The sequence below is a fragment of the Sporofaciens musculi genome (genome assembly GCF_009830285.1).
Taxonomy (GTDB): domain Bacteria; phylum Bacillota; class Clostridia; order Lachnospirales; family Lachnospiraceae; genus Sporofaciens; species Sporofaciens musculi.
Genome location: NZ_WUQX01000001.1, coordinates 5,087,449 through 5,318,134 on the forward strand (window position 1 = coordinate 5,087,449; position 230,686 = coordinate 5,318,134).

Consider the following 230,686-nt stretch of genomic DNA (forward strand, 5'->3'; position numbering starts at 1 on the left):
ACATAAGCCTGGTTTTCAACCGTCTTTCCGGTTGCGGAATCCAGGACTTTCACCTCCACTGATACCGTCACTTCCTCATGCGCCCCGGTCTCCATTGACCACCTGACCGTATGGGTGTCTTTATCATACACGCCGCCGTCACTTGCAGTGACAAAACCCACATCTTCGGGCAGCGCATCCGTAATCACCGCTGTCTTTCCATAATCTGAGGGATTCTTATAGGAAACGGTATATATGATGTTCTCCCCGATCTGCACCGGGTAAGTGTTGATGGACGGCTCCCCAAGTTTGGAAAATACGTCTTTTTCAGGGGTCGGGATAACCGGCGTCTCCACCTCGTTTGTCTCTTTCCTGGCAAAATCCACCGATACCATGGCACGGTTTTTCAGGATGGTGTCCTCCGCCTCTTTCAATATCTTTACCTTTACCGATACGGTTTCCTGCGTATTCTCTTTTACATCCACTTTCCATGTGACCGTATGGGTGCCTGTCTCATAGCTGCCCTCATGGTCTGCCGAGACAAATTCCACATTTTCCGGAAGCGCGTCTGTAACGGTAAATTCACGCCCGTCATCAGCGGGATTCTGGAACGTGATCCGGTATTCCAGAATGTCCCCGGCCTGTTTTACAGTCTGTATGCTGTTCCCTTCTCCATCTGCCCCTATATCGTGGCCATCTACGCACAAGACCGCTTTGAAAGGCTTATCCAGCACATAGACCGGCGTTTTTTCATCCAGCACGGAATCAGAGGAAATGGAAACCTTCTGCGTCCAGTCAACAAAGACCTCCGCCTGGTTATATATTTTCGTATATTCCGTATCAAAGGACGGCACAAAAGCATCAAAGGAGACTGTCTTTTCCTCCCCTGCCGCCAGTGTCATCTTCCATGTGATCGTCCTGCCGTCCACTGTGCCGCCGTCTGAAACTGTCCCCTCTGCCAGGGAAACCTCCGCAGGGATTTCATCTGTTACGGTAAATACTTTTTCTTCCTCTGCCGGGTTTCGGAAAGTTATGGTATATGTAACTGTTTCCTCCCCGTTTATCACTTTGTTGGTAACATCCTCCCCTTCCGTATTCCAAACGGATTTTACCGGGTCTTCCAGAACAGGGGAGTTTGTCACGTCAGACAGGGGCACATCCTTTTCCGAACTGTCCGGGATCGCCTTAAAACATACGGTTCCCGTATTTTTCAGGACTTCCCCCTGGGCCGCGGCTTCCACCTTGCAGTCAAAGGACACTGCACCTCTGCCATAGGCAACCACTGTTCCCTTCCATGACACGGTATGGGCTTCGGCATCATATACACCGCCGTTTCCGATGGAATCTGCTATCACTTCCATCCCCACAGGCACCCTGTCCGTAATCTCTACGGCCCGCGCTGCCCCGGTAGGGTTCTCAAAGCTGATGGTGTATGTCACTGTATCGCCGTCCCTGATAACTGCCCTGTCTATCACCTGCCCGTCACTGTAATTATCCAGGCAGCCGCTGTCTTTTATCGTTACTTCCTTATCCATAGAGGGCTTCACATAGGACACGACGATCTTATGGTTCTGCGTCACATCGCTGAACGTATAGAAGGAGGGGTATTCTGTAATATCCACTTTCTTCCCGTCCACCGTAACGGTATCAAGCAGATACCCCTCATCCGGCTCATAACGGACAATGCGGTCATGATGGAATTTCACGCGGTCATCCTCCTTGATATCCTCCTCACCCTTTACCGTTTCATTCCCGTCCGCGTCATAAATACCGATCCTGCCGCCCGTGACCTGTGCCTCCACTGTCCGGTATGGGGAAGCCGCTTTTACCTCGTTGCTTTCCACTGCCATGCTGTTAAAATACACCTTGCAGCTATTATAAAAATAGTCATCCTCCGCTGTGCCGTTCACCGTTGTATTGATAACAAGCGTATATGTCTCCCCCTGATAAGCCATAGAACTGGCCAGATAGGAAGAAGAAAAGGTATATGTCACCTTATGGCTGTCTTTATCATAAGAAACCGCCCCGGCATTCAGCTTATTTCCCGCCGCATCCTCCAGCCATGCGGACACATAATCGACCTCTGCCGGAAGTTTGTCAACAAACTTCAGCGCCGAATATTTGCTGACTGTCTCCACGCCCAGCGTATGCACTTTCTGGCTGACACGGTAAGTGATCCCCTGCCCTTCTTCTGTTTCTTCCAGAAATGTCACGCCGTTTTCTGTCTTATAAGGGTTTTCCGGCCTGGGGATTGCTATGGACGCGGAACTCGGAGAAATCCAGTACCCCGTATGGGTGTTGCACCCAAGATAAAAAGTATTCCCCGTCGCATACAGCGGTATGGAAACACTGTTTTTATAAAAGGTGGAACCGCCCAGATAGTCCGTAAAGTTATTGTTGCTTCCCCTGAAAGAAGGTACGCCGCTCACCCTTGTAACGGCTACATTGGTTGCACTTGCCGTATATCCGGTGGTAGTGCCGCTCAGGGGAGAAGCATATTCGCCGGTGTTCAGGCTGTTGAAGGTCATAAAAGAATTTCCGTCAAAGCGTATGGTCTCCTGCGTATCCACATAGAAATAATCCACTTTGACTTGCGCCCTTGATGCGCTCTCATTGCCTATGAACCACCACCCGTTATAAAAACTGGTCTCACAGTAATAGAGCGCCGAAAGGGAGCCTAATTCTGTAAATGTAACCCTTGCCCCTACCGCCTTATCGTTGTATGTACCGATATTGGCATAGGTGATCTGAACCACACTGGAATTTCTCAGGTTCGTGAACCGGGCCGTGCTTGCCCCTGTGTCCGCACCTCCGTATGAGGCCTTCCCCCAGGAAGCCCCTGACACGCTGTAACTGGAGGTGGTGTTCTGCCGCCTGATCTTGAGGCCGTTGCCCTCCGTAAACTGCCCCAGGTCGATCTTTGAGATTTCCAGCGAAGCCGGGACTGAAGGGGAGGTATCAGGATAATAAATCTCAATCTCCTCCTGAAGAAGTGTCACATAAAACTGCTTCTTTATGGTGGAATCCGTCCCTTCCGCACGGTAGGTCACTTCATAGGTGATACGGTCTTTCAGGGAATCATAGGCAATACATACCCCCTGCCTGCCGTCCTCGATCAGCCTGATCTCCTCCGGTTCCCCGCTCACACGGCCTGCCTGCTCCACAAGGACAGCCACCTCGTCCCCGTCAACTGTCGCCTGTATGCCGAATACTTCCGGGTCAACGGACATGCCAATGCTGCCGTATTCCACAAACATCTCTACCGGGGATTTCAGGGAATCCACTTCTGCGCCGTCCTCATACCAGACCACAGCCGCAGGTGTCTCCGGTTCTGTCCCCGTTTCTCCCTCTGTACCGCCTTCCGGCGTTTCTTCCTGCCCGGAACCGGAGCCGGTATCTTCATCCCATACCTCTGTCCCTGCTCCTTCTGTCTCCGTCCCCTCATTCTCCGCACTGTCAGCGGGCTGTATATCTTCCGTACCCGCCGCGCCCATCTCCGCCGCATATACGGATATTCCCCCGATGCCGCCGGAGCCAATGAGCGTTGCTGCTGCCACCGCCGCCGCAAGCAGGCGGGGCAGGAATTTACTCAGTCTCTTTTTTTTGTGCCATAAATTCTCCTTTCTGGATCACAAAAGCCGGCACCCTTATCTGATACCGGCCCTTTTTCTGCACCTTTTCTTTTTTCCGTCACAGGATGCTTCCGCATCTGTGCTTTTTACCGCATCAGACGGCCATGCCCTGTGCCTGCCCGCCCCACTTTGTCAGGACGACAGTTTCACCGTTCCCCAGAGTGTCCCACAGACTGTAAACCTTGTCTGCCATATCATCCGGGTCTGCATATACCTCGCTGCCCACCATCATAAACTCCCCCGGCCTTGCAAAAAGTTCCTGAAATGCTTTCTGCTGTCCGGGGTTAAGGGAAGCGAACAGGCAGCCTTCCTCCGGTATGCCGCACAAAAGGAATGTGCCGCTTACCACCCCTTTCCCTCCCGGTATACAGCGGTTAGGGGCAAGCCCGCCCGCATCCTCCCTGCTGATCATCAGTACCCTCTGCGGCAGGAAGCACCCCACCTGTGCCGTGCCCCCTAACGCTGCCTCCACAGCTTCCAGCGTGTTGTCAGGCAGGGCGGCGGGACGGGGAGCCTTCCCCGGCTCCACAATCAGAATGTCCATGCTTTGCTTCATGTTTTGTTGTCCTCCTTTTAATTTTTTGTCTATGTGCAGCCCATGAAGGGCGTCACAGCAATGAAAGAATTACCAGCGGAAAAGAAAAACCAAAGATTAACCGCCGCCGAATCCAACGGCCATATCGTGGCTTACAAGGCTTGCGTAATACTGGCTGATCGTCACAGGGGCATTGAACAGGGCAGACAGCGTATAAGCCCGGATATTGCCCACCAGGGTCGTATTCCTGTCAAGGCAGTCCATGACATACTGGATATGCCCGCTGTCCAGCTTCAAAAAGCGGCTCTTTACGACCTCCGTACTCATATCCCCCTGGTTGATGCGTATGCTTTTCCGGCTGCTGCAACAGGTCTCCGCCATCAGTTCCACAAAACCGTCCAGACGTTCCTTGTCGTATGGGTGGTCATGCAGGAGATAGTCATAATCAATGTTCTCTTTTATCAGTTCCCGGTAAGCATCCATCCGATCTATCCCATCCATCCCATAACCAGCGGAAGAAAAGTTATCCACAGGAAAATCCCCGGCCTTTTCCGGATAGATTGATAGGTCAGTATCACTAAAATCAGTTTTATTTAAGTCAGTATTATTAGTTTGTGATTTCCGCATTTCTTGAGTTGTGATTTTCACATCTCCTGAATTGTGATTTTCACAATTCTTGATTTGTGATTCCGGCTGTCCCGTATTTGCCTGGCAGATGAAATTTTTAACGTATATGACATTGGGTTTGCCAAGCCCCCGGCGGACACGCTCAATCAATCCAACGCCCTTTGAACAGTCCAGTTCATTCAGTAGTTTGTTTGCCTTCTGCTCCGCGCATCCCAGCGTCTCCATCACATCGGCAATCGTGAAGATGATATACACACGCCCTTCCCCATCAAGCCAGTTGTTCTTTACCGACAGTCCCATGCGGTCAAGCAAAAGCCCGTAAAGCACCTTCGCCTCCACCGACACCCCTTTAAAGAGCGGGTCTGTAAACAATATCTTTGGAATACGGTAAAAGGTGTACTGTTCCGCCTCATTCCCATAGTAATAATTCAGTTGTAACGGCATCTTAGCTGCCTCCTTTTCCTTCATTTTCAGCGACAAAAAAAGCCCCGGCAAAACAAAACAATTAGTCTCCGGGGCATGATCTGTCCGAAAACGCAAAAAAGCCGCCCGGTAACTGTCAGTCAGTCGCCGGACGGCTTCTTTGCATTTCAGACATTTTGTGTTTTCCATGTTTCTAAAAGGGAGAAAATGACCTCCTCAATCTGTTTTGGTGTATATGTTTGTGGGAAATACTGTTTCAGTCTGTCATTTTTGAGCGTTACCTGCACTGGTACAGTCCGCTCCTCTGTTAAAATGGCATCCATTACATTCCTGTCCAGTTTCCCCTCCTGGCTGTACTTTTTCAGGCGTTTCGCCTGCTCCAGTGATGGTACGGCCTGCAATCCCTCCATAACCTCTACAAGTTCCTCCTGCTGCTCTCCTGCCAGATAGGACAGTTCCACCGCAGGGTTAAAGGGCAGCTTCTTATCGTCCACCATCTGGAGCAGGACAGGGAGAAGTTCCGTCAGGCGGATAAAACGGTGGATGTTCCGGGCGCTGTCATTGGAATTTTCACTCAGCGCATCCACGCTGTACTTCTCGCCAAGTTGTCGAGAAGTGTCCTTTACACCCTGATGCTTCAGCGCGTCCAGCTTCATCTTATATGCCCATGCCTTTTCGCTGGGCAGAAGGTTTTCGCGCTGGATGTTGCTGTCTACCATGAACAGCGTTGCTTCATCATCATCCAACTTTCGCACGATTACCGGCATGGTTGTTTTCCCTGCCAGTTCCGAAGCCCTCTTACGCCTGTGCCCGGCGATCAGTTCATAGCCGCCCTCCACACGGGGCCGCGCTATGCCGGGGACAAGGACGCCATGTGCCTTTACACTCTCTACCGTGTCCTGCATGGTCTCGTCGTCCAGTACCTTAAACGGATGGTCTTTAAAGGGGAACAATTCTGTCAACGGGATTTCCTGCACGTTCCCGTCTCCTCCCGCCCCCGGAGGCTTGCTTCCTGAGAGCAAATCCTCATAGGTAGTCATCTGGATATTCTTTGCAACGCTTTTCATCCCCTTATCACCTCTTTCGTCAGTGCGGCATAAGCGGCTGCCACTTTACCGGAAGGGTCATGGAGATAGATGCTCTTTCCTGCCGCACTTGTTTCCGCCGCCCTCACAGAAAGGGGGATAATGTTCTCAAAAATCCGCAGTTTCCCATCATAATTCATGTGCAGAAGTTCCACAATATCCTTTGCATAATTTGTCCGCATATCCGCCATTGTTATCAATATCCCTGCTATGGAAAGGTGTGTGTTGATCTGCCGTTTTACCTTTGCAATCGTGCGGATAAGCTGCTCCAACCCTTTTATCGACAGGTACTGCGCCTGCACCGGGATTATGACCTGATCTGCCGCCGCAAGCGCATTGATGGTCAGCATACCAAGTGAGGGCATACAATCCAGAATAATCGCATCATATTCCTCACGCATGGTATTCAGATACTGCCGCAGGATCGTCTCCCGGCTCATGGTATTGACCAGAGTAACCTCCATGCCGGACAATTCTATGTTCGCCGGGAGCAGGTCAACACCCTCCTCATGGTGGAGAATCCCGCTTCCGGGTGGAAGCGGCTCGTCCATGATTATCCCGCTCAGAATAGTCGAGAGCGTGGTTTCCATCTGGTCGGGCTGCTGGTATCCCAGGCTGGCAGTCATTGACCCTTGACTGTCTACGTCCACCAGAAGGACACGCCTGCCCTCACGGGCAAGGCCGATCCCGATACTGATGGAACTCACTGTTTTTGCGCAGCCTCCTTTTTGATTACATAAGCAATAGATTGTCGCACCCATACTCACACCGCCTCTCTCACCCGGACAGTCAAACCATCCATCCGTATGTCTTTATGTCCCACCAGATAGTAGTCCCTGCCGTCATGCTCCACGCTCGTCCACACCCAATAGGGCACTTCCCGGTAATCATCTTTTATCAGTACCTCAATACCGCTTCCACTGGTATAATAATGCCCGCTCTTTGTCTCATATCTTCCGCTTCCGTTCTTGTGCAGACGGCTCGTTTCCTTAACCGGACGTGAGAGGTATGCAATCCTCCGCTCCACATCCGAAAGTTTCCCCATGACCTCCCGGAGTTCTGACTGGAGGAAAAGCTGCTGCCCGTCCTCATAGTTGATATGTAATCCACTCAGATCATCATAATCTTCATAAGTGGAAAGTTTTAATATGCCCCTGATGCTCAAATTCAGGTTTTGGGCTTCCTTCAATAATAGGTTTAAATCTGCCATAAATTTTCTCCTTCTCATAGGCGTTTATCTCTGTTAAAATAAATAGGACTAAACCAGCTATGCAGATACGGCGCTTGTCCGATGCAAAAGCTGATTTAGTCCTACCTAAACTTCAAATATTAAGTTATCACTCCTTTTTAGGGACACGTTTTACAACACCAAACGGCTTGGTGGTATATTAGTGTCAAGTTGCTTGATTTTCAGTTTTCTGGTTAAAAACAGGCCCGTCTTAATCCAATTTTGCTCATTTTCGACATGTCGAAAATTTTTTCAAAGCAAATTTTTCATAGGACTAAATCAGCGGAAACCCTTGATTTTACTGGCTCCTTGCTAACTTGACACTATATTACCATACGCCCCCACCTGCACATTCGGATACACGTCAAACCCAGGAAGCGCCCTCGCCCCTCTTCTCAAATACGCCTTCACCTTCTCCCCATACAAATACGCATCATTCCCCTTCACAATCCCCCACTCCATCATAAGCGCCGCCCCACCCGTCACAAAAGGCGTCGCAAAAGAAGTCCCCGTAAACTGTGCATATCCTCCCCCAACCGCCGCTGTAGTCACATCCACCCCCGGCGCCACAATATCCGGTTTCACCAGATTCGTCTCTCTCGTATACCCTCTCCCCGAAAAATCCGCATAAGCAAACGTCAAACCATTGTAAGCCCCCACCGTAATCACCCTGCCTGCCGTAGATGGAATGGTAAGCGTGGTCTGCTCCGTCGGAAACAAAAAGCCCGTTCCCCGATTCAAAACATTTTCACTGGGAAGCCATAATTCATATGCCCCAGACACTATCTTTCGGGGCTTTAGAATCAGCCGCCATACTCCGCTCGCCACATACGTCTCCCTGGGAAGCATATCAATAAAAATCTCCTGTGCCGTACTGTAAGGACTTGGTTCTCCATAATATAACAGAATCTCTGTCTGTCCCACCGTAAACCTTTGGGGCCCCAATATTTCCTGAATCGGCCCAACCGTAACTCCTGCAGGAGTCATCAGAGAAATATCCACAACATCCGTATACTCTTTCCAAATCTGTATACTAAACGCCGGCTGGTTACTCTGTACCGCCAGTTGTATGATCTCCTCCCTCCCCTCCCGCATTATTCCGGATGTATGTCCCGCGCTGGCCGCCTCGTTGCCAGAGCCGATACAGATACAATTCTTCCAGATATTTGACATATCGTCTATAAAACGCTCCAGCAGCGAAGTCCCGTCATGTGAGCCGTATGTGTTTCCAAAACTTAAATTTATAGCCACAGGCATCCGAAACTCCAATGCTTTTCTTATCACATAATCAATTCCCTGCATCAGCTCTGTGGTACGCGGAAATCCCTCCTGTCTTGGATTTCCAAGTTTTACCACCAACAGCTCGCTTCTTGGGGCAACTCCTGCATAAAGTCCATTGCTGTTTCTCCCGTTTCCCGCGGCAACTCCCGCAACCGCTGTCCCATGTCCAGACCTATCCTCACTGGGAACAATTTCCCTCCTGTCCTGAAGCGTCGTTCCCTCAAGGGCCTGGTTAATCTGCTCTGACGTATACTCTGCCCCAATCTCATATCCTTTCGGCGGAATCCTTCCCTCCCCAGGCGCAAGGGATTGGTCCCACAGTGCACGAATCCTTGTCGTCCCGTCCTCATTCCTAAAGTCTGCATTTTCATACTCAATTCCAGAATCAATAATCGCAATCAGCACACCCTGTCCATACAACGACAAACGGGCATCTTGTACCGCATTGATACAGGATACCCGTCTGCCGTTTGCAACCTGGAAAAATAATCTCTTTGGCTTTTCAATATATTCGATTTCCGGAATCTGCGTCAATGTCTCAATCTCCGACTCTCTAATTGTAATAATGGCATACTCGTTTTGAAGCTCAACCACTCTGGATGCCAAAGCTCTCACTCCCTCAAGGCTTCCTGAATATTTCACAATCAGCTCCCACTCCTTATCTTCCGAGTCATACCCCACATCCAACTCCAACGATTTCTGTCGTTCCTCCGGCGTCGCATCCAACGCTAAGTTCAGTAAATTTTCGATTTTCTGACTCGCCATACAATCCCTTCTTTACCCAAAATATTCTCTGTTATTTTTTGCGGCAAATGTATATCCAACCACACACTGTAATATATTCTGACAAAATATGTCCTATTCCCCCTCCCCAAAGAGTACACCGCAATGCTTACTCTTCAAGTGGTATTGGTGTTAAAATATATTTAATACAAAATTTTAGTCCGATATTTTTTTTATTTTTAAAATGAACCAAATATAAAGTCATGGCGAATATAGAGTGAACGGGCAGGGGAGGTGAAACAGTGAATGCACGAGAAATCGAAAGATGTATTGATGAGTTCGGTTCAGATATATATAGATTCTGCCTAAAACTCTGCGCGGACAAAACAGATGCCGAAGATTTATATCAACAGACTTTCCTAAAAGCATTAGAAACAGAATGGGTGCTTGACTGGGAGAAAAATCCAAAAGCATTGTTTTTCTCTTTAGCACATAATCTTTGGAAAAGTGACAGAAGAAAACAGGCCCGCCGGAATATGATTGCCCCTTGTGACAATCTCGATGACGAAACGGAAGCTCTACTGCATTCAAAAGAAAATATTGAGGAAAACTATTATCAAAAGGAACTGATTACAGAAGTCCGTCAAATCATTCAAACTCTTCCGGAAAAGTTTCAAGTACCTCTCATATTATTTTATCTTTCCGATTGCTCCATAGAACAGATATCGGCCATCATAAAAAAGCCCCCTGGTACTGTGAAAAGTCGGTTGTTCAAGGGCAGAAGCCTAATTAAAAAAAGATTGGAGGACTCTGGTTATGAGAGAACATCGCTCTGACACAGAAATAGAAGATATCATCCGAGCTTCTATGAAAATGACTGATATACCATCACCGGAACTGAATAATAAACTTAAAGCGGTTCTATATCAACAAGAAGCCGTCATACGAAAACAGACTGCCACACACACCTTGTCACTTTGGTATTTGCCTATGCTTTTAAATTTGGTAACTTTTTCTTTACTGGCTGTTTTTGCACTTACAATAATCGAGAATGTTTACTTATCTTACTTTGCCGCCGGTATCTGCCTTTATCTTTGTGTGGCGGGCATCTTGATTACCATAGTCGGTGTAAAAAGAACAAACCTAAAAGAAGACATTACAATCCGTATTGAGAAAAGGGGTATATTGACATGAATAATATAAAAAATAAAAAAATCCTGCTTTATATCGGTATTCTTATTATCTTACTGTTAATTTTTTTGCGGTTTGGTCTGTATTTTCTAAAAAGCGACGGCTTTAGCGGACTCTCTATGCTGCTCCCCGCCTTGCTTCTTTTCTTTAACATTTTTACAGTATGTACCTGTGCTTTTTTTGCGGCATGGGTATATCAGGATTGCAAAAAGCGAGGGGATGACGCGTTACTATGGGCGTTTATAGTTTTTATTGCTACGCCCTTTATCGGATTACTGCTTTATTTTCTGCGCCGTTCAGAAACAAAAGAAACCTGTCCCACTTGCGGACATAAAATTTCATTAAAGGCAAACTACTGCGAGGAATGCGGAACGCCTGTCAAAAAGGAGGATCATAACGTAATGGTAAAGCAAGAAACACATCACTTAAAATTTATTGTTGCCGGAATTATAAGCATGGCGCTCATGCTGATATGCTTGATGGGCTTTATGGTCTATGCGTCCACCGGAAATGGTGTAAATACAAATATAACTTCTAATAAACGGGTTTGGAACACAGGTGTAATCAACATGAATTATAACACCTACATTGATGACATTTGGAAACTGGATTTTAAAAACGCCACCGCTGGATTTGTGAAAGAACAAACTATGACAATTACGGACGCCGACACGCAGCTGCTCCATGCTGATATTTCCTGCGGCACAGTACCGGATGAAGCAACACTTGTTTTGTGGTTGGTACAGGCAGATGTAACAAAGTTTGTCGATGTTACCAATCTCTCTGACCCGCTTAAATATCCTTTGGATGAATTTGAAAATGGAAAAATCTATGTCAGATTGCAAATCAATGGTGTGGAAAATACTGTTTCAGAAATCTATATTAAGTAACAGGAATTAATAGATGCCCAGTCTGCCCATAAAAATCGGGCTTTGTTTCCGGCTTTCCAGCCAAAACAAAGCCCTGTTTTTATTTCTTAATAAAATCAAACCCAAGATATGGCGCAATCTCCACTGGTATAAAATACCCCCGCTCATACCGGCAGACCGGACACATTGGCGGAACCAATTTCCCTGACTGTATATGTCCGCAATTCATACACATCCATTGTCCGTTGCCCTCACATTCAAAATACTTATTCTGCTCAAGCAGCTCAGCCAGTTTCCGAAATCGTCTGCCATGAACTGCCTCTACCTCCGCAATCTGGAAGAATGCAGATGCAGCTTCCAGAAATCCTTCTTCCTTCGCCACATTTCCAAAAGCCTGATAGACGTCGTCCGCCTCCTCCATCTCATTATGCTCTGCTTTTTTCAGTAATTTCACAACATCATCAAAATGGTCCACCGGATATCCGCCCGAAATCTCAATGGTCGTTCCCGACAGGTTCTTAAGCAGACCATAGTATCGCTCTGCATGGGCTCTCTCCTGATCCGCTGTAAACAAAAACACCTGCTGGATGGAATAAAGCCCCTGCTTCTTCGCCGCGTCTGCCGCAATCGTATACCGGTTTCTTGCCTGGCTTTCTCCTGCAAATGCTCTCATTAGATTCTCTCTCGTCCTACTCGCCTGAAATTCAACCGCCATGTCACATTCTCCTTTTCATTCCAAAACTCAAAATTCTTTGATTATCTTTAGTATGCGACATAAGAGCCAAATTATACACAATTTCATCCCAAGGTGCACGCCTTGTCAGACGAAGTCCACCCGCCGACAATATCAATTAAACCCAATAATTCTCCTTGCTACGCTGTACACAAGAGACGAAATTTTCCGACCTGATTTCCCCGGTATATTCATGGTCTGCCCCAAAATTCCATATCGTATCTTAAAATATATCTTAAAATCCTTCATTTTGAGATACTTCCACAATTCCCTCTTCTTATCAATATTTTCTTTCTTTTTTGAACGAATCAGAATAATTGAGGACACCGTCATCATAATCGCCAGGTAATTAACCATATACTGTTTAAGCTTCCTGCTTGAAATCTTCCTCAAGTCGTACATATCTATCATCGTCTTTGTGACATATATCTGCTGATCCGCCCTTGCAATCATATTTTTCTCATTCACAGACTGATCATCCCTGCCGATAAAATATCGATAGAAATCCACATCCAGATAATAAATCTTACGGACATGGGGAAGGGGATAATATACATAAATATTATCCACATAAAAGGTATGCTTTGGCAGCTTCATCTGAATCAGCTTAAGTAAATCTGTACGGTAGATGACAGAATGCATCAAAATATACTGATCCAAACGAAAGTGCCCGATATCATCCCACCGGAAAATCTCATCCTGGGGCAAGGCATTGCGATAGTGAACACATTTCTTATGGGTTACACCCACCTTCTCATATACAAAATTGGAAACCAGCATATCAATCTGTTCACCATCATCCTCAAGATTCCGAAACAGGGTCAATATCTGGTGCAGAGCCTCCTCGTCCACCCAGTCATCACTGTCCACAACTTTAAAATATTTCCCTCTGGCGGCGCTAAGTCCCTCGTTTACCGCATCTCCATGACCACCGTTTTCTTTATCAATCACCCGAACAATACCGGAATATTGTCTCTTGTATTCGTGAGCAATCTCTGACGTCCGGTCTGTAGAACCGTCATTTACAATGAGAATCTCAACCTCGTCTCCCCCCGGCAGAATACTCTCGATTGCCCGCGCCATGTAATCCTGTGAATTGTAACATGGAATCGCAAATGAAATATACTTCATTTTCTTCTTTCCTCCTGGCTATTCATACACACTTCGGAATTTTTTTCAATTTCCGAAACATATTTCCTAGTATAAATCATTTTCTTTCTTTTTCCAACCTATTCCTGGTAAATTCTTCCTTCGCTGGTAACAGTTCAGCCTGCAACAGTTACCTTCTCTGTATCATATATCTACTGTTCATAATTTGTTCATTCATCTTTCAAAAAACCTTCATTTCTTCAACACGGTTTCTTCACAGGTGTGGCTTATACTAAATTTATCGAAGCAATTCGAGACAAGACAAAGACCATTTACTGATAGTTATTAAACTATTTTTGATAAAACTTTTTCATAATACATGCCGGGGGATTGAATCATTGATCACCCGGCATCCTCCCTTTTATAGGCTTATTCTCAAAATTTCAAATCTATTTTTCCATCCAGCATATAGACTCCATCCACAGACGAATCCTCCAACATTTCCAGAAGCTCCTGCTTTGCGGCATATACCACGACCCCATAGCTTTTCACGCCATGTTCCCTTATATAATCCAACGCTTCCACATACTCATATGTGTTGATAAAATTCTTTCCTCCTGGCGCGCATCCGTCAAATATTTTTAAAAAATCCTCATCTTCCATCAGGAACCTGATCATAGATTCCACATGCTTCTCATAAACCTCTGCCATTGTAACTTTCTCCCTAACGGCAGCATCTATTGGACTTCTTTCGTCCCCCTTGCTCCCTTCCGAAATATCCAGATACGGATATTTTTCTAAATCATAGCCATAGGTCAAGTCATATCCTCTCTTTTCAGGGGAAAATCCCCAATACCGATACCCCTTTACATCCACAGGACAATAGAGATAATAGGTTTCGTGCTTCCCCATAAACTCTGCCAGCTCATCCATATTCTTCAGCTTATCGAAGGATATGGACGCCCGTATCTTCATCAGCTCCGGCGCCTCCTCAAGCTTTTTCCTCGCTGTATCTTTATCCATGCATAAGCTTGGTCCTTCACTCCTGTATGTGAACGCATTAGCCGGAAAATCCGAACTGTTCCAGCTAAGGTCATTCTGGTACAAATGGTTTCTCACAAGCTCTAAAATATGGGAAGTATTTTCCCCATCTATCTGCGTTTGCACATCAATGGTATAACGCCCGTAGCCCTCCGGCCACAAACACAACTCTGCAAATCCCTTATCTCCGCAGAATAACTCCATATATACAGACATCGCCGCGGCAAATGGATTCGTAACAATGACAGAATCATTTTCCTTAACTATAATCTCCTTTGACTGATTGGGATTATAGTAAATCCAATTCAACAACGGAGACAAGCCCATAAGAAGCAGCGGAACAATACAGATTGCCGCCGCGGCTGCCCCAATCATATAGTTTCTGAATTTTCTGCCTATTGCTTTGGAAATCTTTTCTGAATTCTCTCTGTTTTTCCTTCCGCCTTCATCCTCCTTCTCATATAATTCCTCATCCAATGTATGATTCACGTAGTCGATTAAAACCTGGAATTTCTCAATATCTTCTTCAATTTCCCTGAATTCTTCAACTTTCAGTTCACCGCTTAAATATTTCTCAAACTTATCCCCATATTTTTCACTTCCCTCGAACTGCCTTTCATCCTTCATTTTCATTCCCTCATCATCTCCTCTCCTTCCAAAAGCTTCTTCAAATTTTTCTTTGCCCGATACAGGATTACCCGCGTATTTCCATAGGATAGGTTCAGAATGCTTCCAATCTCCTCCTGTGAGATTCCCGCAAAATAATACAGAACAACCGCTTCCCGCTCAATATCTTTCAACTTCTGTATCGCCTGATACAAGTTTTGATTCCTCTCCTTTTGAATCATCATTTCAAGAATCCCCTCCCCTGTAACCGTTTCCATCTTGCGTCTTTCAATTTCTTTCTCTAACCGCTTCTCTCTGCGCCATGTATCGAGATATAGATTCCTCGCAACTGTCAAAAGCCACGGCAGCAACTCTGACCGGGCAATCTCCAGGGAACATAACGCCCGAAGAAACGTCTCCTGCATCAAGTCCTCCGCAAGGTCATGGTTGTGACAAAGGGTATACAAATAAAGATAGACTGCCTTCGTATGTATGCGGTATAACTGTTCCAGAATATCTTTTTCCACTTCGTCACCCCCCTTTCATAATTAACGAATATCTCGTCTAAATGTTACATTATTCTCAATAGAAAACCTACCGCTTGCAAACACTTTGGCAAACGGTAGGTTCTCTAATTTTCAAAATACTCAAACTGTATCTCTACATTTTCTCCATATGCTGTCCTAATTCTTTAAAAAATCGCTGAATCCCTTCAATTCTTTTTTCTTTTCCTTCGATAGACTGTTGAACTCAACATTCTCAACCGCCCCCTCCAACGCGTAGAGATGCACCAGGCAAACTTGGGGATACATTCCTTTCAGCTTCAAAAATGCCTGTTGAGAACCCGCTTCGAGTAGTTTCTCAGCCGACTCAATTCCAACTGCCTCTAGCTTCCTCGCCATCTCTTTCCCAATATTCATCATAGATGTTAATTCCGCCATATCCATTTACCCTCCTCTTTGCCGCTGAACATATTATACACCACTTACACAAAAAGAGGCAAGTCCATAACTGCCCTACATACATGTTTTCAAATATATACCGTCAGTTTTTTATGGCAAAAAACAGAGGGAAATCCACTCTTGAATTTCCCTCTAATCTAACAAAATTTACATCTTCGTAAATACAGTATGCTGACGCCTGTATGCGTCGTTATCCTTCTGGCTCAATTCTCTTTCCACCTGAGCAAGCTCGCTTTCCAAGCTTTGGCGCCTCGTTTCGTCTTGTTCCGTCCTAAGCTGACCTTCCAGTTCTTTTTTTCGTTTCTTTAACTTCTCAATCTCACGGTCAACCTTATCTGTGCTGGCTTTGCACATCTGTGGCTTCTTTCCCTCTGCCTGCTTTAAAGCCTTATCTGATCCCTTACTTTTTTCCGGAGTTTTATCCGTTTCCAGAGTTCTGTCATCCCCCGGAACATATTCGTCCCTCGCACGCCGCATCGGAGTATTCTTCGTTTCCTTCACAGAACCGTCCTCCTTCTCGGCAGCCTTCTTTTCCAGTCTTTCTCTCCTTGCCTGATAAGGATCTGTCTGCCTTGCGCTCAATCTCGAAATTGGTCCCATAATCTCCCTCCTGACCCTTCGTACCAATATCCTGCCTCGCCCAGAAAAGTTAAATGTCCACGGCTTAACTGCTTCTCAACGTGTCAGGATATTTGGTACATTATTTCAACTCATCTGCCTACAATCCCATTTTAACCCCTTCCCACAGGATTTCAATGGATTGGGCTTGAGCTGTTATTTTGATGTATTGAAATGCATTCCTGACAGATTCAGCAGTACATTCAGCCGAAACCACTGACCGTCGCTCTCCGTCAGCATTGCGCCGTGATATTTCTCCGCAACTGCCCTTATATTTGAAAGACCAGTTCCTATTGCTGCCGTCGTTCCTATAACGCAGGTATTATCAAATTCCAACATGTAATAATCTCCCTGACGTTCTCCTCTCACAGTGATTCTTTTTTCTATATCCGAAGTGGCAATACACGCCTCAAGGGCATTATCCAGTGCATTTGCAAATATCACACATAAATCAAAATCATCAATTCCGCAGGTCTTTGGCAGTATAACTGAAACCGCAGTCTGAATCCCCTTTACCTCCGCCAATTCCATCTTCTCCCCCAACAGCACATCTACCACCGGATTGCCGGTCTGATACGGAAATGACAGGGCGGCTGTTTTGTTTTCCAGTTTTTCCAGATAATCCTTCGCTCTCTCAATCTGGCCTGTATTCATCAGGCTGTGCAATACTGATAAATGATTCTTGATATCATGACGAAACGCCCGTGTTTTCCCATACCGCATCTGCGCCTGTGCAATATAGGTTTTCTGAGCCTGCGCCGCCTGAGACAAAGAAGCAAGCTCAAGCCTGGTCTTAAGCTCTGAACACGCCCTTCCATATGCATACAGGGTACAGCACAGGGCGCATAGCCCCAAAACCTGCAGCAACAGCAATAACAGATGTTTTCCTGTCTCTCGCGAAACCACATGCGTATATGCATTTTCCATGATATAAAGCTCAGCCGCACAGGAGAACAGACTGGATAACAACAAAATCCAGATATAAGAGCCTTCTTCTTTCAGAGATAAAAATTTGAGAATAAACGCATAACAGCAGGCGCTTAAGATAAACGTAATCATGGTTGCCAGGATGATAAACAAATATAACCGTGTTCCCCTGATAGAAGGCAGCAGCAGTATGAGCTCCACAGAATTCATGATTCCAAAAGAAAGCTGTGTGACATAAACAGCAAGAAAGGATGCTACCCAGGATACTGACCGCGGATTCCCCAACGTCCAGCGGCTTATCACATATAATGCCAAGATTTCTTCGCAGATAGGGACGAAATCAAGAAAATTCAGTATACCGGAAATCTTCTGAATCAAGCAGAGCATAAAAAAGTACAGAGCAAGCTGCCAAAGCTTCCATTTTTTTCCGGTAATACGGGCGGCAAAAACAATATGCACAATACTTAATCCGGCAAGAGTAACGACAACGAGAAGAAAACCGAACCAATCCATATTTGACCTCCATAACCAGTGTATTATTTATGCTTTTCAACCGTCCCTTCTCTCCTTCATATGCCGAAGAAGCGCCTGAGTCAACTCCCTCTCCCGCAGTCTGGACACGGGGATTTTCTCTCCATGGCGCAGTTCCACCTGCCCCTCCCCGCATCCCTGAACATAATCGAGATTGACCAGATAACTCCTGTGACACTGAAAAAAACGCCCGTCCACATGGCATTTCAGCTTCTCCATTCTGTCATAATAATCGATGACTTCTCCGTTTTTTTGATGAATATAGATTTTCCGTCCCTGAACCTCGCAGTACACACACTCGGACAACAGAACTACCTGGGTCTGTCCTCCCCGCTGTACTAAAAGCTTTTCTCCTGGCTGTTGTCTGATATAACGAAACACCCTGTCAAGCGTCCGTCTGAAATGCCCGGCATCCAACGGTTTGAGCAGATAGTCGCAGGCTTCCACCTCAAACGCCTCAAAAACGTACTCTTTTAGTACGGTCACAAAAACCAAATGACTGCGCTTCCCCCGCCGTCTAAGCCTTCTTGCCGTCTCCATTCCATCCGGCTTTTCCATCTGGATATCCAGAAAAATCAAGTCAAATTCGCATCCGCTTTCAAGGAGTTGATTCCCGTTTTCAAAGCTGCTGATGCGATAATCCATGTCCTGTTTTTTTGCCATATAGCTCGAAACATGGGCGAAAAGCTCTTTTCGCATGACCGGCTCGTCATCGCAGACTGCAATCTCTAACATCGTAACCACCACACTATTTATTAACTGGAATTATTCTTTCAGAATATCAGAAATAAGCCTCTATGCCAATCACTTTGTCATAAAATGAGTGAATCCTGTCATGGATTGTTATATTTCATTCTTCCCATAAAAGACTCTCTATAGTGCTAAGTTTAAACGCTGATTACATTGTATCCAGAATCAGTTTTGAAGAAATTGGCGGGACTATTTTTGAGGACGAAGCTAAGTTCTGCCTCGGATTTGACGAACTTTTTGGAAAAAGTCTCCGTTTCACATCGGCAACACCCGATGACATTCTCAAGTGGACCAGCTATTCTAAAGATACAGTCAACTTCTTACGGCTGTCTGAAAAAATCACGGATTTCTGTATGAATCGTAAAGTCAGGCTGTTAATCGACGAGGTTGACCAGGCTTCGGATAATCAGGTATTTCTGCATTTTCTTGGCATGCTTCGTGAAAAATACCTGGCAAGAAAGGCAAAAGAGGACTTCACTTTTTTTAGCGTAATCCTTGCCGGAGTTTATGATGTCAAGAAAGGGAAAACAGATTTTTGACGTTATTATTTAAAATATGAGAACAGGGCTGTCTATTTCGCGACAGCCCCTTCCTTTACACACTACCCAACTATAAAGCCAACTCTTTCGCAATCTCCTGCTGATAAGCCGGAATTCCCTTCTGCATGCCAAGAGCCTCATTAATATCGAAGTCCACATACTGACCATGCTTATATCCTACAACACGGTTCGTCTTTCCTTCGATTAGAAGATTGACTGCCATTGCACCCATAATTGACGCATAGACTCTGTCCTTACAGGTGGGGCTTCCTCCCCGCTGCATGTGTCCGATAATCGTTGCACGAGTCTCCATTCCGGTGGCTTCCTCAATTCTCTCCGCCATCTCAATGGAGCCGCCGATACCTTCTGCATTGATAATGATGTAATTCTTCTTTCCGCGCTTCCTACACTCCTGAATATCAGCTACAATCGCGCTCTCGTCGTAACCATGCTCCTCTGGCAGTAAAATACGCTCCGCACCATTGGCAATTCCGCACCACAGAGCCAGATAACCTGCATCTCTGCCCATTACTTCGATGATGGAGCATCTCTCATGGGAAGTGGAAGTGTCACGCACTTTATCAATGGCCTCCATCGCCGTATTCACAGCAGTATCGAACCCGATTGTATACTCGGTGCATGCAATATCAAGGTCAATGGTTCCTGGAACTCCAATCGTATTGATTCCAAGGTTGGCCAACGCCTGGGCACCGGCGAAAGAACCGTCACCGCCAATTACCACAAGCCCGTCAACGCCGTACTTCTTCAAGATTGCGGCAGCCTTCTGCTGTCCTTCCTCCGTACGCATTTCTTCACACCGCGCCGTCTGAAGGATTGTACCTCCGCGCTGAATCGTGTCTGAGACATCTCTCGCAGACAAGTCAATAATCTCCTCGTCCAACAACCCCTGATAACCTTTTCTGATTCCTCTGACTCTCAGGCCCTTGCCAAGTCCCGTACGAACAACGGCACGGATTGCCGCGTTCATTCCTGGCGCATCGCCTCCACTGGTTAATACTCCGATTGTACGAATTACTTTTGCCATAAATCATTCCTCCATGTGTAGTCATTTCATGTTGAGTATTCATGACCCCAGCGCAAAATGACCGTTCCACTGGAATCATTTTCTATCTGTCTCTCTCGCCCCTCATTGTACATTATTTAACAAAGGTTTTCAATGGGTTTTTCTATTACTTTTACACAAGATTCTCCAAGATAATTCGTCAATTTGTTCAGCAGAAGTTTATCCGCATTAACACTTTTGTTCGCCGCCAGACGCTTGACCGCTTTCTCCTTCTTACAGAAGATTACCACTATATCCTGCCCGTCTGAATCCTTAAGCATGTCAAACAGCTCTGCCTCCCCATTGAGGTATGTTTCTTTATCAGCATACTGAAGCCACAGCTCGCGCTTTGTCTGCTCAAAGGGAATCACCTTCTCACAGATTAGCTTACTGGCCGCCTCGTCCTCCTCGGATACCCTTCCCCGAATAAATACTTTTGCATCTTCATTTAGATATTGCTGATTCTTCTCATAGTCCCGCGGAAATACCACCACCTCCACGGCCCCCGCCAAATCCTCCAGTGTAACGAAGGCCATGATCTTATTCTGCTTGGTATACTTGATGGTCTTTGAAGTGATCATGCCGCCGATAACCTCCCGCATCCCCTCGTGAACCTTCGTCCGCCCCGTATCCTCGTCAAGCTGAAAATCCAGCGTGGTTTTGGAAATGTTTTTCCGCCATTTCTCCTCATATTCCTCCATGGGATGGCCGCTTAAATAGAAGCCGAGAACCTCTTTCTCAAAAGCAAATTTCGTCTCCTTCTCATACTCTCCCACATCTGGCAGCGGCACATCAAACTCCGCCTTCTGCTCCTCTCCCACCAAGTCAAACAAAGACAACTGCCCACTCATGGAATATTTCCGTTCCTGGTTCACCTGGTCCATAATCTGCACATAAGTCACCATGTACTGCTTTCTCGTTCCTCCCAGGCTGTCGAAGGTCCCTGATTTGATGAAGTTCTCTATCGTCCGCTTATTAATATCCTTGCCCGCCATGCGCTCTATAAAATCCTTCAGACTGCGGAAATTCCCCCTTGCCTCCCTTTCTTCTATAACCGCAGCAATCACGGGACGCCCGATACTTTTAATCGCAGTAAGCGCATACCGGATATTTCCGTTATCCACAGAGAAATTCCCCTCGCCCTTATTAATGTCAGGCGACAGGATATCTATTCCCATCTGGCGGCAGGTATAGATATACTCCGCCACTTTGCTGGGAGCATCAATCACAGAGGTCATAAGGGCTGCCATGAACTCTACGGGATAATAGTATTTAAGCCACGCTGTCTGGTATGCCACCACAGCATAAGCTGCGGCGTGGGATTTATTAAATGCATATTTGGCAAAATCAATCATCTCATCATAAATCTTATTGGCAGTCTTCTCGTCAATGCCATTGGCGATACAGCCTGGAACGCCCTCCTCCTCATTTCCATATACAAAGCTCTGCCTCTCTTTTTGCATGACATCGCCCTTCTTCTTGGACATAGCGCGGCGCAAAAGGTCGCTTCGTCCCAGAGTGTAGCCTGCCAGGTCGCGCACAATCTGCATAACCTGCTCCTGATAAACGATACAGCCATAGGTAGGAGCAAGGATTGACTCTAACTGTGGACAGTCGTAGGTAATCGTCTCCGGATGGTCTTTTCCCCTGATGTATTGCGGAATAAAATCCATCGGCCCCGGCCGGTACAGGGAAATGCCTGCAATCACATCCTCCAGAGTCTGAGGCTTTAACTCCTTCATGAAGCTTTTCATCCCGCCGCTTTCCAACTGAAAGATCCCGTCTGTCCGCCCTGTTCCTATAGAGCTAAGCACCTTCTTGTCGTCATAGTCGATTTTCTCCATGTCAATGTCCGCTTCGCTGCTCTCTCCGGCAAGCCTGGCTGCATCTTGAATTACAGTCAGGGTGCGAAGCCCCAGGAAATCCATTTTCAACAATCCTAATTCTTCCAGCGTCGTCATAGTAAACTGCGTCGTAATGGAGCCGTCTGACCCCAGTGACAGCGGTACGTACTCATCAATGGACTTCTGGCTGATTACTACTCCCGCCGCATGCATGGAAGTGTGCCGCGGAAGCCCTTCCAGCCTTTTGGACATGTCAATCAGCTCATGAACCTGTTCGTCCTCCCGATACATCTTCTGAAGCTCCGGATTCATTTCAAGGGCTCGTTCCAGCGTAATATTGACCCCCGGCTCACGGGGTATCATTTTCGCGATTCCGTCCACAAAGGCATAAGGAAGGTCCATGACCCTGCCTACATCCCGCACCACGCCCTTTGCCGCCATAGTACCAAAGGTAACAATCTGTACCACTCGGTCTGTACCGTATTTTTCCACCACATAGTCAATGACCTCCTGGCGCCGCTCGAAACAGAAATCCACGTCAATATCCGGCATGGACACTCGTTCCGGATTCAGGAAACGCTCAAACAGAAGCTGATATCGAATAGGGTCGATACTGGTGATTTCAAGACAGTAGGCCACAATACTGCCGGCGGCAGAACCGCGCCCTGGTCCCACCATAATATGGTGGTCTTTCGCATATTTAATAAAGTCCCACACAATCAGAAAATAATCCACGTACCCCATAGACTTGATTACTGACAACTCATACTCCAGACGCTTTGTCAGCTCGTCACCGCCCTCTGGATAACGTTTCCTAAGTCCCTCCTGACACAGATGGTTTAAGTACTCCCAGGAAGTGAAGCCATCAGGCACGTCGTATTTGGGCAGCTTCGTGACACCAAACTCAATCTCTACATTACAACGGTCGGCAATCTTCTGAGTGTTCTCAAGGGCTTCCACAGCATAAGGGAATAGAGAGCGCATCTCGTCCTCTGACTTAATATAATACTGACCTCCCTCATAGCGCATCCTGTTCTCATCCGCGATCTTCTTCCCTGTCTGGATACACAGCAGCATATCATGAGGCTTCTCATCCTCTGCATAGGTATAGTGGACGTCATTGGTTGCCACCAGCTCAATCCCCGTCTCCTTCGCCATCCGAAGCAAAGACTGGTTCACCAGCTTTTGCTCCTTAAGCCCATGGTCCTGGAGCTCCAGGAAGAAATTCCCCTTTCCAAAAATCTCCTGATACCGAAAAGCCGCCTTCTTACCTTCTTCATACATGCCCCGCAGAATATTTTTCTGAACCTCCCCTGCAAGACAGGCGCTCAGAGCAATGATTCCCTCATGAAATTCCTTTAGCACCTCCATGTCCACACGGGGTTTGTAGTAATACCCCTCCGTGAAGCCGCGGGAAACAATTTTCATTAGATTATGATAGCCCTGGTCGTTTTCCGCAAGCAAAACAAGATGGTAATACCGGTCGTCGCCGTTTCCCACCACCTCCTTGTCAAAACGCGAGCCTGGCGCCACATAGACCTCACAGCCAAGGATTGGCTTAATCCCCACTGCCCTTGCCGCTCGATAGAAGTCGATTACCCCGAACATTACGCCGTGGTCTGTAATCGCCACACTGTCCATCCCAAGCTCCCTGACACGGGATACACATTCCTTTATTTTATTTGAACCGTCCAGCAGGCTGTACTCTGTGTGGACGTGAAGATGTGCAAAACTCATATTTTCTCCTTAATCCAATATCCAATTATGGGTTAGTTATTTAAAAAAAGGCATTCCCCTTTATCCTGGGAACACCTCTCCTTGCATCTGCCTGCTAGTCGCCATCCACCATGAACTTTACCAGCTTGTCTATATCTTCCTTCTCATATGCAATAATCTCTAATTCCGGAATCTCTCCGTTAGAGAAAATATTCGCCATAGATACATACTGAGACAGCTTTGACTTAAGATTCAGCCTGTCTCCCTCTCCTGTCACTAATTCTACTTTTCCTGAGCAATCGTCAATCACCGAAAAAAACTTGTCAATGTTCGTAATATTCTGCACTTTCATGACTAAAAAAGCTCCTTTCTTTTTCCTTATCTTTCCTTCATTATCTCCCCTATTATACCCTATCTTTTACGAATTTCAATAGATTTTTCACAAATTTCTATCCTTCCCTCCTTCAGAAGACGCCCCACAGCCCGCTTAAATGCGTTCTTGCTCATACCAAACTCCTTCTTAATCCGTTCCGGCTCCACCTTATCTGTAAACGGCAGCCGTCCACCGTATTCCTCCATCCGTTTCATAACTGTCTGCGCATCCTTATCCATCTGGAGAAATGCCTTCTCCCGCACGGCAAGGTCCATCTTGCCATCCTCCTTGACTCTCGTAACCCTGGCATGAATCCGGTCGCCCACCTTAAGGCTCCCGAAGGCCTCCCGTTTTGGAATCAACGCGGAATAGCAGTCGTCCACGGCAACGAACACTCCAAAATTATCGCTGGTATCGTATATAATTCCCTCTACCTGATCATCCTTCTGATAGGGCGGATCCTGGCGCAGCCGCTCATACACCTTCATCGTCCCGCAAAGCCTGCCGGACTTGTCCACATAGAGGGCAGTCAGAACCTCGTCACCCTTCTTTACCTTCGCTGTCTGTTCCCGAAACGGAAGCAGCAAGTCCTTCTCCAGCCCCCAGTCCAGAAACGCACCGATTCGTCCCACATCCACGACCTTAAGGGCGGCCAGCTCTCCAAGGGTAAGCTTCGGCTCATTGGTGGTGGCAATCAGCCGGTCCGACGAATCTTTATACAGGAATACCTCCACAAGATCCCCTGCTTCCAGTCCCCTTGGCACCTGCTTCTTTGGGAGAAGCACCTTTTCCTGGCTATTGCCCAGATAAACGCCGAACTCCACTTCCTTAACAATCATTAACCTTACTTTCTTTCCCAAATTCTCTGATAATGACATCTTCATTTTTCCTCTCTCTTGTATGAAATATAGCCAAAACTAAGTCCGGCTATCAATATAACTCCACCACAGCGTAAGCCTTTCCCGCTTTGTCGCAGAGCTCTACCACAGCCCTGTCTCCTTCATATGCCGTCTTCGGGTAAATGGTATCGCCGTACACAGCGGACTTTTTATACTCCACCCGCATCTTCTTTACTTCCATAGGCTCCTTTAGCCCCTCTAAAGCCATCTGTACATACTGACAGTTGTTCACATGCTCATTGGTATCAATGTGGTACTTGCGCACTGGAAACGGCTCTCCTTCCTGAAATCGCTCTGGAAGTTCAATCTTCCGCGACGCATACTCCATCGAAAGAGGTTCTCCCGTTCCATAGAGCTCTATCTCCCGTTTCCCTGGCCTTGTGGGTCTTCCCTTCTCCATATCCATATAAACCCACACAGAATTGGCCCATGCCGCCATCTGCTGCCCCTCATCCTCCATACAAAAGTTACGAAGCCCTAAAAGCCCGTCAAACTTCGTCGCCCAGGTGCTCACCAGCACAGGCTCGCCCATAAAAGGATAGCGCGCAATCTCCACCTGCCACGCCGACAGAATCCAAACCTTCCTTTGTTCTTCGCAGTAGGAGAGTCCGACACCCAGACTCTCCGAATGAAATATACTGCAATCCTGAAAATAATTGATAATTCCCGGCAGCGTAATCCTCCTTGTATGATCCGCCTCACTGAAGCGGATTCTGCCCTCTAATGTATATCTGTTACTCTTTTGCACTACCTATGTAACTCCTTTCTATCGTGATGACGCACTGATAACGGGAATCCGTAATCTGCAAAAGCTTTGCCAGCGTCATCTTAAGCTCATCCTGTTTCTTCTCATCATATTCATAAGGCACCTCCATGTCAAAAATCAGATTCACCTGTTCTTCCCCACTCACCATACGAAAATCATGGATAGCCACAGCCGAATCCAGCGCCTCAAGAATCCTCTCCACCTGTCCCCTTGCCTGTATGACCCGCACATCCCGCGTCTCTACAGGATCCATATGGATGACCAGAAACACGCCAAGCTCGCGAAATGCCTCCCTCTCAATCCGATCAATAATCTCATGGGACGCCTCAATCTCCACGTCATTGGGAACCTCCGCATGGATAGAAGCCATACTCCTGCCCGGACCATAATTGTGGACAATCAGGTCATGGCTTCCTAAAACACCCTCATACCCCTCCACAAAATCTGTAATTCTGGCATACTCCTTGGGCTCTACTGCCTTTCCGATAAGGGGCTCCAACGTATCCTTCGCAATCCCGACACCGGCCCACATCACCACCAGGGACACGCCAAGTCCCACGATTCCGTCAATGTTCACCCCTGTCATCCGGAAAAACAAAAGGGAGGCAATGGTGGCTGTAGTTGTAATCACGTCGCCCATAGCATCCGCGGCAGTCGCCATCATCACCTTAGAGTCAATCCGCTGTCCAAGCCTCCTATTAAAGAAGCCAAGCCACAGCTTAACCCCCACAGACAGCATCAGAACAATCACGGACACAGCCTGAAACTTTAATTCCTCAGGCTGTCGAATCTTCCCCACCGCATCCTTGAGAAATGAAAAGCCCACCTCCATAACCAGAAACGCCACAATCAGGGCCGCAATATACTCAATCCTTCCATGCCCGAAGGGGTGAGCCCTGTCTGCCGGCTTGCTCGCCATCTTCACACCCACAAGGCCAATCACAGAAGAACCTGCATCCGACAGGTTATTAAATGCATCCGCCATGACTGAGATACTGTGCAATAGATACCCTACTGCACATTTTACTACAAATAATAGAACATTGCAAAGGATGCCCACCACACTCGCCAACACTCCGTAGGCGGTCCTGACAGACACCCTCTCAATTTCTGTATGGTCTTTTACAAAACTCCTAACCAAAAATTCCGTCATGAACTTCCTCCATGTTTCTTAGAACTCTGTCACTCCTCTTTCGCACCGTCCCCAAAGAAGAACCACTTAATCTTAAAATCCGACGTTGCCGTAACCATCTCATATTCCTCCGCTGTTAAGACCTCCTTAAGCCCCTGCTTTCCCTCGTCACTGACCACAGTGCAGGCTGTGTCGGTAAAACACAGACTCGGATATAAGACGCACCACCAGTTATGCCCGCGGGCATCGCCCAGCCTAATCTTCAATGCCTCATACTCTCCCTGGGGAAAGAAAACATCCCCGTACTGCTTATCGGGAAAATAGCTGACCTCAACCTCTGCCCTGGACTGGTAAGAATATCCCTCATCCGCAACCGTCTGGTCTGCCACATCCTCCAATTCATGCAGATGTGACCTTACCCATTCCTTTGTCTCCTCAGCATCTGGCTCATCTCCAAGCTCCTGCCCCATGCTCTCCTCCATATATACAAGCACAGCATCCCGAACCTTCATCTTTACAGCCTGATCTTCTTCACTGTCACTGTTGGCGAGGACATGGAAACGCAGCACCTCTTTTGCCAGAGTCTTCTGAGTATGCTCCATCTTGGCCTCTACCCGTTCAATCCCTCTCTCTACACAGCTTCCCGTCAACAGCGCCGCCACAAAGATTCCAAAAAATCAAACAAACCACCTGCCTGATTTTGCTTCCATAATAATACTCTCTTCCCATATGCATATGTAACTACCTCCTTATAAAACAATCACTCATGTTAGTTATAAGGAGTATTGACATGTAAAACTGTCTTTATACAAAACACATAGAATTTTCTACCCTTTCTTTGTGCGGATGACGTCCATCACAGCCTCCACCTGATTGTCAATATGCTTACAGACAATTTCCGCCGCCTGTTCCTTCTCTTTATTCTCAATCCGGCGGATAATCTCTTCATGCTCCGCCAGAAGCTGCGGATACGCCTCCTGCCGTTTCAGATACTCAATACGATAACGATACATCTGCTCCCGCAGGTTATTCAGAAGCTGAATTAATTTCTGGTTATCTGTCGCCTCATATATTACATCGTGAAAACGCACGTCTGCCTCGGCAATCTGGGTGATATCACTGCTTTTAAGGGTTTTTCTAAATCCCTCCGCCGCATGCCTAAGTTCCCCAATCTGCGCGCTCTTAATCTTATCGCAGGTGAGCTTTACCGCCAACTCCTCAAGCGCCTTTCGCACCTCCAGGACATCCCTTAAGCTTTTCTCTGAAATATCTGCGACCTCCGCGCCCTTTCTGGGAATCATAAGCACAAGACCCTCAAGCTCAAGCTTGCGGATTGCCTCCCTAATCGGCGTGCGGCTCACCCCCAGCTTATTTGCAAGCTGAATCTCCATCAGCCTCTCTCCTGGCTTAAGCTCGCCCCGCAGGATTGCCTGACGCAGCGTATTAAAGACCACGTCTCTTAGCGGTAGATATTCACTCATATTGACCTTAAGCTCCATCCCTTATCTCCTCCTCGTATTGTGTACGCCGGTAACGTATGTCTGTCTGGCAAGCTGCATCTCCCGAATTTTAAACGCTGCCTTCTTCGCCTTCTTTTTATCGTCAAACAACCCGAAAACCGTTGGACCGCTGCCGCTCATCATCGCATTTAAGGCCCCCTGCTTCTTCATGACCTCCTTAATCTCGTTAATCACAGGATAGGCCTCTACAGTAACCTTCTCCAGCACATTTCCCATACAGGCAGCCACCGAAAGCAAATCCCGCCCTTTCAGTCCCTCGATAATCCCGTCAATGTCTGGATGCTTTGCAATCTCATGGGAATCCAGCTTCTCGTACACCATCTTCGTCGAAACACTGATGGAGGGCTTCGCCAGCAGTACAAAACATCTGGGCATAGGAGGAAGGGGGGTCAGCTTCTCCCCAATCCCTTCCGCCAGCACTGTCCCCCTCATGATGCAGTAAGGTACGTCCGCCCCCAAGGACACGCCTCTTTCCATCAATTCCTTTTGGGATAGTCCCAGTGAAAACATACGATTCATCCCAAACAGAACCGCCGCTGCGTTAGAGCTGCCGCCTGCCATTCCTGCCGCCACAGGGATATGCTTATCCAGTATAATCTTTATGCCCTCCTGTATTCCAAATTCCTTCATCAGAAGCTCTGCCGCCCGATAAGCCAGATTATTCTCATTTACGGGAAGATAAAACAGATTCGTGCTAAGCCGGATTCCAGGCTCCTTTGTCTTCACCATCCAGATCTGGTCATAAAGGTAGACCGTCTGCATCACCATACGCACGTCATGATATCCATTCTCCCGCTTCCCCAATACGTCCAGGCCCAGATTAATCTTCCCAAGTGCTTTTAATTCTAATTTATCCATAGATGTTCTCCTTGTATCCTGTATACAGTGTACCTATAGTATACTCATATTTTCCTTAAAAATCAATATCCTGTCGCCTGCTTTTATTTCTTCTGAAGGCAATTCATTCACCTCCATAATCCCTTCTACCGTTGTATTATACTTTTTCGCAAGATCCCACAGAATATCTCCGTCCCTGACGATATAGCCCGTAATGCCTGGGCGTCTCTCCATTTCTTCCATATCAAAGGGGGTAAACTCTATCTCCCTGATATTCCGAATACATACCGGCTCCTTTAAGAAGCTATGAAATGCCAGAACCGCCTTAATCTCAATCTCATCCGTCCCCAGAAGTCCGATTGATAACTGCTCTACCGCATAGGTCAGGCCGTAGGTCATATTTGCCGCCGTCTCGTTGCTCTCTAGCAGATAGGAAAACGGAACCATTCCCTGCCAGGTATCGAACGGGATTGCATCATCTGCCTTGACATACAGAAAACTGATGTGCAGCACGCCTTCAATCTGGATGCCTCCCTCTGCCGCCTCGGTATGCTCCACCTGTATCCTTGCGCTGCTATGGCAAATCTGCAGGATATCGTCCTTAATCTCCGGCAATGATAACTGCTCCGTAACCTTGCATTTGGAGTGATTCTGCATAAGCAGGCGTTCCAACTGCTCCTCCATAATTTTCGGCATACAGCTCTGCTCCAATGAATATGCATCCGCAAGAATCTCAAGCCGTTCCTCCTCGTAAACTATCAGACGTACTTCCAACGTCGCCTCCACCCCGATTAGGCGCATTTCACCGTCCTCATCCATCCTCACGTCGATATTCACATCCACAAGCTCAGGATAGATTTGATGATACATCTTATCCTGAGCCCCATAGCACTCGATGCGCCCCTCGTAGGGAACCGTCTGCTCAATCCAGTCTGTTTTGCCGTCCAGGGACTCATAGAAGCAGAACAACAGCAGTTCTCCCTGTATTCTCAACTCATCCGCCTCCAGACGGGTATCCAGCTTCCGGCTCGTCACCTCTGTCCAGAGCAGAGTTCCAATGTTCTCCTTTGTACCGCCTATGGACACCTCCTCCTTAATCCGGTATGTATCCTTCATCGCAGCAAAAACTTTCAGAAATTCTTTGCTCTCGAACCTCTTGTACAAAGACTGCCCGCACTCAATATCTGTCGTAAGCTCTGTCTCATGTTTTCCCTCTGAGCACACATTAAGCTCAGCCAGCGTCTTAATGCTAAGCTTCCTGGAATGAATTGCCGTGACCGTCAAATCTACGCTTGAAGACTGGACAAACAGATTTCCTACAGGCTCCTGCTCAATATAAATCATTTCCTCAAAGGGAATTCTCCCCTCCAGGCAGGAAAGCCTCGTCTCCCCCTCGTCCGTCACGTACAGCACCTTAAAATTCAGTTTTCCCGATACCCTTATGTAGTTCTCCACTACCTTCATATCCTCAACGGTCAGCGTTCCTTCTCCCAAGATTACTTTCTTGACGTCACTTTTCACGTCTGGTACATTGTAATCATCGTCAATGTAAAACTGGTCGGTAATCCTGTTTCCTGTCCTGTAAGTCTGCATTTGTCTGGTTACATATTCCATATCTGGGCCTCCTACTCAAATTCAATCTGTTTATCCGTATACTCCATTTTTATTACCACATAGGGGTAGGTTTTCTTCTTCAGAATCTTCTCCTCTTTTTTCGGTCCTAAGAGACTGGTCCCAATCCGTATCTCCTGCTCCGTCTCGAAACACTGGTCTACCGTTATGCTGTATCCGCTGGTCTCCTTTACCCCATAGCCTCTGGCGACATAGAGATATCCCTTGTCACCGTAACTAAGCTTCATCTGTCCTTCTTTCCCTTCCTCAATCTGAGCCATAAATTCATCGGGAACGTCTTCCTGGTCAACCACGGTAAACTCGATATTTCTTATTTTCTTATGATCCGTCTTTCCTGCTGCACATGCCGTCAATATCAGGATACAGAGCGGCAGAGCCAGAAATATGTAGTATCTTTTCATAAGGACCTCTTGTCAAGTTACTTTTCACCCTGTACAAAGGACTTGCGGGGTATTGTCAGTCACAAAGCGCAAAGTATCTTCTCACAATATATTCTCTCTATATCATACACACCAACTCTAGGAAAAATTCCAATTTTGTAGTATAATTGGTTTTATTAGTGACTATGAAAATGAATGAAGGAGATTATTATGAAAAATAATGAGAGACTTTCTGGGATTCTGCTGCATCCAACATCCCTCCCTTCCCCTTACGGAATTGGAGACTTGGGTGAGACAGCCTACAGATTTGTGGATTTTTTGGTAAAGGCAGAACAGCATCTATGGCAGATCCTTCCCCTGACACACACAGGCTACGGTGACTCTCCGTATCAAAGTTTTTCCGCTTATGCAGGGCAGCCGCTTCTTATAAGTCCGGCACACTTGATGGAGCTTGGGCTGGTAACTGCCGCCGACCTTTTAAACGTTCCGTCCAGCGATCCAGAATCGGTTGATTACGGCTCCATCATCCCTTGGAAGCAGTCTGTATTTAAGAAGGCTTACACACATTTTATGGATGCAGGCCCGAAGCTGCTTTCGCTTCACACAGAGTTCTCAGATTTTATACAGGAGGAGCAAGCATGGCTTGACGATTACGCTCTGTTCATGGCATGCAAATCCGCAAATAATGGGGTAAGCTGGCTTGACTGGGAGGACAAATACCGAAGGCCCACCCCTGAGTTTAAGCAAAAGCTTTGCAGCGCATTAAAGGAACAGATTGGTTTCTATCAGTTCCTACAGTTTATCTTCTATAAAGAATGGCTTGCACTGAAAGACTACGCAAATAGCCGTGGAGTAAAGATTATTGGAGATATCCCCATCTTTGTATCCATGGACAGTGCAGACGTGTGGGCGAACCAGCACTTGTTCCAGTTGGATACCAAAGGCTACCCTCTGAAGGTTGCCGGTGTTCCTCCGGATTATTTTTCAGCTACCGGACAGTTGTGGGGGAATCCTTTGTATGATTGGGAGGCTCATGAGAAGGAAGGCTTTTCATGGTGGATTTCACGCATCCAACACCAGCTTAAGTCCCTTGATATCCTGCGAATCGACCACTTCCGCGGCTTCGAGTCCTACTGGTCTATTCCGTATGGTGAGAAGACTGCCATCAATGGAAAATGGGTTCCCGCGCCCGGATATGAATTGTTCCGTGCGATTCAAAAGGCCCTGGGCGACGACCTTCCTATTATCGCAGAAGACCTGGGAATCATCACACCTGAGGTGGATGCGCTGCGAAGGGAATTCCGTTTCCCTGGAATGAAGGTATTGCAGTTTGCTTTCGATAACATGGGTGAGAATGATTACCTGCCTTACCGTTTTACCACTCCAGACTGCGTCTGCTATACAGGCACTCACGACAACGATACAACCCTTGGCTGGTATCGGACTCTTAGCTCAGACTGCCAGCGCCGAATCCGTCGGTATACCCGCTGTACGGACGATGAGACAAGAATTGGGCGGGAACTGATTGCCGCTGCACTTGGCAGCATCGCAGGATATGTGATTTTCCCCCTTCAGGATGTGCTTGGCTACGATTCTTCGGCAAGGATGAACACTCCCGGAACCGCTTCCGGCAACTGGAGTTGGCGTTTCACAGAAGGCGCCCTTCGGGATGAGCTGGCTTTTGCACTACGGGAAGATACGATTTTATATGGAAGATATCATATGCCAGCCCAACAGACTGACAATGAACCGGATACAAATGATGAGCTTCTAAAAGAGCATGAGGCAGAGGCAGACGCCGAAAATCAACTGGCAGACCTTGAGGCAGACATAGAAAATACACTGACAGACCTTGAGACTGTCGCAGAAGATCAACTGACAGACCTTGAGACCGTCGCAGAAAATCCGCTGGCAGCGAAGAATCATGTCCAGACAGGAGGACCCAATAGATGATCAGGTTTATTTTATTAGTCCTATTCCTCTTTTCGTTCCTGCTTTTCGGAATCCCAATGCTAATCATTGAATGGGCGCTTAGCAAATGCATAAAGAATTTTAACAAAGAGGCAAGCGACTACCGCAGTCTGCGGGTGGTTCAATGGGCGTTTCGGGGCCTTTTGTGGATTACCGGAGTGGAGGTGACCGTAATCGGTGAAGAAAACGTACCGGATGAACCCGTCCTCTTTATTGCTAACCACAGAAGCTATTTTGATATCCTGCTGACCTATTCCCGCTGTAAGCGGTTGACCGGATATGTGGCCAAAAAGGAGATGCTGCGCTACCCCATCCTTCGTGACTGGATGAAACGACTGTACTGTCTCTTTTTGGACCGCGATAATCCCAAGGAGGGCTTAAAAAGTATACTGGAAGCAATCGATCACGTAAAAAGGGGGATCTCCATCTGCATTTTTCCGGAGGGAACCCGAAACGACGGCGAAGAACTTAGTATGCTCCCCTTTCACAGCGGCTCCTTTAAGATTGCGGAAAAATCCGGATGTGCTATTGTGCCAATCAGCCTGAACAACACTCACACCATGTTTGAGCAGCACATCCCAAGAATAGAAAAGACCCATGTTGTAATTGAATACGGCAAACCCATTTATCCAAAGGAGCTGGATAAGGAAACCCGCAAGCGAATCGCACCATATTGCCAGGAGATTATCCAGGAAACCATTAACCGTAATCAGGCGTTAGTGTAATTGACCCCTTTATCAAAAGATTCAGCATTTTACATTTAGTCATACAAGTGCTATAATAGAACAAATTCTATTCACATGCGGTTTGGAACACCGCTTAACAACCAAAGGAGCAAAAGCAGAGAGATGAACAGACAAGATTTAACTTTGCTGACGGACCTGTACGAATTGACCATGATGCAGGGGTATTATGCGAAGGGCCAGCATGAAAAGGTTATATTCGACGTATTTTTCCGGCAGAATCCGTGTAAGAACGGATACTCGGTCTGCGCAGGACTTGAACAGGTCATCCAGTATATCAAGAACCTAAATTTTACCTATGAGGACGTGGACTATCTGAGGGGACTTGGCATATTCAGCGAAGATTTTCTACAGTATTTGAGCGGTTTTCATTTTAGCGGCGATATTTATGCCATTCCGGAGGGAACAGTGGTATTCCCTAAGGAGCCTTTATTGAAAGTAATTGCCCCCATCATGGAGGCGCAGCTTGTGGAGACTGCAATCCTAAACATCATTAACCACCAGTCGCTTATTGCAACCAAGACGTCGCGTATCGTATTTGCTGCCTCCGGAGACGGAATCATGGAGTTTGGACTGAGGCGGGCACAAGGGCCGGACGCGGGCTTATACGGCGCCCGCGCGGCAATCATTGGAGGCTGCGTAGGGACTTCCAACGTTCTGGCAGGACGTCTCTTTGACGTCCCTGTAATGGGGACTCATGCCCATAGTTGGATTATGAGCTTTCCGGATGAATACACGGCATTTAAGACCTATGCTCAGATGTATCCGGACAACTGTACTCTTCTTGTGGACACCTACGACACTTTAAAGTCCGGAGTTCCTAACGCAATCCGTGTATTCCAGGAATTCCGTGACTCAGGGAGGACATTTAAAAAATATGGAATCCGCCTGGACAGCGGTGATCTTGCCTATCTGTCTAAGGAGGCCAGGAAGATGCTGGATGCCGCCGGTTTTTTGGATGCGTCCATCTGCGCATCTAATGACCTGGATGAATATCTCCTGCATGACTTAAAGATGCAGGGCGCTGCCATCGACTCCTGGGGAGTGGGAACGAATCTTATTACCTCCAAGGACAATCCGTCCTTCGGTGGTGTTTACAAACTCGCAGCCATCCAGAACAAGGAGGGTACTTTCGTCCCCAAGATAAAAATTTCTGAAAACACAGAGAAAATTACAAATCCTGGTAACAAAACCATTTTCAGAATCTATGATAAAACAACAGGAAAGGTAAAGGCAGACCTCATCTCCTTTGCAGACGAGACTTTTGATACGAATGAGGATATGCTTCTGTTTGACCCCATCGAGACATGGAAAAAGACAAAGCTTACAGGCGGGTCTTATACCATGCGCGAGATTCTTGTACCTGTCTTCAAAAATGGAGAATGTATTTACAAGTCTCCTTCTGTGACCGAGATTGCAGACTATTGCAGACAGGAGAAGAAGACGCTGTGGGATGAGACGAAGCGTCTGTTCTATCCTCACCAGGTCTATGTAGACCTATCGCCAAAACTTTACGAAGTGAAGAAGGCTCTGCTGAATCAGATGAGCATTACCGAATAAAAGGAGATATTTTCTATGAAGATAATTGTATTAGCAGGCGGACTAAGTCCAGAACGTGACGTATCCCTGACCTCCGGCGCCGGAATCTGTAGGACTCTGCGTGAAAAAGGGCATCAGGCATTTTTGATGGATGTATTTTTCGGGTATCCCTATGACGCCGATAAACTTGAGGAAGTGTTCGACCTTCCAGGTTATGGGCTTGAGATTGCAGATGGCATTAAGACCACAGCCCCAGACCTAAAGGCGCTTCAAAAGTCCCGTCCGGACCAGTCTGACAGCCTGATTGGTCCCAATGTAATTGAGCTCTGCCAGATGGCGGACATTACTTTCATGGGGCTTCACGGCTCGATTGGGGAGGACGGTAAACTGCAGGCTACTTTTGACGTTCTTGGCATCCGCTATACCGGCCCCAACGCCCTTGGCTGCTCCCTGTCCATGAATAAACTTGTGGCAAAGCAGATTTTCAAGATGTCCGGCGTACCCACGCCAAGAGGCACCTCCCTTACGAGAAAGACCAAGGATACGCCCCTTTCAGAGCTGGGCTACTATCTGCCACTTGTCATCAAGCCATGCGCCAGCGGCTCAAGTATTGGAGTCTATATCGTACATACGGAAGACGAATACAAGGATGCCATACATAAATCTTTTGACATTGACAGGGAAGATGAAGTTGTGATTGAACCCTATATCAAGGGACGTGAATTTGCCTGCGGCATTATTGCAGGAAAAGCGCTTCCTCTGGTGGAGATTATTCCAAAGAATGACTTTTTCAACTATGAAAATAAATACCAGGACGGCGGCGCTCAGGAAATCTGTCCTCCTAAGTCTATTGATACAATGACTCAGCAGAAGATTCAGCGTGCAGGAGAGGCGGCTTTTGAGGCCCTTCGGATGGATGTTTACTCACGAGCTGATTTTATCGTTGACGATGAGGACAATAGCTTCTACTGTTTGGAGGTCAATGCCCTGCCCGGAATGACTCCGGCAAGTCTGCTTCCAAAAGCGGCGAAAGCTGACGGACTGGAATATGACGCCCTGTGCGAACGGATTATTGAGGAGTCTTTGTTGTCACGATACGGCAAGGCCCACATTACGGAATATAAAAATGAAAATACAGAGGCCTAAGGAGGCGTTATCATATGAAAAACCTTACGCTTGAAAATATTACAAAAGCCTGTCAGGGAATTTATCACGGGGATGAAAGTCTCTATGGCAGGGAAGTAGAGGGAGTCGTGATTGACAGCCGGAAGGTAAAGCCCAACTATCTTTTTGTGGCCATCGACGGGGTCAAGGTCAACGCCCACAAATTTATCCCTGATACAATCAAAGCCGGCGCCCTCTGCGTGGTTTCCCATGAGGACCTGGGCGAAACGGATTTTCCTTACATCCTTGTGGAATCCACGGGACAGGCGCTGCTGGACATCGCAAAGCTGTATCGTGATTCATTTGATATCAAGGTGGTAGGCATTACAGGCAGCGCTGGAAAGACGAGCACCAAGGAAATGATTGCCTCTGTTGCCGCACAGAAATACTGCGTCCATAAGACTCTGGGGAATTTCAACAATGAGTGGGGGCTTCCCATCACTATTTTCGGACTGGAGGAAGGACATCAGGTGGCAGTTCTTGAGATGGGCGTCAATCATTTTGGAGAAATGCGCCGTCTTTCTTCTGTGGCAAGTCCAGATATCTGCGTGATTACCAATATTGGTGTGGCTCATCTGGAATTTTTTAAGACGCGGGAGGGAATTTTCCGCGAAAAGACACAGATGATTCAGGATATGAAGAACGGCGGCACTATTATTTTAAACGGAGACGACGACCTCCTGTCACAGACTGCTCCCATTAAAGGGGTAAGTCCGATTTTCTTTGGCATGGGGAATGAGAATTCTTTTTATGCCGACCATATTAAGCCGCTGGGTCTTAAGGGAACTGCATGTACCATCTATCTTCCGGATGATACTTCCTTTGAGTGTGTTGTTCCTCTGCCTGGAATCCATATGGTTTCCAATGCCCTTGCAGGCGCGGCCGTAGGCTGTACTCTTGGTCTTACACCAGAGGAGATTAAGGCAGGGATTGAAGGACTTCCTTCCATTGCAGGACGCAACAATATAATTAAGACTGACCGGCTGATTATTCTGGATGACTGTTATAACGCGAATCCAGTATCCATGAAGGCTTCGATTGATGTACTGGATATGGCGATCGGGCGCAAGGTTGCTGTTCTTGGCGATATGGGGGAGCTGGGCGAGCATACAGGCGAATTACACAAGGAAGTCGGTGAGTACGCCGCAAAGAAGGGGATTGACCTTGTATGCGGAATCGGGCCGATTTCCAAAGAGCTGGTAGAGGGAGCGGCAAGGGGCGGCGACGCCACAAAAGGGGTCTGGTTTGAGACAAAGGCTGACTTCCTGGCCGCTATGGGCACCCTTTTGAAAAAGGGGGATAATATCCTTGTCAAAGCCTCCCATGGGATGCAGTTTACGGAGATTGTAGAGGCCCTTCAGGCGATATAGAAAAATGTAATACTGGCAGGCGGATTTCCTTATGGGACTGTCCACTTGCCAGTATTTTTTGCTTCGTTGATGGTCGGGCCGCCAAACAAGCGGCTTCTCCTACACTCCCTCTCCATCAAACTCCGGTATAAAGCTCTGGCGCGCTGCTTTCCCCTCCTGTATATAGCCACATTCCACTCCAAGCTCTAGGGCATAGTCCACAACCTTCTCATACTCTCTTTTCGTCACCCTCCGACCAAGAAGGGCATGATTTTCTACCTGGGACATAGGTGTATACTGATTCATAATGCTAATCAGAATACGGTTCCCATAAGTATTGTACAGATACCGGATTACTTCTTTAGAATTCTTAACATGCCCCGGCATCACCAGATGACGTACAACCACTCCTCTTTGCAGCAGTCCCGTCGTCTCGTCCATCTTGAATTCTCCTGTCTGGGACACCATTTCTTCCAACGCCTGCTTTGCATACACCGGATAATCCGGCGCCTGTGAATACTCCCCAGCAAGCCTCTCATCCATATATTTAAAATCCGGCAGATAGATATCTACATAGCCCTTCAGCATCCGCAGCGTATCCACCCTCTCATACCCGCTGGTATTATACACAATCGGAATATTCAGGCCCTGCCCTTTCGCCAGATTAAGCGCCTCTATGATCTGGGGTACGTAATGAGTGGGCGTCACAAGGTTAATATTGTTAGCCCCCTGACCCTGCAATTCGAGAAAAATCTCTGACAGCCTTCCCACAGAAATCACTTTTCCTGCTTTTGCCTGGGAAATATTGTGATTCTGGCAGAAAATACAGCCCAGATTACAACCGGAAAAAAATACTGTGCCTGAACCAGCCTTACCAGAAATACATTCCTCCTCCCACATATGCAGAGCTGCTCTTGCAGCCACAAGCTCTGCGGTCTCCCTGCAGTATCCAATACGCCCTGCCAGACGATTGGCATGGCACATTCTTGGACACAAAACACAGTCAGCCATACAGGTCATCTTCTTCATCCGACACCTCCCAGATACGCTCATTCACCCACATACACATGGTCTACCCTTCCCTTGACTTCATCTCCCAATCCATACACCACATGGCTTAGCACATACTGGCCCTCATTAATGAATACTTCCAGCAGATTACCGTCCACAAATATATCCAGCTCGCATCTGCCTCCAAGCTTCGGCGTGCTTCCTGTCAGACGATACCCTCGAAGTTTGCCGTACACCTTGCTTCTGTCTGCCCTGACGGTATCCTCCCATAGCCAGAGGCGATAACCGCCGATATCCAGACTCTCCCCTTCTTTAAGCCTCGCCCTTAGACGGTATGGCACAGCGCGGCCATTCTCCCTGGGAATACTGATCCTGCCGTCATTTAACTCCTCTTTTGGAATCTCCCTCTCAAAATATCGGTCAACCTCTGGATGTATCCGAAAATAAATCTGTCCCTCCACAACCTCCACCACTCTCGGCAGACACATCATACCGTTCCATGGTTTCTCCCCGCCATTCTCCACGGCTTTTGGCATCCGCATCCACCCAATCATCACCCGTCTGCCTTCTTTATCAACATTGGTCTGAGGTGCATACAAATCCATTCCGTAATCAACCAGCCTGCTCTCCCCTATCAGGCACATATCACACGTAACCGTTGAAAACTGTGCCAATCCACAGACTGCGTAATGGGCATACTCCAATCCGTCTTGCGCTGCATACATGGGCGAACCCATAAAAACATAACTGCCGTTCACTTGAAAGATATCCGGACACTCCAGAATCTTCCCGAACTGCTCGCTTTGATATTGGTTTGCATATTCCCAGTTTTTCGCGTCCCTGCTCCGAAAGAATAACACACGCCCTTCCTGTTCTTCATAAGTACTTCCAAGGGCCATATAATAACAGTCTTTGTCCTGCCACACCTTAGGGTCCCTTGTATGGGTCCGGTTTGCAATCTTCTCATCCATAATAACCGGAATAATCTTCTTCTTATCCTTCCAGTTGTCAAACCTATCCCCATCCTTTGACACAATCATAGTCTGGCACGTCTCATATCGGTCCTTATACGCAGTATGAATATTCTCCTCATCTGTCTCCAGATATCTCACCCCTGAATAATACAGGTATAACTTTCCATCCTTCTCAATGGCGCTTCCGGAAAACACTCCATTTTGGTCATACGCCTTTGTGGGGAAAAGCGCAATCCCCAGATGCTCCCAATGAATTAGGTCTTCACTCACAGCATGACCCCAGTGCATGGTTCCCCATACCGGCGCATATGGAAAATACTGATAAAACAAGTGATATTTTCCTTTAAAGTAAATAAATCCATTGGGATCATTTATCCAGTTTCCCGGAGCCTTCAAATGTAATATATCTTTTTTCATATAAAACACACCCTCTTCTATAAATTATCCCGCCTATGGGTTACCGTCAGATTCCGAAATCATTTTTTACGATATTATTATACTCTTTCTTTTTCCGTCCTACAAGATATGCTCCCGCCTCATCTTCTTTGGCTTCCCTTTTTTTCAAGATCATCGGTCCTTTTGTAAAGCCGAAAAAGAGGGCGTCTTTTGCCCTCTTTTCAAATCCTATCTTATTTACTTGACTGCGCCGGCTACCACTCCTCCGATAATCTGTTTCTGAAGCGCCACATATAATACCAGAATCGGCACTACACACAGTAACAGCCCCGCCATAATCGTACCATAATCCGCAGAATATGTTCCATAAAAACTATAAGTAGAAAGAGGCAGCGTCAAAAGCTTCTTGTCTGACAACACCAGCGACGGCAGCAGGAAGTCGTTCCAGAAAGCCATCGAGTTTAGAATCACCATGGTTGATATAATCGGTTTCAGCAACGGAAGCACAATTTTAAAAAATGTTTGAGAGTGTGTGCAGCCGTCTATGTATGCTGCTTCTTCCAGCGCGATTGGCACATTTCCCTTAATAAACCCATGGAACATGAACACGGACATTGCCATGGAAAATCCGGTGTGCATGAAAATCAGCGTAATCCTGTGGTTCAGTACGTTCAGAGTACCGCCATAGATGCTGACTAGGGGAATCATAATCGCCTGGAAGGGAATGATCATGGATGCAACCATCAGGGCAAACGTAAGCTTGGAAATACCATTATTATGACGCACTATATAGTATGCAAGCATCGCCGCCAGTAAAGTCACCAGCACCGTTGCCGAAACCGTAACAATGAGAGAGTTCTTAAAGGCATTCAGGAAGTCCATCTGAGTAAATGCCTTTACAAAATTGTCAAAGGACAAGCCCTTAATAGTATACAGCCAGGAAAAAGGGCTTTTTATAATATCCCTTTTCTGTTTCAGGGAGTTGATTACCACCATAAGGAACGGGAACATATATGCAGCAAAGATAATAACCAATCCCGCTATTGCAAGAAAATTAGCCACTTTTCTCTTATTTCCGCCGATTGTCGTCTTTTTCATTATGCTTCAACCTCCTGTTTCTTCGTCAGATATACCTGAATACCGCTTATGCAGGCTACAATAATGAATAAGATAAGCGCCTCTGCCTGTCCGACGCCAAACTGCCTGGAGGTAAACGCCTTCTCATATACATGCATTGCCGCCATCTCTGTAGTCCCATAAGGCGCGCCTGCCGTCAGTGACAGGTTCACATCATATACCATAAACGCCCTGGACAGCGTCAGGAACAGGCAGATTGTAACAGAGGACATCATAAGAGGCATGATAATATTTTTAAGCTTAATCCATCCAGAAGCGCCGTCGATGCTGGCGGCCTCCATAACATCCTCACTCAGCCCCATGAAGCCCGCAACATAGATTAGAATCATATAACCGGACAACTGCCATACAGATACCAGTACCAATGCCGCAAATGCTTTTGTTGGGTCTGACAGCCATGACACCTCAAACAAACTCCATCCAGTAGATTCTCCGATACTTACAAAGACTCTTGAGAATACAAACTGCCAGATGTATCCCAGTACAATACCTCCAATCAAGTTCGGCGTAAAGAAGCCTGCCCGAAAGAAATTCTGTCCCTTAATTCCCCGTGTCAGAAGATATGCAATGACAAACGCAAGCACATTTACCAGTACAACCACCAGGATTACATACTTAAATGTCAACAGTAATGATGTCCAGAACTGCCCGTCTTTGACTACGCCGGCAAAGTTCTTAAGACCGATAAAATTCTTCACCTTCGCTACCCCGTTCCAGTCCGTCAGAGTCAGGTAGATACCATATATAAATGGAACTATGACCACCGCGAAGAAACAGAACATCCCCGGAAGTGCAAACATACAGAAATCTTTCCCGTTATTTTTTGCTCTCATGTCTTATCCCTCTTTTCTATTCCTACATATATTTTTTAACAAAACATATAACGCATTTACCGTTTTACTCCTGTTCATCCCAATACTCCTGAATCGACTTTGTAAGTTCTTCTCTGTCGCTTCTGTCTGCCAGGTACTTCTGCATCGCCGCCCCAAGAACTGCCCAGTGGTCATTGGGTACGATGGCAGAAGCATTGAACGCCTTGTCTTCATGAACCTTCTCGTAAATATCCCGACTTAATGGGTCATTGGGCTCATAAGGATTATTCTGAAACGGAGGGATAATGCTGCAGGTCTTCACCAGCATCTGCTGCCCAATCTCACTGAAAACAATCCAGTTCAGGAATTCCTTTGCCGCCTCCTTCTGTTTATCTGTGGCAAGCTGCCCGTCAAGCATAATCTGTTTGGAGGGCGAGCCCTGAATCTTCTGGTTTGCAAAATCTTTGGAATCATTATTCATGAAATACGGAAGGAATCCATATTCATCCTCTGTCTCGGCTCCTGCCTCCTCAAGATTCGGCCACGCCCAGTTCCCGTTGAACCAAATTGCCGTCTTGCCGTCCACAAGGTCGATGGCCATCTCATCATAATCTGCACCAAGAGGATCGCCCTTGGCTACATTATACTTCTTCAGCACATCAAACATATCCAGGAAATCCGACAGCCTGTCATAAGTATCCAGCTCTAGCTTACCGTCCTTGATGGACTCAATCGTCTCCTGGGCGCCCTCTGACGTTCCGTCACTCGTCTCATAGATATACTGTAAGTGGTGCGCTCCCAGCGACCAGTCCTCCTTGGCAAGAGATACAGGTTTTGCGATACCGTTCTCTACCAGCCTGTCAAGAAGCTCTACGAATTCCTCCTGAGTCGTAATCCCATCCGGATTAAATTCTTCTCCCAAAGCCTTCTCAATCACAGCCTTGTTATAGATAAGCCCTCTGCCTTCCACACACAGCGGGAAGCTGTAGACTTTGCCGCCAACCTCTGTCAGATAACCTTCTGCCTCTAAGATCCACTCCTCATCAGATAAATCCTCTGCTTTTTCTTCTGCCAGAGCGATAACATCTGTAGTATCAAGTATGGACAGGGTAGGCGCATTTCCCGAATTATACATGCTTACCACCTTGGTATACGGGGAATCCCCGTCTGTCACAGGCATTACCTCTACATGGACGCCGGATTTGCCCTCGAATTCGGCTGCCATCTTCTCCAGCGCCACCTGTATCTCTGCCTTTGAATTCAAAAGCGTGATACTCGTTCCGTCTAAAGCAGAATCATACTCAAACGTATCCACAGAGGTATCGATTGGTATCTCCTTCTCCACCTCATTGGGATCATCCGGATCACTGGCAAATCCAAATCTACATCCAGTCAGCATCACGGTTGTCAGTACTGTGACAATCCCAAATGCCGTAACTCTTGTCATAAGATTTCTTTTCATGACCATTCCTCCTGATTTCCTGCATTCTCTGCATATTTATAAGACTACTATAACCGGTTAAGTAACCAGTAAAGTAACCGGTTACTTTATGTGTTTATAATAGCACTCTTCTCTATGTCCGTCAATCATAAAAAATATCTTTGTGAATCCTATACGATAACCAGAGCCTAAAATTGTATATCCTTCACAAAACCGGTTACTTAACCAGTTACTTATTGTTCTTTTTCTCCATATTTGTTATACTGAATTTGTAAATAATTTTGTTATTAAGGAAAATCATCTATCATGGCACAGAAAAAAAACGTAACCTTCAGTGATATTGCAGAATACACACATTTTTCTAAGACAACCATCTCAAGATATTTTAATAATCCAGACTCCCTTACTCTTGAGAACCAGGCAATTATTTCGGATGCGCTTGTCAAGCTGAATTATAAGGAGAATAAAGTTGCCCGTATCCTGGCAAACGGAAAGACAGAATTCATCGGCATCATTGTTCCCAGCCTTTATTTTCATTTTTTTTCAGAGATTCTGAATCAAATTCTCTCTACTTATGAGACATTCGGATATAAATTTCTTGTTTTTGTGGGAAATGAAAAGAAAGAGATTGAGAAACAGTACATTCAGGAGCTTCTTGCCTACAAGATTGAGGGACTAATCGTGTTAAGCCATACCATCCCTTCCAAATCTCTGGCAGCCCTTTCCATACCTATCGTATCGATTGAACGCGAGGACGAATATATTTGCAGCGTTAATACGGACAACTATGCAGGCGGCGTCCAGGCGGCCGAACTGCTTGCAGAACATGATTGTGAGATTCTGCTCCATATTAATTCGCCTACTGCCAAAAATATTCCCGCGTATGGCCGTATACAGGGATTTCTGGATGTCTGTAAGAAGCGCCGCCTGAAGCATCAGATTATCTACAGAGATTTAAAAGCAAACTATGAAGCCATACAGGCCCAGCTCAATGAAATTATTGATGAACTTGAACGCGATTATATGGGACAGAAAAAAGGCGTCTTTATATCCAATGACACCCACGCCAATATTTTTCTGAACCTGATTTTCCGCAGACACGGTGGGCTGCCTTCTGATTACCTGCTTGTCGGCTTCGACAATTCTCCCATTTCACGGGAAGCAATCATTCCGATTAGCACAGTCGGGCAGCAGATTGATAAGATTGCCTATGAAGCAGTAGGTCTTCTGGTGGAACAGATGAACGAGCGCAAAAAAAGAAATCCCGTTCCTCTAACAGCGCCCATTCATAAGATTATTCCTCCCATCCTCATGCAAAGAGACACGACAGAAGGGTAAGATATACATCACAAAATAAAAGACCGCTCTATAGGAGATGAAGTGGTTACCTTCATCCTATAGAGCGACCTTTCATTCGCTCAATTTCACTTAATATGAAAAATCTACATATTCATTCTCTCAACGATCTCCGCTGCCCTTGTGCTTCCTGCCACGCCTCCGAAGCCGGTCTCACGCAGACTTACATCCATCTTATCCCCAACTTCCTTCATTGCGTCAATCACCTGGTCCACCGGAATCTGGCTCTCAATTCCTGCCAGAGCCATATCAGCCGCCGCAATCGCGTTAAATGCGCCGCCTACATTACGTTTCACACAAGGAACCTCTACCAGACCGCCCACAGGATCACATACCAGCCCCATCAAATTCTTAAGAGCCATAGCGCAGGCATTGCCAAGCTTGACCGTATCTCCGCCCTTGACATGGCAGATGGCGGCCGCCGCCATACCGGAGCCAGAGCCAATCTCCGCCTGACATCCCCCTGACGCACCCGCAAGATAAGCCCGATTGGCAATAATCTGCCCGATTCCCGCCGCCACATAAAGGGCCTCAATCATCTTCTCCTCCGGCACATGATACTCTCTGTAATACGTAACCAGCACCGCCGGCATCACGCCGCAGGCACCCGCTGTCGGTGCAGCGACAATCCGCTTCATACATGCATTGTTACAGCCCATCTTTAAAGCATTGCTCATGACCTTAGCCATGAAATCCCCACACAATGTATCGCCTGCCTCTCGATAGGCGTCCATCAATCCCCCTTCTTTTCCCACCATGCGGCTTCTGGACATTAGCTCAGGATCATAAGCGTCCAGACCGTCTAACATTGCCTGCCACATACGCTGCATTTCCTTCCAGGAATCTTCCTGCGTTACCCCACGCTCATCGGCATCCTCTAGCTGAATCGCTTTCCAGAACTGGATTCCTTCTCTCTCGCACCTAATCTGTGCTTCTTCCATCGATTGATAAGACATAACTCCTTGCTATCCTCTCTTTCCACAAATTCACTCGGTCAATACTGTCTCACAGATATTCAACCAGCCATTCTCTCCTATGGTACTAATTCGCAGCCAGGAACTTCACCCTGATAATACCTCTCTTGCTCTCCAGCTCCTCCATTGCCTTCTGGGGCACGATCTGATCCGTCTCCACCACCATAATCGCATACCCGCCCCTCTTGTCACGGAACACCTGCATAGTAGCAATATTAATCTCTGCATTAGCAAGCGCTACCGCTACTTCCTTAATCCGTCCAGGCTCGTCCACATTCCGGATAATTAATGTATTGCTCTCTCCGCTGAAATTCACGTCAATCCCATCCAGCTTGCAGACTCGTATCCGCCCTCCGCCAATGGAATATGCCTGAATCTTCATGGGCTTCACACCTTCTGCCTCCATGATTATCTGTGCCGTGTTCGGGTGCGCCTCCTTAATCTCCTTGGAAGCGATGGAAAACTCCATCCCCTCATCTTTCGCCACCTGGAAACTGTCCGGAATCCTCATATCATCCGGCTTCATTCCAAGCAGCCCCGCAATCAGCGCCCTGTCGGTTCCGTGTCCCTTTCCCGTCGCTGCAAATGAACCATGCAGATACACAGTTGCTTTTTCCGGCTGCCTCCCGAAAAGCTGTCTGGCAACCATCCCAATCCTTGCAGCACCTGCCGTATGAGAACTGGAAGGGCCTACCATAACCGGTCCTAAGATGTCAAATATACTTCCCATTTTTTCTTCCTCTTTCTTTCTTATTTTGACATATTTTTCTTTTATTATACTTGAAACCAATAGGGTTTACAATCATCAATTCACCTTTCAAGGCTACTTCTTTCTCCCTTTGTCCATAGCACATATGAGAGACGATTGGCATACAATGCAGTAACTATATATTTATGACAGAAAGGAGTCGATTATGTATATTATTTTCCCCTGTATCCTGTTCATTCTGGTACTTTGCGCCCTCCTTATGGTATGGCGGAAAAAATGTATTATTAAAAAAATCTGCTGTATGTCCGTTCAGGAAAAGCTCTGCCGGTTAAATGAACTGGTCAATCCCTTCGGATTTGAATATCTTCTGTCCCAGGATATTTTCACGTCCAAAAAAGATGCCTGGCAAAGAGATTTTGGATACTGCTGGCTCTACGACAAAAGCGCGGATCTGTTTAACATGGTATTTGACTGTGAACCTATTTATTTTGATTATGAGGGCTGCACCTGGATGATTGAGCTGTGGAAAGGACAGTACGGGATCAATGTAGGAGCCGAAATCGGAATCTATCGGGCAGACTCCCTGGTTTCCAGGAATCAGAGAACCACAGCCATGTTCCACACCGTACCGGATTGCGACCTTCCGTTTTTTGAATACACTCTTTATTATGAAACCAGTCCAATGTACCGGATTGCACAGCGTCATTGGTGGCTGACCGGCTTTCGGATGGGAGAGTATGCAAAACCTGAACATTTGCTTATGAAAACAGAGATTACCTTCCCTTCCTGTGATATGCAGAACGCATTTGTCCGTGGTTTAATTGACTGCGGTTATTCCCAGGAGGATATCCATGTATGGAATCAACAGGTTCTATTTCGCTTCTCCCGTCCCCACACCAGACAACCCAGAAGCGCCCACAGTATCCGAACTGCATTTGCACTGTGGAAGAACCGCATTTTCCTGAAAATATACTGTCACGTTACAAAACATTTCTGTTTCACTATGGACAAATTGCTGTACCTCTACGAATATATGCCATTTGCCTTCCGGCATATGATGCACATTCGGCGCAAGAAAAAGAAAAAAAGAAGGAGAAAGAAGCATGTCTGCTGACAGCCGGCTTAACGCAGCTTTTGCCCAGGCGCCTGTGTTTCCCCTTACCCCTTCCTCCCGCTATGTTCTTTTCAGTGATTGTCACAGGGGCTGTGGAACCAACAATGATAATTTTTTAAAGAATCAAACCCTGTATTTTGCAGCGCTAAAATATTACTACAGACGCGGGTTTACCTATGTTGAATTAGGGGATGGAGATGAATTATGGGAAAATCGTTCTTTTGACGTCATCAAATCAATCCATAACAATGTATTTTGGCTGTTGTCCCGTTTTTATCGGGAACACCGCCTGATTATGCTGTATGGAAATCACGATATTGTCAAACGTAATTCCCGATTCACAGGTAAATGCTGCACTTCCTATCCATGCAGCGTCTGTCATGAGGATGAGCTGTTTCCAGGGATGGCGTTTCACGCCGGCGTGATTTTGAAAAATGAAAACTGCCGTAAGGAGATTTATCTGACCCATGGTCATCAGGCAGATTTTTTCAATAGCGTCCTATGGCGCACATCACGCTTTCTGGTCAGATATCTCTGGAAGCCGCTGGAAGCCGCCGGCTTCCTTGACCCTACCAGCGCCGCTAAGAATAATACCAAAAAGAAAAAGGTAGAGCAGCTTTTATCTGAATGGGCGGGGCGTACTGGCTGCGTACTGATTACGGGACATACCCACCGGCCTATGCTGGATGAATCTGTCTCTTACTGCAACACGGGAAGCTGTGTACATCCCAGATGCGTTACCTGCATCGAGATTGAACATCTGCGTATTCTGCTGGTAAAGTGGACACTGGCAACCCATCCAGACCGGACCCTCTATGTAACACGGGAGGTCTTGTCTGGTCCCTTCCCGCTGAATCTATGATTCATGCCCAAGGGCATAATTACGGGGTGCCCTTGGGATATACCTAAAAGGGCGCCCCGTTACTTCTCAATCGACTATAAGTCCTCCAGCAAATTCCGAAGCAGCATAATATGATATTCCTCATCTTTAATAATCCTTGCCAACACAGCGCCCACACAGTCATCCTGTATCATCTTGATATGCATACGATACTGTTCAATGGCATCCTTCTCCGCCGCAATATCTGCCTGTATCATCTTCACCGCATTTTCCGGAATTGTCAGATATTCAGGGCTCCACATCCGTTTCGCTCCATTTCTGTGTTTCGCTGTATAATTCACATTTCCTCCAAGCAGTACAATCATTTCTCCCAACTTCTGCAAATGCATCATTTCTGCTATTGCAATACTCAAAAGGGTTCTCGCCACAGAACAATTTTCATATGAAAGCCTGTTCTCATTATTAATGTACTGTGTGATTGCAGTCAATTCAGAAGTCTGCCCGCAGTAATCAATGGTCAGCAGGTTGGCATAAGTCTGGTTCCGCCCCCACACCTGAATCTGGGGATAAGGCAAATCTGCCATAGCCGGCCTAATTCCGGCAAAATTACAATTACCTGTTAATGCTTTCTTTTTTTCTTCCATTTATGCTCTTTCTCCAACTCTTTTATAAAATAATATATAAAAATCTCAAAATAATGTGCAGCTCTTACATTTTCTTTTTGTCTTATACTGCATGTACTGACACAGTTCTTGTAAATCCGTCTCAAATATGCTAAGATTGGAGAAGTTTCAGAAAGGGAAGTGTAAATATGAATAAGAAAGAAGTGCTTGAAATCCGCAAACAATTCACCCCTGAGAACTGTGCCATCACACGTATCTGCGGCTGTTATGTGGATCACGAAAAAGAAAAGAAGACGGAGCTTAAGAAAGCCTTCCTGTCCTTACCGGAGGAGGAAGCCTTCAAATACTTTGACATTTTTAAACATACCTTGTCCGGCACACTTGGGAAGAACTTGATTAACATGGATTTCCCTCTTGAACAGGAGGCTTCAGGAGGAACCCAGGAATTTCTTCTAAAGCTTCGGGACAGCAAATTGGAGGACGATCTGATAATCGAGGAATTCTACGACCGAATCATTGATAATTATGTCTATGCAGAGAATTATTACATCATCCTCATTCACGCTGTCTACGATGTTCCGGGTAAATCCTCGGACGGCATGGAGATGTTTGATGCTTCGGATACTGTATATGAGCATATTCTGTGCAGTATTTGTCCGGTGAACCTTACGAAAGCGGGTCTTACATATAATGCAGAAACGAACCACATAGAGGACCGAATCCGCGATTGGATTGTGGAGGCGCCTGCAAAGGGCTTCTTGTTCCCAACATTCCAGGATCGTTCCAGCAATATTCATAGTATTCTGTATTATACCAAAAAACCGGAGGACATTCAGCCGGAGCTGATTGCAAATGTACTGGGAAGCACGATTCCTCTGACCGCCGGCGACCAGAAGACGACTTTCCAGACGATTATCAGCGATACCCTTGGAGATGAATGTGATTATGAAGTGATCCGGAATATCCACGATAACTTAAACGAGATGCTGGAGGAAACTAAGGAGGAGCCGGAACCCCTTAAGCTGTGTAAACCGGATGTGCGCAGGCTTCTTGCAAAAAGCGGTGTACCGGAGGAAAGGCTTGAATCCTTTGACAAAGAATTTGAGGAGACTGTGGGGGAGAAGAATACGCTGCTGGCCTCGAATATTGCAAGCGTCAAAACCTTCCAGATTGAGACGCCTGATGTAATTGTGAAGGTCAATCCAGAAAGGTCTGATTTGGTGGAGACACGGGAAATCGACGGGAGACGCTGCCTGGTTATTGCCATTGACGACCATCTGGAGGTAAATGGCATTGAGATTCATAAGTAATTGAAGAAGCATTAAACCTCTACTTTATCAATGAATTCACACATAGATTCCTCTTTTCTCAGCATGTTAGAAGGCTTTCGGGAACCCCCGAAAGCCTTGGTTTTACTAAATAAATTATAATTACTCTACGATAGTAGCCATACAATCTGAACCTACTATACGTCCACCCTTACGAGCCCTCGGAAATGAAATCTGAATGTTTTTCCTTATTTTTCATTTTGTATCCTGCATAAACAACTATGCTTAAGCTGATTACGGGACAAGGCATAATATATGTTACCATTTGCCAAAAAGAGTTGCCTAAAAGCATAGATACAATAGGGTAAAAGAAATATAACACCAGTAGCATCTTCTGTATTACATTTGGTTTCATAATTACATCATCTTTGCTATGCCAACTTTCATATATAAATAATCCCCCACATACTAAATATAATGGCAAAGCAAAATATTTTTGAATAGGCTCTGTTCCATACCATACAAAAAAAACAATTCCTATAAACAAATTTACAATTCCTAACGCAAACTTTGCTGCCCATTTTACTTTCCCCATATAAGATAATGTAACTGCCAAAAACACAAGTATAAGCAATATTATTTGAATTAACCACGTCTTTTCATTGTAATTACCAATGACATTCCAAAACACTTGTGCATCCATTTGTTTACCTCACTAAAAAAGTCTTATCCACTTTTCACTCAATACATATACTTTTCTTTTGAGTTTTTAATTATTTTCACTCGAATAAGAAAAAATTTAATAAACACTCTATTCACATACAACTGGAATTTTGTCGTTGGATAAGTTATCATTCAAAATTGACACTCAATAGTTTTCATCATTTCACAAAAACCGTTTCTCTCGTAAAATCTCATTCCGTCAATATTTTGTGGAAAAACCTCAGTTCTAATAAAATCTGCACCTTTTCTTTTTCCATATTCTTTACTGGCATCTATGAGAAGTGTTCCAATTCCTTTGCTCCTCTCACACTCCAAAACATCCATATCTTGTATATAAACTACGGTCTGTGGTTTTAAACACGCTATATTTTTCTGTTTCAATATCATAACATGAGAAAACCCTACAACTGTTCCGTCAATTTCTGCCACGAGAATATCCTGATTATCACTTTCAAATATTGAGTTAAAAAAGTCATCGTTACGATAGCCCACTACAAAATGTTCTGGTTGATATTTTACAGCGTCAATCTCTAATTCAGCATACAAACGCCTTAGCTTCTCAATGTCATCCATATTTGCCACCCTAATAAGCATATCTTCATCCCTCCTAATACTGATTTGTTTTTTAATTATATCACTTACATTCCTCATTTACCACTTAAAAATAAAGGCATAGCAACTGCCACACCCCACGTTTCTTATCCTTCCAATGACTTCTCAATTTGTAGCAGAAGGCTCTGATACTCCCTGCCGGCTCGCTTCGCCCTGTTTCCGACTAATCGCTCTTAGCCCTCTTGTTACGGTAATTCTTGTATTTGCACTTTTATTGATGTTTCTTGTTCCGGCCGGTATCGGACATATGCTGGAAAAAGGCAGAATTGTGTTTCAAAACAAATGTCTGTCTTCACAGGCAAACTAAAGGAACTTTTCTCAGGGTATGAGGTCTTAAAAAGCTATAACCGTATAGAAAATACGATTTTGCGATTTCAGGGTGAAAATGAAAAAGAGATTCACACAAGATTTAAGGCTGCCCGATTGTTTGCATTAAATGAAGGTTTATCCGATACCATGTCTGTCCTTTCCACCATCGCTGTTATTTTTGTATCAGCATATCTTGTTCTGATCGGGCATATTACCATGGGAACATTACTTGCATTAGTGATTAGAAATATATAATAGAGATTATAACCTCATCATACAAACGGAGGTTTATAAATTGGAAAATGCAAAAAAGCTTCATCCTTTTTTGGAAACATTAGGGCTTATCTATATGGTAAAAAATTTTGAGGCTGTTAAAACAGATATGCTGACTTCTTTAGACGAAATGAACATTGATGGAAATCAATTTTATAAACAGCACCTTTTTTATTTAGAAAACTATGTGCATGTATTTGAGGAATCTTATTCATTAAATGAAGAAGAAAGCTTTTTCTTTGGGAATAATACAGAATTTTTTTTGACAGTTCTGGCCATGGCAACAGAGCTTTTGGAAGTTGAGCCGAAGCGGGAGAATATAGAACAACAGCATATATTTTCTGCAATAACTACTTTCTTAACAGAAGAAAAACAGAAAATATTCCAAATGCAAACTCATTGGAGAGTTGGTTTCATATTCTCCAGTCTTCAGAATATTCCGAAGATACAAAATGGCGGCTTTTGGAGTTAATCAACAATCCTGTAAAAAATTTCGGGAATTGTTTGAGATTTATAGAAAAAATCGTTCTGCCTTTGAGATAACCTTTCAGGAAAATAAAGTGTACTTAGAAAAATTAGTCTCTGAAGCGCCGATAGACATTTCAGATGCCCTGCACAGCCTTGTATCTGAATTTCACCCTGAAACAAAAAAAGTCTATTTAACAGCAGTTCTTCCACTGATAGAATGGATTACGCCTACCATAATTTTCCAAGGTGTTTTGGCAGACAAACTGGAGTTGTATCAGAAAAATATGCAAAATGCCAGAGAAATGCTCCCACAGATTTTGAAACTTCTGGGAGATAAAAGCAAGTTTGAGATTCTATGCCTGTTAAAGTCTCATGGGAGATATAATCTGGAAATTGCAGAGGAACTTCACTTAACTCCCGCAACGGCTTCACATCATATGAGTATGCTTCTCACCAACCATATGGTTACAGTCGAAAAAAAGGACGGACGGGTGTATTATCAATTAAATCAGGATACCTTAAGAGAAATTATGAATTGCTTTACGGCAATTTTCTTATGACACCTTCCATTTTCCAGCATTTTGCTTCCGTGGTAAATATATTTTATATATTTATACCAAAGAATTTATTGTAATCAAACAAAGGGAGTCACAAGTGGGCTCTCTATTTTAATTTTTTAGAGCCATAAGCCATTTTCAATGAATTTTCGGCAAGTGGCTTTTCCTTTTGTTCGCTATTATTTTTAGGCATTAAGAAACCGCAACCCCTGGATTTCTCAAAGGATTGCGGTACTTATTTTGTTATTTGATTCTATACTATGATTACTCAACGATAGTAGCTACTCTACCAGAACCTACTGTACGTCCACCCTCACGGATAGCGAACCGAAGACCCTGCTCCATAGCAACTGGGTGAATCAGCTCGATAGACATCTCTACGTTATCGCCAGGCATACACATCTCTACACCATCCGGCAGATTGCAGACACCTGTAACGTCTGTTGTTCTGAAATAGAACTGCGGTCTGTAGTTGTTAAAGAATGGTGTATGACGTCCACCTTCATCCTTAGTCAGTACGTAAACCTGAGCTGTAAATTTCTTGTGGCATGTTACAGAACCTGGTTTAACAAGAACCTGTCCTCTTTCAATCTCTGTTCTCTGAACACCACGCAGAAGAGCGCCGATGTTATCACCAGCCTGAGCCTCGTCAAGCAGCTTACGGAACATCTCAACACCTGTTACAACAGTCTTTCTTGTCTCCTCATGGATACCAACGATCTCAACTTCGTCAGAAACATGAAGAACACCACGCTCTACTCTACCAGTAGCAACTGTTCCACGACCTGTGATAGAGAATACGTCCTCTACAGGCATCAGGAATGGCTGATCTGTTGCACGCTGCGGATCTGGAATATAGCTGTCAACTGCTGCCATAAGCTCCATAACCTTGTCGCCCCACTCGCCTGACGGATCCTCAAGAGCCTTAAGAGCAGAACCCTGAATAATCGGAGTGTCATCTCCTGGGAACTCATACTCGTCTAACAGCTCGCGGATCTCCATCTCAACCAGCTCAAGAAGCTCCTCATCGTCAACCATGTCACACTTGTTCATGAATACAACGATATACGGAACACCTACCTGACGAGAAAGAAGGATATGCTCTCTTGTCTGAGCCATAACACCGTCAGTAGCAGCAACTACAAGGATAGCGCCGTCCATCTGAGCAGCACCAGTAATCATGTTCTTAACGTAGTCAGCATGTCCTGGGCAGTCTACGTGTGCATAGTGACGCTTCTCTGTCTCATACTCAACGTGAGCTGTAGAAATTGTGATACCACGCTCTCTCTCTTCTGGAGCCTTGTCAATGTTCTCGAAATCTACTGCTGCATTTCCTTCAACTCTCTCTGAAAGAGTCTTGGTAATAGCCGCTGTCAGAGTTGTCTTACCATGGTCAACGTGACCGATTGTACCAATATTGCAATGTGGTTTTGTTCTTTCAAATTTAGCCTTTGCCATTTTGAATAATCCTCCTTAAAATACGGTGTGTTTAAATATTTACGTTTATTCAGCTAACATTGATTATATTTCAAATCATGCAGTTTTTCAAGCCTTTTTACTATTTAATTAATCATTTTTGTTCGATAATACCTTTTCCTGTACAGATTTCGGTACCTGCTCATATTTTTCAAAGAACATGGAATAGTTTCCACGTCCCTGCGTCCGTGAACGAAGGTCTGTAGAGTATCCGAACATCTCAGACAACGGAACGTATCCGCGAACAATCTTACCGCCGCCAAGGTCGTCCATACCTTCGATTCTTCCGCGGCGTGAGTTGATATCACCAATAACGTCTCCCATATACTCCTCCGGCATCGTTACTTCTACCTTCATGATAGGCTCGCACAATACCGGTGACGCCTTCTTCATAGCATCCTTGAACGCCAGTGAACCGGCAATGTGGAATGCCATTTCACTTGAATCGACTTCATGGTAAGAACCGTCGTATACATTTGCCTTAACGCCCACAACCGGAAATCCTCCAAGGATACCGGACTGCATAGCTTCCTCAATACCTTCCCCAATCTTAGGAATGTATTCCTTTGGAATCGCACCGCCGACTACTGTAGACTCGAACTTAAAGGTCTCCTCACCATTGATATCCATTGGCTCAAACTTAACCTTACAATGTCCGTACTGTCCACGTCCACCAGACTGCTTTGCATACTTGCTGTCTACATCCACAGCCTTGGTAAATGCTTCTTTGTAAGCAACCTGAGGTGCACCTACATTCGCCTCTACCTTAAACTCACGGAGAAGTCTGTCAACGATGATTTCCAAATGGAGCTCACCCATTCCGGCGATAATCGTCTGACCTGTCTCCTGATCCGTATGAGCACGGAATGTCGGGTCTTCCTCTGCAAGCTTCGCAAGAGACTCTCCAAGTTTGCCCTGAGAAGCCTTTGTCTTCGGCTCAATCGCAAGCTCGATAACCGGCTCTGGGAATTCCATAGACTCTAAGATTACCGGATGCTGCTCGTCACAGATGGTATCACCTGTAGTCGTAAACTTGAATCCGATTGCTGCTGCAATGTCACCGGAATATACCTTGCTCAGTTCCTCTCTCTTGTTGGCATGCATCTGAAGGATACGTCCAACACGCTCTTTTTTGCCCTTTGTTGCGTTCAGTACATAGGAACCGGAGTTCATCGTACCAGAATATACTCTAAAATATGCCAGCTTACCCACAAACGGGTCTGTCATAATCTTAAATGCAAGCGCTGAAAACGGTTCTTCATCAGAAGAATGTCTAACCGTATCATTTCCGTCTGCATCAACGCCCTGAATCGGCGGGATGTCAAGCGGAGAAGGCATAAACTCAACAACTGCATCCAGAAGCTTCTGAACTCCTTTATTTCTGTAAGCTGTTCCACAACATACCGGAACTGCCGTACACTCGCAGGTAGCTTTTCTTAAAACTGCCTTTAATTCATCAACAGATGGTTCTTCGCCTTCCAGATAAGCCATCATTAAATCATCATCTAATTCACAAATCTTCTCAACCAGCTCTGAACGATAAAGCTCCGCATCATCTGCCATATCTTCCGGAATATCGACGATTGAAATATCATCACCCTTATTATCATTATAGATATAAGCCTTCATTTCAAAGAGGTCGATAATTCCCTTAAATTCATCTTCTTTTCCGATTGGAAGCTGGATGCAGATTGCATTCTTTCCTAATCTGGTCTTAATCTGGTCTACTGCACCATAGAAATTAGCTCCCAAGATATCCATCTTGTTAATAAATGCCATTCTCGGTACATTGTATGTGTCTGCCTGACGCCATACGTTTTCTGACTGCGGTTCAACTCCACCCTTAGCACAAAATACACCTACTGCGCCGTCAAGTACACGGAGCGAACGCTCTACTTCTACTGTAAAGTCAACGTGTCCCGGAGTATCAATAATATTGATACGATGCTCTAATTCGCCCTCTTTTGGCTTGCAGTTCTCCTGCAGTGTCCAGTGACATGTTGTAGCAGCGGAAGTAATCGTGATACCTCTCTCCTGCTCCTGAGCCATCCAGTCCATTGTAGCAGTACCTTCGTGAGTATCACCAATCTTGTGATTAACACCGGTATAATACAAAATACGCTCTGTTGTTGTTGTCTTTCCAGCATCAATATGCGCCATAATACCGATATTTCTAGTTCTCTCTAACGGGTATTCTCTTCCTGCCATTGCTGCCTCCTAGAATCTGTAGTGTGCAAATGCCTTATTTGCTTCAGCCATCTTGTGCATGTCTTCTTTCTTCTTCACAGACGCACCTGTGTTGTTGGATGCATCAAGAATCTCATTCGCCAATCTCTCCTCCATCGTCTTCTCGCCTCTCTTGCGTGAATACAATGTCAGCCAGCGAAGCGCTAAAGCCTGTCTTCTGTCAGCTCTTACTTCGATCGGCACCTGGTAAGTTGCTCCACCGATACGTCTTGCCTTAACCTCAAGTACTGGCATGATGTTGCTCATCGCTTCTTCAAATACTTCGATTGCCGGCTTATCGGATTTTGCTGCAACTCTGTCAAACGCTCCGTATACAATCTTCTGTGCTACACCCTTCTTGCCGTCTAACATGATGTTGTTAATCAGCTTTGTAACCACTTTGTTGTTGTACAACGGATCTGCTAATACATCTCTTTTCTGGGTATGTCCTTTACGTGGCACGGTCCTTCCCTCCTTAAACATAATTGTGCATTATATTAACTGCACTGATTAATTCATCGGTACTCACATGTGTCTTTCTAATGATACTGTGTAGTGCAATCTATATCCTTGCAACTTACTTAATCATAGTTCTGTTTGTGACTACTTACTTTTAATGAAGTTCTTCCTCGCTTTGCTCCGAAGAACTACCTTCACACTAGGCTCGACAATACCTCGCCAAGTGTTCAGGCATTACTTTTTAGCGTCTTTCGGCCTCTTGGCGCCGTACTTAGAACGTGCCTGCCTTCTCTTTGCAACACCTGCTGTATCAAGTGTTCCTCTAACGATATGGTATCTTGTACCTGGAAGGTCTTTTACCCTTCCGCCACGAATCAGAACAACACTATGCTCCTGAAGGTTATGACCTTCTCCTGGGATATAGCTTGTCACCTCGATACCGTTAGACAGACGTACTCTGGCAATCTTACGAAGCGCTGAGTTAGGCTTCTTAGGTGTAGCAGTCTTAACTGCAGTACAAACACCTCTCTTTTGAGGAGCGGACGCATCCGTACTTCTCTTCCTTAAAGAGTTATACCCTTTCTGAAGCGCTGGTGCTGTGGACTTCTTTACAGATGTCTGACGACCTTTTTTTACTAACTGGTTAAATGTTGGCATTCTCTTTCACCTCCTACGATTATAATAAGTTGCATTCTGTTGCCAATCAGCGGGCAAATATTTCACCCGCTGAATTAGTTTATTACGAATAATACCTATTGTCAAGGGTTTTTCCGCTTTTTTACATCTAATTTTGTATCTAAAATGCTTCATATTTATAGGTAACTTAATACATTACCCCAAGAGTCATCTCACTCATCCATTTACGTTTCTGCTCCATGGAAGAATGTACATAGCGATTCAGAGTAATATTTACGTTTGCATGTCCCAAAATCTCACTCAGAGTTTTAACATCAAACCCTTTCTCTATACACCGTGTTGCAAATGTATGGCGCAAAGCATGAAAATTTACAATATCCATATTACACTCCATCAAATAACGCTTGAAAACGTTCTCGAAAGTCCTTGGCTCTACAAACTTCTTAGAAGTGCCCGTCAGCACAAATACATTGTCGTCCGAAGTCTTAAGCCTCATTAAACGTTCCACCATAAATTCCGGCATTGGAATATCCCGTACAGAACAAGCACTCTTAGGAGATGTAATGATAACCCTTGTCTTTCTGTTCTCCCTTCCCTTCCAATCTACCTCGTCATTAAAATTTTGAATCCGCTGCATAGTTGACCTTACCTGCAGGATTCCATCCTTATATAATATCTGGCCTTTTCTAAGCGCACATATTTCCCCAAGCCTAAGTCCCATACAAAGGCTTAACAGGATTCCCGTCTTTTTCAGGTTATAAACGTCTCTCATTAAAAAACGTTCCAATCGAAGCTGCGTATGCTTGTCCAAAACCTGGATTTCGCTGTCATTTCCCCTGATGCGAATCAACTCAAAGCGGCATGGAATATCAATATCGCTCAGCGCAGCATAACGGCAGATATCCTTCAACACAAGAAGCAAATCTTTTACTGTCTTCTCAGCCAGACCTTTGCCCTGCTTATTACCGGAATTCAATCTGCCCTGCACAAATTGCTCAATCGTGTCTGTCGTCAGACACTCTGCCTCAATATCGCCAAGCAAAGGCAGAATGTGATTTGACGTCAGGTTTACATATTTTACATATGTAGACTCCTTCACACGCATCTTAGAATTCTCCAACCACTGTGGTACGATTGTTTCCAATTTCTGATTTTTTCTCATTTGTAGTCCTTCTTTCTTTCTTTTTTCTAATGATTATATAAGAAGAAAAAGGACGTGGCATTACGACACATCTAATTCAGATAAATTACCCTGCTTCCCCTTTATTGACTATCCAGAGATAAATATGAAATTGTATATATGCATATACTAATCAAGAAAATTATTGAATATGTGTTAAATTTTAAGGTTCAAAATTATTGATTACGTGTTAAATCCCCTCATACAAAAATCTTGATTACGTGTAAATTTGATACATACAAATACTTGAAAACGTGAAATCGCTTAATTTTAATGATTTCTGACATACATACGGAGGTGAATTTTAATGAAAAGAAAGATTTATACAGAACTGTTAAAATGGAAGAAAGGAGGCTACCGATTTGTTCCATAACTATTTGGATAACCTGGATATGTTCTTCATGTATCTGGCGAGCTTCTACAATGTCAGGCTATACGAGAGGGAAACCCCGATTATCTTTGACGAAGTACAGTTATTTCCAAGGGCACGCTCAGCAAACAAATATCTCGTCGCAGACGGACGGTATGACTACATCGAAACCGGCTCTCTTATATGATGCTATAATTGTTAATATCGCCTACAACTCAACGGCGCCAAACATAGGACTAAAGCTCAACATGGACCGAATGACCCTCAAATGCTAAAGTAAAAATGTTCTGAAAATATTATTTTGTACACTCGCGTGTTTTCAAAAATATTTTCAGAACATTTTTTACTCTTTTACATATTTTTCAATGATACAGGTATGCTTTCTTTCCCCCACAGATGTTTCCTTATTATAATTCACTCCGACTAACAATATATCCCCGCCATAATTCTCAATAGCTTTTGGATACTGCTTCTTCTTTATCTGTTCGATTGCACCCTGGGCTGATTGATTCCATTTCAGCTCTATGACAAGCGCAGGAAAACCGGAATCATGCTTCGGCAAATAGATAATATCCGCAAATCCCTCTCCGGCGGGTAATTCCTCCCATTGCAGATAATTCTCCTTATATGTGTAGTATGCAAGTTTAATCACGCTGCGAAGGCTATCCTCTTTATTGTAGTGCAAAGGCGTCGTCTCCTCAGAATGTATCTTTTCAATCTGAGCCGCAACAGCCTCCTCGTTCATGTGAACAGTATCGTAGAGAAGCCGGTCGCTTTCCGCTACCCGCTTCATGGTTTCTGTATGATGGGCCTCCCTGACCGCCTTTGAAAATTCCATCCGAATTTCTTCATTGGGAATTCGCACAGTCTTTTTACTCTCATCATATGCCAAATATCCCAAATGAACCAAAAGCGTCAGCACATCATCCCTTCCCTTAAACGTTACAAGATCATTTGCAAAGCCATTCACATTTACTCCTACCTCCACACCGCCAATCAGCTCAGCGATGGTCTTTACAAGCCCCACATGATTCATACTGATATATGAGAGCAGACTCTCCGCCGCTGACGTCTCCGTCCAATAAGAATCAAAATCAAGATTATCAACAGCCTGCTTAACTGAGTTTGGGTTGTAGACAGAACCCACGCCTTTAAAATGATATCCGTCATACCACTGTTTCATCCTCTGAAAATCGACTCCGTACTCAGCGCACAGCCCTCTCACTTCTTTTTCTGTGAATCCGACATAACTGCCAAATTTCCGTGGCTTGACCATCGTGTACTCTTTAAAATCAGATATGGCAGACTGCTTTCCATCCTTCTTAATCGGAAGAATTCCTGTCATATATGCCGCCGCAAATATCTTCGCCGTTGTTCCGCTGCTTTTAAACATGGTACGGAGGAATTCCAGATATTCTTGCTGAACCGACGGATTTTCACGGATCGGCGCATCCCACTCATCAATAATCATAATAAACTTATTTCCAGTCAGTTCAACTGCATGAATCATCGTCTCCGGCAGTTCATTGCTTACGGACAATTCTGGATACGCTCTCATTAATTCTTCTGTAATCTTTCCGCTTAAATAATCAACAAACATCCTATAATGATTGGTAAAGGGCTTTATATAAGTCATATCAACATATATCACATCATACTTGTTGAGGTACCTCAAGTAATCTTCATCCTTGCTGATGTCTTTTCCCTCAAAGAGATGTGATGAATCACAGGTCTTATCATAATATGCGCATAACATCTGAGCTGCAAATGATTTTCCAAATCTTCGTGGTCTGCTGATACAGGTCAGCCTTCTTGGAGTCTCAATGGTATCATTAATCAAAGCAATCAGACCCGTCTTGTCGATATAATGATCATTCAGTATTCCGGTAAATCCGCTGTTCCCTGGATTAAGATAAACCCCCATAAAGCTTTCACCTCCGCCTGGGATTATCAAGCCTGATAGTTTCTATACCACTGTGCGAACTGCCTCAATCCGTCCCGCAAGCTGGTTGACGGCTTAAATCCAAAGTCCTTCTCTAATTCCTCCACATCCGCATAAGTCACCTCTACATCCCCAGGCTGCATACCCACAAGCTCCTTATGCTGTTCAAAATCATAATCCTGTGGCAGCACCTTCGCAGCTTTCAACTCCTCCTGCAAAATCTCCACAAAATCCAGCAGATTCTCTGGTTTATTATTACCAATGTTATATACCTTATATCTGACGCCGTCTTCATTGGAAAGGGGACTACGCTGCATCACTTCAACAATACCCTTTACAATATCGTCGATATAGGTAAAATCGCGCTTGCAATTCCCGTAATTGAAAATCTTAATCGTCTCATTCTTCACCAGTTTATCCGTGAATCCAAAGTACGCCATATCCGGACGCCCTGCTGGTCCGTATACCGTAAAGAAACGTAAGCCAGTGGATGGGATATCATATAATTTTGAATATGCATGTGCAAATAATTCGTTTGATTTCTTCGTTGCCGCATACAAGGAAACAGGGTTGTCCACCTTGTCCTCCGTAGAATAGGGAATCTTCTTGTTACTGCCATAGACAGAAGAAGAACTGGCATATACCAAATGCTCGACGCCTTTTTTCCCATCATCGTAACTGTGGCGGCATGCCTCCAAAATGTTGTAGAAGCCGATTACATTGGACTCCAGGTAAACATCCGGATTGGTAATACTGTATCGCACTCCTGCCTGAGCTGCCAGATTGACCACGACTTCAGGCTGATATTCTGAAAAAATCTGGTCAATAAAAACTTTATCCGCAAGGCTGCCCTTCTGAAAAATAAATTCAGACGATGCGCCTTTTTTTTCCTGCCGAATCTGTTCCAGACGGTATTCTTTCAAAGATACATCGTAGTAGTCGTTCAGGTTGTCAACTCCTATAATTTTGATATCTTCAAACATGGTAAGCAGGACACGGCTTAAGTTTGCCCCGATAAATCCGGCTGCGCCGGTAATTAATATGGTCTTTCCGTTTAAATCTACATTTTTATTCAACATGTTCTGTTTATAATCCTTTCCTCCATAACTTTCAGACATATTATATTCTCTTTTTGCAGTTAGTACAACCGTTAGATTACAATTAATTCAGAGGCTTTTGGTTGTATTCCCAATCAGATTGCTATATACTGATACCTCGCTGCACGGGATTCTTATCGTCTGGTGCGGGAAGATAAGGGCGGGATTGGTTATGTGGATTTTATATTCTATCCGATGACAGATCAGAATGACGACTGTATCATTCTTGAATTAAAAGCAGACGATACGGCCGAACATGCGATACAGCAGATTAAAGAAAAAAAATATGTTCTCGCATTCTCTCCCAAACCTGGAGAACCTTTAAGCTATACGGGAAGACAGCTTGCCGTGGGGATTGGGTATGATAGAAGGAGTAAAAAGCATGAGTGCAGGGTGGAAGTGATAGAATGTACTTAGTGTTAAGTAAAAAGTAAAAGGATGGAATGGTACACTTTTTCATTTACCATTCCATCCCTTATTAATCGTATTTTTCCGTCTAAGTTCTCACTCATCCTAAATCAACAGTAGCAAGCCTTGGCTCAAAACAACAACAAGGACGCACGCTGACAATCCTCACACCGCTGGCTCTCTGTGGCCCAACTCTCATAAATGTAGCAAGCACACTCGTTTTACCGTGTAATCCGAGAGGACCAATATCGCTCTCATTTACCCGTTTGGTAATCTCCTGCTCCATCTCGCTCTGAGTATGATATCTTCCATCTACCTGTGCCTGCATCATCAAAGCTGTTGCTTCAAAATGGCTTCTCCCTATTCCGACAGACAACGTACACGGCGAACAACCTAACTGTGCAACACCTTCGATTCCCCACTTTACAATTTCGTCCAACACAACTTTTGTATCGTGCTTATGGAAGATTCTATATGTCTTTGCCCTAATCGCCGGCCCACCGCCCAACATTAAAATATGTAAACGGACAATATTTTCCTCACATCTACGGATTAGTATCGGCGCGGCCTCAACGCCCGCACTATCTAAATCCAAGCCGCCACTCTGATTAATTCTATGGCTGTCATCTCCCATAATCCCCATTGGACGTCCCGGCAGCTTCCGCAATCCTTCTGCAACACCTTCTCTGATCGCATCAAGCATTCTACCTGACACATTGGCATCTAAACCAACTTCTAAAACAAGATGGGGAATCCCTGTATCATCACAAAGAGGGCTATGATTTTTTTCGGCTGCCATTGCATTCTCCAATATATTTTCAAGCACCCATTTGGCATTTTTATTATCTTCCGATGCGATTGCCCTTGTGAATGCTTCCTTCTTATCTTCCGAAAAAATTGAACCGGCATTCACAAGAGTATCCGAAACCCTGTTGACCGTCCTTTTATAATCAAAATTACTCATAGATACTCCTCCCATGCGCCGCCCCTATAATTGCCGGATACTTGCAGACCTTAATCATATGTAATGCTTCCATACCAAGCTTAGGAAAAGCAATAACCTTTTCCTCAGATGTCTTTTCTCCAAGCAAAGCCGTAATCGGCGGTATGACCGCATACACCGCATGACACTGATCCAGAGCCTCTATCGTTTCTTTATGCAGTTTACCTTTACCAAGATGTATCTTTACACCTGCATATGATAATGGCTCTATACTATTTTCAATCTCTAGCTTATTGCTTGACGTAGGGCCAACCCCTGCCGGACTTAATGCGGTGTGAAAAACAACCTGCCCCTGCAGGCTGATTCCCAGTTCTTTGATTCTTCCATCACCAAGCATTTTCACTACTTTCGGCAGCACAGCATCCCGGCCGCATAAGATATATCCTGAAATATATACCCTATCCCCAACTCTCAGCCTTTCAATATCTTCATCTGAGACGGGTGTGTATAATTCACTTCCCATAAACCACTCCAAACTTTTCTTCTATTCATTAACAGCAAAGAGCTTCACATAAGCTCCCTCATTTTCGATAACCCCAAATGCTCTTGCACGATTTATAACCTTGTTTGCCCAATTCGTATGGGGCTTAACCTCATTCATTTTGTTCGCACCAGTTCCCTTTACAACTCCGCCTTCCTTATGACCAAGAATCATGCTTGCGTCTTCATATTCTTCCTTTGTCACCGCCATCAAGGCATTAACAAACTTCACATGGGTTGGATGGATCACCGTACGTCCAACGAATCCATTTGCCTTATCCAAAATTACTTCGCGTAAAAGCCCGTCAATCTCATTATTAACAATAGGCAGCCGCTTCATCAAATAATCTTCCAAACCATGCTTTGGCAATTCTTCAAACATCAATTCCTTCGGGGCGCGAAAATACTCCCAGACAGGACCAGAAATCACATAATCATTATTTCTTCCACATACATTTACAATATCTGCCAAGCACTCACGAACCGTCATAATATCATAGATTGAATAGTCCACGCCTCGGCGTACTCCAAACACAGACGAAAAATCCGTTCCTCCTACCCTCACCTGCAATACAAGCTCGTGATACTTATCCAGTATTTTCTTAATACCAACAAGCTCCTGCATTCGGGTCTCTTTGTATGCGGCTTCCGGGTCTTCTATAATCGGCATCCCATATAAAATTTCACCAAAACGCTCATTCAAATCAGCCAGATATGCAAAATACTCATATCCATTTTCTGCATTAAATTTTGGAAAATTAATCCCACACAGAGACTTTGCCTGATGTAAGGTCAACGCTTCCCCAAAATGCTTAAACTGCGCAAGATTCCTAATCCGGACAAAAATTAAGGGAACCCTGTCTGCCGACAAAGCACCCTCCTCCACCGCGTTTGTCACCGCGTCTAACAACTTATGGACGTTTTCTTCCGCTTGCGGGACCTGTTCTTCTGGGCATGCATCCTCAAAACAAAGAACAATCGTCGTAAGCCCCGGCATCGCCCCTGACAAAATCTTGGGAGTAAAATCTTTTGTTCCAGGCATATACATGGTTGCCCCAAGACAATATTGGAGTATTTCACGGTCAGTATATTTGTTAAACTCCTCTGGTTCAACAATAAATTTAAAATCAGGATTATATAAATGGTGTCTCATAATCTTCTTACTTTCCTTTCTGTTCACTCAGACTGCCCTTAGGAGACCATACAGCCTCAGGATAGTATGTCTCAATCATCCGCTTCACAAGCAAACACTGTTTTGCCCGCTTACGTGCATCTTCTTCCGTGCTGTCCCAACTATGGGTAGCCGCAACAGAACCACCCGTCTTAAGATAAAGCGGAGCCGCAATACGAATCATTTCCGGCACTTCATAATGACGAATAAAACCGCCAGTAGACTTCGGATTCTCTGTATGGATATCAAGCGGACACTCCACCGCCTGGCGCATGGCCGCCAACATCTGAAGCTGAATGTCACGAACCGGATTTACAGAGTCAGCCCCTATATTTTCCAAAAGTTTTGCAGAAGCGGGATTGCCATGACCAGCATGTGCAGACACTTTAAAGTGGCAGTCTGCCGGGATTTCTCCTGCGCTTCTCATTTGATCCAATACCCATAGGCAGCCCTCATCATAGACAAGAAACCCACGGCAGCCAAGCCTGGCAGCCCGCTTGACATCTTCAATCGCCCTTACAATCTGTTCTTCACCGCGCAGCCGATATCCCATGCGTACGCCTTCCTCCGTATGTACCGAAGCTGATGTGTCCGTTGTGGCCCTTGGTCCAATGGCAAGAATCAAATCCGTTTGCCATTGATGTGCCAGCTCTGCCATTTTCGATATTTCATCATCCGTCAAACACATAATTCCCTGGGTCTGGGTTACACGATGCAGGTACAGCCCATATCCGTCTACCGCCTCCAGCAAAGCTTTCATTACCTTTGGCCCCTGTATGCCCGGAACCTCAAACCGGTATTGTCCACCGTCATTGAATCGCTTCTCAGATGTGGGTAAATCGTAAGCATCTCCACGGGGCAATCCGATTGACTTAAGAAATTCTCTTGTTTCATCCATACTACTCATTATTTTTTCCTTTCTCCAAACTGACTTGGCTTTCATCTATATTCAATTCTTCGATCAGCCTGTCAATGGCTTCCCTATGTGAAAAAAGCAGGGGAGGCAGCGTTGCGTTCAAGCCTTTATGAATATGTATATCTATAAAAGACGCCCTTCCACAATCTTTTAATGCCAATATCGCCTCAATCAATCCCTCCTTATCTGTTACCGAATGCCCAATTGTGGCATAGCCGCAGGCTTTAGCAATCGCTGTAAAATCAACCTTATAACCTGCCGAGGGTTGGCCTCCAACTGAATCATGCACTCCGTTATTGAGAACAACATGCATAAAATTGGGGACAATCTGCTTGCTTACCATTGTCATTGCCCCCATATGCATAATCGCTGCCGAATCTCCATCAAGAACTACGACCTTTCTTTTCTCTTTTTCTAATGCAATCCCCAACGCAACCGATGAAGCATGTCCCATAGAACCCACATTAAGGAAATCGTGTTCCTTTCCTTCATTTCGTCTCTCACGCAGAAAGAAAAGTTCGCGGGTCGCTCGCCCTGTAGTGGCCGAATAAATCGTATCCTTTGGCATCTGATTCAAAATTACCTCAATCGCCTCCTCCCTGCTCATTGAATAATCTGTCACTCCCCTATTCATTTTCTCCCCGTCAAGAACTCCCTTCGGCGCAATTAAAGCATATGACCTACGGCTTGTTTGGCAGTAAGCTAAAGCTTTCTTAATTACTTTTTTAAAATCACCTATATCGTCTGTAAGGATAGAATAGGGAATATTCATTAATTTTAGCAAATCAGGCGTAATCTCCCCTTGAAGTTCATGTTGGGGCCAATCCTTTGTCCCCGGCCGCCCCCTCCAGCCAATCAGGAGAAGCATTGGAGCAGCATAAACATGTTCGTCAGCAAGCGATACTAATGGGTTCACCGCATTTCCCATGCCGCTGTTCTGCATATATACCAACGGAATCTCTTTAGAGGCAAAATAATGCCCTGCTGCAATGCTCACCGCATTCCCTTCATTAGCCGCAATAATATTACGCTCTGGGTAATTATTCAGTGCATAATTACAAAAACCATTCAGGTAAGAATCCGGCACACCAACAAAAAAAGTTATATTTTGCTTATTAAGTTCTTCAAATACAAGTTTTTGTTCTAACATTTCTCCTCCTGCCCTTTTGTCAAATTTCCTTTATATAGTGTAAAATATTCAGGGCTTTCAGCTTTTGAAATATTCCACGCCCTGTCAAATGCTTCAAGTACATCGTCTGGCAGCCTTCCGTTTTTTATAGCCTTCAAATTCTGTTCCAAATGGCTAAGCTTTGACGCACCCATAATAATCGCGTCCCCTCGGTCACCACACAGCATAGAGTGATGAGAGAGCCAACGGTATGTAGCTTCGACACTCGTAAAACCATGATGGGCAGCAGCTTCTTTTATCATTTCCACCGCCTCAAAGCAACTCTTTTTCCAGTAACGTCCCTGGTAATTAGGACGATTCGTAAAACGGCCATTCAAGGGTGCATCCTCAAACTTGCCATACCGCCCTGTAAGCAGCCCTCCAGCCAGCGGATTATAGGCATAGAAGCGAAGTCCATAGTTGTTAAGACACTTCTTCAATTCCGTCTCTGCTTTACGTGTCAGAGGATTATATATTCCTTCATAGACTGTCGGTTTTACCCATCCTCTCCGATCACACTTATGCCATGCATCCGCTACCATCCACGCAGGAAAATTAGATAAGCCAAGTTCTCTAAATTTTCCCTTTTTCCAAAGCGTATTACACGTCTCTAATACCGATTCAATCGGAGTCATTGGATCGGGAAAATGAAGATAAAAAATATCTATATAGGATGCTCCAAGCCTTTCTAATGATTGACTTAGCTGCTGATATGCTGCTTCACCGTCCAACTTCCCACTTATCCGCGGATTCACTTTCGATGCAATTTTATAGGGTTTATTTATATCCTTTAAAACCTCCCCCAACAGCTTTTCGCAGTTTCCGTTATTATAGACATAGGCCGTATCCAATTCTTCATATCCGGCATCCAGAAATGTATCCACAAACGCTCTGATATCCGGATGAAAAACCGATTCTCCAAAGGTCATCGTACCTAATACAATATTTACATTTTCCATTACAATTCTCCTGTTACACTAATTGGATTTATAAACTCTCCATCACCGTCAAGATCTTCTATCATCCGAATCAGTTTTTCAAGCGTTTTCTGACCCGCGCATCCCAAAGCACATTCCTCCAATTTGCCAAGAATATCTTGCCTGCCCAAAGGCTTCTCCGGATCACCTTTGGGAACAAGGACTGCTTCCTTTATCACTTCACCGTTCTTTTTCACAACCTCTACTCTCGTTCCGCGAATGTTTTTTGACCTGTCCTCCATAGCTTCATCCGAAATAAGATGAATTCTATTGATTAGATTTACAATTTCATCTGACAGCTTCGTATACTCCATATCCTTGATACCGTACGTGCCATATTGCAAAGCACATGCCAATGTATAGTGAATGGAAAACTTTGTCTCATCTTGATTCTGAGGAAAATGTATTTGCCCCGCCAGTTTAATTGCGTTGGGATATATATATACATACACCGCTTTAATATCTTCTGCTTTTATCCTCTTATGTAGATTTATAGCAGCTTCGATTCCGCAATGTGTATGTCTGCATGAAGGGTAAAGCTTAAAATAACATTCATGTATAAGCAGATGCTCTCCGCCTTTTAGCATATCTTTTTCAATCTTACTTGTTACAGCATGGAACCAACCGTTCGGTCCTTCCAAAGCCTTTAAAGGCCCCTTCACTCCTTCGCTTGCTAACATAGCTGCAAATATACCGTTTTCAGCCGCTTTTGCAGGATTTAACGGCTTTATCGCCGGACGAGACTCTCCATATGATAAGAGTCCCCCTGAAAGAGTTGTTGCAAGCGCAATCGCATCTTCAATTCCTTGTGCATCCAGATGATAAAGTCTTGCACATGCTGCAGAACAGGCAAGTGTTCCCGCCATTCCAGTTGAATGAAATCCTCTCTGGACCATTCCCGGCTGCGCAGCAGACGATATTCTTATGTATGCTTCATACCCCGTTGCAAGCGCAACAAGAACCTCCTCATTTGTTGAATTGAGTTTATCTGCCAGTGCAAACACTGCAGGTATCACATGAACTCCGACGTGCCCCATCGCTTTCTTATTACCGTCATCAAGCTCTGCGCCATGACCGTATATTGAATTTATGAAGGCCGCCTTTGCCGCAGGATACCTTCCCCGTTGAAGAAAAACGAACGCCTCCTCAACACCTCTCTGACAACAGACAACCCTCTCAACCGCATGGTTGAAATCCCTATTCTGTTTATAGCCTGCGTAGCTTGCTGCAAAGAAGTCTATAATTAAAAGCCGTAATTGTTCTTTATCTTGATTGGACAGCTTTTGTATTTGGAACAAATCAAACGCAAGACTCGTTGTAATACCCATCACTTAATTTCCTTTCAATATTTTTTCTTAATCTTCTTTCCAATCTCATCCTTCATAGATGTAAGCGACTGGTTTTTTAAGACAAGCAATATACACATATATCCTATAACCGATACGGCAACCGAACTGAACATACAAATAAGAGGCGTCAGGTTAAATGATTTAATTAGCATACATCCCACATATATAAATGCACACCCAAAAACTGTTGAAATAATATCTTTCCATCTTATCTCTATCTTAATTAAATCTTTTGAATTCCATAAACATATTATAAGCGAGCACGCTTCAGCAACTAAAGTCGTAACTGCCGCCGCGCTTTCTTCAAAATAAGGAATTAAAATAAAATTCAATATAACATTTATTAAGGCTGATACTGCTGTAGCAAGCAAAACATATTTTTCTTTTTTTCCGGGTATAAGAATACACGAAGTAAAAAACCAATTAAACAAACAGACCAAAAGCGCTAAACAAAGAATCCTAAGAGGCGTATTCGCTGATATAAATTTCTCTGTGGAAACTACTAAAATAATTTCTTTGCTTAAACAAAACATTCCAATAGAGGCCGGTACAACAAAAGTTACAAGGATATACAAAATTCTGTTGGCCAACGCCGCATATTCCTTTTTTCTGTTTTGCCCCCATAAAAGCGACAATCTGGGGATGGAAACAATAATTACCGCCGACAAAACCTGTTTTGCAATGCTATATATTTTACTTGCTATTGTGTAAATTCCAACATTATAATCCGAGGTAAGAAAGCCCAAAATGGTAATATCAGAATTGACATAAATCCTGGTAGCAATACTATTCGCAAAAAGAACCAAGACAGGTATTAGATGGGTAAATATTCTCTTATTAAGACAAATATGGATTGTACAATACTTTTTTAATCCTAATAAATTGATAATATTAGCTCCAGAATTTGATACTACAATTACAGCAGCATACCAAAGTACGTCATCTTTTTCCCGTACAAAAACAAAAAGTAATATCAATGAAATAATCTGAAAAACAACCGTTCTGATTGCAATATATAAATATTCTTCATAAATCGTGTAAACCCACTCACAACCTATAGTTGTAAAAATCATACTTACACTTAAAACCATTATTATCGAGGCATATTCATGTAGCTTATCGCTGAACAACATTGTCAGGCAAAGAATAAGATAGCTCACAACAGTCGAAAATACATTAATTGTAAATACTTCTGATGTAAACCGAGATATCTCTTTCCTTGAATTCCTGTATCTTGTCCCCTCGCGTACAGCATATGTTCCTATTCCCAATGAAGATAAGAGATAAAAATAGTCAATCACAGAATGTGAAAAATTATATCTGCCTAGATTATCCACTTCTAATATACGGGAAATATATGGGAAGGTAATCAAGGGAAAAATAACAGATAACATCGTTTTTCCTCCGTTAATTACCGCATTTATACCAATAGACTTTTTATTCATATTTTTCTTTAAAATAATTGAAACAGATATGTCGCTATGACAAATTCAGAGTTATCCAACATTAGAACAGAATACATCATATGCCATATAATCAAACTCAACCATATAAATCTCCTGCTTTTTCCATCTATAAAATATTTTTTTCTTTCTTTTCCTAATAAAACTGAAAGGAGTGGAATCAAAAAAAAAGAAAAAATATTTTGCCAGCCGGTTTGCCAACCATAAATTCCCAGAAATTCCAATAATACTAAATGGAATCCCACAGATAATAATCGACAAAAGATGATCTGTATCTTTTCGTTCCAAACGAAGCTTTTCTATTTGTGTTAAAGCAAAATAAATTATACAGCACACAACCAGAGTTTCAATTAACGCTCCAAGCCAGATAAACGTCCGATCTGTATGTAATGACTTTTCTCCTCCAAAATATGACAAATATTTATTAAGCGCACTTATTGTTGAAAGTATTTTGACTATAAGAGGCGTACTTAACCGAAAAAAAATTCCAATGCCAATCGCCCCCCAAAATATAGTTTTTGAAGGCTTAATCCATTTTGAAACAACCAAAACAGCAATGGCAATGATTGCAGACGAATGAAAAATAAAGGTAAGCAGAGCAAATATTCCAAAGATTATATATCTTTTTTCCTCCAGCTTTTCATAGGCATATGCAAAAAATATCATAGAAATGGCCTGTTTTAAAACATTCAACGACATACCCCAAAAACCAAACAAAAGATACACGGAAAAAGATACAAATGCATTTTTTGTATACTTTCTGCAATACCAAATAAGGGGTACATATATAATTACCGAAGTAACCCACAAAATCGCGAATTCATTTTGAGATATATATCCGCTTATAACACTGATAAATGGATAGCCAATCTGTCCTCCAAAAGCTTGTATTGTAGACCAGTTGAATAATCTATGCAAATCTGAATACCAATTATAATATGTCCTCGCATTTGTAACGTATCGAAAAAAATCTGAACCCACACCATATCTAAAACTGGTGATAAGGATAAGAACCGTTACAATCAATACATCATCCAAGTGTATGCGTATTCTTGATGTATCATGGTACACATATTTATATAACAATATGATCATTAAGCATATTGCCGTGGAAGACATTGAATAGAGAAACATCGTTCCCATTAAATCTATGTATCTATACATCTATAATAGTCTCCTTACTTCTTACTTAGCGTTCTGCCCCCCCCGACGATTTAATCGACTTGACACAGCGAGGAGTCCATATAACTTTAGTTTCATGAATCCTACCCTTAATTTATTTTTATTCGTAAGCTCATGGAAATTTATTGAATGGATTGATTTGTCAATAAACGTATTTTTCAAATATTGATCAGAGGCTTTCCATCTCCCCAGTGGACTTAACGGAGAAGCCTTATGATAATATTTATTTACAATCACGCCTGATGCTGCTACAACTGCAAAATCCATTAAGTCTCGTTCAATAATATCACTATGTTTTTTTTGCATTTCCTCTATCTTATGATCCATGATTGCTGCAACATTGCCAAGAACTTCTAATAATCGCATACGATTATCGTCAAAATCCTCCGCATATTTATGAGTCGCACTTAACTCGTTAGCTCTATAGTGATATAAAAAATCATCAATCAATACCATATTATTAAATTTTAAAAGACAGTTTAAATAAAAAGCTTATCTTCACTGATTTTTATTCCTGGCGGAAATTCCAGTCCGTTCTCTCTCAAAAATTTTCTTTTATACATCTTATCCCACACAAAGTAGGATGTAGCCACGGCTATTGACTGTTTTCTAAAATTGGGAGTCTGCATCCCATTTCGGTAAACAAATAGCATATCGTCTATCGATTCGGACGAATATATGTAATTACTTTTAATACTCGTATCCAACTTTTTTTCATTAACAGCATAGTTTTGATACGCCCTGAATTGGATTATATCGCAGTCTTTATATTTCTGTGCTGCAAGAGCCAAAACTTCACATGCGTCTTTTTCCAGCCAATCATCTGCATCGACAAATAAAATCCAATTACCACAAGCGTTTTTAATGCCAGTATTTCTAGCCAATGAAACACCTCTATTTATTTGATGAATGACTCTTATCCGTTTATCTGTTAAAGCATATTCGTCGCATATTTCACCGCATTGATCCGGACTCCCATCATCCACCAAAATCAACTCAATATCTGAATATGTTTGCTCCAGAATTCTTTCTATACAGTTGCGCAAAAAATCTTCTTCAACTTTATATACAGGAACCACAATACTTATCTGCGGATTCACAAGCTCACCTCCTAATGCCTTCTCTTAGCCATGTCCTTTCTATATGTCAGAATATGCTCTATCGCATAACTAAAAAAAGGAATCGGATCTTGCCAGGAAAAAATATAGTCTCTTTGTTTGCGGCAATAGAACCAGGATGGTTTAGCTTTAAGTCGATTAGGATTTTTTATTAACCATAATAAATCTGTGTGAAAATATCTTAAAGCCAGGTTTTCAGGTATCCTTTTTTTCATTGGAGTAAGCGTCTTTCCATATGCAAGATCAAGCATATTTTTTACAGGCTTTGTTCCAGCCCATTCACATATTTTGATACTTGCAGGAATACGTCCGTTTATCTCCATTACTTTCGGCGTATGATCACGAGGATCCATAATAAACCCAATATGCCCAAAGCTCGTCCAGTCAAGACATTCTAACAGACGGTTGGAATATGCAGCCATAGCTTTATGATTGATTGTTCTAATATAACATCCAGGGCCTCCATCAATTGGAAACCATCGACACGACTCTACTACCAATGTAGATTGGGGTTTATGATCTCGATCCATCATTACATATCCGCCGTATTGAAGACCGCCTTCAGGTATAAGTTCTTGAATTACATATTCCTCAACCTTGATGATTCCATCCGCAAGGTATTTATAAAGCTGCTTTCGATTCATAATACGCTTAAATCCCGCAGCACCACTCCCCTTCCGCGGCTTTGCCACAAGCGGGAAATCTATCTTCGCAAGAAATTCCTCCATAGTCTCATTATCCATCTTCGTAATCGGACACGGAATTTGATTCTCCATACAGATTTTCATCGTCTGCTGTTTATCGTAAGCCTTTAAAAAAGCCTCACGAGAGGCCGCTATTATTTTTAGATTTCTGTATCTGTCCTGAAAATCACCATCGATACATATATCTGTCGCTACCTCAAGAACCGGAAAAAGAATATCGTAATGATTTCTTTTCAATTCATTTTCAATCTCTTGTCTGTAAACTTTTTTATTTTCGCGAATACCTTTTACAACAATTCTTTTTTGGGGATATCTGGATGTATAACCTACATCCAGCTTTGACTCACATACAGTTGTTACAACACATCCTAATTCATGAAGCTGATGAAGAATACTAGGGATTTGCCGTCCATATCCGTCTAAAAGCAGAACCGTTTTCCCTTTATATTCTGTTTGCATTACTTTTTCCTCCCTCAGTATAAATAGTCAATATATCTACTTGCTTTTCAACGGATATACCACTTTATTCAATAAGTAGGTCTTTTCATTCTCTCCAAAAACTCTCTTAAGAACTACATAGCCGCAACACACAATCCATCTGGGAAAATGCAAAACAAGCTTTGCCCTTCCTGCTTTTCTTTCTGCTTTTATATAGTCTGGGGTCCACATAGATTTTGAGTCTTTAATAACCCTAATATCATTTATTGGCTCTGTGTTACACCAAGCTTCGATAGATTTTATTGCTTTCTTCACATTGAGAATTTCGTATTCAGTTCCCCTGCCTACCTGGTATGCTACATTTGGATACTTCAAATAGTATCGCTTTTGTATATCCCGCTTAATTTCATCTGAATATATTGGGGAAAAACGAAAAATCGTATAATGTTTGAGTTTTCTGCACGCTTTTTCTGCTAATGCCTTACTTTTTCCATAATTTGAAACTGGATGAAGCTCTGTCTGCCCATCAACAATAGATTTTCCATCAAAAAAACCATATACATCAATCGTACTTATAAAAAGTACAGGTTTTTCTCCAGCAGCATCAAACAGATTTTTTGCACACTTCACATTCACATGATAATATCTATCCCACGAAAGATCTGACTCACCCTCTGTATGAGCTAATGCAGCAAGATGTATGAATCGGTCAACCTTGTTAGTATCAACTATCATCTTAATTCTTTCTTTATCCCCCAAGTCGGCTTGATACCGAGCATAATTTTTCCCACATACTTCTTTTCCTGTCCGGTCTATTCCTATTACGTGATGTCCGGCTTTCAGAAGTTCACCCACCAATCGGGAGCCAATCATCCCTTTAACTCCTGTCACCAATATGGTCAATTCTTCTTTTCACCTCCTCTATCGCCTGTCTATCCCCATCAACAGCATCAAGCATTTCTTCCAGGATATCTACCGGTATTTTTTTTGCGATAGTCCCCCAGATACTTCTCACAGTGTACCAAATCAGCTTCAAGTCATATCTCATGCTCTGTTTTCCAATATAATATCTGTCTAAAGCCAATCTCGCAGGCAGCACCTTGTCCTCATACTCCTTCTCATCTTCTATAAAGTCTCCATAAAGATAGTCATATAAAGCCGCAGGGCTGGTCAAGCCTGCCTTTACAGATGCAACGCTGGAATTTTCCCCTCCGCGGGTAACCGAAAGCTGCTCCACAGAAGCCGGACGAGGCCCTACCACAGTCATACTTCCCAGAAAAACGTTTAAAAGTTGGGGAAGTTCATCTAGCTTTGCAGCACGTATGAAACGTCCAAACGGATAAATCCTGCTTTGTTCCGGCCTCAAACTTTTTTCATTGGCATTTTTATCCACCCTCATTGACCGAAACTTAATCATATAGAAATATTTATTGTTTTTTCCAACACGACGGGCAAAATAGAACAGCGGTCCTGGATCAGATATTTCTATCCCAATAATTACAACAAACCAAATGGGAAGTGTAACAATTATTCCTCCTAATGAAGCTACGATATCGAAAAGCCTCTTTAAAAATGAGTAAGTATATTTCATCATATCCTCACAATCTACAAAATACCGATTCAAATGCTTCCGCATAACTGCATCCTGCCTGCACACCTCGGTAAGCAGCCAAACCAGTAATACCTTCATTAGACCTTGGATGGGGGTATGGACGCATAACACCTGAGTATGCAGCTAATGCCTTTAATTTAATGTCTATTCCTTCTTTCCCAACCTCTACGAACATATTAGGCGTAAATCGGTTTGAAGAAGAATCAAAGGCCCACTCTGTTGAGGATAAAACCTCCATATAGAGAAACTGTTTGAGTTCTGGTACGCCTTCTTTTCTCTGAAAAAGGTGCGATGCTGCCTGGGCAACATAGCTTGTTACTACATGGTCATTATTTGTATCCGAAGGATGATGTGTAAAAATAAATTCTGCCTGCCAATCCTGAATACATTTTTCAACAAACTGTACAAGCTCCAGATGGGGAACAGTATTCATCTTTATATTAGGAAAATCTCCAACATACGAATTATGTACACCCATGATTTTATAAGCGTTCAGTTGGTCAGCTTGAAGCGTTTCTGAAATATTCACCCTTGCTGCCGCATGATTTGCCAACGTACATACAGCTACCCTGTTCCCTTGTCGAATTAACTTATGAATTGTAGCACCAGCGCCAAGCACTTCATCATCTGGATGCGCTACTACAAACAAATAGTTCATATTATCTATCCTTTCCCATCTTCCCTAAGCCTTATCCCCAAATAAATCTTCCTTTTCTTCCCCCAGAAATCCTGCTCAATACACACATACCTTTTCCTCAGCCTCTGCCTCACAATCGCGTTCCGATATCTCCCCACCGGACCATAGGCTTTCACGATCATCCCCTCGTCATCCACCTCCACCAGGGAACGCTGCACAATATGCTCCTCATTCTGCACATTTTCCAGAAAAATCTGTTCTTCCTCAGACACACTAAAAAACGAATCCTCCTGATCACTCAAAAGCCTTGTAAGCCTTGGCACCCGCTTCAACTGCAAAAATAATCGTTTCGGATGATCGGTAACCACAAAAATATATGCCGGAAACAACGGCCGCAGAAAAATCTCCTGCCCTTTCTCCGTCTTTCTGACACACTCCCGATTCATACAAAAACATTCCTCATAATATTCTTTTGAAATTATTTTCCCAATCAACCCGACCAGTTCTTCTTCTCCTCCGGTCTGGGTCTGGATTACATACCACATTTCCCCACCCCTTTTAGAAATAACACACAATTATATATAGCCATAAAGGGCAGGCTTCGCCATATCCACAGCCATAAAAGCTCTGAACCCTTTTATTTTCATCCAGATATTACAGATTCCAACCCAATCATGGCACTAACCACAACCAAATCTTCCGAATCTGTTTTTGTCAACACATTTCAATTCTTTTCAAAAATTTCAAGACCCGCCCAAACATTTCCCAGCTCATGCCCAAAAAAATCAAGTCTGGCCAACCGCCTATGCCGGTCAATCTTGCCTATACGGTTCTCATTTCCCTTAAGAGGTCCCTCTGTCACTCTGGTATCTCCCTTTTGGATTACACCCCTTGACATTTTTAAGTGTTTTTCCTTTCCACATAAACCTCTTAAGAATGCTTCATCCTGATTTCCAATCTGAATTAAGGAAGCCTTTTGTTCCACAATCCTCTGGCACTGTCGTAATTCATCCTTAAGAGCTTTCTCATCCTTGCTTTCTAAGAACACCCTCTCTGGAAATAAGATTCGTTTTTCCAGATGCCAGTCTCCCTGGTAGCGGCGCATCCTATCATAAGTTAGAACAAACGCGTCTGTTAAAGATTTTTCTGATAAAAGCGCTCTGCATGAATCAAGTATCTGCTGTTCCTCCTGCCCTTGGCAAAATAATATATACCAGATAACAACCCCTTCTTTCGTGGAGTAATCTACTCTGCGAAATTTTTATATATATTTGTTTAAAGAAATGGAATGTTAAGAAGAAAAATTTTTTGAATAAAAGAGTAAATTGATATTTTATAGAATAATAGTCTGAATATTTAGATAAAATTTTTAGTTTTTCCTAATGTGAACGTCCTTATTTGCATAAAATCAATTTAGGTATTGAATTATTTAGTTTTGATGGTTATAATATATGTGCTATTAAAAAAAGATGTCGCAGAGTAGATTACTCTGCGATTCTTTTAATATCCTTCCATAATACCTTCCAGATACTCCTTATACTCCTTTTGTACCCTCTCCGGTCCTGCAATCCTAAGCCTAACGCCAATCCCTGTCACCCATCCAAAGAATTGCGGACTAACCGCTACCAGCACACGCACTCTAAACTGCCCTTCATCTGCCGGCACAATCATAACATCCGTACCAAATCTATCCAGAATCACCCCAATCAGCTCATTTCCGCACTGTAACGTGACCTCCTCGTCATGTCCCCCGTACATGGAAAATGTTTTCTTAGAGAATTCCACAAGGTCAAAATCCTGGAACCTCTCCTTTCCCACACGTTCTTGTCTAATCACACGAGTCCGCTGCATCTTATCCACTCGGTAATGCTTCATGCAATCTGATGCTTCGTCATAGGCAATCAGATAATAATTCGCGTCATCCCAAGTCAGGGACCAAGGACTCACTGTATAGACCGCCCCATTCTTCTTTGGAATTAGTTCCTTTTTCACCGTCCATTCCGCATACTGGTATTGAATCTGCCTGTTCTCCAAAATGGCAGTATGTATCTTATCCACATTATAATAGATCGTCTCATTGCCCGTCTTAGGGCGGTTATAGATGAAAACATTTCTCTGAAGCTGCCTGGCGTCATGCTCACTCGCTAGACTCTCCAGCTTCCGAATCAGTTCCTCCGACTTCTTCCGGCTAATAAATTTTGAGGCCTGCACCGCATCCACGAGAAGCTTAAGCTCAGGCAGTTCAAACTTCCGGCTTCCAATATAATAACCACTGTTGCTTCCCTTTGTCTGGAGAACGTCCATCCCAAATTCCCTCAACGTCTCAATGTCGTTGTACACCGTCTTCCGGTCTGCCGACATACCATAGTCACACAGGGCTTTGTCAATATCCGCCGCAGACATGGTATATTTCTCATCCGTTTTTTCCAGAAGCATCTTCATAATATATAAGGTTCTTAATTTTACCTGTGAAACCGCCATTTTCCGTCACCCCTCCATGCATCACGCATTTTTCCTGCCTCTCATCCAGTCAAAATAAGCGCTTCTTCCCCGAAGCCTCATCCCCAATAGCATGAATTGTAGTATGCCCTTGGGTATGCATTATGATGTGCTGAGCATAACAAGAAATACATGAATTAAAATATTCTTCGCTCTTATATTTTAACATAAAAAAGGAACCTGCTGACAGATCCCTATCAATTTTTCCTTAAGTTTATTATATTGGCCTTCGTCGATAGGCTACCCATCCTGAAGTGATCCCCATGGGGTGATATGGTCTGGTGGACCATGCTTAGCACCGACCGAAGCAGCGCGGAGACCTCGAACCCAATATCTCCGGCTTGAAAGGCCGGTATCCTGACCTTTTAGACTAGGGGATCTTACTGCAGGCTTTCACCTGCATTTTTATCTAATTTCCTCATGCATCTATCTGCATCTGTACTACTGTATCTATCACCAAAATATCATCTATACCTACCTGAAACACTGCCGCAAGCACGACCAGATTATCTATGGATGGTAACGCTGCGCCTTGCTGCCACTTGTATATCGCCTGCGGTGTGGCAAATCCGAAAATATTCTGCAGCCACTTTACGGATAATCCTGCCTGCTTCCGCAGCTTGTTAATATTCTCTCCTGTCCGTATCATATCTATTGTTGGCAGATCCATATTTATTCATCTCCTGTCATTTTAAAATATCCAGGCAGTACTGCCCCATGTGAGATTTGAACTCACGGCCACTCGATTAAAAGTCGAGTGCTCTACCAGCTGAGCTAATGGAGCATATAAAAATACCGCCTACCTCATACAAGATAAGCGGTATCTAAAATCCATGTTTTATATCTGACAGCCTTCTATATATGAAATCTCTCCTCTAAAATCACACAGTTATTCGCCGTTTTCTTACTTTACATGAGCGTACCAAAATCAGACTCTGCTTTTTTTCTTTACTGTGCAGCGTCCGGTAATTCTTTGCCATATGCTTCGGTGTTCCATTATAAGTCAGAACCCGTTGCCTTGCTTTTTGTAAACGTATTTCTTTTCTCATCGTTTTCGATGAACCTTATTTTTTCTTCCCATAATCACCACTTTTTGAATTCCAGTTCCACTCTTGCAATTCCTTCTACTTCATGTATTTATTTTTCATATGACCATAACGAAAGTGCTTGCACCAATCAGGACATAGCCAAACGGAGATTTCGCTGGCTTATTTCATGTTCAACAGAAATTCTTCAGGACTATATACTGTCAAAGCTGCCTTTTTATAGTCTCCAAGGTTTCTTGTAACAATACAGTCCATTTCCTCACGGATTGCAGATTCCGCCATAACTGCATCCTCAAAATCCGAAAGATTGGACGATACTGCCTTACGGCAGTCCATTCCAGCCGTATCCAATAATCCAAACAGGCAAAACAGCTTGTTTAGAATTTGTCTGGTTTCTTTATCGCTATGTGTGCATCTATGTGTGAGATAGTAAATATCAGTAACAGATTTAGCAGTCAGGAACCCTTCAAACTGCTTATTTGCCGCTCCCAGAAATATCTCCTGGGCCTCCTTAAAGAAAGGCTCCCGGCTCTGCAGTGCATCAATCACAATACAGGTATCTATCAATGCTCTCATATTTTATTTCGCCTTTCTTCCTGGGCTTCTTCAAGTGTCATTTCAGCAGGTACGCTGCCAAATAATGACTGTGCCATGCTGATCCGGTCCTGAAATGGATTCGTCAGTTTTGCAACTACTTTCCCGTTCTTTGTAATAAAAACATCTTCTTTTTCTGCAAGAAGCAGATACTTTCCAAGATTAAGCTTTAATTCTGTAGCCGTAATAGACATTGTGAATCCCTCCTTCATCTTATATTACTTTTATTATATCCTATTTGAACGATTTCAACAATAAACTCGTTCAGAAATTATCATATTTTACTCTTCGATTAACCAAAAATCTATATATAGAATTTATTTCATTAACCATCGCTATATCTTGTATTATTATAATCATGTATTTAAGTTTTTGTGTTATCCCACATCGGGAGTCTGGACCATTCCTCCAGAGCACACGCGAGTTTAAGTTTGGAAATCAGAGTCATTAGGATAGCCGCACCCTGCGGTCACTTAATAGCTTTTTTTATTTTAGGAAATCTGAAACATGGATTTCCCATTCTTTTACCTATTTTTATTATTTCAACGCCCAGAGGGCAGGAAGGAGAAATTTTATGTCAGCAATCATTCATCTCATGGGAAAGGTTACCAAAGATCCAGCCATGCAGCAGGGGAGGAACAATGGTACGAAGTATATCTCCTTAGACCTTGCCACCTCACAAAAGAGCCAGAACGCACAGAATAACCCGGAAAATCCCTATGAATCCGTTTTCTACCAGTGTTATCTGAACAAGCATCTGGCAGAACGGCTAATCAGAACCATCGGCTCAGCCCAACATCATAAACTTAAGGAAAAGTTCCGAATTCAAAAGAAAACAGGGAAACGTTAGAATTTATTGTTTTTCTGGAGGCGGAGGGAATTCATTATTTAATGCGTCTTTCGTCCAATGATTATAAGGCAGAGCGTAAACAGATGCGGTCAGGAGATGGCAATATCATTTTAAAGCATACTTCTTCGCGTCTGCAAAAGATACGCAAAAACCACCCAGAACGGTATGCGCATATGAAAAAGAAAGGGGAAACGCGGGTAAGAATCTCAAGATCAGAGCTTCCTTCTGGAAATGAACTTTCGTTGATGACAAATCTTCCGGATAGGGTTGCATCAGAAGAATTAGCGGGTTTATATTACCAGAGATGGGAAATTGAAAAGAAATACCATACCTTAAAAAATAAAATTTCAAGCTGAATGATTCAAATGTGTAACATCTATGCTTAAGTTTATGATGTTGCGCATAGCAGGTGGTTTTTTGTTTCGCACGTCTCCGTTTTTCGGAACACGAAAAGCTCCACCGTACTCAACCGGCTAAAGCCGATAAAGAAAATGAATAGTATCACCAGAAAATGACAATACTATTCATATAAGGAACATGAAAATAGCATCGAAAAAACGGTAAATGTAAAAAAACGGCACGGAGAATGGATTTGGGCAATGACGAAAAAAAAATCATTTTACATACCAATTTACGACAATACACAGTTTATTTTACAGTCTCGAAGAATATCATATTTTCATATTCCTCCCATTATTTAATCATATATTTCTTATATATAGCTAAAACAAACGTCTATTTAAAATTTTCTCAACAAATTGAAAAATGTATATAAATACTTTTCGATTTATAATCAACACTATAAAAAATACCAAAATAGAACACCAAAAACTATTATTATACATTACAATTATTATTTGTATGATAATTAGACATATAGAACATATATCGTTTTTTCTATTCCAATTTATAATCATAATTCTTCTGGTATTAATAATTCTTATTATCCAAGTAATAAAATAGCTGATAAATGTCGAAATAGATGCCCCCATCCCTCCAAATAATGGTATAAATACAAAATTCAGACTAATGTTTGAACTAGCTGCTACAACCGTAGAAATAAATAGCATTTTTGTTTTCTTAGCCGATGTATATATTGTTCCAAGAAAGGAAGACATTGCATTAAAGTAGTACGCTAACAATAAGATCGGAACGAAAATCCAACCTTCATAGAAATCTTTTGAAAACAAAAAATTTGCCAATAATTTTGTAAAACAAATTAAAGTTGTTATGGAAATAATATTTAACGAGGAATACTTTCTATAAATGTCACTGTAAAAATCTAAAGAATCTTTGCTTCCAAAATTATCAACTGCCGAAATTTGCCAAGCACTCATAAAAATTGTTGAAATTACAGACAACATAGATGGTATTTTTTGAGACACTGAATATATGCCTGTTACACCCATTCCAGAAAAATACATTAGCATATACTTATCAGCCGAATTACTAATCCACCAATTAAGTGAATTAGGTATCATTGGAATTGAATACGAATACATTTCATAAACCAGCTTACGATTTAGCTTTTTGAACGCTAAAACTGATTTACTTATATTTGCACCAATCCACAGAATAAAGATTGTAATAATATTCGATACAATCAAAGATAATAAATATCCTGTAATTCCTGTTTTATATATAGCTAAAAAAACAATACTTAATATAATCATACTGACTGTTTGTATAACACCTGCAAAAGAATAAATCATTACCCTATTTATCCCTTTTACATACTGAGAAAGCATTATTTGAATAGCTGAAACAAAATAATAAAAAACAAAATACCAATAATATTGAGCCATAACCTTATTAATTATTATTATTGGTGAAAACGCAACCATAATGAAAGTCCCAATTAAAATTGTATATATACCAATACTAAAAACCTGGCTATTATCATATTTTTCTTCAAGCGTAAATCTCATTACCGCTTCGCTTATTAGCAATGTAAAAAAAGGTAAAATGAGGTTTACAGTCGATGTTATTAGATCCGATACCCCAAATTCATTAGTAGATAATACGTTAGTATAAAATGGTATCATTAAAAAAGTTAAAATCTTTGAAGCAAAATTTCCTAACGTAATAAACATAACATTTTTTCCTAATTTTTCATACTTCCCCATTATACCAACACCAACCATCAAATCATCTATATTCTCTTTTCAAAATACGGTATTTTACATATGCCTTAAATAGATTCCAATTAAACCGGATTCCATCTAACAATAATATCGTTCTATCTATCCCAAGTAATGGATACAATTTTCGGAAACATTCATATTTTGTTTTGGAAAATATCTTTTGATTGTTAATCGTTATTCTTAATCTTGGATTCCATTCACAAATTTTCTTATAATCGACTCCTTCTTGTATAAAAACTCAGAAGCCCTATGAAACAACATTTCACCTTTTGGAGTATTATATGCCAAAAAGGAAATACCTTTTTTTTTTTACCTCATTTTTATCAAAAATATTATCATTATTATAACCCCAAAAATCTCCTATAGTAATATCTTCTATTCGCTTATCTTGTGAAAATTGACATTCTCTACATTCCTGTCTTATCGAATATTTTAAATCATATGCAAACCAGAAAACAGACTCTTCTCTTAATTTATAAAATAATTCTTTACTATTTTTATCTATTGCATGTAAAACAGCCTTTCTTCTATTTCTAAATATTACACGATCAATCTTTCCTTTGCTTTTTGTTTCTTCATATAAAAATTTATCAGACGAAACTCCCCACATGGAAAAGACACACAAATCAAATTATCAGGATTATTAAAATAAAGCTGTACAGCAAAAACCTGACAAGGTGTCCCAATAAATAAGCACATTAATTCTTGGTTCAAATCATTTTTTATTCTACTAAAAATGTTTTCTAGTGAACTTTGCACATATTTACTTCCTTTTATAATATCAATAGCTTTCTCATCATCAATTCTACAATGGAAGAACTTCCCATCCTTTACTGCCGACCCATAAACTACACCTTTATATACTTTAAGGACAGTATATACGAGAACTGTAGCCGCCCCTCCTGATGCACATCCTTTCAATATATCTTTATTTTTTGCCAATACCGCATATGTTCTCAAAGGACTATTAAATTTCACTTTGTTTATACACTCAGCTATACAAACCTTTTTACATAAATTGCAGTTTATACACTTATCGCTGTCGATAAACGCATATCTAAACCCGTATTGATCCTCTTTATACGTTATACATTTTTGTTGACACATCTCCTTACAAGCTTCACACCCATAACATATTTCTGACAGTCTCTTTTCCAAAACACTTCTCCTATTTATTTCATTCTGCTTTTAAGTTTAGATGCACAATCTCTAATAAAACTTTCTATACGCTTTTTATAAGGCACCTTATATCCATTCAACTCTATTTTTACATCTTGTTCATAGAGCTTTATATCGACACTATGATTATGCAAGAAAATAAATGGAACTTCATCAAACATTTCCATTTCTTTTCTTGCCGTAGCGCCAAAAAAAGCACTGATCAGGCAATGCTTTCCCGGCTTTAAATTCCAATTAATATACGGCATCTTTGTATGGGGAAAAATCAAATTAGTGCCTGGCGAATTATTTGTTAACTTAAGCCGAGCATTACCATCGTAGAGAGCAGCACCGCTGCAAATACAATCCCCCATCACTTTTATAGTCTTTTTATTGATCTCCACTAGAGAATCACTTGGTATAGAAAAACCCGCATCATTTACAATAATTTCTGTATCTGTTTTAATCCGATGAATTCTTATATGCCAGGGAATTCCCACAACTATTATAGAGTTTATACAAACTCCCTCTATAGGACACCATTCCGAAACAAGAAGCTTCTCACTACTTTTACTCCATATTACATTATTTCTTGGATAAAATCTTTTTCCATCTGTCGAAATTGAAATAACAGAATCAAATCCTCCCTTTTCATAAACACACTCATTTCTTTGAACACTAAAGCCAAACATATTACTATATACAAATTTCATATATTTTGCTTCAAAATGGTCAATAAAATCTCCATAACAATTATTATTATTAAATAGCATAACATGATTTATTCCATTACGACAAATAACCATATTTTCATTCTTCATCAAAATCTTAGAAGTTAGTGTTGGAAGTATTTCTTCCTTGCACCTCCAAAACTTCTTATCTTCTCTAATTAATAAAAATATAAATATCTCAAACTTCGCACTTGAATAAGTACCTATGCACCTTGAAAATTCAATAATAACTGACATAAAAATAGCATGAAACCGTCTGGTTTTGATATAATTGAGTTGTTCAGAAACAATCATATATCCGGAGGCTCATGCTATGAATAAAAGTATAACACAAGACAATCAAAATGATAACCAGATTTCGAAATCTATCAGAAGATTTTTTACACGGTTTCATCTTTCTTCTGCATTGAAAACTGCTAATGCCTACAAAAAGAAGGGAATTTCTGCAGCACTGATTTTTCAGTATCTGTTTCTTTTGATATTTTCAAACAGAAGTATGTATATGAACCTGCTGATTGGAAAAGACTCACCGGATTTTGCAAAAGATACGGTTTATCGTTTTATGAAAATGCTCCAGATTAACTGGATTCGGTTCACAACGGTTTTATCCAGCCGAATCATTAGGGATGCCATTGCTCCACTTGATTCCGCAGACCGTGTCAACGTACTGATCATTGACGATTCCATGTTTGAACGTAACCGTTCCAAAAAGTGGAACTTCTTGCAAAGGTATATGACCATGCAAAACATTGTTATAAATTTGGTTTTCGCATGCTTACATTAGGCTGGTCAGACGGAAGCACTTTTCTCCCGGTCAACAGTGTCCTTCTCTCCACCGAAAATAAAAAGAACAGAATCAATGAAGCAAAGGAAACGGATAAAAGAACGGTTGGATATAAGCGCCGTATGCTTGCTGTCAAGAAAGGAACGATCGCCATGCTGGAACTTTTAAAATCTGCTAAAAAGGCTGGTATTCCGGCTAAATACGTTCTGTTTGACAGCTGGTTCTCTTCTCCAAAGCTCTTCATGCTGTCAAAGAAATCGGATATGATGTAATTGCAATGGTAAAGAAAACACCTAAAATGTTCTTCCGGTATAACAGCGAAGATATGCCGCTGACAACTATTTACAAGAAAAACAGGAAACGGCGTGGACGTTCCCGGTATCTGCTTTCCGTCATGGTAGATGTTGTAAAGGAAGGAAAAACCATCCCTGCCAAAGTGGTCTATATCCGTAACAAAAACAAGAGAAAGGAATATCTTTGTCTCATTTCCACAGACGTGAGTCTGAGTGAAGAAGAGATTATCCGCATTTATGGAAAACGTTGGGATATTGAAGTATTCTTTAAAGTCTGCAAGAGCTATCTTAATCTAAGTAAAGAATGCAGATCCCTATCTTATGATGCAATGACTGCCCATACAGCAATCGTTTTTACAAGATATATGATGCTTTCCCTGGAGAACCGGGAATCTAATGATACCCGTTCTATGGGGGAACTGTTTTTATACTTTTCTGATGAGATGTCTGATATCACATGGATACAGGCTTTTCAAATACTGCTTCAAATGTTCAGAACTCTGCTTGTGGATCAGATAGATATATCTGATGAAAAAATCGACGAGCTGGTAAAAGCATTTATGGATGCAATACCTGCACTTTTAAAATCGAAGCTGCAAGTGGCATAATTGACTGAACATTGACAACTAAATACTGCCAGATATTGAATTTTCAAGGTGCATAGCTAAAATCTATGTGCGAAGTTTGAGTAAATATCTTTAATGCCCACCCTGGAGAACCATAAGCATTATAATCCTCTGACATGAGAATATTAGGATAACAATATCCTACTGATAATATCCCATTTTCTCTAAATATATTTTGATTAATCCACCATGCTATGTTTCTATAAATTATTCCTTTTATTACCTTAAGATCAAACGGAAATACATCTGCAAATACACATGCACTCCAAAACGAGGCACATGCCATTCTATATGTTAAACTTCTGCCAAAAGGAACTGAATCTCCAATCTCTGAAAACCAATAAATAAATGATTTGCCAAATTCTAATGCTCTACATCTATAATTCTCCGTATATTTATTTTCAACAAACTTGCTTAAAATGAGTCCATAATAATGAAATGCAAAACTATTGTAGTAATCGATTCGACCGCTTTTTCCATCTTTATACCATCCATCTTTAATATACAAAGACTCTATAATTTTATATTCCTTTTCTATATTGATTTCTGATCCAGTAAGTGTTTTTATTACCTCATTAACAATAATTTTGAAAAAAATCCAATTATTCTTTTGAATACTAAAATTATTAATTTTTCTAAACCAACATAAAATATTCTCTTTTTCTTCTGCGCTATATGTATCCCAAGTTAAATCTTTATGAAACAAAAACATTAAAATTATTGGCGGCATTTCTACCACTCTCTGGTCAATTTTATCTATATCTCCCCAATATTCTTTAGAAGAAGAAATTAAACCCTTTAAAATTTCGTGATTAAAAAAATCCACATACTCTGATTTTTCGTCTTTATGCATTATAAAAATTATTCCAAGTGCTGTTCTTGAAAATAACTCCATAGCGCTTATTTTACTGCCATAATGAGCGAAAGGTCCTATCCTATCTATTGATACATCACATTGCTTCTTAATTTTTATATATTCTCTAATATTGTTTACAACTATTTTTTCCAATATTTTTTCAATGTCAGTTTTTAAGTACATTTATTCATCTCCGTCTTTAAATATTGAATAACCGGATTGAAACATATTTTAAAATCAAAATTTTTTTCTGCATAATTTCTAATTTGTGCTATCGCATGATCTATTCCGCAATTGTATATTTTATAATAAAAATCAATTACATCATTTACATTTATAGGAGTTTCATCTGCCGGTACTTTCATATAATAATTAAAATTATCATCATAGTCCAGTTCTGTCTCTACCCCTGATATAATAGGCAAACCTTTTGCCATATATTCTTTCCCTTTTAAAGAACTATTATAATACACCTTCGATCTGTGCCTTGCAAGTGCATCTATCCCAATATCAGAAACATTATATATCCCGTCAAGCTCTTTCCCTGTAAGTATGCCTGTAAAGAACACATATTTATTCAAATTGTATTTATCCACTAATTTTTTATAAAATTCTATACTCCTTCCTCCGCCGATTAAATATAACTGAACAATTTCTTTCCTAACATTCTTCTTATAATATATATATAATCCTTCAATCAACCTGTCATATCCATGCCAATAATTCATATTGGCTACAGCGACTAAATTGATCTCTGTATGATTTACATTTTTTCTCGCAGATATATTGTATAAATCTGAAGCATTTGATATTTTAATTGTTTTTATATCGAATATCTTCTCATCCCTTGAGTATGTAATAATTCTATCTACATATCTTTTTAAATTCACCCTATAATGCTGGTCCTTAAACATATTTATAAAAGTTCTTAGCTTTCTTAAACCTTTGTTTGAATGACTCTCATCCTCATATGGATATGTAGGAATTTCTACTAATATTTTCCCTCCTAACTTATTGACTTTTTTCATAAAATTTATCATCGCACGGTTTGCCAAAGGATATCTAAAATAATATATTTCCCCATCTGTTCTTATACTATTATAGTTACATCCATCGTTACCCATAATGATGGATAACATCTTTTTAACTTTATTTTTATATTCCAATACGCTTACTTCAACTTCGTATCCCAAATCTATAAATTCGTTTATCTGGTTAATAATTTTCTTTTCAACCCCTGTCCCATATTTATCCGGTTCATTATATATTACATAATGTAGTTTATGCATATTGTTTCTTACTCCTTTTTAAAAACAAAAAACAGAAAAATATAAGCCATAACATAAGATGTAAGATAAAATTGCCATAATGTGTATAGTTTAAAAATACTAATAGCAAACAATACATAATACGATACTACTAATAGATTCTTATTCTTTATAACTTCTCTTTCAACTTTTCCAGTAACCATCCCTAAAAGCATACTCTCAAAAAATATACCGATATATCTAAAATCCAAGTAAAAATATAGTAAATATGTTGTTAATACATTTGTGTTTGCAATACCATTTTTATAAACTTGGATTCCATTTGTCAATACACCATTCAAAAAAGAATTAATTTGTGTATAAGCCTCATTAAGAGAAATTCCAAATAATGAAATAAATTTTACAAATATATTTATTATTCCATAAAACAGAACTACTCCATACCCCTGTAACCCACATAAATCTATTTCTTTTTTATAGTGTTCAAGAACAACCAAATTAGGTGCAACATATGAGTACAGACTTTGCAAAATATTTCCTGTCTCTCTCCTTTTCTGTACATACACAATTAGAAATGCAACCAAAACAATCAAAAAGAATATAATATATTTAAATTTCCGTCGTTTTTCTCTTATGCGCTTATTCTGTGTTGATAGTACCACAAAGATAACCACAAATAAATATGTAATTAAGACGCTTTTAGACTGTGAACAGAAAAAATATATACTTACGTTTAAAACCCCAACAAATATTATAAACCATTCTTTTTCTTTATTTAATATAAGTATTGTTATAACGATTGGTATAATATATATAACAAAAGGTTCCATAACATAACTTGACAAAATGCTTTCAATTTCAGTAAATGATTTTCCCCTGACAAAATATGAATATCTTATGGAGTACCAACTAGTTCCTTGAAGCATCAATTCTATATATTTCAAAAACAATCTAAAATAGAAAATAAATACTATACTCCAAAATATTTTTATTATATTTTTATTTAAAACATAATTTTTATTTACTTTTGCATTTTTTAAAACAATTCTATATTTTAACAAATAAATTCCATAATAGCCGATTATAAATCCACTTGCGCCTAATATTACACAAGCATAAATAATTGAATCTACATTATATAAATTATAGAGTGATAGTAATGTTGCAAATGTCCCCAACATCCACATTAAACTATATACATCAATCAGATTTAACCTTTGTATCTTTATTCTCTGATTTACAATAAATACCACCAAAAAAAATAAAAGTGCAATATATTTCATGTCTTCACCGTATTTACCATCGACTATTCCATTTTTTGCTTTAATACTTTTACTGCATTAGACGGAAGATATTTGTTAAACTCCATAAGGCAGTTTATTCTCATTCTATTTATCACTTCTGAATGATTTAATGCATATACTAACTTTTTATAAAAGTCCGAATTATCTTTATAGACATATGATATACTTGTATAATTTTCTTTCATAATCTCATTATAAAAAGGATAATATGATGCAAGAATAGGCAGACCTGCTGAAAAAGCATCTAAAATAGTTCCTGGGAACCCTTCAGCTTTATATTTTGTTGGAAATATAAGCATATAATAATTTTTTAAAGTTTCCGTTGATTTGTCAGCAGAAATAATACCTTGGTAGGTAATATTACCGCTAACTTTTGACATTACAGTACTGAATTTTTCTTCAAATCCTTCTTCTATTTTTCCATAAATATCAAATAATATATTTATGGATGTTTCACGATTTACTCTTTCAATAACATTAATTGCATCCAATATACCTTTTTCTTCATCTACTCTTGCGAAATAACATAGTTTATATATATTACCAACTTTATAGTTTTTCACATCATTAATATCCTGTGGTTTTAAATTCTTAAAATTATACAAAATACTAACATTCCATATTCCTAATTTATTAAGGGACTCTTGCATATTTTTTGTCTCAACGAAAACATTGGATATTTTCTTAATATTCTCTCTATTCCTATGATTTTCTACTTCTGCCTCTCCATATGAACCAATTGCAACAAAGTGAACGGCAACTTTTTTTCTCCAATTTAAAATATTAACTACTGGAAGGATTCTATGAAAAGATTCATGTCCTGAAATAAATATAATATTCTTATAACCAACCAATGCTTTTAACAAATTAATCATAAATAATAGCTTTCTTTTCCGCCAAAAAGCCGTATCAAAACACATTATCTTTTTATAACTTTTTTCCAGTTCTTTATATAACTCACGAGATTTTACAGTTGCCCCTGTTACATTCTCGCCTTTATATGCAAAATATCCAAAAACAAAAATATCCTTTCTCATCTCACCACCTCATATTGTCAAACCTCTGTAATAAACTTAAAACCTATTTTTTTTAAAATATTTTTTATTTTTTGCCTAGTCATAGGTGTCAAAATATATTGCGATAGACGAGCTATCCGCACATAAATTGTATCAAAAACTGACAATTTACTCCTCTTTGACCGCCTAATTACAATACTTTTATTTTTAAGTGATCGATATACTTTTCTATCCCATTTACCCTTTATAATTCCATGCCATATATTAAAAATATTTTTATTCAAAATAATTCTATTTGTCCACTCGTTTTTATTCTGTAATAAAGCCATCTTTAAATATTTATGTTCAAATTCAAAATCCGTTATTTTTTCTTTGAATTCTTTTATAATAAAATTATAAGAAGCGATAAAAGCGATAAATCCAATACCATAAAATTCATTTTTTCTGATAAATCTATATAAAGAATCAGATTTTGTTTGATTTATGGGGATAAGATTGCAATACTCTATCTTATTAGCTTCCATATAGTGAAATAATTTTTCTATCTTATATTGTATAATTTTATTTCCTATAATTGCATCCCTAAAAAGCAAATATAATAATCCGCTTTCTTTTTTACTGCAGCATCATATATGCGATTTGGCAGCGTTATATCATCGGCATAAACAAATTTTTTATAATTATTATATTCACCTACACCCTGATCACATAATATGCATATATCAAACTTATTTTCATCCCAATTCTTCTCTAGCTGTTCAAAAATACATCTGCAACATCTTGATATTTAGAACTTATATTTACAAATATATTTATCTTCATTTTTACTTCCTTTATAAAAAGTACTTTTTAACTGAGTTTACAGCATATCTCAAACAATTTATATACGCCTTTACAGGGCATACTCCCTCAAATTTTACTTGAATATTCCACACTACTTTCCAATTTTTTAACTTTTTAGATGACAGAGACCTTGCCGACTTTCTATAGAGAGTTAGTGCCTCATTAATTCCATATGCCTCCCTCCCGTTTCTCATAAGCATTAACCATGTAGCATAATCCTCGCCCAAATGAAGCAGAGGCATCTGAAATTTACCAATTTTATCCAAATCCAACAGCACGCTTGATGTTGCTATCATTGTATTAGACAACAGAAATTTATAATTGATCCTCTCTTTAATTTTCCTTTTATTTTTAATTAACTTGCCATCTTTATCGATAATCTTAATTGCTGTAAATACAATTTCTGCACCTTTTTCACATATTATCTTAACTTGTTTTTCCAATTTATCTTGTTTCCATAAATCGTCACTATCTAAAAAGGCAATATACTGCCCATTCGCTAATTTAATCCCTCTATTCCTAGCCGCTGCCACCCCCATATTCTTTGGCTGTCTGTAATATCTTATATTTTCATTATTCATGAGCATTTTTTCAATTTTCATATAAGAATTGTCTGTGGATGCATCGTCAATAATTATGATTTCTATATTTTTATAAGTTTGTGCAAGCACAGATTTCACTGTTTTATCTATAAATTTATCCGCATTATATACTGGTATTATGACTGATATAAGACCTCTTATGCTCTTATTTTCACAACTACTTTTATAAAATCCCATAAACTACAATATCTTTCTTTTCTATTTCTATGAGCTACTTTAATTACTGCTTTTGTATCATCCCAGGATGTTCTTCTAATAAACTGATTATAATCTGTCCGATAATATAATAACGGCTCGCCTATATTTTTCCCCTTAATTCCTCTCGATATCATTTTTGTAAATAGAGCAAAATCTTCCCCTCTTATACTCTCCGGATATCCACCATTTTCTATGATAATACTTTTTTTAAACATAACGCTGGGATGATTGAATGGATTCCTCTGCTTTCCAAACTGATAGATATCCATACATGTCTGCGGCATCCTCTTAATACTCAGTATATTATCAATTTCCCCTGAAAACCTTGCTATATCTGTTCCAACGATTCCCAAATTATTGTCTATATTAAATTCTCTTAATTGTTTTTCACATCTCAATTTGTGTGAAATGTCATCAGAATCCATTCTTGCAACCAGCTCATTTTTACAATATTTTATTCCAACATTAAGAGCTGCTCCCAGTCCGGAGTTTTCGTTTCTTTTGATCAAATGGATAAACGGATAGTCATCTGCATACTTATCCAAAATCATTTGAAGCTTTTTCGTTAATATCCCATCTTCTACAATTACAAAATCATTGGTTTGAATTGTTTGATTAAGCATACTATCTATGCTTTGCTTTAAATAATATGGATTTTCCTTCACATATACAGACATTAAAACGCTATATGAATGATACATTCTGTAATTCCTCTATAATTCTTTTTTCAATGCTTTTCGCATCCATTCCATATTGCTGTCTCAAATATTTCTGGTTTCCCACTTTGACAGAGTATTCATCATTTACCCCTATCTTAAGAAGTGAAGCCCTCTTATCTTTCATCTCAGCTATAATCTCAGCTACTGCTGAGCCAAAGCCAGCAATAATATTGTGTTCTTCACATGTAACAATCAACTGATATCTTTTAGCAGCTTTTTCAATCGTATCCTTATCAATAGGTTTTACTGTTGGAAAGGTATATATAGCAGGATTATATTCTTTTCTGATTAGCAAATCTGTTGCTTCCTGAACTTCTTCAAAAATTGCACCTGTTGAAAAAATTGCTATTTTTTCTCCCTCCTTAACCTTTATAGCCTTACCGATTTGAAAATTATCTAACTTTTTATGAATACTTTTTTCTCCTCCACGACCAAGTCTCAAATATGCAGTTCCACTATACTTCGCCAATGCTTTAGTGCAAGCCTCTGCCTCAACTAAATCACCAGGCGCCATTACAACAACATCCGGCAACGCTCTTAATATGGCCAAATCCTCAGTTGCCTGGTGGCTCATCCCCAGAGAGCCATAGACAAAACCTCCACCGATACATACAATCTTTACATTTGCTTTATGATATGCACAATCGTTTCGGATCTGTTCCAAGCATCGCAGCGTTGGGAAATTACCGATAGAATATGTAAATACTATTTTCCCCTCTAACGCCATTCCTGCCGCCATAGATGTCATATTCTGTTCAGCAATTCCTGCATTAGTAAATTGATCTGGACATTGTTCCCAAAATGGCTTCAAAACTCCGAATCCTAAATCACCCGTGACTAATTCTATCTGTGGATTATTCTTAGCTAATTCAACTAACGTTTTAACAAATGTATCTCTCATAAAATTGATCTTCTTTCTATAGTTTCAGATAACACTTTAACACGCCGCATATTTTCTGGATAATTTGTATTCCAGGTACTCGAAACTGTATGGTCTTTATTAATATCATCTTTTTCAGTTGGATAAAGTGGATTTTCTATTCCATTGGGTGTGTAAGGGTCTTCAACACCTTCCGGTTTAACAGCATATAATTCGTTTACAGCACAATCATATTCCCAACCATCATGTGGAAATCTATAATGCCAAAGAATATTATTCTGCATAAATGACACCCCATATCCCTTTATGGTATCTGCTATAATCACTGTCGGTTTATGTATCAGGCTGTTACAGAATCCCTCTGCTTTCTTGAAAGCATCTTTTAATTCATTATGACTATTTCCATTTATTTCAATTACATGCCATCCAAATGCTCGCCACTTGTTACCAAAATTTTCTAATTCCAAAGTATTTTCATTAAAATCTAAACTTTGCATATGATTATGATCAATAATCGCTATAAGATTATTTAGCCTAAAGTGATTTGCATATAACACCGCTTCCCATACTGAGCCTTCATCACATTCTCCATCACCAAGAATTACATATACTTTGTTACTTTTTCTATTTTTTTTTAAAGCATACGCCATCCCTGCACCTGCTGATAACCCATGTCCTAATGAACCTGTCGAAAAGTCTACTCCTGGAAGATGGTGAGATACATGCCCTGATAATCTGCTGCCATTTTGATAATGTGTTTTCAATTCTTGTACTGCAAAAAATCCTTCTTCCGCTAATGCTGCATATATCGCTGCGCCCGCATGTCCTTTACTCAAAATAAATCGATCTCTTTCTTCCCATTCCGGTTCGCCAGAGTTATACTTCAAAACATCTGCAAAAAGTACCGCCACTATGTCCGCTACAGACAAAATTGCACCTATATGGCTTCCGCCAGATAAATGAGTCATCTCTATTCCATGCCGTCGAATTTTCCATGCTAATTGTTTACTTGTCCATTTTCCAGACATATTCTCCATCCTTTCAATTATTTTTTTACTACTCCTGACTGATTTTATGCTTTTCTACAATTCTCTGCACATCTTCAGGCAGTTTCTGCGAATGTGTAAGAACTTTAAAAACAGTCCAAAAAATACATTTAATATCACCCATAAAACTATGATTATACCTATAATACAGTTGTAACTTAATCTTAAGCGGCCTAACTTTCTCTAAATAAAATTTATCTGGATCATCTGCTGATGTAAAAACTTTGAATTGCTCAAAATTTGTCATTGACGCCCAATCCGTAATACCTGGTTTTAAATCAAGAATTGGTTTTTCTTTCTCCGTAAACATATTTACATAGTACTGTAATTCTGGTCTTGGTCCAACAAGACTCATATCTCCCTTAACTACATTCAATAATTGTGGCAATTCGTCTAATTTGGATTTTCTTAAAAAATGTCCCACTTTTGTTATTCGATTATCTTTATCACCAACATTCCATTTTCCATGTCCCTCACTATCCGGACGCATTGACCGAAATTTAAATATTTTAAACTCCTTACCATATTGCCCAACACGCACTCCTCTGAAAAACACTCCGCCTTTCGAGTCAACAGTAATAATAACAGCCAATATTAACATAAGTGGACTAAGCACAACTAACCCCACAAAACTAACAATAAGGTCAAATAATCTTTTCATAGATACCTCACATATTTGCACCATCAACAGGAATATTGGTCGCCTGCATGAACGATGATTTATTGGAAGCCATGAAAACGACGATACCAGCTATTTCCTCTGGCGTTCCAAACCGATTAACAGCCTGATGGTGCCTTAAAAAATCATCAACTCTCGGATGTCCTTCTTTTACAAATCTATCCCAATAAGACCCTTCAAAGGAAACTGCACCTGGCATAACAGAGCAAAGCAACACCCCTGTCGAAGCAAGCTGTCTGCCAACCGTTGTAACGTAAGCATTAAGAAAAGCCTTTGATGAAGCATATAACGGATTTCCCCGAAGCATTACTGCTGAAATAGAACTTATATGAATAATTCTCCCATAACCATGTTCAATCATTAGAGGAATCAATATACTATTCATATCAATTGCAGCAACCGCATTGAACTTTAGTGCATACCCCCAATCCTCGGCAGGACCAAGGTAATTCTTTGAAACAAGTGATCCTCCAACATTATGTATAACTACATCAAATCGTCCATATTTATTAAGAAGATGCTTTGTAAAATCTTTTATATCACACTCCATGATATTCTGTACTTCATATGAAAAAGACTCGGCACCCGCTTCTAACGCTTCTGTTTTTACATCTTTAAGAAGGTCTGATGAACGTGCGATTGCAACAATATCGCAATGTTCTTGCGCAAATTCAATAGCGATTCCTTTTCCAATACCTTTACTAGCACCAACAATAAGAATTTTTTTATTTTTTAATCCAAGTTCCATATTAATTCATCTCCTTTCCCCATCTTCCCTAAGCCTTATCCCCAAATAAATCTTCCTTTTCTTCCCCCAAAAATCCTGCTCAATACACACATACCTTTTCCTCAGCCTCTGCCTCACAATTGCGTTTCGATATCTCCCCACCGGACCATAGGCTTTCACGATCATCCCCTCGTCATCCACCTCCACCAGAGAACGCTGCACAATATGCTCCTCATTCTGCACATTTTCCAGAAAAATCTGTTCTTCCTCAGACACACTATAAAACGAATCCTCATGGTCACTCAAAAGCTTTGTAAGCCTTGGCACCCGCTTCAACTCCAAAAATAATCGTTTCGGATTATCGGTAACCACAAAAATATATGCCGGAAACAACGGCCGCAGAAAAATCTCCTGCCCTTTCTCCGTCTTTCTGACACACTCCCGATTCATGCAAAAACATTCCTCATAATATTCTTTTGAAATTATTTTCCCAATCAACCCGACCAGTTCTTCTTCTCCTCCGGTCTGGGTCTGGATTACATACCACATTTCCCCACCCCTTTTAGAAACAAAACACAATTACATATAGCCATAAAGGGCAGGCTTCGCCATATCCACAGCCATAAAAGCTCTGAACCCTTTTATTTTCATCCAGATATTACAGATTCCAACCCAATCATGGCACTAACCACAACTCAATCTTCCGAATCTGTTTTTGTCAACACATCTCAATTCTTTTCAAAAATCTCAAGACCCGCCCACACATTTCCCAACTCATGCCCTGTAAACTTCAATCGAGCCAGTCGTCTATGCCGGTCAATCTTGCCTATACGGTTCTCATTTCCTTTGAGAGGTCCCTCGGTCACCCTGGCACCTCCCTTTTGGATTACACCTCTGGACATCTTCATATGCTTTTCTTTTCCACACAAATCTCTCAGGAACATTTCGTCCTGAATCTCAAGCCGAATCAAAGAAATTTTCTGTTCCATGATATTCTGGCACTGACGTAATGCATTCCTAAGAGCTTTCTCATTGCTGCTCTCCAAAAATACCCTCTCTGGAAATAAAATACATTTTTCCAGATGCCAGTTTCCCTCATAGCGGCGCATCCTGTCATAAGTCAAAACAAATGCGTCTGTTAAGGATTTCCCCGATAAAATTCCTCTGCAAGAATCGAGTATCTGCTGTTCATCCTGCCCTTGACAGACTAATATATACCAGATAATAATCCCTTCTTTCGTGAAGTAACCTACTCTGCGAAAAATTTTTATATGTTTGTTCAAAAAAGTGGAGTGTGTAAAAAGAAATTGTTTGTTTAAAAGAACAAATTAATATTATATGGATTAATAATCTGATAATTCAAATAAAAATTTTCATTTTTTCCGTGTCTTAGTATTCTTATTTTCATAAAACCAATTTAGGTATTGAATTATTTGCTTTAGCTGGTTATAATATATGTGCTGTTTAAAAGAAGTCGCAGAGTAGGTTACTCTGCGACTTTTTTTATATACCCTATATAATTCTTGATCATCTATTTTAATAATTAAAGCATAAAACTATCTAACAGAAAATTCGTTCCACAACAATTACACTCTAAACTTAAAAATCATATAAATCCGGATTAAGCCCCGCCCTTCTCATAACGACTCTCCGTTCTTTCCTTCCCATCACCTCCAACTCCTCTGCAATCAGCCCAGACAGCTCAAACTCTGTCTTTTCCTCCTTATCTGTATCCGGACAATACAAGAACCCTATTACCTGTCCAAACATATTCAAATCCTTGCCACATCTATAATCATATACAGAACCAATAACCTCTCTCATTATTCTTCCTCCAAAAATTCGCGATAATCACTTTCATCTGCAAACAGAAGATAGCTTCCATTCACATATCCCATATAACCATCCGCTACAAAATAACCCTTCATTCCTAGCACCTCCTGTTTTCGTGTTTTCCTTAAGTTCTCTATCAGTTTACCAAAACAGGTGTCCAAAAATCTCCACACCCATACCATTTTCAACAGCAAAAAACAAGAAAAATGCCAAAAAAATGAGGATACTTCCCTGAAATTACTTCAGAAAAATATCCTCAATCCGATTATAAATCTACAAAAGCACACCCTACAACATTATGGATGCATAATAATTTTCATACACTGTTTAGACTGCATCACAGCAAATGCCTGTTCCATATCCTTCAAAGGAAAATGATGCGTAATCAGCGGCTCTACCTTTACCCTGCCGTCCTCCACAAAGTCCAGACATTCCTCGAACTCCTGTCTCGTATAGCAGATCGTCCCATAGATGTTAATCTCACGCCTTACCACTTGTCCAAGATCAACCTCCGGCAGACTGTGATACAGCCCTGTTACAGCATATGTCCCGCCCTTTTTCAGCATGTTCATAGCCGCAATCGGAACACCAGGCACACCAACGCAATCCTGTACAAAATCTGCCATCCGTCCCTTAGTAACCTCTCTAACCTTCTCAATCGGGTCCTCTTTAGATGCATTAATCGTAACATCCGCCCCCAATTTCTTCGCTAACTCCAACCGTTCTACGTCTACCTCCGTCCCGACACAGATTACCGTTTTCGCCCCACGCAGCTTGATTAGCTGCACAGCATACAGCCCGATAGGGCCTGGACCATACACAACACATACATCTTTTGATGTAATAGCAGATGCCTTGACAGTGCGGTAAGCAGATGCAATGGGGTCCACAGACGCCCCCTGGTCATAGGTGGTGGTATCCCGCATCTTCCGGCAGACCTTTGCCGGAACCCTTACATATTCCGCGAAAGCGCCGTCCACATGGATTCCCGTTTCCACCAGATGATCGCAGAGCACTTCCTTTCCCTCAATACACATATCACAGTCCCCGCACCCAATAACAATACACGGTGTCACACGGTCTCCCACTTTCAGATTCTTCACACGTGAACCGACCTCCACAACGTCTCCGGCAAACTCGTGACCCGGAATCAACGGGTACGGCACCTCCCTGGTGCCGGCAAGTATAGGCCCGTCCGTTCCACAGATTCCAACAGACCTTACCTTGATGATTACATCATCCTCCCGCAAAACAGGATTCGGCACCTGCTTAACCGCAAATCCCTCTCCCGCGTGCTCTTTTACTACTGCTAACATACTTGTCTCCTCTGTACTCAGCCTATACTTTATATCTCATACCAAATCATCTCATTTGCCCCTAGGTCAAGCTCAAAGCTCGTTCCATCTCCTTTGTACACCGTTGTGCTCTGGGGTTCATAGGTATTATTGACCACACAATATTTCCCATTCTTAATATAGGCGTGAACCTCCACATTGTAATTACTGCTGAACCATTTCTTAAGCTCATCCTCAGAGCTTGAAGCCCACAAAATCGCCCGATACAGCAATCGGCTGTTTTCAAAGCTATAGGGAAGACCGCTGATGTACACGCCGCGCCCCTCTCCAAAACCATTTGCCGCAAGCTGCACTTCCTTATCCCGCTGGCAGATTACAGTGGTCCCATCCAATGCAAAGATATTCTTCTTACCCTCGCCAAAGTCAATATCACCTTTACAATCCTCTGTGATAAAATGCTTGTGTTCATCCCAGTTGTACTTATCCACATTCAGCGTGAATCCGGTTTCCTCCTCCACGCCAAGGACGCCGGATAACTGGAAGAATCTTCCCTGCCACTGGTAAGCAGCCGGCTCTCCGACACCGATAAAACCGCCTCCTCGGTATACGAACCGCTTAATAGCAGTCACAATTCCTTCGTCCTTCCAGTTCTCTCCGCCTGTATACGCCGTATAAGCATCTCCTACATTGAGAATCACGTCAATATCATCCAGCATCGACGGATTCTCCCTAATATCCTCAAAACTAATAAACCTCACATCAAAAGGCGCGCCGCTTAATGCTTCAATAATCCCCGCATAGGAATAGTTCTGCTTATAGTACAGAGCGTGATGCACCATATGGTTGCCCCATGCCCGCATACGTCCCCAACTGTTCAGTACTGCAACCCTTTTCACGCAATGAGCCGTCGTTCCTTTGATATTCTCATACAGGACACGGAATTCCTCACAAACCTCCTCCACATAGTCGATAAACTCAGGAAACTCCATAGCAAGCTTAAGATAACCGCCATAGCCGATACGGTCAATCGGTTTTCGTAAGATTGCCCTTCTCGCCGTCACCCAGTTCACCTTGGCCTCTTTCACCGGATCGCCGCCCTCATGGAAGGTATCTGGAAAGAAATACGGCAGAAAACGCCCTTCTGTATATTTTACACCCTCAATGTCACTGATTAATCTCAATGTAGCCCCATTGCCCACACTTCCAACCACGGCGTCCAGGCCGATTTCCTTGAATTCGTCCATAAACGGCTCCATGCCAATCCAGTGATCTCCAAGGAACATCATAGCCTCTTTCCCACACTCATGGGTAATATCAACCATCTCTTTCGCCAGCTTCGCTACCTCCCGCCTCTGGAAATCCTGAAAATCACGGAACTCCTTTGACGGAACCCGATAAGTATTGTTCATATAGCCCTGGTCAATAATATATTCAGGCCGGAAGGGATATCCCACCTCCCGCTCGAACTGCTTTAAAATATAGGGGCTGACTGATGCCGAATATCCGTACCAGTCCACGTATTTCTCACGGGCAAATTCATCAAAAATCAGAGTAAACTGATGGAAAAACGTTGTATAGCGTATCACATCAATATGCGGGTTATCTGCAATGTATTTCCGCAGTCTCTCCATGGAGAATTCCTTCGTCTTAGGCTGACGCACATCAAACGTAATCTGCTTCTCCACGCCTTTCCAATCATTGGTTACTGCATTATACATATGCACCGGATCCCACATAATATATGCAAGGAAGCTTACCGTATAATCATGGAACTCCTTCGCCCCTGTAATCACCACATCGCCGGTATCCTCCTCATAGTGCCACTGCTCCTCCGGCTCAATCTCTCCCTCTCTTATACCAAAGCATGTACCTTCTGCCGGAATCACTTCCCCTGTGGTACGGTCAATAACCTCCCACCATCTACTGATATCATCTCTTGAATTCACGGCAAGCATATCTGGATACAGGTGGTTCATCAGATGAATCCTAAGAGTGCTCTCCACAGCATTGTAAAACGGCGTCATAATATACATCTGCTGGATCTCATCCGGATGCCCCTTTGCCCATTCATTATCTTTCCTGGTCGTATAATATGTGGAATAGACCTTGGCATCCACATTCCTTAATTCTTCCGGATACTCTGTCCCGTCACAGTCACGGATTGCATCCGCTCCCCATCGCTTCACAAGCTCCAATGTCTCCGGAACTACATCCACATCTGTCGGAATCGTAACCCGACCTCTCCTGCGCTCACTCATCTTTTACTCCTGTGGAACCTTAGACAATGCAGCCGCATCTGCTACGATTGTCACATCATTATGCATCTGAAGAATAGAAGCCGGAACTGACGGCGTCACAGGCCCGAAGAACGCCTTTGCCACGATATCTGCCTTATCCTCTCCGCTTACAACTACCAGAATCTTCTTCGCACGCATAATTGTACCGATTCCCATGGTATACGCCTGTCTCGGAACATCATCCGCAGAAGCAAAGAATCTCTTATTCGCCTCAATCGTGCTCTCCTGCAGGTCTACACAGTGAGTCTCCTTGTCAAATGCATCCGCAGGCTCATTAAAGCCGATATGCCCGTTATGTCCCAGACCAAGAAGCTGCAGGTCTACACCGCCAAGGGAACGAATTACCTCCTCATACTGGGCGCACTCTTTTGCGCTGTCCTCCTTGGTTCCGTCCGGCAGATGTGTATTCTCCGGTTTAATATTCACCTTATCAAAAAGATGCTCATGCATGAAATAATAATAGCTCTGGTCATTCGTGCGGGGAAGCCCCTTGTACTCGTCAAGGTTCACAGACTTCACCTCAGAAAAATCTAACTCCCCTGCCTTATTCTTCTCAACCAACTGCTCATAAGTCCCAATGGGCGTAGAACCTGTGGCCAATCCCAGAACACAATCCGGCTTCATAATCACCTGGGCTGCAATCACATTTGCCGCCTTCCTGCTCATCTCATTGTAATCTGCTGCTTTGTAAATCTTCATCAAAATACCCTCCTGATTTAATTTCTTTTATATCTGCCCTCATAAGAGGAAAATATACCATCTGCCTGTCATTTTGCTTATCTTCAAATAGTCTCTGCAATTACTGCCTCCCCGAAATATTCCGGCATATGAAAACTCGGAATCTCCGAATGGATTGGGAAACAGGAGGCATAATGCTCAATCTCCTTTGCCTCTGATATCTTATAGAAATTACAGGAAAACCTGCTTCCCCTTCCCAAATTCAACGGTCCATAAATCTCCTCCAGAATCTTTAGGGGAATGTGGAGTTGAAAATTCCAGCGTTCTTCTTCCACCGCTGCATTACAATCAAATGCCTCCAACTCCTCCTTGGTAAAAAACGTCCGATATGTCCGCCCGCTGCCATAGGCTGCCAGCAGCGCACCGTTAGCATTTACCTCAAAATTCAAGTAAACCGCTGAACCACGCCCCCCTCTTTCTGTCTCAAATTGAAAAAAAGCCTCCATTGCGCTGTCCCTGTAGACAGGGTCCAGAACATTTTCATATGTGCGAAGAGGCTCCTTTTCTTCACATACCATCTTCAGATAAAAGCCCTCCTTTGGAACAAACCCAAGATATCCATATGTCTTTGGAATGGATTGGGTCCCCCACAAAAGCTGTTCCACATAGAACGGCTCTACATCTTCCAACTCTTTTTTACTTCCAATCACTTCAACTATCATAGATAATCCTTTCATCCCCTAAATGAACACACCTTCCTCGATCATACCAATTTCCGCCCTTACTGCTGTCCCTTACACATAATGTACCAAAAAAACCAGCGGAAAGCAAGGTCAGGGAAATGTAAATATACAATTATACAAGAAAAATCAACAATTATGCCAGAAGCTTCGGCACCTTGCTTATACTGCAAAAAAGCTGCCAGGAAACTGAATTCCTGGCAGCCCGTATCTTCATGTACTTATCAGCGATTATTCCTGTACGTATGGCATCAACGCAATATGACGCGCTCTCTTGATTGCTACTGTAAGAGCTCTCTGATGCTTTGCACAGTTGCCTGTGATTCTTCTTGGAAGAATCTTTCCTCTCTCAGAGATGTACTTTCTTAACTTCGCTACATCCTTGTAATCGATCTCATTATTCTCCTTACCGCAGAATACACATACTTTCTTTCTTCTGCGTCCGCCGCCTCTTCTCTTGAAGCCGCCTTCCGGACGATTGCCTTTATCGTAAGCCATGGTCATTACCTCCTTATTTCATTCTCACCGAAGCCGGCGTACGCTGTACACACGCCTTCGAGTCCTAATTAAACGGTAATTCTTCATCAATTCCATCCGGAATATTCATGAAGCCGTCACCTGCATCCGATACGGGAGCCGGCGCTGGTGCCGGTGATGATGGCGCTGAACGGAAACCTCCTGCATTAGCATCGCTTACAGCCTTGCTCTCAGCGAACTCCTGCTCCTCAACCACAACCTCAGTCGTATAAACCTTCACACCGTCCTTATTGGTATAGCTTCCTGTCTGAATCCTTCCTGTGATTACAACCTTAAGCCCCTGACGGTAAAATCTCTCAGCATGCTCTGCCGCTTTTCCAAAGGCTACGCAGTTGATAAAATCTGCGGTTGCCTCCTGGTCCCTCTTGAATCTGCGGTCAACGGCAAGGGTATATCTTGCGATTGCCAATGAGTTCTCTCCCTGAGAATACCTCACTTCCGGATCTCTTGTTAAGCGTCCCATCAAAATTACTTTATTCATATAATTACCTCTACTTCCTGCCTATGCTTCCTGTCTAACGCATAAATATCTGATCACGTTGTCCATAATGCGGATTCTCTGTTCAATCTCGCTTGGAACGTTAGCTTCAGCATCGAAGTGGATGAAATAGTAGTATGCTTCTCTCATCTTCTGAATCTCGTAAGCTAATCTTCTCTTACCCCATTCATCGACATCAGAGATCTGGCCGCCGAAGCGCTCTACTAACGCTTTCACCTTCTCGACTACCTGTGCTCTCTCGTCATCTTCGATCTTTGCACTGACAACAACAGCTAATTCGTATTTATTCATGTCGTCTCTGCACCTCCTTCTGGTCTTTTGGCCCGCGTACTCCTGAAAATATACCTTAACGCGAGCAAGGATATCTGTCGTCTGTAACCGACAAATTCATTGTATCACGGTTTATTATAATATCATAATCCATGGCTTGTTTCAAGCCTTTTTCCTCAAATCCTTCGTGTTTTTTTCCACAAGTTTGCGGGAAATCATAATCTGATGGCCGCAGCCCAGACATTTGAGACGAAAATCCGCGCCCACCCTTAAAATCTCCCATTCCTTGCTGCCGCATGGATGCTGCTTTTTCAGCGTTACAATATCCCCGACTTCATACACATAATCATTTCTCATGAATTACTCCTTTACTTTCACACCCCGTACCACAAACCTGTGGTCATTGTTCGCACTGGTACAGGTGGACAGCGTAACAATAGTATCACCCGTTGTTACCTCAATCCCTGTGTCATACATGGCAACTTCCTTCGTCATATTCAGGAACTTCTGATAATCATCATTTGTAGGGAAATCCGTCAGATAAGTATCCGAAGTATCCAGCACCTCCCCTACAGAATAAATATGGTAGACCAACTCCTGCCCGTCCGGTGTGTAAATATAAAAATAGGGATTTGCCTCCCAGAACGCCTTGTCTTTATAGTCCTCCAGGTGACGGAACATGGACCCATCATTCATATAATGCCCGTACAGAATAGAATTTTCATCTAAAAAATTCGCATTATTATCTACATTCAGGAAAATGGTTCCCAATGTATTTTCATTTGCGGAAAATGTCTTGTGCAGATATTCTTCATTATCCTTCCCCTGGACAACCGGATAATTAATAATCGCAGGCTCTGGGTCGAATCTCAGCCATGCGACCGTGTCAGAGTTCAGCGCAAGCAATTCATCAAAATTCACCTTATATTTGGCTCCTTCGTCTTTGTTCTTCTCAATCGCAAGCTCACGAATCTTTTCATACTCACTTCTGCCATCATAGTAACCTTTTCCAATCTTAATCAACTGAAAGGCAGATATACAGAACACAAAGGCAGCGATAACCAGAATTATATTGGTCACCAGGCTGTTTTTCTTTCTTTTTTTTCTTCTTCCCCGTCGTCTGTCTCCGGTTCTTTCTTCACTGGTCGCTCTCCTATCCTCCTGAATACTCCTGCTGTCTGACCGCCTCTTGTGGCTGCTCTTACCGTCCGTCGTCCGTCCGTTTGTTCTTCTGCTGCTGATACTTTTACCGTCCGTCCGCCGATTCGCAATACTTTTGCCATCCGCCCTCCGATTAACGGTACTTCTGCCGTCTGGCCGCCGATTGGAGATACTCTTACCGTCCGGTCTTCTGCCATTTTTAATTTCTTCCATAATTCTGCTCCTCTATCTAAACTTATTCTCCATAATCTCCACAATCGTTTCTTCCGTTCCAACCATGCCCGGAGAAGCAATCATTCCCATATTTCTCATAGTATCCTCCGGTGTTCGCCCGTTGATTCCATGGATACTCTCAATACACACGCCTGAAAGCGCCATATCCACAGCACGAAACGCCGCATCCACGGCCACAATCCCTTTCATGGCACATCCATGGTTTCCTCCATCGCAAATCATGCCGGTCAGCCCACTTGCCATATTCCGAATCACTCTGTCAATCACACTATCATCCCCGCCTTTCATAAAGGCAAGCCCGCAAGCCATCCCTGTACCTGCCGCAATTCCGCATCCACAGAACGCCGACAGCCTTCCAGAGTACTCTTTTATATACATGGTAATCAGATAGCTAAGAGCAGCAGCCCTCAAAAGACATAACTCCCCGCTTCCATCTTCTTCTGCTTTATACTGGGCCAACAACGGCATCGTCGCAATAATTCCATGGGCTCCACTTCCAGTAATACTCATTGCCGGTCTGCCAAGCCCCAGCACCCTTGCCTCAATAGCACCGTTACACAGTAGCTGAGCCGTTTTTAATGCATCTTTTGAAATAATACTGCCTCCGTTTTCTCTCAGCAGGCACTTCGTAATCGTTGTTCTCTCAGACCCAATCCCTTCTTTAAGAAGCTCCATGTTCATGGAAAATGCGTCTCTGATAAACGAAATCTCATCCATTGAAGCTTCCCTGACATAACTCAAGATATCCTTCAGGGAATATCGGTGCACAACTGGAATCTCATCCGTATTTTTTTCCTCTCTTGTCTCCCTTTTCAAAGGGTTACATATGACACCCGCTTTCGTTTCCTCCAAATACTCTCTATCCACATAAATCTGTTCACCATTCTTCTCTATAGAAACAATATGGGTATGGCTGTCCCGAATATGTACGGCACAGCAATCCTGTTCTGTCTCTACCGTTGCATCTATTGTAATCTCAGAACCGATCTGTTGAAGAACCGCCTCCACCAGCCCAGCCTTCACCATTTCCGCCGCTTTTGCGTCATCTTCGGGCGTAATATCCGCAAGAGCTTCCAGCCCTTTCTTAGCATCTGCCGCCAATGCCCCCAACGCCGCTGCATAGAGATTCCCAAAATTAGTGGAATTGGGAATACCGCAGGTATAGGCATTCTTATACATTCCTGAGTTCAATGCTACCCGTACCTTCCGAAGCTCTCCACGTACATGAGAGACTGCGCTTGCAACCGCAAATGCAATGGCCCCTGGCTCCGTTACCCCAAGCGCTGGTTTCATATCTTCTTTGATTAATCTGGTCAATTCCTTCATCATCTTCACTCTTCCACTCTTTTCTCTGAAAGGATATTATATCACGAACCAGCCTTCTATGAAAGCATTTCAGAACTTTGGATTAAAAACTTTATATATTTTTTATCTGCAATTTATTGACTTTCCCTCTATACAGCGTATGATTGAACATATATTTAGGAGGTTGATATACGTGAAAGAAAAACTAATTCGATTTATGTACGGTCGTTATGGAATGGATTCTCTGGGTAAATTTACCATTATTGCAGGACTTATCACCATGATTCTGGCAGGCTGGAGCAACAGCATGATTTTGTCGCTTGTGTCCTGGGCATGTATCATTTATTCCTATTTTCGCATGTTTTCCAGGAATATTTACAAGCGTTCTTCGGAAAATCAGTGGTATCTGAATCGGACATACAAGCTGAGGACTGCCCTCTACAAGCAGAAAAACCTGATGCATCAGCGCAAGACCCACCATATCTACAAGTGCCCTGCCTGCCGTCAGAAGATTCGTATCCCGCGGGGCAAAGGGCGCATTGAGATTCGGTGCCCCAAGTGTAACTCCACATTTATCAAAAACAGTTAGTGAGACGAGGTTTCTGATGTTTGGATATATTGCTATCAATAAGGCAGAGATGAAATTCAAGGATTACGATATGTACCACTCCTATTACTGCGGTCTCTGCAAATGTCTGAAAGAGCGTTACGGCATCCGAGGACAGGTGACCCTGTCCTTTGACATGACCTTTCTAATCGTACTCCTGACCGGACTCTATGAACCGGAAACAAAAAAAGAAGTTGTAAACTGCATTGCACACCCTCTGGAAAAACATACTGCAAGGACGAACAAATTCACAGAGTATGCCGCCGCTGTCAACCTCATTTTATCCTATTATAAATGTAAAGACGACTGGGAGGATGACCACAGACGAAAGGGGTATATTGCGGCAAAACTCCTGACACCCAAGATGAAAGAGATTAAGCGGCAGTACCCGTCCAAGGTTGCCTTAGTCTCCTCCAACTTAAAACAGCTCTCTTTGCTGGAGAGAAGGAATGAACAGAACATCGACCTCATGGCAGGCTTGTTCGGAAATATTATGGCAGAGCTGTTCGCATACCGAAAAGACGAGTGGGAGGCTTCCCTTCGGAAGATTGGTTTCTTCCTTGGCAAATTCATCTACCTGATGGACGCTTATGAGGATGTGGCAAAGGATATACAATCCGGCAATTACAATCCTTTCAAGGAAGCGTATCAAAAGGACCCTCTGTTTTCGGAAAACTGCCAAAAGCTTCTGACCCTTATGATGGCAGAATGTTCCCGCGAATTTGAAAAACTGCCAATCCTCTTGCATACTGACATTCTTCGTAATATACTATATTCTGGCGTTTGGTGCCGCTACACCCATGTAACCGAAAAGCTGCGCACTTAAGACCATAATAATTCAGATTCAGGAGAAGAAAAATGACAGATCCATACCGCGTTCTGGGCATACCTCAGAACGCATCTGACGAAGATATTAAAAAGGCATACCGGAACTTAAGCCGTAAATATCATCCGGATGCAAATATTAATAATCCCAACAAAGATCAGGCGGAAGCGCGATTTAAGGAGGTTCAGCAGGCTTACCAGCAGATTATGCAGGAACGGGAATACCAAGATTCTGACACCTACGGCGGCTTCGGGAATTTCCGAGGCTTCAACGCGCAATACCAGTATACGGGAACGAACGGAGGTGAGACGGAAGAAGACCTCCATATGAAGGCAGCCTCCAACTTTATCAACAGCCGCCATTATCGGGAAGCTTTAAACCTTTTGAACGGGATTCATGACCGAAGTGCCCGCTGGTACTATTACAGCGCCCTTGCTAACTCCGGTATCGGCAATAATGCTATTGCCCTTCAACATGCCCAGGAGGCTTACCGTCTTGAGCCTAATAACCTGCAGTACCAGTTCCTCCTCCGGCGTTTTGAAAGCGGAGGCGCTTGGTACCAGCAGCAGCAAGGCCCTTACCAAACCACGTTTGCAGGCGGAGGAGACTGGTGTACAAAGCTATGTATTGCTAATATAATCTGTAATATGTGCTGCGGCAGTGGTTTCTGCTGCGGCGGAGGCGGAGCGCCGGGTGGTTATATTTAAAATTTAAGTCCATAGGCGAGACAGATCTCATAGATAAAATCTTAGGAAAGGGGAAACAGCCATGCTGGAATATCTCGTACTTTATCAGAGCGAATCCGGAAATACAAAGAAAATTGCCGCAACGATTTTCTCCCATCTTCCCGGAACCTCCAAAGACTTGATTGACATCATGACGGACAAGATGATTCCGGAAGCACGTATCTATTTCATAGGCTTCTGTGTACATCAGGGGTCCTGCAGTATGGTGGTCAGTGATTTTCTGAATGACCTAAGCGGCAAACGGATTGCTCTGTTTGGGACCTGTGGCATGGGCGACTCTCCAGAATATTACAGTACCATCGAGCACAGTGCAAATGCATGGATTGAGTCTGATAATGAATATCTGGGAGCATTTATCTGCCAAGGCAAGATGCCGCAAAAGATTCGTCAAAAATACGAAGCTATGCGGACAGCAGAAAATACTGCAAAGATTAACATGTGCCTTCGGAACTTCGACGAGGCTCTGACGCATCCTGACAGCTTGGATATAGAGCATGCGAAGGTATTTGTTGAAAAAATATTGAAAAAAATTAAGGCAAAGGATTTTTAAGTCCTTTGCCTTATCATGTAACCAAAAGGCTCTATATAGGAAGTTCCAGATAGATATCCTTTCCTTCTTTGATAGAAATGACAACCTTGCCCCTCTTTACTGTGGTAACCGCGGCCTCAATCTCTATTAATGGCAAGAGGCAGAGGATTCATATCAAAATGCTCCTCTGCCTCTTAATGTTCTTTATTCTCTTATTACATCGTTCTACGCTTCAATGTATATCTAATACCCGCCGCTCCTAACATCATAAAGAGAACATAAAGCAACATGGCATTCGTATCACCGGTCTTCGGAGAAGGCTTTTTACTCGGAACAGTGGTTCCTTTCCCATTGCCAGTACTGCTGCCACCGTTGCTGCCTCCTTCTGCCTTAACAGGCTCAAGCTCAGACCATCCAAGTGCAATCGGAGATAAACTGTATACTCTGAATTCAACTCCTGCATCTGTCTTGGTGATTTCCGGATATTCAACATCTCCTGCTTTCTTATCCTTACGATCTACAGTAAGCATATGCGCAGCTACAAAATTATGGGTTCCTTTTCCTGTACCCTCCGGATACGCCAGTTTTACCACTACGCCTTCCTTCGGGAAGTTCTTGTCATCTACCTCAACCAGTTCACCCTTTTCATTTACCATGCATAACGTCACATCATAAACCTCAGCGATTTTTGAAGAATTCGCTCCAAATTTCTTCTCGATCTCCCCAATCGTCTTTGACTTCATGGTGTTGGTAATCTCGATTGGCGTCTTAAATTTCTTCTCAAGACCTGCCGGAACATAGGTAATGCCGCTTTCATGCTTTAATTTATATACTACGCCGGCTTCCCCATTCTCCACCTCTACATCCTGAATGGTTATCTTCGTAATATTACCTGTAATCGTTGGTAAACGATCCGGACATTCATAATTATCCGCATCTGCACCTGTCAGCACAACCGGATTTCCATCCTTCCACGCCAGCGTTACCTCCTGTTTGCCAGCCTTAAGACCTTTGTAAGTTCCGGTTAATTTATCAGAGCCACATACAAACTTCACGTCATCAGAGCCAATCACTCCTTTAATCTTCAGACTACCGTAAAGCGTTGCTTTTGCATCCGTCTTAGCATCACCCGCAGCATTATCTGCTCTGTCTGCCGCGCCCAGGTCGCTTGTATCCCAACTAAGGGCAGCTTTTGATACATACAGTTCAGCGTATGCCGTTGTCTCTGCGTATTCATCTGTAGAAGCTGCAACGGCAATCATTCTGGTCATTCCTACCTTTTTAATATGCACCTTTCCAGCGCTGTCAATATCAGCAATCTCTGTATCCTCAATACGATAGGTTACTTTGCTGCCCTGTGCAAAGCCTGTTGTCTCTACAGTAAAATCTGAATCTCCGTATTTTCTGTTCTCCACAGGAGTTACAAACCGGAAGTCAGACTGATTAAGCTTATCCACTACCAAAATAGTAACCTCAATGCTGTATGGAAGATAATTGACGGATTCCATAACCGGAATCGTAATAACAGCCTGCTTGTCCTTGTTCTTACTGTCATTTACAAGTGTATATGATAATACTCCTGCCTCTGTCAAGCTGGGAACACCGCTTAATACCTGATCTGTATCCTTCACCACAAGCGTTCCTGTCTTTGTACCTTCCTGCAGCTTCAAGTCATATGCTCCTGAGTTGCCGTATCCATTTTTAATTTCAATCTTCTCGTCAGCCTTGGCAAGTTTATTGATGGTAAAGGGAACCTCCAATGAATCCCATGTATAATTACAACCGTCTTTGGCAGTAACAATCATCTTGCCTGTTCCGGCGTTGATATTGTCACGATACTCTACCGTATAATCCTTATCCTTCTCAAGAGTGATGTCCACATCCGCGGAATCAGCCGCCTTCACAACCACACTATGGCTTGGCTTGATTTCTTCCCCTAACTTATATGTATACTCTCCGGTTATGGTTACCTCTGGTCTTACCTTTTTGGGTATAACTTTAAATGTAACATCCGCAGACACCCTGCTGTCCTCGGAAGAAACCTTTACACGATATGTATAAGTTCCAACCGGTAAGTTGGCTTCCGCTACACACTCTGCGCCCGTGGAAGAAATAAGACGTTCGCTGCCTGTTGTAACATCATACCATTCATATGTCACGTTAGCTGCTTCCACCGCGCCTGTGACGCTTGCTTTCATCTTCGGTGGATTCTGATATCCATATTCAACGCTGGATGGCTCTGCCGTCACAGTCACATCCTTGATCGCGCCTGTCGGAAGGGGTTCTTCGATTCTGGTTCCCGCCTCATTTGGACTTGGGGACACCTGCATCCGAATCTTGTCGTCACAAACCAAAGAGCCGTACAGACTTCCCGCATCTCCTGTATACGTATAAACCACTTTCTTATTGTCTGTACCAGAAGCAGCCTTCGGGTCTACCCTGTAAATATTATTTGTATCATTAAAATAAAGTCTTCCGTCATAGTAAGAGAGCCTGGAATAGCTTCCCTGCCAATAACCGCCGTTTGACGCCAGCCATTTTGCGGTAAATGCCGCCACTGTCTCCTCTTTATCCCCTGACCTGCATACCAGCAAATTCTCAAAACTATTTCCGCTGGTCGGATACTTCAAATAGTAATCCTTACCGTCAATCGTAAAGATTGCAGATACTCCGCCCTGCCAATATGCATTATCATACGTTGTCGAGGTACAATTCTGTGCTGTCGTCCACTCGTAATGACCGTCTTTTCCTTCGCTCCCTATCTTTGTATCACTATTCAGGAAATAATTATGTCTGACATAACCTAAACGGTCCACCGTTGGGTCATCCCATGTCACGTCTACATGATACCAATTCCCGTCAAGCTGAATAACATTCCACATATGATTCATAGCTGTACTATTGACATAATCAAAGGGAATTCCTGCCCTTTTCATCATTGCGCCATAGGCAAGGCTATATCCCTGACAGACTCCCGTTCCTTCTACAAACGCTGAATAGACGTCACGTTTTTGAAGGCTTGTGTCGTAACTCATATGCTGTGCAAGATAATCATGGCATGCCCTTGCAATCTGAAGTTTGCTCATACCTGCCGGATTCGGAACAGCTTCACTGTATGCCTTATTAAAAGCATTCTCGAAGATCTGAACGTTCTGCACTGTATAGGCAGGATTATATATCGGAGTAACACTTACTACGATACCAGTCGCTTGTGTATAAGACCAAGTTGCACTCACCACATAAAACAGATCTGGATTCATATTCACAAGATCTACGAATAACACTTCCATCTCATCTTTGGATATCTGATAAGCGCTTACATCAATCTTTTTCTCCCATGCCTTCATTCCGTTCAGCAGGGCTGTTTTTGCAGCCTCCTTATCGGACGCGGCACGCGCCCCTGACTCATCATCCAGAGACAGCATCATCGGCATATCCATCACGCCGAAACCGCCGCACTGGTAGATATAGCCGCTTAAATCCATCGTTTCTTCTACAAGACCACCATTAGCTTCCTGATTATCCTCTGGCTTCTCTGTCGCTTCATCCTCCGGCTTCCCCGTCTGTGACGGCTCTTGCCCCTTATCTTCCGGCTGCTTTTCCTCTGGCTCTTTCTTGTCTTCTTCTGCTTCTGGCGCTTCTCCATCCTCCTCGGACGTCAGCAAATCCACCTGCTCAGAATCCCCATCCTCTGCAAACGATGTCAGAGCGGGCAGGTTCACCGAACCGCCAATCACAACAAGAGCTAACGCCGCAGCCAGAAGCTGCTTCAACCGTTTTTTCCTCTCCTTCATATTGGTTTCTCCTTTATCAAAATCATTTTGGGTTTATATCTTCATAATCTTATCATATATCCATATTTAAAAAAAGTATTTTTTTAAATACTTTCATGCCAATTTCTACACATTTTCTGTATACCTGCATGCCGGATATCCGCTGCATCCCCAGAAATCCCCAAATCTTCCGCTGCGTTTTTTTAGAAACTGGCCGCACCTTGGACATACCTTCATATTCTCCATAACAGCCGGTGACGCCAGCTCCTCCCCCAGCTTCTCGAATACCTTCTGATTCATACTACAGTCGGCAAGAGCGCGGTGCGCTCCATCCGTGGAAATGTGGTAATGCGACGCCAAGTCCACCAGTTTGTGGTGGGATAGCTTGGGCAGGCAATGTCTTGCCAATGACAAGGTGTCTATGTAGTCATTAATGAATGTCTTCCCCCAATAATACTCTGCATCCCGCCAGATAAATTTCATATCAAAAGTATGAATATTATGTCCCACCAGAAAATGTCCGCCCACAAAAGCGTCAAAATCTGCCAAAGCTTTCTCGAACACAGGCGCGTCTATTACCATATCGTCATAAATGTGATTGACCTGCGACGCACGGTACGGAATCGGTCTTTGGGGATTCACCAGCGTGGAAAATGTATCCACCACTTTGCCATTCTTCACTTTAACTGCCGAAATCTCAATCACAGCGTCGTTTACCCAACTGGTCCCCGTTGTCTCAAGGTCAAAGACAACGTAATCTTTGACGTACTTATCCTGTTTTCTTCCCTTTTTCTCTCCAAGCATAATCCAATCCTTCTCCTCTGCGTCTCTAATTTTAAAACTTTACTCTGTAAACAGCGGTGTGGAATAATACCGATCTCCTGTATCCGGCAAGAGAGCAACGATTACCTTTCCCTTATTCTCCGGCTTTTTTGCAAGCTCAATCGCCCCATAGAGAGCCGCCCCTGACGAGATTCCCACCAGCAGCCCCTCTTTCCTGGCAAGCAGCTTTGCAGCCTCAAACGCATCCCCATCCTTTGCCTTAAATATCTCGTCGTATACCTCAGTATTCAAAACCTCCGGTATAAAACCTGCGCCGATTCCCTGTATCTTATGAGCTCCTGCCTTTCCCTCCGACAATACCGGAGACGCCGCCGGTTCCAATGCCACAACCTTTATATCTGGGTTCTGCTCTTTCAGATATTCACCGATTCCCGTAACCGTACCGCCGGTCCCTACGCCTGCAATAAAGATATCCACCTTCCCATCCGTATCTCTCCATATCTCCGGTCCTGTTGTCGCCTTATGTACCGCCGGATTGGCAGGATTCACAAACTGTCCTGGAATGAAGCTCCCCGAAATCTCCTTCGCCAGTTCCTTTGCCTTTTCAATGGCTCCTTTCATTCCCTCCCTACCGTCCGTCAATACCAGCTCTGCACCGTAAGCCTTCAGGATATTCCTTCTCTCCACGCTCATAGTATCGGGCATGGTAAGAATCATCCGATATCCCTTTACTGACGCAATGGATGCAAGACCAATCCCAGTATTTCCTGAAGTGGGCTCTATAATCACAGAGCCTTCTGTCAATAATCCCTTCTCCTCCGCGTCCTCAATCATGGCTTTTGCTACTCTGTCCTTCACACTTCCCGCAGGATTCAAATATTCCAGTTTTACCAGAATTGTCGCCTCAAGTCCCAATTCCTTCTCAATGTTTGCCACCTCTACCAGCGGTGTATTTCCAATCAATCCTAACATTCCTTTATAACAACTTTCCATAATCCTTCTCCTTTTTCATCTACTATAGCAGAAACAGTCTACACAATCAATGTGACAAAATTAAAATCATCCTGGATTTCCTCCAATATAAGTTATGCCCTTAGGGAATACAAATTACGACATTATTTTACAAAAAACCATAAAGTATCATGGACTTTTCAAGTATTATCCATTATAATGAAATTAGTAACATTTTTTCAACTTTTTTTTGTTGAAAAATAACAAATTATTTTTTATGTATGAGAGGAGTCTTTTGAAATGAAACTGAAGTTACGGGGAAAACTGATTTTGAGCATTGGTATTCTTACCTTTATTGCCGTGTTCTTACTTTCCTTTTTATCATATCTATCTTTACAGAGTGCCTATGATAAAAATCTTGAAGCCGAGAAGGAAAAACTGGATCAGATTATCCAGAGTCAGGTGGAGTGTATGATCGGGGTACTCCAGGCGGAGTATGACAAGTATCAGAGCGGCGAGCTCACTGAAGACGAAGCCATGGAGAACGCCAAGTATATTGTCCGTACCACCAGGTACAACGACGGAACCGGATACTTTTGGGCAGACATGGCAGACGGGACGAATGCAGTACATATCAATCCCGATGTAGAGGGCACCAACCGTTATAATACACAGGATGAAAAGGGCAATTATTTTGTAAGGGATACGATTGCTGCCGGAGATAAGCCGGATGGAGACTTTATTGATTTTTATTTTGCTAAATCTGGCGAAACCGAAGCCAAGGCCAAGAGAGGTTTTGTCAAAAAGTTTGAACCTTATGGATGGTATATTGGAACCGGAAATTACGAGGAAGATATGCTGCCTATTATCCAGGACGAGCTTAATGCTTCTAAGAGGGCGTGTTTTTTGTCCTTACTGATTTTAGTAATTTCTGGTCTGGCCATTTTTGTAATCGGTATTATTGCAATTTCCATAATATCCAAAAAGATGGCCGATCCTATTAGGGGCGCGTCAGAGCGTTTAATCGAACTAAGCCAGGGAAATCTCAAGGATGAGGTGGTTGAATTTCCGGCAGAAGATGAGATTGGAGATTTAACCCGTGCTCTGGCAAAAACGGTGCAGACCTGGCGAGATTATATTGAGGATATATCTGCATCCTTATCAGAACTCGACAAAGGGAATCTTAGATTCGACATAGACATGGAATATGTGGGGGATTTTGCTCCGATTAAGGACTCCTTCCAGCATACTCTGTTTAAATTGAATGAGACCTTCAGGAAACTCAACATGAGCGCCGAGCAAGTGGCAAGCGGCTCAGAGCAGGTGGCAAGCGGCGCCCAGGCTCTTGCCCAGGGAACCACTGAGCAGGCGTCATCAGTGGAAGAATTAGCGGCCACCATCAATGAGATACACACCCATGTGTCAAACAATGCAGAAAATGCTAAGCAGACCAGTGGACAGGCTTTGACTACTGCTACAGAGATTGAGCAGGGCAAAAAACAGATGGAGCAGATGACCTCTGCCATGAATCAGATTAACGATTCTTCTTCTGAGATTAGTAAGATTATTAAGACGATTGAAGACATTGCCTTCCAGACCAATATACTTGCATTGAATGCGGCAGTTGAGGCGGCGCGTGCAGGTGAAGCCGGAAAGGGATTTGCTGTGGTTGCCGACGAAGTACGTAACCTGGCAAGCAAGTCTGCTGAGGCTTCCAAGAATACAGCGACTCTAATCGAAGCGACTGTTCAATCTGTTCAGGAAGGAGCCGGTATAGCCAACCGAACCGCAGAGTCCCTTGACCGTATTGTCCTCTCTTCTGAGGAATCAGCAAAACTGGTTCAGGATATTTCCAAGGCGTCACAGGACCAGGCTGCTTCTATTGCACAGGTAACCCAGGGAATCGACCAGATTTCCAGCGTAGTGCATACCAATTCAGCTACCTCTGAGCAAAGCGCGGCAGCAAGCCAGGAGTTGTCAAGTCAGGCCCAGATATTGATGAGTCTGGTTAAGCAGTTTAAGATTAGAGAAGCATAGATGAAAAAACGATAGCTTCGATCATTAAAAACAAAAACGCTGCAAGAGTATATCCTGCAGCGTTTTTTATTTATGTCCCGCAGGTATGCCCTTTGGGGCATCCCCAAGCTCAACTGTTATTCCACAATTAACGGTACAATCGCACTTCGTTTTACATCCACAAGCCCCTTATCAGTCAGCTTCAAAGCCGGACTTACCGGCAGTCCAAGCGTCCCAAGCGACATAATGGGATTGTCATGCCGATAGCCAAGTTCTTCCAGGCTTTCGCGAATTGCCTTCAGTCCAAGAGCCGTGTCTCTGACCCCTTTTTCGGAAAGTATACCGCATACAGGCAGCTTTAGCTCTGCAAGAATTCTGCCGTCCTTAACGGTTAAGAAGCCTCCTTGCAATTCTTGAAGCCTCCTTACTGCCAGAAGCATATCCATTGGACAGTCTCCTGCAACAAAGAGATTGTGATGGTCGTGGAAATATGTGGTGGCTACGGTGCCTTCTTTTAGGCAAGAGCCCGTAATAAAACCATAACCAATATTCCCGTTTTTGCCGTGGCGTTCCAAAACCATGGCCAAGAGACAGCCGCTTTTTTCCCAATCCAGCATATGGTCCCTCACCGGCATGGTAACCAGCTTCTCCGTTGTCTGCGTCCGGTCAGGATGCACCTCGATTACCCGCACAGTAACCTCCTCTTTGTCCGTATCTGCCATGACTCGAAAGTCCTGAAGATTGACTGGTTTCATACGCACACTCTGATAAAAATCTTCTGGGAACTGATAGGATATTGAAGCCTCCTGTCTATCTTTCCGATTAAAAATCTGAACCCCGTTTTTGTATACATATGACGGCTTCATCACAGACGGAGAATCCAGCAGTACAAAATCTGCCAGTTTTCCAGGGGCGATTGTTCCTCTGTCGTACAGATGCATTCTACGACTTGACGTATATGTAGCGCAGTAGATTGCCATTTCCAAAGGGAATCCAGACTCTATGGCCTGCTGCACCACATAGTTCAACTGCCCTTTTTCATAGAGAACATCTGCCATGGTATCGTCAGTCACAAAGCCACAGTACTCATAAAGCTGATTTTCACAAATATATTCCAGTACCTTGGGCTTCAACATTTTATCCTGAATCTCAAAAAACATCCCATTTTCAATCCGCTGCTTCACTTCCTCCAAAGTGTGCTCGGTGTGATCCCCGTCGATTCCCAGATATAAAAACTTGGCAAGCTCCAGATTCAGAAGAGACGGACAGTGCCCCTCTATCACATATCCTGGATACTCCTGGCGCAGATATTTAAGAAACTTTGTAATTTCCAGATTATTTTCTTTAATAATCTGACGATAATTCATAATTTCTCCGACACAGACAACGTCCTCCTCACAAAGCAAATGCTTCATAGCATTGCAGTCAATGATTCCTCCCGTTGTTTCCAGCCGTTCATCAGTGGAGGGAACGCTGCTTGGAATGCCGTAAAAGATATCGATTGGCGCGTTTTTTGCAGCGGAAATCATTTCCAGGATTCCGCGGGTGCCTTTCACATTCGCCATCTCGTGGGGCTCAGATACAATAGTTGTTACACCGTATGCCGCTACACAATTTCCGAAGGGCTCAGGAGTCATCATGCTGCTTTCAATATGCATATGAATATCCACCAGTCCAGGAATCATATATTTCCCCTGGGCATCCAGCACGACCTCTGCATGAAAGGGGGTATTCTGTTCTCGGTCAATATAATAGAATCTCCCGTCTTTCACAGACACATCTCCGGAAATAAATTTTTTCAGATAAGTATTAAATACCTTTGCATTTTTAATCAGCAAAGAAACTGTTTCCATAAAGCTTCCTCCCGCTTAAATAATGGTGTAGAAATACAGCAGGCAAACCACCACAAGAACGTACATCACTGGTTCGATTTCTTTGATTTTTCCGGCTGCAATCTTCATAATCACATATGCCGGAAGCGCAACACAGATTCCGTTTGCAATATTATTTGCAAAAATCGTAAAAGTGACGCAGATAAACGCCGGAACATATTCTGTGATATCGGAGTAATTCACATTGCGCATTCCGCTTAGCATATTGATTCCAATGAAAATCAATATGGGGCCTGTGGCAGCGGAGGGGATAATCAGCGCCAACGGCGCCAAAAACAGTGACAATGCGAAAAATATACTTGTGAAAACCACTGTCAGTCCGGTTTTTCCTCCAGCCTCCACTCCGGCAGAGGACTCAAGATAGGTGGTCATACTCGGCATACAGAACAACGCGCCGAAGCAGGTTGCCACCGCGTCCACCTTGAAGCATTTGTCGATATCCGGAAGATTGCCGTCCTCATCCAGATATCCGGCTTTCGCCCCGACGCCAAGGACAGTTCCAAACGTGGAGAAGAAATCCGGTACAAAGAGGGCAATCAAAAACGGAATATAGGCGAAATTCAAAGCGCCAATAAAATCCACCTGCAGGAATTGTTTTCCCACATTGGCAGGAAGGGAAAACAGGCTTTCCGGAAGCTTTGTCACTCCGAACGGAATACCGATGACAGTTGTAGCCAGAATCGCCAGAATCATTCCTCCCGGAACATTGCGAACCTTAATGATTAGCACCAGAATAAATCCGATAACGGCAACAATGACAGACGGGGAGGCCAAATCTCCGAATGCCAGGTTATTTTTATTTGCATTTGCCACAATCAGACCGCAGTTCTTAGCGCCTAACAGGGCAATGAACAGACCGATACCGGCGCTGACCGCATGCTTCATGCTGACCGGAATCACTCGTACAACGGCTTCCCGAAGCCCCAGAAATGAAATGAGAACAAACAGTATACCGCTCCAGAAAATGACACCTGCGGCAATAGACGCGCTGATTCCCTCGTTGGAAATCATAGAAGCCACAATCCCCACGCTTCCAAGTCCCGGCGCCAGTGCGAACGGACGGTTGGTATACAACGCCATTGCACAGCTTGTCAGGATAATCAGAAGAACCATGGCTGTGAGCATAACATGTTTATCCAGATTCGCCCCGCCCAGAATATTGGGAACGGTCGCAAGTACATATGCCATAGTGACGAATGTGGTCAGCCCCGCCAGAAGTTCAGTCTTGATATCTGTTTGGAATGCTGACAGTTTAAATTGTTTTTCGAGCCAGTTTTTCATTTGCAATACTCCTTTTCTCTTGATAATTGTTCAATATTTATTGTATGATGGTGAAAATAGAATGTCCAATTCATATTTTCCATAAAAACTATGCCAAACTGGAATATTAATACAAAAGCTTTCCCTTAATGGGCAGGCAGCCAATTTTCTCTGTAAATTGGTTAAAAGAGGAGGTCTGTGACATGAACTTTAAAGAAATGAATTATATCTTATGCATTGCAAAGCACCAGAATCTCACCAAGGCAGCCCAGGAGCTCTATATCTCTCAGCCAACCCTCACAAAGTACCTGCAAAAGCTGGAGCAAGAGGTAGGCGGAAAGCTGTTTGCTCGCAGCGGCAACAGTTATATAGCCACTTATCTGGGCCGTAGATATATGGAGTATGCCAAAAAGGTATTGGAGGTGAACCAGGATTGGCAAAAAGAATTGAAGGATTTGACCTCCTGCAATGAAGGTGAGTTAAACATTGCATTTCCGCTGATGCGCAGCTCTTGTATGGTGCCCCAGATTATGGAGGTATTCCACAAACAGTATCCAGGCGTCCGAGTGAATCTTCGGGAGGAAACATATGCAATACAGGAAAAACTGCTCTTGGATGATCAGCTTGATTTCGCGATTTTTAACGAGGCAAAGCCCCATCCGAAGCTGGAATATGAGACACTTCTAAGAGAAGAAGTACTGCTTGTGATGCCTGCCGGCCATCCCCTGGCAGACTTGGGCGTAATCAGAAGCGGAAAAGAATATCCGTGGATTGACCTGCGGCTTTTGGCCAGGGAGCCGTTTATTCTTCATTTTCCAGAACAGACCACCGGTCATATCGCGCTGGAATTGTTTGAAAAATATGGAATTTGCCCGTCGGTTCCTATCCGCACAAGGAATACCGTAACCTGCGTCAAGCTCTGCCAAAAAGGGCTTGGTCTGTGTTTTATTCCGGAAAATTATATGAAAAATATTGAACTTTTAAAGAAGCCTATGTGTTTTTCCGTAGGAGACGACGGGGCTTACAGCACCTTAACGATTGCTTATCGAAAAGGCGCTTATCTCCCTGTCTATGCCCAAGATTTTATCCGTATTGCGCAGCAGAACTTATAGAAAGCGCTTCTATGTAATAACATCTACGGATACATTAAAAATCTTCCCAACCTTCAAAATTGTGTCAATATGCCTGCCGGCTGCCGCCGCCATATGATGAGTCGGACCAGCCTCGCTCCATCTGTTGCAGAATTCCCTTGCTCCACAGCTAAAGCGTGTCCGCATATTGGTATCACCGAAACGAAAGATTGGGCCAGGCTCATTGACTCCCTCAGCAGCCACAAACTTAAAATTACCGTTTCGGTCCTGTGTAATCCCCAAATATGTAACCGGACCAAGGTGAGGATAGAACTGAGTCAGATAGCCGCCGCCTGTCTTTCCATGGAATACCGGCACCATCTTCATGGTCGGTTTTTTTGCCGAAATATCAGCGTCGCCGGAGCCGCTGTGCCCAATAATACAGATGTCCTCCTCAAAATCAATGGAGTACATCTCCGATAGCTGGCCCATTCCAGCAATCGTCTTAAGAATACTCATGGCCATAGCAACCTTAATATCACCTTCCACGGCGCAGGCAACCCCTTGCTTTATGAGCATGGAGAACGCAGGAATCAACATGCTGTCAAGGATTCCTGCCTTGCCCTGTGCGAAGCCGTCATAATGAGAGGCAATAAATGCAATCTGTTCATCTTTGACCCACTGCTCAAAAGCGACAACATATTTTGCCATCTCCCATACCTTTTCTATCGTACCGCCTCCCTCAATATCAAAGGTATCAAGTATCTCCTGTGCTTTCTCATGTATAGCTGCTTCATCCCTAATCTCATCAGCAATCGCCCACATCTTCTCCCAGTCAAACTGCTTGGTATAAAGAAACATTCTGTGATAGAGGTTCGTCTCGTCAATATACAAATCCATCATGCCAGGATAGGGACGTCCAATCTGTGCCAGATTCGTATCTCGGAAACGGCGGCGCACCTGAGCGGCACGACACCAACTGTCGATTTCTTCCTGTACCTTGGGGTCACCGCCTTCGACTACTCCTGTAATAACAGCGTGACGCTTACCGGCGCGCTCAAGATCAGCCACCATCTCACCGACAGCGCCGCAGGCATACAATTCTCCTAGCCAAGTCGCTGTATCTGTGTTCTCGTAGTCAGGCGACCTTTTCTTCTGAACGTTCACCAGTACCACAGGCACATCCAAGTCCCTGACTGCAGGAAGCATATTATAAGAGGTTGCGTACGTCAAAAGCTGCAGCATCACAAGGTCAACGTCTGCAGAACGGAACTTGTCGCCGGCTGCCTGGGCCAACTCCTTCGTCGTAACAATACCGCCGTCCACAAGCTCTACCGTCTCTGGAAGCCTTCTCCTGAATGCATCATACTGTGCCTCAAACTCCGCTTTCAATGATGGAAACTGGGGCAAATATGCTCCTAAAGCAATGGAAAAGACTCCAATTCTTGCCTTTGTATTTACTAACATGTATCATCCTCCTTTTTGTGATGGTTTCAGGATTAATCATAGTCTTCACTCTCTATTATTATAAACTTTTTCAGAGAAAACTCAAATTATTTATGCAAATCCAATTCAAAATCTAATTCAGTACAATCGAATTTACAGCTTCTATCAAACCAACCACATAACTTCTGTCAACCAGCGCTACCGACGTACCGTCAACAACTGCAAGGCAGTTGTCCCCATCATACCGGTACAGTTCTATCTGGACTTCAGGCTGATTATCACTATTAATCTGTAGGGTCAGGCTGATCTCCTCTTTCCCTGCCGGCTCCTCCTCTGTGAATTCAGACGCCGACAGCGAATTAAGAGCATTACGAAAATCATCCGTCTCGATTTCTTCTTTTTGATAGTACCAGACGTTCTCCTTATCCTCCTCCTTTACCGTCAATTCATACTCGGCGCCTTCCAAAGAAATCTCCACATGACTGATATCATCAAAATCCACCCATATCACCTTCTTGTGGCGGAAAGCATTGTAAGAGGCATCCATAAGCTCCTCGTAATCCAATCCACTGAGCTTATATATGATTTTCGATTCACCCACTCTGACATATGCAGTAATTTCTTCTACTGTCTCCGTATCCTCTGGCGACTCGTCGCTGGCGGAAGACTTGGCCGCTTCTTCCGCCCTCTTTTTTTCTTCCGGCTCACGGGAAATATGAAACGCAACCGTTTCTTCTGTCTCCTCCTCACCTTCATCCTCTGCTGCAAGGTACTTAAGCGTCACATCCAGCTCTGGTTCATCCAACCCGTAAGTTCTAAGTTCCTCGTCGGTTACATAATAGGACACATAATTGGTCAGATTTAATTCACGGATAACCTCCAGATACCGGTCAACATTTTCCGTATCAAGGGGAAGTTCTTTTCCATCCTCTTTTACAAAGTATACGTCTTCCTTACTATAAGTAACCTGGTTATCCTCCTTATATACGGCTTTATAATTTTCACTGCCTGCAAACTCTATCTCTGTAACAAAATCAAATTCCGGAATTTTATCATGTCTTATCATTTCACTTAGCTCAATATCAAAAGAATTCAGCGGATCATCCTTAACAAGATACACATTTCCGTCCCCAATGGACACATACCGTTCTTCATCCATTTCGCTGTAATTGCCCAGTGCGATTTCGTAGGTTTCCTCTCCCTCGCCAATGTAAATCTTACATATTGGCTCATTAAGACCATACTGGCTTAAGTCTTCTGCATCTTCAATCATAAAAGAAACCCCAAAGGATTTGAAATTATCCAGCAACTGTCCAATCTTATCTTCATTTACCGGAAAATTCTCATCTTCGTCATACAGCCATATTTCATCCTTATGGAAAGCGAAGGCTTCTGAGCCGCATTCCCATGAAAGCGAGGTCACGTCGTCACTGTTAATTTCCATAATAATCTCGTTGCTGTTTTTGATCTTTTCCGTATGTTCTTCATATCTACTGACTCCCAGAGTTACTGCACAGAAAACCAGTAAAACTCCAAAAAGCACATATAGTCTTTTAGACCGGTTCATTTTGCCGCCTCCTTCTGCTTACAATAGTATAAATTCCTGCCCCAAGAAAGGTCAGCGGAAATCCTCCAATCATGATTACTTTCAATAAAGAAGCCGTTGATTCGCTGATGGTAAGGTAACTATAGTTCAGTGACTTGCTGCGGATTGCAACCGCCTCTCTTTCTCCCATAAGCGTTGACAGGGTATTCATTCCCAAATTAAGATTAGCGCCAGAGGAATAGGAATTATACACATCGTCCAGCAGGTTCGAGGAGGCAAACCACACAATCTGCCCCTCATTTTCACAATCTACAGACACAGCTAATGCAAATGGCCCGTCAATGTCCCCATCTTCTTTTTCATAGGAGGCTATGTCATAACCCGCCGTCTTACTGTATGCTGTCTCTGACGTAGTCAACAGCTCTGTTACTGCGCCGGAGGTATCCCTAACTTTTAATCCTTGTGCAATCGGCATAATAGCATAATAATTTTCTTGAATCAAAGGTTCTGTAATCTTACTTTCTCCAATCTTGGGAAGCAGGACATACGGCGCCTGGAATGCATAATGCTCACGGTCAGACTCCACTACAATCCCTTCCGCTGCCTCCACATTATAATCCGCAAGAAGGCTATAGAGCTTCTCAAGCGCCCCCTCTTTCAAAGGGCCTGCCAGAACCATCAGCTTACCGCCGCCTGTTACATACTCTGAAAGTATATCTTTTTCTTCAGGGGAAATATCGCTGGTGGGCCCATAGATCAAGACACAGTCTGCATTTTCCGGTACAGAAGCTTCATTCAACAGTGAAAATGTGGTTGTTTCAATATTTTCTTTTTCAATTTGTTCACTGAACACTGGGGACAGTTCTGCTTCCCCGTGTCCTTCCAATATATAAAGCTGAGGCAGTTCTTCACTCACCACATAATCAATGGCTGAGGTTAGCGCCCCTTCTCCGTCAAAGGATGTATTGTAAGAATACGTAGACATATTTTCCTCTGTCAAATAAATGTCGCCAAAGCTGATAAAACGGCTTCGTTCATCACATTCTACAATCAGGCTGTTATTTGGCACCTCCTCGGAGGTATACTGGTCTGCAAAGGTCGGATACACATCCGGATTCTTTTTCACAACCTTGATATGCTCTGACAAGCTTTCATATTTTGCCAAAAGATTTTCAAGCACATCGTCTTCCTGCTCCGCCTGAACGATCCAGTAGACCGTCACATCTTTTTCTATGGCATTTACAACAACCTTAGTGTTGCTTGTAATCGAATAGAGCTTTGTAGAGCTGATGTCATACTGCGTCATACTAGCAGGAAGTACGGATGCAAATATATTCACGACCACAAGAATTGCCAGAACAATCCCTGTCATTGCCAGAGAATAGGAGCCTCCCCTTAGCGCAATCTGATTATGTTTTTGCTTCATTAATTGTACCTCCTTTTCTCAAGAGACTGTACGGAAAGGAACAAAAAGAATATGATTACGGTAATATAATATATGATTGCTGTCATGTCAAAAACGCCGTTTACAAAGATATAGAACCTCTCAAACAAAGATAATTTCGTCATAATATCCGGCAGTAACCCTTCAAACTTTGAGCTGTCCACAAAATAGGTAATCACAACAGCAAGTATAATTAGGATACTGATTCCATATGCAAAATTCCGGTTCTTCGTCAGATGACAGACAATCAGCCCCAACAGTACTGCAATTACAAGGATTGCCACGACTGAGCCTGACGCCGTTGTCGATACATATTCCGCCAGCGTGACGCTGTAATAGTTAAGTAAAACAATCGGAATCGTAATTCCGGCTGCAAACCCCTGATTCTCTGTCAGTGAGGAAATAAATATGCCCACCGCAATCATTGCCGCCCCCATCACAAAAAATGCAAAAAGTGAACCATAGGCGGTCGGCAGGTAAACCTCTCCGAACTGCGCAAATATAAGCGGATAGAGAGCAACAATACATAACGGAACCAGATATACGACAAGAAGCGCAAAGTATTTCCCCATCACAATCTGGGACGTCTGGATGGGAAGGGAATACAAAAGCTGGTCGGTTTTCTGTTTCCGTTCCTCTGCAATCACACGCATCGTTAAAATCGGGATGATAACCACAAAACCAAGGCATACATAGCCTAATACATACTCAAAATTTGCTACTGCCGACTGGATATTATAAATTAACGCTCCGGTTCCCACGAACACTAACAGAAATGCGGAAAAAATATATGCTGTCAGCGAATGGAAGTATCCTGACAGCTCATGCTTCAATACTGCGATCATTCCTCACTCACCCCGCATTCCTCTTCTTCACGTTTTTCTCCCTCTGTCAATTCAATAAATACATCTTCCAAATTTGCTTTCTTAGACGACATTTCTAAAATCGCCTTTTTCTTGTCAGCAAAACTAAAAAAGAGCTTCCTGCAGATATCTCTCACATTCTCAGTTTCTGTCTTAACGCTTACCATAGTCCCTTTATCTTCCTTCGCCTGAATCTCCCACTCTGTAATCTGTCCAAGCCCGCCAAGAACTTCGTCGATTTCTTCTTTTGAAGCTTCCACCGTAAAAGAGATAGCGTTCGATGCCAGCAGCAGTTTCTCCAGATTTTCCGGCCTGTCAAATGCAGCCAGCTTTCCCTGCGAGATAATTAATACCTTCTCGCAGATTGCCTGAACCTCCGCCAGAATATGGGAGCTTAATATAACCGTATGGTTCTCTCCAAGCTGTCTGATCATATCCCGTATCTCTATAATCTGGATCGGGTCAAGCCCCACTGTGGGTTCGTCGAGAATAATCACTTTGGGATTTCCAAGCAGCGCCTGCGCAATCCCTACTCTCTGCCGATATCCCTTTGACAACGCAGAAATCAGCCGATCCTTCACATGCTCTAGCTTTGTCTGTCTTAATATCTCCTCAATCTGCCTTTGCAGCTCTCCTCCCTTCAGCCCTTTTGCTTCGCCTACAAATTTCAGATATTCAGCAGGCGTTTCATTCATATAAAGCGGCGGCTGTTCCGGCAGATATCCAATCTTTCTTTTTGCCTGTTTTGGTTCTTCAAAAATATCATACCCTTCAATTCTTACATGCCCCTCTGTCGCTGACAGGCACCCTGTCATGATATTCATTGTGGTAGACTTCCCCGCCCCGTTGGGTCCCAAAAAGCCATATACATGCCCTTCGTCTATTTCAAAGGACAGATCGCTTACCGCCGTAAAATCACCATAGCATTTTGTCAAATGCTCAACTTTTATCATAGCAGCCCTCCTATATAAATTATTGCGGTCCCATTTTACCCAAATCATAAAACCGCTTACTTTTTATAGTAAAAAGGCAACTTAAACTGTACTTAAATTTTTCAGGGTTTTTCTGTTTATATTGAGTTTATCTTCTTCACTATAATAAAAAACGAAACCTGTTGCTTCTGACCACCAAAGGAGAATACATGAAACTGGAACATATACTTATTCACACAAACACCATCCCCATATTAAATATGAACGGAAATCAGCTTGACGAGATTAAGCTCCCAGAAAAAATAACACCTACGCCAAGACGCAGATGCGGCTGTTCCAAAAGCCATACTTTTTATAAAGGCGCTGGCATTGTCTATCGGGGAAATTATACGAATACCATAGAAGATAACATGATTGTCATATCACAAAATGCCTGTGAATATCAGAAATATTATATCGTCTATCCAAAAGTATATCAAAAGTTCGGCATTTTTACTTTCTGTCACCAGCCTATTTTTTCAGACCGTGAAGGGGGATGCGGAACAAAAGAAAGAAACCTGCTGGCAATGCAGAAAAAATTTGAACTTTCCGCAATCAAAGAAATCACAGATATTATTAAAGTTCCCATTGACGGGCATAAAATATATGGTTACAGGCTAAAAGAAGTCAAAGGCTCCTATAAGGATACGCTTCGGTTTATTGAATACATTCTATCAGAAGATTTTAACAGTGCCTGGGATAAAAATCTGTGGGACGATATTATTGGATATGGGTATTTAAGGGATCTGGCTGATTGGTTTGAATCAACAGAATTATGTCACAAACTCGGTACGGTTTACGCGCTCCTTACTTCGCTTCTAAAGGCAGACAAATACACCTATGAGGAAATCGTAAAGGAAACGACCGGACTGGCACAGTTAGGAGAGGTTTATCTTCCATACATAGCCGCCCGTATTGTCGAAAGATACTGTCCGAACTGTACCGCCGAGTTGGAGCTGGACCATTTTTCTGAACAACTATATAAAAAACTGTGGAGAATAATCTATATGGGAAAATCCTGTTGCCATCTGGAAAATGATAAGAAATGGGGTCATATCCGTGAAATTTGTTATTCACAGATTCCAGCCCATCTGGAAATTCTCAGGCAGGAAATAAAATCTCATAACAGATAAACCATATTACCAAACAATATGGTTTATCTGCTCTAAAACTTCTTTCAGCTTAACTTCCAGATCTGCCTGCGTTTGTGTATCATGGAGCTGCATTGCCAGACGAATCCGCATATTAAGAGTGCATTGCTGCTCCTTCAACATTGTAAACTTTGTCTTCCTGATATCCAGCGAAGAATTTCCCATCTGATTACTATCCATCTATATTTCTCCCTTTTCTCTCGTCTGTTTCTATATGAGCCATATCTTAAAAAGCTTGTTAAACTAAATTTAAACTCTATGCTTTCAAATATGAAAAATATGTGAAAAAATATAATTTTTTAAACTCAGTTTAACTTTCTATGCTACAATTTTCAAATAATCAAAGGAGGATTTTCTATGCTTAATCTCTTAATTGTAGATGATGATAAGAATATACGCCGTTATCTGACTGCCATTTTATCGGATGCAGGATATTCCGTTTCCTGTGCAGAATGCGCTCAAAAAGCGCTGGACATTATGGAGAATGTAAAGATTGACCTGATTGTACTGGATATCATGTTGCCAGACATGGACGGCTATGCCTTTGCAGAACTTCTTAGGGACTGCAACAATGACATTCCAATCCTGATGCTCTCCGCAAAACAGCTTCCAGAGGATATAAAGAAGGGATTTCTGTCAGGAACAGACGACTATATGACCAAGCCTATAGACGAAGCAGTTATGCTTCTTCGTATCAAAGCTTTACTTAGAAGGGCAAAGATTATGTCCGACCGCAGGCTTACTATTGGCTCAACCATCCTGGATTACGATACAATGACCGTTAAAAACAGTGAAAGCCGCCAACCGCTTCCACAGAAAGAATTTCAGCTTTTATACAAGCTTTTGTCCTACCCTAATAAAATATTTACCCGAATGCAGCTTATGGAGGATATCTGGGGACCTGCCTCCGATTCCACAGACGCTACAGTAAGCGTCCACATTAACCGTCTCAGGAAACGCTTTGAAAACTGTACAGATTTTTCAATTATTACGGTAAGAGGTCTTGGATATAAGGCACATGTAGAGGAGGAACTGGTATGAAACAACATGCAGGCGTCCGTATCAAGATTACTTTATTAACAACAGGTTTTGTTTTTATCTTACTGGTCCTGACCATGTTTGCCAGTAATATTCTCATTATCTTCGCCATAAGGCATGGCTGGTTCAAAGCCAAACCTGGATCTCAATTAAAACCGTTTCTGTTCCAGAGCGGAATCATTAGTATTATTATTGGAACAACTATTTCTTTTTTTATGAGCCATTTTCCACTACGTCCTCTCAATACACTGATTCGTGCAATACATGAAGTCTCTGCGGGGAATTATGATGTGAAAATTCATCTGGAGCATCCGAAAGAATTTCTGGAGCTTTCAGAATGTTTTAACCAAATGACAGAAGAACTGGCAGGAACAGAGATGTTCCGTTCTGATTTTATTAACAATTTTTCCCATGAGTTTAAGACGCCGATTGTCTCCATTCTCGGCTTTGCAAAACTGCTTAGGAGTCAGAAGCTGGATGCCTGCCAAAGTCAGGAATATCTGGACATTATTATTGAAGAATCCAGGCGGCTGTCCGAGCTGTCCTCAACCGTGTTAAATCTTTCAAAGGTGGAAAGTCTAACCCTCCTGACGAACAAGACCGTCTATTCCTTAAGTGAACAGCTTAGAGAAGCCATCCTGCTTCTGGAAAATAAATGGTCAAAAAAACAGATTGACTTTGATATAGATATGGAGGAAGTCATGATTAAGGCAAATGCACCTCTCTTAAAGCAAGTCTGGATGAACTTATTAGACAATGCTGTCAAATTCTCCCCTGCCGGCGGATGTATCGCTGTCACTCTGCGCTCAAATAATGGAGATGCAGTTTTCACAGTGAAGGATCAGGGACCAGGTATGGATGACAATATAAAAAAATATATTTTTGATAAATTCTATCAGGGTGACAAATCCCACCATATGGAGGGCAACGGACTTGGTCTGCCCCTTGTAAAGAGGATTTTAGAATTGCATAAAGGAGAAATTACTGTTCAAAGTCAGACAGGAAAAGGGAGTGTTTTTACTGTCACAATCCCTTCTGGTTAAATCCTACAGAATATAACACCTCCCATTATTCTGCCCCCAAAATATCCCTTACCAGCTCCATATGCGGTCTGTCTGGATTCCTCTGATAAATATTCACATGGTTCAAATCCCCGCTTCGGTCTGTAAATGCAGGGAACAGGAAGCCACATTCCGGCTCTCCCGACTCATATTCCCCTGAAAGCGGACAAATCACACAGAGCAGATACTCGAATACCTCCTCCGACTCTCCTAACCGTTCTTTATCTGCTGCCTTCGCCGGAATATCATAACGGTCATGGAATACCAGGACGGCATATTCGTAATCTGCCTGATAACGCTCCATAACCACATCATAAAATGTATCCATCAATGCGTCGTTCTTCAGTCCACATTCCTTCATTGCCATAAGTAACTGCCACATGCTTCCTGGTTTCTGTGATTTGGGAGTAAACTCATATTTTATAAGCTTCTTGTTCGTATCAGCAAATGGCACCGTCTTTGCAAGCTTTAGATTTTTCGACTTATCTGAACCGGAAAGCTTTAGGAAATTGGTATTGAAGCTTCCGTCAAACTCCCCGTTTCGGTCTATATAACACCCTGCAATCCTCGTAATAGATGTCCGAGCCGGCGTCATTCTCCTTGTCAGCTCCAACATATCTTCGCGGTTAATCAAGCTTGTGCACCCCTCTCCTTTTCGCACCATTTTGCAATCTCCCCGATTAATTCAAACGGTATAGGTTTATCATACGGAAACTGTATTGTGCCTTTGCTTGTCTTATATTCCTTTAGTCTTTCTGCAAATGCTTCTATTGCATCAGGCCCAGGGTACAGACCTATATGCTTCTTAAAGGCTGCAAATTGTATTAGGTTACGTTTTTTCCAATAAGTCGGCATACTCCATGATATTTTTTCCACAGTATCTGGTATCGCAGACTTAATCGCTTTATTTATCTGCACCAGATAAGGCTTTGCCTGCTCTGTCTGGCGTTCTATATACTCTTCAATCGTTTTCGGTGCTTCACCGCAATAATGCTCTTGATTTGTATTCTTAAATGTACGGCCGCATTTCGGACACTCCCACATTTTGTTCACCTCTCATGCTCAATAATCTATCTTCTTCTCATTTTATCTCATTCCTATTATCATTCCAAGAACATACGGAACAAGCCAGATTGCCCAAACGGCAATACTAAGTCTGTGAAAATTCTTTGCTGAATCTTCATTATTCTTCACCAAAACAATCGTAGCCCATATTGCATGAATGATCATTAAAATAATAGCCAGAGCGCCAGTTATGCCGTGCAATGATAATTTTCCTGAAAATATAGATTGCTTTGCAATTCGACCCATCAAAATCGTCCCTGTTGTATCCATACAAAGTCCAAGCCAGAAAAAGATTAAATGGATCTTTTTCAGCTTTTTACTCTGATGCTCTGACCAAACGCCGATTGTGTAAAAAACTAATGCTAAGGTTATTGTAATAATTGCAGCTATCAATGCTCCTGTCATTTTAAATCACTCCATTATTCCTAATTTTTCAGTTTACATTCCTCTTGAGTCTTCTTTTTTAGAAGTATACCACATACAATGACTGCCACACAATACATAATGGTACTATGTCAAGAAAAAGTACAAGTTAAAAGTGAACTTTTCTTACAACCTTCCATTTTTTATCCGGCTAATCTTTCCATCTTATTCAATTTCTGTTCATACATATTCTCGTATTCATTTGGTGATAGATATCCACAATGACTGTGGATTCTTACCGTATTATAAAATGTCTCTATATATTCAAATACCAATTTATAGGCCTGGTCATAATTTTTTATTTTAAATCGATTCAGCCATTCTCTTTTGATCAATCCATGAAATGATTCAATACAGGCATTATCCCATGGATATGCTTTTTTCAAATAACTTCTTTTCATTCCGGCTGCAGTGGAACGACCGTTACATGGGCATGGTAGACGGGATTTGTGAAAATCATTTAGGAAAGATTCTAATGGATATCCGAAAAAACTATATGAAGAAACCTGATTAATAATTGAGTAAATTCAAAAAGCATGATAAAATAAAAAAAAGGAGATGATAGTTTAATGGAAGTAAAACATACAAACTGGGAAGATCTGGGGATATCGAATGATTTCCTGTTCGGAAAAGTCATGCAGAACTCCAAATTATGCAAAGGTCTTCTGCAGATAATTCTTCCTGATTTAGAGATTGACCATATTGAATATCCAGAACTACAGAAAACAATCAAGCCAGATGCAGATGCAAAAAGTATCCGTTTGGATTTGTATATAAAAGATAACAAAAATGTTGTTTATAACATCGAAATGCAAGCCAGCGATACAAAAGAACTGCCAAAAAGAAGCAGATATTACCAATCAATGCTAGATTTACAGTTGATTGATAAAGGCGAGGCTTATCAAAATTTAAACCATAGCTTTGTTATCTTCATCTGCCTAGAAGACCTTTTCAATAAGGGACGGCATATTTATACATTTGAAAACATTTGTAAAGAAGATACCAGTATTTCAATGGGCGATGAAGCCACAAAAATATTTCTTAACGCAAATAGTGAACTGGACGATGTAAGTAAAGAATTGAGAGCATTTCTGGATTATGTTGCTGGAAAGAGTTCTGAAGATACTTATGTAAAAGAATTAGATAATGCTGTAAAGGAAGCAAAAAAGAATCGGGAATGGAGGCATGAATATATGACATTGCTAATGAGAGACAAGGCAAATCAGGAAATTGGCAGGGAAATCGAACGTCAAAAAATCATTATTAGGATGATAAATCAAGGCTTCGCCAATAATCAGATTATCATGCTATGCGATACCTCGGAAGAAGAAATTGAAAAGTGCAGAAAAGTAAAATAGAATAAATTTCTGAGCCATCTGATGATAGATATTCAAATCTCAGATGGCTCCTTTTATGTCAGGAAAAATCAAACTTTTTGTTCCAGCGTCTGCATTTTCCTATAATATGGCTTCAGAATGATTTCCGCCTTCTTCAAAAAATCCTTTCCCAGACGAAGATGTTCGCCTTCCAGACCATACACTTCCTGAATACACTCCAGTACAACATCATAATCTGCCTCAAACCTCAAAAGTACCTGATCCATTTTTTTCCATCTCCCGATACCTGGATAGCTCTTTCACATCCGGACAATCAGCCCGTCCAGGCTTATCCGGGGCAGCTCTACAAGATACCATCCATCACCCATCTCAATCCTGGTCGGAATCCAGGCATTGTCCACCTTCAGGTCAAAGCCACCTTATTTTTTTCGATCATTTTAGAATGATTTAAAAAAATAAAAAAGCCTCAGAAACCTTGAATTTCCGGGCTTTTCTAAGAGGCGCAGACCGGATTTGAACCGGTGAATCAGGGTGTTGCAGACCCATGCCTTACCACTTGGCTACTGCGCCTTATTATATTACTCAACAGCTCTCTCAAGCACTTATTCAGTATAACAAATGCTTTTCATTTCGTCAAGACTTAATTTTCCTGTTTTATGAAATTTTTTCGTCAAGTTTCTCCCCTACCACCTCCCGACAATGGCTGACATTTCAAAAATACCCTGTCCCAAGCCGCAGGATATAGATTGCCACCATAATCTTAACTCGATTTTCGTTCTTCAAGATATCATATCCCAGAATCCTCTTAATCTTATCCAATTTATAGGCCAGCGTGTTCTTATGGCAATATAAAGTCTGGGCTGTATGTACTGCGCTGCAGTCGTTTTCAAAATATACCTCCAGAATATTCATGTAATCTGTATGCTTTTCCCTGTCATACTTCATAAGCTCGCCTACGGTCTCACTTACGAATTCAGGATAAATCTCCTCTTCCTTTACATCCGCCAGAATCTTGTATATTCCCAGTTCGTCATAACTTAACAGATTGCGGGGAATCCCAGTCTTAGTCAGCCTGTACGCCGTGTATGCGTTCTCATGGGATCTGTGGATATCCCTGCTTCTGCCTGCCACTGTACCGATTCCGGCATATACATTGGTATCTTTTCCACAAAGCCTTTGGAATTCCTCCTGAATCTTATGAAGCGAATATCCTGCCGCCAGAATAATAAGCCTTCTATTCTCCTCATATGCAATCACATTTTCCAGAATAAACCGCAGCGATTTTTCAATCTTGTTAAGCTGCTCGTTTCCCGTCTCCTCGTCATAGGTATGACAGCTAAGAATAACCACAATATATTCCATATCCCGCAGGAAACCATTTCTCTCAAAATGACTCAAGTAGGAGCCTTCATTCTCCGGATAGTAGATTGCATTCTTAAACGCAGCAATCAGATTCGTCTCCCTCTGCTCATTTTTTAGAAGTATCTCTGCAAACAGACGCATAATATCCATATATGGCGTTGTCCAGGATGCTGAGAATATGGGAAAACGAATCTCATTACAGAAGCCTACAATCTCCTTGGAAAATGTCTCCTCCCCGCGAAACGACATAATCAGCCCGCCTACATGATGTCTGTCAAGCTCCGTAATATACCTTTTCAGCCAATCTTCTGAAGTACAGTTAAGACCGGAAAAAAATACCAGCTCCTCGCCATGCAGAGACGAGATAAACTCTATATCCTCCACCACATGAGTCCATGCAATCATTTTGTCGAAACAGCTCTCTGTATGCAGCTTCACATGATACTGCGGCGAGATTGCCGCATACAGCTCCTTTAATGCAACCGCCATTTTCTTCACCAATCCTTCTTACGCCCCACACGCCTTCACATAACACTGAAATTGCCCCAAACTGATTGTTTACTTTAATCAGTATAGCATTTTTGTGCCTTAGACACAATTATTTTGTGAATTTCTGTCTTTAAAACCCATTTCAAAAGACTCTGCTTCGTGGTATATTGTTTATGGAACACAAAATATGCTGTAAAGCATTCCCCCCGAAATTTGTGTTTTCATTTCAATCTTCAGATTATTTTTCAAGAAAAGACCCCCTAAGTTTCTTTTGTGGGTTCTTTTTCTTTTTCGTTCATAATAGTATTACTTTACAAATTTATAAAAATGTGGCACACTTAAGCATATAGAATTGAGGTGTCTTATGAGAAAACTATTATTATACATACTGAAACCATTTTCTTTTCTGCCGGCTCTGCTTATGATGTATGTCATATACAGTTTTTCCGCGCAGACAGCAGATGTTTCCGGAAGCTTGAGTTACGCAGTCAGCTATAAGATTGTTGAGATTGGAAATGATGTGCTGGAGACAGGTTTTACCGACGAGCAGATTGGGCGCTATGCCCACAGGATTGAACATCCGGTCCGGAAACTGGCGCACATGACCGAGTATTTTCTGTTGGCTGTGGCTGTATCCTTCCCTTTCTATGTATACGGAGTGCGGGGCTTTGCCCTTATGCTGGTGGCAGGGCTTATCTGCGTCGGCTTTGCCGCGGGAGACGAATATCACCAATCCTTTGTGGCCGGACGCGGGCCGTCTAAGAAAGACGTTATGATAGACAGTATTGGAGCATTCTTTGGAATAGTGTGCGTCCGCATTATCTGCTGGACAGCGATGACGCCGTTCCGCGTTGCAAAACGTATAGAAGAAAGAACACAGAGAAAGGCGCGGGCAAAGGAACTTGCAAGGGAACGGGCAAGAGAGCGGGCAAGAGAACGAGAAACATTTCCACGAGAACGAACAAGAGAGCGGGAACGGACAACACGGGAAAGAGAACGGGCAAGAGAACGAGAAACATTTCCACGGGAACGAACAAGAGAGCGGGAACGGACAGCGCTTTCAAGAGAACAGGGGACAAGGCGGGCACGTTAATGTCCCCCTGTCCCCTACAATCATTCCAATCACGCAGCCACTTATGAAGCTTAGCCTGGCTACAGGCTTGCCCTTGGGTATAACTTTTTCACATCTTATCCAGCAGTACACCCTTCATTCCTCTGGAAAACATGCACTTCTCTCCATTTTTCATAAGAATCTCCCTATTCTTCAAATCCAGCTCTGCAATCTGATCTGTATTAACCAGATAAGCCCTGTGAACCCGAAGGAACCTCTCGCCCAGCTTCTCCTCCAACTCCTGCATACTCCCGATAAAATCAATTCGGTCACTCTGCGCATGGAGCTCTATCCTGTGGGTCCTTCCTGCTGTCTCAAAAAACACAATCTCATCTACAGGAATATGCTTCACAACATCCATTACCTTCACAGAGAAAAACTCCCGTTCATCCCCTTTTTCCTTGCGCATGCGCTCTGTAATCACCTGAAGGCAATGACGAATCCCCGCCTTAAGCTTATCCGGATTTCCCTTCACAATATAATCCAATGCCTCAAGATGATACCGGAAGGTCTCAAATGCTAAATCCTGAAATGCAGTCACATAAACCAAGAAACCTCTGGAATCCAGCTTCCGAATCTCCTGCCCAAGCCCGAAGCCATCCATCGGCTCGCCCTTAAGCTCGATATCGAGAAAATAGATTCCACGCCGCGCAGACTCCTTTACAGCCTGAAGCACCTCCTGGGGGTGTCCGCTGCACAGGACAATCTCCATATCATATCCCTCAATCAAAATCAATTTTTCCAGATATTCCCGCTGCGCAGCACGTATTTTCTCATCATCCTCACATATATATATCGGAAGCATACCTCCATCCCCCTCTTGCTCCTTCTCATTCTGTCATGAGTGTATTGGTCTTAGCAGCCCCTCTGCCTTGTGAGAAGCCTCCTTCCCACGATACTGCTTCGCGAAGATAAACAGCCCAAAGATTAGTCCATTCATCACAAGCGCAAGCGGAATATCCAGCCATGACACACTCTGATTTTCCAATACGTCTGCCGAAAATGCCCCTGAAACCACCAGTACCAGATTATTATTCAGGAAATGTATCATCACAGGCACCCAGATATTCTCTGTTTTCATATACGCGTACCCAAGGAAGATTCCAAGAGTAACACAGTTAATAATCTGGTTTACAGTCATAACCACGCCCTTATCCGGCGTCACATAGTAGAAGAAATCCAACGGCAGATGCCAAAGCCCCCATACCACTCCAAGAATCAGCACACCTTTTCGCAGGCCAAATTTCTTCTGCAGAAACGGCTGTAAATAATATCTCCAACCATATTCTTCTCCAAAAAAAGCAGCATATCCCAACAGAAAATTAAGCGGCATAATTGCAAGATAAATCCACGCCTCTGCGCTTAACATAACTGAGATAAAGTTCTCCAACTGGCCTGACAATCCATTATAAGCCGCCACTCGAAAAAAATACAATACCACAAACAGAACAACACACCCGACAGACGCCATCCAGTTCTTTCCCTTGACGCCATAAGCCTCCCGTTTCTTTTTCCCTGCCGCAATCAAACAAATCAGACAGATCAGCCCTCCTGCCGCCAATATATATTGGACGGCCATACAAAACACAGACACCGAACCATAGTCCGTCGTAATTACAACATCCGGCAGCAATACGGAAAGCGCCGTACATACGATTGAAAGCGCCGTCATCAGAATAAAACAAATATAAAATGCCCTTGGCATCTCCTTATCTTCCCTGCGGGTTAAAAGAAATGCAAACATGACTCCCATCGCCGGATATAGCATCTGTGTGACAGGAAACGCACTTAAATCCATCTGTTTCATACTGCCATACCACATCAGAAGTCCTAACAAGTATGGAATCCCGTAAGCGATCCCTATAAAAATCTTAAGCTGCCGTTTTTCTGTTTTTGAACCCATCTTTTCTTCCTCCTTCTCTCCCCATAAAACGGTCTTCCTGTTTCAATAAGTTCATTTTAACTGAAATCCCGTCCTTTGAAAGAGAAAATGCCCGAATCGAGTTCACCAGTGCCTAAAATGCCAAAATTCAAATTGTCCTTCACGCCTCTTGAATCTTTATTTCCTGGATAAAATACCCATCCTGTATCGTCGTAAGCGGCAGAGTCTTCTCGTACCTTCCCAGTATCTTCTTATAATTATCAAGCCCGATTCCCCTGTCTTTGCCCTTGGTGGAATATCCAGGCGTCCCAACCTTATGAAAATCAAGGGATGTATACAACGTATTTTTTACTCGAAATGTAGTATATCCGTTCTGGCTGCTAATCATAATATGAATCCTCCCGTCTTTCCTGCCCTGAACCTCCTCCATGGCATTATCCAGAAGGATTCCCAGACAACGGCACAGATCTGTACTGCGAATTCTTGTTTTCTCAAAGGGCTTCAAAACTTCCAACTCCCAGTGTATATCTTCCTCCTGCATGGTTTTCATTTTCTCCAGAAACAACCCCTTCACTTCCGTCACACGGATGTTGGCAAGCTGATTCATGAGACGAATCTGGCTTCCCACCTGCAAATCAAAGTCCTCCGTCATCTCATGGATATAACTCTGTATTGCCTCAATATTCCCTTCCTCTGCCTGCAGGTACATTCCTGACATCATATTTTTAAAATCATGGCGGAACCTTCGCACCTCCCGCTGCAGTCCCTCCAGGTTCTCAATATACGCCCCCTGCTGTCTAAGGCTTACGTTCTGGTCCTCTATCCGCTTCTGCTGGATTCCCTCGCGTCCGGTGTATATGAAAATCATATACACGACCATCAGGAAGAACATAGCAGTCGCCGGATTATAACCAATGTCTCTTGCGCTGTAATCCACCGCCTCCTGAATTATCTGGGTCAGAATGGGGTAAAATCCAAGGAAAACCAAAACTGCCAGCTTAGGTTTTTGTTCCTCCCACTGTCCGAACAGCTCCCTGGCATTCGTCTTGTACAGAAGTAATATTACCAGTAGGAGGCCCAATGGAATCACAACCCATTCCAGGAACATATATTCCATCCTATCTGACAAAATGCTTAAATCATAAACCTTTTTAGGTGAAAATACATCCGCCAGATTCCAGCCAACATCATGCAGAATCATAATAAAAACAGAAGTCACCAGACAGACTCCATATGGCTTCTGGTACATCACCCGAAGGAACAGCATCATCCCGCTAATGCTGATGTACGCATAGATAATCTCCCCGCCATTGTGAGGCCATGCAAAAAGGCCCGTCTTATAAAAAATTGTTCCAAAGAATGCGCAGGCAAACAGATACAACAGCAACGAATTAAAAATATCTCGGCAGTGCTTTCTGTTCTTGTAAGGAATCTCGCCAAAAAGCTGAATTGCAGCCGCCACATAAAATATGGTTGTCATGCCTACACTCAATGTATTTGCACAGAATACCTCGAAGAATGTCATTTCCTATCCTCCTGTTAATCCACCAGAATTTATATATTACCAGATGAAGGCCTCCCGCCCACAGGTCATACCTGTGTATTCGTGCAAAGCCCTTCCGCCCCTCTGGAGCATATCATGCCCGCAGACGGAACGTTTTCGGCGCCATCTTATACACCAATACACAGGCTATGATACAATAGGCAACGCAGAAAATAATCGTCCCAAGCCCAAATACAAATGTGGGAATATCCATCCGCATGATGCCATAGCAGACAAAATACGTCAGCATCACCACCATCCTGTAAGTTCCGCTCTTAATCTCCGTCCCAGCATTATATGGCTGCAAAAGATAATAGATGGTCAGATAATGTACGGAAAAAAACATACTGATACACAGAACCGAGACCATCAGCATGACATAATTAAGCGGCTCATTCGTTCCGCCGGACAGGTACAAAAGTAAAGTAAGCCCCACGCCAATCACCGCTGCCGGAAGCAGGTTGACCTTCATAATCTCCCGAAGCCGAATCTGGAACAGCTTAAGAATACATTCCGGACGTTTATAAAAGGAATAAGTCAGGAGGCTGTGGTCACAGTTCATGAACAACACATTGGTAAATCCTGTTCCCCGATTAATAAAATACATTATGAATACTATATAGGGCAGGTTCATCAGCATAAACTCATTCACCAATCCTTTAAACTCCGGCATAAAGCGAATCCCCACAATAACAACGCTTATAATTCCAAGACAGATTGCCGCAATCCGTTTCGAGGATTTCCAGAGTATTTTCTGATGACGCCGGATAAATATCTCATTGAGATACTCAAAGCCCTTCCGGCTGCTTCCGGCTTCACTGTCAATCTGGATTACTTTCTCACTCTGGCGTTTTGCCGCTCCTTTGACCTCCTCAAGCTGGCTCATGTGCTGTGTAAGAAGCTGCTGATAGACCTCCCTGTACTCCTGAAACGTCCACACCTTCCTCATGGACATTACGCCCAGCAGAATTCCCCATGCCAACAGGGCAACGCTCACCATTTCCGGTATTGACCACCCCAGAACCGGCAGTCCATATGCCGCCGCCAACCCAAGGCCAATTAATATCCACACCATTACTCCCACCTGGTTCTCATTTACCGCAATTCCTGTGCGCTCATAATCCCACAGGGAATAGGCGACTACCGTTATTTTTGTCCCTGCTGCGGCAAAGGGAAGCATCAGGCACTGCCACACAGGCAGCCCTCGCATACTCCCAAAAATCAGTCCAAACACCAGGTATGCAACGAGCACCTTCAACAGCTCATATCCATATGTAACCAAAGCGTACTCCTTTGCATCCATCCCCAGAAGAATCAAAGCATAGTATTTATCCTTCGTCGGATTAAAAATATACGTATTGACCCATGCCCCAATCAGAGTCAACAGCACAAAGAGGTGCAGAAAGATCTCTCTTTGGGAGCCATTATCATAAAGGGATACCACCAAAGTAATCATCAGAAGAAAATACAGGAATTTTCCCAGAAATGCCTTGATAACTTCCCAGATGCCTGACACAATATTTGCAAATATCTTTATATCCGGATCACAGTACAATTCCTGAGGAAGTATGCTTTTAATCAGGGGAATCTGTTTCAGAGAATAAAGAATCGTGTTGACACGATATGTATTCTTTAAAGAAAATGCTATTTTTAACGTTCTGTTCATGTCTTAACTCCTCATGTATTTAGTTTCCCATAAGCGCCGCCAGAATCTTTTCCTTGAACTCCTGGCTATTAAGATTCGTCTTGTCTACACGCTCAAGCACCCCTTGGTTCAGCAGCACAATCTCATCGCAGAGGTCCAGCGCAAGGTCCATAATATGGGTAGAAAAAATAATAATCCTTCCCTCCTTCAGCGTCCTAAGAAGCTGCTTCATCTCCTCCGCCACCACCACATCCAGGGAGGTCAGCGGTTCGTCCAGAAGCAGAAGGTTCGGCTTGGCAATGATATTTACCAACATCTGCATCTTATTTTTCATACCGTGGGAGTAATCCTTCAGAAGTTTATCTCTGTCCTCCCGCGAAATACCTATGTAGTCGAAATATGCGTCAAGCTCCTGAATATTCTGAAGCTTATCTTCATGGATATCTATGAAAAATTTGAGAAATTCCCGTCCTGTCAAAAATTCCGGCACTGTCGGCGTGGACAGAACGTAACCTATATCCTCCGGCGCAACGTCCCGCCTCTGTCCGTCAATCTCCATATAAAAACTGCCGCCCTCTGCCTTCATGTCCCTGTTAAGACAGTTAAAAAGCGTTGTCTTGCCTGCACCGTTACGCCCAAGAAGGCCATAGATTTTACCACTCTCGAATGTAAAATCAATGTCACGGAGTACCTCCTTCTTCTCAAAATGCTTCTCCAAATGCTCAATAATAAATTTCATGTCCGTTCCTTCTTTCTTATGGCTGCCATATGCAATTTCATGCAGCTTCGTTTGTCCTGACTTAAATATATATAATAGATATTATATATTTTGTTTGAAAATGTCATCCCTTAATACATTACTTAACTATTTAGATATTATTCTAAATACCTGTTGCTTTTTCTATCTGCCCGTGCTATTATCTATTTAGAAATATTTCTAAATACTATTAAGGAGGGATGCGTATTGAGTTTTGGTCAGACGTTCAAAGCGTTATCCGACCCCGTCCGGCGTGAGATTCTTACGCTGCTGAAAACCGGCCGAATGTCAGCCGGAGAGATTGGAAGCCATTTTGACATGACGGGTGCTACCATCTCCTACCACCTAAGCATTTTGAAAAAAGCAGATTTGGTTCATGAATCAAAGTATAAGAATTTTATATACTATGAACTGAATACTTCCGTAGTGGAGGAATTGATGGCATGGCTTTCTAATTTAAAAGGAGGAAATAAAGCATGAACAAAAAAGTATTAATAATCACCACCAGCCTGATTACATTGCTGCCCATACTCATCGGCATTTTGTGTTGGAACCGCCTGCCGGATACCGTGGCTACACATTTTTCGTCAGACGGCACACCCAATGGTTTTAGTCCTAAGATATTTGCTGTTCTGGGACTTCCTGCACTTATATTTATAGCCCATCTCTTCTGCGCTTTTTGTACTTCAATCGACCCGAAGTATAAGAATATCAGCCAGAAGATGTACCGGCTGATTCTGTTCATCTGTCCGGTCTGCTCTTTAGTCTGCTGCGCCGCCATCTATAGCTACGCCCTTGAGCTTTCCATAGCAGACTGGCTGAACTCCATGTTTTTTATGAATCTCTTGATGGGGCTTATCTTTTTCCTAATTGGGAACTACCTGCCTAAATGCCACCAGAATTACACGGTCGGCATTAAGCTGCCCTGGACTCTGGCAGATGAGGAGAACTGGAACCTGACGCACAGGTTTGCCGGACGGGTGTACGCTTTAGTTGGAATCCTGTGTATTGTCAATGCATTCCTTCATTTGAAATGGATACTTCCGGCAGTAATTATTGTCATTCTATTTGTGCCTGCCGCCTATTCACTGGGGCTGTATCTGAAAAGCAGAACAAAGGAGGAGTAAAAAGTTAGGGAACTGTCCTACAGGAAAGAAAAGGATAAATTTTTTGACCTATACATAGGTTCTGTTGATTGAGTATCAGCTTTCCATATGTTATAATGAACTCGTGTAATTGAAAAGAAAGTAGGATGCGATTTTCCGATGGATGCCCTCTAGTCTAACGAAAGAGGGTGATGCCCTATGAGTATAATGGAAGTTCTTACATTATTACTTGTATTGTTTGCGGCTCTGTCTTACATAGACAATCATAAAAAGAAATAAGCATCCCTACCGCCCAAGTTTGGATGCTTATTTCTTATAATCATTTTTACTGAGGGCAATCGGAGATTCAATTCCGATCACTTCTAAGTAGATTATACATGAGAGCTGCTTGATTTTCAAGTGGCTCTTTATATTATTTATCAGAAATATATTGAAAGACAGGATTGCGGCTGATACAATCCGATGATCGCTATTTTTGTGGACACTATCACAGGACAATTTTTCTGCACATCCTACGTCGAATCTTTACTTTCCGAGAAAGAAAATAATTGAACCTGTCGGTTGTGAGAAGATCAACATATATAATCCCAACCGTATCGTCTTAAACACATACGTAATTTTTATCCTTATCTAGTTTCATTCTTGTATGACATCAGGACATTTTTACTCTCCCGCAAGCAGCGCCCTTGGGGTGATCTTCTTTATCTTCACAGAAAGCAGACACGTAATCCCAAACGCCGCCAGAATCATTCCCACTCCTGCCATGACATTGTATCCCACCGGTACCGTAAACGTACATTTTACAATTCCGATATCTTTTAAAAATAAAGCTGCCAGCGGATTTATGATAAAGCTGTTCACGATCACCCCTATAACCGTCGATAAGATGACTGCCGGCATAAAGGAAAGCGCCGTCTGCAAAATTAACTGTCCCGTGGTGAAGCCCAACGCTTTCAGAATTCCATAATCACGCTTCTTATTGCTTACGATGGTGCGCACAAGCAGGTACAGTACGAAGGTAATCACAACTACGCTCAGTACGAGAACGGCAAATACAATCATTTTCATCAGCGAAACATAGACCGAAGCCGCCCCTTCAACCGTTGCCGCAATGTCAATCGTTGTGTTTACTTTTCCCTTCAAATATTCTTTCATTTCGGAATTAAACGCCCCAATATCCGTACCCTTAGTAAGATTCAGATAGTAACTCGTATTCTGAAGTTCTCCCAGACGCTCATACCCCTCTCTTGTAAGCAGACAGTCTTTTCCAAGATTGTTGGTAATCTGCACAAACCCTGAAATAATATATCCATCCTGTCTGCCGTCTACCATAAGCTGAATCTCATCTCCAATCTCCAACTTACGGTCCTCCCCGTACTTTGCGGCAACCGCCATCTCATTGTCATACTTTGGAAATCTTCCTTCAATTATCACATCCTGATTATTGACTTTTGAAAAATCATCTGTAATCGTCACCATCAGCACATCACCACCCACATGTAGCAACTGAACGCTATTATAGAGGTACGCCTTCAAAACCCGTTCATCCCCATTTACTTTTTCCAAAAATTCATCCTCGAACTCTGCCTCCACATTGATACAACTGTCCGCAGTCTCGCCCACAATCATATTCAGAAAAGGCGTCATATCTGCAATCATATTCTCAATCATCACTCCGGAAAATACAGCGACCAGGGACAGCGCCAGCATAGTAATACAAATGGTTACATTATGCTTCATGCCGGATAGGGTCGTCTTAAGGGCCAACGCAACATTCAGTTGTACCTGCGCCTTTTCAAGCGGAACATGATTACGCTTAAACGTGTGTGTGTGAATCCCCTGCCGGAGTGCAACAATAGGCTCCACTTTTCTGATTCTGCGTGAAGATACCCATACCACAAACGAAACCGCCCCTCCCAAAACTCCAAGCGTCAGGAAAAATGGAATCGGCAAAAAACGAATTTCATAAGGGATGCCCGTCTGTGACACCATCATCTCATTTACATAGGGAAACAGGACATAAGAAAATCCTACGCCTATCACGGCAATTACCAGAGAAATCCCTGTAAACTGCAAAAGTAGGGAACGAACGAGCTGCCGGCTGGTGTAGCCCACTGCCTTGAGCGCTCCCAGGTTTTTCATATTCTCTTGGACATAGTTGATAATATTAGACGCAATAACAACCAGTACAATAAGAAGTATGAAAAATGCCATTGCACTCATAATTCCGGAACAAATCATCTGAGAAATGTAGCGGGAACGGGATACCATGTCATAGGTATTGCTCAGAGTACGGGCGGCAGCGAAGCGGGCAGAAACGGCATCCTTTAGCATTGCGTCATAATCTACACTTTCTGTCTTATCGTCAAGCCGTATAGAACCAAACGTCGCAATAGGCGCGCATCCAGCGTCCTTAAGCTCTTGATAACAGTCCTTAGTCAGCAGTATCCCGCACATGCCGCAGTTGTGTGAGCCTGCCATTGCGCTATTGAAAAAACCGCACACAGTATAAGACATTTTCTGGTCTCCGATAAAGATATCTATGTTCTTTCCAATATCAATATCCTCTGATTTGTACAGATTTGGCATATAGACTCCGCTTGTATAGTTACTGTCCTCGATTATCTCGATTTTTCCTACCGGTCGTGAAAGAGCAGCTTCCTTTTCCATAAAAATAAGCTCTGAATTCATTTCACCGCCGTTATACTCAAAAATTCCTACCATGTGCATAACGGTATCTAAGAAATATTCTGCCGTGCGCTCGTCATCTTCAATCGTATCCTTAACGAAATCCTGAATTTCGCTGCTGTCGCCGTCGATTGCAAAGGTTACATGCTCTGCATTTAGCCTGTCATGGCAGCGGTCAAAGTTCTGTTTATAATCCATAGACAGCATAAGCCACAGGTTCAGCATGAGCGCCCCAAGGAAAATAAGTACGATAATGGCTGCGGTCTGCCCCTTTGCCTTGCGCAAGTTGGAACGGGCAAGAAGAAAACTTTTTCTCATACCTACCACCCCATTTCCGTAAGGAAGGAGGATAGCTTCTCCTGCCTTGCTCCGTCGTCTGGAACATGGGACGCGTATTTCCCCAAGTCACACTCTCCTAAGATTACACCGTCCTTTAGGTACAGAATACGGTTGCCCCGCCGCGCAGAACGCATATCATGCGTCACCATGACGATGCTCTGTCCCATCTCATTGAATCGGGTCAGCGTATCTAACACGTCCAGACCTGTCTTTGAGTTAAGAGCGCCTGTCGGCTCATCGGCAAACAGGATTTCCGGACTATTAATCAAGGCCCTGACCATTCCCGACCTCTGAGCCTCCCCGCCTGAAATCTGTGTGGGGAACTTCTTTTGCGTTTCCTCGGAAATATCCACAGCGGCAAACAATTCTGTCGCTTTCTTAAGAACTGCTTTCCTGTCCCTGCAGGCAAGCAGCCCTGCCGCCAGTACATTGTCCATCACAGACATCCCGTCAATCAGGTAAATCTGCTGGAATACAAATCCACAATGGTCGCGCCTAAACACGGCAAGCTCATCCTGGTTCAGATTCGAGATTACTTGCTCCGCAAAAGTAATTGTACCGAGTGTTGGGGTATCCATCCCTGACAGAGCGTACAAAAGCGTAGACTTTCCTGCTCCGCTTGCGCCCATAATTACGGTAAAATCGCCTTCATATAATTCCAAATCAATATTTTTCAAAACGTGCTGGAGGCTGCCGCCGCTTGAAAAGGATTTGCTTAAGGCTTCGGTTTTCAGTAATATTTTCTTCATATTCAAATCTCCCTTAACTACGGTTCCTTGTATTTGTTGATTACACGTTCTATTCTATTGTTTTAAATCTTATATGTCTTTAGGCAATCCTTAAAGATTCCTTAAATTTACATCAACAGAAACGGCGTATTTCCGTTGATTTTGTGCCTGATGATATCCTTGAGACCGAATAATCTCCTGAGGAGTCTTATAGTACACCTTGACGGCATCAATCTGCGCCCTGCTTAATATGATTCCTTTTGCACTATAAACATACTGCCAATCTTCTTTTAGAGCCTGCTTACATTTATCCATTAACTGGTCAACGGTACAACCCAGAAGCTACTCCTTCCTGCCGGCAGTTGCGCCGGTGCAAAAAAAGAAAGCCCGTTCAATTTTTCGGACTCCCCCCAATTTTACATTGCAATATCATTCAATTTATCATATAATACAGACAGAGGAGATGACCGCCCACAAAGTGGTTGACCTCCATTTAGGGTTTTAAGCCTACCTAGACCGCCAAGTACAAGGTAGGCTTATTTATTTTCGCTTGTTGTTCCTATCAATATAGGCAAGCAATGCAACGAGGAACGAACCGCCTAAAAATAACAGGCTTAAAACTTCGTATGTACTCATCTGCATCACCTCCCTTCTTTTCTCAAAGTACGGGAGGCTACCACCTTGTAACACGGTCATCTCACTATTATCTTATCATTATCCCCTTGCTCTGACAACCTTTATTTCTTACTGATAAACTTCCGTCCTTATCCAGCAGGTTCCGCATCATTTCATACAATCCCGTACTGGCCAGCCCAGAAACCATCCCTCCAGTACAACCGCAGTATAAATCCCTGTGCCAAGATTGGTTGCAATATTAATAGCTAAGGCTTAACGCTGCTAACGGGATATATTTATTAGGGAATCAGACAAACGCCGTCTTAAGAGAGCAACCTATACACAGACAAATTCCCAGAGTTAATAAGTTTACATAATCAAACAAGTACACAAAATCCATGATTTTACCTTCCTTAATCCTCCGGCATCTATATAGATGTTATTTTTGTACTCATTTTTACACCCATTTTTAAGAATATTTAATATTACTGCTTAAGCAAATACTCACAAGCACCTCCAACCCATACCTTCCATTTTTTACCACAACCTCTCCGTTCATCTCCCTCATAAAATAATCCGAAATATAAAGCCCAAGACCTGCCCCTTCCACATTCTTCGCATTACTTCCCCGTTTGAATTTCTCTTTCAAAAGAGGAAGCTCTGTCTCACAGACACCGCCTCCGTAATCTTCCATAAGGACCTCCAAACGCTGTCCGTTCCTGCATACCTTTACGTCTATTTTTGTGCCTGCATATTTATAAGAATTGGCAAAAATATTGTCGAACACCTGCTGTAACCTAAGTGGATCTGCGTACATCATACATTCTGGAATAACCGGAAGCACTCCTTGGTGGAGATAGTCCGAGCTTTCAAGCATCTCTTTCAAAGCCATACTCTCTATATCCTCAGGCGTCACTGTGAGCTGCTTAAGCTCCTCCAAAGTTGCCGTAAACAGATTGGTTATGAGTTCGTTAATCTGGTCGGCTTTATGGATAATCTGTGTATAATTATCCCGAAGCCTTTCATTGTCCGCCAGCGCCGCCCCTACTTCTGAAGCTGCCTTGATGCTTGCAACAGGCGTCTTAATATCATGAGACAGCTTCGCGACAAGCTCTTTCTTGCCGGCGTTTGCCTTAGCTTCTGCCATCCGCGCTTTCTTAAGCTCTGAGCGCATAATGTCAAAGCTCTCTGTAAATGCTCCAAACAGATTCTGCCTGTCCATTGTCAAAGGAATATCCAGATTGCCCCCTGCGATGCGCTCTGCAAATCCTTTTAACTTTTGGAAGGGTTTTATAATGACCCTGTTTAAATAAACGAAATATCCGATACACAAACCGCATTGCAAGAACAGAGCTGCCATCAATACAAAGATATATGTCTGCTTTTGCTTCTTAAAAACCTGCTGGCTGTCATTGTCAATGAGAAGCTTGCCCACAATCTGGCCGTCAACCGTTAGATCGAGTATTGTATCCCTGTGAAGCACAGCCATATTGATACTGTCGCTCAATCCCTCTTTGGTTTGGAATAAAAGCTCTCCCTCCATATCCAGAACAGTATAATCAAGACTTGTCTGACTCTTGTGTGTTTCTATGGTATTCCAATCTGACTGAACCGACTGAACTGTTTCATTTACCAGAACGGAATCCTGCCGATTGTCTGTATCCTGAAGGACAAACAGAATAATTACCGCCATTTCCACGAAGAAAAGTAACAGTAAGCCTGCCAGAAAAGTTCGTTTCTTCATCATTTCCCTCCGCAGAATCTATAACCTTCACCCCAGACTGTAATAATGTATTCCGGTTTGCCGGCATTATGCTCGATGGCTTCACGAATTTTGCGGATATGTACATTCAATGTGCCGTCTCCTGTGAACCTGTCGCCCCAGACTTCGTCAAACAATTCCTGCTTTGATACCACCTTATTTTTATTTTTGATTAGATAGGACAGAAGTTTGAATTCCAACGCGGTCAATTTAACGGCGTTTCCCTCAACCAATACCTCTTTTGCCTGAAAATCTACAGTCAAACGCCCGTCGGCATATTCAATATCTTCGGCATCCGTACTATGTCTGAGGCGCTTTAGTACAGCCTGGACCTTTGCAAGCAGAACTCCGAGAGAATAAGGCTTCTGAACATAATCATCCCCTCCGATATGAAAGGCGATAATCTTGTCATCATCGCTGGTACGGGCAGAAATAAACAGAATAGGAATCTCCGTCTTTTCCCGCAGCTCCTGGCAAAGCTCAAATCCGCTGCCATCGCCCAGATTGATATCCAGAAGCAAAAGGCTTACAGTATCCTGCCTGAGAAACTCTCGGCATCCGGCTACGCTGTATACTGCCGCCGTCTTGACTCCAAAGAGATTAAAATACTCCGCTGTGCTGTCTGCAAGGAGTTTCTCATCATCTATGATTAAACAATCGTACCTCATTCTTTACCTCCGTTTTGATTCATACTAACAATAGCTTACTATATATCGAAAAAAAAGAAAAGCGTCCGGTGAAATATACTGGTTATTCTAGGTACTGCATGGTATAATTCCCTATATGCCTGTAGATAATCTATAAATGAAAGGAAATGATTTTTATGGTAACTTCTGTTGATTCCAATATTTATCTTGTATTTGATATTGATGATACAATGTACGACCTGATGGCGCCATTTAAGAAAGCCCACGATCACTTATTTGCAGGCAGGGTCAATGCCGACACTACAGAATTGTTTAAAAAATCAAGAATCTACTCCGACATCATATTAGAACGGGAAAAGAATGGAGAGATACCCAGTACAGATTCTTTTCACGAACGATTGCGTATGACATACCAAGATGTGAGACTTAAAATCACAAGAGAAGAAAGCGCTCTTTTTGAAGCAGAGTATCGTTATTACCAGACAAAAATCGAAATGTTTGATTTTATGAGGGATGTTCTGGATTATTGTAAAGAAGCGCGACTTCCCATTGCCGTATTGACGAATGGGAGCTATAAGGGACAGTGGAAAAAGACAGAGGCATTAAACCTTCAAAGTTGGTTTTCGCCTGAACAGATTTTTATTTCCGGAGAGATTGGCTACCATAAACCAGATGTCCGCGCGTTTCAGGCTGTTAGTGAGCGTATGCATTTTCTGCCGGAACAGACCTGGTATGTGGGGGATACTTATGAATCAGATATTATAGGGGCGTCTCAGGCAGGGTGGCACACAATCTGGCTGAATCACCGGATGCGCGCCTGCCCTGAGGAGAATTGTATTGCGGATAAAGAGATACACGAAGGGATTTTTCTGCTTCCCCTTATAAAAACACTTCTGTAAATTTTTACAGATGCCCTCCTATATGTTTTACAATTACCTTTCCTTCCAAAATTTCTCTTTTTCCTGGGAAAAAGTATATTCTGTCCTGTTTATCTATGTCTATATTAAATCTTTTGAATTTAGTATGTAACTCACATGTAACGGTTTCTTCCTGTCCGTTCTTTGAATTAAAATACTTTTCTTTTAGAGCCTGGACTTTTTTACGTCCCGCCTGAGGAGAACATTCTATACCAGTATCCATACTGAAATGCTGGGCAATCTCCTGAAATGACTTATTTTCTGAAAGTAACTGCTCAAAGCGGCTCTGATAGCCATCAATTTGAGTTAAATGCTCTACAATTTCTTCCCGTATTTCTTCAAATTTTTTATTCAATGTATTTATAGTTCTTTCTATATCGTGGGAAAAATGTATATGAGGAAAACACTCTGATAAATCTTTACAGAAGGAATCTTTTTTCTCCATAATCAGATATCTTCGTAATCCTGCATAATATTCTGATTTTGTTGATACACAGAAATCATTTTGATTATCATATAATAATATTAACGTTTTTATGATATTTAATTTCCCTACAATTTCCATCATTTTATCAAATTCTTCGCTGTCAACATATTTCGCCCGTTGTATTTTTTTCCCTAATTCTTTTTTAATATCATTCATCTCAGTCTGGTCTTTTGTATATAACCAGTCCCACAAATCTGGATCTTCTTGTGTATTCCTGTTTATTATACTCTCGATGCCGTCATCTTTGATATAATCTAACAATTCCATGAACTCTAGCATATGTTCCGAAGTAAACTCTTTCATACAATCCTTTATTCCATTGTCCCACAATACACGTTTTTCCATCTTACCTCTCATTCCCCAGCCTTTACCACTATATGCCTTTACTCCTAAGAAGCCTCAAAGTCCTCAGATCTTCCTCCTCCTGATCCAGGAATCCTTCCGGCCAATTCTCCAAATTCATTCTTTCATCCAAATTGATTTTCTCTACCATATGACGAGTATTTTTACCCTCCTTTTTTAAAGAGAAAAAATTAATACTGATATCATCTGGTGCAACCTTATTTTTTAATGCTGCGATTCTGATTCCATTTAGTACATGCTCACTATGCGTTTCAACTATAACTTGAATGCCTGAACACGCCATCACAGCAAGGAAATAACCAATATGTGACTGTCCCTTTGGATGCAGGTGGGCCTCCGGATTTTCAACCAGAATCATACTCCCCCTTTCTGCAATCAATCCGGTCACGATAATTGGCAGAACATAGGATATTCCAAATCCAAAGTTATATGGTGACAAAAAATCCGTATCTAATGCTGGCTGACGCAATGTCATTTTACTGACCCTCAGCTCCAATACATCATCAGTACGTATCTCGATTCCTGGTATAATATAATCCATCCAATATTCTACCTGTTTATTCAATGTACTTACTGTCTTACCTTCATCCAGATTATAACACCTTTCACTGTCTACTCTGCTGACAGTTCCCAATACATTTAGCAAATGCATTGTATTTTCTCCATATACACCGCAATGATTTATTGTCTTAGAATCAATCATCTGATAGTTTCTAGGACCGGTTCTTTCTGCATTCAGGTAATAAAAGCCATCTGAGAAAATTCCTTCTCTCAAAGACTGCACAGATACGTCATACTCATTTGCGGCCTCCATTTCCATAGGACTTTCTGCAATCGACATTAGTTTGTATTCGTACTCATCCAACTTTAATGTTATATCATCTTTGACTTTTGAGGATTTGATATGCTCTGAATCTCCTAATTGCAAACCATAAATATCATTTAACTGTATATGATATTTCTTCACCTGTGTATCTTTGAATAATCTTGCCTTTTCAAAAGCCTGCCGAATCAATATAAAACTTTGGATTACTGATGATTTTCCAACAGAATTACATCCAAGGCAAATGTTTATCTTCCCTAAAGTTATTGTTGTCGGTTCTGAAAAACACTTAAAATTCTCAATCGTCAATTCTTTATGCATCTGCTTAATCTCCCATTATCTGTTTCACGGTATCATATACAATTTTTATATTTTTGGCATCATTTGTAGCCATTGACAAAGCTCCTCTGAATTCTCCTTCTTTGCCAATTTCTTCATCCATACGTTTCACTATTTCAGCTTTATCCTTCTTCCTAATCTGTTCTTTCGAGAATTGGCAGAGAACCCTGGATACACCCAAAAATAATGCTTTATTAATGTAAATAGCTTTTCTGAAAGCTTTATCGCCAAATAGATCGTATGCGTTATCCATTGCCAGAAGAAATTTATTTCTTATTTCTATCATAATATCAATTTCAGTTTTATTCAAAAACTCTACCGTTCCATCCAACAGCACATCCATACCGCTTTTGTATTCCTTTATCGGCGATTGCTTTGTATCTATCAGATAAAAAGCAATAAATCTCAAAATAAGTTCAGAATCCGCCATTCTGGTGGAGCTGACGCTACCTCTGGTTGCTCTCTGAAAATTCTGCGAACCTGACAGTTCTCGTAAAAGGTTCCTTGTTCTTGAGGAAGCAAGACAGTTCCTAATCTCCTGATTATTTAATACCTTCCCCCCTGTATTAATTCGTTTGAATATATCATATTTTACTTTTCCAGGCGTCTGCGGGTCAATAACATTTATGGACAACTGCGCCTGCTGAATACGCCTGACAAATATACTATCCAGGCTATCCTCTTTTCTTCCCTTTTCGTTTTTAAACCATTTATCATTACATTCCTTAAGATATTCAAGATTTTTTAGTTTAAATTCATTTTTCATAAAAGAATGTATTACCGTCAATCTCTGCACTCCGTCTACAACCTGAAACAATCCCTCATCATCCTGTGAAAAATAAAATACAGGAATCGGTATCCTCAGAAGTAAAGATTCGATTAATCTTGATTTTCTGGTAATATCTGTCCACACAAATCCTCTCTGAAAATCGGGTGACAAATCTATCTCTCTATCATTTATCATATCATTAATCTGGCTAATAGAAAACGTCTTGGTATCAACACGAATTAATTTCGGATCATATGGATTCACTTTTTCATTCTTTTCAATTTCTTCTTCTTCCGCATCATCAAACCCATCTTCTTTGTTAATCAATAGATTCATCTTATATTCAAAAACAGCATCCAAAAATTTTTGTTCAATCATCTCATCTGACTCTGCCAAATTTTCAGACTTATTCTTTATCTCTACATTTTTAATCTCATCATTCGTAAATATTTCCAACCGGAACAGAGCATCTTCATATTTCCACAAAATTCCTGTATCCTCATTCATTCGTCTCAACACGAAGATTCTGACATTATTTTCGTTGTCAACAAGATTAATCTGCATCTTTTCTATTTCCCTCATTTTCTCTCCCATTATATTTTCCCTCATCTGTATATTCAAATTTGCTTTCCTCTAAAGAATAAAAACTAACTCTATAATTACTAATGATCGGCTCAGTAATTGTAGAGTTAGTTTATCATATCCACTATAATAAAAAAGCATAATTTCAAAAATATCGTCACATAGCCTTCCCCGCCCCCATCATAATCAGCGCCATCACCCCTGCCACAGCATAGATTTCATTGATGACAAGACAGATTTTCATAAGAGGGTTCTTAACATCCCCTTTCATATAAGCGGCAAATGTAAATACCCCTGAAAAAATCATAAAAACCGCATAGCCTCCTATTGTAATCTCCGCCGCTGGCGACTGAAGGGCCCACTCATGCTGACGAAGCAGTAATATCGTCCACGGCAGAAGCACCATCACTCCCGCAATCCCCGTTAAAATGCCTTTCAAACTCTGTTTCATTCTCACTATCTCCTTTCACTTCTTCCGAAGCATATAACTGAAATTACCATACAAAAACCTGTAAATCCAACCGCCACAGGCGCCCAGGGAATCAACTCAATCTCCGTTTCTGTAAGGTTCGCCGCCAGTTCACCGTACTTTGCCGTTATCACATAGAACGGATAATCCATAGGATAGGCAAACCACATCTTCGTGTTAATCATCAGAACTGAGGGCACAATGGACGCCAGCCCGATTCCTACTGAAAATATGGGCGTCTGGATGCACACAGACAGCATCCAGAAAAATGCAATCATGGGAACTGCCGAAACATACATCACCAGAACTTCCTTTAACACAAACAACGGCGGCAACAGAAATTCATAGTTCTGAGTCTGGGATGCGATTGCGGCGCTAATGAAATACATTCCTGTCATCATTGCCATCTGGACTGCCGCCAGTGTCAGCAAAACAGTATATTTTGCCATACAAAGCTTTCCCCCACTGACCGGAAGCGCAAGCATCCGCAGGATTCCATGGTTACTCCTCTCCGTCTGTCCAAGAAGCACTGTTCCAATTACCATGCTTGCCGGAAACATGAACCATGCCATTCCCAGAAAGCCCTGTATGAAAAAATTATGCTCTGGGGAAATGCCCTCCGCCTCCATATCAAAATTCAAATGTGCGTTTAAAATGAACGGCAGCCAGAGTAATACTGCTGCAATTCCCAGAATAAATAAGATTCTGGAACGCCGTATCTTCTTTAATTCCACCCCTAACAATGTGAAAAAATTCATGCCAATGACCTCCTGACTTTTAAAAATACCATTTCTGCCGCGCCGATTAACAGTACCTCCGCCGCTGCTGCAATCAGATAGCTAATTGCCTTTCCTGATTTTGCCCCTTCTAATATTTGAAACGGCAGAGCAAAGGGAAAGATGGATAAAGCAAAATATTTTACCGGAATCATGGTTGCCATGAATACACAAACCACATTAATTCCAAGGGGAATCCACATATTTTTCCACGCCGATGCAGTCATGAGAGCTACGATAGCCACAGGAAGCAGCATACAGAAGGAATAGCCAAAATTTTGAAGCAAATCTCTGATAAATTTCATATACGCACCCCAAAAAGAATCTCCGTAAAACATTACATATGCGCCATTTTCCCCTCCAAACCAGTGCAGGGTACAGAAGATTAAAGATAACATCTCAATCACCAGAAGCACAATACACATACCAGATAGTAAAATGGTTTTCCTTACAAATACCTCCTCCTCCCTGACGGGCAGAGTCGTTATCCGCTGGATGGCGTTATCCGTATATTCAATATGGTACATCATGCAAGAGATGACGATAACCAGAAGCGTATTCAGCATTGCCATCATCTGCCAGTCTGCCTGGAGAATAATCTGAAGGGGCGGCTTGGGAATGTCGGCATACTGCTCAGAACGGACCGCTAATTCTAAAATGGGAACAAACGCTGCCAGACACCCTCCCAAAAGGCATCCCGAAGCCACTCCCGTTCTTCTTATCTTCTTATACTCTAATATTGCATTCATCTCGCGCCGCCTCTCTGGAAATTATCTTCTTCAATCATTGCAAGAAATGTTTCCTCAAGATTATCTGTGGGGTACCCCTTCATCTCTGCCCCTTGCTTCAATTCCTCAAGGGTTCCCTCGAATAAAAGCCTGCCGTGATTTAAAATCCCGATATTATCCGCCATCAGCTCTATTTCCGAGAGAAGATGGGAGGATACCAGAACCGTACAGTCAAACTTCTCTGGAAGGGAACGGATTAATGTGCGGATTTCATGAATCCCCACAGGATCAAGGCCGTTGGTGGGTTCGTCCAAAATCAGAATCGGCGGCCTTCCGATTAATGCGCTTGCAAGGCCAAGCCGCTGCTTCATACCAAGAGAATATTTTCTCGCCAGGCGCTTCCTCCACTGTGTAAGCCCCGTAAGCTCTAACGCGTCGTCCACCGCCGACTTTGGCAGACCTAATATCCTTCGCACAATGTCTAAATTCTCCTCACCGGTCAGATTGCCGTAGAATGATGGGGCTTCTATGAAGGAACCTACTTCTTTCAAAATTTCGATTCTGTCCTTAGGATACTTCTTCCCATCTATTAAGAAATCTCCGCCCGTGGGCTTCGTAAGCCCTAAGAACATCTTCATTGTCGTAGATTTGCCTGCGCCGTTTGGCCCCAGAAATCCGTAGACAGTCCCCTTGGGGATATGAATACTTACATTGGAAACTGCGGTAAAGCCTGCATATGATTTTGTCAAATGATTGGTTTCTATAATATTCATTTTTCACACTCCTTCGCTGTATTTGGTATGCTTATAGTGTACGCCTTTAACCTTACATCCACATTCCCGTAACCTTACATCTACCTTACATTTCATGTAAATGGCTCGATTTTCAAAATTGTTCATGTTATCATTACTTTAAGATGTGGTAGTGTAAAGTAGCCTATGAAAAACTGGAGTCAAAAAAATAGGCTCCATTAGAACTTTGATAATTGTAGATACGATAGATTTTGGCAGTGTCCGCCACCCTTGACGGCACACCAAAACAATGCTCTGAACGTCTTACCGACGGCGAAGAACTCAAGAACAGATACCAGTTTCTCCGTCTGATTCACAGCATTGTAGCATTGTTTTGGCGTGCCATCAAGGGCAGGTCCCTTCGGGATGGCTAGGTAATTACCTCTGGCTCGGAATCTAAGAACAGATGTGGGCTTAGCCCTGTTGCTGCTTTAAGAGTTCCTGTTGGCCCAGATAGATCAGGAGTTGCCATTTGCCGGGCATATTCCCAGCGCCTTCCAGCAGTTCCACTTTATTCAGCGGTTCCCTGCCGCCGGATTTCTCATGAGGACGCAGGAAGTTATAGTAAGCGACCCAGAGAGAAACGCTGTGTATTGCACCGCCATCCGTACCGTAACCGCAGGTGACACGATAAGATTCCCTGAATGTACGGTTCAAGCGTTCGATCACCTGTTTGAATGGCCGGAATTTTTTGGATACTTCGTCGTCATTGGTAAGGCCGATCACCTGCGTGATGAATACGTCCCAGCCTTTTTCAATCTTGAACTGCTGGGCGGCAAGCGGATACGCGCTGTATCCGTCAGCAATGAATTTCAGGGTTCTGTCAGGGAATTCCTTAAATTTATCAAATGCCATGCGCATGGTAAGAATACAGGGGCCGACATCTCTTGAAGTTGAGACCTGATAGCCGAGGATGGAGCGAGTTACTTTGTCCATGATGAGCCAGACATATGCTTTTATACCTTTGATTTTGATGTAGGTTTCATCAGCAGCAAGTTCGTTGGAAGGATTGTAGTCATAGGAATCTACAAAGGGACGGATGATGACAGCGGCTGTTTTGGCATAATTGTTGACCATGGTATGTGAAATGTCAATACCATGGATTTCTTTAAGGGCCTGTACGGTCTGCCGGAGAGAGAGTTTTAAGTTTACCCGGTAGGTAAGGCACAGCCCCATGATATAGGCGTTGTTTTTCTTATATCTGAAGGAGGTTGCCCACTTTGGGAGCTGGTTTAGTTCCATATCAAAAAAGTTTACAGAAAACTCGCGGTAAAGATAACGTAGTTTATATTTCCAGTATTCGGATTGCGGAAGCCCTTTAGGAAGCTTTGTGAGATTCCGCCGGTAGTAAGGACAGCTGTCGTTGACACACTTATGGATACGGAAATGTTTCCGGTCTTTGACAGGCTTTAGGGCATGCCCGCAATAAGGGCACTGTAGTTTGAACGGGGATGTTACTTTTTCACCGTTGACAAAGGTTTGCCCGCAGATCTTGCACTTAAACTGTCCGCGGCCGCCAGAGTTGTCATAGATATAGTCATGAGGGGCGCCGCAGAGAGGGCAGGCGGTATCAGTCGGAACGTTACGGGGTTTGCCTTTCTGGGGTTTGACAGGTTTTACGGCTTTGCCATAGCGGAGGAGGTAGTATCCGTTCCAGAGTTGCCAGTCCTGTTTGATGAATGGTTTGATGACAGGAAGTTTATCCGTGAGGAACTTTTGGTATTTAGGGCTGTGGAGTTCATCGTGAGCCCACTGCTTAAGAGGAATGTATCTGCAAATAAAAAGAATGAGCCAGCAAATTTGCTGATATTGTTCTTGAATGATTTTAAGTAAATATAGTATAATGTTATCCATAAAGCAATGATTTACCTTTCGTATTTTGTTGAGTGTGGTGCTTACATTATACACGAAAATAGGGGATCATTGCTTTTTTAGTTGTAAAAAGCTAAAAATTCCCTGAAAACATGAGGTTTTTAAGAAAAATAGGATTGTAATACTTTACAATACCTAAGATGTATAGGGGGGATTACAATGATATTAAATTATTTGAAGAATAAACGGATACTGTTGGTAGACGACGAGCCGCAGTTACGCCATATGGTTACTTCTATTTTATCTGAGGAGGGCTTTACGAATATCCGGACGGCAGGCAATATAAGAGAGGCCGTGACCGCTGCCAGTGAATTTCGTCCGGAATTTGCAATTCTTGACGTTATGCTTCCAGATGGAGACGGATTTTCTCTGATGGAACATTTGAAAAACATGGGAGACTACCCGATTCTATTTCTCACCGCACGGGGCGAGGATGAGGATAAGTTCAGAGGCTTCGGTCTTGGCGCAGATGATTACATGGTTAAACCATTTCTTCCAAAAGAGCTGGTATTCCGCATCAGCGCAATTCTTCGGAGAACCTATAAGGACGAAAATCCTCTGGTAACATTACGCCATTGTGAGATTGATTTTGAACGGGCGGAAATAAAAAAAGAGCATGAGTGTATTCCCCTGACAGCAAAGGAATACACCCTTCTTCTTGCACTCTACCGAAATGCCGGACGTATTGTGACCATTGACGCCCTATGCGAAGCCGCCTGGGGCGACAATCCTTACGGTTATGAAAATTCTCTGATGGCTCACATCCGCAGGATTCGGGAAAAAATCGAGAAGAACCCCTCTAAACCAGAAGCCTTGATCACGGTCAAGGGGCTTGGTTACAAACTAATTGTGCAATAATTTAAGGATTGGAGGCCACGGCATGAAAAGCATTCCAAAATTAATCCGGCGATTTCTCGCCATTTTGTTACTGAGTATCATCCTGCTTTTCTTTCTGAATATCATTATTTTGATTACTCTTAGTCTCCAACAGACCCCCGGCGCCTCCGCCTGGACAACTGCTATGGAAACCGGCGCTGCCTTGCAGAAGCAGGATACAGGGGATGGATACATTCTTGCCGAAGAAGTTGCCTTAGAATTAGAGCGTGAACATGTATGGGGAATTCTGATCGATAACCGCACCCACAAGGTTAGCTGGCACACGGAGCATCTCCCTGAGGACATCCCTTTGGAATATTCTCTGTCCGATATTGCGTCTCTCACCCGCGGATACTTAATGGATTACCCCACTTTTCCAGGCGAATCCGCGGATGGCTTGGTTGTCCTTGGCTATCCCAAGGACCGATATTGGAAACACATGTATCCCAACTGGGACTATGATTTTATAGCAAATCTTCCCAAATATATGTTGAATGTACTGATTGTGAATGGGGGGCTTATTTTCTTAATCTATTTTATTGCTAACATGAAGCTTCTGCGCTCGGTGAAGCCCATTGCAGAAGGGATTCAAAAGCTGCCCACCAAAGAACCGGTCTGCGTAAAGGAAAAGGGATTGCTGTCTGAGCTTGCCGCAAATATTAATCAGACTTCTGAAATTCTGGAATTTCAGAATTACCAGCTAAAGAAAAAAGAAACTGCCCGCGCCAACTGGATTGCCGGAGTTTCCCACGATATCCGCACGCCCCTTTCCATGGTGATGGGATACGCAGGACAGCTTGAAAACAGCTCACGGCTCACGGCAGATGAACGTCAGAAAGTCTCTGTCATTCTACAGCAAAGTGAACGGATGCGCAATCTGATTAATGACTTGAACCTTGCCTCAAAGCTTGAATATGATATGCAGCCAATCCACTGTACCCAGGAAAATGCAGTCGCCATCGCAAGGCAGGTTGTTGTTGATTTTATCAATATAGACGTGGACGGAAGGTATCCCATTGAATGGGTGACTGAGCCTCAGGTCACTGTCTGCCCTGTGAATGTAGATAAGGAACTGCTGAAACGCGCGGTATCGAACCTTATACAGAACTGTATCAACCATAATGAAGACGGATGTACTGTCTATGTTTCTGTCCATAAAGACTGCGCGGGCCAAAATCTGCCGCAGTCCAGTGGTTTTGTGAAATCTGAGGACTCAGGTTTACAGGATTATTATGTTTTGCGGGTGGAGGATGACGGCAGGGGAATGTCGGCAGATGAGCTAAAACGCTTAAATGACACGCCTCATTATATGATGTGTGACAGTGAGATTAGTAAGCAGCGTCATGGACTGGGGCTTTTGATTGTAAGGAAGATTGCACAGTCACATGGCGGAAGCATAGTGATGAGCCAAAGCGTTTACGGCGGTCTGTGTGTGGAGATCCGATTGCCGGCATATTACCTTGAATGATTTCTGTTTTTTTAGTATAATAGAACCATAGAAAAAATGGAGGTTCAGACAATGAAAAATGACAGATTTGAGGCAATCTACTCACAAGGCACAATGAATGTAACGGAGATTTGGGTCGATAAGGAAACCGGTGTAAATTATTTATTTCGTCATAGCGGCTATGCCGGCGGATTAACGCCCCTGCTTGACCGCGAAGGAAAGCCGGTTATTTCTCCTATAACCAGCCAATAACTTTGATGCTGCTGCGAAAATGATTACATTTTGCAGCAGCTTTCTTTATTCTATTCCTCCAATTCCCCAAAATCCTTCCTCTCGAATTCCTGAATCGAAATATGCCTCTTATCCGGATTGGCATACACAAAGGTCTTATCTACATTTTCCAGATAATTCTGTATCTTGTCATTGGTGGCGCTGATAATCGCCTGGAACCCAAGCCCACGAATCAGAGAAATACAGCTCGCTACCTTCTCTGCATCCATCTTAGAAAACGCCTCGTCCAATACCACCAGACGTATTGTGGGATTCCTCTGAAATCTCGCCGGAGTATTAATCTTGTACACCTGTGCAAAGCTGGCCAGCAGCGCAACATACAAGGGATTCTGCCCTTCGCCGCCGGAGTTCTTCTTAATCATCCTGCCAAGACCGATTGCCATATCTTTCTGTCCCTTAATAATCTGCTGCATATCAAAGGACAGATAAGTACGGTAATCTGCATATTTGTCCATGTTCTTTTTCGCCTCGTTCAATTCCTCCTGAGTCGCATTTTCCGGTGGGATAAATACATTAATCAACTCATTCATCATCTCTTTGTACTGATTCTCATGCTCCATGGTAAACATATCTAGCTGGTTCTCCATGGAATCAGTGAGCTGGGAAGGATGAATCTGCAATGCGTCGTCCATAAACATCTTATAATACCTTCCGTCTGCCCCTTTGTTTTTCGTAATTACAAACTGATACTTGTCTTTTCCAAAGTCCAGCCCGCTGATAATACGGTTCAGCTCGTCCTTCCGCTGGTATGCCTCCCTTATGGCGCTGCGAATCTTAAAAATAAAGTCGTCCTTAAAATGCTCTACAGCAGATTGAGCCTGCTCTTTTGCAGACTCTCGAAATGCCTCCAGTTCGTCGCACCTGAGATTTTCTAATAACTCATCGTAAGGACGATTATCACGAATGGCCGTAGAAAAGGTACGGTTGGGATAAGTTCTCACGTAGCCGCTTCGTTCCTCTACTAATTTCTGGTAGGCAGCTTCCTCAGCTTCGCGCATGGGATACAAATCTGACAGCCTTTGACGCTTGAGATAGTCATAATTCACAGATTTTCTTCCTGCCAGGTATTTGTGGAATTCCTGCTCATATCTATCTACATTTTGCATTTTTTGTCCAAGCTTTTGTCTCTGCTCCATAATCCCAGCTTCTGCCTGCAAAAGTTCTTCGTGAAGCTTCTCAATTTCCTTCTGGTAATTCCAGATGGTTTCCTGTACCTTGACAACCTGTGATTTCTTTGCATCCTGCTTTTCGTTAAGCTTTTGCTTCTCAGACTCCCAGGCATCTACGGACTCACTCTTTAACCTCTCCATCTTCTCTGCAATCTGATCCCTTTGCCGCGCTTTCCCCTCAATTTCTTGAATATCTGTAAGCCACCCCAGATAATCCCCGATCGGCTGACTCAGACGCTCTAACTGCATTTTCTGACGTATTCCTTCCAACTGTTCCTGCAGCGGAAGCCGTTCCTCCTGTAAACGTTGGCACTGTTCCTCCAGACGGCGAATCCTCTGACGCATACTGACCTCACCGATATACGCGCAACGAGTATAATTCTCCGGATGGATATGCTGCAGACGGAAGCTATGGTACAGCACACAGTCCGGTGTTATACCAATTTTGCTGTTCCTTAATTCCCTGACGGTTTCGCATTTCATTACGTTTCCCAGGAAGAAATTAATATACGCCTGCACATAAGGCTCTTTTGCGCGCACTTCCTCTGCCAACGACCCATTTCGCGCTGGATGAGCTTCGCTTGTCACCTTCTCGGTGTCCAGGACAGAGGCTCGAAAGAATTTTTTCTTATCCATCTCCTGATAAATGTCCATAGCGATTTTCGCATATGCCGGTTCTACGATAAGCAGCAGCTTATTATTTCCCATATATCCCTCAACCGCATTCTGCCAGCGTTCATCCTTTATTTCCAAAAGATCGGCTAGAATCTGCACATTGACAAATTTCCCACAACACTCGTGAAGGCGGTTGCGCAGCTCGAATCTCGCCTCCTCAAATTCTCTCGGATACGCCTTCTTCCCTTGCTTCAAGGCTTTCAGCTCGTCTCTTGCCTCCCTCTCCTCCTTCTTAATCCGCCGAAGGTCGGCATCCGTCTCCTGCCTCTGTTCTTCCAAATCGTCCTGAAGGTCCTTAAGGCTCTCCATCAATCTCTCAAGTTCTTCTTCCGAGATATCGCATTCGGCAAATTTATCTATATCCCACAACACCTGATTCGGCGTTATATCCTCATCCCTCCATTTTTTCAAACGCTCGGCCGTCTGCCGCCACCTATCCTTACTGTTTTCCAGACGCAAAAGCTCGGCCTCCAAAGCCTCCCTCTCTGCTTTAAGCCCTGAATAGCCGCTGTTTGCAATCCTTAAGATCACCTCCTCATACTCTCCCTGGATTGCCCGCTGTTCTTCCTCAAGCCCTTCCTTCTGCCTCTCACCGGCGGTAATATCTCCCCGTCGGCTCTCTATCTTATCCCTGCACTCCTGCTCTAACGCCTCAAGCCTCAGCATTTCCAAACGCTCAATCTGGTATGCGCACATTTTAGCCCCATTTCTCTTCTCGTCGTAATCCTGATAACACTCCTGAATCTGCAAAAGCCGCCGGATTTCCTCCACGGTTTCCTCAATCTTCCCCCGCATCCGCCCATACTGCATGACACTCTCCTGAAGGTCCTCAATGTGAATATCCATTTCCATGCAAATGTATTCCTTCACGAATTCCTCCAGCTTGATGTTCATGCGAAACGGAATGGCTCTCTTAAACAGCCTGGGGAATTTCTCCATATCCAGGCCGCCAAGATAGATATCATAGAGTTGACGGCGGAAGCGTTCATTGCTTGAACCACAGTAAAATCGCTCTGGCGAAAATGTTCTCTGCAAATATTCCCGCAGCTCAAGTGAGCTTAAGCAGCGTTTTCCAATACGGTAATACTCTTTTAACAATTCACCTGTATGCCAGAAAAACAGCCGGTTCACATCATTGGTTGATGTATCCACGTCGAACACCACGCCCACACACTGTTTTTCCTTTGTGTTTGTCTGCTCTAACTCCAGCACAATGGTACTGGAAAAATTCTGGTTCCTCAGATATTGCGCTTCGTTGTTCTCGCTGATATTGACCATACCACGCAGATATTCAATCAGGGTACGGTCTGAGTCGTCAGCCGCCGCCTTGTTAAAAAATCCTCTGCCGTCCGTACTGGCGTACAAAACGATTTGCAGGGCGTCGATTACCGTAGACTTCCCGCTGCCGGAATGGCCGGTAAAAAAATTAATTCCCTCGCTTAACGTAAGTACCTTTCTGTCTATGTAATGCCAGTTATTCAGACAAATCCTCGAAAGCGCTTTGAATGGCTGTTTCGTCTCCAAGATTATCCTCCTCCCCGAATGTTGCCAGCAGTTTGCGAATCTCATCCCCCATCAATACTGCATTAATACACGGGTAGATGATAATCCTTGTTTCTTCTTTTATTTCTTCCAATGCCTCCAGCGGCTCAATCATCTGGTATTTCTTAAGAAGTGCAATGGTACGCCTCATCTCCGTGACAGACGGCAGGCTTTTTAATACGCCAAACTCCCCTGCCTTGCCGTTTATTGCCCCCAAAGTCGTTACAATATGGCTGCTTGAGGATACGCTGGCCATCTGCTCGTCGTAAATTAGCTTCAGCACCAACAGATAGATTGTCGCAAGCCTTGATAATTTTTCTGCCCACACCTGGCCGCCTTGGATGTAGATAACCCCCATGTGTGCATTTTCTTTCAGTGTGATTCCTGCTATGGCAAAATATTCCCGCAAAAATTCCAGATGCTTGCTGCATGTCCGATATTCCTTCACATACTGCATCCGCCCTGTGCGCCGGTCGTATCTGCGTTCCAAAAGATAGGTCTGACGCAATAGGGTCTGGATCACTTCTGTAAGCATGTCCTGTTCTTCCTGTGTAATTTGTTCAAAATATTCGATCAATTTGTTCCTCCCTGCTTTGATTAAATGCAGAATCTTTCAATTTTACCACCTTATTATAAGGGTATTCCTCCAAATATACAACTTCTTTACAAATACAGTTGACTTTTCATATTGCAGAACATTTCTTAGCATAATATAATACAAGCAGGAGGTGAATGCCTATGGGAACCTATCTTAATCCTGGAAATCATGGTTTTCCGGCATCAGGAATGACATCTATGTAGATAAAAGCGGACTGATTCATCTAATCAACGACACCATTGACACTCCCCGAAGGCTGACTTGCTCGGCTTGAATTTTCCAAAGCAGTTCGTGAGGTAAAGCGTGATGATACCATCCGGCGAATCTGTGAAAAAAGATATCCGGCGGCGCTGGCTTATTATGGCGGTGATATTTTGTTGGTGGGAATCTCCTATGAACGGGACAATACAAAGAATAGTCATAGACATACTTGTATTATTGAAGAATATCGAATGCAGAAATAAAAGAAAGCCTTCGCCACTTTTATTTTGGTAAAGGCTTTCCGTCAACCTATGAAACATTTTCTATCTGTTTCTGCGTCTTGCTTTCAGCGTGAATCCCCCCGCTATGCAAGAACAAGCACAGAGTACGGCAAATAATAATATCCTATTATTGTCGCCTGTTTTTGGCGAGGTTTTAGTTGTATCCACAGTTTTTATCTGTGGATTTAAATTGTTTGATGAGCCTTGCGTATTGCCGTTGCCAGACTGATTGTTATTGTTGCCAGTGTTATTATTGTTATTACCTGTATTCTCAGTAACCCCAAGTTCTTTCGGAGACTTAGCAAGAAGAACGTAGTTGGAGCAGTGAGACTGTGAAACCTTACATACTCCATTAGCTACAATAGCACTTTCACCTGTATCTTCTAATGTACCATCGGATTTACGTTCAAAATAATATAACTTTTTTCCGTTCCACTTACTGTCTACAGGAATATTGATTTCTGCTTTTCCTGGCAACTGTCCGTCGAACTTATACTTGATATCCTCTGCATAGTCTTCTGCCGTTATCTTTGAATTATTAATACCACTCTTACTGAAATCTGTGTTCAGTATTACACCAAAATCATACACATCTTTGTTTTCTGTCATCTTAAAATCATTTTTCTTAAATACATATGATAAACCTAATGTCGTTCTAATTATAATATCCTTTTCTTTACTGATTTCAACTAATTCCTGCATACGCTCTTTAGAAATTTGGTTATCTTCCTCAAGAGTTTCTATATGTCTTAAAACTGCATTTGGCGACATAGGCAACACTTCTACTTCCCATGCTCCTTGTTCATCAGAATAAATATATCCTCTCTCACCATTTGCAAATTCACAGAGTATAGCGGCATGGTATGGATTAGCAATCGTATACTTTGAATTATATACAACCGCTGACACAGCATAATCCATACAGGTCACTTGCCCTTTTTCAATATCAGCCACTAAAATGTCACCTGAAAAAACATATTCTCCGCCAGATAATTCTTTTGATAACCAAAAACTATCCAATCTGTTATCAACATCTAAATCATTTGTCCAGAAACTTACCCTAATAACATCCTTGACCGCATAATCACCTGAACCATTTTCAAACATAAACACTAAATCCTGTGTGCCGTCAAAGGTATAGCTCTGACTAACCAACTTTGGCATACCTTCTGCTTTTTCAGGTTCTTCATACTTAAAAGTCCAACGATAGCCGTCATGTACATCAATAATTCTGCCTTGTGTTGTCTTTCCCCTAATCCACAGACCAAGCTGATTTTGTGGAATTTTTCTTTCTCCTCTGTTGTAGCTTTGCAGACCATCTCCCTTTATTGTCACTGTTCCCTTTTCTATATCATAAATAAATCCGCTTCTTCCTGTAAAATATGGCAATTCAACACCGTATGGATCAACTCCGGCGTCGATGATATCAAAGCCAACAACATTGATTTCTTCTAACTCAAATACTCCTGTGCCATTTTCAAACCTATATACAAGGTCTTTTGAACAATCTGCAGTATAAGAAGTATCTTTTAAAACCACTGGCTTACTATCCGTTTTTACATGGATTGTAACATCTGTACTTGTATGAAATAATTCGTCTCCTTCCTTATAAAAATGAATCGTTACAGGATAGTCGCCCTTTTGGGGTACGTTTGTATCGTTACTCGTGAGAAAGTGGATAACCCCTTTTTCGGAATCATAACCATATGATGTGAAATCCCTTTCAACGCATTCTCCCTCAACCTTAACCTGATGGATTTCGTATTTACCAGTTCCATTCGTAACAGGAACTTCAATCCTTTCACGCGGCACATACTCAATTGACATCGGCTCTACTACCGGCAGGACATCATCTTCTCCCTCAACCTTTTTTTCAACAAATTCATTTTGAGCATTTTCATCATTCTCAGATTCCTTGTCATTTTCCTCGAATCCTGCTTTTTCCTCAGATATACCTGCGCTAAAAGCACCTAACAAAGCAGACTCTGCCCCATCTTCTACAACCATTTCTTCCGTATCTTGTTTTTCAGTGGCAGATACTCCCACAGACATTGAAAACATCATGGCTGAACACATTCCAACTGCCAAAAGACGCTTCCACCTCTTCATGTTTCTCATTGGTCCTATCCTCCATATCTCTTAATATTTGACTATTGTATGTCCTTACTTTACAAATCATATCATATATTAGCACTATTTTCAACATAATATAACGTATATTTAAATCTAATTTTCAAGTCACATCACTTGTAGAATATATTAGGTAAAGAGAGGTATGGTTATGGAACAAGAACAAAATATCATTCTCACAAAAATTGAAAAATATCTGGTTATCAGAAAATGGTCACTGTACAGATTGGCCAAAGAAGCGGAGATTCAATATAGTTCTCTCCACAGTATGTTTGAAAAGAATACCCAACCAACAATACCTACGCTGATGAAAATCTGCAAAGGGCTTGGAATTACTATGAGCGATTTTTTCTCCGATACTATACTCACAGAATTTTCCCATTGTACAGAAGATGAACAAGAACTCCTTAACACGTACAGGGAACTGAATAAGAAGGACAAAAAAATGATACTATCTGTTTCTAAACGATTTGCAGAGAGGTAATGCTTATTAAAAGTTACTGTTCAGAGGCAATGTCATTTACTTAGCGTCTTATAGTAGTGTAATCCGGTGCTTACAACCAGATAATCATTTTCATTCGTCTCATTTTAACTCCTTGGCCGTGCACTACGCTGCACGGCTACAGGCCAGTACAGTAATGAGGGCAGAATCCGTGAAGGTGCACAGCTATCACATATAAAATACCACAAACGGGATACCGGAAAATAATTACGTTTTCCGGTATCCCGTATTGCTTAGTATCCTGAAATTAAATTGACCTTGTGCTTCTTCTGCGTATGGATACCATCACGCCTAACGCCAGAATACTGCATAAAACCAACGGCATTGTCTTGTTACCGTCTCCGGTTTTTGCGCTTCTCCTGTGTCCGGCTGCATCAATGTCACCGCCTGTTTTATCTGCACTGTTCGTATCGCTGACCTTGTTATTGTCGGTGTCTTTATTTACGCCGCTATTTTGATTCCCCTGATTGGAATCACCGTTGCTGCCGTTATCCCCTTTATTAGCGCCGTCTTTATCTCCATCATTCTTATTCACACCATCTCCGTTATCCTCATCACCGTCTTTGTCTGTATCTTCTTCCGTCTCTTTGTTGTCCGGCTGTAAATCTTCCGGCACGCTTGCCTGTGACATTTCTTCGTCGGACATGACAACTACATAGTCAGACGCATGGTTAAACCCAAGAGCTACATTTCCTTCCTGGTCAACTTTTGCAGTATTCATGAATTGCATTTTGCCGTTGTTAAAATAGAACAGGTTTCCGTAACGTCCGGCGTGTTGGCTCCCTACGTTGATTGAAAGTGATGCCTCAAATCCAAACTTGCCGCTGTGTTCCAATGTAAGCTGCTGAATCGGATTGGTTCCTGCCAATTTCTGGACAATCTGTTGTGGAATTGCATTTTTGTCTGCCGCCACTCCCAGGTTAATACTCTTAAAGTCATCCTCAATCGTACTGCCCTTGATTGTCCAGGTGTATTGGAAGCCGCCTTCAACTCCCATACCCATTTTCAATTCTATGGCAATGTCCTTGCCTTTAACTGCTTCCAGAATCTCCCATGGTAAGATCTTGGCATTGTTCATCTCAATGGGAATTACTGGCGTATCCCCATTGCCGTCAGGGTTGTCTTCTTTTACAACCTTATTAATCTGGTCTATAACCTCTGCAATCTCCTCTTTGGAAATCTCTGTCTGTTCGGGATTCTGTGGAGCTTCTGTTTTCTTCCCATATCCATAAAAATCTACATTATCTACCACATCAAATGAATCTGCACTTACCGCTCTGGAACTCCATGTTACAGACTCATATCCCTCAAAAGATGTGGGCACAGTCACGGTGTCCCCTTTTTCCACTACCTGACAATAGATGAATTCAAGATCTTCTTTCACATCATAACCATAAACGTCTTCTTCGTTCATATTTTCTTTTTCACATGCAGAGTCCAGAATATAGCGGACAATACAGTTTTCATAAATTGCCTTCATCTTAATACTGTCTCTATTCCCTACAATAGATTCATCTTCTCCATAAAACGGAAAATCCCATTCCGTAAACCTCAGTCCCTGATACATCGCCGGCTTTTCCCACTGATTTAAAATCTCTTTGACCTCACCTCTTGTCGTTCCCTCGTCTACCAAAAGCGCGATGTCTGACGACGGACGTTGTCCTTTTTCATCATAATAACTTCTACTGACCGTTACTACCTTTTTCCCCTGATATTTCGCAATCAAGCGAAAGTTTCCTTTCGTCTCAGGTATATCGCCGTCCCATCCGTCAAATGGATATTCTTTAGAAAGATCCTCTGGACGGTATTGTTTCGCCTGCTCAAGCACCTCTTTATACACCATACCCTCATTAATGACTATAGGGCGGTATACATTACACCATTTCCCCGCGTCATTAAAGTATGAATAACGTACCCGCAAGTAATCTTCATCATAATTTGCCAAGAAATGAATCAGATTGTACCCTGTTTCTACTTTTTCATCGTCACTAATTTGCTCATAGATGTCCCAATCTTTTATATGCAGTCCTGGATAAGTTTCGATTGATTCATAATATTTTACGGCCTCTGCTTTTACCTCTCCGAAAGTAGTGCCTATTGGAAAATTCTCATATCGAAATGAAGTATCCCACAGATTCTCTCCGTTTTTAGACACATGGCAAAATACATATGCAACTCTCGCTTGGTCATATACCCCATTAATTACCCAATTTTCCCCATTAGGAACCATTGTATCTCCTGTAATTTCCTTGCTGGAAGAACCATCAACCCATCCTGTTATATTAAAATCAGAGAATTTCCTCTCTGGAAATGTAATTCCAAGATCCTTCACTGTTGTACGCAGGCTAACATCTTTCTTATATACCGTCTGAATCCGGCTCCATTCTCCCTGCTCGTCCCATCCAAAAAATTCGATATATACGTCACGTACCGCCTCTGTATATTCTTCTCCATTCTTGACTTTTAGATAATAAGGATATCTGCCGCCCTTCGTAAACTCGTTGTCATCTGCACAGTTTCGCGCACCATCCCAGATATTAATCTTGTCTACGAACCATTCTCCAGACCTCATATCATCCGTAATAGTAAAAGTACCTTCAAAAACATCTTCTGCAACATTATATCTTAACGCAACCTCTCTGGAACCATCTTGTGCCAGATTTTTTAAATACAAATTCGCAAATCCCAAAAGCGAACTATTATCCGTAGCCCCGACTGTGATTCTGACGCTTTGGCCAACTTGAACGAACTCTCCGTTCTTTTCCACGTTCACAGAAGTAATCTTCGGACTCTCTGTGTCGTTCTCAACCGACCTTTTCAGCATGTAAAAATAGCTTTCCGGCTCATCCATCATTAATTCTTGATGAAATCCATCTCTTACCACATATATTTCTTTCAAGAACCACATTCCATCTTTTTCGGCTTTCCCTATCAGCGCGGTTCCATTATATGTACCATCACCCTCTCGTTTCATGGAGATTACTTTTTCTCCCTCGCCGCTCTCGTGAATAAAAGTGGCAAATGCTTTGCTGTCCTTGTAAGTATATTGGGTTGACAATGAGAATATCAAAATATTCTGCTGTCCTACAATCTGATTCTGATAGTTGAAATCAAATGTTTCTACAAGTGGTTTTCTGGTTAAATCCATCGGATCATCCGGCAGCGACGGATCAGTCGGTTTATACGAAATATCGGGGATCGTAATCGACATGTCATCGTCAATACCACCACCAAAACCTGGAACTTCTTCCCGCCCATCATATTGAGCCTGTATCAAAGCAGATTGCCCGTTCTCTATTACACTGTCATCGTCTTTATCAATATATATTTTCCACTTTTCCTGCACAGGTGTATTGATCTCCGGCTTTTCTATTTCATTCAGCAGATTTTTGACCTCTCCGACCGTGGTTCCTTCTTCCACCAAAACAGCTCTTTCTTCAACAATTTCTTCCATCTGTTGTCCTTGATACTCTATTCTGACTGGAACAACTACTTTGCCGCTATATTTCGGAATAAAAGAAATATCTCCCAAACGATCAATTATTACATCCCGTGAATCTTCCCGCGAACATTCCCATTCTTCAATCGGATAATCTTTCGAGATATCCGTTGGCAGATATTTCTCCGCCTCTTTCATTGCATCCTGGTATGTAACGCCCTTCTCCATAATTTCATCATAAACAAAACTACACCATTCATTCTGTTCATTGAAATACAAATACCTAATAGTTACTATATTCTGATCATAAACAGCAGTTACCTCCTGGGAAACATCCATTTTTCCATTTAGCAGATTCCCGTCAGCTTCACCGTCATTCTTTACCTTCCAGCCCTGAAACGTCAACCCCGACGGACATACCTTCGGCGGTTCCAGACTCAATGCTTTCTTCCTCATATCCTGATAGGTACTGCTTGACGGCAAATTCTCCTTTACACAGTCAGATTCCATTGACCTTCCGTCTTCTGCCAAAAAGGAACGGCGATACTCTACGCTTGTTTTATCATATCGTGCATAAATATCCATCTTCCGGTCTATAACCTGTGTATCCTCTGTAATCTCGTTCCCGTCTTTATCCATCCAGCCAATCTGCTTAAAATCCAAATACACTGGCTCTGCTTCTGGAAACTCAACCCCTGCTTCCTTCAGAGTTGTACGGCGCTTTACCTTATCCTTTGTTACTTCTTCTATTTGATTCCACTTACCATTTTCATCCAAAACATGAAACTTAACATTAAGGCCATAGAATAATCCTTTTATGTAATCGGCAGTCCCCAATTCCACATAGTAAGGATAACTGTTACCCTTGGTAAATGCAGTATCATCCGCATGATTTCCCGCGCTGTCTAAAATATTAATCCTGTCTACATACCACTCGCACGCATACTCATCTCCTGTAATATTCCAAACTCCCTTATACTCGCCTTTTGCCGTATCATATAATGGAATGGAGACCTCCCCACCGCCAAGGATAGCTCGGAATCCTACATCTGCCGACGTCACATTCTCATGATTGGCTACCTTTACCGTGATTTCAACACTCTGCCCTTTTTTGACGAATTCTCCGTCATAAGCAAGCGTTACAGTTTCTATTCTCGGCGCCTTTACTACATTACCGCCTGTGTTGTCTGGCTGTTCTGCCGTGTCGTCTGGCTGTTCTGTCATGTCGCCTGGCTGTTCAGACTTATCCGGTTGATCAGGCGCCGCATCTTCTGTCTCTATCTCACTCCGATCTCCCTCATTCCCCTCTACACTCTCGGAAACATCCTCATTAGTATCAGGCACAACACCCTCGTTATTGTCTGTTTTGTTTTCTAAATCTCCTGTCACATCCGAAACATCTTCCCCCTCCGTTTCCACCATCTCTTTGCCTGTATTCCCCACGTCCTCTGCATAAGTGGAAACCGGCCCAATCATTACGGCTGTCATTGACGCCAGTAAAGCCGCAGCTACCGCCTTTCTTAGTAATCTGCCATATTTTATCATTTCTTCCTCCTCACCCATAATACATTTGCCGTATTATACTTATGATCCCTCTATACCTATCAAGCAGGCATACCTTATAATTCCACTTCACCTCTCAATCTGTCCATATTTACTCATATTCAGAATACCCCCCCCGACAGTTTTTGTCAACTGATTCTGACATTTTTTCCAGAAATATTTTCCAAAGGGATGCTCCGAAAGCTTCCGTAACAGTGAAGTCTTCCGGCTTCACTATTACAAGATTCCTGTCAGACACCAACCAGATTACTTTACAAATATGAACAAATGCGATAAAATTAATAATAGAAAAATTTTCTGTGAAAGGTGGTACGGAATATGGAAGAAAAAAGACGTGACAGACGAATTAGCTTAACAGCAAGGTTAGCGATTAAGAATATGAGCGACAGTTCAGCCAAACCAGAAAATGTAGAGATTGACGTGCTGAACGTTTCCAAAACTGGCGTGGGATTTATCTGTGATACCCCGCTGTTAATCGGCGAGATGTATGAAGCTGATCTTAAAATCTGGACAGATGAGATTATCCATGCATTTTTGAAGGTGGTGAGAATTGAACAGACCGAAGATGAACGTTATATGTGCGGAACCATCTTCATCGGACTGCCGGAGATGAACGCCAAGAGAATTGAGATTTACGATATGCTGAATCGGATAGATGAGGGTGCTAATCAATAAGCGACAAAATGGGGCGTGTTCATCACACGCCCCTGCGCACGAAACGAAGGGCTGGATACCGGTATCCATTCTGCTCTACAAGCTCTGGTTCATCCTCTAATATGGCATATCTGCTGTTTTTTCTGGTGCTGTAATCGTATGCCAGAATCAACTTCTCGAATTCTTCCTTATCTTTTATCACCATCTTAGACGCATCCATAATTTCACCCTCCATATGCATCTCAATGAATTCCTCAATCTCCTCTTTGCTGTAGCGCATTTGGATTCGATTCAGCCTCAGTACCTCCTCCTTATTCAGCTCCTTTGTCTCTGCATCTGCCGCCATTTGACTGATAAAATCCTTTCGGCTCCTGCGGCGTTTGTACAGAGACTTCTCTGATAGCATTTCTACAAGGGAAAGATTCATCTTCTCTCCTGTCTTTTGGATTAGCTCATCCTCCCCCCCGCCCGCTGCTATCCGGTTCAAGAGCTGAACTACCAGCCCCTTGGTGTCTGACTCGCCGCTTAGAAGGTAGTTAAGCCGCGTTACGGTTGCCCGTACATATTTTGTATGTTCCTTATCCATATTGGAAATCCGATGCTCAATATCGTCGAAGCCTCTGTCAATCAAATCCAGAAGCTCAAGTACATCATCCCTTGTATCCCCCATTGCGCGGGCGCATCTGCGGACGTTTTCAATCCACTCCTCGTTCTCGCGCATTTCCCGAATACATTTCTTAATATCCATCTTGTAAATATAAAAATTATCGGAGGTTTTCAAAATATGGTACTTCTTGCGTACAATCTCCTCCACATATCCGTCCAGGTGTTCCCGAAGAAGGTCGCCGTAAGACTCCTGCTCCAAAAGCCGCGCGAAAAACTTGTCCATGTTGTGGAGCATATCCTGCAGCGCCTTATTGAGTCGTCGCGTATTGACCAGAGCCGTTCTTAACATGCTCAAACTGGCTCTTGGGTCATTCCGAAAAGAAAAAAGCGTAGCGTATACATTCTGAATATAAATATCCGTCTCCTCCATCTCGTCAGAATTCAACCTCTCGAACGCATCAATAAAGACTGCCGAATAGTCCGGAATCACAATATTCGTCACTAATGAGTGATAATCCTCAATTCGTTTCAGCCAGCCGGTTTTCAGAAGCCAGCTTAGGATTCTGGACGACGGGGTCTCCATCATATCCGATTCTGTCTCGCTTTCTTCTGCCTTAAGCTCGAAACGTTTCCTTGCATTCATATCGCTTAACACCTGGATACACACTTCTTTGGTAAGAAAATAATTGCTGTACTGATATTCATCATTGATACACAAAAGCGCTTCTATATAAATCTCCCGGTTCACGCTTCGGAATAAACTCCAAAACGTGTCCGGGATTTCAACTTGTAACTGCATATAAACTTCCTTTTTATTTTTTACTCTTATCAGAGCTTTTCTTAAAGACATCCTTCCAGAAGCTAAACCCCTTTGAAGCGGCTGCTTCCTTCCATCCTACAGCCACAGGTGCAGCTTCGGGAACTACAAACTGGATTCCCTTATCCGTCTTCGTTACCTCTGGATAGACGATGGCTCCCGCTTTTTCTTCACCGATATCTTTGGGGTAGATATAGGCAACCACAGCGTCATAGGCATTCTGCGTAATTCCCTTCGGATATGGAATGGTTACCGTCATTCCTTCGGATGGGTCTAAGTCTGCCCTTACCCGTTTCCACACTGACTCACCTTTTTCCTTACGCATCAGTGAGACATCATAAACATTCACATAGGTCTGACTGATTCCCTTCTTCATTACCGCCTGAATCAGTCCCTTTTGTATCTCGCTGGGGAAATCATAATCCGGCTCATGTCTAAGTCCAGCCGGCACGTAAGAGATACCGCTCTCAATATCCAACCGGTATGCCATACCGCCTCCAAATTCAAGCTCAGGAGGTGCAACCGTAATCTTTACATCGTTTATCACAGCAGGAAGAATCGGAAGTTCTTCTGGCAACGCATAATTTCCTGACGTCTCATGGTCTCCAAGAGAATACCTGTCATTCTCATCCACCCATGCAAGGGTGATCTCCTGTTCATCTCCTGCCAAGCCGTTATGGGTTCCGGTTATCTTATCTGCCGGAAAACTTGTGGTTAATTTCTCATTCTTGGCATCAGCCGGAAGGATGCCCTCTACACTCAGCTCCCCGTAGACATAGACATTCTCATCTCTTGTATTTCCGGCAATCTCAAGATCTCCGATATTCCATTCCAACTGTATTGGCGCAATGGTCCATTCCTTCGTCACAGACGTATTCCCCACAAGCACATAGTTACCCGCATAATCTTCCTCCAGGAAAAAGTCAACCGTTGCAGTATATGTGCCTGCGTTTGTCCCGCTATTCACCCCGCCTATGGTTACCTTCAGACCGTCTGGCATATCCGCACGGAAATCAAAGGACTGGACCGTCCCGTCATAGACAAATGAAGTCTTGCTTCTTTCCTCCCAGTTGATCTTAGAGACATCAATCTCCTTGGGAGACACCTGAATACCCACAGTACAGGTAACTTCTTTTCCATTTTCCTTATAATACAATGTAACCGAAGCCTGCCCTACATTCAGATTCCCATCTTTTATCTTGACCTTGTCATTCGCCAGAGTCTTGGTGGCTCCAGAGCTGTATGTAACCGAAGCCTCCATTCCCTTCTTGCTGAAACGCTCTCCATAGATATATTGTGTCTTTTCAGGAGGGGTGACAAGTATAAGACCTGTCAGTTCTCCGGCGTCAAGGACCTCGAAGGTCTTGCTTGCCTGATTTGACTCGTCGTCGGGAGAGGTAAATGTAACCGTATATATCCCTTTTTCAATAACTTTGGACGGCTTAATCTCCAGCTCCCAATCGCCGCCCTCTGCTCTGGTAAATATCTGACCGCGTACCCAGACGGTGGCGCCGCTCTCCTGGATACTGTCCTGAACATATTTCTTCACATACTCCGTGTGATCCTCGCCTGTGCCGTATAGCATTCTGTCAGGTACAGCAAACATGTCTGCCGTGATTCCGCTAAGTATATAGAACTCACCTGTACCGCCGAGTACTCCGTTTCCAAGGAGACTGTTTTCGTCGCCAATCTTAAGTATTCCATTGTTTATCAGATTGCCTTCAAGGGTCAAAGGGTATTTCCTGGGAATCGTCAGCGTCCCTCTGCCGGATATAGTCAGTGTCTTTCCAAAGGGAACCATGAGTCCCTCTTTATTTAATGTATAACTGCCATACACCTGTCCGTCACTTCCGTCAAATATGATGCCTGACACAAACTCTCGCTTTCCCGCGCTCACACTCCCTGCGTCAATCCAGGCCGTCCCGTCGTCGTCAGAAACCAGAGTACCGCTCTGTGCCGCTGTACCTGTGTTGCCCTTGCCGATGGAGGAGGTATTGATTACGCCGCTGTTAATCTCAATGGTTCCGCAGTTGGCGTTCTGTGTATCATTTCCCTTATTGTCCCTGAAGGTGCCTCCGATTCCTGCACTGGCAGAGCCAGCCCCGACCCATGCATCCAAGGTCCCGCCGTTCTTTGCCTCAATCGTCAAAGACGCTTCCTCTGGCACAGCGATTCCTGCGTATCCGTCAGACTGTACCACATTCGTCCCCTTCAATGTAAGACTTACCTTTGCCTTTGGCGCTATGTAGATCGGATTGTAGCCTCTGTCTGCGGCAGCATGGATTCTCACTCCATCCAATATGATTTCGTGACGTTTGCCGCTCACAACGGTTACCACATTCCCTGTCTCTTTGCCATTGGAAGTAATCACATAGCTTCCGTCCTCAGGACCGTCTTTCATCTCTCCGCCGTTCTGACGGTAGCCGTCTACGCTGATTTCAATGTCTCCCTTCGTCAAATCCAGATTCACATTGTCAGCGGCATTTACCGTCGTTCCTCCCCACAGGAAGAATAGGGAAGCAATGATTCCAATCAAATTCCGTTTCGTATGCATTTGCTTCTTATTCATATAATTACCTCTTAACCTTCTTCTTGTCAAGCTTGTATATCTGAACTACCACAAATATGATCGCAATCGATAACATTCCCAGGACTGCATATACAGCGAACCGGGCATTGTCTCCTGTAAGTATTCCGGCGGCAGATATAACGCTGCGGCTCCTCTTGTGGTCTCAGCATGCACATCATGTAGGGTAATATTCTGTTTACCGCCAAAGACCGAAATCATATTTTCCGTTTCTTCGCCGCCGCTTGTAATAATGTATTTCGGCGGGTTGGCATAAGAAGACACCCCCGAACCACCTTGGGAATACCCATTTTCATCAATCGAAATGTCTCCCTTGCGTAAATCCAGCTCAACCACACTGTCCTCGGCATACACTGTTCGAGCGTTTATGACAAACAGAAGCACTAGCAGTATAATTACTGCTCCCGCCCAACTTTTCCAATATTTTTCTTTACAATCATATATCCGATTTAATCTCCCTAATCCGTACATTCCCCGCTCCAACCTTATCAACAACTGATTTAACGAATTAAGTATAACATAACCCCATATCATTTTCCAGAATAACATCAAAACTACAGTTGAAAATTTCTCCCATTCTATCTCCCGTATTCCTTGAATTTTATGTCGAAAATTGTTATGATAGAAAAGTAGATGATTGTTCACATAAGTGTTTACAGAAATCAGGGAGCCTTTTTCTGTAGATACTCACACAAAAGGAGGGAGTAATTGTGTCAAATGAATTGAATATCGTCAACAATGAATCTTTAGAAAACATCACGGAAACAAGTCCAGGGGAGGACAAAGGGGTTAAGGATGAGAATAAGATTGTTCCTATTTTAAATAAGACGAATTCTGCCGATTCTGAGAATACGGTGCCATCGGCTGAGACGGCTGCCAGCCAGACCACAGAACAACCTACTGTTCAGACAACTAGTCAGCCTGTCGTATCTTCATCTGTAGATTCTCCTGTTCAGCCCAAAGCTGCTGATACATCCAATATCAGGAATGATGCTGCCGCCGACTATAAAGCTTCGGCATCTGACGAGGATTTTGAACACAGCGGAAAAAACAAAAAACGACGTTCATTTAGGTTTGAGCCGGATGATTTTGATTTCGACGAAGATGAACGTCCAAAGAAGCGTTTCTTCCATCTTCGTTCTGCCAATGACGAGGAATCCAGAGATAAGATGATTCTGTCCCGAATCAAGGATGAAGATCTCATGGAATATCTTGCCTTAGAACAGAGAAGGCTGGAATTTTTACAGCAGGCTAAGGAGGCTAAAGAAAAGCGTCTCCTGATCGCATTTCAGCTATTAATCTCTTTGGCTGCTATTGTCGGGATTACCTATCTGCTTCAGGATAATCCCACGATTCTTATAAGTATCCTATACATTGTGGGAATCGTCGCAGCTCTTAACGTGTGGAAGAATCCTCATGATAAGGGACGGGGAAAGAGATACTGGTAAGATACCAGAATATGCCAAGAGCAGCAGCTATGGGTGGGAAACCTCCATACCTGCTGCTCTTTTATGATTTTACATCATCATTCCCGCAAGAATTACGCTTGCAATAAGCCCTGCCAGGGTGGAGAGCAGCGCGCCTGTCAGCGTGTAACGTGTCTTTGTTACTTTTGCAGTCATGAAATATACACTCATTGTATAGAATATGGTTTCCGTACAAGACATACTAATCGACCCAATCAGTCCTATATAGGAATCCGTCCCGAATTCTTTAAACAAATCCAATAGCAGTCCGGTTGCCGCTGAGGATGAGAACATCTTGACTACTGTTAGCGGAACCAGTTCTCCCGGAAATCCCAGTGAGCCTGTAAAATTTCCGATTATTTCTGATATAAAATCCAAAAATCCTGATGCTCTCAGAATTCCAACTGCCACCATTAACCCTACCAGAGTCGGCATAATCTTAATAACAGTAAAAAAACCGCTTTTCGCACCTTTGATAAAGGTATCATATACATTTACCTCCATCAAGATACCATAGCTTATGATTCCGAAAATTACCAAAGGTACGATAAAATCAGTCATAAACAGTAATAATTTCACACGATGTCCCCATTTTCATATATAGCTTATTCTTATTGTATGTGCCAGACTCTCGTTTTATCTCTTAAACTTTGGAAAAAGTTGGGCCTAATCCAAAAAGGCCAGGCGTGCATACGCCTGACCCTTATATAAATTAGTATGATTTACCCCAGTACGCCATATGCTTAGCCGGTTTGCCGCACCAAATACATTTGTCTGAAATCATATCCTCATCCTCAATCAGACATCTGGTGGCCGCGCCGCCTGTCACATACTTCACTTCGCCTTCACACTCCGGATCTCCGCACCAGCAGGCTTTTACGAATCCACGGTTCTTCTTGAACTTCTCTGCCATCTCATCCATCGTAACCGCTGTATCAACGTGGCTCTGAAGGAAATCATTTGCCCTGTTATACATATCCTGCTGTATTGTCTCTAAGATATCGCGAAGCTTAACTGCAATCTCATCCATGGAAACCACAATCTTCTCACGGGTATCGCGGCGTACCACGATTACCTGGTTCTTCTCAAGATCCTTTGGCCCAATCTCAATACGGGTCGGAATACCTAACATCTCCTGCTCAGAGAACTTCCATCCCGGACTCTTCTCAGAATCATCAATCTTCACTCTGTAGCCGGCTTTCTTAAGCTCATCCAGAAGTGCATAAGCCTTGTCAAGAACGCCTTCCTTGTGCTGAGCAATCGGAATTACCCGACACTCGACAGGCGCTACGTGAGGAGGCAGCACCAGTCCATCGTCATCACCGTGAACCATAATCAAGGCTCCGATACTTCTGGTGGACCATCCCCAGGAGGTCTCATAGACACTTTGAAGCTCATTGTTCTTATCTACATATTTAATATCGAAGGCATCCGGAAAACCGCTTCCGAAGAAATGGCTGGTTGCAGACTGCAAAGCCTTTCCATCGTGCATCAAAGCCTCAATGGTGTAGGTATCCTGTGCGCCGGCAAACTTCTCATGCTCTGCCTTTCTTCCGGATACAAACGGGATCGCCAGTGTCTCTTTGTAGCAATCCTCATATACATGAAGCATCTGGATGGTACGTTCTTCTGCTTCTTCGTAGGTTGCATGGATGGTATGACCCTCCTGCCACAAGAATTCTCTGGAACGCAAGAACGGTCTGGTAGTCTTCTCCCAGCGAAGTACAGAATTCCACTGATTCCATACCTTCGGAAGATCTCTGTAGGACTTTACTGTCCTCGCCCACAAGTCACAGAACAAGGTCTCTGACGTAGGACGGATACACAGTCTCTCCTGGAGTCTCTCCATACCGCCGTGAGTTACCCATGCCACCTCCGGTGCGAAACCGTCTACATGGTCTGCCTCTTTCTCAAGCAGCGCCTCCGGAATCAACAGCGGAAGGGATACGTTCTCCACTCCCGTCTCTTTAAATCTCTTATCAAGGTCTGCCTGAATTAACTCCCAGATTGCATATCCGTTGGGAAGGTAGTTCAGACATCCCTTAACGCTTGAATAGTCACACAACTGCGCCTCTCGTACCACATCCGTATACCATTGAGCGAAATTCTCATCACGTGATGTGATATTTTTTACCAGTTTTTCCTTTGCCATGTTTATCTTCTCCTTTTCTTTTCCGGCAATGCCATTGCCCCACCATATTCTTAGCACTCCCAGTTTCATTGGCTTATACCCAGGGGTACGCTTGAGAGTACGTTCGCCTGTCGGAAGCATCCCTGGTCACGGTAATCATAACAATAAAAAAACACCGGACCCTCGACTCCCTCATCACAAATAAAAGGGACCGAAAAGCTCGGCGGTACCACCCTATTTAACTGCGACCATTTCGCAGTTCTCTCTTTATCGCCATTAACGCTGACGTCACGCTGCATTTTCACACAGAGACTCCAAGGTAGGTTCATTACATGTTAATCCAAGAATCTTCCAGCCATGGATTCTCTCTCTGTGGAACTACGTCTGCAATTACTATTCCTTTTCACAGTCCAAGCCCGCCTCTGCAACCAACATTGCCAGCGGGTTTTTTAAGTTTGAATGTAATTCTAATAGATGGAGGAGGATTTGTCAAGGGGGAAAATTACAACCCTGTTTGACTTATTTTTACCGCGTTACTGTACTGGCCTGTAGCCGTGCAGCGTAGTACACGGCTCAGGAGTAAACAGTAACTTTACCGCACCAATATATATACAAAAAACGCCGCATAGGCCAACAGAAAAATGACCCCTTCATTCCTTCGTATCTCTCGTTTACTCAACGCCGCTAAATACACCAAAAGGCTTGCCCCAATCAGAATCACCGTATCGTAAACAGCCGTAATATCCATCACTATCGGCTTAATGGATGCAGAAGCCCCCAGAATCAAAAGTATATTGAAGATGTTAGAGCCTACCACATTTCCTACCGCCAAATCATTCTCCCCCTTGCCAGCCGCCACAACAGACGTAACCAACTCTGGCAGCGAGGTTCCAAGGGCCACAATGGTAAGCCCAATAAATGTCTGGCTAAGCCCAAATCTCACCGCAATCGTGCTGGCGCTGTCCACAACCAGATTCCCGCCAAGAATAATTCCAGCAAGACCGCAGCCAATATACATACCGCTCTTTAATGGACTAAGAGCCTTGTATTCATCCGCATCATCTGCCTCCTGCCTGTCCCTTGCCGTCAGCGCTTCTTTTACCGTCGCATAGAGAAAGATTAAGAACAGTACAAGAAACAACATTCCTCCCCATCTTCCCAAAACAAACTGTCCGCCGCCGCTTAAAACCTTTGTAATAGAAAAGTCAGAATCGAGCAGAAGCAGGATGACTGTAACGAATATGGAGAAAGGAAATTCTTTCTTTAGCAACGACCATTTTGCCTGAACAGGATTCACCAGCGCACAGCAGCCCAAAACTACCAACAAATTAAAAATGTTAGAGCCAAGTACATTGCTCACCGCAAGGTCGTTGTCCCCCCGCATTGCCGCTGTGACGCTGACGGAAAATTCCGGCATACTGGTGCCGAACGCCACCACAGTCAGCCCTATCACGATTGTGGGCACTTTCAAAAGACGCGCTACGCTGGAGCTTCCGTCCACAAAATAATCCGCCCCCTTTATCAGCAACACAAATCCTATAATTAACAGTATATAATCCATCATACCTCATCCCCAATTTTTATTTGCATATTTTCATACACTATGTTTAAATGATAAGAGTAGATTCAATGAAAGTCAAGGAGAATTCTTAATATGATAACCAATACTTTAGAAATATTATATGAGGACAACCATATCCTGGTATGCGTCAAGCCCCACGGAATTGCCACCCAGAGTCGAACCCTCGGCAAACCGGACATGGTCAGTCTTCTAAAAAATCATATCCACAAGACCTCCCATGCCAAGGGTGAGCCTTATCTCGCAGTCATCCACCGTTTAGACCAGCCCGTAACCGGAATCCTGGTCTTTGCAAAAACCCCTTTTGCCGCCAGAGAATTAAACCGCCAGCTCACAAGTCAGGGCTTCGGTAAATACTACCGCGCCCTCGTGGATGGCCGTCCACCAAAGCCAGAAGGTATCCTGGAGCATTATCTTGTCAAAGATCCCCGCTCCAACCTGTCTTGCGTCTGTCGTCCCCAAGTTCGCAATTCCAAGCTTGCAAGGCTGCGTTACTATACTGTTCCAGATAATCACAGATACTTCTCCGGTGAATATATAAACCTGTCAAATGTCACTGAGCTGGAAATAAAACTGGACACAGGACGACACCATCAGATCCGCGTCCAGTTAGCCCACATCGGCTGCCCCATTATCGGAGACACCAAATATAACCCTGACTGTACAGCATCTCCACTGTGGAGGAATATTTGCCTTTGCGCCTGCCGTTTAGACTTCTACCACCCCAGGACTCACAAACTCCTCCGTTTTGACTTGTGCGACCAGACCAGCTCTGCTTACCGTCCTATTCATAGAGACTAAGAAAAAGAGGGCATCTTACTCGCCCTCTTCCTCCAATGCTTCTTCGTACTTCTCAAGGATAATACTCTGTATGCGCTCTCTTGTTCCTGAGTTAATCGGATGTGCAATATCTCGATACTCTCCGTCCACTGCTTTCTTGCTCGGCATAGCGATAAAGAGTCCCTTCTCACCCTCGATGACTTTAATATCATGTACTACAAACTCCTCGTCCATTGTAATGGATACAACTGCTTTGAGTTTGCCTTCCTTTGCCACCTTTCTCACGCGTACATCTGTAATCTGCATCTCCTTACTTGCCCCTTTCTTCCTAAAGGAACCGGTCCAAAAAAAGACCTTGACCGGTTCTTGCACTATAGTGCATACCTCTCGTTCTTCTCTACAACTACCTTCACACCGTTCGTTCCAACATGGCGCGTATTCGCCCTAATCGTATCCCTGCTTTCTACAATGCAATTCTCGATATACGTATTGTCTCCAAGATATACATCATTCAAAATAACCGAATTCTTAATTACGCAGTTATTTCCAACGAATGTCTTCTTGAAAAGAACTGAATTCTCCACGGTACCGTTAATAATGCTGCCACTCCCCACAAGACTGTTCTTAACGATAGCTCCAGGATTATACTTCGCAGGCGGCAGGTCGCTTACCTTAGAATATACCTCCGGATACTCTCGGAAGAAGTACTTCCGCACCTCCGGTTTCAGGAAATCCATATTCGTCCGGTAATAAGCCTCCACCGTTGAAATGTTGTTCCAGTAGTCTTTTATCTCATAAGCGTACATCCTCTTCAGATTCTTATATCTGATCAGAATATCCGTTACGAAATCATGTCTTTCTTCCTCAGCGCAATGCTCAATCAAGTCAATCAGAAGCCTTCTTCTGATTACGTAAATGCCCGCTGATATCATATTTGAAGTGGCCAGCATGGGCTTTTCTTCAAATTCCTCAATGCGCATGTCCTCATTCATCTTCAAAGTTCCAAAACGGCTGGCATCCTCATCCACATCAAGCCTTTTACAGACAACCGTAACATCCGACTTCTTCCGGATGTGATATTCCAGCGCCTTATTATAATCCATCTTATACACGGCATCTCCTGAGGAAATAATCACATACGGCTCATGGCATTTTCTCAGGAACTCAAGATTCTGATAAATCGCGTCTGCCGTTCCTCTGTACCAATATCCGTTGTCTGCCGTTATCGTCGGGGTAAATACATAGAGTCCCCCCTGCTTTCTTCCAAAATCCCACCACTTGGAGGAATTCAAATGTTCATTCAGTGAACGTGCATTATACTGGGTCAGTACCGCGACCTTCTGAATATGAGAATTGGACATATTGCTCAGCGCAAAGTCAATCGCCCTGTAGCTCCCTGCAACCGGCATTGCTGCAATCGCCCGTCTGTGAGTCAGTTCACGCATCTTATGACTGTTACCGCCTGCTAAAATAATACCTACCGCTCTCATACTTGTTCACCTGCCTTTATCAATGTCTCTCCGCTTTCCAGTACGCCGTTCGGATAATCCTCTGCGGATGTCACACCGCTGATGGCAGTATTCTTCCCAACCTGTACTCCATCCGGTATCACAGAATTCTCTCCGACTGTAACCAGACCGAAGGAATAGATTGCCGGCTTCAGCTTATTCGGCACATCACTGCCGATTCCAAAGGTCACCCGCTCCCCAAGCTTACAATTCTCCGCAATGATGGCTTTATCGAGGACGCATCCCCTGCCGATGCGGACGTCCTGCATAATAATGGAATCCCGAACCACCGAGCCTTCCTCAATGGTCACTCCTGAACCAATCACACAGTTATGCACTTCTCCGCAAATCTCTGAACCGTTACCAATAATACTCCTGTCAACGACTGCCTGTCCGGAAATATACTGAGGCGGAAGGGCGCCGCTGTTGGTAAATATCTTCCAATATTCTTCATACAGGTTAAACTCTGGAATAATATCAATCAACTCCATATTCGCCTCCCAGTAAGAGCCGAGAGTTCCCACATCTTTCCAGTATCCGTTATACTCGTATGCAAACAGCCTCTGCCCCCGTTCATGGCAGTATGGAATAATATGCTTCCCAAAATCACATCCCTGGACGTTCTTCAGTGCGATCAAAGCCTCTTTTAGAACCTTCCAGCTAAAAATATAGATCCCCATAGAGGCAAGATTGCTCTTGGGCTTGGGCGGCTTCTCCTGAAACTCCGCAATCTTACCCTCATCGTCCGTCACTACAATACCGAATCTGCTGGCTTCCTCCTTTGGCACAGGCATGGCGGCAATGGTCACGTCTGCTTGGTTCTCTTTATGGTAATCCAGCATCACCTCGTAATCCATCTTGTAAATATGGTCTCCTGACAGTATCAGCACATAGTCCGGATTAAATGTTTCCATATAATCAAGATTCTGGTATATGGCATTGGCTGTGCCTGTATACCACTCGCTGCTGCTGCTTTTCTCATAAGGGGGAAGTATCGTAACTCCTCCGAAATTACGGTCCAAATCCCAGGGGATTCCAATCCCAATATGTGTATTCAATCGTAATGGCTGATATTGCGTCAGCACCCCGACAGTATCAATTCCTGAGTTAATGCAGTTGCTGAGCGGGAAGTCTATGATTCTGTATTTGCCTCCAAATGCAACGGCTGGCTTGGCCACTTTTGCTGTAAGAACCCCCAGTCTGCTTCCTTGGCCTCCAGCCAACAGCATCGCTATCATCTCTTTTTTCCTCATGTCATCACCCCTTCTCAGTAGTTTAATTATTATTATACCACAGTTTTCTTACATAGTGAACAATATTTAAAAAAGTGGAATATTTGTAAATATTTTATTAAAATAATACAAAAAATTTCGACTTGGTTTTTTTTCCATATATGTATATAATAATATGAACAGAATATAATTTTTATGACAAGCAATAACCTGTTTTTCATTAAAAAAGGAAGGTATCTTATGTATAAAATTAATTTCAAACAACCTGTACACGTACATTTTATTGGTATCGGCGGTATCAGTATGAGCGGACTTGCCGAGATTCTGCTCAAAGAAGATTTCCGAATCTCTGGTTCTGACAATAAAGAATCTGCGCTAACCGACCATCTCAGGAAACTGGGTGCGACCGTCTTCTGTGGACAGAAAGCTTCTAATATTATTTCCGGAATTGACGTTGTTGTATACACGGCTGCCATACATGATGACAATGAGGAATTTCAGGAGGCCGTAAAACAAGGGCTTCCCATGTTAAGCCGTGCCGAGCTTCTGGGACAGTTAATGACCAATTACAAGACCTCCGTGGCGGTTGCCGGCACACACGGTAAGACTACCACCACCTCCATGCTCTCCCATATCCTGCTTGCAGGTGAAAAAGACCCTACCATCTCTGTTGGCGGTATCTTAAAAGCCATCGGCGGTAATATCCGCGTCGGCGGGTCTGACGTGTTTGTCACGGAAGCCTGTGAATACACCAATAGTTTCCTACATTTTTTCCCGAAGATTGGGATTATTCTAAATATTGATGCAGATCATCTTGATTTCTTCAAAGACATCGATGATATCCGCTGCTCCTTCCACAAATTTGCCGAATTACTTCCCGAAGACGGGACGCTGATTATCAACGGAGAGATTCCGAACCTTTCCGGAATTACGGAGGGCCTTAAGTGCCGAATCATTACCTATGGAAACGACCCTTCCTTTGATTACAGCGCCGCCCAGATTTCCCATGACGAGCTTGGCGAGGCTTCTTTTAACTTGGTAAGGCATGGGGAGGTAATCGACAGGATTGCCCTGTCCGTCAGCGGCGACCACAATGTCTCTAATGCGCTGGCATCCCTGGCAGCAGCAGAGCTTCTCAATGTCTCTCTTGAGGCGGCGAAAAAGGGGCTGAAGGAATTCCATGGAACCAACCGCCGTTTTGAATACAAGGGCGAGGTACAAGGAATCACAGTCATTGATGATTATGCCCACCATCCCACGGAGATTAATGCGTCCCTGGCGGCAGCGCGCAGCTATCCCCACCGAGAGATCTGGTGCGTCTTCCAGCCCCACACCTATACCAGAACCAAGCTGCTCTTCTCTGAGTTTGTTGATGCTCTGGCGAATACTGACCATATTATTCTGGCGGAGATCTACGCGGCACGGGAGACGGATACATTGGGAATTTCCTCCAAGGATATTGCTGACGCACTGAAAGGAAGGGGCTGTGATGTATATTATTTCCCCACCTTTACAGAAATTCAAGATTTCTGTTTGGACAGATGCCAAAAGGGGGACTTGTTGATAACTATGGGCGCCGGAGACGTTGTAAACATTGGGGAAGCTCTCTTAAAACCTTAGTTATCCACATTTTCCACAGATTTTTATCCACAAAAAAGCTTGTTTTTCACGCAAAAACTTCTTTTTTGACCGGCCTTCTGGTGCTATAATATCTCTACGAGAGGTACGATTTACCAAATAAGTTACGAACTGACAAAAGGAGGTCCGGCGAAGAATTATGACGAAATTAACCCTGACTAATTATGCACTGGGTAATACCACTGTGCTTGAGAATGAGTTTATAGACCATCACATGGTCAAGGCGAACGGAGAATACGTGAAAGTATACCTTCTTCTTCTCCGCCATATGAACAGGCCGGACGGAATGATGTCTGTTTCTGAGATGGCAGATATCCTTGAGTGTACGGAGAATGATGTCCGTCGGGCATTAAAATATTGGAAGAAGCAGGAGCTTTTAGATTATTGTGAACAGACGGAGACGGGGAACGCTGCTTCTATACCTGTATCAGCAGAAAAAGATAATATTGCAGTTGTGCCAACCGGCAGAATCGAGCGTTCCTTGTCTGATCCTGCCAATACGGATTACACTGTGGCAATACCAGCCTGCTCAACCAGCAGTATTGCTGCCGATTTAGCAGATTTGAAGCCTGCCGCGTCCGAAGCCCCTAACACCAACATCCAGCAATACCGGAGCCGGAATGAACGCAAGGAATTCAAAGAGCTGCTCTTTGTTGCCGAGCAGTATCTCGGCAAGACCCTTTCCTCGGTAGATATAGATATGATTACATATTTTTATGATACCCTGCATATGTCTGCCGAACTGATTGAATACCTCATCGAATATTGCGTAGAGAATGGACATAAGAGTATGCACTATATCCAGAAGGTAGCGCTGTCCTGGAATGAACAGAAGATTATAACTGTTTCCGAAGCAAAATCCAGTACTGTTCTATATAATAAGAACTGCTATTCCATACTTAACGCTTATGGAATTAAGGGACGCGCCCCTGCTCCATCTGAGATTGCCTATATCCGCCGCTGGAACGACGAATATGGCTTTTCCCTGGATTTAATCCTGGAGGCATGTAACCGGACAATGAACACAATTCATCAGCCTAATTTTGAATACACAGATACCATACTCAAGAACTGGCGTGAGAAGAACGTTCGTCACAGCAAGGATATCGACGCACTGGATGCTAATTATATGAAGGAAAAAGAACGCAGAAAAAAGTCTGCGGTTAAAACAGCAGCTACGTCAAAAAGCAGCAAAAACAATAAATTCAACAACTTCAGCGGACGCTCCTACGATATGGATTCTCTGGAGCGCAGGCTGGTACAGCAATAAGACAGGAGATATAGCAGAATATGGCACTTTCAAACTCACAGTATGATCAGATGATGCGTACCTATGAGCAGAGGCAACTGGATAATGAATACCAATTAAGGGAACGATATCAGAAAGCCTATTCCCAGCTTCCCGCACTTAAGGAGACAGACCAAGCAATCGCCTCCTTAAGCGTAGAAAAAGGCCGCCGTCTCCTTGAGGGTGACGACCAGGCTCTCCTTTCCTTAAAAGAAGAATTGAATTCTCTGTTTCTCAGAAAGCACCAATTATTAGAGAACAGCGGGTTTCCTCCGGATTTTTTGGAGCTTCAGTATACATGTCCGGATTGTCGGGACACAGGATATATAGGCGACGAGAAGTGCCATTGTTTTAAAAAGGCCATCGTAGAACTCCTCTATGAACAGTCCAATTTAAAGGAGGTCTTAAAGAAAGAGAATTTCTCCACCTTTTCCCTGGACTACTATTCCCGCAGCCATATTGATCCGCTGACCAAAAGATCGGCGCTGGAATCCATCCAAACCGCACTGAAGGTGTGCACAACCTTTGTAGACACATTTTCCGAGGAATTTCAGAACATTCTATTATATGGGGATACAGGGATAGGGAAAACCTTTCTCTCCCACTGTATCGCAAAAGAACTGATTGATACGTCCTGTTCTGTGGTGTATTTTACTGCTGCACAGTTATTTGACGTGTTCGCAGAGAATACCTTTGGCAGACACGGGGAACAGGCTTCCGATATACAGGAGCATATCTATGACTGCGATCTTTTGATTATTGATGACCTTGGAACAGAGCTTCCAAATTCCTTCACCGTATCGCAGCTTTTTATCTGCCTGAATGAGCGAATTCTAAGGCAGAAGGCGACAATAATATCAACCAATCTTGCATTGGAGGATATACAATCCATCTACTCTGAACGGACCTTCTCACGAATTAGCAGTAATTACACGATTCTTAGGCTAACAGGTGACGATATCCGTATTCAGAAAAAACTACTTAATCTGGGAGGTACGAATGATGCTACGCCGTAATGACCGTATTCTGGAAAACATACCTATCGGAGCTCTTGGAATTATTGCTCTTGACGGCTGCAAGGAGATGGGCAGCCGAGTAAATGACTACATTGTAAAATGGCGCCAGGAGGAAGGCCATGTCTACAAGGATGATGTCGTTTACAATGGATATGAAAGGGATACTTATCTGATCGACGCAAAGGTGCCCCGCTTTGGCTCTGGGGAAGCCAAGGGCATTATCAATGAATCCGTTCGCGGAAAAGATATTTATCTTATGGTAGATGTATGTAACTATAGCCTGACCTATTCTCTGACCGGACATATAAACCATATGTCTCCGGACGACCACTATCAGAACTTGAAACGTGTAATTGCCGCCATTGGAGGCAAGGCAAGGCGTATCAATGTAATCATGCCGTTTCTGTACGAAAGCCGCCAGCATAAGAGAAGCAGCCGTGAATCACTGGACTGCGCCCTTGCTCTCCAGGAGTTGGTGCGCATGGGAGTGGACAATATCATTACCTTCGATGCCCATGACCCAAGAGTGCAGAATGCAATCCCACTGAATGGTTTTGAGACGGTAAGGCCCACTTATCAGTTCGTGAAGGGACTTCTTCGCCGCTTTGACGACCTTCAGATTGACAGTGACCATATGATGGCAATCAGTCCTGATGAGGGCGCTACTGGACGCGCCGTATATTTGGCCAATGTATTGAACCTTGATATGGGTATGTTCTATAAGCGCCGTGATTATACCAAGATTGTTGAGGGGCGCAACCCGATTGTTGCCCATGAATTCCTGGGGTCTTCTGTGGAGGGGAAGGATGTCATCATACTTGACGACATGATTTCCTCCGGTGACAGCATCTTAGACGTTGCCCGCCAGCTTAAACAGCGCAAGGCTAGGCGCATCTTCGCCGCCGCCACCTTTGGTCTGTTCACCAATGGGCTGGATAAGTTTGATAAAGCCTATGAAGAAGGAAGCATCGATGCAATTCTGACGACGAACCTAATCTATCAGACGCCTGAGCTTCTTAAAAGGCCATATTATATTAACTGTGATATGAGTAAATATATAGCATTGATGATTGATACCCTCAACCATGACGGTTCCATTAGCAGTATTTTGAATCCGGTTGACCGTATTCATCATGTAGTCAATGAATATACCGTAACGAATGACAAGCTTTAAAGGGGAACGGCATCCTGAAATCATACATTCAGGATGCCGCCCTATTTTAAATGAAATCTATACAATCTCCTCCATATGGTATAATATTCCTAGTTCATCTAACAACTGCGCCTCTCGCTTCTGACAGGTAAAAATCAATACCTGCTGCTTATGTTCTCCCAGCCATTGAAGCACTTTCTTTAGCCGCATATCATCATAATAGACAAAGGTATCATCCAGTATCACAGGATATTCTTCCTCGTGGAGTACTTTGCTGGCTGCCATACGCAGGGCGAAATAGACTTGTTCCACTGTTCCACGGCTTAACTGCTCAAGAGAAATTCTTTTTCCTTCCTTCAATATACTTAAGTGCATACCGTCTTCAATTAATAGCTGTGTGTATTTTCCCTCCGTGATGTATGCAAGAATTTGTGAAGCTTCGCCTTTCAACCGTTCCTCCAACTGTCTTTTCAGCTCTCCCGACAGCTCATTGAGCCGTTCCATTGCTAGCTTAAGAGCTAATCTTCTCTTGTCGTACTCTCTGTAATCTTCACTGACTTCATCCAGCTCTGCAAGCTGCTCTTTGATGTTGCCATACTGTATCTGTTTCTCTCTCAGCTCCTCCCGCACATGAGTCTGCTCCCATACCAGCTTCTCCAGAGGTATCTTCTCCTCCTCAGGAGTGATTTCTTCCAGAATCAGCTCAGGGGGCGTCTTCTCCTGCTGTTTTCCTACCTTCATCCGGTTCCATACATACAGACCGCATGCAAGAAAGATAATGATAGATACCAGAAAATTCCAAGGTCTTGCGATTAAAATAAACGCCAGGATGATAATAACGCCAAACAAAATCAGCTCTACCGGATGAATCCGCCATTTAGCAGGTCTTAATTCATCAATAATTCGCCTGTTTTCCACATTTTCCGCTTTTTGGGCAGCTTTCTCTCTCCGGTACTCAAGCTCTGCTGATATTCTATCGAACTCCTCCTCAAGATGATGCACATCTCTCCACACATAGGAGGCTTCCTGCTCCATCCTTTCCCTCTCCGCCTGCTTCTTAAGCAAAGACTCCTTAATCTCCTTTTCCAGAGCCTTCTTCTTCTCTTTTAAGCGCTCCAGCGTCCTGCCCAGGTCCATCTCACAGTTTCCCGCTGCATACCCAAAAGACAGACGAGCTTCGTCCGTCATAGCATAATAATTTGTCGCATAATTCTTGAATTTAACTTCAAGAGACTGGCCTGTCTCCACCTTCCTCTGACCGACTGATATGGTATTCTCATACCCGCCAGAGTCTAAGCCTGCAAGCAGCATCTCCAAATCCCCGTCCGCAACAGACAACTGCTCTCCGTCGTCCTCACAGATTAGCTCTGCTTTCTTCGTATATCTGTCAAAATTCCGGTCTATCCGAAATATTTTCCCTCCGCTCTCGAACTTCAATGCTCCAGAGTAATAGTTAGAATTCTCCCACGGTTCATAGATACTGAACGCATCATGGGCCGATGCACGGCCTCTCCCTCTTTCCATTCCAAAGAACATTCCCTTAATAAAGGAATGAAGGGTGGATTTGCCAGACTCATTTTCCCCGTACAGGATATTGACCCCATCTTCAATCCGGATATTTTTGTCCGTAAATTTGCCAAAATGCTTCAATTTTAGTTCTTGAATCTTCATAATCAGCCTCTTCTTGTCTCCATTAACGCCTGGACACCCTCACATAATGCCAGGTACTCCACGCTGTCCTCGTCATAATCTATTAGGCTTTCAATATATTTTCCAAGAAGGTCGCCTCGGTTCTGTGCCAGAAGCTTTGTAAAATCATAGGCCGGCTTCGATTCATCCGACAGCTCAATGATATTGCCGTAAGTATCCATATCCGACAGCTCAAACAAAATGTCCGGATCCCGAAACCCCTTTACTGTCACTTTGTAAATGTTCTGCGTCCCTGACGCCTCAATCTGCTCTCGGATACGGGCCTTTAGCCCCCGATTGGTCATTTTCTTCTCCGTCATCACTTCCATGTGCACGTATTCTCTCAATGCGCAGGGAACAAAACGGATTCGGCAGCATTCCTTCGTAAGCTCACCCAGAATATATCCATGGGGACCGGTATCATTCTTGTCGATTGGCTCTAACGCGCCGGAATATGCCATTCGGCTCTCACAAAACTGTTCACTGGGACATCCATTTACACCTTTATGCAGTATATTTCTTCCATCCATATCTAATGGTTTGTGGATATGCCCCAGCGCAATATAATCGTAGCCAAGGGAGCGCAGCTTCTCTTTCTGAATCGGAATGTGCCGTTCATCCCCTCCATGAGCAAGTAAAATCTCATACTTCTGCCTTTTCATGGGAAACGCCTGGTCATACAACCGGTCCGTTATCTCCTTGCTATAATAACTAAGCCCATATACTGCCGTTGACAACTCTGGCAGCTCTACAGCGGAAATCTGTCCGCCAAGAATCATATGTACATTCTCCCCCCACGCAAAGGTTCGATAATAGGAATCCCGTTTCAGATAATCGTGATTCCCCGCAGCCAACACCACCTGAGAAGACCCAAGGGTTTGGAACAGGTCATTGACCTCCTTTAATTCTCTAAGAAGGGGCTGCCTGTGAAACAGGTCTCCCGCAATCAGAAGAAGTTCTGCCTTCTCCTCCTTACACGCCTTCACCGCCCTTGCCAGACCGTTCCAAATCTCCCTTCGCCGGTCTGCGCTGTATGCGCTTCCTGCGTCCGGACTTGCCCCCAAATGCACGTCTGCGATATGTATGAACTTCATCTGCTGTTCCTTCTTCCTTCTCTGTCTTTGACGGTAATTCCACAATAAACTGTGTCCGGATGTCGTCGCTCTTGGCCCGAATTCTGCCGCCGTGCAGTTCAACGATCTCTTTCGCAATGGCAAGCCCCAGACCTGCGCCTCCGGTTCCTGAAGAACGGGAGCCGTCCACACGATAAAATTTCTCAAAAATGGTCTGAAGCATCGCCCCAGGTATCTTTTCCCCCTGGTTCATAAACACAATCTCAATATCTTTCTTTTTCATGTGTGCGTCAATCTCTATCTTCGTGTCCTCATAACAATAGGCAATGGCATTTCTCAAAATATTGTCAAATACCCTCGCCAGCTTGTCCGGATCACCGTATACCACCAGATTCTCCTCCACATGTACCTCACAGGACAGACGCTTCTCCTGCAAAACGCCGTATAACTCGTCCGCCAACTGCTCTAACATCAGCGTAAGATTAATCTCAATGGCTTCCAGCTCAATGTCCTGAAGGTTATAGCGGGTGATATCGAAAAATTCATGGATTAACTCTCCAAGGCGGATGGATTTCTCCAGCGCGATATGGATGTACTTCATCCGGTCCTCCTCCGGCATCCCTGCATGGCTGTCCAGCATACTAAGATAGGCGACGATGGAGGTCAATGGGGTCTTTAAGTCATGGGCCAGAAAAAGAACCAGATCATTCTTCTTCTTCTCCCCCTCTATTGCGTCAAGCTCCTGCCGCTTCAAAGTTGCCTTAATCTCATTTAATCGTATTTCGATTGGCTTTAACTCTGTAATCAGATGAATTGGCTCTGTAGATTCTGCCAAAATGTTCTCAATCCCGTCGCCAATCTGATCCACGTATTTCATCATCTTAGACAGCGCCGCATAGTAAAACAGCGCAAAAAGGAGTAGGAAACCCACAATGATGAAGAACATCTTGTTGTTTCCAATCAGTTTCCAGTATAACTTGATTGCCTGGCTCTCCTTCATGCCTGTAGACATCAGAAACTCCACAAAAGCTTCCGCAAAGCTGTCATTGTAAATGCCGTCAATCACATAATTCAGCAGAAAACCGCCCACCAGCACCGTAAGCGCCGTGACCAGGACGGTCTGCAGCAATATGGTAAATTTCAGCTTACGATAATTATTCTTCAATCTTATATCCTACTCCCCAAACCGTCTTGATAAAATCCGACTTGCCTGTGGGCCCGCTCATCTTCTCGCGCAGATGCCGGATATGCACCATCACAGTGTTGTTGCTGTTCTTGTAGTATTTCTCATTCCATACCTTCTCAAACAACTCCTCTGAACTGATGACCTTGCCGCGATTCTCACAGAGAAGCCAGAGAATGTCAAACTCAATGGGCGTCAGTGTGAGAGGCACTTCATTGTAAACACACTCGTGGGATGTACGGTTCAAAAGCAGTCCGCCAAAATCAATCACATCCCCCTCGTCCTTCCCTCCATCGTTATACTGGGTATACCGCCGTATCTGCGCCTTGACCCTTGCAACCAGCTCTAAAGGGTTGAAGGGTTTGGGTATATAGTCGTCAGCCCCCAAAGTAAGGCCGGTTATCTTATCCATGTATTCCGTCTTAGCCGTCAACATAATAACCGGAAATGTATATTTCTCGCGGATCATCTTCAAGAGCTGGAACCCGTCGATGTCCGGAAGCATAATGTCCAGGATTGCAAGGTCAATCTTCTTGCTCTTAATACAGTCAAGCGCATCCTCGCCAGTGTAGAACTTGAATACGCTGTACTGATCATTTTGAAGATATAATTCAATGACATCCGCAATCTCTCTCTCATCATCTACAACTAAAATGTTCATGCTAACCTCGTTTTCTCTCGGAAGTACGTTATTTTTTATAGTTCGCAGTTATTTACAGTTCTTGGGAATGGAATGACATCGCGGATATTGCTCATTCCGGTGAGGTACATCACGCACCGTTCAAAGCCAAGCCCAAAACCTGCATGGCGGGTAGAGCCATATTTGCGGAGGTCAAGATAGAACTTGTAGTCCTCCTCCTTCATACCCATTTCTTCGATTCTTGCAAGGAGCTTGTCGTAATCATCCTCCCTCTGACTGCCGCCAATAATCTCACCGATTCCAGGAACAAGGCAGTCTACTGCGGCCACGGTCTTCCCGTCTTCATTCAGCTTCATATAGAAAGCTTTAATCTCCTTCGGATAGTCTGTCACGAATACCGGTCGTTTGAACACAACCTCTGTCAAATAGCGTTCGTGCTCGGTCTGCAAATCCGCACCCCAGGATACTTTGTATTCAAATTTGTCATTATTCTTCTTAAGAATCTCAATGGCCTCCGTGTAGGTTACTCTGGCAAAATCGGAAGACACCACGTTATGAAGCCGTTCCAGCAAGCCCTTGTCAACAAATGAGTTGAAGAAATTCATTTCTTCTGGAGCTTCTTCTAAGACATAGCTGATCACATATTTCAGCATTGCCTCTGCCAGCATCATATCATCGTCCAAATCTGCAAAGGCAATCTCAGGCTCTATCATCCAGAATTCTGCCGCATGTCTGGCAGTGTTAGAATTCTCTGCACGGAATGTCGGGCCAAATGTGTATACATTGCAAAACGCCTGGGCATAAGTCTCTGCGTTTAACTGCCCGCTGACCGTAAGGCTTGTCTCCTTGCCGAAAAAGTCCTGAGTATAGTCTGTCTGGCCCTCATCATTCTTGGGAACATTCTCCATATCCAGGGTGGTTACACGGAACATCTCTCCCGCGCCTTCACAGTCGCTTCCTGTAATCAGCGGCGTATGAACATAGACAAAGCCTCTCTCCTGGAAAAACTTATGGAGAGCAAATGCTGTCAATGAACGTACCCGAAATACAGCCTGAAAGGTGTTCGTCCTAGGTCTTAAGTGGGAAATGGTTCTTAGGTACTCAAAACTGTGCCTCTTCTTCTGTAACGGATAATCAGGCGCGGATGCACCCTCAATCTCTACAGTGTCTGCCTGAATCTCAAAAGGCTGCTTCGCCTGAGGCGTAGCAACCAGCGTACCGGTAACGATTACCGCCGCGCCCACATTCAGCTTGGATACCTCCAAGAAATTCTCCATCTTATCATGATACACAATCTGCAAAGGCTCAAAAAACGTACCGTCGTTCAATACGATAAAGCCAAATGTCTTGGAATCACGAATACTGCGCACCCATCCTCCTACTGTAAGCTTCTTGTCAAGATAATTCTCTTTGTTCTTGTATAACTCTCTGATTGCAGTCAAATCCATATCTATTCTACTCCTTTATCTCTGCTTTCCTTCCTCCTGCCAACGGCCTGCCTAAAGGCACAGGGCGGGGAATGTGTATTAACATGGTTTTCATTATAGCATACTAAAACAAGTTTTAAAAGGCAGAGGTTTGGATTTTCTCCACACTCACTTTGCCGTAATTGTATACCATGCCCCTGGGTATAAATATTTATAATTTGATGAATACTATCTTTATAAATTGGTATGGAGGAATTAAGAGTGGTGGAAATGTGTTCTATCTGGACTGGAAATATAAGCCTGCCCCAGTTTAAACAGCTTAATGGGAACAAAAAAACAGATGTACTAATCATCGGAGGCGGCATGGCAGGAATCTTAAGCGCCTATTTTCTGGAAAAGGCGGGAGTTGACTATGCACTTGTGGAGGGCAGAAGAATCTGTTCAGGAATCACAGGAAACACTACAGCGAAAATCACGGCCCAACACGGGCTAATCTATCGGAAGCTGCTGAAAAGCCTAGGGACTGAGAGAGCAAGGATGTACCTTGACGCCAATCAGGAGGCGGTCCGTAAATACGCAAGACTTTGCAGACGGCTAAACTGTGATTATGAGGAAAAGCATTCCTATGTCTATTCCCGAAATGACCGCAAAAAGCTGGAGGATGAGGCAGCAGCGCTAACTAAGCTTGGCTATAAACCAAGGCTTATTGAACAGTGCGAACTCCCCTTCCAGACCGTGGGGGCAGTAGGCTTCGCAGAGCAGGCCCAGTTCCATCCTCTGAAATTCATAAGCAGTATAGCAAAAGGTCTAAAAATATATGAAAATACATTCGTAAAGGAACTAAAAGAGGCTGCTGCCATAACAGAACATGGTGAAATCACGTTTCAGAAGCTCATCTTTGCAACACATTTTCCCATAGACAATAAGCATGGTATGTATCCTCTTAAAATGTACCAACACAGGTCTTATGTGATTGCTCTTAAGGATGGCCCTCAATTAAAAGGTATGTATATCGACGAGGCAAAGCAGGGCATGTCTTTTCGGAATTATAAGGACTATCTTCTTTTGGGGGGCGGAAGCCATAAAACCGGAGAAAAAGGCGGGAACTGGGATGAAATCCGGAATTGTGCCAGGCTATATTATCCCAATCTTGATGAAATCTATTGCTGGGCAGCTCAGGATTGCATGACTCTGGACGCTATTCCTTATATTGGGCGATATTCCCGAAGGATGCCAAGATGCTTTGTGGCAACCGGCTTCAATAAGTGGGGAATGACCTCCTCCATGGCGGCGGCCTCTGTCCTGACAGATTTGGTTTTGGAAAAAGAGAATCCTTATGCTTTCGTTTTTAACCCGTCAAGAAATATGATAAAACCTCAGTTGTTTGTTAATGGATATACAGCGGTCAAAAACCTGCTTACTATCTCTGAAAAACGCTGTCCCCATCTTGGATGTGCACTAAAATGGAATAAAGCGGAACATTCCTGGGACTGTCCCTGCCACGGTTCACGGTTCGACAGCTTTGGAAAGCTTCTGGATAATCCGGCGAACGGAAATCTCAAAAGATAATGAAACAAAGAACGGCTGCCAGAAACTTAAGCTTCCGGCAGCCTTACAACAACGCAATACATCACTGCATTAATCAGCGATTAACCTAATCAATTTTCACAAAATCTGCCGCACCATGCTTACAAAGCGGGCATACAATATCATCCGGCAGCTCGTCGCCTTCATAGACATATCCACAAACCACGCAGACGTAGCCTTTCTTGCCCTCTGTATCCGGCTTCGGCTTCACATTGCTCTGGTAATAGTTGTATGTCATAGTCTCCACATTGGTAATCACACGGGCTTCTGTGACAGTACAGATAAACATTCCGTGGGTATCCAAATCTACATACTGCTCAACCTCCAAAGACATGAAAGAGTTGATGTATCTTGGAAGGAATACCAGACCGTTATCAGAGCGAAGCGGAGAATAACCTGCGAACTTGTCCACAGTCCGTCCACTCTGGAACCCGAAGTTCTCGAATACCTTGAAGGGCGCGTCTGTAGACAGACAGTTAATGTTCATTTTACCAGTCTGCTTGATTACATGATGAGAATAATTATCCTTATTAATGGTCACAGCAATCCGGTTCGGTGTATTCGTCACCTGCGTCACAGTATTGACGATGAGACCGTTATCCTTCTTTCCGTCATTGGAGGTCACCACATAGAGTCCATAACCAATCTTAAAGAGTGCGGTCAGGTCATTCTTATCTGCGGTCTCATCATGCTGGGCCAGATAATTCTTGCAGAACTCATCAGCCAGAGCCTCCAACTGTGCGTTGCTCTCATCATTGAGAGCAGAATGGATATGGACAGTGGTATCTGCAAAGGTCAGCTTCTTACAGCCCTCCAACATCTGCTTCATAGTCTTGGCGGCAAGAGGCGCCCATGAACCGTTTTCAATCAGGCCCACAAAACGATTCTGGAAATTCCGCTCGGTCAGATGGTCAATGTACTCCCGCATGAATGGGAAAATATCTGCGTTATATGTTGTCGTTGCAAGGATTAATTTGCCGTAGCGGAATGCGTCCGCAACTGCCGCTGACATATCACAGCGGGCAAGATCATGAACAATCACGGTGGGGCAGCCTTTCCTGCGCAGCTTGTCAGCCAGCGCATCTACGGCCTTCTTCGTGTTGCCGTACACAGAAGTATAGGCGATGACGATTCCGGTTGTCTCTACATTATAAGAAGACCAGGTATTGTAGAGTCCAAGGTAATAACCAAGGTTATCCTTAAGTACAGGTCCATGCAGCGGACAAATGGTCTGAATGTCCAGTGTGGAGGCTTTCTTTAAGAGCCTTTGAACCTGCACGCCGTATTTTCCTACAATGCCGATGTAATAGCGGCGCGCCTCGTCAGCCCATTCTTCTTCTACGTCCAGTGCGCCGAACTTACCGAAGCCATCGGCAGAGAAAAGCACCTTCTCATAGCTGTCGTAGGTAACGATGACCTCCGGCCAGTGTACCATAGGCGCTGTAACAAAAGTAAGCTCATGTTTCCCAAGAGAAAGTGTGTCGCCTTCTGCCACAATCATCTGCCTATCCTCAAAATCTGTGCCGAAAAATTGCTTCATCATAGCAAACGCCTTGGCGGAAGATACGACAGTCGTGTCCTTATATACATTCATAAAATTTGCAATATTGGCGGAATGGTCAGGCTCCATGTGCTGTACAATGAGATAGTCCGGCTTGCGTGAGCCTATGACTGATTCAATGTTATCCAGCCATTGGTGAGTAAAACGTGCGTCAACCGTGTCCATTACAGCCACTTTCTCATCCATGATCACGTAGGAATTATAGGACATGCCATTCTTTACTGCATACTGCCCCTCAAAAAGATCTACGGCATGGTCATTGACGCCGACATATTTAATATTATTTGAAATATCCATTGGTAATCACTCCTATTCTTTTTAATTTTGTCCATTATAGCATAACGAGAGATAAAAATATATGGGATTGATAAAAATTTATCTGGATATATTTCAAAAATCAACCGAAAAACTACACTAAAATTTTTCGATTTTTTCTACCAATGTGACGAATCAATTTTCAAGAAATCATGATATACTTTTAGAAAATGGAAATATTTAGGAGGAAAGTAGGACTTATGGGAATTATTTATAATGAAGCATCAAAAACCATTACCTTACACACGAAACATTCGTCTTATCAGATGAAGATTGGCAATCTGGATTATCTTCTTCATCTTTATTACGGACCGTCTATCCGAGATGAGGATATGTCCTACCAGATTATGCAGTACGACCGAGGCTTCTCCGGCAACCCTTACGAATCCAGGGACGAGAGAACATTTTCACTGGACGCACAGCCTCAGGAATTCAGCACACAGCAGCAGGGAGATTTTCGTACTGCCAGTATTGAAGTCGTCAACGGAGACGGCAGCTACTCTTACCATGGAAAAGCTGTTGATTATAAGATTAGCAAAGGCAAATATCAGTTGGATACACTCCCTTGCGTATTTGCCACAGAAAATGACACTGTGGATACAGTGGAGGTCACCCTGTCAGACGAGATCAGCAATGTACAGGTGGTTCTGCTTTACAGCGTTTTTGAGGAGGCAGACATCATAACAAGAGCTGTAAAAGTAATCAATTCCGGCAATACCCCCATTCATCTTAGGAAAATTATGTCTGTCTGCATAGACTTTTTTAACGGACTGGACTTTGACTTGGTGAGCCTTCCTGGGCGGTACGGTCAGGAGAGACAGGTGGAACGCCAGCGTATGACCCACCACATCCATACCATCGGCAGCGTGCGCGGCTCCTCAAGCCACCAGCAGAATCCCTTTGTGATTCTCTGCGACAAGAATGCTACAGAGGATTACGGTAAATGTTATGGATTTTCCCTGATGTACAGCGGCAACTTCCTTGCAGAAGCAGAGCTTGACCAGTATGACCAGCTCAGGCTGGTGATGGGCATCCATCCCAAGCAGTTTGTTTATGAATTAAAGCCCCAGGAGGTCTTTGAAGGGCCGGAGGTTGTCATGGCATTTACCGAGCACGGATTTACAGGGCTGTCCCATCTGTACCATGATTTCTACCGAACCAACCTCTGCCAAAGCAAATTCGTACAGGAGGTTCAAAGACCGGTTCTGATTAACAGTTGGGAAGCGGCATTCATGGATTTTGACGATGTGAAGCTGGTGAAGATTGCCAAAGCCGCCAAGAACATGGGCGTTGACCTGCTGGTCATGGACGACGGCTGGTTTGGCAAACGCGACGACGATAACAGCGGTCTTGGAGACTGGTATGTGAATCAGAATAAGATTAAATGCGGTTTACATAAACTTGTAGAGCAGATTAACGAGCTTGGCATGAAGTTCGGCATCTGGTTTGAACCAGAGATGGTGTCAGAGGACAGCGACTTATACAGGGCGCATCCAGAGTGGACCATGCAGATTCCGGGCCGCCATGCTGTTCGCAGCCGTAACCAGATGGCTCTGGATATGAGCAGGCGTGACGTGCAGGATTATCTGATTGAACAGATCAACGCCATTTTGGATGACGCTAATATCTTCTATGTAAAATGGGACATCAACCGCTCCCTTGCAGATATCTGGTCTAACCAGCTTCCCCCTGAGAGACAGGGCGAGGTCTATCACCGGTATATCCTGGGACTTTATCGGGTCATGGACAATATTATTAAGACCCATCCTGACATTCTCTTTGAGGGATGTTCAGGCGGCGGCGGTCGATACGATGCGGCAATGCTCCACTACTATCCCCAGTACTGGGTCAGCGACAACAACCACCCCATTGACCGGCTGAAGCTTCACTATGGAACCTCCTTCGTATATCCGGTATGCACTATGGGCGCGCACATTTCAGACAGCGGTAAATTCGTTCCGATTAAGACCAAGGCTGTGGTCGCCATGTGCGGAACCTTCGGATACGAGCTGGATGCGACCCACCTGTCTGAAGAAGAACAAGAAATATGTCGTGAACAGAGTGATTTATTCCGCAAATATTATCCGCTGATTATGAAGGGCGATTACTACCGTCTGACTAACCCCTTTGAGACAGGCAACATGACAGCATGGCAGCATGTGTCAAAGGACAAGTCCGAGTCCTTGCTGAGTGTTGTTGTCACTAACCTGACCTGTAACGGACCTCAGGAATATATACGGGCAAAGGGACTGATACCCGATGCAATGTACAGCATTAACGGCAGTAGTGAGCTGCGTTCTGGTTCTGCCCTTATGAACGCCGGACTTCCGATTAATCGGGAAGTAGACGACTACAGTTCCTTCCAGTTCCATCTGAAAATGATACATTAGGCTAAGAATTGAGCTTTCATGCAAACTTAATTTACAATAAAGAAAGAGGTTGTTTCTTATTTGAACAGCCTCTTTCTTTAACGTTAGCCTGCGGGCCAATGACGCGGGCTTAATCTTACCGCTGATTTCTCAGCATTTCTATCATTTTCTTTGGACTGGGCAGGTTTCCCTTATAAAGCGACATCATCTTATAAATCCTTCCTGCAATCATCGTAATCACAGTCGCCGTCAATATAACGATCCCAAGGGAGCAAACCGCCTCTGGTATACTCATGACTCCAAGCAAAATCTTTGTCGGCGCAACCAGAATCGATGTAAACGGCACCCATACCTGCCATGTAACTGCATCCCAGGGTACATCTGCACCCGCTCCTCCTGCAAACATAGTCGCAAAGAAGCTAATCAGCAGCACCATGATAAACAGCATATTCGTGCTGGACAAATCCTCCGGCTTCTCGGCAATAGCGCCGCCGATTGCCGCAAGCGAGCAGTAAAGCAAAAGTCCTGCCGCTAACATCAGAAGGGAAAGAATCACACCGGAAGCTGTAAACATTCCTGAAAATTCTCCAAACGTTTCAACCAACTGTATCAGCGCCATATCTGTCTTGGGGTTCACCATTTTGGTAAAATGGATACCAAGGGCAAATCCTCCGAACAGCCCGCCTATCCAGACAAAGATCTGAAGAATCCCGCTTGCCGCTGTTGCAAACACCTTCCCCAGAAGCATTGCCCCTGGCTTTACAGTCACTAAGAACAAATCCATCAGCTTTGACGTTTTCTCCATAATGGCATTGTTCGCCGTACCCTGCCCATATGCAAGAATCATAAAGTAAAGAACCATAATGTTCAGATAAGGGAGCAGCGATGCCATGACTTTTTTCGCAGACGCATATTCGTCACTCTCATCCGCAGGCGTACTGCTGTCACGCACCTGAGTCTCAATAGGCATGGTCAACTCAGCAATCTGTGTAACCTCAAGGTTCGATTTCTGAATCAGAATAGAACGGAAAGCTCCCGAAAGAAATGTCTCATAAGCATTCACATCCTTCTTATTAAGCTTCGTTTTATCCGGCAAAAGCACGTCAAGCTGATATGAGTTCTCCTGATAATCAACAACAAGCACAGCCGAATAATCATCTTCTTCTGCCTTTTTTGCGGCTTCCTCCACACTTCCTGCCATCTCGTAAGCAACATCTGTAAACCGTTCAGCGTCTACACGATTCAAAACTCCATAGTCTGTTTTTTCGTCTGTCCTGCCGTCCTGTTCAATCACATATACTTTGGCCAGCTTGCTCTCATAGGTATCGTCCTCTTTAAAATACTCGACTGCCGGCATAATGGCTGCCGGAAGAAGCAGACACAGAAAAGCAATAATAATCGTCACATTCAAATAGCCTTTTCGCTTCACATGCTGGACAAATGTAAATGAAAATATTTTTCCAAGCCCTCTCATCTGTTATCTACCTCCTTTTGCGCCATTTTGGTGAAGCATGGAAATCCACCCTCCAAGCTTCATACGGCTTCCACGGTACATCATCAAAGCGCGGTAGATTCTTGCGCAGACATAAGCCAAGAGCAGAATCACGGCAAGCTGAAGCGCCCAGGAAAACGCCAACATTCCAAACCCAATATCACCGATAAGATAGCGCACAGGCGCACAGAACATTGAGGCAACCGGACACAGAGACACCACATATGCCAATACAGGACTACCTGATCCAATCGTCATAATTGCCGCCATGTACCCCGCCATAACCAACAGAACAATCGTAAGGTTTGCTGGCTCTACATCCTCTGTGGAGGAGCAGCCTGTTCCAATCAGCCCGCTAAGCAGGGAAACCTGCAGATATCCAAGAAACAGCGAAACGAGCAAAATCAGCACAGTAACAGGCGAAATATTGAGTATATCTGCGGAAATACCGGATGCTGCAATCTGCTGCTGCATGACAGAGGTATCTGCAAACTGTCCAGTGACCATGTATGAAATTCCCATCACCGCTGCAAGAGAAGCAACCAGCCCAAATATATACGTCATCACGGCAAGAATTTTTCCAACAAGCAGCGCAAGTGGCTGAACGCTGACCATCAAAAGCTCTGCAAGCTTTGAAGCCTTTTCCTCTATGACTTTCTGGATAATAAAGGACGAAACAAATGTACATAATATCAAAAGAGCCACAGAATATAGAATCTGCACACCGAAACGCGCGTCAAAGTCATCTTCTTTTTCCTCAAGATACTCCGAAACGCTCTGTACATTGGTATTATATGGGCTGGTCATGACTGCAATCTGCTCTGCCTTGGCATCCTGCCCTGCATAGCGCGCCTCGTCCAGAAGTCCTGACAGCATACTCACACATGAATCTATATCTCCGTCCGGAAACTCCTTATCCTCCAGCGCATATGCGCCGATTGAAAAGCACATCTTTTCTTCATCCCTTTGAAGATGTACATAGATTTCCTCCGGTTGAAGCATAGACTCATATGTATCCTTTGACCACTCCACATTCATCAAATCTGTATCTACAAATTCTGTATTTTCAAAAATCTCATTCCTCTGAGGAACACTTTCCAACCCCAGCTCATATCCCGTATCATTCTGGACATAGACGGCAGCAATCCCCACGGCCCCAGGACTATCAGGGGACGCGGCCTTCTCCCCGCCCATCATCACAGTCATAACCGGAATACTCGCGGCTGCAATCAGGAAAAAGATTATTAATGAAATGATATTCGCCTTTCCCTTCATCATCTGCGACAGTGTAAAGCGATATACCTTCCCTGTTCCGGTAAAATCACTTTTCCTAAGCTTCATGTGCATCACCTACTTTCTCCACGAAAATCTCATGGAGAGACGGTTCGCGAAGGCTGAATGTGACCACTGTAACATTGTTCTCAATTAAGAGCCTCAAAAACCCATTCGCCTGCTCATCTCCAGTCACTTTTATCTGATACTCACATTCTTTTGCTGAAACCAGCTTTAATCCCTGCTGTCTGATTAAGTCTGTCACATCCGTCTCTGTTTTCAAAAACAAATTAATGCGGCCATAGCTCTTTTTAATCTCATTCAAATGGCCTTGAAGAACAATCTTTGAGCGGTTCAATATAATAATGTCCGTACAGAATTCCTCCACAGTGGCCATCTGATGGCTTGACATAATGAGATATTTTCCTTTTGAAATCTCCTCCCTGATAATGCCCTTGAACAAATCTGTATTCACAGGGTCAAGACCAGAAAGGGGCTCATCCAAAATCAAGAGCTCAGGATCAGGCAAAAGAGCCGTCATAAACTGAATCTTCTGCTGATTTCCCTTTGAAAGCTGATCCGCCTTTTTTGGCGCCTGGGCTTTCGTGCGTCTGCGCTTACCTTTTCCATCGTCTGATTTCGGCGCCTGGGGATAGAGATATTCTTCAACCTCCAGCCTCTCTGCCCAATAACGAATTCTTTTCTTCGCCTCCGCCTTCGGAATACCCCTCAGTCCGGCAAAATAGATTAACTGATCCATCAGTGTATACTTGGGGTACAAGCCCCGTTCCTCCGCAAGATAACCTACATTACAGGTCGCCGTATCAAGAGGCGCTCCATTAAAGAGCACCTCTCCGGTGTCCCGCGAAAGCATATTCAGCATCATACGGATTGAAGTGGTCTTTCCTGCTCCGTTTGTCCCAAGCAAGGCAAAAACACCTGGATTCTTCATCTCGAAGCTTAAATTCTCTACTACCGTCTTCTCTCCATATTTCTTTGACAAATTTTTCACTTCTAAACTCATGTGCATTTCTCCCTTCTTTGCTGCAAACAGTATAGCATAAAATGAGAGATTTTGTTTCGTTTTTGCGTGAAGTGTTCTATTTCCGTCACCAATGGAAGCTGATTTCTTCTAATAAAACCTTCCCACAGTCGGAAGAAGCAAAAGAATATTCAGCCCCCACATTACAACTGCTACAAGAATCCCGATAATACAGAGAATCTTTCCAAGCTTCGCCTGCCCCGACTTACTTGAGCCAGCGCCCATTCTTGCCCTTGAAAATCCCAGACATGCCAGCAGGATACCCACAATCGGTATCAGAAATGCAAAGACAATACTCAGAATACCAAATACCAGACCCATGGTAGCCGCACCGGAATTATCTACAGTATGTACAGGTACAGCATTCTGGTATGGTTGTCCTGGCATACCCTGTACTGGCCCGCCTCCCTGGCTCCCCGCCATACTCTGGGGCGCAGGCAAAGGCTGCCCAAGTGCAGCAAATAACTGCTCAAGGCTCTCCCTGTACGGCTTTTTTTGCATACATCCCACAAAGCCCTCCAGATTCCATTCCCCGCCGAAGGTTCCCTTCATCCATGCCTCCAGATGGAATACGCCGTTACTGTAGTACCATTTCAAATACTTATATCCCTCCATCATCGCATCTCCGGTACGGTATGCAGGTTCCCCCTTCCAGTCCGCCATGACAAAACTGTTCTTTCTGAGGAAATCGCTCATAATAAACTGCACGAAATCATCTGGTTTGTTCAACACCATCTCTTTCACATATCTAGCCATTTTTTCACTCCTTACTTTCATTTTATACACAAGGGTATACATAATATATTCTCCATGGGCATATATTACGGTGTGTCCCTGAGTATTTCTTTAAATACTTACTCATCTGCCACTCAACATTTAATAAATTCCTCAATCACACAAGTATGCTCTCGCGTCTTTTTGTCATAATTCACTCCCACCATCAAGAGATTACCATGATATTCATTGAGGCTTTGACAGTATTCTTTTTTCCGAATCTGCTCAATCGCCCCCTCAGCGCTCTGATTCCATTTCAGTTCCACCACCAGCGCAGGTTTATCTAAAAACTGCTTCTTGGGAAGAAACACCAAATCTGCAAATCCCTTCCCCCCTGCCAGTTCCCGATGAACTGTATAGAAATTTCTCGCCGCATACAAAGCCAAAGAAATCGTATAACTCAATCCATTTTCGTCATGATATTGAATATGGGAAGTTTCAAAATGCGCTTGCCGTATCCCCTCCGCCACCTGAGAAGCTCTGCCCTTCCAGATTGCATTTAAAGTATCGGCAGAATTTTTAAGAGCTGATGAAATCTCCCCCCAATCGGACATTGACACGGCATTTACATACTCCCCACGCACTTCATTATTGGGAATAAATACGCATTTATTTTCATAATCATATCCCAGATATCCAAGATGGATTAAAAGCGTCAGCACATCATCCTTTGTTCGGAAGGTCATCATATCATTCACAAAACTTTCTGTACGAACCAAAATATTTTCTCCTGCAATCATACTCAAGATATCGTCCTTTAAGCCATCAAAATTCATATCAATATAGACCTTCAGAGCCTCAAACGTCTCCGTCTGATTCCAGTAATTTCCGATTTTTCTAAAGCGCATACAACTCACCACGGAACGCGGACTATACACAGACAAATCTTTACCAAATGAATATCCGTCGTACCAGCTTTTGACCTCCCCCATATCCATCCCGTACTTTTCGCACAAACCACTGACCTCATCTTCTATAAATCCCACATAGGAAGCCAGCGGGCCTGGGTTAATCATGGAAAATTCATCGAACATATTCAAGGCAGAATGGGTTCCATACTTTTTAATCGGAAGTATTCCCGTCATATAAGCCAGATAGATATACCCCTTGTCCTTCAATAAGTCCCTCAGAAAATCAAGATATATTTCCTGCGCATCCTGCTCCATCTTATATTCTCGGAAAATACAATCCCACTCGTCGATAATGACCACAAATGGACATTTTGTCTCTGCGTAAACATCCTGCATAGATTCAACCAAATCAGTATCATCAAAATAAGCGATATTCGGATATGCCCTTTTCAAATCTCTTATGACAATTTTTTTTATACGCTCAATCAGATTCCAAATATCGCTGCTCCTGCTTAAAAATTCCTGTATATTTAAAAAAATAGTATTATATTGATTTAAATGCTTTCTAAAATTAGCGCTCTTGGCAATCTTGTATTTTGAAAATAACTCTCCGGACTCACAGCCACGGCTATAATATGCTGTCAGCATGTTCGCTGCAAGCGACTTTCCAAAACGTCGCGGACGGCTCACACATACATTGTGCTGCATTGTGTGGAGAACCGAATTCGTGTATTCTATCAATTCCGTCTTATCAATGTACATATCAGAGTTTACTGCTTCCTCAAACTTACTGTTATCTGGATTCAAATAGATGCCCATCTTCTACCTCCTCACATTTTTCGTCGTACATAATTTTTAGGGTATGCCAGGCAGCATTCATTAGGGTGTACACTTAGGTGTACTTATGTTCTATTCTTTTTTATATTAACACAGTTTTATTCTAAAATACAGCATATAAAAAAGGGATATCGGAAAATATTTATCTTCCGACACCCCTTTTTTTAATTATCTTACTACTTCTTTCTATTTCCCTTTTTAGACTTTATCTGTATGCCTACTATGACGGCCACACATGCGACCGCAAGAACAACCCATACAATAAGTTTGCTGGTATCTCCTGTCTTCGGCAGAAGTGAAGCTGCGGCAGATTTAACAGCATCGGCTGCTGCACCTGTTCCTGTACCTGTTCCATTTGAATTATCAGTAGTGGTACCGTCACCTGTGCCTCCATCTCTTGGATTCGCAGTTACAGTAACATCTCCCTGGTTGTCTCCTTGACCATCTCCCTGATTGTCTCCTTGACCATCTCCCTGGTTGTCTCCTTGACCATCTCCATTCGGATCATCCGGATCCACAACATTATCTCCACCGCTTACATTGTTGCTGTTTGGTCCGTTTGGAACGGCCGTTGTCCAGGCAATCGCAAGAGGTGATGCGCTTGTAACAGTAAACTGCAGTCCGCTTGGAGTCTTAGTAACGGTTATATTCTGCCAGGTTTCTATCTTTCCTGTATTTTCTCCAGAGCCAAACATATGCGCTATAGCAAAATCATTAGCTTCAAGGCTGGTGCCTTCCGGATACGGTACAGTAACCGTAAGTCCGCCTTCTGAGAAATCATCAGCAGTTGCGTCACGCAGAGGCTCGCTGTCTACTTTGACTTTCAATACAAGATCATAGAATCTCATCCTGTCATATGTGAAGTCGCCATTGCTTCCAATAACAGAAAGCTCTGAGGTCAACTGTGCAACGATTGATTCGCTCGCAACTTTCTTGTCCTTGGTTCCCAGCTTCTCCATCAATTCATCTGAAATCGGATTATTCTGCGCATCTTCGCCGGTTGTAGCAAATGAAATAAGGCTGGAATATACATTCACCGTACTCTCTAACTTCTCAAGTGAAGACGTTGCCATCTCACTGGGGTCCATATCCTTCATTACGCCAATAGCATTAATCGTTGTTGATGTATTAATCCTGAAAGGCTCCTTATACTTCTGCTTTTTGTTCGTCGGATCCGGATCGCTTCCATCCGTTGTATAATAGATATCGGCGCCTTCTGTCGGACACTCAATCGTAACCAGAGTCGAACCTGTAAATGACTCTCCGTCTTCAGGTGTAATGATAGGTGTCTCTACATTCAACAGTCTTCTTATAAATGTAGCAGATGCAGTCGGGCTATCTTCCCGTCCATCCTTTATGGCAAACGCCTTAATGGTGGTCTCACCCTTATTACTAATCTCAAAAGGTCCCGTATACTCATTGTCCTGGTCTGTAGGATCTGTACCGTCTGTGGTATAGTAGATGGTTGCTCCCTTTGTCTTACATGTTATCTTTACTTTACCAGTTTCAAGATATTCGTTATCATTTAAAGTAATGTCGTCGGCGCTGCTTTCTTTTGCGTTAGCTTCCTCGTTACTGTCTTCATTATTAGCATCACCTTTATTGTCGCTCTCATCGCTGCTCTCATTTCTAACCAGCGATATGGTTGGCTCTTTTACAACTAATGTCTCTGTAACACCAGTAACCTTAGTCGGCTCACTTGCTTTATGAGTAGCTGTCTCTTTAAATCTTACATAAGCTGTGTACTCAGTAGCTGCTTCGCAGTCTGTCTTCATATGAGGATTCCGTCCTGATTCAGCAGACAAATAATCATCATCACCTGGAACTTCATCCGACTTACCGATAAAATACTCTAACTCCGGCAATTCTGGAAGAACTGTTGCCGTGTATGTCTCTCCATCCTTATTCAAAGCAAATTCCATGGTAATTCCTTCTGGAACTCTGCTTTCTGTAAGTTTTTCAAAAGTTATTTCCGCCTGGCCAATCTCGCTTTGCTTTATATTTTCATTACCAACGGATTGTGCTTCAACAATCCATGTTTCACCTGGAACAATGTTATCAAAGACATTATCAGTCTGCCATTCGGTGAATTCCTCGCTGTCTTTTGCTTTCCATCTATACTGATATTCAGCGCCGTCTGCGGCATTTGCGACTGACATTGTTCCAACAAATTTGCCAGGATAAGTAGCGCTTACTTCATATGTGCACTTAATATCAGGCGTAGCAGGCGCGTCTGCCTGACTGATAATTACCGGCTTATCCAGAACGATTGCTTCTCCTGGAAGCGGAGATTGAACTACATAATTCTTACCCTTTTCGCCTCCAAGCTTGAATTCGTCGAACGTAATCGTGCTGTATCCGCTCTCATTCACATTCTCACTTTCAACGAGCCCCTTTGATTCAAGTGTAATATCACTCGGCTTATCCGTTCCTAAGAGCCCTGTAAATTGTACTTCCTCAATCTCGACTTCTTTGGAACCATTATATTGACGATCCTTGGGTTTAATCTTTGTAATCGTCAACGGCGCCTCACTGATGGTATAGTTCTTGGTTATTTTACCTGAGAAATTACCTTTTCCTTCTATAGTAAATACAATCGGCTCAGAGCCGGTAGCATCGGTAAAGTTATCAGTTGAAGCTGTAACCGTATAATTATCTTTATCCATCTCGCTGCCATCTTCAAGAAGCACCTGGATTGTAGGCTCCTGCTTTTTCCCGTTATATACAGTAGTCTCAGGAGTGATTGTTACATTCTCTTCTAAAAGAACTGCGGGTTTGATGCTGAATTTCTTTTCTACAGAACCAAGGAAATTTCCATTTGCTGATGCATCAATCGTAACGGTTGCTGTATTATCTCCTACTTCTATATTATTGCTATAGCTATTCGATGTAAGCGGCTGATAATCTACACCTTCAACAAGCTCCTTGTTGTTATAAGTTAAAGTCACCTTAGGCTGCTGCGCACTTCCGGTGAACAGCACATCATCAATGTCTTTAACCATGCTGCTTTCAAGCTGTCTTTTCTCAACAGTAATATTAAAAGAAAAATCACTATAATTTGCATTGGGATTCGTGTTCTTATATATTACATTATAGGTTCCTGCATTCTGAATCTTATCCACCAACAAACCATTTTTGTAATAATGGGGCACCCATCCTGTTTCATCGACAGTATAAGTCGTTCCATTATCATGTCTTGGCGATATGATTTTATAAGCTTCTTCATTAGAATTCTTATCAGTATGACCTAAATCTTTTCCTGTATAAACCAAATTAGGATTGGTTATTGCAATATCCTTTTTATCTAATGTAACCTTCTTTTCTATGTCGGGTGATAATATAACCTTACCTGCAACAATAAGATTATCTGCATTTATAATACTAGTACTGGTATCTCCCATAATAGAACCCGTACCGCTTATAGTCACCTTCGTATTAGACGGTATCGTTAAGGAACATCCTGAACGAATAGTTATACTGATATCTTTCAAATCTTTGTCCAAAACTGCATTACCATATACATTTCCAGATACAGTTTTATACACTCCTGACCCCGTAGTTTCTTCTACCATCAACCATACAACACCATTAAAGTCGTCTATATTTGTTGTATCAGATATCGGACTATTGGAATAGAGATTTGCGCTTCCTCCGTCAGAAGATAATTTCTGACAGTCAATACCATTACGCTGTGGGTCATCATTCGACATACCGCCAATGGCAGTTATCTCACCGCCCTTAAGAACAATGTCACCACCTCCGACACCGCCGCCACCAGTACCAATACCAGTACCGCCGGCTACCTTTGATGTTACATTAGTAGTAGGGTTTGTTACTGTATACCCATCACCACCCTTAGCCTTCACATTACCGCTTTCGATGATAATCTTACCACAACCACCACCTTGACCGCCGCCAATACCAGCAGCCGCGTCACCGCCATTAGCAGTAATGGTACTAGTCTTTCCTGTTGCAATCGTAATCTGACCTGATGCTCCATCTATTCCCTGACTACCGATACCAGCGCCATTAACACCGCCGTCAGCCCTTAAATTACCATCACCTTTAATTGTTAAATAAGACCCTGATGGAATATGCAAGCCAGCATATCCCTCAAAACTTTTTAACGTATTGTCCCCTATCAGAATCAATTCAACTGTAGCGTCTCCGGTAATATCAAAAGCAGAAAATTGATCTGCCTCATCAGTAGCACTTGATGTATCAATAGCGACATTATCGAGAGTAATCGTATGACGACCGCCGGATACCTGAATACGTTTTGTATGGTTACCATTAGCTTGACTGATAACATGACCATTGCATCCGCCAATACACTCTGTAGCTGAAATGGAAGTACAATCACCTGCATTCACAACTAATGGTATAAAAAATGATGCCGACATCGTCGCCAAAAATGCGGCCAATGATTTTAACTTTTTCCTTCCCATCATAAAATATCCTTTCTAAAAATTTATCAAATCGTTAAATCTATCGGCAAAATGGAATTTTGTAAAATACAGCTTTACCCTTACTATATTTATTCCGTATCCTCCCCCACTCAAATGGTCGGTTGGATATGCAATTTGTACTGGAACGGTTTGTCAGACATTTTGACGACCTCTATGGAGACCAGGGCCAAAAGTTCTACGAAGATGATGGGCGCCGCTATTTTATGCTATTCTTAAAACCTGTTATCAACAACGGACAGGGAAATTGTTATGTAGAAGCAGAGACAAGAAACAGAGAACGAACGGATCTGATTGTAGACTACCACGGAGAAAGATTTATTGTGGAAATCAAGCTCTGGCATGGCTCAGCAAGACATACCCAGTTGCATTTGAAGATAAATTACTGATAGAGGCAGTCGTATAAAATACATCCAATACAACCAAGAAAAGGGTATGTAGCATAAACACAGGTAATCCTTACCGTTTATACTGCACACCCTTTTCTCTTATAATATCTTACACGCTATCCCCTATCGTGCATACTTTCTAACAATACTCTCCATGGTATCCCATTTCTTTTCCATATCCGCCACCAGCTTAAATTGTGTCCGGCAGCGGTCACGGTTATGATCCTCCCTGTGAATCTTAAAATACCGGTCTCCCTGAAGATAATCAGTCAGGAAACGCATCCCGCACTCAAAGGTCATGACCTTGGCCCCCATAGGAAGCAGCTCAATCTCTTTGCCGGTCAGCCTGCCCGCACATCCTTCAATAAATCCCTTGGTATACAGTTCATACAAGTCCATATCACAGGACACTTTGGAAAGGTCCCTCTCATCCTCTGCCGCCGTACTTGCGCCAAAACGGATGGAATCCCCAAAGTCGTTCATCGCAAGCCCTGGCATAACCGTATCCAAATCAATCACACAGATTCCTTTTCCAGTCTTGTTGTCAATCATAATATTATTGAGCTTCGTATCATTGTGGGTTACCCGAAGGGGCAGTTCACCCTTGTCCTGAAGCTCTGAAAAATAATTGGCAACCTCCTCTCTGTCCAGAACGAACTGAATCTCATCCTTCACAGAAGCGGCTCTCCCCAATACATCTTCTTCCACCGCCTTTTTAAATACTGCAAATCTGGCTCTTGTATCGTGGAACCCAACAATCGTCTCGTTCAGCGTATCAGCCGGATAATCCGCCAGCATACACTGGAAATTCCCAAATGCAACCGCACTCTGGTAGAAATGCTCTGGCTTCTCTACCACGTCGTAGCTGGTAGCATCTGTAATGAACTTATAGGAACGCCAGTATTCTCCATAGGAATCCTTGTAATACGGCTTGCCGTCATAGGCAGGAATCACATTCAGCGTTTCCCTCTCCGGATCGCCGCCGTTTTTAATAATCTGCTCGCGCAGATATGCCGTTACCCCCATAACGTTTTCCATCAGCTCAACCGGCTTCTCGAATACATCCTTATTCATCTTCTGCAGGATGACTTTGATATTTCCCATCCCTGAAATCTGAAATGTCAGAAGATATGTGTCGTTAATATGACCGTTTCCATATGCACAGCCTCTCATAAGCCTTCCGTTAAACTGAAAATTCCCTATTGCTTCTGCAATCTGAATTGGTGATGCTTCTCCCATTATACTTCCTCCCATAAATGCTCCGGATAGAGCCCTTCTTCTTTCATCTTCTGGATTGCCGCCACAACCACCGGCTTATCCTCTTTATACGTTACTCCATACCATTTGTCTTTTGACTTAAGTACTGACACCGTCGCGCGTCCCTCCCCCAGAAGGTCGCTCACAACCGCCGGCAGGAAATATTCGCACTTCATCGGATTGCTCTTAATTCCTTCATCCAGAAATGCCGGAAAACGGTCGCGGATTTCTCTCAAAATGCTGTGTGTAAATCCCCACATATTCATGGAAACTGTGGAGTCACTGGCTACAGGCGTCCATGTTGCACCGTCGTCCTCTGTAAATGCGATTCCGCCGTCACGCTTCTCAATCTTGGTTCTCTCTGTGATACCAACCAGTTCCCCGTCTTTGTTCATCTCACAGATGCCCCTTGCCACATGACCGTTATCCGTAACAGTGTTGGAAAGGAGATAGCCTACCATGGTGTAACGGTATTTATCATCATCCTGATGTGCCGCCAGGTAATCATAGATTAGTTGAAACGCCTCTCTTCCATAATAATCGTCTGCATTGATAACTGCAAACGGCCCGTCAACCTGGTCGATACAGCTAAGCACCGCATGAGCCGTTCCCCATGGCTTCACACGTCCCGCTGGAACTGCATATCCTTTTGGAATATTTTCAATCTCCTGGAATGCATAGGAAACCTTCATATATTTTTCAACACGGTCACCAATAGCCTCTCTGAAATCAGCTTCATTTTCCCGCTTAATAATGAAAATTACTTCCTCAAAACCTGCTTTCCTGGCATCAAATAGGGAAAAATCCATGATAATGTGGCCTTCGTTGTCCACTGGATCAATCTGCTTCAAACCTCCGTAACGGCTGCCCATTCCTGCCGCCATAATCACTAATACCGGTTTATCCATTTTTTTACCTCCATACTTCTGATATCCGTATATTGTTGCTTCATTTATATTTATTGTAGTACAAAGAGTCAGGAAAATCTTTGTACTATACGATTCTTGATTTGCACAATCAGCTTTTATGAGGTAAAATATATATATAAGACATACAAGAGGTAATACACTATGGGCTACAACGGAATCATTTTAAAAAAATCTATTTCCATCAGCAAAATATACAGCATCCATTATTTTGAATATATGAGTAATTTTTCTTTCCAGGGGGAAACTCATGATTTCTGGGAATTTATCTGCGTAGATAAGGGCGAAGTAAATGTGACGGCAGGAGATGAAGTATCGGTTTTAAAACGGGGGGATATTGCATTTCACCAGCCAAATGAATTCCACAATGTCCGTGCAACCGGAAAAGTAGCGCCGAATCTTGTGGTGATTTCTTTCCACTGTGAAGATAAGGCCATGTCATTTTTCCGAAAAAAAACGTTCAAGATTGATGAGACAGAGAGAAACCTCCTTGCGGATATTATTATAGAAGCAAGACGCTGCTTTGACTGCCGGCTGGATGACCCTTATCTTCAAAATATGCCTTGGAAAGAGCCAGAGCTGTTTGGGGCCGGACAGTTAATCTGCCTCTATTTAGAGCAGCTTTTGATTCATTTGATTCGCAGATACTCCAATCCGCTTACTGTTCCGAAGCAGCTTATAACAACAGAACCGCCCAAGTCTACCAAGAGCAAGAGCGACGCTGAGATTTTTAGCCGTGTGACCGACTATCTTGGAGTACGCATTAATTCGGCTGTTTCGATTGAACAGATTTGTCGGGATAATCTGGTGGGACGCTCTCAGCTTCAGAAGATTTTCAAGGAAAGATGCGGACTTGGAATCATAGAATATTTTTCATTGCTGAAAATCAATGCCGCCAAAGAAATGATTAGGACTGGACATCTGAATTTTACACAGATATCCGAACAGTTAGGATATTCCTCTATCCACTATTTTTCAAGGCAGTTTAAGAAATCAACAGGCATGACGCCCTCAGAATATGCTTTGTCTATCAAGGCGATGGCAGATGGGAGTTTTTAACTCCCATAAGCAATCTTGGCCAATTCCTCAATCGTAGTAACCCCGTCTGCCACCAGCCGTATCCCGTTTTCCTTCAGGGTGCGCATCTGCTGGCGCTCTCTTGCATAATTCTCGATTTCTTCCATTGATGCATGGCTGCCTATCATCTGTCGTAAGGCGGCGTCAACAGTAAAGATTTCGTGTACCGCGATACGTCCTCTGTAACCAGTGTTGTTGCACTGAGCACAGCCCCGCCCTCTCCACACGGTTTCTATATTTTCACCAAGAAACTCCCTTTCTTCGGGAGTCGTCTCCATCTCCTGGGCGCAATGGGGACATACCTTCCGCATGAGCCTCTGGGCAACCACGCCCACCATTGAATTTGCCACCAGATACGTCTCTACCCCCATGTCCTCCAGACGAACGATACTTGACGCCGCGCTGTTGGTATGCAGAGTGCTTAAAACCACATGGCCTGTGATTGCGGCGCGCACTGAAATTCCGGCGGTCTCACCGTCTCTGGTCTCTCCTACCATAATCACGTCTGGGTCCTGACGCAATAAGGCCCGAAGTCCCATTTCAAATGTGAGCCCTGCCACTGGATTCACCTGTGTCTGGTTGATGCCAGGCACATTTTTCTCCACAGGGTCCTCGATTGTGGCAATATTCAGCATCCTCCCTGACAGGTATTCAAGCACCATATATAAAGTGGTGGACTTTCCACTTCCTGTAGGGCCTGTGATATAAATAATCCCGTTGCTGCTGTTCAGCATTGGCAGAAATTTTCTGTAGCTGTCATCATCCATGCCGAATTGGTCTGGATAGTCCAACTGACCGGAGGAGGTGAGCAGACGCAGCACCGCCTTTTCCCCGAACACGGTAGGCATGAGGGATACACGGATGTTGACGTAACCGCTCTCTGTCCTTACGCGGAAATGTCCGTCCTGGGGAATTCGCTTCTCCGCAATGTCCAGATTAGCCATGATTTTGATTCGGGCAATCAAGGGCTGATGGACATTTCTCTGCAAAGCCACATACTCAAGGATTACGCCGTCAATCCTCATCCTTACTTTTGTCTGGCGCTCAAAAGGCTCAATATGGATATCGCTGGCATTGCTTTTAATCGCCCGTTCAACAAGACTGTTCAATAGATGGATGATTGGCGCCTCCTCGTCCACATTTTCCAGCTCTGTAAGGTCAAGGTCGTCAAAATCATCTGCCCCGAAACCGGCATTTGCCTCTGTTGCCGCCTGCTTCGCCCCTACCTCTGCAAAATAGTAGGAGATTGCCTGGCGAAGTGGTTTTTCTTCACTTAAGAGAATCTGTAAATAGCAGCCGGTCTGCTGACGCACCTCCTCCAGCGCAAAATAGTTCAGTGGGTCATTAGTCACCAAAACCATGGTTCGGTTTGTCACGCTAAGTGGAAGGAACAGGTTCTTCTCCGCCAGTTCTTTGTTTACCATGGCGACTGCCTCTAAGTCTACCTGCTGCGACGCAACGTCAACGATTTCCAGCTCCAGCCTGCTTGCCAGAGCCTCCAATACCTGCTGCTCTGTCACAAAGTTCAGCTCAATTAGAATCTGCCCGACCCGCTTATCTCTGTGCTCCTTTTGATAGGCAAGCGCTTCTTGCATCTGACGGGCATCAACATATCCTCTTTCTTCTAATATCTCTCCGATTCTTAGATTTGTCCTCAAGACCTCATTCCCCTTCCTGTCATTTGTCTATATTGTCGTGCATATAGACAGCCAATTCAAAAGTTACCTCTGGCTGTTCCACTACGTTCCATTCTGTATCCAGATACGTGCGCTCATTCACAGACATGGTCCGGATTTGGATTGCAGGATAATTGTGGGCAATATCATCTATAAAATGATAAATCTGAATCGAACTTCCCTGCAGCACCATTGTACAATTCACCGTAAGGATGTACCCGTCTGCCGCTGCTCCTTCCTGACCTATATCCTGGTCATTCTCTGGGTTGTCTGACTCAGCCTCTTTGTCTGTTTCGCCTGCTTTGTCTGCTTCGCCTTCCTCCCCTGAAATCCTCCCATACACATAAGTCTCTGGTATCTCTGGCTGCGCCTCACCGATTGACAGAGACACCGGAAACAGCTCTGCCTTCAAAGCAAGTCCTGTCAGTAGTTCATCTATCTGGCGGTTTTCCATCCAATCATAATATTTTACGGAAATGCCCTCAAGCTCTCCTTCTCGTTCCTCTATCTTTTTCTCTAATCCAGGAATACCGTCGATGGCAGACTGCATTTCCTTAAGTGCTTCATCCAACTCCTGGCTCTCCATCCTGTTTTCCTGATACTGTCCAAGCCCTGGCATAATCAAAAAACGAACCATCAAAAATACAATCAGGATACAAAATGCCAGCTTTAACAGCAATATATCTTTATCCGTCAGCCTCATTGTGCACCTCCTTTGTATACTCTGCCTTCCATTGTGCATGACAGAGACAGTGTATACCAACCGTCTTCAAATATATAACCTGTATAGTCTACTGTATGGAACAGTCCTGTTTCCTGAAGCCGCAGAATATAATTGGACACGTCAATCACTGCCAGACTGTTGGCATCAAAGAGAAGAAGCCCTGTCTCTGCATCAAAATCTGTTATTTGCAGTCCAATCTGGCTTCCTCCCACGCCCTCAATCCTACGTAGCACGCCTCCTGAAAATTCTGGATAAGAAGATAAATTTTGGTCTGACAGCTTCACAGAAGCAATTCCATTTTCCAACTTTTTGAGTCGTTCCTCTAATTCCTGCGCTTTTTGGTATGTTCCCTCCCGCTTTATGCTCTCAATCCATTCCTGCTTCGACTGATTCTTCCCACTGACCACGTAATTTACCAGCCCAATTCCTACGGTCAGCACAACGCCGATTAGAGCTATAACGCCTGGCATCGCCAGATGCCTGACCAACTTCCAAGTGCGTTCACCCTTTTCCTCAGATTTCCCTCCGGCGCTGCTAAGGTCAATCTGCTTCTCCTTCCTCGTACTGCGTATCAACGCACCAATACAAGATATCCAATCCGTCGCCTTCTCCTGCCCTGGCAGAGAAATCCTCCTGTCAATAACCATAGGTGACACATCGAGGTTCAAATTCCGGATTCCTTCCACACTCGCCTCAAAATCCTCGTCTGGACATCCTGCATAACACACCTCAGTTATCGGCTCCTCCTGGCTGCGGCCTGCATAGAACTGAATAATACCGGAGATACTCCTTACAATCTCCGTACCAAAATCCAAGGTCCCCGCTTCACTGAACAATCGTGTCCGGCTGGAATACAGATACTGGCCTTTCTGGCACAGAATACTCATCATACTCCCTGCCTCAAAGAACAGGTAGATTGCTGTCCGTTCATGAAAATCCTCCAGACATTGCATAAGCTTCAAATATCCTTCCATGGGAACTGTAATCCCGCTGACATGCAGTCCCGTTTCCCTGCAAATGCGTAAAAAATTTTCCAGATTCCCCTGTTCTGCTCCGCCTGCGCAGATATCCACACCGATTTTCTTTTCCCGCCGGATAACAGAATAATCCGTAATCTCATTACGGAAATTCTCCTGTACCTCCCGTTCCGCCATTTCCGACAACTGTTTGCCTCTGCTGTCAGGAAGCTTGAGTATCCTGGTTACACATAAATTTCCAGGCAATACCAGCCGTACCTGCTCTATCCTCTGCCTTGATGTCATCCTCTCTAAAGCCTGCCGCCATCTGTCAAACGAGTCGCCCTGTCCCTGCAAATCGAATCGCTCTACCTCTGTGACTGCTGGATATTTTCCTTCCCTGCCTGCTGCCATCAAGATACAATCTTCCTGAAATACTATGACAGTATGACTCATCTTCCTCTCCCCTTTTCTTTAAACTGCATTTTATATAACCTCTCTATTTAAAACCTACTGTCTACGGCCAGCTCTTATTTGAGATGATCCGCCTCTTTATGCCGAGCCTTCGATTGCTCCGTATGACTCGTAGATTGGCAGCATAACCGCTATGATAATAAAGCCCACAACCACAGCCATCAGACAGATGAGCACCGGCTCAAGCAAAGTCATCAGCCGTTTCGTTGCTGCCTCTGCTTCCTCCTCCATAGTCATGGCAATGGAATCCAACATGGTATCCAGCCGTCCGCTTTCCTCTCCAATCAGTATGGTGCTGGCAAGCTTGCGCACAAGACCATCCACCTCCCGAAGAGCCTGAGAGAGAGGAACGCCGCTTCTCACTGTTACCGTAACCTGCTCAAACTGTTCTTCCACGTAAACATTTCCAATGGTCTTGCCTGCCGTCTTAAGGGCTCCCACAATCGGCATACCGCTGGAATACAGACTGCTTAGTGTCCGAGCAAAACGGGCAGTATAAATAATCTTATTCAGCCTTCCCACCACAGGCAAATGTACTTTCATGTAGTCGATGGCTCTGCGGATTTTGTATATTTTAAATATAATCTGAAGCATGACCGCCAGTACAAATATGACAAGCAATAGGATGTGCCACTGATGCACAAGAAAGTCTGACGCTGCCATCAGCCATTCCGTTACTGCCGGAAGGCTTTCCATCTGTGAAAATAATTCGTCAAACTGAGGCAGAATGAATGTCACAATCAAAATGACAACCGCCACGCACATCACCAACAAAACCACTGGATAAGTCATTGCTGATCTTACCTGGTGCTTTAATCGGTTTTCCCTCTCATAATGTAGGGAAAGCCGTTCCATTACAGCGTCAATATTTCCACTGCCCTCACCGGAACGAATCATCCCAATCATCAGCTCAGGAAAACATTTTTTTGTCTCCATGGCTTCTGAAAGGCTGGTTCCTTTCCTTAACTCTGCAAGCACCGAAAGGTAGACTGACCTGGCATAAGCAGGAAGTCCCTCCTCGTCGGCAATAATCTCCAAAGCGCGGACAATACTGATTCCCGACGCCAGTAGTGTGGACAGCTCTTTACAGAATTCCGAAAGCAGTTTGGAGGAAAATTTGCGCGAACTTTTCGACGCCGTGACATCCTTTGCCTCCACCAGAAATAAGCCTTGCTCCTTTAACTGCTGCTGTAGGACGCTCTCTCCTGCGGCCTCCATTGTCCCCCGCAGGTTCTTCCCCTCCATATTCTTCGCAAGATAACGAAATTGCGGCATGAAAACTCCCCTTTCTCTCCATAACACTCTGATAACTGATTTGTGACTATATCTGCCAGACTGACAGATACCACGTGAGTATCTGCTCTCCAAAAAGGCATGATATGGCAAGCCCGATTGCAAGAAACGGCCCAAAGGCGAAGCGGTCCTTCCGTGACATTTTCCCCCTTGCAAGCATCCAGATACAGTAGCTTCCTCCTGACAATATCCCTATAAATATTGCCGGAATCATTGCCCGAAAACCGAGCAGCCATCCGCTTGCCGCCATCAGCTTGATATCGCCGCCGCCAAATGCTCCTTCTATCAAAAGAGCCAGCACAAGCATCGGCACAGATACAATCACAGCGCCAAACAGCTTTTCTTTAATCCCATGTTCTGGAAATACCCAAATTGCTGCTATCCCCAACAGCACAATAAATATATGAAAACGATCGTATATGATTTTTGTATTCCAATCAATAAACGCAACGACGGTTAGGATTCCCATATAGATAAAACCAATCCATCCCCTCAGTGACAAAAACCCCGTCTCTCCGCTGCCAAAACAGGCGCTGCAAAAAACAAATGCTATACCGCCCAGACATTCTACCAAAATATATTGCCCCGATATCCTCATCCCACATCCAAGGCATCTCCCTCTCTGGACAAGGTAGCTGACGCACGGGATTAATTCTCCCGCGCTCAGCATTCTGCCGCAGTCGGGGCAATGGCTGCGGCCATATACAAAATTCTCCCCTTTGGGAAGACGATAGATTACTACTGTTAAAAAACTGAAAACACAAGCTCCAAATATAAAGCGAAACAAGTATAGCACTCCGATTAGTACTGTCAACATTACTTTTCTTCCCCTCTTATGTCTGATGAATTGTAAATATTTTAACACTTCCCCTGACATTCAGCCAGGCTAACGCTTATAGGTCCGGATAAATTCCTGTTGATAGAAAACCTTGTAGGTAAGCGGCTCTCTTAAATAGGTTACCGTAAAATCCCCCTCCTGGTAATAGAAACTCTGTACCTCGTAACCGCTCTCATCCATTTGAAGTACCCAAAAATCGCCTGATACTTTGCTGTCGGTAATCACCTGCCGCCAGACTTCCTCCGTGACGCCTCCGAAAGCGGAAGCGTCACGGAAAGGTTTGCCGGAACCGTAATGCTCTGTGGCGGCCGCATCTAATGCCATCCGCAGGGATTTGGCGTTGCCAAGGGCCACCTGGGCGTCTGCCCGACGCATGATGTAAAGGACGCCGGGGATGGCTGCCACTATGACCGTAAGGATGAGCAGGAGGAGGGATAAACAACGGGTAAGCCATTTGATATTCTGTTTTTCATCTTTATTGAATTGACTAAATAATATCTTTAGCATATACGCTTCCTAAACAGTACTATATTTCTCATAATTTAATAAACAACTCTTTCTATATACTTTCACATAGTAACTCAGTTTAAAAGGTTCCTCTTAGGTCTTTCTATGGTTGTGCTTTTTCTGGATCTGTATATTTTCCCTTATCACTTTCAGTCCATGTATATTTACATGTTAATCCATTAGTATATGTAAGTGCCGTTAAATGTCCTTCATCATCAAACGATATGCCTGCAACATTTCCTGGAACTTCCGCCAATTTTATTACACTATCAGCAGTTACTGCCGCCTCAAGATCAGCTTTCGTATGAGCATCTGTCCCATACTTTTCATCTCCCAATGTCTGTGCCGCCATTACACAGGATCTAGTTTCCGCAGTTACTTGCTTTTTTCTCGCCTTATCAATATATCCCGTCAACGCCGGAATCAGCAGCGCCGCCAATATCGCCAATATTACCAACACCACAATCAGTTCCACAAGCGTGAAACCCTTTTTCCTGTTTTTCTTCAAACTCCTCATCATTTCTTCATTCTCCTTTTCTTTTTACTCTTGCTTCATTAATAGTTACATCTATAAATCCACACCCTGCACTCCCCTCATTCTGTCCGAGCTTATGTTGCAGGATGGATTTAACAATTATTCTCTCTTTAATATCAGAGAACCTCCTTATTGGCAGTCACTCCATCCAGGCGTTTTACGTCATACCGCAAATCCAGAATCACATGTTCCTTTATCATCAACTCAGTCCTCTGGGCATCACTGTAGAGCCTTACTTCTGCCTCCAGGTAATCAACACTTTCGTCCTGTACCGTTCCCGCCGGATAGGAAAATATAATCTCCAAATAGTTCCCCATATAATATCCATCGGTAAATACACTGTTCACGGCTCTGGCAATGGGTTGTCCCAAAGCATCCTCATAGTGATACTTTTCATCCTTTTCGCGGACATAATATCTGGCAAACAGCCTTCCGGCAGGAACATCCCCAAGGTTTACTGTGCTAAGCAACTGACTTCCCCTGTATACCCCTGTATCGGGGCAGCCCTCTGTGGAAATCAACATCACATAGCCCTCCTCATTGACAAACTCTAATCCCTGTCCCCTCTCTGCCCCCGTCAGGCCGGCGATTCCATCACCAGCACCGCATTTGTCATAGATTTTTATATGCCCTGTCGCATCCCTTGTCATTCCCCGAAGCTCTTGTATGGTATTATCCAGAATAATCTGTGCATACTGCAGCTTTTGTATCCGAATAAATATTTTCGCGGCCGGGCTTAAAACTCCCACCATCATGGTCATCATAATGCTGAAAATCAGCAATGTAACAACCATCTCCACCAGGCTTATACCAGACTTTCTATATCTTCTAAGCCTATGTAACCCCCTCACGGAGTCTCACCTCCTGTACCTCCCCCGTCGGCAGAACCAAACATATAAAATGTTGTGGTCTTTGGCGTCTGGTCTTCTCCCTGATAGATTACCTCTTTCGAGCCAAGCTCCACGGCTATACCAAAAAGCACCGCCCCTTCTGGTCCAGGTGTTTCGCCGTTTGCTGTCGTCGCCTTAAATAAATAGGTCTTATTTTCTGCACCAGGAACATAAGGAGAAGTCTGCAAATTCCTGCAAATCTCTGCATTTGTCTCGCGAACCTGCTCGCTCTTATGCTGTGCATTTGTGCAAAATGAAATGGAACCTTCAAGCACCGCCATCATCATTAAAAAGATTACAGCGCTCACCATCACCTCCACCAATGACTCTCCAGAATCGAAACTCATTCTACGCATCTTCCTTACTCCCTCCTGATATTGTTACGATAAATCAAATGTGCTTTTGCCATCTGCAAACAAATCCTGCCCTTTACGCTACTCATGGGCATTTGCAAATTCACACCGCATAATCTTGTCAGACTGATATTCATATTGGATATTTCCTTTATTCCAGTCCACAACATATTCTGGACTCGACAGATACTCATGCCAGCCGTCGTCCCACACAATATTTTTGCCGTCATGCTGAAATTTCACCTCATAAGTTGCCATCTGCCGGTACTCTGTACTGTAGCTGTAGGAAACCCCGCCTACGTCTGCGGTCACCTCCACAGTAAAGATATAGCGGGCAATTCCGTTATTCAGAATCTCGTCAACACTCTGGTCCTTCACCAGCTCACCGGACATATCCACATCCTGGTCCTGATTAGCTTCTTTATACATGACCACCTTGATTGTGCCGTATTTTTCCGTATCCACCCCCTCTGGCAAAGCAGCCGTATAATGGAAAATGGTTTCGTCCGGATGATCGGGGTCATATTCCCCGTATCTTCCTTCAAGGAAATTATAGACATAACGGTAAAAACTTTTCTCCGGTGCATTTTCTGGCTTATCATAATCAGCCTTCAATTCCTCCTCTAACACCTTTGCAAAACTCTGAGCAAGCTGATAGCTTCTCTCCTGCTCAAGCCGACGGTTAGCGCGAGCTAAAAGAAGACCGGCTGTATAGAGCATAGCGAGGGCGAACGCCATCAATAAGGCTGATATACAGACTACGATTACAAGCGTAGAACCATTTTTATCTCCTGTTTTCTTCCGATGCACTATATCGCCCTCCTTTCCTTCATACTTTTTTGCATTCATTCCGATATATTAGTTTATAGAAGTAATGCTCACCCAAGGGCACATCCCAATGGGCGCCCTTAGGGTATAATTAAAATAACACTTCAAGATCTCCTGAATTCGTATAAGCTTCGCTTTGACTCACACCATCCGGCGTATTTACCGCCACATCTGCGGACAAAAGAACTCTCTCTGTAATATTAAGTCCA

Annotated in this window: 216 protein-coding genes, 2 tRNA genes, 3 pseudogenes and 1 other annotated feature (2 of these 222 running past the window's edge); of the genes and pseudogenes, 51 read left to right on the forward strand and 170 right to left on the reverse strand. The window is 43.2% G+C overall.

Going from position 1 to position 230,686, the window contains the following annotated elements; translation table 11 throughout:
- The 7 genes from GN277_RS25775 to GN277_RS25805 all read right to left on the reverse strand — a co-directional run.
- Positions 1-3,536 carry the 5' portion of an Sgo0707 family adhesin gene (locus GN277_RS25775; RefSeq protein ID WP_159755465.1) on the reverse strand. Its footprint begins 1,210 nt before the window's first position, so 3,536 of the gene's 4,746 nt are visible here — the first part of the coding sequence; its start codon is at positions 3,534-3,536; the stop codon falls past the left edge of the window.
- 169 nt (positions 3,537-3,705) lie between these two features.
- Positions 3,706-4,167, reverse strand: coding sequence for a DUF3846 domain-containing protein (locus GN277_RS25780; protein ID WP_129174655.1), 462 nt, complete (start codon positions 4,165-4,167; stop codon positions 3,706-3,708).
- Between the two features lie 96 nt (positions 4,168-4,263).
- Positions 4,264-5,217, reverse strand: a complete 954-nt coding sequence (locus GN277_RS25785) for a DUF6017 domain-containing protein (RefSeq protein ID WP_159757206.1) — start codon at positions 5,215-5,217, stop codon at positions 4,264-4,266.
- A 146-nt stretch (positions 5,218-5,363) separates the two neighbouring features.
- Positions 5,364-6,263, reverse strand: coding sequence for a ParB/RepB/Spo0J family partition protein (locus GN277_RS25790; protein ID WP_159755468.1), 900 nt, complete (start codon positions 6,261-6,263; stop codon positions 5,364-5,366).
- Positions 6,260-7,042, reverse strand: coding sequence for a ParA family protein (locus GN277_RS25795; RefSeq protein ID WP_159755471.1), 783 nt, complete (start codon positions 7,040-7,042; stop codon positions 6,260-6,262). Before GN277_RS25795 ends, GN277_RS25790 begins: the two co-directional genes overlap by 4 nt.
- Before the next feature lie 2 nt (positions 7,043-7,044).
- Positions 7,045-7,491 (reverse strand): DUF5348 domain-containing protein, encoded by a 447-nt coding sequence (locus GN277_RS25800; RefSeq protein WP_159755474.1) that lies wholly within the window; start codon positions 7,489-7,491, stop codon positions 7,045-7,047.
- Positions 7,492-7,821: 330 nt separating this feature from the next.
- Entirely contained in the window at positions 7,822-9,555 is a 1,734-nt protein-coding gene (locus GN277_RS25805) for a S8 family peptidase (RefSeq protein WP_159755477.1), read from the reverse strand.
- A gap of 260 nt (positions 9,556-9,815) precedes the next feature.
- On the opposite strand from GN277_RS25805, the gene GN277_RS25810 reads away from it, so the two are divergent.
- From GN277_RS25810 to GN277_RS25820, 3 genes are read left to right on the forward strand one after another with little or no spacing between them, the layout of a single operon-like run.
- Positions 9,816-10,349, forward strand: coding sequence for an RNA polymerase sigma factor (locus GN277_RS25810; RefSeq protein ID WP_159755480.1), 534 nt, complete (start codon positions 9,816-9,818; stop codon positions 10,347-10,349).
- Positions 10,330-10,707, forward strand: a complete 378-nt coding sequence (locus tag GN277_RS25815; RefSeq protein WP_159755483.1) for a hypothetical protein — start codon at positions 10,330-10,332, stop codon at positions 10,705-10,707. Before GN277_RS25810 ends, GN277_RS25815 begins: the two co-directional genes overlap by 20 nt.
- Positions 10,704-11,594, forward strand: a complete 891-nt coding sequence (locus tag GN277_RS25820) for a zinc ribbon domain-containing protein (RefSeq protein ID WP_159755486.1) — start codon at positions 10,704-10,706, stop codon at positions 11,592-11,594. Before GN277_RS25815 ends, GN277_RS25820 begins: the two co-directional genes overlap by 4 nt.
- A gap of 79 nt (positions 11,595-11,673) precedes the next feature.
- On the opposite strand, the gene rbr is transcribed toward GN277_RS25820, so the two are convergent.
- The 8 genes from rbr to GN277_RS25860 all read right to left on the reverse strand — a co-directional run bounded on the left by rbr (position 11,674) and on the right by GN277_RS25860 (position 18,815).
- Positions 11,674-12,288 (reverse strand): rubrerythrin, encoded by a 615-nt coding sequence (rbr, locus tag GN277_RS25825; protein WP_159755489.1) that lies wholly within the window; start codon positions 12,286-12,288, stop codon positions 11,674-11,676.
- A 132-nt stretch (positions 12,289-12,420) separates the two neighbouring features.
- On the reverse strand, positions 12,421-13,437 hold the full coding sequence (locus tag GN277_RS25830) for a glycosyltransferase family 2 protein (protein ID WP_159755492.1): 1,017 nt from the start codon (positions 13,435-13,437) through the stop codon (positions 12,421-12,423).
- A 393-nt stretch (positions 13,438-13,830) separates the two neighbouring features.
- Positions 13,831-15,069, reverse strand: a complete 1,239-nt coding sequence (locus GN277_RS25835) for an anti sigma factor C-terminal domain-containing protein (RefSeq protein ID WP_159755495.1) — start codon at positions 15,067-15,069, stop codon at positions 13,831-13,833.
- Positions 15,066-15,569, reverse strand: coding sequence for an RNA polymerase sigma factor (locus GN277_RS25840; RefSeq protein ID WP_159755498.1), 504 nt, complete (start codon positions 15,567-15,569; stop codon positions 15,066-15,068). The genes GN277_RS25835 and GN277_RS25840 overlap by 4 nt, the downstream gene beginning before the upstream one ends.
- Positions 15,570-15,725: 156 nt before the next feature.
- Positions 15,726-15,983 (reverse strand): TfoX/Sxy family DNA transformation protein, encoded by a 258-nt coding sequence (locus tag GN277_RS25845; RefSeq protein ID WP_159755501.1) that lies wholly within the window; start codon positions 15,981-15,983, stop codon positions 15,726-15,728.
- A gap of 168 nt (positions 15,984-16,151) precedes the next feature.
- A complete protein-coding gene (locus GN277_RS25850; RefSeq protein ID WP_159755504.1) occupies positions 16,152-16,604 on the reverse strand; it encodes a hypothetical protein in 453 nt (150 codons plus the stop codon).
- Between the two features lie 174 nt (positions 16,605-16,778).
- On the reverse strand, positions 16,779-18,062 hold the full coding sequence (locus GN277_RS25855) for a sensor histidine kinase (protein WP_159755507.1): 1,284 nt from the start codon (positions 18,060-18,062) through the stop codon (positions 16,779-16,781).
- A gap of 36 nt (positions 18,063-18,098) precedes the next feature.
- Positions 18,099-18,815 carry a LytR/AlgR family response regulator transcription factor gene (locus tag GN277_RS25860; RefSeq protein WP_159755510.1) on the reverse strand — a complete coding sequence of 239 codons (717 nt, stop codon included), beginning with the start codon at positions 18,813-18,815 and terminating at the stop codon, positions 18,099-18,101.
- Between the two features lie 143 nt (positions 18,816-18,958).
- Here GN277_RS25860 and GN277_RS25865 point away from each other — a divergent pair, with 143 nt between their 5' ends.
- Positions 18,959-19,369: a hypothetical protein gene (locus GN277_RS25865; RefSeq protein WP_159755513.1), complete on the forward strand. Its 411-nt coding sequence runs from the start codon at positions 18,959-18,961 to the stop codon at positions 19,367-19,369.
- 70 nt (positions 19,370-19,439) lie between these two features.
- Here GN277_RS25865 and pfkA read toward each other — a convergent pair whose 3' ends face one another.
- The 11 genes from pfkA to GN277_RS25920 form a co-directional block, all read right to left on the reverse strand.
- Complete coding sequence (pfkA, locus tag GN277_RS25870) at positions 19,440-20,414, reverse strand: 6-phosphofructokinase (RefSeq protein ID WP_159755516.1); 975 nt, start codon at positions 20,412-20,414, stop codon at positions 19,440-19,442.
- A gap of 116 nt (positions 20,415-20,530) precedes the next feature.
- Positions 20,531-24,013 (reverse strand): DNA polymerase III subunit alpha, encoded by a 3,483-nt coding sequence (locus GN277_RS25875; protein WP_159755519.1) that lies wholly within the window; start codon positions 24,011-24,013, stop codon positions 20,531-20,533.
- 94 nt (positions 24,014-24,107) lie between these two features.
- Positions 24,108-24,344 carry a polya polymerase gene (locus GN277_RS25880; protein ID WP_159755522.1) on the reverse strand — a complete coding sequence of 79 codons (237 nt, stop codon included), beginning with the start codon at positions 24,342-24,344 and terminating at the stop codon, positions 24,108-24,110.
- A gap of 59 nt (positions 24,345-24,403) precedes the next feature.
- Positions 24,404-25,243, reverse strand: coding sequence for a CvfB family protein (locus tag GN277_RS25885; RefSeq protein ID WP_159757209.1), 840 nt, complete (start codon positions 25,241-25,243; stop codon positions 24,404-24,406).
- A 52-nt stretch (positions 25,244-25,295) separates the two neighbouring features.
- Entirely contained in the window at positions 25,296-26,012 is a 717-nt protein-coding gene (locus GN277_RS25890) for an acyl-[acyl-carrier-protein] thioesterase (protein WP_159755525.1), read from the reverse strand.
- Positions 25,999-27,183: a cation diffusion facilitator family transporter gene (locus GN277_RS25895; protein WP_159755528.1), complete on the reverse strand. Its 1,185-nt coding sequence runs from the start codon at positions 27,181-27,183 to the stop codon at positions 25,999-26,001. Before GN277_RS25895 ends, GN277_RS25890 begins: the two co-directional genes overlap by 14 nt.
- Before the next feature lie 29 nt (positions 27,184-27,212).
- On the reverse strand, positions 27,213-27,824 hold the full coding sequence (gene spoIIR / locus GN277_RS25900) for a stage II sporulation protein R (protein ID WP_244324915.1): 612 nt from the start codon (positions 27,822-27,824) through the stop codon (positions 27,213-27,215).
- A 165-nt stretch (positions 27,825-27,989) separates the two neighbouring features.
- Complete coding sequence (locus GN277_RS25905) at positions 27,990-28,661, reverse strand: GntR family transcriptional regulator (protein ID WP_159755531.1); 672 nt, start codon at positions 28,659-28,661, stop codon at positions 27,990-27,992.
- A 3-nt stretch (positions 28,662-28,664) separates the two neighbouring features.
- Positions 28,665-29,540 (reverse strand): 4-(cytidine 5'-diphospho)-2-C-methyl-D-erythritol kinase, encoded by an 876-nt coding sequence (ispE, locus tag GN277_RS25910; RefSeq protein ID WP_159755534.1) that lies wholly within the window; start codon positions 29,538-29,540, stop codon positions 28,665-28,667.
- A gap of 33 nt (positions 29,541-29,573) precedes the next feature.
- Complete coding sequence (locus GN277_RS25915) at positions 29,574-31,133, reverse strand: DUF3794 and LysM peptidoglycan-binding domain-containing protein (protein ID WP_159755537.1); 1,560 nt, start codon at positions 31,131-31,133, stop codon at positions 29,574-29,576.
- Between the two features lie 11 nt (positions 31,134-31,144).
- Positions 31,145-31,552, reverse strand: a complete 408-nt coding sequence (locus GN277_RS25920; protein WP_159755540.1) for a protease complex subunit PrcB family protein — start codon at positions 31,550-31,552, stop codon at positions 31,145-31,147.
- Positions 31,553-31,741: 189 nt separating this feature from the next.
- Here GN277_RS25920 and malQ point away from each other — a divergent pair, with 189 nt between their 5' ends.
- From malQ to GN277_RS25945, 5 genes are all read left to right on the forward strand, one after another.
- Positions 31,742-33,484: a 4-alpha-glucanotransferase gene (gene malQ / locus GN277_RS25925; RefSeq protein ID WP_159755543.1), complete on the forward strand. Its 1,743-nt coding sequence runs from the start codon at positions 31,742-31,744 to the stop codon at positions 33,482-33,484.
- Positions 33,481-34,227 carry a lysophospholipid acyltransferase family protein gene (locus GN277_RS25930; protein ID WP_159755546.1) on the forward strand — a complete coding sequence of 249 codons (747 nt, stop codon included), beginning with the start codon at positions 33,481-33,483 and terminating at the stop codon, positions 34,225-34,227. The genes malQ and GN277_RS25930 overlap by 4 nt, the downstream gene beginning before the upstream one ends.
- Positions 34,228-34,350: 123 nt before the next feature.
- Positions 34,351-35,805: a nicotinate phosphoribosyltransferase gene (locus GN277_RS25935; RefSeq protein ID WP_159755549.1), complete on the forward strand. Its 1,455-nt coding sequence runs from the start codon at positions 34,351-34,353 to the stop codon at positions 35,803-35,805.
- Between the two features lie 15 nt (positions 35,806-35,820).
- Entirely contained in the window at positions 35,821-36,930 is a 1,110-nt protein-coding gene (locus tag GN277_RS25940; protein ID WP_159755552.1) for a D-alanine--D-alanine ligase family protein, read from the forward strand.
- Between the two features lie 14 nt (positions 36,931-36,944).
- On the forward strand, positions 36,945-38,318 hold the full coding sequence (locus GN277_RS25945) for a UDP-N-acetylmuramoyl-tripeptide--D-alanyl-D-alanine ligase (RefSeq protein ID WP_159755555.1): 1,374 nt from the start codon (positions 36,945-36,947) through the stop codon (positions 38,316-38,318).
- Between the two features lie 99 nt (positions 38,319-38,417).
- Here GN277_RS25945 and GN277_RS25950 read toward each other — a convergent pair whose 3' ends face one another.
- The 5 genes from GN277_RS25950 to GN277_RS25970 form a co-directional block, all read right to left on the reverse strand.
- Complete coding sequence (locus GN277_RS25950; RefSeq protein WP_159755558.1) at positions 38,418-39,326, reverse strand: radical SAM protein; 909 nt, start codon at positions 39,324-39,326, stop codon at positions 38,418-38,420.
- Between the two features lie 20 nt (positions 39,327-39,346).
- On the reverse strand, positions 39,347-40,699 hold the full coding sequence (locus GN277_RS25955) for a glycoside hydrolase family 32 protein (protein WP_159755561.1): 1,353 nt from the start codon (positions 40,697-40,699) through the stop codon (positions 39,347-39,349).
- A 216-nt stretch (positions 40,700-40,915) separates the two neighbouring features.
- Positions 40,916-41,776, reverse strand: a complete 861-nt coding sequence (locus GN277_RS25960) for a carbohydrate ABC transporter permease (RefSeq protein WP_159755564.1) — start codon at positions 41,774-41,776, stop codon at positions 40,916-40,918.
- The gene (locus tag GN277_RS25965; protein ID WP_159755567.1) at positions 41,776-42,648 is read right to left on the reverse strand and encodes a carbohydrate ABC transporter permease; all 873 of its coding nucleotides are present in this window, start codon (positions 42,646-42,648) and stop codon (positions 41,776-41,778) included. The genes GN277_RS25960 and GN277_RS25965 overlap by 1 nt, the downstream gene beginning before the upstream one ends.
- Before the next feature lie 64 nt (positions 42,649-42,712).
- Positions 42,713-44,089, reverse strand: a complete 1,377-nt coding sequence (locus GN277_RS25970) for an ABC transporter substrate-binding protein (RefSeq protein ID WP_159755570.1) — start codon at positions 44,087-44,089, stop codon at positions 42,713-42,715.
- Positions 44,090-44,374: 285 nt separating this feature from the next.
- Between GN277_RS25970 and GN277_RS25975 the strand changes: the two genes are divergently transcribed.
- Positions 44,375-45,406, forward strand: a complete 1,032-nt coding sequence (locus GN277_RS25975) for a substrate-binding domain-containing protein (RefSeq protein ID WP_159755573.1) — start codon at positions 44,375-44,377, stop codon at positions 45,404-45,406.
- 104 nt (positions 45,407-45,510) lie between these two features.
- Here the strand turns inward: GN277_RS25975 and sdaAA are convergent, their stop codons facing one another.
- Both sdaAA and sdaAB read right to left on the reverse strand, forming a co-directional pair.
- The gene (gene sdaAA / locus GN277_RS25980; protein ID WP_159755576.1) at positions 45,511-46,380 is read right to left on the reverse strand and encodes an L-serine ammonia-lyase, iron-sulfur-dependent, subunit alpha; all 870 of its coding nucleotides are present in this window, start codon (positions 46,378-46,380) and stop codon (positions 45,511-45,513) included.
- Between the two features lie 85 nt (positions 46,381-46,465).
- Entirely contained in the window at positions 46,466-47,128 is a 663-nt protein-coding gene (gene sdaAB / locus GN277_RS25985; RefSeq protein ID WP_159755579.1) for an L-serine ammonia-lyase, iron-sulfur-dependent subunit beta, read from the reverse strand.
- 280 nt (positions 47,129-47,408) lie between these two features.
- Between sdaAB and GN277_RS25990 the strand changes: the two genes are divergently transcribed.
- Together GN277_RS25990 and GN277_RS25995 are read left to right on the forward strand one after the other, a co-directional pair.
- Positions 47,409-48,221 carry a DUF4474 domain-containing protein gene (locus GN277_RS25990; RefSeq protein WP_159755581.1) on the forward strand — a complete coding sequence of 271 codons (813 nt, stop codon included), beginning with the start codon at positions 47,409-47,411 and terminating at the stop codon, positions 48,219-48,221.
- Complete coding sequence (locus tag GN277_RS25995) at positions 48,211-49,083, forward strand: metallophosphoesterase (RefSeq protein WP_159755584.1); 873 nt, start codon at positions 48,211-48,213, stop codon at positions 49,081-49,083. The genes GN277_RS25990 and GN277_RS25995 overlap by 11 nt, the downstream gene beginning before the upstream one ends.
- Positions 49,084-49,157: 74 nt before the next feature.
- Here the strand turns inward: GN277_RS25995 and GN277_RS26000 are convergent, their stop codons facing one another.
- Positions 49,158-49,706 (reverse strand): ferritin-like domain-containing protein, encoded by a 549-nt coding sequence (locus GN277_RS26000; protein WP_159755587.1) that lies wholly within the window; start codon positions 49,704-49,706, stop codon positions 49,158-49,160.
- Between the two features lie 167 nt (positions 49,707-49,873).
- Between GN277_RS26000 and GN277_RS26005 the strand changes: the two genes are divergently transcribed.
- Positions 49,874-50,995, forward strand: coding sequence for a DUF4317 domain-containing protein (locus GN277_RS26005; protein ID WP_159755590.1), 1,122 nt, complete (start codon positions 49,874-49,876; stop codon positions 50,993-50,995).
- 169 nt (positions 50,996-51,164) lie between these two features.
- On the opposite strand, the gene GN277_RS29605 is transcribed toward GN277_RS26005, so the two are convergent.
- On the reverse strand, positions 51,165-51,656 hold the full coding sequence (locus GN277_RS29605; protein WP_204162798.1) for a DUF6064 family protein: 492 nt from the start codon (positions 51,654-51,656) through the stop codon (positions 51,165-51,167).
- Positions 51,657-51,808: 152 nt separating this feature from the next.
- Positions 51,809-52,270, reverse strand: coding sequence for a GNAT family N-acetyltransferase (locus GN277_RS26015; RefSeq protein ID WP_159755593.1), 462 nt, complete (start codon positions 52,268-52,270; stop codon positions 51,809-51,811).
- Between the two features lie 231 nt (positions 52,271-52,501).
- Between GN277_RS26015 and GN277_RS26020 the strand changes: the two genes are divergently transcribed.
- The 3 genes from GN277_RS26020 to GN277_RS26030 are packed head-to-tail and all read left to right on the forward strand — an operon-like array spanning position 52,502 to position 53,898.
- Positions 52,502-52,852, forward strand: coding sequence for an ABC transporter transmembrane domain-containing protein (locus GN277_RS26020; protein ID WP_280178660.1), 351 nt, complete (start codon positions 52,502-52,504; stop codon positions 52,850-52,852).
- Positions 52,853-52,892: 40 nt separating this feature from the next.
- Positions 52,893-53,342 (forward strand): hypothetical protein, encoded by a 450-nt coding sequence (locus GN277_RS26025; RefSeq protein WP_159755599.1) that lies wholly within the window; start codon positions 52,893-52,895, stop codon positions 53,340-53,342.
- Complete coding sequence (locus GN277_RS26030; RefSeq protein ID WP_159755602.1) at positions 53,323-53,898, forward strand: ArsR/SmtB family transcription factor; 576 nt, start codon at positions 53,323-53,325, stop codon at positions 53,896-53,898. Before GN277_RS26025 ends, GN277_RS26030 begins: the two co-directional genes overlap by 20 nt.
- Positions 53,899-54,159: 261 nt before the next feature.
- Here GN277_RS26030 and tuf read toward each other — a convergent pair whose 3' ends face one another.
- The 5 genes from tuf to GN277_RS26055 form a co-directional block, all read right to left on the reverse strand.
- Positions 54,160-55,353: an elongation factor Tu gene (gene tuf / locus GN277_RS26035; protein WP_159755605.1), complete on the reverse strand. Its 1,194-nt coding sequence runs from the start codon at positions 55,351-55,353 to the stop codon at positions 54,160-54,162.
- A gap of 108 nt (positions 55,354-55,461) precedes the next feature.
- Positions 55,462-57,579 (reverse strand): elongation factor G, encoded by a 2,118-nt coding sequence (gene fusA / locus GN277_RS26040; RefSeq protein WP_159755608.1) that lies wholly within the window; start codon positions 57,577-57,579, stop codon positions 55,462-55,464.
- Between the two features lie 9 nt (positions 57,580-57,588).
- The gene (gene rpsG / locus GN277_RS26045; RefSeq protein ID WP_207105499.1) at positions 57,589-58,059 is read right to left on the reverse strand and encodes a 30S ribosomal protein S7; all 471 of its coding nucleotides are present in this window, start codon (positions 58,057-58,059) and stop codon (positions 57,589-57,591) included.
- A gap of 231 nt (positions 58,060-58,290) precedes the next feature.
- Positions 58,291-58,713 carry a 30S ribosomal protein S12 gene (gene rpsL, locus GN277_RS26050; protein ID WP_159755614.1) on the reverse strand — a complete coding sequence of 141 codons (423 nt, stop codon included), beginning with the start codon at positions 58,711-58,713 and terminating at the stop codon, positions 58,291-58,293.
- A 166-nt stretch (positions 58,714-58,879) separates the two neighbouring features.
- Positions 58,880-59,854 (reverse strand): tyrosine-type recombinase/integrase, encoded by a 975-nt coding sequence (locus tag GN277_RS26055; protein WP_159755617.1) that lies wholly within the window; start codon positions 59,852-59,854, stop codon positions 58,880-58,882.
- Positions 59,855-60,219: 365 nt separating this feature from the next.
- Between GN277_RS26055 and GN277_RS26060 the strand changes: the two are divergent.
- A pseudogene (locus GN277_RS26060) lies at positions 60,220-60,426 on the forward strand (AAA family ATPase); the annotation flags it as partial.
- Positions 60,427-60,585: 159 nt separating this feature from the next.
- Here the strand turns inward: GN277_RS26060 and GN277_RS26065 are convergent.
- Together GN277_RS26065 and GN277_RS26070 are read right to left on the reverse strand one after the other, a co-directional pair.
- Positions 60,586-62,166, reverse strand: coding sequence for an AAA family ATPase (locus tag GN277_RS26065; RefSeq protein WP_159755620.1), 1,581 nt, complete (start codon positions 62,164-62,166; stop codon positions 60,586-60,588).
- A gap of 26 nt (positions 62,167-62,192) precedes the next feature.
- Positions 62,193-63,263 (reverse strand): GDP-mannose 4,6-dehydratase, encoded by a 1,071-nt coding sequence (locus GN277_RS26070; RefSeq protein WP_159757214.1) that lies wholly within the window; start codon positions 63,261-63,263, stop codon positions 62,193-62,195.
- A gap of 153 nt (positions 63,264-63,416) precedes the next feature.
- Between GN277_RS26070 and GN277_RS26075 the strand changes: the two are divergent.
- A pseudogene (locus GN277_RS26075) lies at positions 63,417-63,698 on the forward strand (PD-(D/E)XK nuclease domain-containing protein); the annotation flags it as partial.
- A gap of 91 nt (positions 63,699-63,789) precedes the next feature.
- Here GN277_RS26075 and GN277_RS26080 read toward each other — a convergent pair.
- The 23 genes from GN277_RS26080 to GN277_RS26190 all read right to left on the reverse strand — a co-directional run bounded on the left by GN277_RS26080 (position 63,790) and on the right by GN277_RS26190 (position 82,240).
- Positions 63,790-64,653, reverse strand: a complete 864-nt coding sequence (locus GN277_RS26080) for a fumarate hydratase (protein WP_159755623.1) — start codon at positions 64,651-64,653, stop codon at positions 63,790-63,792.
- Positions 64,646-65,155 carry a fumarate hydratase C-terminal domain-containing protein gene (locus GN277_RS26085; RefSeq protein WP_159755626.1) on the reverse strand — a complete coding sequence of 170 codons (510 nt, stop codon included), beginning with the start codon at positions 65,153-65,155 and terminating at the stop codon, positions 64,646-64,648. Before GN277_RS26085 ends, GN277_RS26080 begins: the two co-directional genes overlap by 8 nt.
- A gap of 21 nt (positions 65,156-65,176) precedes the next feature.
- The gene (locus GN277_RS26090) at positions 65,177-66,325 is read right to left on the reverse strand and encodes an HpcH/HpaI aldolase/citrate lyase family protein (protein ID WP_159755629.1); all 1,149 of its coding nucleotides are present in this window, start codon (positions 66,323-66,325) and stop codon (positions 65,177-65,179) included.
- Positions 66,326-66,332: 7 nt separating this feature from the next.
- Positions 66,333-67,241, reverse strand: a complete 909-nt coding sequence (locus GN277_RS26095; protein WP_204162799.1) for a peptidase — start codon at positions 67,239-67,241, stop codon at positions 66,333-66,335.
- Position 67,242: 1 nt separating this feature from the next.
- On the reverse strand, positions 67,243-68,409 hold the full coding sequence (gene aepY, locus GN277_RS26100) for a phosphonopyruvate decarboxylase (RefSeq protein ID WP_159755635.1): 1,167 nt from the start codon (positions 68,407-68,409) through the stop codon (positions 67,243-67,245).
- Entirely contained in the window at positions 68,403-69,386 is a 984-nt protein-coding gene (locus GN277_RS26105; protein ID WP_159755638.1) for an aldo/keto reductase family protein, read from the reverse strand. Before GN277_RS26105 ends, aepY begins: the two co-directional genes overlap by 7 nt.
- Positions 69,386-70,732 (reverse strand): MmgE/PrpD family protein, encoded by a 1,347-nt coding sequence (locus GN277_RS26110; RefSeq protein ID WP_159755641.1) that lies wholly within the window; start codon positions 70,730-70,732, stop codon positions 69,386-69,388. The genes GN277_RS26105 and GN277_RS26110 overlap by 1 nt, the downstream gene beginning before the upstream one ends.
- A 14-nt stretch (positions 70,733-70,746) precedes the next feature.
- Positions 70,747-72,198 (reverse strand): flippase, encoded by a 1,452-nt coding sequence (locus tag GN277_RS26115; RefSeq protein WP_159755644.1) that lies wholly within the window; start codon positions 72,196-72,198, stop codon positions 70,747-70,749.
- A gap of 51 nt (positions 72,199-72,249) precedes the next feature.
- Entirely contained in the window at positions 72,250-73,254 is a 1,005-nt protein-coding gene (locus GN277_RS26120; protein ID WP_159755647.1) for an EpsG family protein, read from the reverse strand.
- A 147-nt stretch (positions 73,255-73,401) separates the two neighbouring features.
- Positions 73,402-73,854 carry a hypothetical protein gene (locus GN277_RS26125; protein ID WP_159755650.1) on the reverse strand — a complete coding sequence of 151 codons (453 nt, stop codon included), beginning with the start codon at positions 73,852-73,854 and terminating at the stop codon, positions 73,402-73,404.
- Between the two features lie 23 nt (positions 73,855-73,877).
- A complete protein-coding gene (locus GN277_RS26130) occupies positions 73,878-74,498 on the reverse strand; it encodes a glycosyltransferase family 2 protein (RefSeq protein WP_159755653.1) in 621 nt (206 codons plus the stop codon).
- Between the two features lie 11 nt (positions 74,499-74,509).
- Positions 74,510-75,679, reverse strand: a complete 1,170-nt coding sequence (locus tag GN277_RS26135; RefSeq protein ID WP_159755656.1) for an ATP-grasp domain-containing protein — start codon at positions 75,677-75,679, stop codon at positions 74,510-74,512.
- A 36-nt stretch (positions 75,680-75,715) separates the two neighbouring features.
- Entirely contained in the window at positions 75,716-76,549 is an 834-nt protein-coding gene (locus GN277_RS26140) for an NAD-dependent epimerase/dehydratase family protein (protein ID WP_159755659.1), read from the reverse strand.
- Positions 76,536-77,294, reverse strand: a complete 759-nt coding sequence (locus GN277_RS26145) for a sugar transferase (protein WP_204162800.1) — start codon at positions 77,292-77,294, stop codon at positions 76,536-76,538. The genes GN277_RS26140 and GN277_RS26145 overlap by 14 nt, the downstream gene beginning before the upstream one ends.
- Entirely contained in the window at positions 77,257-77,928 is a 672-nt protein-coding gene (locus GN277_RS26150) for a PIG-L deacetylase family protein (RefSeq protein ID WP_159755662.1), read from the reverse strand. The genes GN277_RS26145 and GN277_RS26150 overlap by 38 nt, the downstream gene beginning before the upstream one ends.
- Before the next feature lie 5 nt (positions 77,929-77,933).
- Positions 77,934-78,452 carry a transcription termination/antitermination NusG family protein gene (locus GN277_RS26155; protein WP_159755665.1) on the reverse strand — a complete coding sequence of 173 codons (519 nt, stop codon included), beginning with the start codon at positions 78,450-78,452 and terminating at the stop codon, positions 77,934-77,936.
- 179 nt (positions 78,453-78,631) lie between these two features.
- Positions 78,632-79,012: a hypothetical protein gene (locus GN277_RS26160; RefSeq protein WP_159755668.1), complete on the reverse strand. Its 381-nt coding sequence runs from the start codon at positions 79,010-79,012 to the stop codon at positions 78,632-78,634.
- 395 nt (positions 79,013-79,407) lie between these two features.
- A complete protein-coding gene (locus GN277_RS26165; RefSeq protein ID WP_159755671.1) occupies positions 79,408-80,388 on the reverse strand; it encodes a helix-turn-helix transcriptional regulator in 981 nt (326 codons plus the stop codon).
- A gap of 436 nt (positions 80,389-80,824) precedes the next feature.
- A complete protein-coding gene (locus GN277_RS26170) occupies positions 80,825-81,076 on the reverse strand; it encodes a helix-turn-helix domain-containing protein (RefSeq protein WP_159755674.1) in 252 nt (83 codons plus the stop codon).
- A gap of 41 nt (positions 81,077-81,117) precedes the next feature.
- A tRNA-Lys gene (locus GN277_RS26175) sits at positions 81,118-81,190 on the reverse strand.
- A gap of 97 nt (positions 81,191-81,287) precedes the next feature.
- Positions 81,288-81,455, reverse strand: coding sequence for a hypothetical protein (locus GN277_RS26180; RefSeq protein ID WP_159755677.1), 168 nt, complete (start codon positions 81,453-81,455; stop codon positions 81,288-81,290).
- 159 nt (positions 81,456-81,614) lie between these two features.
- Positions 81,615-82,028 (reverse strand): PIN domain-containing protein, encoded by a 414-nt coding sequence (locus tag GN277_RS26185; RefSeq protein WP_159755680.1) that lies wholly within the window; start codon positions 82,026-82,028, stop codon positions 81,615-81,617.
- The gene (locus GN277_RS26190) at positions 82,025-82,240 is read right to left on the reverse strand and encodes a type II toxin-antitoxin system Phd/YefM family antitoxin (protein WP_159755683.1); all 216 of its coding nucleotides are present in this window, start codon (positions 82,238-82,240) and stop codon (positions 82,025-82,027) included. The genes GN277_RS26185 and GN277_RS26190 overlap by 4 nt, the downstream gene beginning before the upstream one ends.
- A gap of 380 nt (positions 82,241-82,620) precedes the next feature.
- On the opposite strand from GN277_RS26190, the gene GN277_RS26195 reads away from it, so the two are divergent.
- Together GN277_RS26195 and GN277_RS26200 are read left to right on the forward strand one after the other, a co-directional pair.
- Positions 82,621-82,896: a single-stranded DNA-binding protein gene (locus GN277_RS26195; RefSeq protein ID WP_159755686.1), complete on the forward strand. Its 276-nt coding sequence runs from the start codon at positions 82,621-82,623 to the stop codon at positions 82,894-82,896.
- A gap of 14 nt (positions 82,897-82,910) precedes the next feature.
- Positions 82,911-83,252, forward strand: coding sequence for a transposase (locus GN277_RS26200; RefSeq protein WP_280178661.1), 342 nt, complete (start codon positions 82,911-82,913; stop codon positions 83,250-83,252).
- A gap of 366 nt (positions 83,253-83,618) precedes the next feature.
- On the opposite strand, the gene GN277_RS26205 is transcribed toward GN277_RS26200, so the two are convergent.
- The 3 genes from GN277_RS26205 to GN277_RS26220 form a co-directional block, all read right to left on the reverse strand.
- Positions 83,619-85,040 (reverse strand): lipopolysaccharide biosynthesis protein, encoded by a 1,422-nt coding sequence (locus GN277_RS26205; protein WP_244325001.1) that lies wholly within the window; start codon positions 85,038-85,040, stop codon positions 83,619-83,621.
- A 540-nt stretch (positions 85,041-85,580) separates the two neighbouring features.
- Positions 85,581-86,198, reverse strand: coding sequence for a 4Fe-4S dicluster domain-containing protein (locus GN277_RS26215; RefSeq protein WP_159755696.1), 618 nt, complete (start codon positions 86,196-86,198; stop codon positions 85,581-85,583).
- A 14-nt stretch (positions 86,199-86,212) separates the two neighbouring features.
- Positions 86,213-87,166 (reverse strand): DUF2264 C-terminal domain-containing protein, encoded by a 954-nt coding sequence (locus GN277_RS26220; protein ID WP_159755699.1) that lies wholly within the window; start codon positions 87,164-87,166, stop codon positions 86,213-86,215.
- Positions 87,167-87,242: 76 nt separating this feature from the next.
- On the opposite strand from GN277_RS26220, the pseudogene GN277_RS32620 reads away from it, so the two are divergent.
- Positions 87,243-88,614: pseudogene (locus GN277_RS32620) on the forward strand (IS4 family transposase).
- A 43-nt stretch (positions 88,615-88,657) separates the two neighbouring features.
- On the opposite strand, the gene GN277_RS26230 reads toward GN277_RS32620, so the two are convergent.
- The 25 genes from GN277_RS26230 to GN277_RS26345 all read right to left on the reverse strand — a co-directional run bounded on the left by GN277_RS26230 (position 88,658) and on the right by GN277_RS26345 (position 109,640).
- Positions 88,658-89,671 carry a DUF2264 domain-containing protein gene (locus GN277_RS26230; RefSeq protein ID WP_159755702.1) on the reverse strand — a complete coding sequence of 338 codons (1,014 nt, stop codon included), beginning with the start codon at positions 89,669-89,671 and terminating at the stop codon, positions 88,658-88,660.
- Positions 89,662-90,777, reverse strand: a complete 1,116-nt coding sequence (locus GN277_RS26235; protein ID WP_159755705.1) for a glycosyltransferase — start codon at positions 90,775-90,777, stop codon at positions 89,662-89,664. Before GN277_RS26235 ends, GN277_RS26230 begins: the two co-directional genes overlap by 10 nt.
- An 8-nt stretch (positions 90,778-90,785) precedes the next feature.
- Positions 90,786-92,039, reverse strand: a complete 1,254-nt coding sequence (locus tag GN277_RS26240; RefSeq protein WP_159755708.1) for an O-antigen polymerase — start codon at positions 92,037-92,039, stop codon at positions 90,786-90,788.
- Positions 92,040-92,062: 23 nt separating this feature from the next.
- On the reverse strand, positions 92,063-93,097 hold the full coding sequence (locus GN277_RS26245; protein ID WP_159755711.1) for a glycosyltransferase: 1,035 nt from the start codon (positions 93,095-93,097) through the stop codon (positions 92,063-92,065).
- Between the two features lie 17 nt (positions 93,098-93,114).
- A complete protein-coding gene (locus tag GN277_RS26250; protein WP_159755713.1) occupies positions 93,115-93,600 on the reverse strand; it encodes a hypothetical protein in 486 nt (161 codons plus the stop codon).
- A gap of 309 nt (positions 93,601-93,909) precedes the next feature.
- The gene (locus GN277_RS26255) at positions 93,910-94,698 is read right to left on the reverse strand and encodes a glycosyltransferase family 2 protein (RefSeq protein WP_159755716.1); all 789 of its coding nucleotides are present in this window, start codon (positions 94,696-94,698) and stop codon (positions 93,910-93,912) included.
- Positions 94,659-95,396, reverse strand: a complete 738-nt coding sequence (locus GN277_RS26260) for a glycosyltransferase (RefSeq protein WP_159755719.1) — start codon at positions 95,394-95,396, stop codon at positions 94,659-94,661. Before GN277_RS26260 ends, GN277_RS26255 begins: the two co-directional genes overlap by 40 nt.
- Before the next feature lie 7 nt (positions 95,397-95,403).
- Positions 95,404-96,339 (reverse strand): transketolase family protein, encoded by a 936-nt coding sequence (locus GN277_RS26265; RefSeq protein ID WP_159755722.1) that lies wholly within the window; start codon positions 96,337-96,339, stop codon positions 95,404-95,406.
- Positions 96,336-97,346, reverse strand: a complete 1,011-nt coding sequence (locus GN277_RS26270; protein WP_159755725.1) for a transketolase — start codon at positions 97,344-97,346, stop codon at positions 96,336-96,338. Before GN277_RS26270 ends, GN277_RS26265 begins: the two co-directional genes overlap by 4 nt.
- A 28-nt stretch (positions 97,347-97,374) precedes the next feature.
- A complete protein-coding gene (locus GN277_RS26275; protein WP_159755728.1) occupies positions 97,375-98,025 on the reverse strand; it encodes a sugar transferase in 651 nt (216 codons plus the stop codon).
- A gap of 7 nt (positions 98,026-98,032) precedes the next feature.
- Positions 98,033-98,791 (reverse strand): SDR family NAD(P)-dependent oxidoreductase, encoded by a 759-nt coding sequence (locus GN277_RS26280; RefSeq protein WP_159755731.1) that lies wholly within the window; start codon positions 98,789-98,791, stop codon positions 98,033-98,035.
- Between the two features lie 6 nt (positions 98,792-98,797).
- On the reverse strand, positions 98,798-99,319 hold the full coding sequence (locus tag GN277_RS26285) for a transcription termination/antitermination NusG family protein (protein WP_159755734.1): 522 nt from the start codon (positions 99,317-99,319) through the stop codon (positions 98,798-98,800).
- A 179-nt stretch (positions 99,320-99,498) separates the two neighbouring features.
- The gene (locus GN277_RS26290) at positions 99,499-100,053 is read right to left on the reverse strand and encodes a hypothetical protein (protein WP_159755737.1); all 555 of its coding nucleotides are present in this window, start codon (positions 100,051-100,053) and stop codon (positions 99,499-99,501) included.
- Positions 100,054-100,369: 316 nt separating this feature from the next.
- A complete protein-coding gene (locus tag GN277_RS26295; RefSeq protein ID WP_159755740.1) occupies positions 100,370-100,594 on the reverse strand; it encodes a hypothetical protein in 225 nt (74 codons plus the stop codon).
- Positions 100,595-100,899: 305 nt separating this feature from the next.
- Positions 100,900-101,919: a zinc-dependent alcohol dehydrogenase gene (locus GN277_RS26300; RefSeq protein ID WP_159755743.1), complete on the reverse strand. Its 1,020-nt coding sequence runs from the start codon at positions 101,917-101,919 to the stop codon at positions 100,900-100,902.
- A 29-nt stretch (positions 101,920-101,948) separates the two neighbouring features.
- A complete protein-coding gene (gnpA, locus tag GN277_RS26305; protein WP_159755746.1) occupies positions 101,949-104,156 on the reverse strand; it encodes a 1,3-beta-galactosyl-N-acetylhexosamine phosphorylase in 2,208 nt (735 codons plus the stop codon).
- 3 nt (positions 104,157-104,159) lie between these two features.
- Positions 104,160-104,894: a glucosamine-6-phosphate deaminase gene (gene nagB / locus GN277_RS26310; protein WP_159755749.1), complete on the reverse strand. Its 735-nt coding sequence runs from the start codon at positions 104,892-104,894 to the stop codon at positions 104,160-104,162.
- A gap of 83 nt (positions 104,895-104,977) precedes the next feature.
- Entirely contained in the window at positions 104,978-105,595 is a 618-nt protein-coding gene (locus GN277_RS26315; protein ID WP_159755752.1) for a carbohydrate-binding family 9-like protein, read from the reverse strand.
- 249 nt (positions 105,596-105,844) lie between these two features.
- A complete protein-coding gene (gene rpsR, locus GN277_RS26320; RefSeq protein ID WP_016221384.1) occupies positions 105,845-106,111 on the reverse strand; it encodes a 30S ribosomal protein S18 in 267 nt (88 codons plus the stop codon).
- 64 nt (positions 106,112-106,175) lie between these two features.
- The gene (locus GN277_RS26325; RefSeq protein WP_159755755.1) at positions 106,176-106,631 is read right to left on the reverse strand and encodes a single-stranded DNA-binding protein; all 456 of its coding nucleotides are present in this window, start codon (positions 106,629-106,631) and stop codon (positions 106,176-106,178) included.
- Positions 106,632-106,652: 21 nt separating this feature from the next.
- Positions 106,653-106,940 (reverse strand): 30S ribosomal protein S6, encoded by a 288-nt coding sequence (gene rpsF / locus GN277_RS26330; RefSeq protein WP_159755758.1) that lies wholly within the window; start codon positions 106,938-106,940, stop codon positions 106,653-106,655.
- Positions 106,941-107,081: 141 nt separating this feature from the next.
- The gene (locus GN277_RS26335) at positions 107,082-107,276 is read right to left on the reverse strand and encodes a DUF951 domain-containing protein (RefSeq protein ID WP_159755761.1); all 195 of its coding nucleotides are present in this window, start codon (positions 107,274-107,276) and stop codon (positions 107,082-107,084) included.
- A 3-nt stretch (positions 107,277-107,279) separates the two neighbouring features.
- Complete coding sequence (gene srtB / locus GN277_RS26340; RefSeq protein WP_322101274.1) at positions 107,280-107,999, reverse strand: class B sortase; 720 nt, start codon at positions 107,997-107,999, stop codon at positions 107,280-107,282.
- Positions 107,996-108,277 (reverse strand): hypothetical protein, encoded by a 282-nt coding sequence (locus tag GN277_RS30635; protein WP_244325009.1) that lies wholly within the window; start codon positions 108,275-108,277, stop codon positions 107,996-107,998. The genes srtB and GN277_RS30635 overlap by 4 nt, the downstream gene beginning before the upstream one ends.
- A gap of 28 nt (positions 108,278-108,305) precedes the next feature.
- Positions 108,306-109,640 (reverse strand): L-cysteine desulfidase family protein, encoded by a 1,335-nt coding sequence (locus tag GN277_RS26345; RefSeq protein WP_159757223.1) that lies wholly within the window; start codon positions 109,638-109,640, stop codon positions 108,306-108,308.
- A gap of 172 nt (positions 109,641-109,812) precedes the next feature.
- Here GN277_RS26345 and GN277_RS26350 point away from each other — a divergent pair, with 172 nt between their 5' ends.
- From GN277_RS26350 to bilS, 4 genes are all read left to right on the forward strand, one after another.
- Positions 109,813-110,208 carry a hypothetical protein gene (locus GN277_RS26350; RefSeq protein WP_159755767.1) on the forward strand — a complete coding sequence of 132 codons (396 nt, stop codon included), beginning with the start codon at positions 109,813-109,815 and terminating at the stop codon, positions 110,206-110,208.
- A 16-nt stretch (positions 110,209-110,224) separates the two neighbouring features.
- Positions 110,225-111,052, forward strand: a complete 828-nt coding sequence (locus tag GN277_RS26355) for a DUF5685 family protein (RefSeq protein ID WP_159755770.1) — start codon at positions 110,225-110,227, stop codon at positions 111,050-111,052.
- A gap of 32 nt (positions 111,053-111,084) precedes the next feature.
- Positions 111,085-111,759, forward strand: a complete 675-nt coding sequence (locus tag GN277_RS26360) for a J domain-containing protein (RefSeq protein ID WP_159755773.1) — start codon at positions 111,085-111,087, stop codon at positions 111,757-111,759.
- A gap of 61 nt (positions 111,760-111,820) precedes the next feature.
- A complete protein-coding gene (gene bilS / locus GN277_RS26365) occupies positions 111,821-112,348 on the forward strand; it encodes a flavodoxin family protein BilS (protein WP_159755776.1) in 528 nt (175 codons plus the stop codon).
- A gap of 194 nt (positions 112,349-112,542) precedes the next feature.
- Here bilS and GN277_RS26375 read toward each other — a convergent pair whose 3' ends face one another.
- The 3 genes from GN277_RS26375 to cysK all read right to left on the reverse strand — a co-directional run bounded on the left by GN277_RS26375 (position 112,543) and on the right by cysK (position 117,876).
- Positions 112,543-116,121, reverse strand: a complete 3,579-nt coding sequence (locus GN277_RS26375; protein WP_159755779.1) for a transglutaminase domain-containing protein — start codon at positions 116,119-116,121, stop codon at positions 112,543-112,545.
- A gap of 105 nt (positions 116,122-116,226) precedes the next feature.
- Complete coding sequence (locus GN277_RS26380; RefSeq protein ID WP_159755782.1) at positions 116,227-116,904, reverse strand: 3'-5' exonuclease; 678 nt, start codon at positions 116,902-116,904, stop codon at positions 116,227-116,229.
- Positions 116,905-116,943: 39 nt separating this feature from the next.
- Positions 116,944-117,876: a cysteine synthase A gene (gene cysK, locus GN277_RS26385; protein WP_159755785.1), complete on the reverse strand. Its 933-nt coding sequence runs from the start codon at positions 117,874-117,876 to the stop codon at positions 116,944-116,946.
- Between the two features lie 258 nt (positions 117,877-118,134).
- Between cysK and GN277_RS26390 the strand changes: the two genes are divergently transcribed.
- Positions 118,135-119,871 carry a methyl-accepting chemotaxis protein gene (locus GN277_RS26390; protein ID WP_159755788.1) on the forward strand — a complete coding sequence of 579 codons (1,737 nt, stop codon included), beginning with the start codon at positions 118,135-118,137 and terminating at the stop codon, positions 119,869-119,871.
- Positions 119,872-119,987: 116 nt separating this feature from the next.
- On the opposite strand, the gene GN277_RS26395 is transcribed toward GN277_RS26390, so the two are convergent.
- Positions 119,988-121,703 (reverse strand): adenine deaminase C-terminal domain-containing protein, encoded by a 1,716-nt coding sequence (locus GN277_RS26395; protein ID WP_159755791.1) that lies wholly within the window; start codon positions 121,701-121,703, stop codon positions 119,988-119,990.
- 15 nt (positions 121,704-121,718) lie between these two features.
- The gene (locus GN277_RS26400; RefSeq protein ID WP_159755794.1) at positions 121,719-123,023 is read right to left on the reverse strand and encodes an NCS2 family permease; all 1,305 of its coding nucleotides are present in this window, start codon (positions 123,021-123,023) and stop codon (positions 121,719-121,721) included.
- A gap of 182 nt (positions 123,024-123,205) precedes the next feature.
- Between GN277_RS26400 and GN277_RS26405 the strand changes: the two genes are divergently transcribed.
- On the forward strand, positions 123,206-124,114 hold the full coding sequence (locus GN277_RS26405) for a LysR family transcriptional regulator (protein ID WP_159755797.1): 909 nt from the start codon (positions 123,206-123,208) through the stop codon (positions 124,112-124,114).
- Between the two features lie 9 nt (positions 124,115-124,123).
- Here the strand turns inward: GN277_RS26405 and GN277_RS26410 are convergent, their stop codons facing one another.
- The 5 genes from GN277_RS26410 to GN277_RS26430 form a co-directional block, all read right to left on the reverse strand.
- On the reverse strand, positions 124,124-125,539 hold the full coding sequence (locus GN277_RS26410) for an arabinose isomerase (protein WP_159755800.1): 1,416 nt from the start codon (positions 125,537-125,539) through the stop codon (positions 124,124-124,126).
- A gap of 112 nt (positions 125,540-125,651) precedes the next feature.
- Positions 125,652-127,085, reverse strand: coding sequence for a DUF4340 domain-containing protein (locus tag GN277_RS26415; RefSeq protein ID WP_159755803.1), 1,434 nt, complete (start codon positions 127,083-127,085; stop codon positions 125,652-125,654).
- The gene (locus tag GN277_RS26420) at positions 127,072-128,490 is read right to left on the reverse strand and encodes a GldG family protein (protein WP_159755806.1); all 1,419 of its coding nucleotides are present in this window, start codon (positions 128,488-128,490) and stop codon (positions 127,072-127,074) included. Before GN277_RS26420 ends, GN277_RS26415 begins: the two co-directional genes overlap by 14 nt.
- On the reverse strand, positions 128,490-129,353 hold the full coding sequence (locus GN277_RS26425) for an ABC transporter permease (protein ID WP_159755811.1): 864 nt from the start codon (positions 129,351-129,353) through the stop codon (positions 128,490-128,492). Before GN277_RS26425 ends, GN277_RS26420 begins: the two co-directional genes overlap by 1 nt.
- Entirely contained in the window at positions 129,350-130,324 is a 975-nt protein-coding gene (locus tag GN277_RS26430; RefSeq protein ID WP_159755814.1) for an ABC transporter ATP-binding protein, read from the reverse strand. Before GN277_RS26430 ends, GN277_RS26425 begins: the two co-directional genes overlap by 4 nt.
- Positions 130,325-130,512: 188 nt before the next feature.
- Between GN277_RS26430 and GN277_RS26435 the strand changes: the two genes are divergently transcribed.
- On the forward strand, positions 130,513-131,475 hold the full coding sequence (locus GN277_RS26435) for a hypothetical protein (RefSeq protein ID WP_159755817.1): 963 nt from the start codon (positions 130,513-130,515) through the stop codon (positions 131,473-131,475).
- Between the two features lie 6 nt (positions 131,476-131,481).
- On the opposite strand, the gene GN277_RS26440 is transcribed toward GN277_RS26435, so the two are convergent.
- Positions 131,482-131,673, reverse strand: a complete 192-nt coding sequence (locus GN277_RS26440; RefSeq protein ID WP_159755820.1) for a hypothetical protein — start codon at positions 131,671-131,673, stop codon at positions 131,482-131,484.
- Between the two features lie 177 nt (positions 131,674-131,850).
- On the opposite strand from GN277_RS26440, the gene GN277_RS26445 reads away from it, so the two are divergent.
- The gene (locus GN277_RS26445) at positions 131,851-132,534 is read left to right on the forward strand and encodes a response regulator transcription factor (protein ID WP_159755823.1); all 684 of its coding nucleotides are present in this window, start codon (positions 131,851-131,853) and stop codon (positions 132,532-132,534) included.
- On the forward strand, positions 132,531-133,574 hold the full coding sequence (locus tag GN277_RS26450) for a HAMP domain-containing sensor histidine kinase (protein WP_159755826.1): 1,044 nt from the start codon (positions 132,531-132,533) through the stop codon (positions 133,572-133,574). Before GN277_RS26445 ends, GN277_RS26450 begins: the two co-directional genes overlap by 4 nt.
- A 25-nt stretch (positions 133,575-133,599) precedes the next feature.
- Here the strand turns inward: GN277_RS26450 and GN277_RS26455 are convergent, their stop codons facing one another.
- The 4 genes from GN277_RS26455 to GN277_RS26470 all read right to left on the reverse strand — a co-directional run bounded on the left by GN277_RS26455 (position 133,600) and on the right by GN277_RS26470 (position 135,481).
- Entirely contained in the window at positions 133,600-134,226 is a 627-nt protein-coding gene (locus GN277_RS26455; RefSeq protein ID WP_159757226.1) for a DUF4317 family protein, read from the reverse strand.
- Positions 134,223-134,636 carry an iron chaperone gene (locus GN277_RS26460; RefSeq protein ID WP_159757229.1) on the reverse strand — a complete coding sequence of 138 codons (414 nt, stop codon included), beginning with the start codon at positions 134,634-134,636 and terminating at the stop codon, positions 134,223-134,225. Before GN277_RS26460 ends, GN277_RS26455 begins: the two co-directional genes overlap by 4 nt.
- A gap of 42 nt (positions 134,637-134,678) precedes the next feature.
- Entirely contained in the window at positions 134,679-135,062 is a 384-nt protein-coding gene (locus GN277_RS26465; protein WP_159755829.1) for an HsmA family protein, read from the reverse strand.
- Between the two features lie 161 nt (positions 135,063-135,223).
- Positions 135,224-135,481 (reverse strand): integrase core domain-containing protein, encoded by a 258-nt coding sequence (locus GN277_RS26470; RefSeq protein ID WP_280178631.1) that lies wholly within the window; start codon positions 135,479-135,481, stop codon positions 135,224-135,226.
- A gap of 168 nt (positions 135,482-135,649) precedes the next feature.
- Between GN277_RS26470 and GN277_RS26475 the strand changes: the two genes are divergently transcribed.
- Complete coding sequence (locus tag GN277_RS26475; protein ID WP_159755832.1) at positions 135,650-136,438, forward strand: Rpn family recombination-promoting nuclease/putative transposase; 789 nt, start codon at positions 135,650-135,652, stop codon at positions 136,436-136,438.
- Positions 136,439-136,506: 68 nt separating this feature from the next.
- Here GN277_RS26475 and GN277_RS26480 read toward each other — a convergent pair whose 3' ends face one another.
- The 4 genes from GN277_RS26480 to GN277_RS26495 form a co-directional block, all read right to left on the reverse strand.
- Positions 136,507-136,683: a hypothetical protein gene (locus tag GN277_RS26480; protein ID WP_159755835.1), complete on the reverse strand. Its 177-nt coding sequence runs from the start codon at positions 136,681-136,683 to the stop codon at positions 136,507-136,509.
- Positions 136,684-136,716: 33 nt separating this feature from the next.
- Positions 136,717-136,818, reverse strand: a complete 102-nt coding sequence (locus tag GN277_RS26485) for a DUF5348 domain-containing protein (protein ID WP_244324927.1) — start codon at positions 136,816-136,818, stop codon at positions 136,717-136,719.
- Between the two features lie 97 nt (positions 136,819-136,915).
- Positions 136,916-136,987 (reverse strand) — tRNA-Cys (locus GN277_RS26490).
- 141 nt (positions 136,988-137,128) lie between these two features.
- Complete coding sequence (locus GN277_RS26495; RefSeq protein WP_159755838.1) at positions 137,129-138,268, reverse strand: helix-turn-helix domain-containing protein; 1,140 nt, start codon at positions 138,266-138,268, stop codon at positions 137,129-137,131.
- A 364-nt stretch (positions 138,269-138,632) separates the two neighbouring features.
- On the opposite strand from GN277_RS26495, the gene GN277_RS26500 reads away from it, so the two are divergent.
- On the forward strand, positions 138,633-139,361 hold the full coding sequence (locus GN277_RS26500) for a VanZ family protein (protein ID WP_159755841.1): 729 nt from the start codon (positions 138,633-138,635) through the stop codon (positions 139,359-139,361).
- 88 nt (positions 139,362-139,449) lie between these two features.
- On the opposite strand, the gene GN277_RS26505 is transcribed toward GN277_RS26500, so the two are convergent.
- From GN277_RS26505 to GN277_RS26525, 5 genes are all read right to left on the reverse strand, one after another.
- Positions 139,450-140,184: a LytR/AlgR family response regulator transcription factor gene (locus GN277_RS26505; RefSeq protein WP_159755844.1), complete on the reverse strand. Its 735-nt coding sequence runs from the start codon at positions 140,182-140,184 to the stop codon at positions 139,450-139,452.
- Between the two features lie 33 nt (positions 140,185-140,217).
- The gene (locus GN277_RS26510; RefSeq protein WP_159755847.1) at positions 140,218-141,282 is read right to left on the reverse strand and encodes a CPBP family intramembrane glutamic endopeptidase; all 1,065 of its coding nucleotides are present in this window, start codon (positions 141,280-141,282) and stop codon (positions 140,218-140,220) included.
- Positions 141,283-141,421: 139 nt separating this feature from the next.
- Positions 141,422-142,786, reverse strand: a complete 1,365-nt coding sequence (locus GN277_RS26515) for a sensor histidine kinase (RefSeq protein ID WP_159755850.1) — start codon at positions 142,784-142,786, stop codon at positions 141,422-141,424.
- A gap of 112 nt (positions 142,787-142,898) precedes the next feature.
- On the reverse strand, positions 142,899-144,470 hold the full coding sequence (locus tag GN277_RS30640; RefSeq protein ID WP_159755853.1) for a hypothetical protein: 1,572 nt from the start codon (positions 144,468-144,470) through the stop codon (positions 142,899-142,901).
- A gap of 19 nt (positions 144,471-144,489) precedes the next feature.
- Positions 144,490-145,188 carry an ABC transporter ATP-binding protein gene (locus GN277_RS26525; protein ID WP_159755856.1) on the reverse strand — a complete coding sequence of 233 codons (699 nt, stop codon included), beginning with the start codon at positions 145,186-145,188 and terminating at the stop codon, positions 144,490-144,492.
- A gap of 225 nt (positions 145,189-145,413) precedes the next feature.
- Here GN277_RS26525 and GN277_RS26530 point away from each other — a divergent pair, with 225 nt between their 5' ends.
- Together GN277_RS26530 and GN277_RS26535 are read left to right on the forward strand one after the other, a co-directional pair.
- Complete coding sequence (locus tag GN277_RS26530) at positions 145,414-145,686, forward strand: autorepressor SdpR family transcription factor (RefSeq protein WP_159755859.1); 273 nt, start codon at positions 145,414-145,416, stop codon at positions 145,684-145,686.
- Positions 145,683-146,333, forward strand: a complete 651-nt coding sequence (locus tag GN277_RS26535) for an SdpI family protein (RefSeq protein ID WP_159755862.1) — start codon at positions 145,683-145,685, stop codon at positions 146,331-146,333. The genes GN277_RS26530 and GN277_RS26535 overlap by 4 nt, the downstream gene beginning before the upstream one ends.
- 642 nt (positions 146,334-146,975) lie before the next feature.
- Here the strand turns inward: GN277_RS26535 and GN277_RS26540 are convergent.
- From GN277_RS26540 to GN277_RS26560, 6 genes are all read right to left on the reverse strand, one after another.
- Complete coding sequence (locus GN277_RS26540; protein ID WP_159755865.1) at positions 146,976-149,318, reverse strand: ABC transporter permease; 2,343 nt, start codon at positions 149,316-149,318, stop codon at positions 146,976-146,978.
- Positions 149,319-149,320: 2 nt separating this feature from the next.
- Positions 149,321-150,088, reverse strand: coding sequence for an ABC transporter ATP-binding protein (locus tag GN277_RS26545; RefSeq protein ID WP_159755868.1), 768 nt, complete (start codon positions 150,086-150,088; stop codon positions 149,321-149,323).
- Positions 150,089-150,178: 90 nt separating this feature from the next.
- Positions 150,179-150,382 carry a hypothetical protein gene (locus GN277_RS26550; protein WP_159755871.1) on the reverse strand — a complete coding sequence of 68 codons (204 nt, stop codon included), beginning with the start codon at positions 150,380-150,382 and terminating at the stop codon, positions 150,179-150,181.
- Positions 150,383-150,607: 225 nt separating this feature from the next.
- Positions 150,608-150,703 carry a putative holin-like toxin gene (locus GN277_RS30645; RefSeq protein WP_004071533.1) on the reverse strand — a complete coding sequence of 32 codons (96 nt, stop codon included), beginning with the start codon at positions 150,701-150,703 and terminating at the stop codon, positions 150,608-150,610.
- 448 nt (positions 150,704-151,151) lie between these two features.
- Positions 151,152-152,429, reverse strand: a complete 1,278-nt coding sequence (locus GN277_RS26555) for a sensor histidine kinase (protein WP_159755874.1) — start codon at positions 152,427-152,429, stop codon at positions 151,152-151,154.
- A complete protein-coding gene (locus GN277_RS26560; RefSeq protein ID WP_159755877.1) occupies positions 152,426-153,112 on the reverse strand; it encodes a response regulator transcription factor in 687 nt (228 codons plus the stop codon). Before GN277_RS26560 ends, GN277_RS26555 begins: the two co-directional genes overlap by 4 nt.
- 146 nt (positions 153,113-153,258) lie before the next feature.
- On the opposite strand from GN277_RS26560, the gene GN277_RS26565 reads away from it, so the two are divergent.
- Positions 153,259-153,990, forward strand: coding sequence for an HAD family hydrolase (locus GN277_RS26565; RefSeq protein ID WP_159755880.1), 732 nt, complete (start codon positions 153,259-153,261; stop codon positions 153,988-153,990).
- A 4-nt stretch (positions 153,991-153,994) separates the two neighbouring features.
- Here GN277_RS26565 and GN277_RS26570 read toward each other — a convergent pair whose 3' ends face one another.
- The 7 genes from GN277_RS26570 to GN277_RS26600 all read right to left on the reverse strand — a co-directional run bounded on the left by GN277_RS26570 (position 153,995) and on the right by GN277_RS26600 (position 160,117).
- Positions 153,995-154,840: a hypothetical protein gene (locus GN277_RS26570; protein ID WP_159755883.1), complete on the reverse strand. Its 846-nt coding sequence runs from the start codon at positions 154,838-154,840 to the stop codon at positions 153,995-153,997.
- Positions 154,841-154,868: 28 nt separating this feature from the next.
- Entirely contained in the window at positions 154,869-156,002 is a 1,134-nt protein-coding gene (locus tag GN277_RS26575) for an AAA family ATPase (RefSeq protein ID WP_159755886.1), read from the reverse strand.
- 4 nt (positions 156,003-156,006) lie between these two features.
- Positions 156,007-157,167 carry a DUF262 domain-containing protein gene (locus tag GN277_RS26580; protein ID WP_159755889.1) on the reverse strand — a complete coding sequence of 387 codons (1,161 nt, stop codon included), beginning with the start codon at positions 157,165-157,167 and terminating at the stop codon, positions 156,007-156,009.
- Positions 157,168-157,528: 361 nt separating this feature from the next.
- A complete protein-coding gene (locus GN277_RS26585; RefSeq protein WP_159755892.1) occupies positions 157,529-157,822 on the reverse strand; it encodes a hypothetical protein in 294 nt (97 codons plus the stop codon).
- 5 nt (positions 157,823-157,827) lie between these two features.
- Positions 157,828-158,598, reverse strand: a complete 771-nt coding sequence (locus tag GN277_RS26590) for an ABC transporter permease (RefSeq protein ID WP_159755894.1) — start codon at positions 158,596-158,598, stop codon at positions 157,828-157,830.
- Complete coding sequence (locus GN277_RS26595) at positions 158,595-159,365, reverse strand: ABC transporter permease (RefSeq protein WP_159755897.1); 771 nt, start codon at positions 159,363-159,365, stop codon at positions 158,595-158,597. Before GN277_RS26595 ends, GN277_RS26590 begins: the two co-directional genes overlap by 4 nt.
- The gene (locus GN277_RS26600) at positions 159,362-160,117 is read right to left on the reverse strand and encodes an ABC transporter ATP-binding protein (protein ID WP_159755900.1); all 756 of its coding nucleotides are present in this window, start codon (positions 160,115-160,117) and stop codon (positions 159,362-159,364) included. Before GN277_RS26600 ends, GN277_RS26595 begins: the two co-directional genes overlap by 4 nt.
- A 230-nt stretch (positions 160,118-160,347) precedes the next feature.
- Between GN277_RS26600 and GN277_RS26605 the strand changes: the two genes are divergently transcribed.
- Positions 160,348-160,509, forward strand: a complete 162-nt coding sequence (locus tag GN277_RS26605; RefSeq protein WP_159748948.1) for a hypothetical protein — start codon at positions 160,348-160,350, stop codon at positions 160,507-160,509.
- Positions 160,510-160,549: 40 nt separating this feature from the next.
- Here the strand turns inward: GN277_RS26605 and GN277_RS32245 are convergent, their stop codons facing one another.
- On the reverse strand, positions 160,550-161,989 hold the full coding sequence (locus GN277_RS32245; protein WP_159748950.1) for a DDE-type integrase/transposase/recombinase: 1,440 nt from the start codon (positions 161,987-161,989) through the stop codon (positions 160,550-160,552).
- Positions 161,990-162,166: 177 nt separating this feature from the next.
- Here GN277_RS32245 and GN277_RS26615 point away from each other — a divergent pair, with 177 nt between their 5' ends.
- The 3 genes from GN277_RS26615 to GN277_RS26625 are packed head-to-tail and all read left to right on the forward strand — an operon-like array spanning position 162,167 to position 164,582.
- The gene (locus GN277_RS26615) at positions 162,167-162,865 is read left to right on the forward strand and encodes a response regulator transcription factor (protein ID WP_159755903.1); all 699 of its coding nucleotides are present in this window, start codon (positions 162,167-162,169) and stop codon (positions 162,863-162,865) included.
- 22 nt (positions 162,866-162,887) lie between these two features.
- Positions 162,888-164,351 (forward strand): sensor histidine kinase, encoded by a 1,464-nt coding sequence (locus tag GN277_RS26620; RefSeq protein WP_159755906.1) that lies wholly within the window; start codon positions 162,888-162,890, stop codon positions 164,349-164,351.
- Positions 164,352-164,402: 51 nt separating this feature from the next.
- Positions 164,403-164,582, forward strand: a complete 180-nt coding sequence (locus GN277_RS26625) for a DUF6440 family protein (protein WP_159755909.1) — start codon at positions 164,403-164,405, stop codon at positions 164,580-164,582.
- 50 nt (positions 164,583-164,632) lie between these two features.
- Here GN277_RS26625 and GN277_RS26630 read toward each other — a convergent pair whose 3' ends face one another.
- From GN277_RS26630 to GN277_RS26640, 3 genes are all read right to left on the reverse strand, one after another.
- Positions 164,633-167,989, reverse strand: coding sequence for an ATP-binding protein (locus GN277_RS26630; RefSeq protein WP_159755912.1), 3,357 nt, complete (start codon positions 167,987-167,989; stop codon positions 164,633-164,635).
- On the reverse strand, positions 167,940-168,584 hold the full coding sequence (locus GN277_RS26635) for a DUF4194 domain-containing protein (protein WP_159755915.1): 645 nt from the start codon (positions 168,582-168,584) through the stop codon (positions 167,940-167,942). The genes GN277_RS26630 and GN277_RS26635 overlap by 50 nt, the downstream gene beginning before the upstream one ends.
- A gap of 545 nt (positions 168,585-169,129) precedes the next feature.
- On the reverse strand, positions 169,130-171,205 hold the full coding sequence (locus GN277_RS26640; RefSeq protein WP_159755918.1) for a hypothetical protein: 2,076 nt from the start codon (positions 171,203-171,205) through the stop codon (positions 169,130-169,132).
- A 163-nt stretch (positions 171,206-171,368) separates the two neighbouring features.
- On the opposite strand from GN277_RS26640, the gene GN277_RS26645 reads away from it, so the two are divergent.
- Positions 171,369-171,701: a helix-turn-helix domain-containing protein gene (locus GN277_RS26645; RefSeq protein ID WP_159755921.1), complete on the forward strand. Its 333-nt coding sequence runs from the start codon at positions 171,369-171,371 to the stop codon at positions 171,699-171,701.
- A gap of 265 nt (positions 171,702-171,966) precedes the next feature.
- Here GN277_RS26645 and GN277_RS26650 read toward each other — a convergent pair whose 3' ends face one another.
- Positions 171,967-176,721: a hypothetical protein gene (locus GN277_RS26650; RefSeq protein WP_159755924.1), complete on the reverse strand. Its 4,755-nt coding sequence runs from the start codon at positions 176,719-176,721 to the stop codon at positions 171,967-171,969.
- A gap of 318 nt (positions 176,722-177,039) precedes the next feature.
- On the opposite strand from GN277_RS26650, the gene GN277_RS26655 reads away from it, so the two are divergent.
- Positions 177,040-177,396 carry a PilZ domain-containing protein gene (locus GN277_RS26655; RefSeq protein ID WP_159755927.1) on the forward strand — a complete coding sequence of 119 codons (357 nt, stop codon included), beginning with the start codon at positions 177,040-177,042 and terminating at the stop codon, positions 177,394-177,396.
- A gap of 22 nt (positions 177,397-177,418) precedes the next feature.
- On the opposite strand, the gene GN277_RS26660 is transcribed toward GN277_RS26655, so the two are convergent.
- The 3 genes from GN277_RS26660 to GN277_RS26670 are packed head-to-tail and all read right to left on the reverse strand — an operon-like array spanning position 177,419 to position 181,934.
- Positions 177,419-178,780: a Wadjet anti-phage system protein JetA family protein gene (locus GN277_RS26660; RefSeq protein ID WP_159755930.1), complete on the reverse strand. Its 1,362-nt coding sequence runs from the start codon at positions 178,778-178,780 to the stop codon at positions 177,419-177,421.
- A gap of 13 nt (positions 178,781-178,793) precedes the next feature.
- Positions 178,794-181,367 carry a bacterial Ig-like domain-containing protein gene (locus tag GN277_RS26665; RefSeq protein WP_159755933.1) on the reverse strand — a complete coding sequence of 858 codons (2,574 nt, stop codon included), beginning with the start codon at positions 181,365-181,367 and terminating at the stop codon, positions 178,794-178,796.
- A 45-nt stretch (positions 181,368-181,412) separates the two neighbouring features.
- Positions 181,413-181,934, reverse strand: a complete 522-nt coding sequence (locus GN277_RS26670) for a hypothetical protein (protein WP_204162802.1) — start codon at positions 181,932-181,934, stop codon at positions 181,413-181,415.
- Positions 181,935-182,095: 161 nt separating this feature from the next.
- Between GN277_RS26670 and GN277_RS26675 the strand changes: the two genes are divergently transcribed.
- Positions 182,096-182,833 carry a hypothetical protein gene (locus GN277_RS26675; protein ID WP_159755939.1) on the forward strand — a complete coding sequence of 246 codons (738 nt, stop codon included), beginning with the start codon at positions 182,096-182,098 and terminating at the stop codon, positions 182,831-182,833.
- Positions 182,834-182,902: 69 nt separating this feature from the next.
- Here the strand turns inward: GN277_RS26675 and GN277_RS26680 are convergent, their stop codons facing one another.
- From GN277_RS26680 to GN277_RS26690, 3 genes are all read right to left on the reverse strand, one after another.
- The gene (locus GN277_RS26680) at positions 182,903-183,412 is read right to left on the reverse strand and encodes a spore maturation protein (protein WP_408641728.1); all 510 of its coding nucleotides are present in this window, start codon (positions 183,410-183,412) and stop codon (positions 182,903-182,905) included.
- 151 nt (positions 183,413-183,563) lie between these two features.
- Positions 183,564-185,003: a proline--tRNA ligase gene (gene proS, locus GN277_RS26685; protein WP_159755945.1), complete on the reverse strand. Its 1,440-nt coding sequence runs from the start codon at positions 185,001-185,003 to the stop codon at positions 183,564-183,566.
- A gap of 182 nt (positions 185,004-185,185) precedes the next feature.
- Positions 185,186-185,398 (reverse strand) — a binding site (T-box leader).
- 176 nt (positions 185,399-185,574) lie between these two features.
- On the reverse strand, positions 185,575-186,543 hold the full coding sequence (locus tag GN277_RS26690) for a calcium/sodium antiporter (protein ID WP_159757235.1): 969 nt from the start codon (positions 186,541-186,543) through the stop codon (positions 185,575-185,577).
- Positions 186,544-186,636: 93 nt separating this feature from the next.
- Between GN277_RS26690 and GN277_RS26695 the strand changes: the two genes are divergently transcribed.
- Positions 186,637-187,362: an RluA family pseudouridine synthase gene (locus GN277_RS26695; protein ID WP_159755948.1), complete on the forward strand. Its 726-nt coding sequence runs from the start codon at positions 186,637-186,639 to the stop codon at positions 187,360-187,362.
- 15 nt (positions 187,363-187,377) lie between these two features.
- Here GN277_RS26695 and spoVG read toward each other — a convergent pair whose 3' ends face one another.
- From spoVG to GN277_RS26710, 3 genes are all read right to left on the reverse strand, one after another.
- Positions 187,378-187,647, reverse strand: coding sequence for a septation regulator SpoVG (spoVG, locus tag GN277_RS26700; RefSeq protein ID WP_159755951.1), 270 nt, complete (start codon positions 187,645-187,647; stop codon positions 187,378-187,380).
- A 65-nt stretch (positions 187,648-187,712) separates the two neighbouring features.
- The gene (gene glgD / locus GN277_RS26705; RefSeq protein ID WP_159755954.1) at positions 187,713-188,831 is read right to left on the reverse strand and encodes a glucose-1-phosphate adenylyltransferase subunit GlgD; all 1,119 of its coding nucleotides are present in this window, start codon (positions 188,829-188,831) and stop codon (positions 187,713-187,715) included.
- Positions 188,828-190,102: a glucose-1-phosphate adenylyltransferase gene (locus tag GN277_RS26710; RefSeq protein ID WP_159755957.1), complete on the reverse strand. Its 1,275-nt coding sequence runs from the start codon at positions 190,100-190,102 to the stop codon at positions 188,828-188,830. Before GN277_RS26710 ends, glgD begins: the two co-directional genes overlap by 4 nt.
- A 219-nt stretch (positions 190,103-190,321) precedes the next feature.
- On the opposite strand from GN277_RS26710, the gene murC reads away from it, so the two are divergent.
- The 4 genes from murC (at position 190,322) to GN277_RS26730 (ending at position 195,197) form a co-directional block, all read left to right on the forward strand.
- On the forward strand, positions 190,322-191,701 hold the full coding sequence (gene murC, locus GN277_RS26715) for a UDP-N-acetylmuramate--L-alanine ligase (protein ID WP_159755959.1): 1,380 nt from the start codon (positions 190,322-190,324) through the stop codon (positions 191,699-191,701).
- Positions 191,702-191,858: 157 nt separating this feature from the next.
- A complete protein-coding gene (locus GN277_RS26720) occupies positions 191,859-192,989 on the forward strand; it encodes a DnaD domain protein (RefSeq protein ID WP_159755962.1) in 1,131 nt (376 codons plus the stop codon).
- A 20-nt stretch (positions 192,990-193,009) separates the two neighbouring features.
- On the forward strand, positions 193,010-194,023 hold the full coding sequence (locus GN277_RS26725) for an ATP-binding protein (protein WP_159755965.1): 1,014 nt from the start codon (positions 193,010-193,012) through the stop codon (positions 194,021-194,023).
- Positions 194,010-195,197: a ribose-phosphate pyrophosphokinase gene (locus GN277_RS26730; protein ID WP_159757238.1), complete on the forward strand. Its 1,188-nt coding sequence runs from the start codon at positions 194,010-194,012 to the stop codon at positions 195,195-195,197. Before GN277_RS26725 ends, GN277_RS26730 begins: the two co-directional genes overlap by 14 nt.
- 57 nt (positions 195,198-195,254) lie before the next feature.
- Here GN277_RS26730 and GN277_RS26735 read toward each other — a convergent pair whose 3' ends face one another.
- The 5 genes from GN277_RS26735 to asnS are packed head-to-tail and all read right to left on the reverse strand — an operon-like array spanning position 195,255 to position 201,209.
- On the reverse strand, positions 195,255-196,847 hold the full coding sequence (locus GN277_RS26735) for an ATP-binding protein (protein WP_159755968.1): 1,593 nt from the start codon (positions 196,845-196,847) through the stop codon (positions 195,255-195,257).
- A gap of 2 nt (positions 196,848-196,849) precedes the next feature.
- The gene (locus GN277_RS26740) at positions 196,850-197,950 is read right to left on the reverse strand and encodes a metallophosphoesterase family protein (protein WP_244325003.1); all 1,101 of its coding nucleotides are present in this window, start codon (positions 197,948-197,950) and stop codon (positions 196,850-196,852) included.
- Positions 197,838-199,103 carry a sensor histidine kinase gene (locus GN277_RS26745; protein WP_159755971.1) on the reverse strand — a complete coding sequence of 422 codons (1,266 nt, stop codon included), beginning with the start codon at positions 199,101-199,103 and terminating at the stop codon, positions 197,838-197,840. Before GN277_RS26745 ends, GN277_RS26740 begins: the two co-directional genes overlap by 113 nt.
- The gene (gene vanR, locus GN277_RS26750) at positions 199,093-199,782 is read right to left on the reverse strand and encodes a VanR-ABDEGLN family response regulator transcription factor (RefSeq protein WP_159755974.1); all 690 of its coding nucleotides are present in this window, start codon (positions 199,780-199,782) and stop codon (positions 199,093-199,095) included. Before vanR ends, GN277_RS26745 begins: the two co-directional genes overlap by 11 nt.
- 35 nt (positions 199,783-199,817) lie before the next feature.
- Positions 199,818-201,209 (reverse strand): asparagine--tRNA ligase, encoded by a 1,392-nt coding sequence (gene asnS, locus GN277_RS26755; protein ID WP_159755977.1) that lies wholly within the window; start codon positions 201,207-201,209, stop codon positions 199,818-199,820.
- A gap of 249 nt (positions 201,210-201,458) precedes the next feature.
- Here asnS and GN277_RS26760 point away from each other — a divergent pair, with 249 nt between their 5' ends.
- The gene (locus tag GN277_RS26760; RefSeq protein ID WP_244325004.1) at positions 201,459-202,757 is read left to right on the forward strand and encodes an FAD-dependent oxidoreductase; all 1,299 of its coding nucleotides are present in this window, start codon (positions 201,459-201,461) and stop codon (positions 202,755-202,757) included.
- Positions 202,758-202,842: 85 nt separating this feature from the next.
- On the opposite strand, the gene GN277_RS26765 is transcribed toward GN277_RS26760, so the two are convergent.
- Entirely contained in the window at positions 202,843-204,633 is a 1,791-nt protein-coding gene (locus tag GN277_RS26765; protein ID WP_159755982.1) for a flavin reductase, read from the reverse strand.
- Between the two features lie 218 nt (positions 204,634-204,851).
- Between GN277_RS26765 and GN277_RS26770 the strand changes: the two genes are divergently transcribed.
- Complete coding sequence (locus tag GN277_RS26770; RefSeq protein ID WP_159755985.1) at positions 204,852-207,041, forward strand: alpha-galactosidase; 2,190 nt, start codon at positions 204,852-204,854, stop codon at positions 207,039-207,041.
- Between the two features lie 115 nt (positions 207,042-207,156).
- Here the strand turns inward: GN277_RS26770 and GN277_RS26775 are convergent, their stop codons facing one another.
- The 6 genes from GN277_RS26775 to GN277_RS31045 form a co-directional block, all read right to left on the reverse strand.
- The gene (locus tag GN277_RS26775) at positions 207,157-208,494 is read right to left on the reverse strand and encodes an ABC transporter permease (RefSeq protein WP_159755988.1); all 1,338 of its coding nucleotides are present in this window, start codon (positions 208,492-208,494) and stop codon (positions 207,157-207,159) included.
- Positions 208,495-208,497: 3 nt separating this feature from the next.
- On the reverse strand, positions 208,498-209,853 hold the full coding sequence (locus GN277_RS26780) for an ABC transporter permease (RefSeq protein WP_159755991.1): 1,356 nt from the start codon (positions 209,851-209,853) through the stop codon (positions 208,498-208,500).
- Positions 209,843-210,808: an ABC transporter ATP-binding protein gene (locus GN277_RS26785; RefSeq protein ID WP_159755994.1), complete on the reverse strand. Its 966-nt coding sequence runs from the start codon at positions 210,806-210,808 to the stop codon at positions 209,843-209,845. Before GN277_RS26785 ends, GN277_RS26780 begins: the two co-directional genes overlap by 11 nt.
- Before the next feature lie 108 nt (positions 210,809-210,916).
- Positions 210,917-211,582, reverse strand: coding sequence for a hypothetical protein (locus tag GN277_RS26790; protein ID WP_159755997.1), 666 nt, complete (start codon positions 211,580-211,582; stop codon positions 210,917-210,919).
- A 113-nt stretch (positions 211,583-211,695) separates the two neighbouring features.
- A complete protein-coding gene (locus GN277_RS26795; RefSeq protein WP_159756000.1) occupies positions 211,696-213,270 on the reverse strand; it encodes an AAA family ATPase in 1,575 nt (524 codons plus the stop codon).
- Positions 213,271-213,464: 194 nt separating this feature from the next.
- Positions 213,465-217,739 carry a chitobiase/beta-hexosaminidase C-terminal domain-containing protein gene (locus GN277_RS31045; RefSeq protein ID WP_159756003.1) on the reverse strand — a complete coding sequence of 1,425 codons (4,275 nt, stop codon included), beginning with the start codon at positions 217,737-217,739 and terminating at the stop codon, positions 213,465-213,467.
- Positions 217,740-217,864: 125 nt separating this feature from the next.
- On the opposite strand from GN277_RS31045, the gene GN277_RS26805 reads away from it, so the two are divergent.
- The gene (locus GN277_RS26805) at positions 217,865-218,143 is read left to right on the forward strand and encodes a hypothetical protein (protein WP_322101275.1); all 279 of its coding nucleotides are present in this window, start codon (positions 217,865-217,867) and stop codon (positions 218,141-218,143) included.
- A 123-nt stretch (positions 218,144-218,266) separates the two neighbouring features.
- Here the strand turns inward: GN277_RS26805 and GN277_RS26810 are convergent, their stop codons facing one another.
- Both GN277_RS26810 and GN277_RS26815 read right to left on the reverse strand, forming a co-directional pair.
- Positions 218,267-219,382 carry a phosphotransferase enzyme family protein gene (locus tag GN277_RS26810; protein ID WP_159756006.1) on the reverse strand — a complete coding sequence of 372 codons (1,116 nt, stop codon included), beginning with the start codon at positions 219,380-219,382 and terminating at the stop codon, positions 218,267-218,269.
- On the reverse strand, positions 219,382-220,308 hold the full coding sequence (locus GN277_RS26815) for a nucleotidyltransferase family protein (protein ID WP_159756009.1): 927 nt from the start codon (positions 220,306-220,308) through the stop codon (positions 219,382-219,384). The genes GN277_RS26810 and GN277_RS26815 overlap by 1 nt, the downstream gene beginning before the upstream one ends.
- A 162-nt stretch (positions 220,309-220,470) precedes the next feature.
- Here GN277_RS26815 and GN277_RS26820 point away from each other — a divergent pair, with 162 nt between their 5' ends.
- Positions 220,471-221,385 carry a helix-turn-helix domain-containing protein gene (locus tag GN277_RS26820; protein WP_159756012.1) on the forward strand — a complete coding sequence of 305 codons (915 nt, stop codon included), beginning with the start codon at positions 220,471-220,473 and terminating at the stop codon, positions 221,383-221,385.
- On the opposite strand, the gene GN277_RS26825 is transcribed toward GN277_RS26820, so the two are convergent.
- From GN277_RS26825 to GN277_RS26875, 11 genes are all read right to left on the reverse strand, one after another.
- Entirely contained in the window at positions 221,382-223,061 is a 1,680-nt protein-coding gene (locus tag GN277_RS26825) for a GspE/PulE family protein (protein WP_244324930.1), read from the reverse strand. The genes GN277_RS26820 and GN277_RS26825 overlap by 4 nt on opposite strands.
- Positions 223,062-223,080: 19 nt before the next feature.
- A complete protein-coding gene (locus GN277_RS26830; RefSeq protein ID WP_159756015.1) occupies positions 223,081-223,782 on the reverse strand; it encodes a hypothetical protein in 702 nt (233 codons plus the stop codon).
- Positions 223,779-225,215, reverse strand: coding sequence for a type IV pilus biogenesis protein PilM (locus tag GN277_RS26835; RefSeq protein WP_159756018.1), 1,437 nt, complete (start codon positions 225,213-225,215; stop codon positions 223,779-223,781). Before GN277_RS26835 ends, GN277_RS26830 begins: the two co-directional genes overlap by 4 nt.
- 96 nt (positions 225,216-225,311) lie before the next feature.
- Positions 225,312-226,508 (reverse strand): type II secretion system F family protein, encoded by a 1,197-nt coding sequence (locus tag GN277_RS26840; RefSeq protein WP_159756021.1) that lies wholly within the window; start codon positions 226,506-226,508, stop codon positions 225,312-225,314.
- A 46-nt stretch (positions 226,509-226,554) separates the two neighbouring features.
- A complete protein-coding gene (locus tag GN277_RS26845) occupies positions 226,555-227,343 on the reverse strand; it encodes a prepilin peptidase (protein ID WP_159756024.1) in 789 nt (262 codons plus the stop codon).
- A 69-nt stretch (positions 227,344-227,412) separates the two neighbouring features.
- Positions 227,413-227,871: a hypothetical protein gene (locus GN277_RS26850; RefSeq protein WP_159756027.1), complete on the reverse strand. Its 459-nt coding sequence runs from the start codon at positions 227,869-227,871 to the stop codon at positions 227,413-227,415.
- Positions 227,872-227,974: 103 nt separating this feature from the next.
- The gene (locus GN277_RS26855; protein ID WP_244324931.1) at positions 227,975-228,391 is read right to left on the reverse strand and encodes a prepilin-type N-terminal cleavage/methylation domain-containing protein; all 417 of its coding nucleotides are present in this window, start codon (positions 228,389-228,391) and stop codon (positions 227,975-227,977) included.
- A gap of 131 nt (positions 228,392-228,522) precedes the next feature.
- Entirely contained in the window at positions 228,523-229,257 is a 735-nt protein-coding gene (locus tag GN277_RS26860) for a type IV pilus modification PilV family protein (protein ID WP_159756030.1), read from the reverse strand.
- Complete coding sequence (locus GN277_RS26865; RefSeq protein ID WP_159756033.1) at positions 229,254-229,652, reverse strand: PulJ/GspJ family protein; 399 nt, start codon at positions 229,650-229,652, stop codon at positions 229,254-229,256. The genes GN277_RS26860 and GN277_RS26865 overlap by 4 nt, the downstream gene beginning before the upstream one ends.
- Positions 229,653-229,730: 78 nt before the next feature.
- Entirely contained in the window at positions 229,731-230,459 is a 729-nt protein-coding gene (locus GN277_RS26870; RefSeq protein ID WP_159756036.1) for a hypothetical protein, read from the reverse strand.
- A gap of 109 nt (positions 230,460-230,568) precedes the next feature.
- Positions 230,569-230,686, reverse strand: the end of a protein-coding gene (locus GN277_RS26875) for a prepilin-type N-terminal cleavage/methylation domain-containing protein (protein ID WP_159756039.1). Its footprint extends 9,944 nt past the window's final position; only the last 118 of its 10,062 coding nucleotides appear in the window; the start codon falls outside the window, past its right edge; it ends in the stop codon at positions 230,569-230,571.

Coding starts and splice junctions, on each gene's coding strand:
- GN277_RS25780 (WP_129174655.1), bottom strand. CDS start 4,167: ATGAAGCAAAGCATGGACATTCTGATTGTGGAGCCGGGGAAGGCTCCC.
- GN277_RS25785 (WP_159757206.1), bottom strand. CDS start 5,217: ATGCCGTTACAACTGAATTATTACTATGGGAATGAGGCGGAACAGTAC.
- GN277_RS25790 (WP_159755468.1), bottom strand. CDS start 6,263: ATGAAAAGCGTTGCAAAGAATATCCAGATGACTACCTATGAGGATTTG.
- GN277_RS25795 (WP_159755471.1), bottom strand. CDS start 7,042: ATGGGTGCGACAATCTATTGCTTATGTAATCAAAAAGGAGGCTGCGCA.
- GN277_RS25800 (WP_159755474.1), bottom strand. CDS start 7,491: ATGGCAGATTTAAACCTATTATTGAAGGAAGCCCAAAACCTGAATTTG.
- GN277_RS25805 (WP_159755477.1), bottom strand. CDS start 9,555: ATGGCGAGTCAGAAAATCGAAAATTTACTGAACTTAGCGTTGGATGCG.
- GN277_RS25815 (WP_159755483.1), top strand. CDS start 10,330: ATGAGAGAACATCGCTCTGACACAGAAATAGAAGATATCATCCGAGCT.
- GN277_RS25820 (WP_159755486.1), top strand. CDS start 10,704: ATGAATAATATAAAAAATAAAAAAATCCTGCTTTATATCGGTATTCTT.
- rbr (WP_159755489.1), bottom strand. CDS start 12,288: ATGGCGGTTGAATTTCAGGCGAGTAGGACGAGAGAGAATCTAATGAGA.
- GN277_RS25830 (WP_159755492.1), bottom strand. CDS start 13,437: ATGAAGTATATTTCATTTGCGATTCCATGTTACAATTCACAGGATTAC.
- GN277_RS25835 (WP_159755495.1), bottom strand. CDS start 15,069: ATGAAAATGAAGGATGAAAGGCAGTTCGAGGGAAGTGAAAAATATGGG.
- GN277_RS25845 (WP_159755501.1), bottom strand. CDS start 15,983: ATGGCGGAATTAACATCTATGATGAATATTGGGAAAGAGATGGCGAGG.
- GN277_RS25850 (WP_159755504.1), bottom strand. CDS start 16,604: ATGGGACCAATTTCGAGATTGAGCGCAAGGCAGACAGATCCTTATCAG.
- GN277_RS25855 (WP_159755507.1), bottom strand. CDS start 18,062: ATGGATTGGTTCGGTTTTCTTCTCGTTGTCGTTACTCTTGCCGGATTA.
- GN277_RS25860 (WP_159755510.1), bottom strand. CDS start 18,815: ATGTTAGAGATTGCAGTCTGCGATGACGAGCCGGTCATGCGAAAAGAG.
- pfkA (WP_159755516.1), bottom strand. CDS start 20,414: ATGGCAAAAGTAATTCGTACAATCGGAGTATTAACCAGTGGAGGCGAT.
- GN277_RS25875 (WP_159755519.1), bottom strand. CDS start 24,013: ATGAGTTTTGCACATCTTCACGTCCACACAGAGTACAGCCTGCTGGAC.
- GN277_RS25880 (WP_159755522.1), bottom strand. CDS start 24,344: ATGAAAGTGCAGAATATTACGAACATTGACAAGTTTTTTTCGGTGATT.
- GN277_RS25885 (WP_159757209.1), bottom strand. CDS start 25,243: ATGTCATTATCAGAGAATTTGGGAAAGAAAGTAAGGTTAATGATTGTT.
- GN277_RS25895 (WP_159755528.1), bottom strand. CDS start 27,183: ATGACGGAATTTTTGGTTAGGAGTTTTGTAAAAGACCATACAGAAATT.
- GN277_RS25905 (WP_159755531.1), bottom strand. CDS start 28,661: ATGGAGCTTAAGGTCAATATGAGTGAATATCTACCGCTAAGAGACGTG.
- ispE (WP_159755534.1), bottom strand. CDS start 29,540: ATGGATAAATTAGAATTAAAAGCACTTGGGAAGATTAATCTGGGCCTG.
- GN277_RS25915 (WP_159755537.1), bottom strand. CDS start 31,133: ATGGAATATGTAACCAGACAAATGCAGACTTACAGGACAGGAAACAGG.
- GN277_RS25920 (WP_159755540.1), bottom strand. CDS start 31,552: ATGAAAAGATACTACATATTTCTGGCTCTGCCGCTCTGTATCCTGATA.
- malQ (WP_159755543.1), top strand. CDS start 31,742: ATGAAAAATAATGAGAGACTTTCTGGGATTCTGCTGCATCCAACATCC.
- GN277_RS25930 (WP_159755546.1), top strand. CDS start 33,481: ATGATCAGGTTTATTTTATTAGTCCTATTCCTCTTTTCGTTCCTGCTT.
- GN277_RS25935 (WP_159755549.1), top strand. CDS start 34,351: ATGAACAGACAAGATTTAACTTTGCTGACGGACCTGTACGAATTGACC.
- GN277_RS25940 (WP_159755552.1), top strand. CDS start 35,821: ATGAAGATAATTGTATTAGCAGGCGGACTAAGTCCAGAACGTGACGTA.
- GN277_RS25945 (WP_159755555.1), top strand. CDS start 36,945: ATGAAAAACCTTACGCTTGAAAATATTACAAAAGCCTGTCAGGGAATT.
- GN277_RS25950 (WP_159755558.1), bottom strand. CDS start 39,326: ATGAAGAAGATGACCTGTATGGCTGACTGTGTTTTGTGTCCAAGAATG.
- GN277_RS25955 (WP_159755561.1), bottom strand. CDS start 40,699: ATGAAAAAAGATATATTACATTTGAAGGCTCCGGGAAACTGGATAAAT.
- GN277_RS25960 (WP_159755564.1), bottom strand. CDS start 41,776: ATGAAAAAGACGACAATCGGCGGAAATAAGAGAAAAGTGGCTAATTTT.
- GN277_RS25965 (WP_159755567.1), bottom strand. CDS start 42,648: ATGAGAGCAAAAAATAACGGGAAAGATTTCTGTATGTTTGCACTTCCG.
- GN277_RS25970 (WP_159755570.1), bottom strand. CDS start 44,089: ATGAAAAGAAATCTTATGACAAGAGTTACGGCATTTGGGATTGTCACA.
- GN277_RS25975 (WP_159755573.1), top strand. CDS start 44,375: ATGGCACAGAAAAAAAACGTAACCTTCAGTGATATTGCAGAATACACA.
- sdaAA (WP_159755576.1), bottom strand. CDS start 46,380: ATGTCTTATCAATCGATGGAAGAAGCACAGATTAGGTGCGAGAGAGAA.
- sdaAB (WP_159755579.1), bottom strand. CDS start 47,128: ATGGGAAGTATATTTGACATCTTAGGACCGGTTATGGTAGGCCCTTCC.
- GN277_RS25990 (WP_159755581.1), top strand. CDS start 47,409: ATGTCCGTTCAGGAAAAGCTCTGCCGGTTAAATGAACTGGTCAATCCC.
- GN277_RS25995 (WP_159755584.1), top strand. CDS start 48,211: ATGTCTGCTGACAGCCGGCTTAACGCAGCTTTTGCCCAGGCGCCTGTG.
- GN277_RS26000 (WP_159755587.1), bottom strand. CDS start 49,706: ATGGAAGAAAAAAAGAAAGCATTAACAGGTAATTGTAATTTTGCCGGA.
- GN277_RS26005 (WP_159755590.1), top strand. CDS start 49,874: ATGAATAAGAAAGAAGTGCTTGAAATCCGCAAACAATTCACCCCTGAG.
- GN277_RS29605 (WP_204162798.1), bottom strand. CDS start 51,656: ATGGATGCACAAGTGTTTTGGAATGTCATTGGTAATTACAATGAAAAG.
- GN277_RS26015 (WP_159755593.1), bottom strand. CDS start 52,270: ATGCTTATTAGGGTGGCAAATATGGATGACATTGAGAAGCTAAGGCGT.
- GN277_RS26030 (WP_159755602.1), top strand. CDS start 53,323: ATGGCGGCTTTTGGAGTTAATCAACAATCCTGTAAAAAATTTCGGGAA.
- tuf (WP_159755605.1), bottom strand. CDS start 55,353: ATGGCAAAGGCTAAATTTGAAAGAACAAAACCACATTGCAATATTGGT.
- fusA (WP_159755608.1), bottom strand. CDS start 57,579: ATGGCAGGAAGAGAATACCCGTTAGAGAGAACTAGAAATATCGGTATT.
- rpsL (WP_159755614.1), bottom strand. CDS start 58,713: ATGCCAACATTTAACCAGTTAGTAAAAAAAGGTCGTCAGACATCTGTA.
- GN277_RS26055 (WP_159755617.1), bottom strand. CDS start 59,854: ATGAGAAAAAATCAGAAATTGGAAACAATCGTACCACAGTGGTTGGAG.
- GN277_RS26065 (WP_159755620.1), bottom strand. CDS start 62,166: ATGGGGGTTTATCTTAATCCAGGGAACAGCGGATTTACCGGAATACTG.
- GN277_RS26070 (WP_159757214.1), bottom strand. CDS start 63,263: ATGTTGAATAAAAATGTAGATTTAAACGGAAAGACCATATTAATTACC.
- GN277_RS26080 (WP_159755623.1), bottom strand. CDS start 64,653: ATGAGTAATTTTGATTATAAAAGGACGGTCAACAGGGTTTCGGATACT.
- GN277_RS26085 (WP_159755626.1), bottom strand. CDS start 65,155: ATGGGAAGTGAATTATACACACCCGTCTCAGATGAAGATATTGAAAGG.
- GN277_RS26090 (WP_159755629.1), bottom strand. CDS start 66,325: ATGAGACACCATTTATATAATCCTGATTTTAAATTTATTGTTGAACCA.
- GN277_RS26095 (WP_204162799.1), bottom strand. CDS start 67,241: ATGGATGAAACAAGAGAATTTCTTAAGTCAATCGGATTGCCCCGTGGA.
- aepY (WP_159755635.1), bottom strand. CDS start 68,409: ATGTTAGAACAAAAACTTGTATTTGAAGAACTTAATAAGCAAAATATA.
- GN277_RS26105 (WP_159755638.1), bottom strand. CDS start 69,386: ATGGAAAATGTAAATATTGTATTAGGTACGATGACCTTTGGAGAATCG.
- GN277_RS26110 (WP_159755641.1), bottom strand. CDS start 70,732: ATGGGTATTACAACGAGTCTTGCGTTTGATTTGTTCCAAATACAAAAG.
- GN277_RS26115 (WP_159755644.1), bottom strand. CDS start 72,198: ATGAATAAAAAGTCTATTGGTATAAATGCGGTAATTAACGGAGGAAAA.
- GN277_RS26125 (WP_159755650.1), bottom strand. CDS start 73,854: ATGGTATTGATTGATGATTTTTTATATCACTATAGAGCTAACGAGTTA.
- GN277_RS26135 (WP_159755656.1), bottom strand. CDS start 75,679: ATGCAAACAGAATATAAAGGGAAAACGGTTCTGCTTTTAGACGGATAT.
- GN277_RS26145 (WP_204162800.1), bottom strand. CDS start 77,294: ATGCGGAAGCATTTGAATCGGTATTTTGTAGATTGTGAGGATATGATG.
- GN277_RS26150 (WP_159755662.1), bottom strand. CDS start 77,928: ATGAACTATTTGTTTGTAGTAGCGCATCCAGATGATGAAGTGCTTGGC.
- GN277_RS26155 (WP_159755665.1), bottom strand. CDS start 78,452: ATGTGGTATGTAATCCAGACCCAGACCGGAGGAGAAGAAGAACTGGTC.
- GN277_RS26160 (WP_159755668.1), bottom strand. CDS start 79,012: ATGCGCCGCTACCAGGGAGACTGGCATCTGGAAAAACGAATCTTATTT.
- GN277_RS26165 (WP_159755671.1), bottom strand. CDS start 80,388: ATGGCGGTTTCACAGGTAAAATTAAGAACCTTATATATTATGAAGATG.
- GN277_RS26170 (WP_159755674.1), bottom strand. CDS start 81,076: ATGGATCTGCCAACAATAGATATGATACGGACAGGAGAGAATATTAAC.
- GN277_RS26180 (WP_159755677.1), bottom strand. CDS start 81,455: ATGAGAAAAGAAATACGTTTACAAAAAGCAAGGCAACGGGTTCTGACT.
- GN277_RS26185 (WP_159755680.1), bottom strand. CDS start 82,028: ATGAGAGCATTGATAGATACCTGTATTGTGATTGATGCACTGCAGAGC.
- GN277_RS26190 (WP_159755683.1), bottom strand. CDS start 82,240: ATGTCTATTACGGCTACAGAATTAAAGCTTAATCTTGGAAAGTATCTG.
- GN277_RS26195 (WP_159755686.1), top strand. CDS start 82,621: ATGTCAGCAATCATTCATCTCATGGGAAAGGTTACCAAAGATCCAGCC.
- GN277_RS26205 (WP_244325001.1), bottom strand. CDS start 85,040: ATGGTTGGTGTTGGTATAATGGGGAAGTATGAAAAATTAGGAAAAAAT.
- GN277_RS26220 (WP_159755699.1), bottom strand. CDS start 87,166: ATGTCAGTTATTATTGAATTTTCAAGGTGCATAGGTACTTATTCAAGT.
- GN277_RS26230 (WP_159755702.1), bottom strand. CDS start 89,671: ATGTACTTAAAAACTGACATTGAAAAAATATTGGAAAAAATAGTTGTA.
- GN277_RS26235 (WP_159755705.1), bottom strand. CDS start 90,777: ATGCATAAACTACATTATGTAATATATAATGAACCGGATAAATATGGG.
- GN277_RS26240 (WP_159755708.1), bottom strand. CDS start 92,039: ATGAAATATATTGCACTTTTATTTTTTTTGGTGGTATTTATTGTAAAT.
- GN277_RS26245 (WP_159755711.1), bottom strand. CDS start 93,097: ATGAGAAAGGATATTTTTGTTTTTGGATATTTTGCATATAAAGGCGAG.
- GN277_RS26250 (WP_159755713.1), bottom strand. CDS start 93,600: ATGGAAGCTAATAAGATAGAGTATTGCAATCTTATCCCCATAAATCAA.
- GN277_RS26255 (WP_159755716.1), bottom strand. CDS start 94,698: ATGGGATTTTATAAAAGTAGTTGTGAAAATAAGAGCATAAGAGGTCTT.
- GN277_RS26260 (WP_159755719.1), bottom strand. CDS start 95,396: ATGTCTGTATATGTGAAGGAAAATCCATATTATTTAAAGCAAAGCATA.
- GN277_RS26265 (WP_159755722.1), bottom strand. CDS start 96,339: ATGAGAGATACATTTGTTAAAACGTTAGTTGAATTAGCTAAGAATAAT.
- GN277_RS26270 (WP_159755725.1), bottom strand. CDS start 97,346: ATGTCTGGAAAATGGACAAGTAAACAATTAGCATGGAAAATTCGACGG.
- GN277_RS26275 (WP_159755728.1), bottom strand. CDS start 98,025: ATGAAAAGATTATTTGACCTTATTGTTAGTTTTGTGGGGTTAGTTGTG.
- GN277_RS26280 (WP_159755731.1), bottom strand. CDS start 98,791: ATGGAACTTGGATTAAAAAATAAAAAAATTCTTATTGTTGGTGCTAGT.
- GN277_RS26285 (WP_159755734.1), bottom strand. CDS start 99,319: ATGTGGTATGTAATCCAGACCCAGACCGGAGGAGAAGAAGAACTGGTC.
- GN277_RS26295 (WP_159755740.1), bottom strand. CDS start 100,594: ATGAGAGAGGTTATTGGTTCTGTATATGATTATAGATGTGGCAAGGAT.
- GN277_RS26300 (WP_159755743.1), bottom strand. CDS start 101,919: ATGTTAGCAGTAGTAAAAGAGCACGCGGGAGAGGGATTTGCGGTTAAG.
- gnpA (WP_159755746.1), bottom strand. CDS start 104,156: ATGAGTGAGCGCAGGAGAGGTCGGGTTACGATTCCGACAGATGTGGAT.
- nagB (WP_159755749.1), bottom strand. CDS start 104,894: ATGAAGATTTACAAAGCAGCAGATTACAATGAGATGAGCAGGAAGGCG.
- GN277_RS26315 (WP_159755752.1), bottom strand. CDS start 105,595: ATGATAGTTGAAGTGATTGGAAGTAAAAAAGAGTTGGAAGATGTAGAG.
- rpsR (WP_016221384.1), bottom strand. CDS start 106,111: ATGGCTTACGATAAAGGCAATCGTCCGGAAGGCGGCTTCAAGAGAAGA.
- GN277_RS26325 (WP_159755755.1), bottom strand. CDS start 106,631: ATGAATAAAGTAATTTTGATGGGACGCTTAACAAGAGATCCGGAAGTG.
- rpsF (WP_159755758.1), bottom strand. CDS start 106,940: ATGAATAAATACGAATTAGCTGTTGTTGTCAGTGCAAAGATCGAAGAT.
- GN277_RS26335 (WP_159755761.1), bottom strand. CDS start 107,276: ATGAGAAATGATTATGTGTATGAAGTCGGGGATATTGTAACGCTGAAA.
- GN277_RS30635 (WP_244325009.1), bottom strand. CDS start 108,277: ATGGCAGAAGACCGGACGGTAAGAGTATCTCCAATCGGCGGCCAGACG.
- GN277_RS26345 (WP_159757223.1), bottom strand. CDS start 109,640: ATGAAGGAATTGACCAGATTAATCAAAGAAGATATGAAACCAGCGCTT.
- GN277_RS26355 (WP_159755770.1), top strand. CDS start 110,225: ATGTTTGGATATATTGCTATCAATAAGGCAGAGATGAAATTCAAGGAT.
- GN277_RS26360 (WP_159755773.1), top strand. CDS start 111,085: ATGACAGATCCATACCGCGTTCTGGGCATACCTCAGAACGCATCTGAC.
- bilS (WP_159755776.1), top strand. CDS start 111,821: ATGCTGGAATATCTCGTACTTTATCAGAGCGAATCCGGAAATACAAAG.
- GN277_RS26375 (WP_159755779.1), bottom strand. CDS start 116,121: ATGAAGGAGAGGAAAAAACGGTTGAAGCAGCTTCTGGCTGCGGCGTTA.
- GN277_RS26380 (WP_159755782.1), bottom strand. CDS start 116,904: ATGCTTGGAGAGAAAAAGGGAAGAAAACAGGATAAGTACGTCAAAGAT.
- cysK (WP_159755785.1), bottom strand. CDS start 117,876: ATGGAAAGTTGTTATAAAGGAATGTTAGGATTGATTGGAAATACACCG.
- GN277_RS26390 (WP_159755788.1), top strand. CDS start 118,135: ATGAAACTGAAGTTACGGGGAAAACTGATTTTGAGCATTGGTATTCTT.
- GN277_RS26395 (WP_159755791.1), bottom strand. CDS start 121,703: ATGGAAACAGTTTCTTTGCTGATTAAAAATGCAAAGGTATTTAATACT.
- GN277_RS26400 (WP_159755794.1), bottom strand. CDS start 123,023: ATGAAAAACTGGCTCGAAAAACAATTTAAACTGTCAGCATTCCAAACA.
- GN277_RS26405 (WP_159755797.1), top strand. CDS start 123,206: ATGAACTTTAAAGAAATGAATTATATCTTATGCATTGCAAAGCACCAG.
- GN277_RS26410 (WP_159755800.1), bottom strand. CDS start 125,539: ATGTTAGTAAATACAAAGGCAAGAATTGGAGTCTTTTCCATTGCTTTA.
- GN277_RS26415 (WP_159755803.1), bottom strand. CDS start 127,085: ATGAACCGGTCTAAAAGACTATATGTGCTTTTTGGAGTTTTACTGGTT.
- GN277_RS26420 (WP_159755806.1), bottom strand. CDS start 128,490: ATGAAGCAAAAACATAATCAGATTGCGCTAAGGGGAGGCTCCTATTCT.
- GN277_RS26425 (WP_159755811.1), bottom strand. CDS start 129,353: ATGATCGCAGTATTGAAGCATGAGCTGTCAGGATACTTCCATTCGCTG.
- GN277_RS26430 (WP_159755814.1), bottom strand. CDS start 130,324: ATGATAAAAGTTGAGCATTTGACAAAATGCTATGGTGATTTTACGGCG.
- GN277_RS26435 (WP_159755817.1), top strand. CDS start 130,513: ATGAAACTGGAACATATACTTATTCACACAAACACCATCCCCATATTA.
- GN277_RS26440 (WP_159755820.1), bottom strand. CDS start 131,673: ATGGATAGTAATCAGATGGGAAATTCTTCGCTGGATATCAGGAAGACA.
- GN277_RS26445 (WP_159755823.1), top strand. CDS start 131,851: ATGCTTAATCTCTTAATTGTAGATGATGATAAGAATATACGCCGTTAT.
- GN277_RS26450 (WP_159755826.1), top strand. CDS start 132,531: ATGAAACAACATGCAGGCGTCCGTATCAAGATTACTTTATTAACAACA.
- GN277_RS26460 (WP_159757229.1), bottom strand. CDS start 134,636: ATGTGGGAGTGTCCGAAATGCGGCCGTACATTTAAGAATACAAATCAA.
- GN277_RS26465 (WP_159755829.1), bottom strand. CDS start 135,062: ATGACAGGAGCATTGATAGCTGCAATTATTACAATAACCTTAGCATTA.
- GN277_RS26470 (WP_280178631.1), bottom strand. CDS start 135,481: ATGAAAAGAAGTTATTTGAAAAAAGCATATCCATGGGATAATGCCTGT.
- GN277_RS26475 (WP_159755832.1), top strand. CDS start 135,650: ATGGAAGTAAAACATACAAACTGGGAAGATCTGGGGATATCGAATGAT.
- GN277_RS26480 (WP_159755835.1), bottom strand. CDS start 136,683: ATGGATCAGGTACTTTTGAGGTTTGAGGCAGATTATGATGTTGTACTG.
- GN277_RS26495 (WP_159755838.1), bottom strand. CDS start 138,268: ATGGCGGTTGCATTAAAGGAGCTGTATGCGGCAATCTCGCCGCAGTAT.
- GN277_RS26500 (WP_159755841.1), top strand. CDS start 138,633: ATGAGAAAACTATTATTATACATACTGAAACCATTTTCTTTTCTGCCG.
- GN277_RS26505 (WP_159755844.1), bottom strand. CDS start 140,184: ATGCTTCCGATATATATATGTGAGGATGATGAGAAAATACGTGCTGCG.
- GN277_RS26510 (WP_159755847.1), bottom strand. CDS start 141,282: ATGGGTTCAAAAACAGAAAAACGGCAGCTTAAGATTTTTATAGGGATC.
- GN277_RS26515 (WP_159755850.1), bottom strand. CDS start 142,786: ATGACATTCTTCGAGGTATTCTGTGCAAATACATTGAGTGTAGGCATG.
- GN277_RS30640 (WP_159755853.1), bottom strand. CDS start 144,470: ATGAACAGAACGTTAAAAATAGCATTTTCTTTAAAGAATACATATCGT.
- GN277_RS26525 (WP_159755856.1), bottom strand. CDS start 145,188: ATGAAATTTATTATTGAGCATTTGGAGAAGCATTTTGAGAAGAAGGAG.
- GN277_RS26535 (WP_159755862.1), top strand. CDS start 145,683: ATGAACAAAAAAGTATTAATAATCACCACCAGCCTGATTACATTGCTG.
- GN277_RS26540 (WP_159755865.1), bottom strand. CDS start 149,318: ATGAGAAAAAGTTTTCTTCTTGCCCGTTCCAACTTGCGCAAGGCAAAG.
- GN277_RS26545 (WP_159755868.1), bottom strand. CDS start 150,088: ATGAAGAAAATATTACTGAAAACCGAAGCCTTAAGCAAATCCTTTTCA.
- GN277_RS26550 (WP_159755871.1), bottom strand. CDS start 150,382: ATGGATAAATGTAAGCAGGCTCTAAAAGAAGATTGGCAGTATGTTTAT.
- GN277_RS30645 (WP_004071533.1), bottom strand. CDS start 150,703: ATGAGTACATACGAAGTTTTAAGCCTGTTATTTTTAGGCGGTTCGTTC.
- GN277_RS26555 (WP_159755874.1), bottom strand. CDS start 152,429: ATGATGAAGAAACGAACTTTTCTGGCAGGCTTACTGTTACTTTTCTTC.
- GN277_RS26560 (WP_159755877.1), bottom strand. CDS start 153,112: ATGAGGTACGATTGTTTAATCATAGATGATGAGAAACTCCTTGCAGAC.
- GN277_RS26565 (WP_159755880.1), top strand. CDS start 153,259: ATGATTTTTATGGTAACTTCTGTTGATTCCAATATTTATCTTGTATTT.
- GN277_RS26570 (WP_159755883.1), bottom strand. CDS start 154,840: ATGGAAAAACGTGTATTGTGGGACAATGGAATAAAGGATTGTATGAAA.
- GN277_RS26575 (WP_159755886.1), bottom strand. CDS start 156,002: ATGCATAAAGAATTGACGATTGAGAATTTTAAGTGTTTTTCAGAACCG.
- GN277_RS26580 (WP_159755889.1), bottom strand. CDS start 157,167: ATGATTGAACAAAAATTTTTGGATGCTGTTTTTGAATATAAGATGAAT.
- GN277_RS26585 (WP_159755892.1), bottom strand. CDS start 157,822: ATGAAACAGAGTTTGAAAGGCATTTTAACGGGGATTGCGGGAGTGATG.
- GN277_RS26590 (WP_159755894.1), bottom strand. CDS start 158,598: ATGAATTTTTTCACATTGTTAGGGGTGGAATTAAAGAAGATACGGCGT.
- GN277_RS26595 (WP_159755897.1), bottom strand. CDS start 159,365: ATGAATGCAATATTAGAGTATAAGAAGATAAGAAGAACGGGAGTGGCT.
- GN277_RS26600 (WP_159755900.1), bottom strand. CDS start 160,117: ATGAATATTATAGAAACCAATCATTTGACAAAATCATATGCAGGCTTT.
- GN277_RS32245 (WP_159748950.1), bottom strand. CDS start 161,989: ATGGATAACATTATACTATATTTACTTAAAATCATTCAAGAACAATAT.
- GN277_RS26615 (WP_159755903.1), top strand. CDS start 162,167: ATGATATTAAATTATTTGAAGAATAAACGGATACTGTTGGTAGACGAC.
- GN277_RS26620 (WP_159755906.1), top strand. CDS start 162,888: ATGAAAAGCATTCCAAAATTAATCCGGCGATTTCTCGCCATTTTGTTA.
- GN277_RS26625 (WP_159755909.1), top strand. CDS start 164,403: ATGAAAAATGACAGATTTGAGGCAATCTACTCACAAGGCACAATGAAT.
- GN277_RS26640 (WP_159755918.1), bottom strand. CDS start 171,205: ATGAGAAACATGAAGAGGTGGAAGCGTCTTTTGGCAGTTGGAATGTGT.
- GN277_RS26645 (WP_159755921.1), top strand. CDS start 171,369: ATGGAACAAGAACAAAATATCATTCTCACAAAAATTGAAAAATATCTG.
- GN277_RS26650 (WP_159755924.1), bottom strand. CDS start 176,721: ATGGGTGAGGAGGAAGAAATGATAAAATATGGCAGATTACTAAGAAAG.
- GN277_RS26655 (WP_159755927.1), top strand. CDS start 177,040: ATGGAAGAAAAAAGACGTGACAGACGAATTAGCTTAACAGCAAGGTTA.
- GN277_RS26660 (WP_159755930.1), bottom strand. CDS start 178,780: ATGCAGTTACAAGTTGAAATCCCGGACACGTTTTGGAGTTTATTCCGA.
- GN277_RS26665 (WP_159755933.1), bottom strand. CDS start 181,367: ATGAATAAGAAGCAAATGCATACGAAACGGAATTTGATTGGAATCATT.
- GN277_RS26670 (WP_204162802.1), bottom strand. CDS start 181,934: ATGTTATTCTGGAAAATGATATGGGGTTATGTTATACTTAATTCGTTA.
- GN277_RS26680 (WP_408641728.1), bottom strand. CDS start 183,412: ATGACTGATTTTATCGTACCTTTGGTAATTTTCGGAATCATAAGCTAT.
- proS (WP_159755945.1), bottom strand. CDS start 185,003: ATGGCAAAGGAAAAACTGGTAAAAAATATCACATCACGTGATGAGAAT.
- GN277_RS26690 (WP_159757235.1), bottom strand. CDS start 186,543: ATGGATTATATACTGTTAATTATAGGATTTGTGTTGCTGATAAAGGGG.
- GN277_RS26695 (WP_159755948.1), top strand. CDS start 186,637: ATGATAACCAATACTTTAGAAATATTATATGAGGACAACCATATCCTG.
- spoVG (WP_159755951.1), bottom strand. CDS start 187,647: ATGCAGATTACAGATGTACGCGTGAGAAAGGTGGCAAAGGAAGGCAAA.
- glgD (WP_159755954.1), bottom strand. CDS start 188,831: ATGAGAGCGGTAGGTATTATTTTAGCAGGCGGTAACAGTCATAAGATG.
- GN277_RS26710 (WP_159755957.1), bottom strand. CDS start 190,102: ATGAGGAAAAAAGAGATGATAGCGATGCTGTTGGCTGGAGGCCAAGGA.
- murC (WP_159755959.1), top strand. CDS start 190,322: ATGTATAAAATTAATTTCAAACAACCTGTACACGTACATTTTATTGGT.
- GN277_RS26720 (WP_159755962.1), top strand. CDS start 191,859: ATGACGAAATTAACCCTGACTAATTATGCACTGGGTAATACCACTGTG.
- GN277_RS26725 (WP_159755965.1), top strand. CDS start 193,010: ATGGCACTTTCAAACTCACAGTATGATCAGATGATGCGTACCTATGAG.
- GN277_RS26730 (WP_159757238.1), top strand. CDS start 194,010: ATGCTACGCCGTAATGACCGTATTCTGGAAAACATACCTATCGGAGCT.
- GN277_RS26735 (WP_159755968.1), bottom strand. CDS start 196,847: ATGAAGATTCAAGAACTAAAATTGAAGCATTTTGGCAAATTTACGGAC.
- vanR (WP_159755974.1), bottom strand. CDS start 199,782: ATGAACATTTTAGTTGTAGATGATGAGAGAGAGATTGCGGATGTCATT.
- asnS (WP_159755977.1), bottom strand. CDS start 201,209: ATGGATTTGACTGCAATCAGAGAGTTATACAAGAACAAAGAGAATTAT.
- GN277_RS26760 (WP_244325004.1), top strand. CDS start 201,459: ATGTGTTCTATCTGGACTGGAAATATAAGCCTGCCCCAGTTTAAACAG.
- GN277_RS26765 (WP_159755982.1), bottom strand. CDS start 204,633: ATGGATATTTCAAATAATATTAAATATGTCGGCGTCAATGACCATGCC.
- GN277_RS26770 (WP_159755985.1), top strand. CDS start 204,852: ATGGGAATTATTTATAATGAAGCATCAAAAACCATTACCTTACACACG.
- GN277_RS26775 (WP_159755988.1), bottom strand. CDS start 208,494: ATGAGAGGGCTTGGAAAAATATTTTCATTTACATTTGTCCAGCATGTG.
- GN277_RS26780 (WP_159755991.1), bottom strand. CDS start 209,853: ATGAAGCTTAGGAAAAGTGATTTTACCGGAACAGGGAAGGTATATCGC.
- GN277_RS26785 (WP_159755994.1), bottom strand. CDS start 210,808: ATGAGTTTAGAAGTGAAAAATTTGTCAAAGAAATATGGAGAGAAGACG.
- GN277_RS26790 (WP_159755997.1), bottom strand. CDS start 211,582: ATGGCTAGATATGTGAAAGAGATGGTGTTGAACAAACCAGATGATTTC.
- GN277_RS26795 (WP_159756000.1), bottom strand. CDS start 213,270: ATGGGCATCTATTTGAATCCAGATAACAGTAAGTTTGAGGAAGCAGTA.
- GN277_RS31045 (WP_159756003.1), bottom strand. CDS start 217,739: ATGATGGGAAGGAAAAAGTTAAAATCATTGGCCGCATTTTTGGCGACG.
- GN277_RS26805 (WP_322101275.1), top strand. CDS start 217,865: ATGCAATTTGTACTGGAACGGTTTGTCAGACATTTTGACGACCTCTAT.
- GN277_RS26810 (WP_159756006.1), bottom strand. CDS start 219,382: ATGGGAGAAGCATCACCAATTCAGATTGCAGAAGCAATAGGGAATTTT.
- GN277_RS26815 (WP_159756009.1), bottom strand. CDS start 220,308: ATGGATAAACCGGTATTAGTGATTATGGCGGCAGGAATGGGCAGCCGT.
- GN277_RS26820 (WP_159756012.1), top strand. CDS start 220,471: ATGGGCTACAACGGAATCATTTTAAAAAAATCTATTTCCATCAGCAAA.
- GN277_RS26830 (WP_159756015.1), bottom strand. CDS start 223,782: ATGAGGCTGACGGATAAAGATATATTGCTGTTAAAGCTGGCATTTTGT.
- GN277_RS26835 (WP_159756018.1), bottom strand. CDS start 225,215: ATGAGTCATACTGTCATAGTATTTCAGGAAGATTGTATCTTGATGGCA.
- GN277_RS26840 (WP_159756021.1), bottom strand. CDS start 226,508: ATGCCGCAATTTCGTTATCTTGCGAAGAATATGGAGGGGAAGAACCTG.
- GN277_RS26845 (WP_159756024.1), bottom strand. CDS start 227,343: ATGTTGACAGTACTAATCGGAGTGCTATACTTGTTTCGCTTTATATTT.
- GN277_RS26850 (WP_159756027.1), bottom strand. CDS start 227,871: ATGCTAAAGATATTATTTAGTCAATTCAATAAAGATGAAAAACAGAAT.
- GN277_RS26855 (WP_244324931.1), bottom strand. CDS start 228,391: ATGATGAGGAGTTTGAAGAAAAACAGGAAAAAGGGTTTCACGCTTGTG.
- GN277_RS26865 (WP_159756033.1), bottom strand. CDS start 229,652: ATGCGTAGAATGAGTTTCGATTCTGGAGAGTCATTGGTGGAGGTGATG.